Source organism: Mycobacterium nebraskense, assembly GCF_002102255.1.
Taxonomy (GTDB): Bacteria; Actinomycetota; Actinomycetes; order Mycobacteriales; family Mycobacteriaceae; genus Mycobacterium; species Mycobacterium nebraskense.
On sequence record NZ_LQPH01000173.1, the window covers coordinates 1 to 227,274 of the forward strand.

Genomic DNA, 227,274 nt, shown 5'->3' on the forward strand with positions numbered 1-227,274 from the left:
CCACCAACAAACAAGCGCGCACGTTTACGTGAGGCAACGAATCCGCCTTCGCGCGCATCTTGAAATGAGGCAACAGGCGACAAAAGGTGGCCAAGCTTTTCTGACTGTGGATAGCTCCGCCGCGGGCAGCTCCCGAACTCGGAGGCTCGCGGGGTTCGGCGATCAGTCCCCTTGCCGGACCCAGGCAAAGATGTACAAGCTCATCGCCGTCACGAGCGCGATCAGCACCCACTGGACGATGGCTTGGTCGATCCACGAACCGGGCGGTGGTGCGCCGGGAAGGATGTTCCGCAGCGGGACGATTGCGAACAGGTTCGCGGCGTACCAGGTTGCGAACGGCGGCAAAAACTTCCTTCTGCCCAACGCCATCGGAATGGCGACCAGCAGCGCCAAGGTGGGCAGGCTGATGAGGACCAGGCAGATGCCCAAGTCGAAGATCAGCGGGCCCTTGGCCCTTCTCAAGGTGATGACCACGTTCCCGTTGTCGGTGCCGCGCTGTGTCGGGAGCGCTCCGGGGTCGTGGACGCGGTTGACGGTGATGTCCCACCCGTCCAGCTCCCCGGTCACCTCGACGCGCGCGGGCACCTTTTTCAGGTTGTCGCCCGACCCGACGAACGCGTCGGCGGAGATCGGCTCGGTCCGATAGGAATCGAACGGCCAGTTGCCCGGATCGCCGTGCGCCTCGACGGTGGTACTGAGTTGCGCCGGCGCCTTGCCCTTCGGGTAGTGCAGGTCGCCCAGGTCGCTGGTCGGATACAGCCGCACGGCCACGTCGGTGCCCAGCACGTCGAATCGGTTGTCGTACGCCGAAATGCCTGGATAGACAAGCACATTCACCGCGAGGTGCTTAGCGACCGGCTTCAACTCCTCGACCTGCAGCTGCACGATGGTGGCGTCGCCCCCGCCCTGGCTCAGGTCCAGTGGAGGGAGCGGCCCCTCGGACCTTTCGAGCCAGTGCACCCCGAACAGGGACAGCATGTAGGCCGTGACGACGACCGCCAGGACGGCCACGCCGATCACGATGCGCGGCCGCTTCGCCATATGTTTGCCGGCCGGCGGCGCAGACGGTTCCGGTGCGTCCGATGGGGGCGGCGGGCCGGCGCCGCAGGAGCCTCGGCGGTCACGGGTAGCCCACTGGTGATTCGGGGCTCGTCGAGGGCCACACGTGGTCAGATGCTAGCGAACTCGCACATACCGTGCGCGCCGACGAAGACCCCGTCACCCGCCGTCCACGCGGCGGTAACCCACTCGTCGCTTCAGCCCTGGGTGGCGCCGCCGGAAACGGGCCCTGTTTGCTGCGCGACACAGCGGAACCCGATGTGGGTGGTCGCGGTGTCCTGTGACTGCGGTGACCGCGCGGCCGGACGATACCGGTGGCAGTATTCGGGCGCGCACAGGTGCGAGCCGCCCTTTAGCGTCTGGCTGACGGTTGGATCGGCGGGCCCCGAAGGCGCGCAACAGGCCTTCGGCGGCTCATCGAGGCGGTGGTGTGCGGAGAACTTTGTGGCGGTCCACTCCCAGACGTTGCCGATCATGTCGAGCAGGCCGAACCCGTTGGGGGGAAACGTGCCCACCGGCGAAGTGCCCACCCAGCCCAGCGCGCCGTCGTTGCGGTACGGGAACCGGCCCTGCCAGGTGTTGGCCATCAGCCGACCGTCGGGGTTCGGCTCGTCACCCCACGAGTACGTCGCGGCGCTTCCGCCGCGGGCCGCATACTCCCACTCGGCCTCGGTCGGCAGCCGTCGGCCCGCCCAGCGCGCGTAGGCGGCGGCGTCGGGGTAGGCCACCTGCACCACCGGGTGATCGGCCCGGTCGGTGAGATCGCTGTTGGGCCCGAATGGATGTCGCCAGCTGGCGCCCGGCACCCAGTGCCACCATTGCCGCCAGTCACGCAGGTCGACCGGGCCCGGCGTCGGGCGGAAAACCATGGCGCCCGGGCAGAAGTCTGCCGGGTCCGCGCCCGGGTAAAGCGCCGGGTCGATCGGCTGTTCGGCGACCGTCACATAGCCTGTGGCGGAGACGAATTCGGCGAACTGCGCGTTGGTCACCGGATGCCGCTCCACCGCGAACGCGGGAAGGGTCACGGTGTGGATCGGCGCCTCTTCGGGATAAAAGCTGGTCGACCCCATGCGAAACGATCCGCCCGGTAGGTCGACCAGTTCGGTGAGCACCACTTAAGGGTATGACGACCGTTTGCGAAGCGCGTCAATCCGATTGTCGGTACCAAGTGACCATGTAGAGGCCCATGGCCCCGACGAGCGCTATCAGGACCCAGATCACCAGGGCTTGGTCGATCCACGCACCCGGCGGTGGCGAGCCGGGAAGAAAGTTACGTATCGGAATGACGGCGAACAGCATGGCGGCGAACCAGGTCACGAACGGCGGCACGAACTTCCTTCTGCCCAAGGCAATTTGGATGGCCACGGCAAACGCCAGGGTGGGTAGGGCGAAAAGTACCAGGCAGATCCCCAAGTCGAAGATCAGCGGGCCCTTGGCTCTGTGCAACGTGATGATCACGTTATCGGGGCGGTCCGACTCCTGGCTGGCTTCGCCGACGCGCTTGACGCTGACGTCCCAGCCGTCTAACGCCCCGGTCACTTCCAAACGGGCGGGGATGTATTGGCGGGCATCGCCCTGCCCGACGAGCACCTCGGCCGACATGGTGTCGGTGCTGTAGGAGTCGAACGGCCAGTTATTGGGATCGCCGTGCGCCTCGATTGTTGTGGCAACCTGCGCCGGCGACTTGCCCGCCGGGTATTGCAGGTCGCCCAGGTCGTTCGCCGGGTCCATCCGCACCGCCGTGTCGGTCTTGAGCACATCGAGGCGCTTGTCGAACATCGAATCCTCGGGTATCACAAGGACTTTCACGGTAAGGCGATTGGCGACGGCATCCAGCTTCTCGAGGCGCACCAACACAACGGTGTCGTTGGTCGCATTCAGGTCGGGCGGCTTGAGTGGCCCTGCCGATTTGGCCAGAAAGTGGACGCCAAAGAGCGAAAGCCCGTAGACGATGAGAAAAGCCACGACGATGCCCACGCCGACTGCAACGCGCCGTCCCCGCCGAGTCGGCGGAGTTGCGAGTGGCTGTTCCGAGGGCGTCGGAGGCGGCGGTGCGGGAGGCGAGTGATGGGTCATCTGTCAAACCTCGGTGGGACGGTGGGGAAGCTCCGCGTTGGGCACACGAGGAGAGATGGTAGCGAACACGTACCCTCCGCGAGGCGACATCGAAATTTCTTAATAAAGAGGCAATTTCCGCCGACCGGCCGGACGTCCGTTCGCCCCGCAGCGAAAACCCCGGGCTGGTTTTGGCGAGCCGGTCCGCAGCGGGCGGTCGCGGTAGCGCACCCGGACTAACCACCCTGTTGCGCAGTTCGAATCGATGACCCGTTCATCGGTTGTTGGTTTGCCTGTTAATTCGACGGCGGTAAATGTGACGGGTGCCGAAACGGCGTGACACGCCGAGGCCCGGCGCCATCGTGGTTTGACGGGACCATGCGCACCAAACATCGCCTGCGGGAGGCAATCAACGTGAAGCGCAACCCACCGGCGGCCGCCATCAGCCTGCTCGCTGCGGCGGCAGTGGCGGTCTCAGCATGCAGCACCGACCCGCACCCGACCCTGGCGTACGCCGCCGGCGCCAAGGTGGACTGCGGCGGCAAGCCGGCTTTGACGGCCAGCGGCTCGACCGCACAAGCCAACGCGATGACGAAATTCGTCGCCGCCTACGGGAAAGTCTGCGCCGGGCAGACCCTCAACTACACCGCCAACGGATCGGGCGCCGGGATCAGCGACTTTCTGTCCGGCAAAACGGATTTCGGCGGATCGGACACGCCATTGTCCGGAAACCAGTATGCCGCAGCCAAACAACGCTGCGGCGGTGCCGACGCCTGGAACCTGCCCGTGGTGTTCGGTCCGCTGGCCATCACCTACAACCTCGGCTCGGTCGACTCTTTGGTGCTCGACGCGTCGACGATAGCCAAGATTTTCGACGGCACCGTCACGCGCTGGGATGACCCGGCCCTCACCGCGCTCAACGCATCGATGCCCGCCGAAGAGATTCGCGTCATCTACCGCAGCGACGCGTCCGGGACCACCGACAACTTCCAGTCCTACCTGCAGGCCGCGGCCGGCGGGGCCTGGACCAAGGGCACGGGCAAGGCGTTCAACGGCGGCGTCGGCACCGGCGCCACGGGCAACAACGGCACTGCGGCACTGGTCAAATCCACCGAGGGCGCGATCAGTTACAACGAGCTGTCTTTCGCGCTGCAGCAAGGGCTTTACGCCGCCGACATCAAAACCCCGGCGAGCCGCCGGTCCTTGCGGCCGGTGCGCATCGGCACCGACACCGTCGGCAAGACCATCGCCGGCGCCAGGATCATCGGCAGCGGCAATGACTTGGTGCTCGACATCTCGTCGTTCTACAACCCAGCCCAGCCCGACGTCTACCCGATCGTCTTGGCCACCTACGAGATCGTCTGCTCCAAGTACCCCACGCTGGACGTGGCCAAGGCGGTCAAGGCGTTCCTGCAGGCCGCGATCGGACCGGGTCAGGTGGAGCTGGCGAAGAGCGGCTACATCCCGCTGTCGCCCAATTTCCAGGCCAGGGTCTCGAGCGCCGTCGACGCGATCAGCTCGGTGGAAGCACCGAATCCGGAGTAGGTGTCAGGCCTTCTTCGGAGGCTTCTTCTCGCGGGATCGCCACCAGGCGACGATGAACAGGGACATCGCGGTGACCAGCCCGATCAACACCCACAGCACGACGGCTTGGTCGATCCACGAACCCGGCGGTGGGGAACCGGGGAGGAAGTTGCGCAGCGGGACGACGGCGAACAGCAGCGCCGCGAACCACGTTCCCAATGGCGGCAAGAATGTGGTCCGGCCCAAGGCCATCGGAATGGCCACCCACAACGCCAGCACCGGCAGCGCGATGAGGACCAGGCAGATGCCGACGTCGAAGATCAGTGCGCCCTTGGACCTTTGCAACGTGATGATCAGGTCATCCTGCACATCGGGGTTGGCGTCTTCGGGGTCGTGGACGCGGGTGACGGTGACGTCCCAGCCGTCCAGCTTTCCGGTCGCCTCGACGCGGGCGGGTACCTTTTCGCGGCTTGCGCCGGTACCGGTGAACACGTCGGCCGCGATCACCTCGGTCTTGTAGGTGTCGAACGGCCAGTTGGCGGGGTCGCCCTGCGCCCGGATCGTCGTGCTCACCTGCGCCGGGGCTTTCCCTACCGGATACTGCAGGTCGCCGAGGTCATTGTCGGGATACAGCCGCACCGCCGCGTCGGTGGTCAGCACCCCGAAGTTCTTGTCGTACAACGAATCCTTGGGATAGACGGTCACATTGACCGTCAGGCGGTTCGCCACGGTATCCAGCTTCTCCAGGCGTACCTGAACGACGCTGTCGTCGGCCTCCACCTTGCTCAGGTCTACCGAGGGAAGCGCCGGCGCCGACTTTGCCAGCAGGTGCACGGCGATCAGCGACAGGACGTAGATGACGATGAGGGCCACGACGATCCCGAAGGCTATCGCGATTTGCCGGCCCCGGTGGGCTGCGGGCGTCGGCGGCGCGGGAGGCGCCGGAGTCCCGGCGGTCATTGAGGCATCACGGGCCAGATGCTAGCAGGGGCAACGACAATTTTCAGGGGATCATGACGGCGAATTGCTGCATTACCGTAGATTTAGCCGCGTCGAAACCGGGCGCTTTGCCGGGCCCCTCCAGATGGACGACCACCAGATAGGCCTGGGTGTTCGTCCAGACGTGAGCGATGCGGTCGGCGAAGTCGTTTGCTCCGGACCCCCCGCCGGTACCAGTGAGCAGCTGGCTGCTGTAGCCGCAGAACTGGGCGGCCGTCACGGTGACTTTGACTCCCGGCCTCGCCGTTCGCAACTCGGCGGCGTAGCGCAAGAATGCCCCGCCGGGATCGAGGTTCGTGCGGGTGATGGTCACCCGCACCGACATTCCGTCCGGGCCGGCCGACGTCAATGCGACGTCACCGGTGCCGGGGGTCGAACTCCAGCCGTCCGGCAGCGGGAGCGTGAGCACGGGTGCCACCGGATCCGCCACCGACGCTTTGGTCATGGAGCCGCTGGCGGGCGGCGGCGGAAAACACGCCAGGGCATTGGGCGGAATGTGGTCGGGCAGCGTGGCTTCGACGCCCGGCACCGGCTCGGCCGGGTCGGGCAGTCGCGTGGTCGAGGTCGTCGACGAGGCGGTCCCACCCATGGCGGTGCCGGCGGTGGTCTTCTCGCACCCCACCGCCGAGACCGTCAACAAGCACAGCGCCAGAACTTCAGTCGCGCGAAAAGGCAAGCGCAATTTCAGCTTCCACGTCTACATAGGGGCGGCCGGACATGTCGACGGTGACCTGCGCGATAGTGCCCCCGGTGAACAAGAACGGCGCCTTGTAGCGACTGCACACTCCCGAGCCGCCGTTGCGCCCGACGGTGATACCGGCGCCCGCGATCCCGAACGTTCCGGGATGGGTTTGCACATCCGCGAGCGTGCCGACCACTTCGTCGTCGATGAACAACGTGACGTCGCCGAGCGGCGTGTGGCTGTTCGGCACGGTTCCGGTCCGCGAATAACTCACGCCGAGCAGATGCCTGCCCAGCGGCACCGCGCCCGATGAGGAGACCGTCTGCTGCCGCTCGCCCAGGAAGTTGTAGACGTAATGCAGGCGTCCGTCCTGGATGAACAGCACGTGCCCGCCGTGGGCGCCGCCCTGCTTGAACACCACGCCTTCCGCGCCGGTGGTATCCACGGTCACCTCGGCCAGCACCGAGAACGACCGGCCGCGGATCTCCGCGGCGGCGCCGCTGCCCACGTCCGCGCAGTCGGGATAGTAGATATAGCTGGCCCGTTCGCCGACGAGGTACGGGCGGAACCGCGCCATCGTCTCCAGGATGTTCAGGTCCGAGAGCGGCAGCCCGTTGTACTTGTCGGCTTCGGAGAACCACAGCGCCTTGAGTTCTTCGAGTTTGTCCGCGTGCTCGGCGGCCAGGTCGTGGCACTGGCTGCGGTCGGCCTCGATGTGGAACAGCTCCCAGCGGTCGGCGTCGAAGTGCGACCACCCGGCCGGCGTGGCCGGATGGACGGCGTTGGCGAACCAGCCCTGATGCCATATCCCGCGGGTGCCGAGCATGGAGTAGAACTGGGTCTGCTTCCCGGTGTCGGCGGTCGGATCGGCAAGGGCCGCTTTGAAACTTACGCCGTCGAGCGGCTTCTGCGGGATGCCCCGGACGGTGTCGGGCGGTGTCATGCCCAGCAGGTCGTAGACCGTGGGCGTGATGTCGCAGACGTTGACGTAGTTGTCGCGGATTTCCCCGTGTGCGGCAACACCATTGGGCCACGAGATGATCGCCGTGTCGGCGATGCCGCCCTCGTGCGACGCGTACCGCTTGTACAGCTTGTACGGGGTGTTGAAGGCCATCGCCCAGCCGATGGGGTAATGGTTGTAGGTCTGTGGGCCGCCGAGGTGGTCGAACAGCTTCATGCTCTCTTCGACGGTGTCGATGTAGCCGTTGAAGAACTTGCCCTCGTTCACCGAGCCGTTCGGGCCGCCCTCCCCGCTGGCGCCGTTGTCGGAGATCACCACGATCAGGGTGTTGTCCAGTTGACCGGATTCCGCCAAATAGTCCAGGATCCGTCCGATTTGGGCGTCGGTGTAGCTCAGGAAACCGGCGAACACCTCGGCCATCCGGGAGAACAGCTTCTTCTCTTCGTCGCTCAGCGAGTCCCAAGGCCGCACGGTGTCCTGCAGGGGCCACGGCTCGCCGTTCGGGCCGGTGACATCCGCATACGGATTGACCGGCGACAGTTCGGTGTCCGGCGGCACGATGCCCATCGACTTCTGCTTTTCCAGCACGACCTCGCGGTAGGCCTCGTAGCCCATGTCGAAGCGGCCGGCGTAGCGGTCGGCCCATTCTTTGAAGACGTGGTGCGGCGCGTGCCCGGCGCCCGGGCACACGTAGCTGAACCACGGCTTGTCCGGTGCGATGACCTTGGCGTCGCGGATGAATTCGATGGTCCTGTCGGCGATGTCCTTCGATAGGTGATAGCCGTCTTCCGGTGTGCCGGGCGGGTTGACCGGATGGTTGTCGTACACCAGGTCGGGATACCACTGGTCGGTCTCGCCGCCCAAGAAACCGTAGAACCGCTCGAAGCCGCGCGACGTCGGCCAATGTCGTTTCGTGGAAGCCAGATTGGATTCTTCGAGCGGCGTCAGGTGCCACTTGCCGATGCAGTACGTGTTGTAGCCGCGCTCGGCTAGCACTTCGGAGAGCAGAGCGGTGTCGAACGGGATGCGACCGTTGGCATTGGGGAACGCGTCGGTGAACTCTTCGATGGTGGCCATGCCCACCGTGGTGGCGTTGCGCCCGGTGAGCAACGACGCCCGGGTCGGCGAGCACAGCGCGGTGGTGTGGAATTGCGACAGCCGCACACCGCGCTCGGCGATGCGGGTCATGGCGGGCATCTCGACCAGGCCGCCGAAACAGTCCCACGTCGCAATGCCGGTGTCGTCCCAGACCAGGTACAAGATGTTGGGCGAGTTCTCCGGTGCGGTCGGCGCGGCGTACGGGCCCCAGTCGGGCTCGGAATCCCGGATATCCAGCTCGATCTTGCCTTGAAAGTCTCGCGAGTCAGTGGACATGCGCCGAGCGTAACGCGACCGCGAACATTCCGATCTTTTTTCGCGCTGGCGTTACGCTCGGCAATGCAAAACGCCCGAGACCACCAGGTCTCGGGCGTTTCGATGTCGCTTTGGGGCTACTTGGCCTTCTCGAGAATTTCGACGAGCCGCCACCGTTTGGTCGCCGACGTCGGACGCGTCTCCATCAGCGAGACGCGGTCGCCGATGCCTGCGGTGCTGTTCTCGTCGTGCGCCTTCACCTTCTTGGTGGTACGGATGATCTTGCCGTACAGCGGGTGACGCACGCGGTCTTCCAGCTCGACCACGATGGTCTTCTGCATCTTGTCACTCACCACGTAACCGATGCGCACCTTGCGCCGGCCGCGCACCTTCGGATTGGCCGGAGTGTGCTTGGCGCCCTTCTCTTTCGAGCCGGCGTCCTTCGCGGCCGCCTTCGGAGCCGCCTTCTTCGCTTCTGCCATCACGATTCCTTACCGTCGGGCCCGGAAGCCAGGCCCAGTTCTCGTTCGCGCAGCACGGTGTAGACGCGCGCGATCTCCTGACGCACCGTGCGCAGCCGGCGGTTGTTGTTGAGCTGCCCGGTCGCCATCTGGAAACGCAGGTTGAACAGCTCCTCCTTGGATTCGCGCAGACGCTCCGCCAGCTCCTCGTCGGTGAGCTCACGCAGTTCGCCAGGCGAAATTCCCACTGCCATCAGAACTGATCCTCTCGAGTCACGATGCGTGCCTTGATCGGCAACTTGTGGATTGCGCGGGTCAGTGCCGCCCGAGCCACCTGCTCGTTGGGGTAGCTCAGCTCGAACAGCACGCGGCCCGGCTTGACGTTGACCACCCACCATTCCGGCGAGCCCTTACCAGAACCCATCCGGGTTTCGGCGGGCTTCTTGGTCAGCGGGCGGTCCGGGAAGACGTTGATCCACACCTTGCCGCCACGCTTGATGTGGCGGTTGATGGCGATACGCGCGGACTCGATCTGCCGGTTGGTGACGTAGGCGTGCTCCAGGGCCTGGATGCCGTAGTCACCGAAGTTCACCGCCGTGCCGCCGCTGGCGATGCCGCGCTGGCGGGGGTGGTGCTGCTTACGGTGTTTAACCCTGCGGGGAATCAACATGATTCAGCTCTCCGTGCTCTGCGGTTCTTCAGCGGGCGCGGTCTCAGCTGCAGCCGCGGTCTCAGCTGCAGCGGCTTCTTCGGCGCCCGCGGCGGCGCGGCCGGCCTCGGTGCTGGTCGCCGTGGTGCCCGACGCACCGCTGCGCCGGGGACGCGTACCCGACGGACGCTCGCGGCGCGGACGATCGGCGCCTGCCGGAGCCGCCACGGCCAATTCGCGCTTCCCACCGACGATATCGCCCTTGTAGATCCACACCTTCACACCGATCCGGCCGAAGGTGGTCTTGGCCTCGTAGAGGCCGTAGTCGATGTCGGCGCGCAGCGTGTGCAGCGGCACCCGGCCCTCGCGGTAGAACTCCGACCGGCTCATCTCCGCGCCGCCGAGGCGACCCGAGCACTGCACCCGGATGCCCTTGACGTTGGGCTGACGCATCGCCGACTGAATGGCCTTACGCATGGCGCGGCGGAACGCCACGCGGTTGCTCAGCTGCTCGGCGACGCCCTGGGCCACCAGTTGCGCCTGCGACTCGGGGTTCCTGACTTCGAGGATGTTGAGCTGAACCTGCTTGCCGGTCAGCTTTTCCAGGTCCGCACGGATGCGGTCGGCCTCGGTGCCGCGGCGGCCGATGACGATGCCGGGGCGCGCGGTGTGGATGTCGACCCGCACCCGGTCGCGGGTGCGCTCGATCTCCACGTCGGCGATGCCGGCGCGCTCCAGCCCGGTGGACAGCAGCCGGCGGATCGCGACGTCTTCCTTGACGTAGTCCGAGTACTGCTTGTCGGCGTACCAGCGGGACTTCCAGTCCGTTGTGATGCCCAGCCGGAAGCCGTGCGGATTGATCTTCTGGCCCACTAGTCTGAGCCTCCCTTCGCCTCAGAAGTCTCAGACGTAGTTTTCTTGGCCGGAGCGGACTTCGCCGCGGCTTTCTTGGCAGGTGCCTTCTTCGCCGGCGCCTTCTTGGCCGCCGCTTTCTTGGCGGGTGCCTTTGCGGCGGCCTTGCTGGCCTCGGCGCGGCGGGCCCTCGTCGACTTCGCCGAACGCTGGTCCTTGACCGGCCGGCTCTCCACCACGACCGTGATGTGGCTGGTGCGCTTGCGGATCCGGAACGCGCGACCCTGGGCGCGGGGGCGGATGCGCTTGGCGGTCGGGCCCTCGTCGGCGTACACGGTGGCGACCACCAGGGTGGCCGGGTCCAGCCCGTTGTTGTTCTGCGCGTTCGCCGCGGCGCTGGCGATCACCTTGGCCACCGGCTCACTGGCGGCCTGCGGCGCCCAGCGCAGGATGTCCAGCGCGTCGGCCACCGACCGGCCGCGCACCAGGTCGATCACCCGGCGCGCCTTCGTCGGTGACACCCGCACGAACCGCGCTTTGGCGACCGCCGACGGGAATTCAGTTATGGTCATCGCCGTTTGGCCTTCCGGTCGTCCTTGATGTGCCCCTTGAAGGTGCGCGTCGGCGCGAATTCACCAAGCTTGTGACCGACCATCGCCTCGGTGACGAACACCGGGACGTGCTTGCGTCCGTCGTGGACGGCGAAGGTGTGACCGATGAAGTCCGGAATGATCGTCGAACGCCGAGACCAGGTCTTGATGACCTGCTTGGTGTTCTTCTCGTTCTGGACGTCCACCTTCTTGAGGAGGTGGTCGTCGACGAACGGGCCCTTCTTGAGGCTGCGTGGCATGTGCTACTCCTGAGCTTCCTAGCGACCGTGCTTCTTGCCGGTGCGCCGGCGCCGGACGATGAGTTTGTTGCTGGCCTTGTTCGGGTGGCGGGTGCGGCCCTCCGGCTTGCCCCACGGGCTCACCGGGTGGCGACCACCGGAGGTCTTACCCTCACCACCACCGTGCGGGTGGTCGACCGGGTTCATGACCACACCACGGACCGAAGGGCGCTTGCCCTTCCACCGCATCCGGCCGGCCTTGCCCCAGTTGATGTTTGCCTGCTCGGCGTTGCCCACCTGGCCGACCGTGGCGCGGCAGCGCACGTCGACGCGGCGGATCTCACCGCTGGGCATACGCAGCGACGCGTAGGTGCCCTCCTTACCGAGCAGCTGGATGCTCGAGCCGGCGGACCGCGCCAGCTTGGCGCCACCGCCCGGTCGCAGCTCCACGGCGTGGATCACGGTACCGGCCGGGATATTGCGCAGCGGCAGGTTGTTGCCCGGCTTGATGTCGGCGTTCGCGCCCGACTCCACCACGTCGCCCTGCGAAAGGCCCTGCGGCGCGATGATGTAACGCTTCTCGCCGTCGAGGTAGTGCAGCAGCGCGATGTTGGCGGTCCGGTTGGGGTCGTACTCGATGTGCGCGACCTTGGCGTTGACGCCGTCCTTGTCGTTGCGACGGAAGTCAATCACCCGGTAGGCGCGCTTGTGGCCGCCACCCTTGTGCCGGGTGGTGATCCGGCCGTGTGCGTTACGGCCACCGTGACCGTGCAGCGGGCGCACCAACGTCTTCTCCGGCTCCGACCGGGTGACCTCGGCGAAGTCGGACACGCTGGAGCCGCGGCGGCCGGGGCTCGTCGGCTTGTACTTACGAATTGCCATGTCTAATCAGGTCTTTCTCTCGCGCGCGGCTAGGCCGGGGCCCCGAACAGGTCAATCGGCTTGCTACCCGGCGCCAGCGTGACGATGGCCCGCTTGGTGCCCTTGCGCTTGCCGTATCCCGTCCTGGTGCGCTTGCGCTTGCCCTGCCGGTTCGCGGTGTTCACCGATGCGACCTTGACGGAGAAGATCTTCTCGATGGCGATCTTGATCTGCGTCTTGTTCGAATCGGGGTGCACCACAAAGGTGTACACGTTCTCATCCAGGAGCCCGTAGGACTTTTCCGAGATGACCGGGGCCAGGATGATGTCGCGGGGGTCGGTGATGGTCGCCATCAGGCCGAAACCTCCTCGGTGCTCGCCGTGTTGCCTGCGATGTAGGCGTTGAGCGCCTCCACGCTGAACACCACGTCGTCGGAGCGCAGCACGTCATAGGTGTTGAGCTGGTCGGGCGTCAGGATGTGCACACCGGGCAGGTTGCGCACGCTCTTGGCGCCGGCCTCGTCGCTGCGGCCGATCACGATCAGCACCTTCTTGCGGTCGGTCAGCGTGCCCAGAAACGCCTTGGCGTTCTTGGTCGACGGGGTCTGACCCGACACCAGCTCGGTGACCGCATGGATGCGCCCGTTGCGTGCCCGGTCCGACAACGCGCCGCGCAACGCCGCGACGATCATCTTCTTGGGGGTGCGCTGGCTGTAGTCGCGCGGCTTGGGGCCGTGCACGACGCCACCGCCGGTGAACTGCGGGGCCCGCGTCGAACCCTGACGGGCACGACCGGTTCCCTTCTGCCGGTAGGGCTTCCGCCCACCGCCGCTGACATCGCCACGGGTCTTGGTCGAGTGCGTGCCCTGCCGCGCCGCCGCCCGCTGCGCGGTGACCACCTGGTGCATCAGCGCGATATTGGCCGGGGCGTCGAACAATTCGGCCGGCAACTCGACGGAGCCCTCGACCTTGCCGTCCGGCGTCTTGACGTCAATCCTGAGTGTCTGGCTTTGTGCCGCCATTACTTCTCACCTCGTTTGATCGCGCTGCGGACCACCACGAGTCCACCGGTGCGGCCGGGGACCGCACCCTTGATCAACAGCACGCCGTTCTCGGCATCAACCTTGTGCACCACCAGGTTCTGCACGGTCACCCGGTCGTTACCCATCCGGCCGGCCATCCGCGTGCCCTTGAAGACGCGCGCGGGAGTGGCGCAGCCACCGATGGAACCCGGCCGACGGTGCACCGCCTGGGCACCGTGGCTGGCGCCCTGGCCGCGAAAACCGTGGCGCTTCATGGTGCCGGCGAAGCCCTTGCCCTTGGAGGTACCGGTCACGTCGACAAAGGCGCCGTCGGCGAAGATCTCCGCCGTCAGCTCCTGGCCGACTTCGTATTCGCTTGTCGCGGCCTCGTCTTCCAGCCGCAACTCGGCGAGGTGCCGGCGCGGGTTCACGCCCGCGGCGCTGTACTGACCGGTCACCGGCTTGTTCACCTTGCGAGGGCTGATTTCGCCGTAGGCCAGCTGCACGGCGCTGTAACCGTCACGCTCGGGTGTGCGGATACGGGTGACCACGTTGGGCCCCGCCTTGACCACCGTCACCGGGACGACCCGGTTGTTCTCGTCGAACACCTGCGTCATGCCCAGCTTGGTACCCAGAATGCCTTTTCTTGCCATGAGTTCTGGATCTCCTACTGGATGTTGACGTCGACACTGGCCGGAAGGTCGATGCGCATCAGCGCGTCGACGGTCTTCGGCGTCGGGTCGAGGATGTCGATCAACCGCTTGTGAGTACGCATCTCGAAGTGCTCCCGCGAGTCCTTGTACTTATGCGGAGAGCGGATGACGCAATACACATTCTTCTCAGTCGGCAGCGGCACCGGACCTACGACACTGGCACCCGTGCGGACGACGGTCTCGACGATTTTGCGCGCCGATGCGTCGATGGCCTCATGGTCGTAGGCCTTGAGCCTGATGCGGATCTTCTGTCCCGCCACGCTTCTCCTACCCTCACTCCACTTACAAAAATCCGTGTCCGGACCTGGTGCTCCCAGCGCGCTGATCGAGCCCGGGTCAATCCCGGGCCGATCGAGCGTCGCGCCGGATACTGCGCCGCTGTTTACCTGTCGTGGTCCACCGGCCCCCGCGGTCGGGTGTGTCACCCTCACGCAGCCTGGACCGCGGCTGAATTGTCGCGCTCCAAGGATGGGACCGACGCGCCCGTTTGGGCGCTCGTCGTATGCCCCGACCAGGCGTGAACCTGGCCCAAGGCAACCTGAACAGTATGCCCTAGAACATGGGTTTGGCCAAATCCCGGGCCAGGGCCTTCGACCTGCTTGTTTGGGGCCTCAGGCACCCGCCGGTTCGACGCTCGCCGCGCCGGCCCGGTTGTGTGCGCGTTGAACATAGAGGAAACCGTCGACCGCGGCGAGCGCGCACTCGCGGTAATCGAAGTCGGGAAGCGTGGACAGGCGCCCCAGGACCAGGGGGCCGATCAGCATGGCGATGGCCCGGGACCGGTCCACCTCGCCCAGCTCGGCGGCCTCCGGGCTGTCGAAGATGGCGTCGAACGGCGCCGCGTACTGCTGGGCGATGCGCTCACGCAGTGTGGTGATCGCCGCGCTGTCGGTGGCTTGACTGTCGCGGGGTTCCGGCAACTCGTCCAGGTCCCTGCCCAGGGCCAACCACGACATGGCCGTCATGACCGCGGGCGCCTGGGCCACCGACTCGGCCTGGGCCAGCACCACAGCCACCAGGCGATCCCGCAGCGAACCCTCGGCCGGGGGTGTGGGCGACGGCGGGATCAGGCTGTTGAAAGCCGCTGCCAGCAAATCGTTTCCGCTCGGGAAGTGGCGATACAGCGTGGCTCTCGCTACGTTGGCGGTACGGGTGACCGCGTCGACGGTCACCGCGCTGGGACCCCCGGAACGCAGCAACGCCGCGGCGGCCTCGAGCAAGCGGGCCCGCGAGCGTGCTGGACGGGGATCGGTAGTACCGCCAGTAATTGTGACCCACCTCCTGTTTGGAAACGAGACTATCGGTCTACCTACAAGACTGTTGGTCTCGAATGGTCTCGAAACTTCCCAACGCCACCGTGAGGAGGCGCATCACATGGTCGAAACCCTGGTCCGGCCTGACCAGCGTACTGATGCAGTCAGCATCGGCGGTAGCCCCCGAGCGCGAAACTGGACGCTGGCCGTCGCCTGCATGGGTGTCGCACTTGTCGTCGCGTCGATGACGGCGTTGAACACCGCGCTGGGAGACCTCGCGGTGGCCACCTCGGCCACGCAGTCGCAGCTGAACTGGATCGTCGACGGATACACCGTGGCCCTGGCGTGCCTGCTGTTGCCCGCGGGCGCGATCGGCGATCGCTATGGCAGGCGCGGTGCCCTACTGATCGGCCTGGTGGTCTTCTCGGTCGGCTCGATGGCGCCGGCGATGCTGCACAGCCCGGCGCAGATCATCGCCGGCCGCGCGGTCGCCGGGATCGGCGCCGCATTCGTGATGCCGGCGACGCTGTCGCTGCTGACCGTGGCCTATCCCAAAGACGACCGCACCAAGGCGGTCGGGATCTGGGCCGGGACGGCGGGATCCGGCGGCGTGCTGGGCATGATTGGTTCCGGCCTGCTGCTCCGCTCTTGGGACTGGCACGCGATCTTCTGGTCCCTGGGGGCCGCCGGGCTGGTGATCTTCGCGCTGGCCTGCACCGTCGCCTCGTCACGCGACAGCGGCGCCCCCCGGATCGATTCGCTGGGCGCGGTCCTGATCGGAGCGGCGGTCGCGATCGCCGTGGCCGCGATCCTCGAGGCGCCGACCCGCGGATGGGGCGACCCGCCGGTTTGGGCCGGGCTCGTCACGGGTGCGGCGCTCGCCGCGGCGTTCGGTGTCGTCGAGCTGCGCCTCGCGCGGCGCACCAGGCAACCCCTGCTCGACGTCCGGTTGTTCGCCGACCCGAATTTCGCCACGGGCGTCGCCGCGATCGTCATCCTGTTCGGCGCGACGTTCGGGTTCTTCTACATCGGCATGCAATACGTGCAACAGATCATGGGCTACTCGGCTCTGGCGACGGCAATCGCCTTCGGCCCGTTCATGGTGCCGCTGGGCATTTTCTCGGCGCTGTCGTTCTGGTACGTGCCCAAGCTGGGTCTGCGGCTGGTGCTGTTCATCGGCACGCTGCTGATGGCGGTCGGCTTCGCGTGCATGTATCGGCTGAACCTGCACGCGTCTTATCTTGAATTCGCCTGGCCGACACTGATATTGGCCACCGGCATCGGAATCTGCACGGCACCGACGACGTCGGCGATCATGGGAGCGGTGCCCGACGAGAAGCAGGGCGTCGCCTCCGCGGTGAACGATACGTCCCGCGAGATGGGCGGCGCGTTGGGGATCGCGGTGGCGGGTTCGATTCTGGCCGGCCGCTATTCGCACGAGCTCGCCCCGAAGTTGGCGGGCTTTCCTGAGCCCGTTCGCGGACCGGCCACCGATTCGTTGGCCAAGGCCGTCGAGGTGGCGGGCAGGATGGGACCAGGGGGTCGCCCGCTGGCGGACATCAGCAAGACCGCGTTCCTGGCGGCGTTGCACGCGTCAACCATCACGATGGCGGTGATCGTCGCCCTCGCCGCCGTGCTGATCGCGGTTTGGGCGCCCGGGCGCGACGGCCGGCAGCTCAGGCCGGTACGCGGGATGCTGTCTCGCCGCCATCACTGAACGAATCCCGCGGCCCGGTGCCCGAGCATCACGATGGTGGCGTGCGGCCCACGGCTGGTGATGGTGGGCAAGATCGAGCCGTCGATCACCCACAGGTTGTCGATCCCGTGCACCCGGCAGCGATGATCGACGACGGCCCGCGGGTCGGTATCGGGACCCATCGGCGCTGTGCCGCATAGATGTTGCGAGGTGGACCATACCGGAGCGCCGACATACGTTGCGGTACCGGCCAATTCCCGGGCTACGGCGGCCCCGCGGCGCAGCGCCGCGACGTCGTCGGGCTCGCTGTCGTAACGATGCTCTATTCGGGGGGCCACGTCGGGATCCGCCGACGCCAGCGTGATGCGCCCGCGCGCCCTCGGCTGCATGAGCGCCACCCCGATGTGCGGCCAGTCGGCGTGTCCGGCGGTGCCGTCCCCGGTCATCGCGACGAATCCGCCCGTGTAAGGCCTGATCTCCACGTCATCGGCGGTGCTGAGCACGACCTCGAGCACCGGCCGGCCGGGGGCAACCGTCCAGTCGGTGGGCAACACCCACTCGGGGTGATCACTGAACGACGTCCCCACCGGAAGTGGAATCACCACGGGGACGCCGACGGCCCGCAGCCCGTCCTCAGCCCCGATGCCGGAGAGCATGAGCAGCTGCGCCGTCTGAATGGCACCGGCGCACAACACGATCCGGTCGGCGGTCATGGCGATGCGGCCGTGCGGGCCGATCGCGTCGACACCCACGGCCGCGGTGCCGGTGAACCGCAACCGCGCCGCGCGTGTCCGCGCGTGCAATGTCAGATTCGGCCGGCCCAGGGCCGGCAACAGGAATCCCGCGCCCGATCCGGTACGCACGCCGTCGACGATGTTGAGCGGGACGGCGCCCATCCCCGAAACCGGCTCGGGCCCAGCGTCATTGAGATCATCGATCCAGTCGAACCCGGCGCGCTGCGCGGCAGCGATGAAACGCTCGGTGGTCCCGGTCATTTCGTGGGTGCGACGCACCCGGATGGGGCCGCTGCCGCCATGGGCCGGACCGCTGAAATCGAGGTCGGTCTCGATGGCGCGGAAGCTGTCGAGGACATCGGGCCAGGCCCAGCCGGGTAGCGACAGGCGGTCGAAGTCGCGCGGCAGTCCCCGACAGAAGTAGCCGCCGTTGATCGCACCCGAACCGCCGACCGTCGCCCCACGCACGATCGGATGCCGGCGCACGGGTCGATCGGTCAGGCTGGTCTGATAGCGCCGCACCAGTGGACTGCCGGCCCCGATCGGCAGCTGCAACCCGTTGGCGGTTTGAGCGAGCAATCCCGGATCATCGAGGGCCGGCCCCGCCTCGAGGAGGGTCACCGCGCAGCCGGGATCGGCGGAAAGACGTTCGGCAACAACCGATCCAGCACTGCCGGCACCGACGATCAGCACATCGCTGTGCGGGGCGGCCTTACTCAACGGCGGGTCAAGGTGGCGGCTAGCTGCGAATCTGGGGTTTCAGCGCGCGCAGGTTGCGCTCCCGCAGCACGCCCCACCACAGCCCGAGGCCGTACGCCAGGTCGTCGACGCGCTTGAGCAGCAGATAGGTCAGCAGGCCGATCGGCTCGGCGTCGTCACCGATGGCGTCCCGGCGGCGCAGCCAGTCCACCACGCCGTCCATGATCGCCGCGACCAGCACGACACGTCGGAAATGTCTCGACAGCGTGGCGGCGACCAGTGCCAGCGGCCAGTAGTGGCGGCACAGGGCCGACGCCAGCTGCAGCGCCGCCGACGACAGGCCGCGGGCCGCGATCACCACCACGTCGGTGATCGACGTCTCGGCGCCGCGCATCGCCCTGGCGATCCGGCGACCGGTCAGGACGGCGAGGACGACGGACGCCAGCCGGGACAGGCTGGTCCCGAACGCCATCAGGATCCAGGTCATCAGCGCCCAGCCGGAGATCACCACCGGCGCCGTCTTGTCCGGGTGGCGCACCGAGAGCGGGGCCGCCGAACCGCCGTAAAACGCCTTGCGCGCGAGCCAATCCCGCAGTTCCGTGCGGTGGTCGTGGGCGACCAGCGCGATGGGCTCGTAGCGCAGCCGGGCGCCGGCTTCGATGAGCCGCCAGCACAGGTCGACGTCCTCGCCGGATTGCAGGGTCTCGTCGAACCCGCCGACACCGCGGAGGGCGGAGCAGCGACAGATGATCGCGGCGCTGGGCACGTAGGACACCGTGCTGTGGGGTAGCACCGGCGCTTCGCGCTCGCCGAGGTCGAGCGACGAGTGCACCGCCTCGTAACGCGCCACCACGTTCTCACTGTGCGACAAACCGACGATGCGCGGCGCGGCCAGGGCCACGGTGGGGTCGCAGAAATGCCCGAGCAGCGCCTCCAGCCACCCGCGCCGTGGGGCGACATCGGAATCCAGGAATGCGACGTAGTCGGTGGTGCAGGCGGCCAGCCCGGTGTTGCGAGCCGCTGCCGGTCCCCTGCTGCGGGAGTGCCGCAACACTTCGACGTCGCAGTGCGCGCCGACGAAATCTTCCGGCTCGATCGGCGGGAACGACCCGTCGTCCACCACGATGACCCGCAGACCGCGCAGCGAACTCACCAGGCGCCGCACTCCGGACAGGTTGTCCCGCACCGGAATTACCACGGTCACGTCGCGGTGCGACGGGCCGCCGGCCGGCCGCGGATGCGCCACCGTGGCGTCCAGCAGCGTGCGGGCCAACTGCGCGCTGATGTCGTCGCGCACCTTCAGCCGGCCGTCGCACAGCAGGTCCTGGGCGGCCGGCGCCAGCTTGAGCAGCCGGGTCGGCGAACCGCCGAGCAGCGCGGAGCCATCGCCGAGCACCCGCACCCGGCGATCGACCTGGACGGCGAAGCCGTCGGGCAGCCGGGACGGGCTCATGTCAGCATCCCGTCGCGCCCGGGTGACCACCGGGCCACTCGGCGGACACAGCCGTCGACCATCTCGGCGAGGATGCGCTGGCCCTCGGCGGCGGTCGCGGTGGTCGGGTCTCCCAACACACCCACGGGGCTGACCGCCGCGACTCCCCCGCGGCGCATCGACGGGAGCAATTCGGGCAGCGGCGCCGGGTTGCCGGTGAGCCACCGGTCGGTCCGCACGTCGCCGGGCGAGATGTGCAGCAACAGCGAGGTTTCGGTGTGCCCGGCGTGGGCGTCGCCACCGGTGGCCAGGCATGGGCACCAGCCGGCGTCGCGGCCCTCGACCCGCAGCCGCGCTACCGCGGCGGTCAGCGCGGCGACGTTGCCGCCGTGGCCGTTGACGAAGACAAGGCGCCGGGCCCAGCTCGCGGCCGACCGGCCGTACTCCACCAGCAGCATCGTCAGGGCTTCGGTACCGATGGAGATCGTTCCGGCGAAACTCTGGTGCTCGCCGCTGGCGCCGTAGGCGATGGCCGGCGCCACGCACCAGTCGCGCTCGAGGCGCGCCTCGAGACCGGCCCGGGCGCCGCGGGCGACCGCGGTTGCGATCCGGGTGTCGGTATCCAACGGCAGGTGCGGACCGTGCTGTTCGGTCGACCCCAGCGGGATCATTATCGACGGCGAGGTGCCCGATAGCTGGCTTGACGTTGCCACTGCCAATTCGCCTAGTACGGGCACTCGGTGATGGTAGGACGAATTCACCTGGCGTGCACCGGTTGTTGTCCCGCGAAAACGATTTTTTTCTGCCTGGTTCATCGAACGTTCGAAAATTGTGCTCGTTCGTCACGGGTACCCCGTGTGTACCACGATTTGCGGGCCGCCGTCATTCCGGACAAATCTGCCCGGGATATCGGCATTTAGCTGGTCAGGCGTTCCCGGTGGACGGCACACCCAGCGCCCGGGCGAAGCCGGGCGGCACCAGGATGTCGTCCGGTCCGAGGTCGTGGACGCTGGCGTGGCCCAGACCCATCAGCGCCGAGTCGATGCCCCCGCTCAGGATGTCGAGTACGTTCTCGACGCCCGCCTGGCCGGCAGCGGCCAGGCCCCACAGGTACGCGCGGCCGATCATCACCGCGCGCGCCCCGAGCGCCACGGCCTTCACGACGTCGCTGCCGCGGCGGATGCCGCCGTCGAGCAGCACCTCGACCTGGTCGCCGACCGCGGCGGCCACCGCGGGCAGGGCGCGGATCGACGCCGGCGTGCCGTCCAGGTTGTTGCCGCCGTGGTTCGACACCGAAATCGCCGAAACCCCGGCATCCACAGCCCTTTTCGCGTCATCGACGCGCATCACACCCTTGAGCATGAACGGACCGCCCCACAGTTCACGTAGCCAGGCGATGTCTTCCCACGTCGGGGGCGGCGTACCCATCCATTCCCCGTAGGCCGCGAAGAAGGGCGGCCCGGGCTCACCGCGGCGCCCCTGGTTGGGCACCCGCAGGTCCGGCGGCCGCAGAGTCTTGCCGTACTTCCACAGCCAGCGGGGCTTGAAGACCGCCTCCGGAGACTGCCGCAGGATGGTTCGCAGGTTCATCTCCTCGGGGATCTTGGGACTACCCCAGTCGCGACCGTGTGAGAACGACCAGTCGGTGGTGACGATCAAACCGACCGCGCCGGCCTGGCGCGCGCGCTCCACCCGCTCGGCGATCGCGTCGCGCCCGCCCAGCCAGTACACCTGGAAGAAGACCTTGGGGTTTGCGGCGATGACTTCCTCGATCGGCTTGCTGGCGAAAGAGGACAGGCCCATCGCCGTCCCCCGCGCCGCCGCGGCCCGCGCAACGGCGACCTCGCCGTCGGGATCGACCGCCTGGACACCGGTTGGCGAAATCAGCACCGGCATCGAAATGTCTTGTCCCATAACGGTGGTCGATTGGTCGCGCTTTTCGGGCGCGCCGACGACATGGGGCGCGAACCCGAGTTCGCTGAACGCCTCGACGTTGTTGGAGACGGTGATTCCCTTTTCACTGCCCGCGACCAGGGCCGAGTAAACGGATTTCGGTAGCCGCCGCTTCGCGCGTTGCTGGGCGATGGCTACGGTTTCGAACCATTGGTCGGCCATGGCTATAGGGGACTTTCGTTGCAGAGGCGCGCGGGTGGCACGTCGGGTGGTCGCACGGACAGCGTCAGGGGCACCGGCTGGCGAACCCGTCGCCCGTGAGAATGGTCGGCCCTGGGGCGCGGCGTCTCACGCCGGCGGGCCAGTGCCGACGCGCTGTGCCCCTGGACGCACTCGGGATCCGGCCCATCCATCGGCAGGCCGGTGAAGAACTTGGCCGCCATGCAACCGCCCCGGCAGGCGTCGTAGTGCCCGCAGCTGCCGCAAGCGCCGGCGGACTGCGGTTCACGCAGCTCACGGAACAGCGGTGCGTTCTTCCAGACATTGTCGAATCCGTTGTCTGTCAACACGTTTCCGGCCAGGAAGCGGTCGTGGATGGCGAACGGGCATGCGTACACGTCACCCACCGGGTCGATCAGGCACACCACCCGGCCGGCGCCGCACATGTTCAGGCCAGCCAACGCGCCGGACGAACCCAGCGGCGACAGGTGGAAGAAGGAGTCACCGGTGAGCACCCGTTCACCCTTGGCCACCAGCCAGTCGTAGAGCTGGACCTGCTGGGCCGCGGTGGGGTGCAGGTCCTCCCAGACGTCCGCGCCCCGCCCCGAGGGACGTAACCGGGTGATCCGCAGGGTGGCACCGTAACGGCTTGCCAGCGCGGCGAATTCGTCGAGCTGGTCGACGTTGTGCCGGGTGACGACGACGGAGATCTTTGCGTCCGCAAACCCCGCAGCGGCCAGGTTCTCCAGCGCGCGCACGGCCATGGCGAAGGACCCCGGACCGCGGACCGCGTCATTGACCTCCGCGGTGGCGCCGTCGAGTGAAATCTGGACATCGACGTAATCGCTGGCGGCCAACCGGGCGGCGACCTCTTCGGTGATGCGCACCCCGTTGGTGGAGAACTTCACCCCCACGTGGTGTGCGGTCGCGTAGTCCACCAGCTCCCAGAAGTCCGGGCGCACGGTGGGCTCCCCGCCGCCGATGTTGACGTAGAACACCTGCATGCGTTCCAGCTCGTCGATGATGTCCATGCACTGCCGGGTCGACAGCTCCCGCGGATCCCGCTTGCCCGAGGACGAAAGGCAGTGCACGCATGCCAGGTTGCAGGCGTACGTCAGCTCCCACGTCAGGCAGATCGGCGCGTCCAGTCCGCTCTCGAACTGCTCGATGAGCCGCGGCACGGTGGCTGTCATGGAACCTCCTGGGGTACCAACATCTTCGAATCGGCCAACACACCCAGCGCGTGCAAGTACGGCGCCTCACCCGAGTCGTCCACGCCCGCCGCGCGGCAGGCGGAATGAACGTCGGGATGGTCGGCCAGCGACCGCACCACCGTGAGAATGGTGCGGTTTTTCAGAAAGGACAGCTTGCGGGTGCCGAAGTGGTAGAGCAGCGCCCCGAACGGTTCCGGTCGAACCGCCACTTGCGGGTGCAACCGCCAGCCGCGGTCAGGGTCGAACACGCGCGTCAGTACACCCCGCACATGCCGTCGATGGACACCTCTTCGACCAGGGTCTCGGTGACGAGCTGGGTCTCGGTCTCGGTTTCGTGGTCCACGGGTCATTGCCTTTCGTCGGTTCTTGACAACGATGGGGATCGAGTCACAAGCTTCGTCAGAATATGGCATCGAGTGCCGAAATGGAAGGGCGGGTGTCATGGTGCCGCAGCCGCGGGTGGGCCGTCGCCGCTCGACAACGCCGCACCACATCACCGACGTCGCCATCGAGCTGTTCAGCGCCCGCGGTTTCGCCGACGTCAGCGTCGATGACGTCGCGCAGGCGGCCGGCATCTCGCGGCGAACGCTGTTCCGCTATTACGCGTCCAAGAACGCCATCCCGTGGGGCGACTTCGATACCCACCTCGCGCACCTGCGCGACCTACTCGACAACGTCCATCCGCAGGTTCCGCTGGGCCAGGCGCTGCGCGATGCGCTCTTGGCGTTCAACACCTTTGACGAGTCCGAGACCGCGCGGCACCGCCAGCGCATGCGGGTCATCCTGCAAACCGCTGAACTACAGGCCTATTCGATGACGATGTACGCCGGCTGGCGCGAGGTGATCGCCGGCTTCGTGGCCCGCCGGTTGGACTGCAAGACGACCGACCTGCTGCCCCAGACCGCCGCCTGGACCATGCTCGGAGTGGCATTGAGCGCCTACGAGCACTGGCTCGGCGACGAGTCCGTTCCGCTGCCGACCGCACTGGGCAACGCGTTCGACGTTGTTCGCGCCGGCCTGGACAGGCTGGATCGGTGACCGGCGACCACCTGCTGGAGACCCTGCGCGCGCAGGGCCGGTTCTGCGCCCGTTCGGGCTCACCGATGTACGGCGAGCTTTTCGAGCTGGTGGCCAGTGACGTCGCGGCCGGCGGCGTCTTCGCGGCCATCCTGTCCGGGCACGAGGACGACCCCGCGCGCCTCGCGGTGCCGCTGCGGCTATTCGGCGGGCTGCACCGGTTGGTGCTCGACGGCCGGGCACCGCGATTGCGCCGGTGGTATCCCAGCACCGGGGGCAGCTGGGACGCCGAGTCGGCGTGGCCCGAAATCGAGGACGCCGCGGCCGACCACGCCGAGGCGCTGCGGGCGGCGTTGCGGCAACCGCCACAGACGAACGAGGTCGGGCGATCCGCCGCGCTGATCGGTGGCCTGTTGCATGTCAATCACGAATCCGACTTGCCGGTAAGGCTTTTCGATATCGGCTCGAGTGCGGGCCTGAACCTGCGCGCGGATCATTACCGTTACCGATTCGCCGGCGGCCAGTGGGGACCGCACGATTCGCCGGTCACCATCGAGGACGCGTGGCGCGGCGCACTGCCGCCCCACGGCGAGGTGCGGATCGTCGAGCGGCACGGCTATGACATCGCCCCCATCGACGTCAGCGGAGCCGACGGGGCGCTCACCGTGTTGAGCTACGTCTGGCCCGACCAGACGGCCCGGCTCGAACGGCTGCGCGGCGCCATCGAGGTCGCCCGGGAGGTGCCGGCCCGGCTGCACCGCCAGACGGCGGCCGACGCGGTCGCCGGCCTGACGCTGGCCGCGGGCGCGCTGACGGTGCTGTGGCATTCGATCACCTGGCAGTACCTGTCCGACGAGGAGCGGGACACGGTCCGCGCCCGGGTTCGCGCCCTGGGCGCGCAGGCGGATGAGCAATCGCCGTTGGTCCACCTGACCCTGGAGCCGGCGCGCGACCGGCCCGACTCACCGATCCGATTCCTCATACGAGCGCGTCGCTGGCCGGGCGGCGAACTCGAGATTCTCGGCGAATCCCATCCGCACGGCCCGCCGGTGCACTGGCGGTAGGCGCGGCCAGGTAGTCAGCCCAGCATGTCCGAAATGGGCGCGCCGGCGGCGATCTTGCCGCGGACCTTCATGACCTTGCCGGGCATCCCGCCGCCGACCACCCCGACCAGCACCCCGTCACGCTCGTAGTAGGCCAGGAACTTGCGGCCGTCGTCTTCGACGAGGTGGACGGTGTCGGTGGCTTCGGGCTCTCCGAGGCACTGGATCTTGACGTCGTATTGGTCGCTCCAGAAGTACGGGACCACCACGGCCGACGACACGTCCTGCCCCAGCATCGCGGGCACCACGACGCGGGTCTGGTCGGCGACGTTGCTCCAATGTTCCACGCGCGCCTGGTGTCCCGTCGCGTCACGCCACGAGGCGACGTCACCGAGCGCCCACACGTTCGGCGCGCTGGTCCGTCCGGCCTCGTCGCAGAGCACGCCGTTGTCGACCTCGATGCCGCTGCCCTCGAGCCAGTCGGTCGCCGGGTGTGACCCGATGCCGATGACCACCAGGTCGGCCGCCAGCTCGCTGCCGTCGGACAGCACCACGGTGTCCACCCGCCCGTCCCCGCGCACCTCGGCCACGCCGACACCTAGGCGGACGTCGACCCCTTCCTCGCGGTGCAGGCGCGCGACCAGCTCGCCGATCCGCTCGCCGAGCACCGACGCCAGCGGCGTCGGCTGCGGCTCGACCAACACCACGTCCACCCCGAGGCTGCGCAGGCTGGCCGCCACCTCGCAGCCGATGAAGCCGGCGCCGATGACGACGGCGCGCTGCGCGGCGGACGCGTGCTCGCGCAGCGCCATGCTTTCGTCGAAGGTGCGCAGCACCCGGATGCCCTCCAGGTCCGGCAGCGTCGGGATGCGTCGCGGCACCAAGCCGGTCGCGATGACGAGTTCGTCGTAGCCGATCACGGACCCGTCGGCCAGCGTCACCGTCTGCGCCTCGGTGTCCAGGCTGGTGGCAGCCGCACCCAGTCGCAGGGTGATGTCGTTCTCGTCGTACCACTCGCGGGGTTTGAGGGCCACGTCGTCGACCTCTTTGCGCAGCACCTCTTTTGACAGCGGCGGGCGGTCGTAGGGCACGTGCACCTCGTCGCTGACGATCGTGACGCGGCCGGCGTACTCCGATCGGCGAAGTTGCTCGGCGGTACGGGCGGCGGCCAGACCGCCACCGACGATCACAATTCCGTTGCTACCGGTCACGTGGAGTTCATACCACGGTGGCCGATCAGTACTTCAAGGCGCCCTTGTCCACGGGGACCTGCGTGCCCGTCACTGTGCCGGACCCGTCGCCAGCTAGCCACGCCACGACATCGGCCACCTCGTCGGGCGACATGAAGCCGTTGGGCTGCAAGGGCATCGGGGGGAAGCTGTGCACGAAGCTGGGATGGCGGGCAAATATCTCCATCATCGCCTCCGGCTCGATCATCGGGGTGTCGACCGAGTAGGGATGGATGGAGTTCACCCGGATGCTGTATTCGCCGAGCTCGATGGCGAGGGTGTTGGTGAGCGCGGTGAGTCCGTGCTTGCTGGCCGAGTAATGTCCGTTGCCCGGCGTGGCTTTCAGCCCCGCCGACGAGCTGACCACCACGATCGAGCCCCCGTTGCCGGCTTCGATCATCGCGGGCACGGTCGCGCGCAGCGTGCGCCAGGTGCCGGTCAGGTTGACCCCGATCACCGTGTCCCACTGCTCATCGGTGAGCTCCCACAGCCGGCCCCAGCTCAAGACTCCGGCGTTGGCCACCACGATGTCGAGCCGGCCGAATTGTTCGACCCCGTCGGCCACGAGTTGGCGCAGCGCGGCGTCGTCCCGGATGTCCGCCTCGCGGGCCAGCACCTTGCGACCCTCGGCTTCCACCAGGCGGACGGTCTCGCTGAGGTCCTCCGGCGTGGCCGGCGAGTAGGTCAGGCTCTTCGACGCAGGCGCGCAGATGTCGAGCGCGATGATGTCGGCGCCTTCCCGTGCCAGCCGCACCGCGTGCGAACGACCCTGGGCGCGGGCGGCGCCGGTGATGAAAGCCACCCGCCCCTGCAGTGATTCAGCCACGACGCCAGGCTAGCAGCGAAACTGGAACCTGTTCTAACTCGCCCGGCGATCAGATTTCGGAGATGATCTGGGCCCGCCGGCTGTTGTACTCCTGATCGGTCAGCGCACCGCTGGCGCGCAGCGTCTCGAGCTCCTGCAGCCGCTGACCGATCGACGGTTGCGGCGGCGTGGCCACCGGTGCCGGCCCCCCGGCAGTGGCCGGCTGGGCTGCCGGCGCCTGTTGTTCGGCCGCCCGGCGCACCACCGCCTGGATCTGCTGGCGCAGCACCGGGTTCGACCGGATGTCGACCATCCGGTCGAGCGGGACGTTGTTGGCCTTGAGGATCTGCAGGATCTCCATCAACGGGCCGGCCTGTCCGCTCAGGTCGTAAGTCGTGTTGTCTTCGGCCACGGTGAACTGCGCTGGTACCAGGCCGTTGACCAAAGCGCTTCGCTCCCAGTCGATTCGGTATTCGTTGGTGGTGGGATTGACCAGCACCACGACCTTGCGCGCGCTGAGGTTGCCGAGCCGGGTCACGCTGGCGATCACCCGGTCTTCGCTGTCGAACGGCAGAAACCCGGGCCCGGAGATGTGCAGATGCACCTTCACCACCTGCTGGTTGTTGATCCACGTCCCCGTCTCGGTGACCCCGGTGATCTGAGCGAGCGCCAGCACCCCGCTCTGCTCGAGCTCCGCCGTCTTGGCCGAGGATTTGGCGCCGTAGTTGGCCAACGCGAGCGCGATCAGCACGTCAGCCACGGTGATGAGCAGGCCGACGTAGAACATCCACTGCAGCAGGCTGCCGAGCCCGAGGGTGAAGTAGACGATCAAGAAAATCGGCCCGACCAGGCCGCCGCACAGCAAAACCACCAACTGTGCCTTCAGGTAGCGCGCCAACACGCGTGTCTCCTTACCCTTGCTGGAAATTTCGTGTCAGATTAGCTTTCGCGGTCTCACCGCGAGTGCCATACGCGCAGACGGACCGGGTGTCAGTCGACCTTGGGTATCACTGCCGGCGCCGGGCGTGCCGAAGACCCCGCCTGCGCCGCCGTGGTCGGCGAATGGGCTGACACCAACTTCGTCGGCGTGGCGGTCGACACCGGCATCGCCGGGGCCGCGGCGGCCGGCGCCGTCTCAACCTGCGCCGGCGCCGACACGAGCGGACTGACCGGCGCCGGTGCCGGCGCTGCGGGCTGCGTGGCGGCCGGTGCATAGGCGGGCGTCACCATCCGCACCGGCGTCGCCGACGTGCTGGCCGGGGCCAGCGCGGCCGGCCCGGTGGTGGCGGCCACCGCCGGACTCGCCTGTGCCTGCGCGCCCGCGATCGCCGAAGCCGGCGCGACCGCCGACATCAGGGGTCCCGCCGGTACACCCGGCGCCGAACCACCCGCGGCTGTCGCCGCCGGCAGCTGCGCCGCCATCGACGCGGGCGCCGCCGCGCTCTGCAAGGGCGAGGTGTTAGCAGCCTCGGTGGCGAGATACTGCGCCGTGCCGCCATTCATCAGCTGTACGAACTGGTCGTGAAACGCCGCGGCTTGAGCGCTGAGCGCCTGGTACACCTGGGAGTGCGCGTCGAACAGGGCCGCGATGTTGGTCGACACCTCGTCAGCACCCGGAGCGAGCACGCTCGACGTGGGGCCCAGCGCCATTGAGTTCGCCGACGTGATCGTCCACCCGATTCTGGCTAAATCCGACGCCGCGGCGGCGACGTACTCAGGCGTCGCGAATACGAAGGACATCCGAACCTCCCGGCCATCTTCCGCCCCCGACACCCTTATCACGGGATCGTAGCGGAGCCGGCCGCGGTTGGCTCGGTAAAACGCATAAAGCCCGGATTGCCGAAATCGGCAATCCGGGCTTTATGGCTAGCCAGACCTAGTTGATGATCTTGACGACCCGGCCGGCGCCGACGGTGCGGCCACCCTCGCGGATCGCGAACCGCAGACCCTCGTCCATGGCCACGGGCTGGATCAGCTTGACCGAGATGTTGGTGTTGTCACCGGGCATCACCATCTCGGTGCCCTCCGGCAGCGTCACCACACCGGTCACGTCGGTGGTCCGGAAGTAGAACTGCGGACGGTAGTTGTTGAAGAACGGCGTGTGCCGGCCACCCTCGTCCTTGGACAGGATGTAGACGCTGCCCTCGAATTCGGTGTGCGGCGTGGTGGTGCCGGGCTTGACCACGACCTGGCCACGCTCGACGTCCTCACGCTTGATACCACGCAGCAACAGCCCGACGTTGTCGCCGGCCTGGCCCTGGTCCAGCAGCTTGCGGAACATCTCCACACCGGTGACCGTGGTCTTGGTGCTGGTCGGCTTGATGCCGACGATCTCGACTTCCTCGTTCACGTTGATCACACCGCGCTCGACACGACCGGTGACCACGGTGCCACGACCGGTGATCGTGAAGACGTCCTCGACGGGCATCAGGAACGGCTTGTCGGTCTCGCGGACCGGGTCCGGGATCGACTCGTCGACCGCGTCCATCAACTCCTCGACGGACTTCACCCAGTCGGCGTCACCCTCGAGCGCCTTGAGCGCCGAGACGCGGATCACCGGAGCCTCCTCGTCGAACTCCTGGGCGGCCAGCAGTTCGCGGACCTCCAGCTCGACGAGCTCAAGCAGCTCCTCGTCGTCGACCATGTCGGCCTTGTTCAGGGCCACCAGGATGTAGGGCACCCCGACCTGACGCGCGAGCAGCACGTGCTCACGGGTCTGGGGCATCGGGCCGTCGGTCGCCGCAACCACCAGGATCGCGCCGTCCATCTGGGCCGCGCCGGTGATCATGTTCTTGATGTAGTCGGCGTGACCCGGGGCGTCCACGTGGGCGTAGTGACGCTTCTCGGTCTGGTACTCCACGTGGGAGATGTTGATCGTGATACCGCGCTGACGCTCCTCGGGCGCGTTGTCGATCTGGTCGAAGGCGCGCGACTCGTTGAGGTTCGGGTACTTGTCATGCAGAACTTTGGTGATCGCCGCGGTCAGCGTGGTCTTGCCGTGGTCAACGTGACCAATGGTCCCGATGTTGACGTGCGGCTTCGTCCGCTCGAACTTCGCCTTCGCCACTTCTGTGTCCTCCTGGACTTGTTGGTGCTTGTTAAAGCAGTGTTGATGTTGTTGTAAGTGCCGCGGTGGTAACCGGGCCAGGTTACTCCGAGCTGATGTTCACTCGCCCGTCGCCTTGGCGATGATCTCCTTCGAGACGTTCGCCGGGACTTCGGCATACGAGTCGAACACCATGGAGTAGTTCGCCCGGCCTTGAGTCTTGGACCGCAGGTCGCCGACGTAACCGAACATCTCCGACAGCGGCACGTGCGCCCGAACGACGCGCGCACCAGCCCGCTCCTCCATGGCCTGGATCTGGCCACGGCGGGAGTTAAGGTCGCCGATCACGTCACCCATGTAGTCCTCGGGTGTGGTCACTTCGACCGCCATGATCGGCTCGAGGATCACCGGCTGGGCTTGCTGCGCAGCCTTTTTCAGCACCTGTGACCCTGCAATCTTGAACGCCATCTCCGAGGAGTCAACCTCGTGGTAGGCACCGTCGAGCAAGGTGACCTTCAGGTTCACCAGCGGGTAGCCGGCCAGCACGCCGTACTGCATCGCGTCCTGGGCGCCCGCGTCCACCGACGGGATGTACTCCCGCGGGATGCGACCTCCGGTGACCTTGTTCTCGAACTCGTAGGTCGCACCGTCCTCGCCGTGGAACGGTTCGAGGCTGATCAGCACCTTCGCGAACTGGCCGGAACCACCGGTCTGCTTCTTGTGGGTGAACTCGACCTTTTCCACCGTCCGCTTGATGGTCTCCTTGTAGGCCACCTGTGGCTTGCCCACGTTGGCCTCGACCTTGAACTCGCGGCGCATCCGGTCGACCAGGATGTCCAGGTGCAGTTCGCCCATTCCACCGATCACGGTCTGGCCGGTCTCGACGTCCTGGTGCACCTTGAACGTCGGGTCCTCCTCCGCGAGCTTCTGGATGGACAGGCTCAGCTTCTCCTGGTCGCTCTTGGTCTTCGGCTCGATGGCGACCTCGATCACCGGGTCGGGGAAGGTCATCGACTCGAGCACGATCTGGTGGTTCGGGTCGCTCAGGGTGTCACCGGTGGTGGTGTCCTTGAGCCCGATCACCGCGTAGATGTGGCCCGCCGAGGCGGTCTCCACCGGGTTCTCCTTGTTGGAGTGCATCTGGAACAGCTTGCCCAGCCGCTCCTTCTTGCCCTTGGTGGCGTTGATGACCTGGCTGCCGGAGTCGACCTTGCCCGAATAGACCCGGACGTAGGTCAGCTTGCCGAAAAACGGGTGCGTGGCGACCTTGAACGCCAGCGCCGAGAACGGCTCGTCGGTCGACGGCTTGCGGACGATCTCCTCGTCCTCCTTGCCCGGTGCGTGGCCGACGGCCGGCGGCACGTCCAGCGGCGAGGGCAGGTAGTCGATGACGGCGTCCAGCATCGGCTGCACACCCTTGTTCTTGAACGCGCTACCGCACAGCACCAGGTAGGCCTCGGAACTGATGGTGAGCTTGCGCAGCGCACCCTTGATCTCAGCGATCGTCAGTTCCTCGCCACCGAGGTACTTCTCCAGCAACGCCTCGTCGGTCTCGGCGACGGCCTCGAGCAGCTTGGTGCGGTACTCGTCGGCCTTCTCCTGCAATTCGGCAGGGATGTCGATGGTCTCGTAGGTCTCACCGAGCTTGGTCTCGCCGCGCCACACCTTGGCCTTCATCTCGACCAGGTCGACGACGCCCTCGAAGTCGCCTTCGGAGCCGACGGGCAGCTGGATCGGGATGACGTTGGCGCCGAGGCGCTCTTCCATCGTGCGGACCGAGAAGTAGAAGTCGGCGCCGATCTTGTCCATCTTGTTGACGAAGCAGATCCGCGGGACGTCGTACTTGTCGGCCTGACGCCACACCTGCTCGGACTGCGGCTCGACACCCTCCTTGCCGTCGAAGACGGCGACGGCACCGTCGAGCACGCGCAGGCTGCGCTCCACCTCGACGGTGAAGTCGACGTGCCCAGGGGTGTCGATGATGTTGATCTGGTTGTCGTTCCAGAAGCAGGTGGTAGCTGCGGAGGTGATGGTGATACCCCGCTCCTGCTCCTGCTCCATCCAGTCCATGGTGGCGGCGCCGTCGTGCACCTCACCGATCTTGTAACTGATACCGGTGTAGTAGAGGATGCGCTCCGTCGTCGTCGTCTTGCCGGCGTCGATGTGCGCCATGATGCCGATGTTGCGGACCTTGGTGAGGTCGGTCAGCACGTCCTTCTGTGCCACAGAAGTCTTCCCACTCTTTCGATTGCTTGGTTGCTGTCTTAGTTGCGTCCGGCCACTCTGCCAGTTTGGCGCCCGGTGCCGCCTCTACCAGCGATAGTGCGCGAAGGCGCGGTTGGCCTCGGCCATTTTGTGGGTGTCCTCACGCCGCTTGACGGAGGCCCCCAGGCCGTTGCTGGCGTCCAGAATCTCGTTCGCCAGCCGCTCGACCATCGTCTTCTCCCGGCGCTGCCGCGAGAAGCTGACAAGCCAGCGCAGCGCCAGCGTGGTGGACCGGTCCGGACGGACCTCGACCGGCACCTGGTAGGTCGCACCGCCGACGCGGCGGCTGCGCACCTCCAGCGCGGGCTTGACGTTGTCGAGAGCGCGCTTGAGGGTGATCACGGGATCGGTGCCCGTCTTGTCCCGGGCGTTCTCGAGCGCACCATAAACAATGCGCTCGGCCAGCGATTTCTTCCCCTGCAAGAGAACTTTGTTCACCAGCTGGGTGACCAGCTGCGACCCGTAGACGGGGTCGTTGACCAACGGACGCTTCGGCGCGGGCCCCTTGCGCGGCATCAGCTCTTCTCCTTCTTGGCGCCGTAACGGCTGCGAGCCTGCTTGCGGTTCTTGACCCCCTGGGTGTCGAGCGAACCGCGGATGATCTTGTACCGCACGCCGGGCAGGTCCTTGACTCGGCCGCCACGCACCAGCACCATCGAGTGCTCCTGCAGGTTGTGGCCCTCGCCCGGGATGTAGGCGGTGACCTCGACCTGGCTCGTCAGCTTCACGCGCGCGACCTTCCGAAGGGCCGAGTTCGGCTTCTTCGGGGTGGTGGTGTACACGCGAGTGCATACGCCACGGCGCTGCGGGCTGCCCTTCAGGGCCGCGGTCTTGACCTTGGCGATCTTGTCGCGGCGACCCTTGCGGACCAGCTGCTGAATCGTTGGCATCTACCGGCTTTCTGTGTTCGTGTTGTGCGTCTGTCGGCTGTTCTCAAGTCTTCGTACTGCAGTTATGTCCGGCCGCACTACCCCACGGCCGGGTGTGTCGCACGCGCCGTGCACCGGAGAAGATCCGATGCGTCGTGGACATGCGAATTCGCCCGGCATCCACTTCCTTACGGTTAGGCGCCGTAAGCCGCCAGGCACGAGCTTCCACAATACCCGCCGCCGGTCTCGCAGGTCAAAGCGGCGGTTAACCCCTGGCACCGTCGTGCGCGACGCGCCGGTCCAGACCCGCCGCGAGCCGCAGCACCATGTCCGAAAACAGGGCGTCGGTGTCGATGTCGTCCATGACACCGGTCATCTCCAGCAGCACGAAGCCATGGAGCGCGGACCAGAATTCCAGCGCCGCGTGGAAGGCCTCGTCGCCGTCGAGACCGTAGGAGGACAGCACCGCGATCACCGGCGCGGCCGCACCCCGGGTCGCCGCGGTGTACTCGGGGTCGTCACCGCCCAGCGGCATCCGGGTGAACGCCGAGTACCGGCCGGGGTGGTGATGGGCATAGCTGCGGTAGGCGCCCGCCATGACCAGCACCGCGTCGTCGCGGGCGCGGCCCTCGCCGACCCTGTTCAGCATCGTGATGATGTCGTCGATGACCCGGATCCGCACCGCGCGGCGCAGGTCCTCCAGGCTGTCCACGTGGTTGTAGAGCGACGGCCCCTTGGTGCCCAGCTGCGTCGCCAGCGCGTTGATGGTGAGGGCGTCCCAGCCCTCCCGGTCCAGGAAGGTCAGCGCGCCGTCGATGATGCCCTCGCGGCTCAGCTTGGCCGGGCGCGAGCCCGTTCTCCCCGCGCGCGGGCGGCCGGCCGCCGATGGCGTGTCCGGCTGAGCTGCCATGGCGGGGCCCTTCGCTTGCGATGATCGGGGTGCTTAACTAATGACTCTAGTTGACGCCGGGCGCGAAACTATTTCAGCCATGGCCGGATGGACGTAATCTCATCGAGCAGATCCACCCGTCACACAAGGGGGCCCGCAGTGAACTGGACAACCGTCGCCGGGTCGCTGGCAACCTGTGTCATCGTCGTCGCCGCAACCCCCGCTCCCGCGGCGCACGCGAAGAACGGCGACACCCACGTCATCGGGGAGGGCGTCGAGCAGACGCTGGACTGCAACGACGCCACGCTGCTGGTCAACGGCACCCGCAACACTGTGACGGCGCTGGGCAATTGCTACGCGGTGACGGTGATGGGCTCGTCCAACACCGTCGTGGCCGACTCGGTCTCGCACGACATCACCGTCTACGGCTACGACCAGACGGTGTTCTACCACAACGGCACGCCGATCCTCTGGGACCGCGGCCGCGAGTTGGGCATGACCAACCGGCTCCAGCAGGTACCCGGCTGAACCCGCATCACATCGCCATCCAACCGAGGGGAATCGAGGAACATTGTCTGCCCACATCTTTGACCGCCCCTGGGGGTTGACCGCGCTCGCCGTGGCACCGACCGTCGCGGCCGTGTTGGTGGCCGGCTGCAGTTCGACGGCCAACCCGCCCGCGGGCTCCACGACGACAACGAAGAGCAGCACGACGACTACGAGCGCCGGCGCGGCGCCGACGACCGGGTCGAGCGGGGAGAGCACCACCGCGTCGGTCGAGATCGGCAACACGCTCAACTACGGGTCGATGGGCACGACCGCGACGCTTGACTGCGCCAGCGGCAAGTCGCTGAACGTCGGCGGTTCGGACAACACCCTCACCATCACCGGCACCTGCGCGACGGTGAGCGTCGGCGGCGCGAACAACAAGATCACCCTGGACAAGGTCGACACCCGCATCAGCGTGGTGGGGTTCAACAACACCGTCACCTACAAAGACGGTGAGCCCAAGGTCGACAACCTGGGCTCGGGCAACACCATCACCAAGGGCGGCTGAGCAGGTCAAAGCGTTGCCGTTGCGCCACAACCATTTTCATACCCAGATGCATTGTGGCCGGGGCCCATGACGCCTCTATTTCTGCAGCCGCGCGGTGTTGGACCTGCACACCGTGCCGACGAGGTGCTGCGGGCGGAGCCGGGGCATATGATGGTGCCGGCAGAACGGAATCCAGCCATGTTCACCGGTACCACTGGGCGCGCCAGCGCGCTGGTCGCCGCCGTCGTGGTGCTGACCGGGGTCGTAATGCTGCCCAACGGCACAGCAACGGCCGACCCCAACCCTGACGATCAGTTTGTGGCGCTGCTCGACCAAAAAGGAATCCCCGCCCTCGAGAACGTGCCAAGCCTCATCGCCACAGCCCATAGAGTTTGTCGCCAACTCGATGGCGGAATGCCGGTGGACGGCGTAGTCGACGACATGAGGGAGCGGGCGTTCAAAGTCAATTCGGCCGGCGGCCAATACCCTCCCGACCGCGTCATGCGCACCATTGCCCGATTCATCTCCGCCTCCGTCGAGGCCTACTGTCCGAGCGATCAACCGAAGATAGCTTCCCTCCAGTCCATGGCAAATCCCGTGCCCGGATCGAACGAACCGACGCAGCGGGGCACATTGAACACGCACAACGCCGCCAGCTCGATCTGGTCTGAGCGTGAGGCGCATGTCGCGTCGATAGGACTGTTTCCCGAGGGGGAAACCGGCGAGCCGGAGCCGCCGCAACTTCCGCCACCACCGCCGCCGACGGCCCACGTCATGACGCCACCCCTGCCGGCCGCGACACCGCCTCCACCCCGACAACCGCCACCACCGGAGCAGGCGCCGCCACCGGGACCGCAACAGGAGCCGCCCGCTGCTCCTGAGCCGGGGAGCCCTCCAGGCGTTGGCGGCCCCGGCGGTGGCGGCACCGGCGGTGGTGCTCCGGAGTCGCCAGCCATGCCGCCCGGCAGGGTGAGGCTCGCACCGTAAGCCACCGAACGGAGGGCGTCGACTAGCCCGTGGGCGCCCCGTGCCGGCCCGCCCCCGCGGCGAACCGCCCGGCCCCCTCGCTCGCCTCGGCGGCGACGCGGGAGATGCTGGCGAATTCGAAGTCGAGCGCCTCGGATTCCGTTGTCCCCCACTGATGTAACGCCGAAAGCCGGTCGGAGCGCAGGCACTGTTGCGGCAGTGCAGCCAGTTGCGCCGCCAGTTCCTCCGCCGCCTGCCGCGCCTGGCCGTTGGGCACGACGCGGTTGGCCAACCCCATGGCGAGCGCTTCGTCGGCCTTGACACCGCGGCCGGTGAGAATCATGTCCATCGCGCGACTTTGCCCGATCAGCCGCGGCAGCCGCACGGTGCCGCCGTCGATCAGCGGCACCCCCCACCGGCGGCAGAACACCCCGAACACGGCGTCCTGCTCGGCCACCCGCAGGTCGCACCAGATGGCCAACTCCAGGCCCCCGGCGACGGCATAGCCGCTCACCGCGGCGATCACGGGTTTGGACAACACCATTCGCGTCGGCCCCATCGGGCCCGGGCCCGTCCGGTGTACGGCGTTGGCGTCGGGTGTGCCGAAGGCCTTCAAATCAGCTCCGGCACAAAAGGTTCCATTATCTCCCCACAGCACGGCGACCGACGCGGTGTCGTCGCGGTCGAACTCGTCGAATGCCGCGTACAGCGCGGCGGCGGTGGGGCCGTTGACCGCGTTGCGCGCCGCCGGCCGGTTCAGGATCACCGTCGTCACCGGGCCGTTGCGCTCGATACGCACCGGATCGCTCATTTTGCCTCCGCAAATAGTGGTTCGCGCCGCTCGAGCAACTCGGTGGCGAAGTCGTGGTACGCCGAACGCAGGCGGGTACCGGGCCAGTCGGCCGGCAACAGTTCGTCGGGCAGCACCGGGTCGGTGAGCAGGTGGCGCACCGTCGCCGCGGCCACCACGAAACGGCCGGGAATGTCTGTCGCGGCGGCCATCTCGTCGAGCAACCGGCCACCGGCCCGCGCCCAGGCGGGCAGGTCCCACAGCTGGGCGGCCAGCTCGGCGGGGTCGTCGTCGCGTGCCCGCAAGACCCGCACCCGGGCCTCGATCTCGGGGTCCAGGTCGAGCTCGAGGTTGTCGGGTCGCATCCAGACGCCTTCGCGCAGTTCACCGAAGCGCTTGCCGTGCATGGCGGTCCGCAGCGCCGCCCGGGTACGCGCGTCGTTGCCCACGCTGGTCACGATGAGCGTGACCCACTCCCCTCGCCACGTCCGAACCCGTGGGTCGATGGCGTCGTCCTGCCGCCGCTGGCGGGCCAGCAGGCGATTCGAGAGCCCGTAGCCGTCGGCGGACCGGATCAGGTCGCCCGCGCCGACCATGCGGGTCAGTGCCACGCGCAGGGTCGTCTCTTTGATGCCGAAATCGGAAGTGAGCCTGATCAATTCACTCGCGCTGGCGCACGCCGGGTGGGCCCCCAGCAGCACGCTGAGCACCACCGACCGGGCCGTCATAGTGGGCATGGGCTATACCTGTGATGCGCGGCGGCCATAGTCACCGAAGGGTTCGTCGCGATGCCGCACCGCCTCCCGGAAGCCGTGCTCGGTCGCGTCGGCGACGAAGGCGTGGCCTTCCGGGGTGTGCCGGGCGACACCGTCGAACACGGTGCTGACCATCCTGCTGGTGGCCACGCCCTGTTGCAGCAGAGCAGAATTCAGCGCGAGCTTGACCATGATCAGCTGGTTGACGGGTACCGCGGCGATCCGTTGCACGAGCCGCTCGGTGCGCTCGTCGAGGTCGGCCGGGTCCGGCGCCTCGACCGCCAGGCCCCATTCGGCGGCTTGCGCGCCGGTGATGCAATCGCCGGTGAACAGCAGGCGCTTGGCGCGCTGGTCGCCGAGCCGGTGCGCCCACAGCCCCGCCGCCGGAACGCCCCATACCCGCGTGGGCGGATAGCCGATCTTGGCGTCGGCGGCGGCGATCACCTGGTCAGCGTGCAGCGCGATATCGGTGCCCCCGGCCACGCAATAGCCGTGGATCTTGACCACCGTCGGCTTGTCGGCGTGCATCAGGCTGGAGAAACCGCGCACGAACCGGCTCATCATCTGGTAGTCGATCATCGGGTCCCACGGCTGGTCGGGTAAGTGGTTGACCGCCTGGGTTTTTCCGCTGAGCACCGTGCCCTGATAGGCGCCGGTTCCGCCGGCCGAGCCGGTGCGGTCGGCGTATGCGCTCAGGTCGAACCCCGCGCAGAAACCCTCGCCGCGGCCGGACACCAGGATGACGTGCACATCGGGGTCGAGGTCGGCACGCTCCACCAGAGCGGAGAGCTCCAGCGGGGTGTCCGCGACGATCGCGTTGCCCTTTTCCGGCCGGTTGAAGGTGATCCGGGCAACCCGATCCGTGACCTCGTAGGTCATCGTCTTCAGGTTGTCGAAGTCGACCCGCCTGATCGCGTGCGTCATCCTGCGGCTCAGCCCTTTACCAGGGCGCGCTCGAGGATCGGGGCCAGATCCAGGCCGGCGGGCATGGTGCCGTAGGCCCCGCCCCACTGGCGGTCCAGCCGGGTGGTCAGGAAGGCCTCGGCGACGGCGGGGTGACCGTGGCGCACCAGCAGCGACCCCTGCAGCCCCAGACAGATGTCCTCGGCGACCTTGCGGGCCCGGTGCGCGATGGTGTCCAGGTCGGTCAGGTCTTGCCGCAGCCGCTCGACATGAGCGCCCAGTCGCGGGTCCGCGCCGGCGCTTTCGGCCAGTTCGGTGAACAGCACCTCGACGCATTCGGGACGAGTGGCCATGGCGCGCAACGTATCCAGCGCGCTGACGTTGCCCGAGCCCTCCCAGATGCCCATCAGCGGCGCCTCGCGGAACAGCCGCGGCATGCCCGAATCCTCGACATAGCCGTTGCCGCCCAGGCATTCCAGCGCCTCGGCGGCGTGCGGGGTGGCGCGCTTACACACCCAGTACTTGCTGGCCGCCAAACCGATGCGGCGCAGCAGCGCCTCCTGCTCGTCGCCGCGCAACGCCTTGTCGGTGGCACCGGCCATCCGCATCGCGACGATGGTGGCAGCCTCGGCCTCCACGGCCAGGTCGGCCAGCACGTTGCGCATCAGCGGCTGGTCGATCAGGTAGGCGCCGAACGCCTTTCGGTGCTGGGCGTGGTGGATGGCCCGGGTCAGGCCGGTGCGCATGCTGGTGGCGCTGCCCAGGGTGCAGTCCAGCCGGGTGAGGTTGACCATTTCGATGATGGTGGGGACGCCGCGGCCCTCCTCGCCCACCAGCCACGCGGTGGCGCCGTCGTATTCGACCTCGCTCGACGCGTTGGCGTGGTTGCCGAGCTTGTCCTTGAGCCGCTGCAGGAACATCCGGTTGCGAGTTCCGTCGGGCAGCACCCGCGGCAGCAGGAAGCACGACAGTCCGCCCGGGGCCTGCGCGAGGACGAGGAAGATGTCACACATCGGCGCCGAGGTGAACCACTTGTGCCCGGTCAGGCTGTAGCTGCCATCAGCGTTGGGGCCGTTCGGGATCGCCTGCGTGGTGCCGGCACGCACGTCGGATCCGCCCTGCTTCTCGGTCATCGACATGCCGGCGGTGATGCCGCGCTTGGTGGTGGCCAGCTTGAGTTCGGGGTCGTATTCGCGGCTGGTCAGCAGCGGCTCGTAAGTTGCCGCGAGTTCGGGGTTGTAGCGCAGCGCGGGGACGACGGCGTAGGTCATCGAGATCGGGCAGGTGTGGCCGGGCTCGACATTCCAGACCGACATCTTCGCGGCCCGCACCACGTGCGCGCCGGGGCGGTCGTCGGCCCACGGCGCGGCGTGGATGCCCGTGGCGATCGCCGTGCGCATCAACTGGTGGTAGGCCGGGTCATACTCGACCTCGTCGACCCGGTGACCGTTCTTGTCGTGGGTGTGCAGGATGGGCCGGTTGCGGTCGGCGAGTTCACCCCACCGCTGGGCTTCGTGGCCGCCCGCGATCGCGCCCACCTCGTTCACCTCTTCCAGGCCCCATTCCCCGCCCTCGCGGATCAGGGCCTCGACGAGCACCGCGGACGTCGCGGGGTTGTAGTTCTCCAGCGGAGGAACCTGGTTGGTGACGACATGCGTATCCGACATGCCACTCATGTTACATTTTCCCGACAGCCGCACAAGAGGTGTAATAGGACATCACCGTGGGTGAGCGGCGAAAAATTGCCACAGCGTCTGGGCGGCGAACGAGGGCCACTCGTGGCCGCCCTGGTCGATCGTGATGAGGGTGACGCCGCGGTTGCCGGCACATCCGGCCGTCGAGGTGGTGACCGGGCCGTCTGTCGTGGTGACCGGGTTTGCACACTGATCAACGTTGCGCCAGAACGTATTCACGGTGGGCACCGAGGGGCCGTTGATGACGCTGAAACCCTGTCCGCCGCCGTAGGGCACAAGCCGATCCGCCGTGCCGTGAATGTGCATGATCGACGCCGGATGTGGGTTGCGGCATCCGTTGAGCTGCGTGCCGGCGACCGGACCGATCGCGGCGAAGATGTCGGTGGTGCAGGCAAGCGTGTAGGACATGATGCCGCCGTTACTCATGCCGGTGACATAGACCCTGGTGGGGTCGGTGCCTACGTGCTTGGCGATGTCAGCGACGGCCGCGGTGATGAAGGCGACGTCATCGACACCTTCTCGTCCCGGCCGGCCGCAGCAGCCTTCCCCGTACACGTTCCAGGCCCGTTCGAGTCCATCCGGGTAGGCGACGAGGAACTTGCCCGAATCGGCCAATTCGTCCCAGCCATAAGCCCGTTCGACTTGCTGGGCGCTCCCGGAATAGCCGTGCAGCGCCACTACGAGCGGAGCCGAAGCGGGTCTTCCCGCAGGCTCGTAGAGCCGATAGCTGCGATCGTGTCCGCCCACATTGATGTGGTGCAAGCTGGTGCCGGTGACGAAGCCCGAGGGCGGCATCGGCGAACAACCCGCGACCAGGAGGGCCACCCCGAGAAGCGTTGCGAGCCGACCGAGCACACTCAGCCGCTGGTGTTTTCCCGCAGGAACGCGATGTCGTCCTTGCGTCCCTCGTCGGCGGTCTCGCAGATGACCGGCGCTTCAGCCGCCTTGACCACCGCAACGAGCAGTTCGGGATCGATCTGGCCGGTGCCGAAGTTGGCGTGCCGGTCGGCGCCTGAGCCCGCCGCATCCCTCGAATCGTTGCAGTGCACCAGGTCGATGCGCCCGGTCAGGGCCTTGATCCTGTCGACGGCATCGATCAGCTCCTCACCCGCGGCCCATGCGTGACAGGTGTCCAGGCAGAAGCCAATTCCCTTGTCGCCGATGTGATCCCATAGTCTGCCGATGGTGTCGAAGTGGCGGGCCATCGCGTGGTCGCCGCCGGCGGTGTTCTCCAGGTACACCTGTACGTCTGTTTCCAGGTAGTCCAGTGCTTTGACCCACCGCTCGAAGCCCGCCTCCATGTCGTCGTCGTCGGCGTGGCCGCCGTGCACGATGACGGCCGTCGCGTTGATTTGGGCGGCCGCGTCGCAGGTGTCCTGCAGGATCTTGCGCGACGGGATGCGGATGCGGTTGTTCGCCGATGCCACGTTGATGAGGTACGGCGCGTGGACGTAGAGCGGCACGGCCGACGCTTTGAGCGTCTCGGCGTCGTCGCGGGGCTTCGGTTTCTTCCAACTCTGCGGGTTGCCGAGGAAGAACTGCACCACGTCGGCGCCGTCCGCCTGCGCTGCGGCCAGCGGGTCGTCGTTGCTGACATGTGAACCGATGAGCACGCGGCCAGTGTAGTTGGGCAGCCCGACGGCGCGAGCGTCACGCTGGCGTGCCGCTGGGATGCGACGGCCACGCTGGCGTGACACCGGGCACACGAAGAAGCCCCGGGCGAACCCGGGGCTTCTTCGTCGTGGACTAGCGGTAGTCGCTGTAGCCGTAGTCGTCCAGCGGGACCGCGGCACCGGTCGCCTGGCCGAAGTCCGGGCTGTAGTACTGATCCTCGTAGGACGGGATCGTGTACGCGGCGGCCCGGGCCTCCTCGGTCGGCTGCACCTGGATGTTGCGGTACCGGTTGATGCCGGTGCCGGCCGGGATCAGCTTTCCGATGATCACGTTCTCCTTCAGACCCTGCAGCTTGTCGCTGCGGCAGTTGATCGCCGCATCGGTCAGCACTCGCGTGGTCTCCTGGAACGACGCCGCACTCAGCCACGAGTCTGTGGCCAGCGACGCCTTCGTGATACCCATCAGCACCGGACGGCCGGCGGCGGGCTCGCCACCCTCGGCCACCACCCGGCGGTTCGACGCCTCGAACTCCGCACGGTCGATCAGCGAGCCGGGCAGGAACTCCGTCGAGCCCGAATCGATGATGGTGACCCGGCGCAGCATCTGGCGCACGATCACCTCGATGTGCTTGTCGTGGATCGACACACCCTGCGCACGGTAGACCTCCTGGACCTCGCGGACCAGGTGGATCTGCACCTCGCGCGGGCCCTGCACGCGCAGCACCTCGTGCGGGTCGGCCGAACCCTCCATCAGCTGCTGACCGACCTCGACGTGGTCGCCGTCGGCCAGCACGCGCTCGGAACCGTCGTCGTGCTTGAACACGCGCAGCCGCTGCCGCTTGGAGAGCTTGTCGTACACGACCTCCTCGCTCCCGTCGTCGGGAACGATGGTGATCTTGTAGAAGCGCTCACCCTCCTCCAGTTGCACCCGCCCGGTGAGGTCGGCGATCGGCGCCTTACCGCGGGGCACCCGGGCCTCGAACAGCTCCTGCACACGCGGCAGACCGCCGGTGATGTCCTCACCGACACCACCCTGGTGGAAGGTACGCATCGTCAGCTGAGTGCCGGGCTCACCGATGGACTGGGCCGCGACGATACCGACGGCCTCGCCGATGTCGACCAGCTTGCCGGTGGCCATGGATCGCCCGTAACAGGTCGCGCAGACGCCGGTGCCGGTGGTGCAGGTCAGCACCGAGCGCACCTTGATCTGCGTGATGCCCGCGGCCAGCAGGGCATCGATCGACGGGTCACCCAGGTCCTCGCCGCGCGCGACGACGACGTTGCCGGCCTCGTCGATGGCGTCGGCGCCCAGAGTCCGTGCGTACGCCGAGGTTTCGATGTACGGGTCGCGGATCAGGGTGCCGTCGGGCTGACGCTCGGCCAGCTCGACGGTGATCCCGCGCTCGGTCTGGCAGTCGTGCTCGCGGACGATGACGTCCTGCGAAACGTCCACCAGACGACGGGTCAGGTAACCCGAGTCGGCGGTACGCAACGCGGTGTCCGCCAGGCCCTTTCGAGCGCCGTGCGTGTTGATGAAGTACTCCAGCACGGTCAGGCCCTCACGGAACGACGACTTGACCGGACGCGGGATGAACTCACCCTTCGGGTTGGTCACCAGGCCCTTCATGCCGGCCAGCGTTCGGGTCTGGGTGAAGTTACCCGTGGCGCCCGAGTCGACGATCGTGATGATCGGGTTGTCGCTGGGGTAGTGCTCCCGCAGCGCCTGACCGACCTCGTCGGTGGCTTCCTTCCAGATCTCCACCAGCGCCTCGTTGCGCTCATCGTGGTTCAAAGCGCCTCGCTGGAACTGCTTTTCGACCTTCTCGGCCCGCTCCTCGTACTGGTCGAGGATCTCCTTCTTGCGCGGCGGGACCAGCACGTCGGCCATCGACACGGTGACACCGCTGCGGGTCGCCCAGTAGAAGCCGGCGTCCTTGAGCTTGTCGACGGTCTGCGCGACCACGATCATCGGGTAGCGCTCGGCCAGGTCGTTGATGATGGCGGCCTGCACCTTCTTGTGCATCTGCTTGTTCACGAAGGGGTAGCCCACCGGCAGCAGCTCGTTGAACAGCACCCGGCCCAGCGTGGTCTCGGCCATCCAGGCATCGCCGGGCTGCCAGCCGTTGACACCGAACAGCTCGGCCTCGATCTCGGCGGCCGGACGCAGCTGCGTCAATCGCACCTTGATCTTGGCCCGCACCGAGAGGACGCCACGGTCGGCGGCCATGATCGCCTCGGCCGGCGAGGAGTACACGCCGACCTCCGGCTGATCCTTGGCTGCCGCCTGGAATTCGCCCTTGTCGCCGTCGACCTCGGTGGTCAGGAAGTACAGCCCGGTCACCATGTCCAGACGCGGCATGGCCAGCGGACGGCCAGAGGCGGGCGACAGGATGTTGTTCGACGACAGCATCAGGATGCGCGCCTCGGCCTGCGCCTCCGCGCTCAGCGGCAAATGCACCGCCATCTGGTCACCGTCGAAGTCGGCGTTGAACGCCTCACACACCAACGGGTGGAGCTGAATTGCCTTGCCTTCCACCAGCATCGGCTCGAAGGCCTGGATGCCCAGCCGGTGCAGGGTGGGCGCGCGGTTCAGCAGCACCGGGTGTTCGGCGATGACCTCTTCGAGAACGTCCCACACCTGGGGACGCTGCCGCTCCACCATTCGCTTGGCACTCTTGATGTTCTGCGCGTGGTTGAGGTCGACGAGTCGCTTCATCACGAAGGGCTTGAACAGCTCCAGCGCCATCAGCTTGGGCAGGCCGCACTGGTGCAGCTTGAGCTGCGGACCGACCACGATGACCGAACGGCCCGAGTAGTCGACACGCTTACCGAGCAGGTTCTGGCGGAACCGGCCCTGCTTGCCCTTCAGCAGGTCCGACAGCGACTTCAGCGGACGGTTGCCCGGCCCGGTGACCGGGCGGCCGCGGCGGCCGTTGTCGAACAGCGCGTCGACGGACTCCTGCAGCATCCGCTTCTCGTTGTTGACGATGATCTCGGGCGCGCCGAGGTCGATCAGCCTCTTGAGGCGGTTGTTGCGGTTGATGACCCGGCGGTACAGGTCGTTCAGGTCGCTGGTGGCGAACCGGCCACCGTCGAGCTGCACCATCGGGCGCAGCTCAGGCGGGATCACCGGGACGGCGTCGAGCACCATGCCCATCGGCGAGTTACCCGACTGCTGGAAGGCGGCGACCACCTTCAGCCGCTTGAGGGCGCGAAGCTTCTTCTGCCCCTTGCCGTTTCGGATGACGTCCCGCAGCGAGTCGGCCTCGGCGTCGATGTCGAAGTTCTCGATGAGCTTCTGGATCGACTCCGCGCCCATGGCGCCGGTGAAGTACTCGCCGTAGCGGTCGACGAGCTCGCGGTAGAGGTTCTCGTCGACGATCAGCTGCTTGGGGGCGAGCTTGGTGAAGGTGCTCCAGATGTCCTCCAGCCGGTCCAGCTCACGCTGGGCCCGGTCGCGGAGCTGGCGCATCTCCCGCTCGCCGCCGTCGCGCACCTTGCGGCGGGCGTCGGCCTTGGCGCCCTCGGCCTCCAGCTCGGCCAGGTCGGCCTCCAGCTTCTGCGCGCGGGCCTCCAGGTCGGCGTCGCGCTGGTCCTCAACGGCCTTGCGCTCCACCATCATTTCGGCCTCGAGCGTGGACAGCTCGTTGTGCCGCATCTCGTCGTCGACCGACGTGATCACGTACGCCGCGAAGTAGATGATCTTCTCGAGATCCTTCGGGGCGAGGTCGAGCAGGTAGCCCAGGCGCGAGGGCACGCCCTTGAAGTACCAGATGTGCGTGACGGGCGCGGCCAGCTCGATGTGGCCCATCCGCTCGCGGCGCACCTTGGCGCGGGTCACCTCGACGCCGCAGCGCTCACAGATGATGCCCTTGAAGCGGACGCGCTTGTACTTGCCGCAGTAGCACTCCCAGTCGCGAGTCGGTCCGAAGATCTTCTCGCAGAACAGGCCGTCCTTCTCCGGCTTCAGCGTGCGGTAGTTGATCGTCTCCGGCTTCTTGACCTCGCCGTAAGACCATTGCCTGATGTCCTCCGCCGTGGCCAGGCCGATACGGAGTTCATCGAAGAAGTTGACGTCGAGCACGTAACTCCCTTTCCCCTTGCGGGTTAGTTACTTGATTAAGCCAAGTCCTCAACGGACGCGGATTCGTTGCGGGACAAGTTGATTCCCAAGTTGGCCGCGGCGCGCTCGAGGTCCTCGTCCTCGCCTTCGCGCAATTCGATCGCCGCGCCGTCCGACGAGAGCACCTCGACGTTCAGACACAGCGACTGCAGCTCCTTGAGCAGCACCTTGAACGACTCGGGGATGCCCGGCTCCGGGATGTTCTCGCCCTTGACGATCGCCTCGTACACCTTGACCCGGCCGACGGTGTCGTCGGACTTGATGGTCAACAGCTCCTGCAGCGTGTACGCGGCGCCGTAGGCCTGCATGGCCCAGCACTCCATCTCACCGAACCGCTGCCCACCGAACTGCGCCTTACCACCCAGCGGCTGCTGGGTGATCATCGAGTACGGGCCGGTGGAGCGGGCGTGGATCTTGTCGTCCACCAGGTGGTGCAGCTTCATGATGTACATGAAGCCAACCGTCACCGGGTACGGGAACGGGTCACCGCTGCGGCCGTCGAAGAGCACCGCCTTGCCGTCGCCGTCCACCATCACCTCGTTGTCCCGGTTGGGCAGCGTGCAGGACAGCAGTCCTTGCAGCTCCGCCTCCCGGGCGCCGTCGAACACCGGCGTCGAGACGATGGCATTCGGCTCGGCACTCTGCAGCTCCTTGGGCAGGCCGGCCGCCCACTCGGGCGAACCCTCGATGTTCCAGCCGGACTTGGCCACCCACCCGAGGTGGGTCTCCAGGATCTGGCCGATGTTCATCCGTCGCGGCACACCGTGGGTGTTCAGGATGATGTCCACCGGCGTGCCGTCCGGCAGGAACGGCATGTCCTCGACGGGCAGGATCTTGCCGATCACGCCCTTGTTGCCGTGCCGGCCGGCGAGCTTGTCACCGTCGGAGATCTTCCGCTTCTGGGCCACGTAGACGCGCACCAGCTCGTTGACACCGGCGGGCAGCTCGTCGTCGTCCTCCCGGGAGAACACCCGGATGCCGATGACCTTGCCGGACTCGCCGTGCGGCACCTTCAGCGAGGTGTCGCGGACCTCGCGGGCCTTCTCACCGAAGATCGCCCGCAGCAGCCGCTCCTCCGGGGTCAGCTCGGTCTCACCCTTCGGGGTGACTTTGCCGACCAGGATGTCGCCGTCGCGCACCTCGGCGCCGATGCGGACGATGCCGCGCTCGTCGAGGTCAGCCAGCACCTCGTCGGAGACGTTCGGGATGTCCCGGGTGATCTCCTCGGCGCCCAGCTTGGTGTCGCGGGCATCGATCTCGTGCTCCTCGATGTGGATCGAGGTGAGCACGTCCTCTTCGACCAGGCGGTTGGAGAGGATGATCGCGTCCTCGTAGTTGTGGCCCTCCCACGGCATGATCGCCACGAGCAGGTTCTTGCCCAGCGCCATCTCGCCGTTCTCGGTGCACGGACCGTCGGCGATGACCTGGCCGGCCTCGACCCGGTCCCCGGCGTCCACGATCGGCGACTGGTTGGCGCACGTGCCGTGGTTGGAGCGCTCGAACTTGCGCATCCGGTAGGTGTGCCGGCTGCCGTCGTCGGCCATCACGGTGATGTAGTCGGCGGAGACCTCCTCGATCACCCCGGCCTTGTCCGCGACGACGACGTCGCCGGCGTCGATCGCGGCGCGCAGCTCCATGCCGGTGCCCACCAGCGGCGCCTCGCTGCGCACCAGCGGAACCGCCTGGCGCTGCATGTTGGCGCCCATCAGGGCACGGTTGGCGTCATCATGCTCGAGGAACGGGATCATGGCGGTGGCCACCGACACCATCTGGCGCGGCGAGACGTCCATGTAGTCGACCTCGGACGACGGCACGTACTCGACCTCGCCCGCCTTGCGGCGGACCAGGACGCGCGACTCCTCGAACCGGCCCTTGGCGTCGATCGGCGAGTTGGCCTGCGCCACGACGTGGCGGTCCTCCTCGTCGGCGGTCAGGTAGTGGATCTCGTCGGTGACCACGCCGTCGACCACCTTGCGGTACGGCGTCTCGATGAACCCGAACGGGTTGACCCGCGCGTACACCGACAGCGAGCCGATCAGACCGATGTTGGGACCCTCGGGGGTCTCGATCGGGCACATCCGGCCGTAGTGCGACGGGTGCACGTCGCGGACCTCCAGCCCGGCCCGCTCACGGGACAGACCACCCGGGCCCAGCGCCGACAACCGGCGCTTGTGGGTCAGACCCGACAGCGGGTTGTTCTGGTCCATGAACTGCGAGAGCTGGCTGGTGCCGAAGAACTCCTTGATCGCGGCGACCACCGGCCGGATGTTGATCAGCGTCTGCGGCGTGATCGCCTCGACGTCCTGTGTGGTCATCCGCTCGCGGACCACGCGCTCCATGCGCGACATGCCGACCCGGATCTGGTTCTGGATCAGTTCGCCGACGGTGCGCAGACGGCGGTTGCCGAAGTGGTCGATGTCGTCGGTTTCCACCGGGACCTCGCTGCCGCCGGGGACGGTCATCGTGGCCTGTCCCTCGTGCAGGCGCACCAGGTACTCGATGGTGGCGACGACGTCCTCTTCGGTCAGCGTCGAGCTCGTGATCGGCGCGCCGACGTTCAGCCCCAGCTTCTTGTTGACCTTGTACCGGCCCACCCGGGCCAGGTCGTAGCGCTTCTCCTTGAAGAACAGGTTCTCCAGCAGGGTCTGCGCCGACTCCTTGGTCGGCGGCTCGCCCGGGCGCAGCTTGCGGTAGATGTCCAGCAGCGCCTCGTCGGTGCCGGCGGTGTTGTCCTTCTCCAGCGTCGACATCATGATCTCGGAGAAGCCGAACCGCTCGTGGATCTGCTCGTTGGTCCAGCCCAGCGCCTTGAGCAGCACGGTGACCGGCTGGCGGCGCTTGCGGTCGATGCGCACACCCACGGTGTCGCGCTTGTCGACGTCGAACTCGAGCCAGGCACCGCGGCTCGGGATCACCTTGACGCTGTGCAGCAGCTTCTCGGTGGACTTGTCGATGGATTCATCGAAGTACACGCCCGGTGAGCGCACCAGCTGGCTGACGACCACCCGCTCGGTGCCGTTGATGATGAAGGTGCCCTTCTCGGTCATCATCGGGAAGTCACCCATGAACACCGTCTGGCTCTTGATCTCACCGGTGTTGTTGTTGATGAACTCGGCCGTGACGAACAGCGGGGCCGCGTACGTCATGTCCTTGTCTTTGCACTCGTCGACCGGCGCCTTGACCTCGTCGAACCGCGGGTCAGAGAACGACAGCGACATCGACCCGGAGAAGTCCTCGATCGGCGAGAGCTCGTCGAGCACCTCTTCGAGGCCACCCACCGGCTTGACGTCGCCGCGGGCGGTCGCGGCCTCGCGCCAACGCGGCGAGCCGATCAACCACTCGAAGGAGTCGATCTGCACGTCGAGCAGACCGGGAACCTCGAGTGGTTCGCGGAGCTTGGCGAAAGAAACTCGGTTGGGGGCTCCGGGCACGGAGCCGTTTAAGGAACTTCCATTGGAGGAACTTTGTGGGCGACCCGTTTTGCTCTGGCGAGACTCAGCCAAGATGCATCCTTCCAGCACCTCGTGCGACTCACGAAAACCGGGACCACCGGTCTGTTCGCCGCGAATTGTGTCGGTTAGGCCGGCGAACGATCTGTCCGAATCTCACGCGCACAACTAAAGAACCAAGCCGCTATACGGGGCTCAGGCTTAGACCACGGTGTCAAGTGGCGGGTGAGGTGGGCAGGAGGTAGCCAGCGCAACGTCCAACAATAGCGCAGGGCGGCGCATTCCTCAACTGTCCAGCACAGGGCATCCAGGGACATCGGCGCTGGCTGGCATCTCGACTCTCCGCTGGATACATGCTGCCCAACAGACTGGCCCGTTTACGGCCCGTCGTCAAGAGGGCGGGCCGCCGAGTTACGCGAAGTTTTCGCGAAAACCCGGGGCGGGCGTACTAGTCGCCGACCTCGTGCGCCCGGTACTTGTGCGTGCCCTCCATGTCGTCGATGATCGCGGCTTGCGCCTTCTGCGGCAGGGTATGCAGAATCTCGCGCACCCGTGCCTGGCGCCGGCCGACGGCCTTGCGCTCCGGCATCCCAGGCGACGCGACGATCTGCGGCGGCACTCCCTCGATCTCCTCGACACCGCCGGCGTGCTGACCGGCTTCGAGGGCGGCCTGTTCTTCGGCCATGGTCGACTCGTCCTTTTCCTCGGACATGCCGATCGGCCCGATGCGGCGGCCGTTGAGGAACTGCCGCACGACCGGCTCGTCACTGGTCAGCAGCACCTCACGCGGGCCGAACATGACCAGCTTGCGCCGGAAGAGCATGCCCATGTTGTCCGGCACGGTGCGGGCGATGTTGATGTTGTGCGTGACGATCAGGACGGTGGCGTCGATTTGGGCGTTGATGTCGAGGATCAGCTGGCTCAGGTAGGCGGTACGAACCGGGTCCAGACCCGAGTCGGGCTCGTCGCAGAGGATGATCTGCGGGTCCATCACCAGGGCGCGGGCCAGGCTGGCACGCTTGCGCATACCGCCGGAGATCTCGCCGGGGAACTTCTTCTCGTCGCCCCCCAGGCCGACCATGGTCAGCTTCTCCATGACGATGTCACGGATCTCGCCTTCCTTCTTCTTGGTGTGCTCGCGCAGGGGGAAGGCCGCGTTGTCGAAGAGGTTCATCGAACCGAACAGCGCGCCGTCCTGGAACATGACGCCGAACAGCGTGCGGATCTCGTAGAGCTCCTTGGCCGAGCACTGCAGGATGTCGGTGCCGTCGATGACGACTGAGCCGCGCTCCGGCCGTAGGAGACCGATCAGGGACTTCAGGAACACCGATTTGCCGGTACCCGACGGCCCCAGCAGGACGCTGACCTCCCCGGCGGGGATCTCCAGCGTCACGTCTTCCCAAATTCTCGAGGATCCGAAGGACTTCGTGAGGCCGTTCACCTCAATAGCGACACCCATGCGAGATCCTTCCGTCGACGCTCATGCCCGCCACCTGCCCTTATGTGTGGCATGAGTCACTGTAGCGCACGCTTGCTGCACGGCATCAGGGTTGCGTGGCACAGCCGGGAAAAATTGGCTGACCTGAGATCCCGCCGCAGCCGGCGGCGGGCGTCCTATTCAACGCACGTTAGCCAGTAGGCGCCCAGTTGCCATGGAAGCCCATCGGTACCCGCTGCGGCAGGTGCACGGTGGCCACCGACTCGAGCGTCGCGGCGTCCAGCAACACCAACTGGCCTTCGTCACGGCCGCGGTGATAGCCGTAGCCCAGCAAAATGCCGTCGTCCTCCGGGCCGGCCCCGGGGTCGGGCACAAAGGACATCTCGCCGAGCAAAAGGTCGGGATCGAGCGGCGCAACCGCTCGGCCCCCGGTCGCGTAATCGTGCTTGTACAGCGCGGACTCGGCGCCCTGGAAGGACGCACCGACGGTGTAGCCGAAGCGGTGTTCTCGGCCGAGCAGGGCCTCGTTGATCCGGGGAAATTCCTGCGGCCGGTCGTCGCGGCATTCGGCGCTCACCGCGCCGGTCGCCAGGTTGATGGTCCAGCGCTCGAGGGTCGGCGGGGCTTCGCCGGGCCCGTGCCGGTCGCGGTCGAACATCCGCGAGTAACGCACCACGTCGAGCACCAAAACCTCGGCCCCGTCCCGGATCTCGGAGTAGGCGTTGAGCGGGTGGTAGACGTAGCAGGGTTCGATGTCGAACCAGCGGATGTCGGAGTTGCCGCCCTCGCGGGGCATGACCCCGATGCGCGCCGGGTAGTTCGGGTTCCACGCATACGGCATCCGGTCGGAATGCTTCGGGTTTCGGTTCATCATCGCGTTGATCGGGCTGGGTACGCGCACGCGCCCGATCAGCGACTGCAACGCCAGCCGGGCCGGCAGGCCGAGCCAGCGGGGCATGGTCACCGGCAGCACCTGCATCGGGTCGAACGTCACGGGCAGGTCGTAGATGACGACGTAGGAGTCGGTCAGCGAGAAGTCGTGCATCATCGGCGACCCCGACACCTCGATGTCGACCGTGCGACGGGCTCGCCCCTGGGTGTCGATCACCGAGTACTGCACGGTCCGTCCGCGGGCGAATGAGTAAGAGACGGCGTGCAATTCGCCGGTGCGCGGATCGCGGTGCGGATGAGCGGTGTAGCCGCCTGCCAGGGTGCCGTCGAAGTCGCACGTCCCGATGGTGTCCAGCTCGTCGGTCAGCTCGTAGTTGGCCACACCGCCCTCGACCAGCGCCAGGGTGCGCCCGGCGTGGGTCAGCACGTTGGTGTTGGCGCCCAGCGAGAGCATGCCCGCCCGCGGATCGAGCCGGTGCGGCGTCGGCTCACCCAGGGTGGCGCACACCGACAGGCTGCGCACCCAGCGGTTGCGGTACCACCGGGCCTGCCCGTCGCGCAGCGCCACGCCGTGCACCATCCCATCGCCGCTGAACCAGTGATAGGTGGCCGGGTCGACCTCTTCGGCCGGGTTGGGTCCGTTGCGCAGATAGCGTCCGTCGAGGTGCTCCGGGATATGTCCGGTGACCGGCAGGTCGGTGGCGGTCACTTCGGCGCGCACCGGCGCCAGCAGGCCCTCCAGATAGGGATTCCGGGTTTGCGCGGTTTGCATGGACGTCATCTCTGAGCTCCTATAACATTGATATGACGTTGTTATGGGAACCGTACGCCGGGGATGGGAAGATGGCAACGATGACTTCAGAAACGACCTCGCGCGCGACGCCGGCCGCACCGCGCAGTGTCCGCGACGAGATGCTGTCCGCCGCAGTGGATCTGCTGCACGAGCACGGCCCCGACGCGTTGCAGACCCGCAAGGTCGCAGGCGCGGCGGGAACCTCGACGATGGCCCTGTACACCCATTTCGGCGGGATGCGGGGCCTGATCGCCGAGGTGGCCGCGGAGGGGCTGCGGCAGTTCGACGCCGCCCTGACGGTGCCGCAGACCGCCGACCCCGTCGCCGACCTGTTCGCGATCGGCGCGGCCTACCGGCGTTATGCCATCAAGCATCGGCACATGTACCGGCTGATGTTCGGCAGCACCAGCGCGCACGGCATCAACGCACCGGCGGACAACGTCCTGACGCTGTCGGTCGCCGATATCGAGCGGCACTACCCGAGCTTCGCGCACGTGGTGCGCGGGGTGCATCGGTGCATGCTGGCGGGCCGGATCAGCGTGGGCCCGCCGGACGACGACGCGGCCGTGGTGGCCACCGCCGCCCAGTTCTGGGCGCTGATCCACGGGTTCGTGATGCTGGAGCTGGCCGGCTACTACGGCCACGACGGCGCAGCCGTACTGCCGTTGCTCGCGTCGATGAATTCGAATCTGCTTGTGGCGCTGGGCGATTCACCTGAGCGGGTGGCGCAATCCCTGCAGTCGGCGATGCGGGCGGGCTGAGCACACGAAAACCCCCGGGAACCGCACAGGGCGGTCCCGGGGGTTTTGCGAAGTGCAGCTACTTGACGGTGACGGTGGCGCCGGCGGCCTCCAGCTTGGCCTTGGCCTCGTCGGCGGCTTCCTTGGCGACTTTCTCCAGCAGCGGCTTGGGCGCGCCGTCGACCAGGTCCTTGGCCTCCTTGAGGCCCAGGCCGGAGACGATCTCGCGGACCACCTTGATGACGCCGATCTTCTTGTCGCCGGCGGCCTCGAGGATCACGTCGAACTCGGACTGCTCCTCGGCGGCCTCGGCGGGGGCACCACCGGCGGCCGGGCCGGCCGCGGCGACGGCGACCGGAGCGGCCGCGGTGACCTCGAAGGTCTCCTCGAACTTCTTGACGAAGTCGGAGAGCTCCAACAGGGTCATTTCCTTGAAGGCGTCAAGCAGGTCGTCGGTAGACATTTTCGCCATGGTGTGTGGGTCCTTCCTGGTTTGGGTTGGGGGTTATTCGGCTTCGGCCGGGGTTTCCGGAGCCTCAGTGGGTGCTTCCGAAGCTGGTTCTGGGGCCGGCTCAGAGGGCGCGGCCTCCGCGGCGGGCGCGGGGGCCGGTGCTTCTGCGGCCTTCTTTTCCTGCAGCGCGGCCGCCAGGCGGGCGACCTGCGAGGCGGGGGCGTTGAACAGGCCCGCCGCCTTGGCGAGGTTGCCCTTCATCGCGCCGGCCAGCTTGGCCAGCAACACCTCGCGCGACTCCAGGTCGGCGATGCGCTCGACCTCGGCGACGGTCAGCGCGCGGCCGTCCATGTAGCCGCCCTTGATGACCAGCGCCTTGTTTTCCTTGGCGAAGGTCTTGATGGCCTTGGCGGCGTCGACCGGTTCCCCGGTGACGAACGCGATGGCCGTGGGGCCGGCGAACAGTTCATCGAGACCTTCGACGCCCGCCTCGGACGCCGCCCGCCTGATCAGCGTGTTCTTGGCCACCGAGTAGGTGGCCGATCCACTCAGCGACCGGCGCAGCTCGGCCAGGTTGGCCACGGTCAGCCCGCGGTACTCGGTGATCAGGGTCGCGGCCGCGTCCCTGAACTGCTCGGCGATGTCTGCAACGGCGGTGGCTTTGTCAGCCCTGGCCATGCGTACCTCCTGAAGTGAAAGCCTTGCGACGTTTCGTCTGCGATTCACCCGTGGAACGACGAACGCCCCGGCGCAGGATGCGGCCGGGGCGTGAATAGGCGCCGGCGCGTGCCGGCACTGACTGCCTCGTCCTCCTGCGTGGGCCGCCGGGATGCTCCCGGACCTTCAACCGATTTCTCGGTGACCGACGGTCTTCGGTGGATCGGCAATCAGGATAGCCTGACCCGCCCCCGGCAGCCAAAACGGCGGCCCTCAGGTGACGGCTCAGGTGAGGCTGGCCAGCCTGGCGGCGCCGACCAGTCCGGCCTGGCCGCCGAGTTCGGCGGGCACCACCCGCAGACCGGCCAGAAAATCCAGCCCGGCGTATTCGGCCAGCTTCTCCCGCAAGGGATCGAAGAGCAGGCGACCGGAGTTGGCGACGCCTCCCCCGATGACGACGAGGTCCAGATCGCAGACCGCGCCGACCGAGGCGATCATCGCCGCGAGCGCGGTAGCCCCCCTGCGGAATGCCCGGTCCGCCACCGGATCCCCGGCCGCCGCCGCGGCGGCCAGTTCCCGGGCACCCGCGACGGGCGGCGCGGACCAACCGTTGGCCCGCGCCCAGCGCACCATCGACGGTCCGGACGCGATGGCCTCGACGCAGCCACGGCCGCCGCACACGCAGGGCGGGCCACCGTCCTCCACCACCACGTGCCCGACGTGACCGGCATTGCCGGTGCGGCCGGTGTACGGAATGCCGCCGAGCACGAGTCCGCCGCCCACGCCGGTGGACACCACCATGCCCAGCAGGAAGTCGGCGCCCCGACCGGCGCCGCGCCAGTGCTCGCCCAGCGCCATGCACACGCCGTCGCCGCCGAGCCGTACGGGCACTCCCGGCACCGCGGCCGCCGCTCTGTCGCGCAGCGGGAAGCCTTGCCAGCCCTTGATGTTGATGGGGCTGACGGTTCCGCCGGGCAGGTCGATGGGGCCGGCCGAACCGATACCCACCGCGGCGACGGCACCGGCGGCCGCGTGCAGCGCGTCGGCGATTGTCGCCTCGACCGCGGCCCACACCTCCTCGGCCGCGCCGCCGCTCGGCGTGGGCCGGGTGACGGTGTGCACCAGCGTGCCGTCGGGATCGGCTAGGCCGGCGGCGATCTTGGTGCCGCCGATGTCCAGGCAGAGGGTGAGCATCGCGATCAGTGCCGGTGGGTGTTGTCGGGTTGGCGGGGGTCGCCGGGATGCTCGTAGCCGGGGGCAAGCCGCACCAGCTCGGCCCGCCGCGCGTCCAGCCACACCCGGAAGGCGCGCCGCCGGGCGGCGCCCCGCAGGTGGTCGGCGATCGCCGACCGGACGTCGTCCAGCGGCGGCCCGACCGGCGGCGGGGTCCGCCAGCCGTGCCGCTCGCGGCGCGGCTTGGCGAACCGGAGCGGGTTGCGGGCGTGGTAGTCGGCCACCTGCTCGTCGTCGACGCCCACCGCGGCGGTGACGTCGGCGAACAGCGCCCGCGCGCGAGGCTCGGCCAGCGCGGCCGCGGCGACGCTGCCGAGCTCCAGCCGCGCCGTGGCGTCGGGCAGCAGCTCGGCTTCGCTCGGCACGCCTCGCCCGCTCAGGCCGCGCGCGTCGGCCTCGGCGGCGACGAGCCGCTCGGTCACGATCAGCTGGGTCAGCCAGCGCCGCAGCTGACGGCCTTCGCTCGTGCCGCCCGCCGGCAACGCGGCCGCGCCCGGTCCGCCGCGCAGCCGGGTTTCGGCCGCGTCGACCTCGTCGACCAAGACCGGGATCCCGGCAACCGTGGCGACCACGCTCATGTCACGGTCACCTCTACCGCCGGGGTATAGACCAGCCGGCCGGCGCAGCCGACCCGGACCAGGGCCCACCACCGGCCGGGGTCCAGCCAGGCGGGAGGGGCCACCGTGAAGGCGAGGTCGGCGGTGCCGCGGGCGGGCAGGACCGCGCCCACCACGGCGGGGCCCAGCCACTCCCACGTGCCCCACGGGCTGATCAGATGCGCCTCGAGCGCCAGGTCCGCCCCGGCGTGGCTGCCGATCCTGACGGTCAGCGCCGCCGTGTCGCCGGCGGTCAACTCGAGGTCAGCCGGCCCCTCGGCGAGGTAGATCAGCTTCGCCTCGTCGCACGCGCCGACCTCGACGAGGCACACATCCTCGACCGTCTGTCGCCATGCGGCCGGAATCTCGTCCCCGCTGATGCGGAGCTGGGCCCGGACCGGGTACAGCCCCGGCTCGGCCGATGCGGGCACCGACACCGCCACGTCGGCCTCGCGGTAGTCGCCGCTGCGCAGCGTGAGGGGCAGCTCGTCCGGCTTGGCCGACCAGCCGTCCGGACATACCAGCGTGACCGTGCCGGTCAGGGTGGCATCGCTGCAGTCGCTGGCCGCGGTGAGGCGCACCATCACCTCGCCGCCGGGCTCGGCGGCCACCCGCGCGGGATGCAGATGCGCGACGGCCGGCAGCCCGCCGAGCGGCGCCGGGCCCCGGTTGTGCAGCCAGTAGCGCGCGTACAACGGCTGGGCGATTTCCGCCTGTGGGGCCAGCGCGCTGGATTCCGTCAGCGCGCGGGGCGTCTCGAACCGGGCCAGCACGGTGGCCACCTGGTACCCATGCAGGTCGAGCGGACGGCGGCCCTCGCTCGGGTTTTCGAGTAAGTCGGCAGCGCGGAAGTCGCTGACCTCGCCGATGTCCGAGCCGATCAACACACTGGTCCCCGCCCCCCTCGTTTCCACCAGGCGCAGCGCCACGGCGCGCGGGTCGACCGGCCGGGCGCGACCCGCCGTGAGCGGGTTGCCGGCCGCCTTGAGGGCCGCCAGTTGCACCCCGCCGGCGGGCTCCACGTTCAACAGCGATCCTGACGCGGGCAACGCGCCCCGCGCCCGGCCGCAAGCGGCGGCGAGCAGCGGGTGGGAGAACTGCGCGCTGCGGGCGGGGATCTCGGCGCGCCGCCAGTCGCCCGCGCCGCAGACCAGCGCGTAGTCGAAATCGTGGGTCCAGTGCTGGAGTTGGAAGTTCGAGCCGTCCGGGGCGGTGCGGCGCGGTTCGTCGATCCAGACGCCCGACGGCCAACCGGTGCAGGAGCGCATCAACGCGGTGTGCAGGGTGCCTTCGGCGTCGACGGCGAAGCTGGGCACGCCCCGGTTGAGCAGGGCGACGGTGCGGTCCTCGAATCCGTCGATTCCCGCCGGTGCCCGCTGGGTCACCACGACCTCGGCGTCGGCCAGACCCTCGCTTACCGACGCGATCGCGGCGGCCAGGCTTTCCTCGTCGCGGCCGGCGATCACCAGCACGGGCAACGCCGCCGCCGCACGCAGGTCGGCGCCCGGCACCCACACCGCGGCCAACGGCGTCGCGGCCGGCACCCAGACCCGGGCCTGGCCCGTCGTGGCCAACTGGCGGTCGAGTTCGTCCGCGTACACCGGGTCGGCCTGTGCCAGCACGGCCTTGGTGAAGGCGTTGCGGGCCGGTCCGCCCAGCGCGATGCGCACGTCCGGCAAGTTCGAGTCGACGTCGAGCTGGCCGTAGCGCGGCTTGTCCGCGGCGCTGCAGGTCGCGGTCACCCCGGCGCGGACCAGCGCGACCATCAGCTCGCGCGCCAGCGGTCCCGACACCGCCTCGTCCGGCGACACCACCTCGGCCACCGAGATCGCCCGCACGGCCTCACCCGACCGGACGCGCGCCGCCGAAGACAAGCCGAACCAGCCGTAGGCCGGGTTGTCCAGCGTCCACGGGTGCTGCGCGGTGTCCACCGATTCGGGTCCGTCATGCAGCAACGCGAAACCCCGTCCCACGACGGCGTCACCGACCTCGCTGACCGGCATGGCGCCCGGCACCGGGCATGGCCAGCGCAGCCGCACCAGGCGGTCGACCCCGCTGAATTCGTCGATGGTGGTGCGGCAGTCCACCCGCGACACGCCGCGCCACAGCGTCAGGGTCTGGGTGTAGCGCAGCAGGGTGCCGATGCGCCCGGTGACGACGAGCCGCTGCCCCAGCGGCCCGTGGTAGGCCTGCGCCCGCGCCCGCGACTCCGACGAGCACACCACCGGCCCCTTGGGCAGCAGGTGCCACGGGCCCTCGGCCTGCCTCGGGTGCGCGGGATATTCCTCGTAGACGGCCAGCTCGTTGCCCACCCGCCCGTCAGCGATCAGCTCGCGGCCGTCCTGAACCAGGGACACGACTCCCCCGCCGCGCGCCGGGTCGACCTCGAGCCTGTAGTGCTCGTTGGCGATCGCCGAGCCGGACACCGGTTCCCAGCCGCTCGGGCCGTCGGCGGGAACGAGCCGGTACGCCCGCCAGCCCAGCGACGGCACCCCTTGCGCCAGCCAGGTGACCGACCGGCCGCCGTGCTCGACGTGTGCGGGCAGCTCGGCACCGTCGGCGTCCAGCACCCGGACCCCGGCGGCGAGCGGCGGGTCGATCCGCGCGGTGACGACGTCGGTGCGCCGCTGGGCCAACGGGTTCCACACGATGACATCGCCCTCGACAACACCGACCGCCCGGGACAGCAACGCCAGCGAACGCTCGCGGGTCGCGCGGCCCAGCTCCCACGCGTCGCGCCAGCCGGTCAGCAGGTCGAGGTAGACCTGGTCTGACTCCGAGCCGGTGATGCCGTCATGGTGCGCCCCGTAAGCCAGCTGCACCCACGCCTTGGCCAGCGCCGCCTGCGGGTACTCGGCACCGGACACCAGCGCGGCGAACACGGCGAACCGCTCGGCCTCCAGCACGGTGGTCTCGGCGGCCCGGTTGGCCTGTTTGGTGTCGATGTAGGACACGTCCTTGCCCGTGTAGATCGGGTTCATGTCGCGGGTCTGCGGCGACGGGACGCGGCCGCGCTCGGCCAGTTCGGCCCGCACGGCCGCGAAAAACTCCCGCGGCAGCGCGCACACGAAGCGCGGCCAGGTGTAGCGCGCGGCCCAGTCGCGGTGGATGGCGGTGACCCACTTGTTCGGCGGCGTGTAGTCGGTGCCGACCGGCAGCAGCACGTTACGCGTCAGCGCGACCCTCTTGAGCTGGTCGAAGAGCGCAAAGGTGGCCTCCTCGGCCTCGGCCAGTGAGGCCGACGAGTCCATCCCCCAGCCCGCCCCATAGTGCGCCGGCATGTAGTGGGTGAGCAGGCCCCGACCGGACGGCGCGATCCACTCGAATTCGCTGCAGAATTGCATGCCCTCGACGCCCCCGGAGTGGGTCGGGCCCCACTGGTGGTGCGGGCCGCGCGCCCACGAGCTCGACGTCAGCCCGGCGTCGGCGGCCAGCCCGGGAAATTGCGGGTCGTGGCCGAACACGTCGAGCTGCCACGCGGTCGCCGGGTCGGCGCCCAGCACGTCGCGCTGGAATCCCATGCCGTGCACCAGGTTTCGGATGGTCGTTTCCGGGCTGGTGAGGTTGGTGTTGGGCTCGTTGTAGGTGCCGCCCATCACCTCGACGCGGCCCTGGGCGACGAACCGGCGTAGGTCGGCGCGGTCCTCGGGGCGGGTATCCGAGTACGGCTTGAGGTAGTCCACTTCGGCCAGCACGAACTTGTACTCGGGCTCACGGCGAGCCATTTCCAGGTGCGCGTGCACCAGCTCGAAGGCGTTGGCCTGGCGCCCCGGCGGGTCTTCGCGCCACTCGCTGGTGTAGGCGCCCTGGGTGTTCCACCAGACCGGGTCGTAGTGGAAGTGACTGACCATGAACATGGTCCAGCCGGGCTCGGCCACGATGAACTCGAACGGCACCCGGGCGCCGGCGGCCAGCGCCCGCGCCGCCCGCCGCTGCCCGACGATCGGGCGGTCCACCCTGACCGGGACCTCGACGACCTCGTCGCCGACCCCGGCCACTGCCTCCCCGGTCAAACCGTCCCCGTCGACGCGGATCGGCGTCGGTTCGGCCACTGCGGATACGGTGACGCGGGCCAGCTGTAGCGGCGCGTCCGGCGGCCCGGCGAACAGCTCGGTCGAGTGTGCCGAAACCAGCTGCATCCCCGCACTTTACGGCGCATGGGACGTAATATCTCCTAATGCCCGCCCTCGCCCCGCCGGTGGCCGACGAACGCAGCGCCCTGCGCGAATTCCTGGCGTTTCACCAGAGCGCGTATTTCGCCGTCAGCTACGGCCTCACCGATGAACAGGCCCGGTCCACGCCTTCGGTCAGCGCGCTGTCGATCGGCGGGCTGGTCAAGCACGTCACCGCTATGCAGCGCACCTGGATGGCGCGGGTCGCCGCCGCGCCGGATGCGCCCCCGAAGGACCCGCGCCCCTTCGAGCAGATCGCGAGCGAGTTCGCGGACCAGCATGTGATGCGGCCCGACGAGACACTGGACGGGCTGCTGCGGGCATTCAAAGAACAGAACGCGAAGTCCCTGCGGCTGGTGGAGACCGCGGACCTCGACGCCGCGGTGCCGGTTCCCCAGGACATCCCCTGGTTCCCCAAGGATCAGGAGGCCTGGTCGGTGCGCTGGGTGATCCTGCATGTGATCAACGAATTGGCCCGCCACGCGGGGCACGCCGACATCGTTCGAGAAACCATCGACGGCGCCACCATGTACGAGTTGATCGCCGGGCTGGAGGGCTGGGCGATCCAGGGCTGGGTACAACCCTGGAAGAGCGGTGAGCCTCCGAGCTAGAGGATTGGGCCTGGCTCCGCCGATTTGGCAGACTGCTGGGATGAGTTCCACCAAACACCGAGACGTGGCCAGGCTTGACCGGGTGCCGCTGCCGGTGGAAGCGGCCCGGGTAGCCGTCACCGGTTGGCAGGTCACCCGCACCGCCGCTCGCGTCGTCAGCAAGCTCCCGGGCAGGGGGCCCTGGCAGCAGAAGGTGATCAAGCAGCTCCCGCAGACCTTCGCCGACCTCGGCCCGACGTACGTGAAATTCGGGCAGATCATCGCGTCCAGCCCCGGGGCGTTCGGCGAATCCCTGTCCCGTGAATTTCGCGGCCTGCTCGACCGGGTGCCGCCCGCCGACACCGACGAGGTGCACAAGCTGCTCGTCGAGGAGCTCGGTGGCGACCCCGCCGACCTGTTCGCCAAGTGGGAGGAGACGCCGTTCGCGTCGGCGTCCATCGCCCAGGTGCACTACGCCACCCTGCACACCGGCGAAGAGGTCGTCGTCAAGATTCAGCGCCCGGGCATCCGCCGCCGGGTCGCCGCCGACCTGCAGATCCTCAAGCGCTTCGCCCAGGCCGTCGAACTGGCCAAGCTGGGCCGCCGGCTCTCGGCGCAGGACGTGGTCGCCGACTTCTCCGACAACCTGGCCGAGGAGCTGAACTTCCGGCTCGAGGCGCAGTCGATGGATGCGTGGGTCTCGCACCTGCACGCCTCGCCGCTGGGCCGCAACATCCGGGTGCCGCAGGTGCATTGGGACTTCACCTCCGAGCGGGTGCTGACGATGGAGCGGGTGCAGGGCATCCGCATCGACGATGTCGCCGCCATCCGCAAGGCCGGGTTCGACGGGGTCGAACTGGTGAAGGCGCTGCTGTTCTCGCTTTTCGAGGGCGGGCTGCGGCACGGGCTGTTCCACGGCGACCTGCACGCCGGCAACCTTTACGTCGACGAGGCGGGCCGCATCGTGTTCTTCGACTTCGGCATCATGGGCCGCATCGACCCGCGCACCCGCTGGCTGCTGCGCGAGCTGGTGTATGCGCTGCTGGTGAAGAAGGACCACGCGTCGGCCGGCAAGATCGTCGTGCTGATGGGCGCCGTCGGCACCATGAAGCCCGAGGCCCAGGCCGCCGAGGACCTGGAGAAGTTCGCCACCCCGTTGACCATGCAGACGCTGGGCGACATGTCTTACGCCGACCTCGGGCGGCAGCTGTCGGCCCTGGCCGACGCCTACGACGTCAAGCTGCCCCGCGAGTTGGTGCTCATCGGCAAGCAGTTCCTCTACGTCGAGCGGTACATGAAGCTGCTCGCGCCGAAGTGGCAGATGATGTCCGACCCGCAGCTGACCGGCTATTTCGCGAACTTCATGGTCGAGGTCAGCCGCGAGCACCAGTCCGACATCGAAGTCTGATGGAGATCCGCACCGGGAACGCCACGTCCGGCGACCTGAAGCTGTACTACGAGGACATGGGCAACATCGACGACCCACCGGTCCTGCTGATCATGGGGCTGGGCGCCCAGCTGCTGCTGTGGCGCACCGACTTCTGCGAGCAACTGGTCGGCCACGGGCTGCGCGTCATCCGGTACGACAACCGCGACGTCGGCCTGTCGAGCAAGACCCAGCACCGCAGCTCGGGGCAGCCGCTGGTCACGCGGTTGGCGCGCTCCTGGCTGGGCTTGCCGAGCAAAGCGGCATACACGCTCGAGGACATGGCCGACGACGCCGCGGCCGTGCTGGACCATCTCGGCATAAGACACGCGCACATCGTGGGCGCGTCGATGGGCGGCATGATCGCCCAGATCTTCGCCGCACGCTTCGACGAGCGGACGAAAACCCTCGGAGTCATCTTCTCCAGCAACAATTCGGCGTTCCTGCCGCCGCCCGGTCCTCGCCAGCTGCTGGCGCTCATCAAGGGGCCGGCGCCGAGCTCGCCCCGCGACGTGATCATCGACAATGCCATCCGGGTGAGCAAGATCATCGGCAGTCGTCGCTTCTTGGCGTCCGAGGAGCAACTCCGGGCCGAGGCCATCGAAAGCTACGAACGGAGCTATTACCCGTGGGGCGTCGCACGGCATTTCGACGCCGTGCTGGGCAGCGGCAGCCTGAGGGGTTACAACCGGCGGACCGCCGTCCCCACCGTCGTGATCCACGGCCGGGCCGACAAACTGATGCGGCCCTTCGGCGGCCGCGCGGTGGCCAACGCCATCGACGGCGCTCGATTGGTGTTATTCGACGGGATGGGACATGATCTGCCACAGCAGTTGTGGGACCACGTGATCGGTGTGCTGTCGAGCAACTTCGCCAAAGCGAGCTGAGCCGAAAACACTCGAAGAAACGCTCCCCCTGCGATCTCGGTTCGTATCGCCGCGTTGTACGGTTGTCAAAGGAGGTGTTCTACCAATGGCCAAGCTGAAGCCGTATTACGAAGAGTCGCAGGCAACCTACGACATTTCAGACGACTTCTTCGCGCTGTTCCTTGACCCCAACATGGTGTACACCTGCGCCTACTTCAAGAACGACGACATGACGCTGGAAGAGGCGCAGCTCGCCAAGCTGGATCTGGGGCTAGACAAGCTGAACCTCGAGCCCGGTATGACGCTGCTCGACGTCGGCTGCGGCTGGGGCGGGGCCGTGGTCCGAGCGGTTGAGAAATACGACGTGAATGTCATCGGCATCACGCTCAGCCGAAATCACTACGCGCGCACCAAAGCAAGGCTGGCCGAAATCCCAACAACCCGGCGGGCCGAGGCCCGGCTGCAGGGTTGGGAAGAGTTTGACGAGCAGGTCGATCGGATCATCAGCTTCGAGGCCTTCGACGCGTTCAAAAAGGAGCGTTGGCCCACGTTCTGGGACTGGGCCTACAAGACCCTCCCCGACGACAGTCGGATGATGATGCACAGCATTTTCACGCAGCCGCAGTCGTACTGGACCGAGCACGGCATCCCGATCACGATGAAAGACCTGCGTTTCCTGCACTTCCTCGGCAAGGAGATTTTTCCCGGCGGGGCAATGTGCGGCGAACCCGATATCGTCGACAATGCACGTAACAGCGGTTTCACGATCGAGCAGATCGAATATCTGCAGCCGCACTACGCGCGAACTCTGGACACCTGGGCCGCCAATCTGGAGGCCAATCGCGAACGCGCCATCGCCATCCAGTCCGAAGAGGTCTACGACCGCTACATGCGCTATCTGACCGGCTGCGCGGACCTCTTCCGCAAGACGATCGCCAACGTCGCCCAGTACACGCTGACCAAGTAGCGCCCGGCCCGCAGAAACTCCGGCGCGCGCGCAAATGCGCCGTTTCCGACCCTCGGCGAGTACCGTCGCCCGAGAGGATGGCCACCTCATCTGGAGCCCGTCCCTCGGGAGGGACATATGTCTGACAACCTGGCAGGCGCTGTTCGTACGCGGTCCAACATTGACGACGTGCAAGCGCACTACGACCTGTCGAACGAATTCTTCGCGCTCTTCCAGGATCCGACCCGTACCTACAGCTGCGCGTATTTCCCCCGCGAGAACATGACCTTGCACGAGGCGCAGCTCGCCAAGCTCGACCTGACGCTGGACAAACTCGGGCTTCGGCCCGGGATGACCTTGCTCGACATCGGCTGCGGTTGGGGTTCCGTTCTGAAACGCGCCGCCGAGCGCTACGACGTCAACGTCGTCGGGCTGACCCTGTCCAAAAATCAGCATGCCCACTGCCAGCAGGTGCTCGACGGGATCGACACCGGCCGGTCGGGGCGGGCACTGCTGTGCGACTGGTCCGAGTTCAGCGAACCGGCGGACCGCATTGTCACCATCGAGGCGTTGGAGCACTTCGGCTTTCACCGCTACGACGACTTCTTCAAATTCGCCTACGCCGCCATGCCCGACGACGGCGTGATGCTGCTGCACTCGATCACGGGATTGCACGGAAACCAGATCATCGAGCGCGGCCTGCCCTTGACGATGGAGGTCGCCAAGTTCATCAGGTTCATCGTGACCGACATCTTCCCGGGCGGCCGGCTGCCGATGATCGAGACCGTCGAGGAGCACTCGGCGAAGATCGGCTTCCGCGTGACCCGCGTTCAGTCGCTGCAGACCGACTTCGCCAAGACCCTCGACCTGTGGGCCGACGCCCTGCAGGCGCGCAGGGACGACGCCATCAGGATCCAGTCCGACGAGGTGTACGAGCGGTACATGAAGTACCTGACAGGCTGTGCCAGGGCTTTCCGCATGGGCTACATCGACTGCAACCAATTCACGCTGGAAAAGTAGAGTTGGGTATCGTTGCACGTCACATCACGAAGCAAGTGCGTGGGTATATGTAGTGAACTTCATCCAGGAGAACAAGACGAAAATGGCTGATCAACCTGCTAGCCCGACGAAGACGCGGACGGCTCCCGAGGACATTCAGGCGCACTACGACGTCTCCGACGACTTTTTCGCCCTGTTCCAGGACCCGACCCGGATCTACAGCTGCGCCTACTTCGAGCGTGACGACATGACGCTGGAAGAGGCGCAGTACGCCAAGATCGACCTGAACCTGGACAAGCTCGACCTCAAGCCGGGGATGACCCTGCTGGACATCGGCTGCGGCTGGGGCACCACCATGAAGCGCGCCGTCGAGCGGTTCGACGTCAACGTCATCGGCCTGACGCTGTCCAAGAACCAGCACGCCCGCTGTGAGCAGGTGCTGGCTTCGATCGACACCAATCGTTCGCGTGAGGTGCGCCTGCAGAACTGGGAGGACTTCAACGAGCCGGTCGACCGGATCGTGTCGATCGAGGCCTTCGAGCACTTCGGGCACGAGAACTACGACGACTTCTTCAAGAGGTGCTACGACATCATGCCCGAGGACGGCCGGATGACCGTCCAGAGCAGCGTGAGCTACCACCCGTACGAGATGGCGGCCCGCGGCAAGAAGCTGACCTTCGAGACGGCCCGATTCATCAAGTTCATCGTCACCGAAATCTTCCCGGGTGGCCGGCTGCCGTCCACACAGATGATGGTCGACCACGGTGAGAAGGCGGGTTTTGTTGTGCCCGAACCGCTTTCGCTGCGCCCGCACTACATCAAGACACTGCACATCTGGGGCGACACGCTGGAGTCCAACAAGCAGAAGGCCATCGAGGTCACTTCCGAAGAGGTCTACAACCGCTACATCAAGTATCTGCGGGGCTGCGAGCACTACTTCACCGACGAAATGCTGGACGTCAGCCTGGTGACCTACCTGAAGCCGGGAGCTGCGGCCTAGCTTGTCGGATCGGGGCTGCGTCGTTCGTCGGATAGGTAGAGAGTGGAGCACGAGGCTTCGCTCACTACCCCGGAGGTGACGATCATGCAGTACTTCGCCCTGTTGATCAGCAAGGAGCAAGACCGCACGCCTGAAGAGTGGGCGGCCGGCATGGCCGCCTGGGAGAACTTCCACGCCAAAGCCGGCTCGGCGATCAAAGCCGGTGACGCGCTGGCGCCCGCCGCCGCTGCGGCGGTCATCACCGGCGGCCCGGATGCGCCGATGGTCACCGACGGCCCCTTCGCCGAGGCCGCCGAGGTGGCGTGCGGCTATTACGTGTTCGAGGCGGAGAACCTCGACGAGGCACTGGCATTGGCGCGCGACGTCCCGATCGCCGCTTTCGGGGCCGTGGAACTCTGGCCGGTGGTGCACTCACTTCAACCGTCCCGCGAACTCACCGGCAACGACTGGCTCGCGCTGCTGTTGGAACCGCCCGCGTCCGCGCACACCCCGGGCACCCCGGAGTGGGAGGCGGTGGCGGCACGTCATGGAGATTTCGCGGCCGCCGCGGGAAACCATGTGATCGGTGGCGCCGCCCTGCACGACAGGTCCACCGCCACGACCGTGCGGGTGCGCGACGGCGAGGTCCTCATCACCGACGGGCCATATGTGGAAGGCGCCGAGATCGCCACCGGGATCTACTTCCTTGCCGCCGCGGATCGCGACGAGGCCGTCAAGCTGGCGTCGATGATCCCCGCTTCGACCGTGCAGGTGCGGCAACTGGCTGGAGTCTCGGGGCTCTAAGCACCAACGATGTCCGACCTGGACGGCGTCTTCCGGCGGGAGTGGGGACCCGCCGTCGCCGCGCTCGCGCGGTGGTCCGGCGACCTCACCATCGCGGAGGACGCCGTCCAGGAAGCCTGCGCCGAGGCGCTTCGCAGCTGGAACCGCGACGGCCTGCCGGACAATCCCGGCGGATGGCTGGTGACCGTCGCCCGCAACCGGGCGCGCGATCGCCTGCGCCGCGAATCCGTGCGTCCCGGAAAGGAATTGGCGGCCGTGATCGACGAAATCCGGGCGCGCACCGACCACTCCGACCCGTCTCCCGTTCGCGACGACGAGCTGCGGATGATGTTCACCTGCGCACACCCCGCCCTGGACCGCCAATCTCAGCTGGCGCTCACCCTGCGGCTGGTGTCGGGGTTGACCGTCGCCGAAATCGCCCGTGCGCTGCTGCAGACCGACGCGGCGATCGGCCAGCGAATCACGCGCGCCAAGAACAAGGTTCGGCACGCCAACATCCCGTTACGGGTGCCGCCCGCCGAGCTGCTGCCCGAACGCACCCCGCACGTGCTGGGTTGCGTCTACTCCGTGTTCACCGAGGGGTATTGGTCCACGGCGGGCCCGTCGGCGATCCGCGACGAACTGTGCGACGAAGGGATCCGGCTGGCCGGTGAGCTGTGCGCGCTGATGCCGCACGAGCCCGAGGCCCACGCGCTGGCCGCGCTGATGCTGCTGCACGATTCGCGACGGGCCAGCCGGATCGACGACACCGGGATGCTGGTGCCGCTCGAGGAGCAGGACCGCCGGCGGTGGGACCGCGGCCGCATCGCCCGGGGGCTGGATCGGCTACGCCGGGCCGAGGGTTCGACGGGCCCTTATCTGCCGCAGGCGGTGATCGCCGCGTTGCACGCGACGGCGCCGTCCTGGGGCCGGACCGACTGGGTCACCATCTGCGCGGCCTACGACCGGCTGCTACAGCTGACCGGCTCACCGGTCGTGCGCGCCAACCGCGCCCTGGCGGTCGGCTTCCGCGACGGACCCGACGCCGGGCTCGCCGCCCTCGACGAGGTGGCACACGACCCCCGGCTGGGCCGCTCCAATCTGGTCGCGACGGTGCGCGCCGACCTGCTTCGGCGTGCGGGCAGGCCGGCCGATGCCGTCACCTGGTACCGAGAAGCGTTGGCAGTCAACGGTTCCGAGCCGGGCCGCGAGTTCCTGCGCCGCCGCATCGCCGAGTGCGGCGGGTAGCCACTCCGTCAGTCACTTGAGCACCGTGTGCCGACCACAAGACGGTTCGCGATGCGATAGCGCCTCGGCCTAAAAAATCAGGCCTCGGCGAAGTTGCGGGTGATGGACGGGTCCACCGGGATGCCTGGGCCCGTGGTCGTCGACACGGTGATCTTCTTCAGGTAGCGGCCCTTCGAGGCGGACGGCTTGAGCCGCAACACCTCGTCGAGGGCCGCGCCGTAGTTCTCCGCGAGGGCCTTCTCGTCGAAAGACGCCTTGCCGATGACGAAGTGCAGGTTGGCCTGCTTGTCGATGCGGAAGTTGATCTTGCCGCCCTTGATGTCAGCCACGGCCTTGGCGACGTCCGGGGTGACGGTGCCGGTCTTCGGGTTTGGCATCAGGCCGCGCGGACCCAGCACGCGAGCGATGCGGCCGACCTTGGCCATCTGGTCAGGCGTCGCGATCGCGGCGTCGAAGTCGAGGAAGCCGCCCTGGATCTTCTCGATCAGGTCGTCGCTGCCGACAACATCAGCCCCCGCGGCGACGGCGGCATCGGCCTTGTCGCCGACCGCGAACACCGCGACGCGCGCGGTCTTACCGGTGCCGTGCGGCAGGTTGACCGTGCCGCGGACCATCTGGTCCGCCTTGCGGGGGTCGACGCCGAGCCGGATCGCCACCTCGACCGTCGCGTCCTGCTTGGCCGACGCGGTCTCCTTGGCGAGCTTGGCCGCCTCCAGCGGGCTGTACAGGTTGTTGCGGTCCACCTTCTCGGCGGCGGCGCGGTATGCCTTGCTGTTCTTGCTCATTGATTCATCCAATCGGGTGTTGGGTCGTGGTTAAGCAGCGGGCCGAAGCTGGCCCTCCCACGGTTGGGGTCGAACTATGCAGGTCTATTCGACGGTGATCCCCATCGACCGGGCGGTGCCGGCGATGATCTTGGCTGCCGCGTCGATGTCGTTGGCGTTGAGATCGGTCTTCTTGGTCTCGGCGATCTCACGAACCTGGTCCCAGGTGACCTTGGCGACCTTGGTCTTGTGCGGCTCGGCCGAGCCCTTGCCCACGCCGGCGGCCTTGAGCAGCAGCTTGGCGGCGGGCGGCGTCTTGAGCGTAAACGTGAAGCTGCGGTCCTCGTAGACCGTGATCTCCACCGGGATGACCTGGCCGCGCTGGTTCTCCGTGGCAGCGTTGTACGCCTTGCAGAACTCCATGATGTTGACGCCGTGCTGGCCGAGCGCGGGTCCGACCGGCGGCGCAGGGTTGGCCTGCCCCGCCACGATCTGCAGCTTGATCAGCCCGACGACTTTCTTCTTCGGGGCCATGAGATGTTGGTGTTCCTTCCTGGACTGGGCTTGATTGCCCGGTTAGATCTTTGAGACTTGGCCGAACGTCAATTCCACCGGCGTCTCGCGGCCGAAGATCGACACCAGCACCTTGAGCTTCTGCTGTTCGCCGTTGACCTCGCTGATGGTCGCCGGAAGCGTGGCGAACGGCCCGTCCATGACCGTCACCGATTCGCCGACCTCGTAGTCGACCTCGACGGCCGGACGCTCCAGCCCACCCGCCTCGGCGGCGGCGGCGGTGGCGGCCGCGCCCTTGGCGGCCTTCTTGGTCGCCCCTCGCGGCAGCAGGAACTTCACCACGTCGTCGAGCGTCAGGGCCGACGGTCGCGACGTCGCGCCGACGAACCCGGTGACGCCCGGCGTGTTGCGCACCGCGGCCCACGAGTCGTCGGTCAGATCCATGCGCACCAGGATGTAGCCGGGCAACACCTTGCGATTGACCTGCTTGCGCTGGCCGTTCTTGATCTCGGTGACCTCTTCGGTGGGCACCTCGACCTGGAAGATGTAGTCGCCGACGTCCAGGTTCTGCACGCGCGTCTCGAGGTTGGCTTTCACCTTGTTCTCGTAGCCCGCGTAGGAGTGGATGACGTACCAGTCGCCGGGCTTGCTGCGCAGCTCCGCCTTGAGCGCGGCGGCCGGGTCGACCTCTTCGGCCGGCTCCTCGTGAGCCTCGACCGCTGAGGTGTCCGGGGCCTCAGTGCCCTCGGCGCGCTCTTCTACGTCGACCGCTTCACCCGCGGACGTGTCACCGTCGAAGGTAGTCACGGTTTTCAGTCCTCTCTATTCCGTCGCTCAGCCGAACACCAGCAGCACAAGCTTGGTGAGTCCGAAATCCGCGAGGCCGACCAGCGCCACCATGAATGCCAGGAACGCCAGCACCACCGACGTGTAGGTGAGCATCTGCTTGCGGTTGGGCCAAATAACCTTCCGCATCTCTGCAACGACCTGCTTGAGGTAGTTGTAGACGAACACGAACGGGTTGGCCGTACGGCCCCCCGGCTTCCTAGGCTTTTTGGCCTTCTTGGCTTTGCCACCCTTGGTGGCCTTGTCCTCCTTGGCGACCTCAACCTCGTCCGCCGACTCTACGTCGAAGTCCTCGCCGGCATCGGCCGCTCGCTGCCGGGATCGTTTGCCGGTCGGGCGCTGCGGTCGCGTCACCACAGCGGTCCGACCGCTATTCGCGCGGTCGTCCTCCCTGTCAGCGCCGTCGCTTGTGGCGTCGTTGGCAGCGTCGCCTTCGTCGCTCACCGCATGCTCCTTAAGTTTGCCAGTGTCCGCAGGCCGTTCCGGTCGTGGTGGGCCATTATTCCAGTGTCCACCATGGCACGCCTTCGTGTTCAGCAGGGGCGACAGGACTTGAACCTGCAACCTGCGGTTTTGGAGACCGCTGCTCTGCCAGTTGAGCTACGCCCCTTCGCGGTTGGCAGGCCAACCTGCGCTTACCTACCGGGGCTTACATGACACGCGCGCTCCCCGTTCTTTCGACTCACGGAAAGCGCGCTGATGCTGGGAAAACCCCGAGGTCCGAGTGTACAACGGTGCCGCACTCAGATACTAATTACGCCGTTCTGACGACCTGGCCGGACTCTGGATCCCATCGCAGGTTGGCGGACCCGTCGGTGTGCTGGCTCATCAACGTGGTGTAGGCCTCGAAGACCACCTCACCCTGATCGTCGGTGCAGGTGTTCTTGGTGACGACGATGTCGGCGCCGAAGCGCTCGTCCACCGAGTGGACGTCCATGCGGGCCCATAGCTTGTCCCCGGCCAGCAGCGGCTTGTGGTACACGAACCGCTGGTCGACCTGGACGATCACCAGCGTCTCCATGCCGATGTCGACGTGCCGGAAGAAATCCAGCTGGACCCGCTTGGCGAGGATGGTCGTAAAGGTCAGCGGCGCGAGGATCCCGTCGTAGCCGAGTTCGGCGGCCGCGTCTTCCTCGAAGTAGGCCGGGTGGTCGTTCTTGACGGATTGCGCGAACTGACGGAGTTGCTCCCGCCCCACGACGAAGCAGTCAGGGTAGCGCCAGATCATTCCCCTGATGTCTGTCTTGAGCGCCATGGGCTACGCCAGTATGGCGGACGCGATCGCCCTACCGAAGATCTTCTTGCCGCCCGTGGTGGCCGTCAGGGCGATCGTCACCGACTTGGTCTCGGGATCGACGGACTTGACCCGGCCGCTGAAGACGAGCTCGGCGCCCTTGCCGTCGTTGGGCACCGGCACCACGGCGGTGAACCGCACGTTGTACTCGGTGACCGCACCGGGGTCACCGATCCACGAGGTGACGTAGCCGCCGCCGATACCCATGGTCAGCATGCCGTGCGCGATCGCGGTATCCAGCCCGACGACCTTGGCGATCTCGTCGTCCCAGTGGATCGGGTTCAAGTCGCCGGAAACCCCCGCATAATTCACCAGATCCTGTCGGGTCAGCGGGTAGGTCCGCTCGGGAAGCTGGTCACCCACCTTCACCGAGCTGAACTCACGCAGTGGCATCAGTAAATCCCTCTTCTCCCTCGTCACCGGCACGGCCCGCCAGGGTCGTGTAGGTCTCCTGCACAGTTTCGCCCGCTTCGTTGGTGATGATGTTCTTGGTCACGATGATCTGGGTGCCGTGCGACACCCGCACCGCGTCCACGTAGACGTCGCAGTACAGCTTGTCACCCGCCACGATCGGCGCATTGAACTTCAGCACCTGGTCGACCTGCACGATCTGCTGATCGGTGAACCCGATACCCGCGTACTTGAAGAACGACGTCTGCGCCTTGTAGCCGAACACACAGATGAACGTCAACGGGGCCGGCAGCCCGGCATAGCCGAGTTCGGCTGCCGCCTTCTCCTCGAGAAATGCGGCGTCGTCATTTTGCACGGCGATGGCGTGCTCGCGGATCTTCTCCCGCTCCACGACGTAATGGTCGGGATAGCGGTAATGCATACCGACGATGTCTTGGCTTAACGGCACGGCTCTAAAATCTACCTAGTCTGTCTGAATAAACGGGCGCGGGTCGTCGCTACCGTGTCTCTCGGTGCGCCTGGTGCTTGCCGCAGTTCGGGCAGAACTTCTTCAGCTCCATGCGGTCCGGGTCGTTCCGGCGGTTCTTCTTGGTGATGTAGTTGCGGTGCTTGCACACCTCGCATGCCAAGGTGATCTTCGGCCGCACGTCGGTACTGGAAGCCATGACGGTTCTCTCTCAAATCTCTCAAGGTGTGCATTGTTGTGTTGTAGCGATGGCCGGACTCGAACCGGCGACCTAACGATTATGAGTCGTTCGCTCTAACCGACTGAGCTACATCGCCTCTGGCCACCCCCTTCGGGGTCGGGGCCGCCACGCCTGCTCGGCGTCCGCCGAGCCCCCTAACGGAATCGAACCGTTGACCTTTTCCTTACCATGGAAACGCTCTACCGACTGAGCTAAGGGGGCCATTCACCCGAATCGGACAGTGCCGCGGGCCTAAAAGAGGGTACAGCCTGGCTCGCAACCGGACCAAACCACGGGCTTTACGAAGCTCCGCCGCCGCTACGGCGCGGCTGCCAGGCGCTGAGGTCGCTGAACTCGTCGTAATCTTCGTCCGGTTCGCCGTTATCGACTCCGGAGAGGAGTGTGCGCAACGCGAGATTGACGGCCTCGCGGGCATCGGCCAGCTGGAAGCGGCGGATCGCCTCGTCGATCAGATCGACGTCGATCTCGATTTCGACCTTCTTCCTCATGTGCCAACAATACCCACTGGACAGCAGCGCAATCGCTGCTCGCAGGCGGTATTCGGCAAAGTTCGAGGCGGCGTTGCGGACCCTTGGTGAGCACGTCCTAGTCTGGTCACGTGCCAACGGACCGGCTGTACTTTCGTCAACTGCTCTCCGGTCGCGACTTCGCCGCCGGCGACATGTTCGCGACCCAAATGCGCAACTTCGCCTACCTGATCGGCGATCGCCAAACGGGCGACTGCGTGGTGGTGGACCCCGCGTACGCGGCCGGCGAACTCCTCGACACGCTCGAGGCCGACGGCATGCACCTGTCCGGGGTGCTGGTGACGCACCATCATCCCGACCATGTGGGCGGATCGATGATGGGCTTTACGCTGCAGGGCCTGGCGGAGCTGCTGGAACGGAAAGCGGTGCCGGTGCACGTCAATACCCATGAGGCCCAATGGGTTTCGCGAGTTACCGGAATCAGCCTCGGCGACCTCACCGCTCATGAGAATCGCGACAAAGTCAGCATCGGCGATATCGAAATCGAGTTGCTGCACACTCCCGGCCACACCCCCGGCAGCCAGTGCTTCCTGCTCGACGGCCGCCTCGTCGCCGGTGACACGTTGTTCCTGGAGGGCTGCGGTCGGACCGACTTTCCCGGGGGCGACTCCGACGAGATGTACCGCAGCCTGCAGCAACTCGCGACCCTGCCCGGTGATCCGACGGTTTTTCCCGGGCACTGGTATTCGGCCGAGCCGAGCGCTTCGCTGTCGGAAGTCAAGCGTTCCAACTACGTGTATCAGGCCGCCGACCTGGCCCAATGGCGAATGCTGATGGGCGGCTGAGGCGGGCGGCGATCGCTCGATCAGAACGAGCCGGCAACCGGCCTGTGATATAAGCGGAAGGTGGATTCCATGGGGTGGATCCCGGACGGCTGGCACGGAATCACGCATGTTGGGTCCAGCACCTGGATCGCGTGGGCGGCCTGGGCGGCGATCGCCCTCGCCGTCGTCACCCTCGTCTTCACGAACCGGCAGATCACCCGCAACCGTCGACTGGTCGCGGAGCAGACGCGGCCGCAGGTCGCGATGTTCATGGAACCGCATGCGGCCGACTGGCACGTCATCGAACTGGTGGTCAGGAACTTCGGTCAGACCGCGGCCTACGACATCACGTTCTCGTTCATGAACCCGCCGACGGTGGCCGAATACGAGAACGCCACCGACGGCTACGCCGACGTTGCCGAACTGCGCCTCCCCCGCGAGCTGCCGGTGCTGGCCCCCGGCCAGGAATGGCGCATGGTGTGGGATTCCGCGCTCGACCGTGCCGAGATCGGCAGTGGCATCGAGTCGCGCTTCAGCGGCACCATCACCTACTTCGACCGGCCGGCGCACCCGCGCGGGCGGCGGTTCTGGGAGCGCGAACGCCAGCCGCTTCAGACCCAGGTGGTGCTGGACTGGGACTCCTTGCCACCGGTCCAGCGCATCGAGCTGATGACCACCCACGACCTGGCGAAGCGGGAGAAGCAGAAGCTGGAGCTGCTGCGCGGCCTGCTGACCTACTTCCACTACGCCAGCAAGGAAACCCGCCCCGAGGTGTTCCGCAGCGAGATCGAACGGATCAACGGCGCCGTGCGGGAAACGCAGGACAGATGGCGCACCCGCCAGCTCGACGAGCCCACCGATGTCAGCCTGCGTTGGGGTGAGGCCGAGGACGAACTGGGCAAACACCACAGTCAGCCCGCGTGACGGCAAGGAGCCAGCAACCGATGAGCGGCCCGGTCCACTACAGCCTCAAGGATTCCATCGCGGTCATCAGGATGGACGACGGCAAAGTCAACGCCTTGGGCCCGACGATGCAGCAGGCCCTGGGCGAGGCGATCGACCGGGCGGACGCGGACAACGCCGGGGCGTTGGTGATCACCGGGAACGAGCGGGTGTTCAGCGGCGGATTCGACCTGAAGATCCTGACCTCCGGCCAGGCGCAGCCGGCGATCGACATGCTGCGGGGCGGCTTCGAGCTGGCCTACCGGCTGTTGTCCCATCCCAAGCCGGTCGTGATGGCCTGCACCGGCCACGCCATCGCGATGGGAGCGTTCCTGCTGTCGTCCGGCGACCACCGGGTGGCCGCACACGCCTACAACATTCAGGCCAACGAGGTGGCGATCGGCATGGTCATCCCGTACGCGGCCCTGGAGATCATGAAGCTGCGGCTGACACAGTCGGCCTACCAGCAAGCCGCGGGACTGGCCAAGACATTCTTCGGTGAGACCGCGCTGGCCGCCGGCTTCGTCGACGAGATCGTGCCGCCCGAGATCGTGGTCAGCCGCGCCGAAGAAGCCGCGCGCGAATTCGCCGGTCTGCACCAACACGCCCACGCCGCAACGAAGTTGCGCGCCCGCGCCGACGCGCTGAAGGCCATTCGCGCCGGGATCGACGGCATCGAGGCCGAGTTCGGGCTGTAGAGCGGCCCGGGCCCGGCCTGGCCACGTCGACCGGCGCCATGCGCTGGGCCAACGGCGATGCTGAAGGAACTCTCACCGCGGGTATTGATGAGCTGAAAGGCCAACGCGGTGGCCGCTACTAGCCGCCACCGCGTTCCCTTCGCCTCCTCGCGGCCAGTGTGACACGTGCGTGACGTGCCGTCACTTCACTCCGTTCATCGGAACCGGTTCAGATATGCCGGCCAATCCCAAGTCGCCAGGAAATCCCGCGCCGCCGCATAGCCTCGGTCGTAGAGCTCTTCCAGGCGGCCCCTGGAAATGCCGAAGTCGAGAACGCTCACGTCGGTGGAGGCGACTCCGATGGTGCGGCACTTGACCCACGGCAGGCTGAGCTGCGCCTGATCGTGGCCGACCAACATGGTGGTGAAGAGGCTTTGCAGCAGGGCGGATTGTTTGAGGAATCGCAGCGGGCGCAAGGCGGGGAACACCTGATCCACGCCCTCGGCGAGCTTGGGCATCACCGTGATTCCGAACGTCGGCCAGCGCGGTGGTTTGCCGTCGGTGCGGTCCAGCGAGTCGACCGGGAAATTCGACAGCACCCCACCGTCGACCAGGTTGGACGTGAGCCCCAGGGTGTCGGTCAGCGTGACCGGCGGGTAGAAGAACGGGATCGCCATCGAGGCGCGGACCGCATCGGCGACGGGCTGCTCGTCGGGGTCGAGCCCGTAGAGCCGCCGATAATCCCACGGCAGCCGCACCAGCTGCGCCGCGGTGATGTCGGCGACGGTGACCGCCACCTTGTAGCGCCGTTCCGGGGGGAGGTCGTCGTCGTCCAGGGCCAGATCGCCGAATGTGACCACCCCCAGGTTCTTCAGCTCGCTACGGATCCAGTCATGGGCGAAATCGCCGCGATACATGGACGTGTCTCGCACCAGCCCCCACGCGGAACCGACGATCGGCACCGGCCCCGCGTCGCGCCACTTGCGCAACGGCACCGACAGCGCGAGCTCTCGGAGGTGACCACCGGTCAGTTGGTCGCCCTGGGACGCGGCCGCCGAGATCACCGCGACCACCGAGCCGGCCGAAACGCCCGACACCCGGTAGGCCGAGTACCCGGCATCCATCAGCCCGGCGACCGCGCCGACCAGGCCGACGAACTTCACGCCCCCGCCGGAGAGAACGAGGTCTACCGGTTTCGTCTCGGCCGCCATCTCAGGTGTCCGCCGAAACCCATTGATAGGGAAGGAATTTGCCGTCCAGAGTCACCACGACGCGATCGCCGGACGGGTGCGATTTCTTCTGCAGATCGACGCTGAAGTTGATCGCGCTCATGATGCCGTCGCCGAACTGTTCATGTATCAGCTCCTTGATGGCGCCGCCGTAGACCTGCAGGGCCTCGTAGAAGCGGTAGATCGTCGGGTCGGTGGGGACAGCGGTGGGCAGACCCCCACGCATGGGCGGCGCCGCCAGCACGGGCAGCACCGACTCGTCCAGGTTCAGCTTCTCGACGAGAATCCTTGCCAGCTCAGCGGGAATGGGGTGTTGGCCGAGCAACGCCGAGGTGGTCCACAGCACCGGCCTGTCGATGGCGTCGGCCAACTGCTGCCACGTCAGGCCGAGCCTCAGGCGAGCCAGGACGATCTGCTCGGTGATCTCATGTCTGTTCATGGCCCCAAGCATGCACGTATGAGGGCCGCGCTGTGTCGGGACCATGAGGCGCTCGGGGGATACCTTCGGGAACCGGCGATCGTCACCCCGGCTTCGTCGCGGTGACCAGGCGCGTGGAAAACCACGGACCGCCGTAGTACATACGCCATCCGAGGTTGCGGCGCCGCACGTTTCGCCAACCGAGTTCCCGTAGGTGCGCGGCATGCTGACGCGTCTCCCACAGGTCCGCGATGGCCAGCCGGCCACCCGGCCGCAGCACCCGAACCGCTTCGTCGAGGGCCTTCCGCCGGCCGGCGCGCGTCGGAATGTTGTGGATGGCAAGGTTGCTGACGATCACGTCGACGCTGTCGTCGGCGAACGGCAGGGCGGTCATGTCGGCGGTGTGCACCTCGATGCGATCGGTGACGTTCTCCAACGCCGCGTTGGCCAGGGTGGCCTCCGGGGAGTTGTCCGTCTGGTCGGCGTGCCACAGATCGACGCCGATCGCGCGGCCCCGCGGCAACCGCTTGGCCGCGGCGAGCAGCACCGCACCGCGCCCGCAGCCGAGATCGAGCACCGTTTCGTCGCCCGCCGGCGCAAGATCGCCCAGCACCCGGTCCCACACCACGAACTTGCCGACCCGCGTCGCGTACGCGTAAAGGGCTGCGCTCGAAGCGATCCCGACGGCCGACGTTGCCGCCAGTGCCGCCGTCACCCGCTTGCCGCGCGCCCAGCTGATCGCGGCCCACCCGGCCAGGGCGGCGGTTTGGGCGGCGATGCCGACAACCTGTCCGCGCGCCGAAACGGTGTGGAACGAGCCGTCGACTCCGTAGTCGCCCCGGTGGTCATGCACGGTGACCAAGCTTACGACCGCTTTCGTCACCAACGACCGTGGTGGACCACCTCGGCGAACGGCCGCCGATTCGGTTTGCGGATCGGGGTGAGCGGGCGGTCGGCGGGATACCCGACGCCGAGCAGGAAAGCCACCAGCCGGTCCTCGGGGACACCCAGGATGGCCCGCGCCTTCTCCTGGTCCCCGACCGACGAATGCCCGGTCCCGATTCCCAGGTCCGTGGCCGCGATCATCATCGCCATCGTGGCCTGCCCGACGTCGTAGTTGTCGGTGACCAGCCTGCGCTCGTCGGGCGGCACGGGCACGACGATCGCAATCGCGGCCGCCGCGGCGGCGATGTGCCCGGCGCCCTGCCAGACGGTCGACAGGTCTTGCAGCTGCACCCGGTCGGTGACGATCACGAAGTCCCACGGCTGCCGGTTCTTCGCCGACGGCGCGCGCCACCCGGCCTCGACGATGCGGTTCAGATCGTCTTCGGACACCGGCTCCGGCCGGTATTGCCGGACGTTGCGCCGGGCGCGGATCGCATCCCAAGCCTCCATGGTGTTCCCTCCTCAATCTCTGGCCGACTCCGGGTAAACGGGAGTAGCCTCATCCGAAATTCCCCGCATACGGGCCCGCCGAAGTTTCGTTCCGGCCCATCCGGGAAGCCATGGTGAACCAGCTGTGCCGCGCGCTCGTGAACCAGCTGAATGGCCCCGGATGCAGAAAGGCGCGAGCCGGCATGACCGAGAACCTGACGCCGCATTTTGAGGACGTCCAGGCGCACTACGACCTGTCCGACGACTTCTTCCGACTGTTCCTCGACCCCACCATGACCTATAGCTGCGCGTACTTCGATCGCATGCGAGATATCCCGCTGGAAGAGGCGCAGCTTCGCAAGATGGACCTGGCGCTGGGCAAGCTGGGTCTGCGGCCCGGGATGTCGCTGTTGGACGTCGGCTGCGGCTGGGGCGGAACCATGCGCCGCGCGATCGAGAAATACGACGCCGACGTCATCGGTCTGACGTTGTCCGAGCACCAGGCCGCCCACGTGCAGAAGATGTTCGACGCGATGACCACCACGCACAGCAGGCGGGTGCTGCTGCAGGGCTGGGAACAGTTCGACGAGCCCGTCGACCGGATCGTCTCCATCGGTGCGTTCGAGCACTTCGGGTATGACCGCTACGACGATTTCTTCGAGAAGACCTACCGCATCCTGCCCGACGACGGGGTGATGCTGCTGCACACGATCACCATGCTGACCCCCGAGCAGATCGTCGAACGCGGCCTCCCGATGACCGAAGCGCAGACCAGCTTCAACGACTTCATCGCCACCGAGATCTTCCCGGGCGGCCAGTTGCCGCCGATCGAGATGGTGGAATTCCACTCGTCGAAGATGGGCTTCAACCTGGCCCGCAGGCAGTCGCTGCAACTGCACTACGCCCGCACGCTCGACCTTTGGGCCGCGGCACTTGAGGCACATCGGAGCGAGGCGATCAAGATCCAGTCCGAAGAGGTCTACCAGCGATACATGAGGTACCTGACCGGGTGCGCCAAGGCATTCCGGGACGGTTACATCGACGTCAACCAGTTCACGCTGGCCAAGTAGGCGGTAACCACCCACCCGTGTCGGTGTCCGGGGCTATCGTGGCACCGCGATGGCACTTCATCTCCACCGTGCCGAGCGCACCGACCTCCTTGCCGACGGTCTCGGCGCCCTGCTGGCCAACCCGCTCACCGACCCGTTCACCGAAGAACTGGTTCTGGTGCCCGCGCGCGGCGTGGAACGCTGGCTCAGTCAGCGGTTGTCGCACGTGCTGGGCCGTGCCCGCGGCAGCGACGGGGTGTGCGCCGGGGTGGCGTTCCGGAGTCCCGGTTCCCTGATCGCCGAGCTCACCGGCACGGCCGACGAGGATCCGTGGTCGCCGGATGCGATGGCCTGGCCGCTGCTGCAGGTGATCGACTGCTCGCTGGATGAGCCGTGGTGTCGCACCCTGGCAACGCATTTGGGCCACTTCGCGCCGACGGAGACAGAAGCCGAGCTGCGCCGCGGACGCCGCTACTCGGTGGCGCGCCGGCTGGCCGGCTTGTTCGCCTCGTATGCCAGGCAGCGTCCGCGGCTGCTCGCCGATTGGCTGGCGGGCGACCGGGGTGACCTCGACTCCGACCTGGCCTGGCAGCCGGAGCTCTGGCGGGCGCTGGTGGCCGCCGTGCCCGCCGATCCCCCGCACATCCGGCATCACAAGACCGTGACCCGGCTGCGCGAAGGCCGGGCCGACCTGCCGGAGCGGTTGTCGCTGTTCGGACACACCCGGTTGGCGTGCACCGACGTGGAACTGCTGGATGCGTTGTCCGCCCACCACGACCTGCACCTCTGGCTGCCCCATCCCAGCGACCAACTGTGGCGCGCGCTGGCCGGCGCCCGGGGTGTCATCCCCCGCCGCGTGGACACCAGCCACCGCACCGTGGACCATCCGCTGCTCGCGACGCTCGGGCGCGACCTGCGCGAACTGCAACGCGGCCTACCCGCCGACCGCCAGACCGACGAACACCTCCCCGCACCGGAACGTCCCAGCACGCTGCTCGGCTGGCTGCAGTCCGACATCGCCGCGAATGCCGTTCGGCCACAAGGGCGTAACCTCGCCACCGATGACCGCTCCGTGCAGGTACACAACTGCCACGGGCCGGCGCGCCAGGTCGACGTGCTGCGCGAGGTGCTGCTCGGCCTGCTGCAGGACGACCCGACGCTGGAGCCGCGCGACATCCTGGTGATGTGCCCGGACATCGAGACGTATGCGCCGCTGATCGTCGCCGATTTCGGGCTCGGCGACGTGGTGCACGGCGCACATCCCGCGCACCGATTGCGGGTGCGGCTCGCGGACCGCTCGCCGCTGCAAACCAATCCGCTGCTCGCGGTGGCCTCGCAGCTGCTGGCGCTGGCGGGCAGCCGGGTGACCGCCAGCGAGGTGCTCGACTTCGCCGAGGCCGCGCCGGTGCGCGCCCGCTTCGGTTTCACCGACGACGATCTGGAGGCCATCACCCGCTGGGTCCGGCAGGCGAACATCCGGTGGGGGTTCGACCAGGAACATCGGCGGCCGTACCACGTCGACTTCGTGCACAACACTTGGCGTTTCGGCATCGACCGGGTGCTGGCCGGCGTCGCGATGTCCGACGACTCGCACGCCTGGATCGACGCGACACTGCCCCTCGACGACGTCAGCAGCAACCGCGTCCAATTGGCCGGCCAGTTCGCCGAATTCGTGGCCCGGCTGCAGCACGTGGTCGACTCACTCACGGGCGCGCGGCCGTTGCGCGACTGGCTGGCCGCGCTGGCCGACGGTCTCGAGCTCTTGACGCACGTCACCGACGCGGACCTGTGGCAGACCAGTCAGATGCAACGGGAGTTCGCTTCGACGTTGGCCGACGCCGGGCCGCGCGCCGATATTCTGCTGCGGTTGCCCGACATCCGGGCACTGCTCGGGGGACGCCTCGCCGGGCGCCCAACTCGGGCCAACTTCCGCACCGGCACGCTGACGGTGTGCACCATGGTCCCGATGCGCTCGGTGCCGCACCGGGTGGTGTGCCTGGTGGGCCTCGACGACGGGGTGTTCCCCCGGCTCGGGGTCGTCGACGGCGACGACGCGCTGGCCCGCGACCCGATGACCGGCGAGCGCGACATCCGTTCCGAGGACCGGCAAATGCTGCTCGACGCCATCGGCGCGGCCACCGAGAAGCTGGTGATCACCTACACCGGCGCCAACGAGTACTCGGGTCAGCCACGCCCGCCGGCCGTGCCGCTGGCCGAACTCCTGGACACCCTCGACATGACTGTGCCGAGCGAAAAGCCGGGCAAGATTCGCGGGCGCATCGTCGTCGAACATCCGTTGCAGCCGTTCGACGTTCGCAACGTCATCCCGGGAAAGCTGGTCCCCGAGGTTCCCTTCAGCTTCGACCCGACCGTGCTGCGGGCGGCGCGGGTCGCCACGGGCGAGCGCGGCGAGGCGCCCCGGTTCATTTCGGGACCGTTGCCGCCACCACCGGCCGACGACGCCATCCTCGCCGACCTCATCGGCTTCTTCAAGGACCCGGTCAAGGGCTTCTTCCGCGCGCTGGAGGTCACGCTGCCGCGGGATGTCGACGGCGTGCAGGACGCCATGCCCGTCGACCTCGACGGCCTCGAGGAGTGGACGGTCGGCGACCGGATGCTGGGCGACATCCTGCGGGGGTGGACGCCGGACGACGCCCGGCAGGCCGAGTGGCGGCGGGGCACCCTGCCGCCCGGCCAACTGGGATGGCGCACGGCAACGGAGATCCGCGATCAGGCCGCCCTGCTGGCGGCCGCGGCTCAGCAGCACCGCCCGGCCGACGGCCGCGCGTACGACATCGACATCGATCTCGGCTCCGGGCGCCGGCTCACGGGCACGGTGTCGCCGGTGTACGGGGAGCGGCTGGTGTCGGTGACATACTCCAAGCTGGACGGCAAGCACCTGCTCGAGTCGTGGATTCCGTTGCTGGCGTTGACCGCCCACGACCCGGCCCGCGACTGGTCGGCGGTGTGCATCGGCCGCCGGAAAAGGGGAACCGCCCCGCGGGTGGAGGGGCTGGGGCGGCCGCACGAGGACGCCGTGGCGGTACTGAGCGAGCTGGTGGCGATCTATGACGCGGGGCGCCGAGAGCCGATTCCGTTGCCCGTCAAGACGTCCTATGCCTGGGCGGCCGCCCGGCACTGCGGCGACGATCCGCTGCGCGAGGCGGAACACCGGTGGAAGTGGGAACAGGAGGAGCCGGCCCAGGTGCGGGCCTGGGGCAAAAACGCGCGACTGTCCGACCTCATGCAGCTCGTGCGACCGGGTGAGAAATGCGACGGCGAAGACAACCGGCTCGGCGCGTATGCCGCCCGGCTCTGGCTGCCGATGCTGCGCGCACAGAGGGAGCCGACCTAGATGGAGCGCTTCGAGCTTGTCGGGCCGCTACCGGCCGAGCGCTCCACCACGGTGCTGGAGGCCAGCGCGGGAACCGGCAAGACCTTCGCGCTGGCCGGCCTGGTGACCCGCTACCTCGCCGAGGGCGAGGCGACGCTGGACCAGATGTTGCTCATCACGTTCAGCCGGGCCGCCAGCCAGGAGCTGCGGGAGCGTGTCCGCGGCCAAATGGTCGACGCGGTAGCGGCTTTCGACGATCCATCGGCTACCGGCGACAACCAGTTGGTGGCGTACCTGCTGGACGGCACCGACGACCAACGCGCGATCCGCAGGCAGCGGCTGCGCGATGCGCTGGCCGGCTTCGACGCGGCGACGATCGCGACCACGCACCAGTTCTGCCACCTGGTGTTGAAGTCGCTCGGCGTGGCGGGCGACACCGCCGCGAGCGTGACCCTTCTCGAAAGCCTCGATGAGCTGGTGGCCGAGATCGTCGACGACCTGTACCTGGCCCACTTCGGCCAGCAGCGCGACGATCCGGTGCTGCAGTACCGCGATGCGCTGCGGCTGGCGCGCGAAGTGGCCAACAACCCGTCGACGCACCTGCGGCCCCGCGACCCCGAACCCGGCTCGCGGGCCGCGGTCTGCGTCGGCTTCGCGAAAGAGGTTCTTGCCGAGCTGGATACGCGCAAGCGCAGGCTGGGCGTCCTCGGATACGACGACCTGCTGAGCCGGCTCGCCCAAGCGCTGGCCACCGACGATTCGCCCGCGCGGGCGCGCATGCATCACCGCTGGCCGATCGTCATGGTCGATGAGTTCCAGGACACCGACCCCGTGCAATGGCAGGTCATCGATCGTGCGTTCAGCGGGCGATCCACTGTCGTCCTGATCGGAGATCCGAAGCAGGCCATCTATGCGTTCCGCGGTGGCGACATCGAGACGTATCTGCGGGCGGCCGAGACCGCGGGCGAGAAGAAGACGCTGGGTATCAACTGGCGCAGCGATTCCGCACTCGTCGAGCGGCTGCAGGTGGTGCTACGGGGCGCCCAACTCGGTAACCCCACGATCGTGGTGAACGAGGTCGAGGCTTACCACCAAGGTCACCGGCTCGCCGGTGCGCCGCGAAACGATCCGTTCCGGCTGCGGGTGGTATCGCGAAAGGCGTTGGGGCGCAAGGGACTGGCGAACCTGCCGATCGACGATCTGCGGGAGCACATCGGTGCCGACCTCGCCGCCGACATCCGCGCGCTGCTGGCCAACGGCGCGACCTTCGACGGAAAGCCCCTGCAGCCCCGCGACATCGCCGTCATCGTGGAGAGGCACGAGGACGCAGGCGCATGCTTTCGGGCGCTCTGCGACGCGGGCGTTCCGGCGGTGTACACCGGAAACACCGACGTGTTCGCCTCGGACGCCGCCGACGACTGGCTGTGTCTGCTGGAGGCATTCGACCAACCACACCGGCCCGGCATGGTGCGCGCCGCGGCGGCGACCATGTTCTTCGGCGAGACCGCCGAATCGCTGGCGGCCGGCGGTGACGCGCTGACCGATCGGATCGCGGAAACACTGCGCGAATGGGCCGGCCACGCGCGTGAGCGCGGCGTCGCGGCCATCTTCGAGGCGGCGCAACTGCGGGGCATGGGCGATCGCGTGCTGTCCTGGCAGGGGGGCGAGCGGCACATGACCGACCTGGCGCACATCACGCAGTTGCTGCAAGACGTCGCTCACCGCGAACGGTACAGCCTGCCCGCACTCCGGGACTGGTTGCGCAGGCAGCGTGACGAACGCAGCGGCGCAACGGAACGCAACCGGCGACTCGACAGCGACGCCGCCGCCGTGCAGATCATGACGGTCTACCTGAGCAAGGGCCTGCAGTACCCGATCGTGTACCTGCCGTTCGCATTCAACCGCAGCATTCGCAAACGCGACATCGTGCTGTTCCACGACGAGGAGGGTCGCTGCCTGCACGTCGGCGGCAGGGACAGTCCCGACTTCCCGACGGCTGAAACGCTGGGACGCAGGGAAGATGCCGGCGACGCCAGCCGGTTGACGTACGTCGCATTGACAAGGGCGCAGTCGCAAGTGGTGGCGTGGTGGTCGCCGGCCTACTACGAACCCAACGGCGGCCTGTCCCGGTTACTGCGTGGCCGCCGGCCCGGCGAGCTGTCGGTGCCCGACGAATGTGTACCCGCGAAGATCTCCGACGAGGATGCGATGGCCCGGTTGCGGGAGTGGGAGGCCGCGGGCGGCCCGGTGATAGAGGAGTCGGTGGCCGTCGTGGCACCGACGCTGGCGCCCGCGCGGGTGCCGCCGGACCTCGACAGCCGCCACTTTCACCGCAGCATCGACACGGGGTGGCGGCGCACCTCCTACTCCGGTCTCATCCGGGTGGCGGAAACCTCCGCGTCCACCGGGGTGAGCAGCGAGCCGGAAGCCACCGAACTGGACGACGAGGTCGGCGACATTCCGTTGCCCCAGAACGAAACCGGCGCCGAAGTGCCGTCGCCGATGGCGAACCTGCCGATGGGCGCGAAGTTCGGCACGCTGGTGCACGCCGTGCTGGAGACAGCCGACCCGCTGGCCACCGATCTGGGCGCCGAGTTGGAGTCGCACATCCGCGCTCACTCGGTGTGGTGGCCGGTCGACGTGGCCCCGGACGTGCTGGCGGCGGCCATGGTGCCGATGCACGAGACGCCGTTGGGCCCGCTGGCCGGCGACCTCACGCTGAGCCAGATCGGGCTTGCGGATCGGTTGCGCGAGATGGACTTCGAGTTCCCCCTGGCCGGTGGCGATCTGCGCTCGGCCGCGCCTGAGATCCGGCTGGCGGATATGGGGGCGTTGCTGCGCGCGCACCTACCGGCCGATGACGCGCTGGCGTCCTATGCCGCTCGGTTGATGAGCCGACCCCTCGGTGACCAGCCCTTGCGCGGCTACCTCAGCGGCTCGGTCGATGCCGTGTTGCGCGTGCCCGACGGCGCGGCGCAGCGCTATCTGGTGGTCGATTACAAGACCAACTGGCTCGGCGATCCCGACCGGCCGTTGACGTCCGCCGATTACGACCGCCCCCGCCTGGTCGAGGCGATGCTGCACTCGGACTACCCGCTGCAGGCGCTGCTGTACAGCGTTGTCCTGCATCGGTTCCTGCGATGGCGACTGCCGGACTACCACCCGGACCGGCATCTTGGCGGTGTCCTCTACCTGTTCGTGCGCGGGATGTGCGGCGCGGCCACACCCGTGGTCGGCGGGCACCCGTCGGGAGTGTTCAGCTGGCGGCCGCCCCCCTCGTTGATCGCCGGGTTGTCGGACCTGCTCGACGGGAGGGCGGTCGCGTGACGCTGGAGGCGATCGCCGCCACTGGCTTGCTGCGGACATACACCGATGGCGGCGTCTTCGAGGCCGCCGATGTCCATGTGGCGCAGCGTCTTACGGCGCTGGCCGGTGAGCCCGACGAGCGGGTGGCGCTTGCCGTCGCGCTGCTGGTGCGCGCGCTGCGGGGCGGTTCGGTGTGCCTGGATCTGCGGGCGGTTCAAGCGCAGGTAGACATCGCGGACCTGCCGTGGCCCGACGCCGAGGAGTGGCTGGCCGCCGTGCGGGCCAGTCCGCTGCTCGGCTCGCCACCGGTGCTGCGGCTGTTCGGGGACCTGTTGTACCTGGACCGGTACTGGCTCGAGGAGGAACAGGTGTGCGCCGACCTGCTCGCGCTGTCCGTGCCCGGGGCAACGGGCGATGTGCCCGCCATCGAGCGACTTTTCCCGCCCGGATATGACGAGCAGCGGGCGGCGGCCGAAATCGCGGTATCCCAAGCGGTTACCGTGCTGACCGGCGGGCCCGGCACCGGCAAGACCACCACGGTGGCGCGGCTGCTGGCACTGCTGGTCGGGCAGGCGGAGCTCGGTGGTCTCCCGCGGCCCCGGATCGCGCTGGCAGCGCCGACCGGCAAGGCGGCGGCGCGGCTCGCCGAAGCGGTGGCCGCTGAGGTGCGGAGGCTGGACGCGGCGGACCGGGCGCGGCTGGCCGGCTTGCCGGCGACGACGCTGCACCGGTTGCTGGGTTCACGGCCGGATACGTCGGTGCGGTTCAAGCACAATCGCGGCAACCGGCTGCCGCATGACGTCATCGTCGTGGACGAGACGTCGATGGTGTCGCTGACGATGATGGCCCGCCTGCTGGAAGCGGTGCGGCCCGATACGCGGCTGATCCTGGTGGGCGATCCCGACCAGCTGGCCTCGGTGGAAGCCGGTGCGGTGCTGGCCGATTTGGTGGACGGGCTCTCTACCCGCGACGGCGTGCGGGTGGCGGCGCTGCGCACACCGCATCGATTCGGCGAGTCGATCGGTGCGCTGGCCGAAGCGATCCGGGTCGGCGATGCAGACGGCGTGATGGGATTGCTGCGGGCCGGCGGCGAACACATCGAGTGGCTCGACTCCGACGGGCCGACCGACCGCCTGCGTGCGGTGCTGGTTCCGCACGCGCTGCGGCTGCGCGAAGCCGCGGTGCTCGGCGCCACCGAGCTGGCGCTGGCGACCCTCGACGAGCACCGGCTGTTGTGCGCGCACCGCCACGGTCCATACGGGGTGGCGCACTGGAACCGGCAGGTCGAGCGCTGGCTCACGGAGCAGACGGGGCAGCCGATGTCGTCGGCGTGGTACGCCGGTCGGCCGGTGTTGGTGACGGCCAACGACTATGGGCTCAAGGTCTACAACGGCGACACCGGAGTGGTCGTGGTGGGCAACGACGGATTGCGGGCCGTCATCGCGGGCGCCACCGGAACGTTGGGTTTCGCGACCAGCCGGCTCACCGACATTGAGACCATGCATGCCATGACGATCCACAAGAGCCAGGGCAGCCAGGCCGACGAGGTGACGGTGCTGATGCCGCCCGAGGATTCGCGGCTGCTGACGCGCGAATTGTTCTACACGGCCGTGACGCGCGCGAAGGCCAAGGTTCGGGTCGTAGGCGCCGAGGCTTCGGTGCGGGCGGCCATCGAGCGCCGCGCCGTGCGGGCGACCGGGCTGGCACAGCGGTTGCAGTCGTTCAGGTAAGGGCGGTCTTGCCCTAGTGTGAGCTGCCGGATTGCGCCTTCGCGGCCATCTGCTTGAGCATGCCGTCGTGGATGATGTCGATCCTTGAACGGGCTTCCGCGCACACATACGGGTCTCGGATTACGGTGAGCTGGTTGTCCTGCCTGGATTCTCCGCCGGTGGACCAGTTGGTCGAACCGGTGATGACGTCGACGCCGTCGATGATCACCATCTTCAAGTGCATGATCGCCGACTTCTCACTATGACCGATTGCGATGCTGTTGCCGACCTTGCCGTTGAGCCACGGGGCCAGCAGAGCGTGCTCGGACTTCCCTGCGGCTTGAGTGGCGTCGAGACTCATTTGTACATAGACCTTTTCGTCGTTAAGCGCCGAGGAAAGCACCGAATTCAGTTCCGTGTCATCGTAGCCGTACATTGCCACCACGATGCTCTTGTCGGCCGACGTCAACAAGGCCTTGAGCGCCTCGTGCACTTGGTCGACCGGACTGTAGAACGTTCGGGTGGTATCGGGATAGCCGGGCGGAAACGGCGCGGCTTTGTACTGGTCCAGCTTGGTCAGGGAACTGAGTGCCATGGCGTTTGCTCCTTTACAACGCGGGAGATGTCCAGTCGGTCGGGTCGGCGCTGAGCCGTTGCTCTTCGTCGGTCAGATTCGGTAGGTAGCCGGGGTTGTCGCGACGGCGCACAAGCACGCTCGGATGCACCAGCGCGTCGGGACCCATCGGCCGACGCCGGTAACCGACGAGGTACCACAGTTTGCCGTTGGTGTGGATCGGCGCGTCCGCGAAGTCTTCGGTCACCGTGCACTGCTGCCGGTAGGCCGCCGCGTCGATCGCCAGTTCACCGACGATTCCGTCGGTGATCCACTTCAACGCGATCGTGGCAAGCCGGTGGTCGGGCATGAACGTACCGCCGACATCGGCATGCACGCCGGCGAACCAGCGTTCCTGAAGTCCCTGGGGATGGCGTTCGACGAGGTATTCCCGGTAGGGACGGCGACGTTCGTCGATCGAGACAGCGTGGCGGATGCGCGCCACATTGGGCAGCGAGCGAGTGTAGGGCCATCGCAGGTTACCCAACCGCAGGAAGCCGGCCGCCTTGACGGTGTCCCACAGGCCGAGATAGGCCACCGGCACCGCATGGTGCCACACCTGATTCGGGCTGTTTTGACGCACAGCGGAAAACAGCGGCTCGCCGTCGGTGCGCCAGCAGAACGCGCGGGCGAACTCGGCCCAGTGGGCGTACTCGTCCTGGGTGAAATGCCGGTTGATGGCGTACTTTTCGACCGCATACGGCAGCAGGTTCTCCGAGCCGGGCCGCATCAATCCCGGTCGCAGCAACATGCCGGCCAACGCACGCGCCGTGTAGGCGCCGCGGCTGAAACCGAAGATGTAGAGCGCGTCGCCAGGACGCCAATGCTGCATCACGTAGCGGTAGGCCTGTGCCACATTGTCTTTCAGCCCCACCCCGAATGCCCGGTCGAACAGCAATTCCATGGTGCGCGACAGCGAAGAATGCGCCGATGCCGGCGCCAGTGTGCCGACGCCGGGGTCGTAGTAGGCGAGCTGGCTGGCCGGATCGTCCTTCGCCAGCATCTCGAAGAGCTTGGCGACATTGGTGAGATTGCCGGCTCCGATTTGGTTGGCGGTGCCGTCGAGGCAGACAACGATCCGCTTGCCCCGCGGTGGCTCAGGGTGCTCGGACATCGGGGAAGGCCTCTCACAGGTATTCAACTCCCTGATGTGTGGCACTCTACGGCGACCGCGCGCCTGCCGTGAAGTCTTTCGGCCGATGCCGAGTGAGCTGGACCGGGACGGTGCGGAAGAATCGCGGTCAGCATGGACGACAGTGACGATTCCCTACCGGAATCCCAACCCACCTCCCGGCGAAGCCACATCGTGCGGCTCGCCGTGTTCGTCGCGTTCCTCGTCGTGCTGTTCTATCTGGTGGCCGTCGCGCGAGTGCTCAACGTCGAGGAGGTGCGCCGCGCGGTCTCGGCGACGGGTCCGGCGGCGCCGGTGACCTACGTCGCGGTGTCGGCCGTCCTTGGCGCGTTGTTCGTGCCGGGCGCGATCCTGGCCGCGGCCAGCGGGCTGCTGTTCGGTCCGGTGCTCGGCGTCTTCGTGACGCTGGGCGCGACGGTGGGTACCGCGGTCGTCGCGAGCCTCATCGGCCACCGGGCCGGCCGGGACAGCGCGCGGGCGCTGCTGGGGCCGAAACGGACCGACCGCATCGACGCGTTGATCGAACGCCGCGGGCTGTGGGCGGTAGTCGGTCAGCGCTTCGTCCCGGGCATTTCCGACGCGCTGGCCTCCTATGCATTCGGGGCGTTCGGAGTTCCGTTGTGGCAGATGGCCGTTGGCGCGTTCGTCGGGTCGGTGCCGCGAGCGTTCGTCTACACCGCGCTGGGCGCCTCGATCGGGAATCGATCCTCGCCGTTGGCGTACGCGGCGATCGCGGTGTGGTGCGTCACCGCCATCGTCGGCGCGTTCGCGGCGCGGCGCGGATACCGGCACTGGCGCGCGGGCCACAGCGAGAACTCGGGAGCAGGGGGCGGCTAGTTTCCGGCTCGCTCGGCCGCGACGAACAGATTTCCCGGCACGGCGTCCTCGACCTCTTTGGGTGCCGCGCGGTCGTAGCCGGCCATCAGCTCGTGGGACGGGGTGACCGTCACGCTCCAGCCGTGGCGACGGAACCAGTCACCCACGTCCTCGCGCTCCTCGAAGTACCACAGCTCGTCGGTCCTCGGCACCTCTCGATCCGGAGCGACCCGCGCCATCAGTGCGCGGACCCGGTCCATCCGCTCGCGGCGCTTCGCGCGGAACTCCGGGTCGAGGAACTTCGGACCCAGCGCCTCCACTGCCACCCGGCTGCCGGGGGCGGTGAGCCCGTGCACGCGGTCGAACAGCAACTCCTGGGCGGCGGCGGGCAGATACGGCATCAGCCCCTCGGCCGACCACGCGCTGGGTGCCGACGGGTCAAAGCCCGCCTGCCGCAACGCCGTCGGCCAATCGTGGCGCAGGTCCACCGGTACGGCGATCCGGTCACACGCGGGCCGCGCACCGTGTTCGGCCAGCGTCGACAATTTGAAGTCCAGCACCCGGGGCTGGTCCAACTCGTAGACGGTCGTGCCGTCCGGCCAGGCCAGCCGCCATGCCCGCGCGTCCAGGCCAGCCGCCAAGATCACCGCCTGGCGGATGCCCGCGCGCGTCGCGGCGAGGAAGAACTCGTCGAAAAACGCTGTCCGCGAGGCCATGTAGCCGACCATCGCCCGCATCTGCAGCGGCAGCTGCGGTTCGGCCTCGACGAGTTCGTCCGGCAGCTGCGGGGCCGAGTGCCAGTTCCACACCCCGTCACCGGCGGCATCGAGAAAGACCTGCGCGAACGGATCCTGGATCAACGGATTCTCGCTTCGCGTTTCGGCAGCGCGGGCAGACGCCACACCCAGCGCTGTCGCCCCCACGCTCTCGGTGATCTCCCAGCTGTCGTTCTCGGTTCTCCCCACGCCCACGCCCTCCGATTCGCTAGCTCGCCTACAGACCCGACCCTACGCGCGCCGGATGGGTGGGAACTGTCGCGGAACCGGGTATCGGCGTTAAGTTGTCGGCGAGCCGGCGAGCGGATTGGTCAGCGGCGCCGAACGGATCCGAAGGATCGTTACACCATGCGAGTCGACGGGCGCGAGATCAGCGTTTCCGGCAGCTTGCTGCAGCCGCTGACCAGGCGCACCAACGACATCCTGCGGCTGGTCGCGAGCGCGACTCTCCTCGCGGCGGTGATCACGAGTTCGCTGATCACCCGCCCGCAGTGGGACGCACTGGAAAAGTCCATCTCGCAGATCGTCGGGGTGCTCTCCCCCAGACAGTCCGATCTGGTGTACCTCGCGTACGGCATCGCGATCCTGGCCCTGCCGTTCATGATCTTGATCGGCCTGGTCGTCGGCCGGCAATGGAAGCTGCTCGGCGCGTACGCGGCCGCCGCGCTGCTCGCGGCGCTGCCGCTGTCGATTGGCGGCAACGGGTTTTCGGCGCCCCGCTGGCACTTCGACCTCTCCGAACGCCTGCAGACCGTGCTGGCCCAGTTCCTCGACGACCCGCGCTGGATCGGCATGCTGGCGGCGGTGCTGACCGTCTCCGGCCCGTGGCTGCCCGCGCGCTGGCGGCATTGGTGGTGGGCGCTGCTGCTGGCCTTCGTGCCGATCCACCTGGTGGTCAGTGCCATCGTGCCGGCGCGCGCGCTGTTGGGCCTGGCGGTCGGCTGGCTCGTCGGCTCGCTGGTGGTCCTCGTGGTCGGCACCCCCGCGCTCGAGGTGCCCCTGGAGGCCGCCGTGCGCGCGATGGCCAGGCGCGGGTTCGTCGTCTCCCGGCTCACCGTGGTCCGGCCGGCGGGTCGCGGCCCGCTCGTGCTTTCGGCCGGATGCGAAGAGCCCGACCGCGAAGCGGTCGTCGAGTTGTACGGCCCGCATCAGCGCAGCGGCGGCGCGCTGCGCCAACTCTGGATAAAGGTGCGGCTGCGCGACACCGAGACCGGGCCCCTGGTGACCTCCATGCGCCGCGCCGTCGAGCATCGCGCGCTGATGACGATCGCCGTCGGGCAGGTGAATCTGGCCAACACCTCGACGATCGCCGTCGCCACCCTCGACCGGGGCTGGATTCTCTACTCGCACAAGCCACCCCACGGCCTGCCCCTCAACCGGTGCGCACACTCGACGCCGGTGGACCGGGTGTGGCAATCGCTGCGGATCCTCAATGACCAGCAGATCGCGCACGGCGACCTGCGCGCCAACGAAATCACCGTCGATGACGGTGCCGTGCTCTTCGGCGGCTTCCACAGCGCCGAATACGGCGCCACCGAAGCCCAACTCCAATCCGACATCGCCCAGCTGCTGGTGACGACCTCGGCCCTGTACGACCCCAAATCGGCGGTGGCCGCGGCGATTGATGCGTTCGACCGGGACACCATCCTGAGCGCGTCGCGCCGGCTGACGAAAGTGGCCGTGCCACGGGCTGTTCGGAGGTCGATCTCGGATGCCGGCGCCGTCATCTCGGCCGCCCGCGCGGAGGTGAAGCGGCAAACCGGGGCCGACCAGATCAAAACGCAGACCATCACCCGGTTCACCCGCGGCCAGATCATTCAGCTGGTGCTCTTCGGTGCGCTGGTCTATGTCGCGTATCCGTTCATCAGCACCGCGCCCACATTCTTCTTCCAGCTGCGGACCGCGAACTGGTGGTTTGCGCTACTCGGCCTGGCGGTGTCGGCCCTGACGTACGTGGGGGCCGCCGCGGCTTTGTGGGCCTGTACCGACGGGACGGTGAATTACTTGCGGCTGTCAGTCGTCCAGGTGGCCAACACCTTTGCCGCGACCACCACGCCCGCCGGCGTCGGCGGGCTCGCGCTGTCCACCCGGTACCTGCAGAAGAGCGGCCTGTCGGCGATGCGAGCCACCGCGGCGGTCGCGCTGCAGCAGGCCGTGCAGGTGATCGTGCACCTCGCGCTGTTGATCTTCTTCAGCGCGGTCGCGGGCGCCTCGATGCACCTGTCGCACTTCGTGCCGAGCGCCACGATGCTGTACTTGATCGGGGGCGTGGCGCTGGGCATCGTCGGCACCTTCTTGTTCGTACCCAAATTGCGGCGGTGGCTGGCCACCGAGGTGCGCCCTAAGTTGAACGAGGTGACGAGCGACCTGGTGACGCTGGCGCGCGAGCCGCGGCGGCTGGCGCTGATCCTGCTCGGTTGCGCGGGAACGACTCTCGGTGCGGCGCTGGCGCTTTGGGCCAGCGTCGAAGCCTTCGGCGGCGGCACGACGTTCGTCACCGTCACCGTGGTCACCATGGTCGGCGGAACGCTGGCCTCCGCCGCGCCGACACCCGGCGGCGTCGGGGCCGTCGAAGCGGCGCTGATCGGTGGCCTGGCCGCCTTCGGCGTGCCGGCGGCCGTCGGCGTGCCGTCCGTGCTGCTGTACCGGGTGCTGACCTGCTGGCTGCCCGTGTTCGTCGGTTGGCCGGTGATGCGGTGGTTGACCAAGAACGAGATGATCTGAAAGCGTTCGCCGCGGAATCACTCCGATCCGGCTTGCACGACCACCAGAATAATTGAGGTGCGGGCGCTTTGGCCGACCGCCGAGGTCAAGTAGACCAAGTAGTACTCCTCGGACACCGACCGCGCGACTTTGATGGGCAGCTCGATGGTCGCCGATCCGTCGGAGGAGAACTGGCCCGTCACGGGCGTCACGGTGATCCCGGCGTCCGAGGCGGTGCCGGTGACGGCGTAGCCGCCGGCATCACCGATCATCCGTTGAGCGTCGAGTCTCACCGTGCCGGTGGTTCCCGGGGCGATCGTGACAATGGGGCCGGGGATGTTGACGGTAACCGCCGAACTGCCCGCATCGAACGACGGCGGGGCGGACGATTCGCCTGTGCCCCAACGCCTGTCCGGATAGGCGACGAGCGAGAAGGCCAGGTCCCCGCCGGCGTGAATGAAGGACTCGGGCAGCGACGTGTGATCGGTGGCCACGCCGTCGACGCGCAGCCCGCTGATGTATTTGAGGTGGCGCGGTCCGGACGCGCCCGGTGCGGAGATCCGAATGGCCTTGCCGCCGGGAAGCGCGATCACGGCACGATCGAAGAGCGGTGCGCCCACGGTGAGGATCGACGTTCCGGGAGTGCTCGGATACAGGCCCAGGGCCGCCCAGACGTACCAGCTGGCCAGCGCGCCCAGATCGTCGTTGCCCGGCTCCCCGTCGGCCGTCGGGCCGAACAGCCCGCGCACCCGGTCGACCGTGCGCTGGGTCTTCCACGGTTGACCGATGTAGTTGTACAGCCACGGCACCCCGAAGCCGGGTTCGTTACCGGCCCACAGATAGGGCTCGTTGGGACCGACGTTGAGCCTGTTGGTGAAGCCGTCGAGCCGCCCCGCCACCGCGTCGCGGCCGCCGAGCGCGGTCACCAGGCCGGCCACATTGTGCGGCACCCACCAGACGTACTGCGCGGCGTTGCCCTCGTCGAATCCGACCTGGCCGAAGTCGGAGGGCGACACCACGAACGCCGGGCCCGCGCGGAAGAACGTGGTCCAGCTGCGCGGCGAAATGTAGCGGGTGGTCGGATTGAACAGGTTCTGCCAGTACTGCGACCGGCCCTGGAATTCGGCGGCAGTCGCCGTGTCGCCGAGCGAATCGGCGAACTGCGAGATGGCGAAGTCGTCGACCGACCATTCGAGTGTGATCGACGCGGCGGCGATCCAGCCATCGGTGCGGAACTCGAAGGAGAATGGTGCGTAGCCGAATTGCAGGTACGTGTCGATCCCCGGGCGCTCGACGTAACCGTTTAGTCCGACACCGCCTTTCGTCGCCGCATTTACCATGTAACGCAGTGCCGTTCGGGTGTCGAAGGCCTCGGCCCCGAAGGCGTGAAAGTTCGCGATGAGCGGTACCACGTTGTCCCCGCTCATCTCCGCGGTCGCGGCGTTGGCCACTGGCCAGCGTGGCAGCGCTCCGCTCTGCTCGGCGTCGTTCACCAGCGATTGGGCCATATCGCTGGCTCGGTCCGGAAATAGCAGCGCCTGCAAGGCCGCCAGGCACCGGTAGGTGTCCCAGTCGGAGAAGTTGGCGTACTGCGTGCGCCCCGCCGCCACGGTGTGCACGGCGCCGTCGAATCCGGTGTATCGTCCGTCCGCGTCGTTGAAGGTGTTGGGGTGCAACAGCGATCGGTACAGGGCCGTGTAGAACGTTTCCACATCGCCGGCATTTCGGCCCGCTACCGCGATGCGCGACAGCGTGGCGTTCCATGTCCTCGACGCGGCCCTGCGGACGTCGTCGAAGCTCCCCGCGCCCTCGGCCGCCAGGTTCGCCCGCGCTCCGTCGATGCCGACGTAGGAGATCGCCGTCCGCACCTCGAGCGCCGCGCCGGGCGGGAATTCCACGTATCCGCCGCTGTACGGCGAATTCGCGCTGCGGGCGCCGGGGTGAACCGCAGTGCCGTCCCACGCGCCGTAGGAGGTGAACGGCTGGTTGAACTTCATCGCGAAATAGACCGTGTAGGTGTTGTTCTTGCCGCAGAATCCGCCGCTGGTGGCCCAGCCGGTGATCGTGGTGTTGTCCTCGCCGATATGGATGGTCGCGCGGGAGTTGCCCGCCAGCGACGCGCCGGAGCGCACGTGTAACAGGGCGGGACGCCCGTTGCGCGGGTAGCTGAATCGGCCGACGCCCGTGCGCGTGGTGGCGGTGAGTTCCGCCTTCACCCCGGTGCCCGGGAACCGCACCGTGTAGTAGCCTGGCACGCCCTGTTCGGTGTCGTCGTGGGCGATCCGTTCCCACGATTTCCACGGTTGCGAGCCAATCCCGTTGGTGGTCGGCAGCATTGAGATGTCGCCGAACGCGGCGCAGCCCACCGAGGCGTGGGTCATGCTGAACCCGGTGGAGCGTGGGTTGCCGTAGTTGTAGCCCGCGTAGTTGCCGACGGTGTCCGGCGAGTACTGCACCATTCCGAATGGCACGGTGGCGCCGGGGAAGTTGTTGATCTCCCCCACCGTCGCGCCGCCCGTCCCGGTGCCGATGAGCGTGGCGACGTGATCGACCGGATTGGTCACGAAGGCGGGCTCGCCGTCGTAAGCGATGGGGGGCGCCGCAGCGACGAAAGCCATGAAGACGACCGACGCCGCCAGAACCGCGACGAGGGCCCTTCGTGACCGCATACCTGTCTCTTACTGGACAACGGTGTACTGGGTGGGTGTTTTCCAGACGAATTGGGTAACGATTTGCGGGCGCGCCACGGTACCGCGAAAAAGTCCAAAAGATACCGGCAAAGTTGCACGCCATTTCGGCTACTGTCGTTTCGGCGTGGCCGGCGCTGGTACCGGCCCCAATTTTCGGGAGATTGGATTAATGAAACATTTGACGCTGGCAACCATTTCCGTGGCGCTGAGTTTGGCGCTCGTCGGTTGCGGCCAGAGCCACAAATCCGGCACTCAATCGTCGACCTCGACGACCACATCCACATCGACATCCACGACGTCGTCCGCGACCAGCACGGCACCGGCCGCGAAAGCCAAATACACCATCGCCGACTACGTCAAGGACAACCACATCACCGAGACACCCGTTCATCACGGTGATCCCGGCCCGAACGTCGACCTGCCGGTGCCCCCCGGCTGGCAGCTCAACCAGAACGCCGGCACGTCGTACGGCGGCATCGTTTCCACCCAGCCCAGCAACCCCGCCGACCCGCCCACCGTTACGGCCCTGTTCTCCAGGCTCACCGGCGACGTGGACCCGGCGAAGATCATCCAGTACGCCCCTGGCGAGGTGCAGAACCTGCCCGGATACGACGGCAGTGACGGCAGCGCGTCCACGCTCGGCGGCTTCCAGGCTTGGCAGCTCGGCGGCACGTACCAGCGCGACGGGAACACCCGCACCATCGCGCAGAAAACGGTGGTGATCCCCAGCCAGGGCGCGGTCTACGTGCTCCAACTCAACGCCGACGGCCCGCAAGCCGATCAAGGCCCGTTGATGGACGTCACGAAGATCATCGACGACCAGACCACCATCACCCCCTGACCGAGGAACGTGACGGCGCCGCGGGGACCGTTCCGCGGCGCCGTCACGTCATCGCTAGGCCGCAGAACCTGATTGGCCTTACGGTAAGCGCATGACAGAGCAGTCACATGCGATAGATGCCGGGCACCCGCCGTCGCTGCTGCTGCGCTTCATCAACCCGATGTTGGGGTTCCTGCTGCGCACTCCGCTCGCCGGCCCCGCCCGCAAGCAGCTCATGGTGTTGAGCTTCACCGGGCGGAAAACGGGCCGGCCGTTCTCACTTCCGGTGAGTGCGCACGTGATTGACGGCCAGCTCTACGCGCTGACCGGAGCACCCTGGAAGCAGAATTTCCGCGACGGCGCGACCGCCCAGGTCGTGTACGACGGCAAGACCACCGCGATGCGCGGCGAGCTCATCCGCGACCGCGCCGTCGTGTCCGACCTCTTCCTGCGCTGCGCCGAGTCCTACGGCGTCCAGCGCGCACAGCGGATGATCGGACTGAAGTTCCGCGATCAACGCATGCCGACACGCGAGGAGTTCGCCGAGGCGGTCGATCGGATGCACCTGGGAGCGGTGCGCCTGACTCCGGCCGAATAGCCGTTACTCGTCGGAGCCGGACGCCCGCAGGTGCGCGGTGAGCAGGCGTTGGTCGAACCGTGAGCGCGACGCGATCACCTCTTTGCCCAACGCGGAGAAGTCTTTCGCGATCTGCTCGGCGAGCACGCCCAGCTTCATGTTGCGCACCTGGGACAACGACTTGAGCAGGTTGAACGCCGCCATCTCGTCGACGCCGTAGACCAGCATCAACATCCCTTTGGTTCGGTCGATGGCGCCGCGACGCTCGGCGATTTCGGCCACCTTGGCGGTGATGTTCTCCTCGCGCTTGCGGCTGGGTCTCGGTGTCACGTCGACATAAAAGCCGTGGGTCCCGATGACGTCGCCGCTGCTGTCGCAGAGTTGATCGCCCACCACGACCACTTCACGGGTGTTGCCGCGGGTGTCGACGATGCGGTGCCGGGTACTGAACGCCTGCCGGCGTTCGATCATGTCGTTGATCGTTGCGGCCACGTGCCGACGATCGTCGGGATGCTTGTGAGCAACCACCAGCTCCGTCGTCGGCGTCACCGTTCCGGGATCATAGCCGTGCATCCGCTGGACCTGATCGGACCATTCCCATCGTCGATCCTCGAAGTAGAAGCGAAACCAGCCGGCCCGCTGCGGTGTTCCGCCGGCGAGGGCCTGCTCAACCGCTGCCGATTGGCCGTCTAGTTCCCACGCCACAACGCACGCTCCGTGTCTGACATCGTCGCCGCCGACCTCGCCGCCCATTTCTCGAGGGCCGCTTGCCGGATAGCGTCGCTTTCCTGCAGCCGGAGCTCGGACACCCGACACAGTTCGCGCGTTCGGTCGAGCTGCTGCCGCGCGCGCTGAATGGAACTGGCGACAGAAGGCTCCGGCGATCTGGGGGAATCGGAGTACGTGCCCCGGCCCATCCCGGAGCTTCGGCGAAGGGTCTCCCGCAGCACGGCCGTCCGGCGCGCCGTCCGGGCGCGATGAGCCTTTTGCCGGCAGGCCGACGAGCAGTAGACCGCGTCGGACCGAGCCGAGAAGCCCGCCCCGCACACCGCGCACACGATCCCCCGCACATCCGTTACGTTACAGCTACCGGCGGCGACGTGTTAGAGCTATAAACCAGGGAATTGCGGGCGTCCGGACGGTCAACCCAGCTGGTCGCGCAGCCTTTCCACCAGCCGGACCAACTTCGCGTAGTGCGACCCGGGCCAGTAGATCCGCCCGCATTCCGTGCACCGGCTGAACTCCTCGTAGTACTCGCGGGTCAGCGGCTCCAACTGATCGATCACCTCGTCCTTGCTGACCCGGCTCAACGTGCCGTTGCAGCGCACGCACCGGCTGAGCGGCGCCAGCCGCCGTCCCAGGTCAAGCCGTCGCAGCACGTCGAGCGCCTGCTCGTCGGGATCATCGGAGCGAACGAACAGGCCGTGCGTAATGGCGCGGCGCTTCAACAGGCCGCGATCACGGGTCAGCAGGATCCGGCGCTGCTCGCCGCTGATGTCGGCCAACGTCTTGTCGTCGGCGTCATTCGACCACCACACGTCGAACCCGAGCAGGCGCAGCAGCCAGGCCAGCCGGCCGAGGTTGACGTCGACGACGAACCGCGGATCGCGCAAGGGCACCGGCCGCAGCCGGGCGGTCGCCCCGACGTCGAGCGCCTCGAACATCGGGTAGGCGGCGATGCGGTCGCCGAAACTCGGGCGGTAGGCGAAGTCCCGCGGGGATCCGTTCACCAGGATCAGGTCCACCTCGGTGTGCGGGATGCCCATCGCCTCCAGCACGTCCTTGACGGTCTGGTGCGGCCGGAACGGGCGGCGCACCGTCGCCCCGCGCGACTCGGGCGCCAGGAAGTCGTTGAGCTCGGCGTACACCCGAACTTCGACGTACCCGGTCGGCTCGTTCACTCACATGGCCCCGCGCCTACGGCGGCGCGGGTTCGGGTGATCGCCGGCTGCTCGAAACCGGCGTCGCCCAACGCGCGTCGCACCGCGTCGTCGACCGCGCCGGTGCGATCGGCAGGCACCAGCGCAATCACACAGCCGCCGAACCCCCCGCCGGTCATCCGCGCGCCCAGGGCGCCCGCCCGTACCGCGGTGTCGGCGATCAGGTCGATGTGTTCGGTGGTGATCTCGAAGTCGTCACGCATGGACGCGTGTGAGGCGTCAAAAATCCGCCCGGCTTCGGAAAAATTCGAATCATTCAGCGCCGCAACACAATCGAGTACCCGCTGATTCTCGCTCAGCACGTGGCGGGCCCGGCGGGCGTCGACCGGATCGCGCACCGCCGCGACGACGGATGGCCCGCGGTCCTGAAGCTCGCGCAGTGACGACGCACCCAGGTCCGCGGCCGCCCGCTCGCACGACGCGCGGCGCGCGGCATAGTCACCGCCGGCGTGCGTGTGGCGGGCGCGGGAGTCGATCAGCAGCAGCGTGACACCGGCGGCGTCCGGGTCGAAGGCCACCGGCGCGACGGTGAGGTCGCGGAAATCGATCAGCAGCGCCGTCCCCGGCCGGCCGAAGAGCGAGGCCAGCTGGTCGAGCAAACCCGTTGGGGCGCCGACGTAGTCGTTTTCGGCGCGCTGGGCGAGCCGCGCCTGTTCTTTGGCGTCGATGAGCACATCGGCGGCCGCCGCGATCGCGCCCAGCGCCGCGCATTCCAGTGCCGCCGACGACGACAGCCCCGACCCCATCGCCACATCGCTGGTGATCCGCATCGCGCCGCCGGGCACCGGGTAGCCGGCCTGACGCAGCGCCCACATCACCCCGGCCACGTAGGCCGCCCAGCCGGCCACGTGGCCGGGAGCGGTGGCCAGCGGAATGCGCACCGGCCCGTCCGCGCGGTCGCTGGCCACGGTGATCGCATCGCCGTGGTCGGGCGCGAACGTCACCACGGTGCGCTGCGGCAGTGCGATCGGCAGTGCGAACCCCAGGTTGTAGTCGGTGTGCTCCCCGATCAGGTTGATCCGCCCGGGCGCGGCGTACCGGACGGTCATCCGAGCTCCCGCAGTCGCCGGGCCACGCTTTCGGGCGTGACGTCGCTGATGAACGCGTCCATCGCCGACTCGGAGGCCGCCAGGTACTTGAGCTTGGTGGCGCTGCGCCGGATCGACATCAACTCGACGTGGAAGTAGCCGTCGGCCTGGGCGTCGGTGTCGGCGTACTGGTGCAACGCCGAAATGTAGGGCAGTGGCGACGAATACATCCGGTCGAATCGCCCCAGCACGTCGAGGTAGACCCGCGCGAACCCGTCCAGTTCGTCCTCGTCGAGTTCGATGATGTTGCGCACGAACCTGTTCGGGTAGATGTGCACCTCGACCGGCCAGCGCGCGGCAAACGGCACGAAAGCGGTGAACAGGTCGTCGCGCGCGATGATTCGGCTACCGACGGCGACCTCGCCGGCCAGCAGGTCGCCGAACAGGTTGGTGCCGTGGCGCATTCGGTGCTGGCGCGCCTGATCCAGCATGGCGGAGGTGCGCGGCGTCAGATAGGGATAGCCGTAGATCTGGCCGTGCGGGTGGGTCAGCGTCACCCCGATCTCCTCGCCGCGGTTCTCGAAGCAGAACACCTGCTCGATGCCCGGCGTGGCCATCAGGTCGCCGGTGCGGTGCCGCCACGCCTCGATGACCAGCCGGGCGTGCGCCGGTTCCAGCCCCGCGAAGGAGCCGGTGTGGTTGCTGGAAAAGCAGATGACCTCGGTGCGGCCCTGCCCTGGCGCGGACACGAAGCCGTCACCGGCGGGCGCGAGCGCCGGCCCGGTGCCGGACAGGCTGGGGAACCGGTTTTCGAACACGACGACGTCGTAGTCCGGTGCGGGCACCTCGCTGGTCAGCCCGGTCGGACCCGGGCACAGCGGGCACTGGTCGGGGGGCGGTTTGTAGGTGCGGTCCTGGCGCAGCGCCGCGACGATCACCCACTGCCCCGTTGTCCGGTCGAACCGCAGCTCGGTCTGCCGCCCGTCGCGCGCCGGCAGCGGCCTACGATCTTCGACCGGCGCCGGACGGTGCCCGGGCAGCGCGAAGAACAGCAGGTCACGGCCGTCGGCCAGCTTCGCCCGCGTCGGCGCTGTCACGATGTCGAAGACTAGCTTGGCCGCCGCAACGCGGTTCGGGTAACCATGATGGGTCCAGCAGGCGAGAAGGCCGAATCCGGGGCTGATCGCCGTTCAGAGGCCGGGCAGGCAGGCCGGAAAGTAGCAGGGCTGGTTGGGTGACTGCGCCTTCGGCAGCAGGTCAACCAGCTGGAGCATGGTCTGCCAAAGCCGCAGTTCCACCCCGGGCCGCTGTGCGGGCGGGAGGTTTTGCACGTCGTTGGACACCGTGGTGGCCTGCTGCTGCAGTTGCGCCAGCCGTTGTTGTCGTTGCGCAGGGCTGAGGTTGTCCCAGTTGTCGTGTAGTTCAGACACCTGGCGCTGCAGCTCTGCGACTTCCGCCTCGGGGTCGGACTGCGGGCTCGGGGCTGACGGCGGGCGCAACGGGTGCAAGTGGCTCGGGACGGGTGCCACCGTGACCTCGGCCTGCGCGCAACCGGCCGTCGCCACCGCGCCGGCAGCAAGGCCGGCCGCCACGATCGCAATGATTCTCATTGAGGCTTCATTTCTTCAAGGCTCGGCTTTATGGTGCTGGCAGTAAGACACGTCGGGTTTGCTACCGATCCCAATAGGCACGTCTCTAGGAGAAATCCGATGGCCACACCGAACCTCCCGCCCGGCTTTGATTTCACCGACCCCGACATCTACGCCCACAGGCTGCCGGTGCGCGAGTTCGCCGAATTGCGCGCGACGGAACCGATCTGGTGGAACGAGCAGGCGCCCGACGCGGGCGGCTTCGGCGACGGTGGCTACTGGGTGGTGACCAAACACCGCGACATCCGTGATGTCTCGCTGCGCAGCGACGTCTTCTCCTCGGCCATGAAGTCGATCGTGCCGCGTTACCGGGAAGACCTGGCGGCCGGGCAAATTGAGGCGGGGCGGGCGTCGATGATCATGATGGACGACCCCGAGCACAGCCGGCTGCGCAAGATCGTCTCGCGGGCCTTCACGCCGCGCTCGGTCGAGCGGCTGCGCGCCGAACTCTCCGAGCGGGCGCGGCGCATCGTGACCGAAGCCGCAGCAGCGGGGTCGGGGGACTTCGTCCGCCAGGTGGCCTGCGAGTTGCCGCTGCAGGCCATCTCCGGCCTGCTCGGGGTGCCGCAGGAGGATTACGACAAGCTGTTCGACTGGACCAACAACATGATCGGCAGCGACGACCCGGAGTTCGCCGACAACGACTCGCTCACCTCAGCGGGCGAATTGATGTGGTATGCCATGCAATTGGCGGCCCGCAAGCGCGAGAACCCTGGTGACGACATCGTCACGACGCTGGTCCACGCCGACGCCGAGGGCCAGCGCCTGTCCGAGGATGAATTCGGAATGTTCGTGGTCACGCTGGCCGTCGCCGGAAACGAGACGACCCGCAACTCCATCACTCAGGGAATGATGGCCTTCACCGACTACCCCGCGCAGTGGGAGTTGTTCAAGGCGCAGCGGCCCAAGACCGCGGCCGACGAGATAATCCGTTGGGCGACACCGATCACGGCGTTTCAGCGCACCGCGTGCGAGGACACCGAGCTCGGCGGGGTCCGGATCACCAAGGGGCAGCGGGTGGTGTTGTTCTACCGCTCGGCCAACTTCGACGAAGAGGTTTTCAACGACCCGTATGCCTTCAACATCTTGCGCAGCCCGAACCCGCACGTCGGTTTCGGCGGCACCGGGGCGCACTACTGCATCGGCGCGAACCTGGCGCGCATGACGATCGACCTGATGTTCAACGCGCTCGCCGATCACGTGCCCGACCTGACTTCGCTGGCGAATCCCGAGCGACTGCGGTCGTCGTTCATCAACGGCATCAAGCACTGGCAGGTCGATTACCGGGGCGCGCGAAGTGAGGTCGCCCACTAGTTGTGGCGGGGACGTCCCTGATCGCCCGCACGCGAATGCGAGCGCCACGATGCGGCACTAGGACAACGAATTTCAGCTTCTGCCGCTCGTCGGTCGCGGCCGTGGTGCTCAGCTCGGCCCGGCGCAGAATCTCGCGCAACACCACGCGCATCTCGACCATGGCGAAGCCGGCGCCGAGACAGCGGCGGTTGCCACCGCCGAACGGGAACCAGGTCGTCGGGCTCAGGGTGGCGCCCAGCATGCGGTCCGGATCGAATCGGTGCGGATCCGGGTACACAGCGGCGCTCGTGTGCACCAGCCCAATTCCGGGCGCCACCATCACCCCGGCCGGCAGCCGGTAGCCGGCCACGTCGGCCGGTTCGGTCAGCACCCGCCCCACGTCGAACACCACCGGACGGATCCGCAACGTCTCCTTCACCAGCGCGTCGAGATACTCGTCGCCGGCCGGATCGCCCGCGGCGCCGGCCTCAGCGGCGGCCACGGCCTTGGCCAATACGGCCGGGTGGCGGGTCAACCGCTCGAGCGCCCAGGACAACCCGTTCGCGGTGGTGTCGTGCCCGGCCACCAGCAACGTCATCAGCTGGTCGCGCAGCTCACGGTCGGACATCGTGCGGCCGCCGTCGTCGGCGCGGACCAGCATGGCCAGCACGTCGGTGCGGTTGGCCAGGTTGGGGTCCGCTCGGCGCTCGGCGATCTCCGTGTAGAGCAGGCGGTCGGCTTCAGCCATCCGCCGACGCAGCCCTCGCCACGGGAGGTAGCGCTGCAGCTCCGGCTTCGCCAGTGCCAGAGTCGCCCATGGACCCACGCTGAGCAGCCGCGGCATGATCTCACGCAGCGCCGCGAGCCGGGCCGGGTCGGTGGCGCCGATGACCGTCCGCAGGATCACCTCAAGGGTGATCTCCGACATCTTGGGCGCGGCCGCGAAGCTCTTGCCCACCGGCCACCCCGCGATATTCGCCGCGGCGATCTCGGCCATCAGCCCCGCTTGGCGTGCGACGGCGTCGCGATGGAATGGCGGCACCATCAGACGGCGCCGATCCCGGTGGACGTCTTCGTCGATCACCAGAAGGGAGGTGTCGCCCAGCAGCCCGCTCAGCATCGAATTCGCTTCGCCGGCATGGAAGACGTGCGGGTCGCCGGCGAACACCGTCTTGATATCGGCCGGGTCGGCCAAATACACCAGCGTGCCCATTCCCGCGACGCGCAGCGTGAACACATTGCCATAACGACGCCGGCAGGCGGCGACAAAGTGCGACCCGCGGTACAGCATCAACGCGGCCTGCACCGCCGGGGGCAGCCGGGGCCCCGGCGGAAGCGCGGTACGCGCGGCTTTGCGCATCGCCGCAATCTTACGACCGGCTTGCGCGACGAAGCTACGCCTCAGATTCCAGGCGCAGCCGGGTAGTCGCCGTTTCGTGGCGGTTGCCCGTTGCGATGAAGTCCTCGATCAGCTCCACCACCTGATTCGGCGCCTCCACCTGTGCGAAGTGGCCGACGTCGGGCAGGATTTCGAGCCTGGCGTCGGTACGAGCCTCGTGCGCGGCGTACGCGTGATCGACGGGGATGATGCCGTCACGCTCTCCCCAGATCGCCATGACGGGCAAGTCCTCGCGCAGCCGCAGCCTGCTGAGCGCGCTGACCGCCTGGCCGCGGTAATCGACCACCGAGCGCAGTGTCCGCAGGAAAGACTGGCGCGTTTCGCCATCCGACAGCGACGAGTAGGCGCTCCAGATCTCGGCCCCGCGCGGCGACTGGATCCCGGCGCTCCTCAGCCACGACCTGACCCGATTGCCGACGGACAGGACGGGCTTCGGCGCGATGATCGGCAACACCAGCTCCGCCCCGGGCGCCGAGAGCAGCCGCAGCACCCAACCGACGTCGGGACCGAGGCCGCCGCTGCTGATCAGGATCAACCGCTTGGCGTAGTCGGGGTGCTGATAGACGAACTGCATCGCGACCCCGCCACCGAGCGATTGACCGACCAGGGTGGCCTGGCTGACGCCGAGTTCGTCGAGCAGGTCACGAAGCCACACCGCGAATGCGCCCAGCGAATAGTCCGTGCGCGGTTTCGCCGATTCCCCGTGGCCGAGCAGGTCCGGGGCGATGACCCGGAACTTCTTCGACAGCGGCGGTATCACCAACCGCCACGTCTCCGAGCTGCCGGCCATCCCGTGGATGAGCAGGAGCACCTCGCCGTCGCCCTCGTCACGGTAGGCGACCCGATCGCCGTGCAGCTCGAGAAACTTCAACTGACTCATCCCCCGGGTGTACCCGCTCTGGCGCTGCTGTAGGGCCCCGCACGGGCAAATAGTGACGGAAAACGCTTCCGGCCCCCACAGTGCCGGACGCCTCAGCGATGATTTAGTCCATGACCGAACCGGTTGCGGCCCGTGTGGCCGTCTACCTCGACTTTGACAACATCGTGATCTCACGATACGACCAGGTTCATGGCCGCAGCTCGTTCCAGCGGGACAAAGCCAAGGGGCTCGAGCAGTATTCCGAGCGGCTGGACCGGGCCACCGTCGACGTCGGCGCGATCCTAGACTTCGCGTCGTCGTTCGGGACCCTGGTGCTCACCCGTGCCTATGCGGACTGGTCGGCGGACATCAACGCCGGATACCGCGGACAGCTGGTGGCCCGCGCGGTCGACCTGGTGCAGTTGTTCCCGGCGGCGGCCTACGGCAAGAACGGCGCCGACATCCGGCTGGCCGTCGACGCGGTCGAGGACATGTTCCGGCTGCCCGACCTGACCCACGTGGTGATCGTGGCCGGTGACTCCGACTACATCCCATTGGCCCAGCGGTGTAAGAGGCTCGGCCGGTACGTGGTGGGCATCGGGGTGGCCGGCGCGTCGAGCCGGGCGCTGGCGGCGGCCTGTGACGAGTTCGTCATCTATGACTCGCTCCCGGGGGTGCCGGCACTGGAACCGGAGCCCGCGGCCCCGGACGCCGGTGCCGAGGCCAAGCCACCGAAGCGACGGACCGGGCGCGCCAACGCTGCGCAGCCCGAGGAACCGGAGCCACCCGATCCGCAGGCCGCCGCCACGGCACTCCTGACGCGCGCGCTGCAGATCGGCTTGGAGAAGGACGACGTCGACTGGCTGCACAACTCGGCCGTGAAGGCACAGATGAAGCGGATGGACCCGTCGTTCAGCGAAAGGTCTTTGGGATTCCGGTCATTCAGCGATTTCCTGCGGTCGCGGTCCGACGTCGTTGAGTTGGACGAGACGTCGACGACCCGGATGGTGCGGCTTCGTGCCCAAGACTGAAACCTACTCGGGGCCCCACTGGCTCACCCGCAACGTTCGGGTGCTCTCCGGAGTCTCGTTCCTGCAGGACACCGCCAGCGAGCTGTTGTATCCGCTGCTGCCGATCTACCTGACGGCCGTGCTCGGTGCGCCCCCGTCGGTGGTGGGAGCCGTCGAGGGCGCGGCCGAGGGCGCGGCTTCCTTGACGAAACTCGCGGCGGGCCCGCTCGGCGACAGGTTCGCACGGCGCCCGTTGATCGCCACCGGCTACGGAATGGCGGCCCTCGGGAAGGTCATCATCGCGGTGGCCGCGGCGTGGCCGGGTGTGCTCGCGGGTCGCGTCGTCGATCGGCTCGGTAAGGGCGTCCGCGGCGCACCGCGGGACGCGCTGCTGGTCGACGATGTGGACGAGTCCCTGCGCGGACGGGTTTTCGGCTTCCACCGCGCGATGGACACTTTTGGCGCCGTCTTCGGTCCGCTGCTCGGGTTGGTGGGTTATGAGCTGCTGGACCACCGCATCGCGCCGTTGCTGTATGTCGCCATCGTGCCCGCCGTCCTTTCCGTGGCACTCGTCTTTCTGGTGCGCGAGCGCAGCCGTCGCGGCCCGCGAGCGCAGCGGCAGTCCATGTGGGCCGGTGTGCGCTCATTGCCGCAACCGTACTGGCGGGTGACTGCACTCCTGGTGGTCTTCAGCGTGGTGAATTTTCCGGACGCCCTGTTGTTGTTGCGGCTCAACGAGATTGGCTTCTCCGTGGTCGGGGTGATCCTGGCGTACGTCGGATATAACGCGGTGTATGCCCTGGCCAGCTACCCGGCCGGATCTCTCGCCGACCGCATCGGCAGACCGGCGCTGTTCGGCCTCGGCCTGGCCTTCTTCGCGGTTGGCTATATCGGGCTCGGGCTGACCACCGACAACGTGACGGCATGGCTGCTGATCGGTGCCTACGGATTGTTCACGGGGTGCACCGACGGCGTCGGGAAGGCCTGGATTTCGGGGCTTGTCGACCAGGAGCACCAGGCCAGCGCGCAGGGCCTGTTCCAGGGCGGCGTCGGACTGGCGGTGCTGGTGGCGGGGTTGTGGGCGGGCCTCCTGTGGGGTTCGAACGGCCAACTGCCACTGCTGATTTCGGGAGTCACCGGCGGCGTGTTCGCGGTCGTGCTCATCGGCGGCCAGCTGGTCCGCGGCGTGAGACGCGGGTAGCCGCCTTACGGCTGGCCACACAGACCTTCCTTTTTGTATGGCGGGGGCCGTCTGGACTACGCGGAAACGTTCGTACCTGGCGCCCAATATCGTTGACAGCTAACCGGGACGGCCATACATTGTGTGAAAGTTGTCGCGAACTCATTCGCGTACGACCTCGAGGAGACCGTCATGACCGTCGGTACCGCTCCCACAAGCGTTTTCGATGCCGATCTGCCGACGCTGGCGTACGGTGCCGAGGAGTCCCCCGCCGAGGTCTATCCCCGCCTCCAGGCGGCCCAGCGGCACGCCCCCATCGCCATCGGACCGCACGGGCCGGAAGTCCTCTCCTACCACCTCGTCCGCTCCGTGCTTCGCGATGCCCGATTCCAGATCCCGCCCGGGATCAATCTGATGGTCCAGGGCCTCACGTCGGGCCCGCTGTGGGACAAGGTCATCAACAGCCTGCTGTGCCTGGAAGGCGACGCGCACCATCGGCTGCGCAGCCTGACGTCGAAGGCGTTCACGCCCCGCGCGACCCTGCGCCTGCACGACACCATGGTCGGCGTGATGAACGAGCTGGTCGACAGCGTCATCGACGCCGGGCGCTGCGACGTCGTCACCGACCTCGCACGGCCCTACCCCGTCCCGATCATCTGCGCATTGCTCGGCGCTCCACGTGAGGATTGGCAACAGTTTTCGTTGTGGGCGGACGACGTCTTCAAGGCCTTCAGCTTCAACGTCGACCTCCGGGAAGTCGAGCCCGTCGTCATGCGGGCCTGGCGCCAGCTCGACGACTACGTCGACGACATGGTCGCGCGGCGGCGGCACAGCCTGACCGATGACCTGCTCTCCGACCTCATTCGCGCCGAGGACGACGGCGACCGGCTGAACACCGCCGAATTGCGGATGCTCGCGGGCGGCCTCCTCCTGGCGGGGACCGACACCACCCGCAACCAGGTGGCCGCCTCGGTGCACGTCCTCTGCGAGCATCCGGAGCAGTGGGGCTTGCTCAAGGAGCACCCCGAACTGGCGATGCGCGCCGTCGAGGAGACCATGCGCCACTCGCCGATCGCGTGCGGAACCCTCCGGCTGGTGGTCGAGGACGTCGAGCTGGACGGCTACCTCTTTCCCGCCGGCACGATGGTCCTGGTGAACACCGCCGCGGCCAACCGTGACCCGGCGGTGTACGACGATCCCGACCGGGTCGACATCACGCGCGAGGGGGCGCCGCCCATCTTGACCTTCGGCGGCGGTGTGCACTACTGCCTGGGCGCCAACCTGGCCCGCCGCGAGATCGCCGAAGCGCTGAACGTCATCGCGAGCCGCCTGCTCAACCCGCGCACCGCCGGACCGGTTCCCTGGAAACCGATGGTGAGCCTGAGCGGCCCGAAGAGTCTGCCCATCGAGTTCGACCGATAGTCGGTCGGCGGGCTTGGTGTGACCAAGACCGCCGCACACAAGTCGCGGTGTGTCCCAGCCCGCTTTACGCTCGTTGGTTACACGAACTTAACGGGGGTTTTTTGATGCGGGCGTTTACGGGGCAAACTGTGCCCAAATTTGGGCTAGCCCTGGTGGCGTCGGTCGCCTGCCTGGCCGTCGTGTCCTGTTCGGAGACCGCGTCCCCGCCCGCGGCGACACCAACCACCTCGACTTCTGCGTCGAAAAAGGTCAGCAGCGCCGTTCCGTCGCCGGCGCCTATAACGGGTCCGTTGGAGAAGGATTGGAAAAGCTATGGCGGAACGGCGTACTTCGGTTGCCCGGAGAAGCTTTCCACCAGCAAATCCGCACTCGAGGACATCCGCCCGAAAATCTTTGATACCAAGACCGGGCAATACGTCGCGCCGGCCGTTCCGGCGGTCGCCGCCGGCGAGAATCTCACCGGCGCCATCTGCGCGCTGACGGGCACGGCGGACCACATGAAAGTCGTCTACATCGTCACGACCGTCAAACCGGCCCAAGCGCAACAACCCGAAGTCACCAAGGCGACCGCGTACGCCTACGACTTCAAGGCCGGCCAACCGTTGGCGACAAAAGAGCTGCAACCGCCGACCCCGGACCTCAAGATGACCGCGGCGAAGGACTGGGGGCTGTCCTCGACCGCATCGGGCGTGGCGTGGATCAACGCCTTCACCGACGGGCACTCCCCCACGTCGCCGCCGCGGACCGTGATCCTTTCCGGGGCGGACTTGTCGATGCCGTGGAACGACCCGCAGTCCGGGCTCGCCTGGCAGGACGTCCTTGCGTTTCAACGCAACAGCGACCCCGCCAAGACGTCGGGCGCAGAGCTGCGCCGGCCCAGCGGAGAGACGATCTACCAGGATAACGACATCCGAAGTGTGGACGCCGAATTATCCGATGGTCCAAACAAACTCGTGAAGATCACGCACTGGGATTCCTACAATCCCCCGGTGCTGTCGACGATGTTTTACGACCTGAACGCGAAGGCCGTCATCAAGATCGGCGATTCCGATCGCATTCCCGGTGGCGGGCTGTCCGCGACGTTGTCCGACGGGAAATTGTTTGTCGATGGCCACGACTCGGACAACTCCCCGTTCGGCTTCGGGGTTTGGAACCTGCGGACACAGCAGTGGGATTTCTTGAAGACGCAGGACGACGCGAAGAAGATGTCGATTGCCAAGATCGCGTTCTTCGAGGACCACCTCTACATCACCAACGTCGGCAATACGTTTGCTGTCCTTGCCCTACCCGCCACCGATCCGATTGCGACCACCTGGTCCGTTCGGCCCTTCGCCCGGATATCGGGCTGGACGCTGGTATGCCGCGGTGAGAATGCCGCGGCCTTGAACGGGGACTGCAAAGACATCGTGATGGTGCAAGACCAGGACGGCCACTTCCCCGGCCCCTGGTCCTGACCTGCGTCACCCAGGTTTGTCCGCGGTCGCGATCAGGATCTCTTCCGCGTGGCAGAAAACCAGCATGTGCCCCTCGTCCGGATACCCGGTGATTCCGCAATCGGGTAACCGTTCGGCGAGATCGCGCGCGTGATGATATGGGGCACGATCATCGAGAACGCCGTGGTAGAGGTGCACGGGAACGCGAATGTCCGCTGGGTCGAATCCCCACGGGGTGGCGATGATCGCCCAGTCCCGTACCTGCCCACGCGCACCTTGTCGGAAGGCCAGCGCAAACGAGTCCGTCAGACTTTCCCGCACGGCCGGTTGCGCGGCGACTCTCCGGTCCACCTCGGGAAGTGCCTTCACTAGTCCGCGATAAACCGTGCCGGGACGCCGACGCTCCGCGAGAACCGCTGCGCCGACGAGCCACCGCGCAAGCACCGGTGCCCGTCGGGCGAGGATCATGGTGCCGGCCTCTCCCCGATTCATTCCGTCGAAGGCGCCTCGCCGATCCGGCGGCCCCACAGTGCTGACCAACGCCGCGCGAGCAACGCGATCTGGCAAGGCGTAGCCGCATGCCGCTGCGAACGGGCCTCCGCCGGATGTACCGAGCACGGGGAAGCGCTCAAGTCCGAGGTGGTCGGCCAGAACGCGAACGTCGTCCGGCCAGTCGAGAAGTGCGCGACCGGCCTGCGGGTCGGAGAAGCCGACGCCTGGTCGATCGACGGTGATGCGTCGGACTCCAGCGGCGGTGATTACGTCGAGATCCACGGCGTCGCCCATGCGGGAACTTGGCAGGCCACGGAATTCGAACACCGGCGCACCGTTCGGGTCTCCCCACTGGGTGTAGGCGAGCGCGCGGCCATCGGCGAGGTGCATCCACTCGCGAGGGGGCAGCGAGTTCATAGTCACCGCCCCACCTGTGAGTACACCTGTCGAAATTTTCCGCTGAGCGGATGCAATTCCGGTGGCTGGGCGGCATTCTCGATTTTCACCTGGGTAGCACCTTGCTCAGATAGGTAGGCCGCCAGCCGTCTTCGCAGCGCTTCCCACACCGCGGGCTTTGTGCCTTGCTCCTTGACCGCCAAGCGCACCATGAGTTTGAGCGGTTCGGTTTGGATCAGTTGGCAGCTGAGCACGCCTGGTGTCTCTTCGGCGACAGTGGCAATGGCCAACGGGATTACCTCAACGACTTTCCCATTCTCAGGGAAGGACAAGGTGTCGTCGGTACGCCCGGTGACCTCGATGCGCGGGAAGGCGCTGCCACAGCGGCAGCGCTCGGCACTCGTGACTACCCGATCGCCCAACTGGTAGCGAATGATCGGCTGGACTCTATTGGCGAGGTTGGTCACGAAGACACCGTGCGACAACTGGCCCGCGGGCACCGGATCGCCGTGGTCGTCCACGGGTTCCACGATGTACCAATCGGCGTTTACGTGCAGTTGCTGAGCGGTGCATTCATACGTCAGGCCAACCGCTTCCGACGAGCCGTAATAGTTGCTCACCCGACATCCGAACGCTGTCGCGATTCGCTCACGCGCCGCGGTGGTGAGGGTTTCGCCCGCAGCATTTAGGAGGACGGGCTGGATTCGTAAGCTCCCCGAACGCTTCTGCTCCGCCAGTGCCTCCAGCACGCTCGGATAGCCACCGAGTACGACGGGCTGGAAGTCGTTGAGCTGCCTCACCAATTCGTCCAATGGGGTCATAGCCGAGAAGAGCCGCTGCGTGCCGGTTCGCCACGGCATGGTGCGGTGCCGCCTGGCCATCATTGTGCTGCCGAGGAAATGGCCGCCGGTGACAAAGACCGCTGCCAGCCTTCCCCTTCCGCGAACTAGTGCCCACATGTTCGCGGGGGACAACAACGACACTGGCAATGACCGGACATAGCCGAGGACGTTGTAGATCATCAGTGCTCGTTGGTCGTGCATCAGGATCGCGGGGGTTCCGGTGGCGCCGGAGGTCGTGCAGACCACGTAGCGACCGCGATAATCGTGCCCGACAAGCTCGGGATCGGCGATGAAGGCTTCGACGTCGGCCTGGGTGACGTCAGGATCGGTCACCCAGTCGTCGAAGTGCGACATCATTTGTGCTTTGGTGACGGCCGGTAATTGGCTGATATCGCTCAGCGGCGATGGCAGGTCGCGGTAAAGGTCCGCGAGGTAAGGCGAGTGGGCTCGCACGAAATCCAACAATTTTTGCAGGCGATCCCGTTGCCGTTGCTCGATGCCCGTTCGGCCCGCTTTTGCGGCTCGTCGTGCATCGCGGACCGCCCACGAATACGCCGCGGCCCGGCGCGCCTTCGACTTCCAGCGCGTCATGAGCCGCGGGCGCCGTTCGTCGAAGAACCGCCAATCAGGTGGCGGTGCAGAAATTCCGTCTCCACCGCGCTGATCGCCTCGAACAGCGTTCCCGTGTAGACGTCGAAGTGCCCCACCGGATAGCGATGCAGTTCAACGTTATTCATCAGCGACGCTATGCGAGCGCCGAACCTGGGTGAAGCTTGCAGGTCGTGGTCCCCGATGCACATCAGGACCGGCATGCGCAGCTTCTCTGCGGTGCCTTTGCGGTAGCGGGGCAAGGCGAAAAGCATGCGCGGCGCATGCGCATTGCGCCAGCCGACGGCTTCGCCGCCCAGCGCCTCGAACGCGGCTCCGGCCTCAGGCTCGGTGAACACCGCGACCTTGCCGGAATGCGCCACCACGGGAACCAGATACGGCTCCCTACCCAACCTCGCCCCCACCACATCGCGCACAGCCGCGACTGCGAATTGCGCAGTCCGCCACGTTACATCCCAGTTGAGACGTTGGCGCAGCATACGGCCGCGGTGCCAGCCGTCGATAAGCGGTACCTGCGACACCACCGCAGCGATATCCGGATCGGTTGCGGCTACCGCCAGCACGTGACCACCGCTCAGCGACGTTCCCCACAAGGCAATACGATGCGGGTCGATGTCGTCACGGCCGCGCAGGTATCGCACCGCCGCACGGTAGTCATCCTGTTGTTCGGCAACCTTGCTGACTTGCCGGGGCTCGCCGCCGCTGGCGCCGAAATTCCGATAATCGAACGCCAAAACCGCCAAGCCCGCCTTCGTGAACTTCTCCGCATACGCGGGCAGGCCGAGGCGCTTGGTGGCGCTACCGCCGTGCCCCATCACCACGCAGGGCAGCCTGGTGTCGACGGTGGTGGGCCGGTAGAGATCGGCCGCACACCGTGCGCCGTCGGACTCGAAAAAGACTTCGTTGAGTGCTGACACGTCTGTTCCAGGTTTGAGTCGCTATAACGTCGTCCCAATGTGCACCATCGACTCGTTCGTAACCAGAATCGAAAGAAGCGGTCTTTGATGACTTTGGCCCCTAATGAACGGCCGTGCAGATGCCGATGCCGCCGGCGTAGGCGGTGGACGATCACCGTGTGACCGGCAATCGAATCGCCGGGGTTTGGGCACAAATCTGCGCACGGTCGCTGTCACCGGGTGCTAGCGCCGCGCTGCGGCTGTCTTGTAGATCTCGAACCACGCGACACCGATGACACCGGCCGCGACGGCGATGATCCAGTCCCGCGGTGTGATTGGGCCGAAGTTGAAGGCGCGGCGCAGTCCGGGAACCACCAGCACCATGACGAGCAGCGAAGCCGTCGCAGCGAGTATCCACTTCAGGGCGCGGTTGCGCCGCTCCCGGAACGTTCGCCAGATCGGAAGCCGCCATGACCGATTCACCAGAATCAACGCGAGATTGCCGACGACGAGCGCGACGAACGTCACTGAGCGGACGACATTGTCGGGGCGATCGTTGAGCGCTGCCCACAGGAAAACGCCGAGGGTAGCGGCCAGCACCGAAAGCCCTTGCAGCGCGGCAATTGTCAGTACGCGTACACCGAACATCCGCTCGTGGGGCCCGCGCGGCGACGATTCCATGATCTTAGGGTCGGTCTCCTCGGCTTCGAACACCACCGAGCACGCAGGATCGATGATGAGTTCGAGGAATGCGATCTGGACGGGCAGCAGCACGAGGGGCCAGCCGGCGACGAAAACCGGGATGAGCGACATGCCCACGATCGGGAGGTGCACGGCGATCACATAGGCCATCGCTTTCCGCAAATTGTCGAAGATGCCGCGGCCCTGCCGCACTCCACCAACGATCGACGTGAAGTCGTCGTCGGTGATGACGAGCCCAGCAGACTCGCGGGCGACGTCGGTGCCATGCGCCCCCATTGCGATGCCGATGTTGGCCGCGCGCAACGCCGGAGCGTCATTGACGCCGTCACCGGTCATCCCGACCACTTCACCGTTGGCTTGCAGGGCGCGGACGAGTTGGAGCTTCTGCTCTGGCACCATTCGCGCGAAAACACTGACGGATCGGATGCGGCGAGCCAGCTCATCATCCGACATCGCTTCGAGATCCCGGCCGGTGATGCAGCCGGCGGCATGGTCTAAGCCGATGTCGCGGGCGATCGCCAGTGCGGTGCCGGGATAGTCGCCGGTGATCATGATCGTGCGGACGCCGGCACGCCGGCATTCAGCGACCGCAGCGGCCACGCCCGGCCGCACCGGGTCATTAAGACCAGCCAGCCCAAGGAATTCGAACTCGAAGTCGTGCTGCTCGGCCGGCAATGTGGTGTGGTCGTCGAAGCGGGCGCACGCCACCGCGAGGACCCGCTGGCCGCCGGCGGTGGCTCGCTCCACATCGGCGGTCAGTGCGGCGAGCTGGTCAGCGGTGAAGTGGCACAGGTCAGCGATCGCCTCGGGTGCGCCCTTGGCGGCGATGACGAACTTGCCGCCGTCGGTCGAGCGCCAGACGTGGGACAGCGCCAACAACCTTTCCGAGAGCGGATATTCGCGCACCAGTTCCCACGCGGCGTGGACGTGTTCTGTTCCGGACAGGTACTTCTCGCCAAGTTCCCTGAACGCTTTGTCCATCGGATCAAACGGGTCAACGGGCGAGGCCAGCACGGCGAACTCCGCGATGGTGTGAAACGCCTCGGGTAGCGGATCCTCGCCGAGGGTATGGGCATGCCCGTCAACGATGAGCTGGCACACTGTCATTCGGTTCAGCGTCAATGTGCCAGTCTTGTCGACGCACAGGACTGTCGCCGATCCCAGCGTTTCGATCACCGGGGGACGCCGGGTGAGGACCTGCTTACGCGACATTCGCCAGGCGCCCAGTGCCAGAAACACCGTCAGGACCACCGGAAACTCTTCCGGCAGCAGCGCCATCGCGGTCGCGATGCCCGCGAGCACACCCGTAAGCCAATTGCCTCTTGTCAGCCCGTAAACAATCACGACGACGACCGCGACGGCAAGACCAAAAACGGCGAGAATTCCTACGAGGCGGTCGATTTCCCGTTGCAGCGCAGTGCGCTCCGGCTCTATCGTGCGCAGAGCCGTCCCGATCTTTCCCAGCTCGGTGCCTGCGCCGGTTTCCCTGACCACCGCGATGCCGTGGCCCTTGACCACCAGGGTTCCCGAGAAGACCCATGGCGTCGCGTCCCCACCGGGTCGACCCATGGCCGCCGACATCGCCGGCGGCTCGATCGACGCCTTCCGCACCGGCACGGATTCGCCCGTCAGCGCCGACTCGTCAACCGAGAAGTTCGCGCATTCCAGCAGGACCGCGTCAGCGGGGACCCGGTCACCCTCGGCGAGAAGGACCACATCGCCGCGCACAACGTCGCGGCCGGCAATGCGTACCTGCGTCCCGTCCCGTACCACGAGCGCCCGTGGCGACGACAGGTCACGCAGCGCGGCCAGCGCCCGTTCAGTTCTGTGCTCTTGATAGATCGAAATCGTGATGACCACGACGACGAAACCCAACAGCATGATGCCGTCCAGCGGCTCGGCCACCAGGAAGTTCACCAGGCCGGCACCGAGGAGCAGGAGCAGCATGGGCTGGCGTACGACATCCCAGGCTTCCTGCAGCAGGTTCCGCCGCATCTGGGCCGCGAGCTCATTGGGTCCGTCGGCGGCGAGCCGACGCGCGGCCTCCTGGGCTGTTAACCCGGACAGGGCCGTGCCGGTTCCTGCCTCCGCCATGGTCATGACGTGGTCAGCGCCTTCCGAAAGGTCTGCTGGTGGGCCTTCTCGTCACCGGCAATTTCCCGGAACAGGTTGGCGGCCTGAGGGTTTCCCGCCTGATCGGCTTGGCGGGCATAGTCGGGATACATGACATCGGCCTCGTGCTGCTCACCGTTGATCGCGTCTTGCAGGTTTGCGTTGGTGTCGGTGGCCACCAAGCCGGCCAGCGTGGCCAGCATCGCGAAATGCTCGTTCAACTCGAAGTTGGCGGTGTTGGTAAAGAGCTGCGCCACCGCCGAGTTACCGTCTCGTCGCGCCTGATCGGCGTAGCGCATGTATTTCGCGTAGGCGAACGCCTCCCCCTGCATCGCTGTGCGCAGGTTTGCCAGCGTGGCCCCGGACGACCGCGGGGGCCCGGCCGTGATGGCCGCCGGTGCCGGCGTTGCGCCGGCCGGTACCGACGCGCCGCCGCCAGAGTTGCTCACCGCGTTCAGTGCTGCCTGGAAGTCCTTGAGGTGGGCTGCCTCGTCGGAGCCGATCTCGCTGAAGGCGGATGCCGCGGCCGGGTCGTTGTCAGCGGTGGCCTGCTTGGCGAAACCCGGGTACATGGAGTTGGTCTCGTTGGCCTCGCCGTTGATCGCGTCGCGCAGGTTGGCCGCGATGTCGCTGCCCAGTCCGACCAGATCGGCCTCGCGCGCAAAGTGATCCATGTGCTCGGTCTGGGCGGCGTTGGTGAAGTCCTGCGCGGCCTGCGTCCGCCCGGCCTGCTGCGCCTGGGTCGCATACGCCAGATACTTCGCATGGGCGAGCGCCTCACCGTGCATGGCTGACAACGCATTTGATCGGGTGGAATCGGCCAGGGGGGAGGGGGATGACGATGCCGGTGGCACCGGGTGACTCGAGCATGCAGTCAACAGCAACGCGGCCGTGCAGACCACAACCTGCAACCACTTAGCCTGATACATGGTCAACCTCGCGATGTGTCAATGGTCTCGCTGTAGCGCCGACGGTAGTTGGCGGTGCCGCGCCGGGCCAGGGGCGGAAGTCCTGTGATTGCATCGCCCGGCGGCCATGATTTCGCCCGGGGCGGCTCACCTCGGCCGATCGATCAGGGCGGGCAGCGGCCGAAACTGCTCCGCACCGGACGAGCCGAGATGGCGTGTCGACCATGCGCCGTAGACCGACGCCGTCCCAAGCGCAGCTGCTGCTCGACCAGCTGCGCGATGAGCGCGGTCGGCGGATTGTCCTCGTGTCGCACTGTCTGCTGAACGAGAACACGCGTTACGCCGGCGGCGCCACCCGACCGGGCGCGGTACCGGAGGCGGTCGAGGAGCTGATCGGCGCGGGTTACGGAATTCACCAGCTACCGTGCCCGGAGCGGCCGGCGTGGGGCGGGATACTCAAGCCCCACACCCTGCCCCTGTACCACTCCAAGGGCGGACTGCTGTATCCGCTGCGCGGCCTCTTGCTATGGGCGTTCGTGGTCTGGACCCGCCTCGTCTATCGCCGACTGGCGCGGCGAGTCGTTCGCGACGTTGCCGACTACCAGCGGTCCGGGATCACGGTCGCCGGACATGGTCGGGATCGGCGCCTCGCCGTCGTGTGGGGTGACCACGACGTTGGACATGCGGGCCTCGTTGAAGGTGGTCGCGGCCTGCCCGGCCGCCGCACTGACCCGAGACGTCATGAACGAGCGGGCCGTTCTGGGGTGCCGCCGCAAGGCCGAGGGCTTGTTCATCGCTGCGCTGGATCGACAGTTGCGCCGGCGGGGATTTGAGGTCCGGGCGCTCGAACATGACCTTGCCGCCGAGCTTCGCGGTTCGCGGCAGCAGCTGCTCACCGCGGGGGCGTTGCGGACCCTGGGCGGACCCGGGAACCGAGAGACCCCGTCGCACGGTGCGCGAGGCTACTGACACGCGATCCCGAATCCTCATGCGCACAACACAGTTCGGGCAGCGCGCAACTCACGGGCGCGCGTGCTCGCGCAGTACTGCCAGCCGGTCCCGATATTCGGTCTCATTGATCTCGCCGTGGGCAAACCTTGCGGCGAGCACCTGTTCCGGCGACGCTGTCGAGGACGTGTACGGCGGGATTTGGCGACCCTGGCGATCTCCATTGATGTAGCCGACGAGGGCAATAATGCCCGCGATAAGCAGCGCCCAGAACAACACCATGCCGACGCCCATTCCAGCCCATCCCCACCAGCCCATGTTGTGGCCGTACCAGACCATCATCGCGATCGCCTCCCCATCGGACAGCTTGAGAGATATTACCCCCGATCCTGCGGTACTGGTTTGCCAGTCGGCTAGAGGCTTATTTCCCAGGGATAAGTGACGCAAGTCCCTACCCCCGGGGGGTATAGTGGGGCAATGCTGGACCGGTGGTGTAGCGCGCCGCGCTGCGGAACAGGTAAGCGGTATGGCGGTGTCCGGTCAGACTACGAGCGGCCATTGGGTTGCGCTGCTCATTGGTGTGGTTCTGCTGCTCACCTTCGTCGCGACCACGGCTGCGGCATTAATGCGCGTTCGCCGAGCACGTCAGATCGAAGCGGCGCTACCGCCCACCAACGGGCTATCCGACCTATTGCCACCGGGCATGGGTGCGAGCCTTTGGCGGTGTCAGGCACTCATCGCCGAGGCGGTCGTCGTCCGACAGCGGCTGTCCGGGGAGATCGATGTCGAGACGTACCAGGTCCGCATGACCGAGCTGGCGCGGCAAGCCAGCTCCGAGCGCCGCCCACAGCGCAACACCTAATTCGTCCCTGCTGTCGAGGAGTTCATGATGTCCGTTCTTGACGTTGGCATCATGGCGGGCGCGGTCCTAGTGATCGCCGGTTTGGCGTGGTACTTCTTTGCGCCGCGACGAGCGCACGCAGCTGCGGTTAACGACGGGGTGCAGCGGATCGAGGTCACGGTCCGCGGGGGGTACAGCCCCAACGTCATCCAAGTGCGCCAAGGCATTCCGGTTGAGATCGAATTCGACCGGCAGGAAACCGGTGATTGCAGCTCGCGGGTCGTCTTTCCGGGCCTGCAACTCTCAGCGGCCCTACCCGCGCATCAGCGCACCACCGTCAGGTTCACCCCGCGACAGTCGGGGTCGTTCGGCTTCACCTGCAGCATGAATATGATCTCGGGCACGCTGGTCGTCATCCCTAACGGCACGGCACCCGAACCGCCCGAAGCCGAAAGATTCAGCGCCGGTTCCGGTCATGCATCACCGGACGGCGCGCACGAGCCTGCTGCCGCGGACGTCGAAGCCTCCCAGGCGGAAGAACGACGCGTGGACATCGCCGACCTGACTCGCCGGGTGGTGATCGGCGTGGTGCTCACCGTCCCGGTGCTGTATGCGGTGATGGCCCAACCCCTGGGCTCCCATTGGGTGCCAGCGTTCTTACTCAACCATTGGGTGCAGCTGACGTTGATCACCCCGGTGATGTTTTACGCGGGGTGGCCGATCCATCGGTCCGGCTGGCTGGCGCTGGCGCATCGTAGCGCCGACATGAACAGCCTCATCACCCTCGGCACCCTGGCGGCCTACGGCTATAGCCTGCTCGTCACGGTAGCCTCCGGTGTCTTACCGGCCGAAGTGCGCGACGTGTATTTCGAGGCGGTCGGGGTGATCCTGACGCTGATCATGCTGGGCCGGCTACTGGAAGCCCGCGCCAAAGCCGGCACCGGCGAGGCCATCCGCGCGCTATTGGGTCTGCAAGCCCGTACCGCCCGGGTGCTGCGCGACGGCATCGAAACCGAAATCCCCGTCGCCGAGGTCGTCGTCGGCGACGAGATCCTCATCCGGCCCGGCGAGAAAATCCCCGTCGACGCCACAGTGCTCTCCGGACAGTCCGCGGTCGACGAATCGATGGTGACCGGCGAATCCATGCCGGCCACCAAACGTACCGGCGACACCGTCATCGGCGCGACGGTCAATACCACCGGCTCGTTGCGGGTGCGCGCCGCCAAAGTCGGCACGGACACCATGCTGGCCCAAATCATCCGGATGGTTCAGCAGGCGCAAGCGTCACGAGCCCCGATCCAGCGACTGGCCGACGCGATCTCCGCCTACTTCGTGCCGGTCGTGATCGCCACCGCCATCGCCACTTTCGCGATCTGGTTCATCGCCGGTCCGACGCCCGCATTGACCCAGGCGTTGGTATCGGCGGTGGCGGTGTTGATCATCGCCTGCCCGTGCGCACTGGGCCTGGCGACCCCGCTATCGATCATGGTGGGCACCGGCAAGGGAGCCGGGGCGGGCATTCTGATCCGCTCTGCCGAGGCGCTCGAAACCGCGCAGAAGCTCGACACCATCGTGCTGGACAAAACCGGGACCATCACCGCCGGCAAGCCCGCCCTCACCGACGTCCGGGTGACCGGGACGGTCGCCGAAAACGAACTGCTCGCGCTGGTTGCCGCCGCCGAGGCCGACAGCGAACACCCCATCGCCGGTGCCGTGGTTGCCGGCGCCCGCGATCGCGGCCTCAACCTTCCCGTCGTATCGGCGTTTGACTCGATTACCGGCAAGGGGGTCCGGGCCACCATCGCGGGGCTTAGCGTGCTCGTTGGCACCGCGACGTTGTTGGCCGAAAATGGCATCGAGACAGCGGAACTCGAGCACATCAGCGCCGAGCTGGCGGCCGAGGGAAAAACGCCGATCCTCGCCGCCATCGACAGGCACCCGGCCGGGGTCATCGCCGTGGCCGACACGGTCAAAGACGACTCCGTCTCCGCGATCGCCGCCCTGCGCAAGCTGGGCCTGCAGGTCGTGATGATCACCGGGGACAACGCCCGCACCGCCGCAGCGATCGCCCGCCAGGTGGGGGTCGAACGGGTGCTGGCCGAGGTCCTGCCTGAGCACAAAGCCGGCGAGATCCGCCGGCTGCAAGCCGAGGGACGCCGGGTCGGCATGGTCGGTGACGGCATCAACGACGCGCCCGCGCTGGCGCAAGCCGATGTCGGACTGGCCATAGGCACCGGTACAGACGTGGCGATCGAAGCCGCCGACATCACCCTGATTTCCGGGTCACTGGCCGGTGTCGTGACCGCGATACGCCTCTCGCGTGCCACCATGCGCAACATCCGGCAGAACCTGTTTTTCGCCCTGATCTACAACGCCGTCGGTATCCCGCTGGCCGCGGGTGTGTTGTATCCGGTGTTGGGGCTACGACTCTCACCGATGATCGCCGCCGCCGCAATGGCCCTGTCCTCGCTGTCGGTCGTCGGCAACGCCAACCGCCTGCGTCGCTACCATGCCGAACAGCTGCCGCCCGCCCAGCCACCCACGATCGAGCCTCGGGTGGAAATTGGTGGCGCGCAACGTGAGGTCGTTGCTGGCCAGGTCAAGGGATTGCAGCCTCATTCATAGCCCCGCGATCCCTCCGCCGCAATGCCAACAGATCCCGCGGATGGCACCAACGGACGTGGTAAAGATCGACCTCAAGTACCCCCACCGGGTACAGTTGCGAGCAACGACGGCTTTGGCGGCCGACGACAATTCGTCATCGGGCGGCAACCCCGAGAACGACTCGATCATCAAGCGCAGGGAGTTCGGATGGACACCGGATACGGATATGTAGCGAACAAGGACCGCTATGCTCAGCGACTCCGCCGAATCGAGGGCCAGATTCGGGGCATCGCAAAGATGATCGACGACGACAAGTACTGCATCGACATCCTCACCCAAATCAGTGCAGCCAGCAGTGCTTTACGGTCTGTGGCGTTGAACCTGCTCGACGACCATCTCGAACACTGCGTCAGCCAGGCACTTACTCAAGGAGGGAACGAGGCTGATGTGAAGCTGTCCGAGGCCTCCGCGGCTATCGCACGACTTGTTCGCTCGTGATCAAGAGGATCTCGCGGGCGACCGCGTGCCCCCAGTCAAGTGCCGCGGTGCACACATGCGCTTGCGGCCAATACCCCATGGGGGTATTGTTCTCGGCATGAATGAAACTCATACCTGTACCTGCCAATGCAAATCCACTGGTTGCGCCTGCGGTGACTCCGCCTGCACCCAAGCGGCCGGCTGCGGCTGCGGTCCCCCCGGATGCACGTGTAACGACTAACCACCCTTAGTCGCGGCCTCGGGCACTTCTCGGGGCCGCGACTGGTTTCACCGACGTTTATGCAGCCGCTAAACCGGCTTGTAGGGCCCCGGGCGACACCAAGTCGACAAAGCATCACCGCCGAAACGTCAACCCACCCGCCCTGATCGCTGGCGCAACAACGCAGGGATAACATTGACGCCCTTACCCTACCGGGGTACTGTCATACGTATGGAGGCAGCGAGATCGAGCCGCTGCAAATCTACCGGCTCCGCCCGCGGTGGCGACGCCGACTGCATCCAGACTGCAGGCTGTAAGTGCTTCATTCCCAAGTGATTACGACAGTACTCGTCAGCGTCGCTATCGCCCTGGGCGCCAGCGCCGGGCCAGCACCAATGGCCAGCGCAGACCCGAGCCCGTTCAACAACCTCAGCTGTCATTGCCAACCGCCACCGAGTCCCAGTCCCAGTCCCGACGTCTCAGGGCAGATAGCCAGGGGAATCCACGACGGTTTCTCTGCATCTGCAATCCAATTACGGCCCCTCGCCTGGAGGTCATCTCGGGTAATGCCGACCCGATGACCGAATGCGGTGCTGTTCGGCGCCCGGAGACGGCCGACGTCCAGTGCGGTAGACGGTAAAACACTCTGCCGGGGGCCGCTTACCCCAATCGGCGAGATCCGACGGTGGCCTTTCGCCCCAGCAAGGAATGCTTTTGCGACCGTCGTTGCGCCGCGGAGCATGCGATGTCGAGGGGCCGGATCACGGGCGGCCGACGAGATCATTGCGCTGGTTTCCGCCCGCCCGTTTTCGCCGATCACGGTTATCGGTCAGCTGGGCTCTCCGCCTGCTAGAACTATGGGCGCGGCGTGCTGGGCGATCTCGTGGTGGCGATTGTGGAGGACCCGTTGGCCTGGGGCCCATCGTCCCGCCGAAACCATCGGTGGGTATGTCGCGTGGGCGGGTTGGTGACTTATTATCTGCGTATGCATGCAGGTAAGCGGGCAGCATAGCGATGAGCGGGGATAGCGACCACGACCACGGGCCTGGTCACGAACATGCCCACGGACTTCGCGGCCTCGTGGCCCAACTTTTCATCCCGCACAGCCACGACGCCGCCGACAGCCTCGACATCGCGCTGGAATCCAGTGCCATCGGCATCCGGGCGGTCAAGATCGGCCTCGTCGGCCTGGCCGCGACCGCCACCATGCAGGTGGTCATCGCCGTCGTGTCCGGATCGATCGCCCTGGCCGCCGACACCATTCACAACTTCTCGGACGCGCTGACCGCAGTCCCGCTCTGGATCGCCTTCTCGTTAGGCCGACGCGCGGCAACCCGCCGGTACACCTACGGCTACGGTCGCGCCGAAGACATCGCCGGTTTGTTCGTCATCGGCATGATCGCCCTGTCGGCGATGATCGCCGGCTACGAAGCCGTCCTGCGGCTCATCCACCCTGTTGCGGTCGAGCACGTCGGCTGGGTCGCGGCGGCCGGCATCGTCGGCTTCCTCGGTAACGAGGGCGTCGCGAGCTATAGGATCCGGGTCGGCCGCCGGATCGGCTCGGCCGCCCTCGTCGCCGACGGCCTACACGCGCGAACTGACGGATTCACCTCGCTGGCCGTGCTTTTCGGAGCGATCGGCGTCGCTCTCGGGTACCCGGTTGCGGACCCGATCGTCGGCATGATCATCACCGTGGCGATTGCGGCGGTGCTGTATCGCGCCGTGCGCGACATCTTCCGCCGGCTCATGGATGCGGTGGACCCCAAGCTCGTCGACACCGCCGAAGCATGCCTTGCCGCCCGGCCCGGAGTCCGCAGTGTGCGTAGCATCCGGATGCGCTGGATAGGGCACCAGCTGCACGCCGACGCCGAACTCGACATCGATCCCGGCACCAGCCTCGAGGACGCCCACCGCATCGCTCATGACGCCGAACACGAACTGACTCATGCCGTGCCAAGGCTCCACAGCGCACTCGTCCACGCCTACCCGGCGCACCACAACGAGTAAGACGATTCAAGTCCAGCCCAGCGCCTGGGGAACCATGTAGAGCCCAAAACCGATGACCACCAGGCAAAGCGCGCGCGTGACGTATTTGTGCAGCCCGCGCATGCGCCAATGCTCGGGCAGGGCCTTGGCTTCCAGCACCAGCAGCAGGCCCAGCACGATCGGTAGCAGCAAGGCGTTCATCACTTCGACCTCCACGGCCAGGTTGACCAGGTCGACACTGGCCAGGACGAGCACCGCGCCGACGATGTGCGCAAGCGCGTAGGTGACGTAGAACTTGGCGGTCTCGCGGTTGGGCCGCTCGTTGAGCGTGTGCCGCCACCCGAAGACCTCCGCGAGCCCCCACGCCCCGGCGAGGGAGGCGACGATCGCGGCGACCAGCGCCGCCCCGAGCATGCCCAGCCCGAAGAGGACCGTCCCGCCGGTGCGGCCCAGGTACGGGGTGAGCGAGTTGGCGATTTCGCCGACGGTGTTCAGGGAACCCCCGCCGTCGTGCGCCCCCACCGTCGAGGCCATGGTGACGACCACCGCGATCATGATCAGCTGGGTCAACACCGCCCCGGTGGCCGTGTCGTAGCGGGCCTGCCGAATCGTGGCCTCCGACAACCGCTTATCCACCACCGCGCCCTGCTGATAGAAGATCATCCACGGCATGATGACCGCGCCGACGTTGGCCGCGACCAGCAGCAGATACGACGAATTGCCCAGCGGCATCGAGGACATGCCGTCCAGCAGCGCGTCGAGCCGCGGCCGCGCCAACACCATGGCGACCAGGAACGCCAGTTCGGCCGAGCCGACGATGAGGCCGATGCGTTCGACGCGCCGGTAGCTGCCGGTGAACGCCAGTGCCAGCAGCGCGGCGGTCGCGATCGGGATGCTGACCCACCGCGAGACGCCGAAAAGTTCGCCCACCCCGGCGACGCCGGCGAACTCCGTCAGCAACGCCCCGATCGCCGAGGCGAACAACGTGAAGGCCGACAGCCACGCCCAACCGCGGCCGAACCGCTCCCGGATCAGCGCGCCATGACCGCGCTTGGTGACGATGCCGAGCCGCACCGTCATCTCCTGGACGCAGTAAAGGATCGGCATCAAGATCAGCTGCGGCAGCACCATCCGGTAGCCCCATTGGGAGCCGGACTGTGAGGCGGTGATCAAGGATCCCGCATCGGTGTCCGCCAGCATGACCACGAGGCCGGGGCCCCAGACCGCCAGCAGCCCCCACCGCACCCATCGGCCGCGCGCCCGCAGAGATACCGGCGGCTGGCCGTCGAATTCTTCCGCCACTGGTGTGGAGGTATCGGTCACCCTTGCCCCATTCCTTCAGACGACTGCGTTCGCGCGAGCCCGACTGCCGATGATAACTAAGGCTCCCCTAACCGACACCGTTTCACCGAAGAGCGCCATTCTCAAAACTGCGCATACATTCTCGAAAATGCGATAGGTCTTCTCCAATGGCGAGAGTACGTTACCGAGGTATGCAAACGGTCCGGAGCTTCTGCCGCGTCTGCACGTCCGTCTGCGGCATCCTCGTGGATGTCGACGGGGACGAGGTGATCCGCGTCCGCGGCGATCAGGACCATCCCTTCTCGCACGGATACACCTGCCCGAAGGGCCGCGCACTGCCGCTGCTGCATCATCATCCGGACCGCCTGGAACGGCCCCGGATGCGGGCGGACGGCCGGCTGCAGGACACCACCTGGGACGCCTGTCTCGACGACCTGGGCACGCGGCTAAAGGACATCATCGAACGGCACGGCCCGGCGTCGGTCGCGTTCTACTTCAGCACGATGGAGAGCGCCGGGTTCCGGATGGCCGAGGCCCTGCACGCGGCGATCGGCACGCCGGCCAAGTTCAGCCCCCTGACCATCGACGGCACGGCCAAACCCCTGGTCTCGGATCTGGTGGGCGGGTTCATGGGATTGTCCGGCCGGACGGACCTGGACAACGCGGACTTTCTTTTGCTGGTCGGTGTGAATCCCGTTGTCTCACATGGCCATGCGATCTCGATGCCGAACCCGACCGGCACAGTGCGCGACATCACTCGGCGCGGGCAGGTCTGGGTGATCGACCCGCGGCGCACGGAGACCGCGCGGCTGGCCACCGGCCACCTGGCCCCGCGGCCCAGCACCGACCACGCGGTGCTGGCCTATCTGGTTCGCGAGATCCTATGCGACGGCATGAAATCCGATGTGCCGGTTCAGGGTATCGACGCGCTGCGCGCCGCGGTGGAGCCGTTCACGCTGGAGCACACCGCGAGGCTTGCCGACGTCACCGAGGCGGAGCTGACGCGGCTGTGCGCTGCGGTGCGCGCCGCGAAATGTGTGGCGGTCGAAACCGGGACGGGCGTCACCATGACGGCCGACCGGGCCAACGTCACCCAGTGGCTCGCCTGGGTGCTGATGATCCTGACCGGCGCGATGAACCGGCCCGGGGGGACGTGGTTCCATCCCGGATTCGCTTACCAGTTGGAGGCTTTCGGCGACCTGCTGCCGATCACACCGATCGAGGGATCATTCGGCCCCGGCCCGAGCAGCCGCCCGGAGGCGCAGGCATTCATCAACGAGTGGCCCTGCGCCGTGCTGCCCGACGAGATCGCTGCCGGCAACGTCCGCGCCCTGATCAACGTCGGCGGCAGTCTGGTCACCTCATTCCCGGAGACGGCCAAGCTGATCCCGGCCCTGCAGGATCTCGAAGTGTTCGCCACGACGGAGATCATCAACAACGAGACCACGGAGTTGGCCACCCACGTGCTGCCGACCAAGGATCCGCTGGAACGGCCCGACATCACCATCCACGACATCCTGAGTTCGCGGGTGTCCGTGCAATACAGCCCCGCCGTCGTCGCCCCGGTGGGCGAGCGGCGGTCGATGTGGTGGGTCTTCGCCGAACTGGGCCGCCGGCTCGGTTATGAGCTCGGCAGTCTCGGCGATCCGGACAGCAGCACCGACGACGACGTACTCACCGTTCTGTTGGCCGGCGCGCGGACCAAGTACGACGAGGTGGCGGCCAAGGGATGGGCGGAAGTCCCGCGGGAGCTGCCCGCGGCATGGGTCGACGAGCACATCGAGCGGATGGGCGGCTGGCGCCTCGCGCCGCCGCTACTGGTCGATCAGCTCGCCGCGCTCGAGCCGCCCGCGCCATTGGTGATGGTGCCGCGCCGACAGCGCAAGAAACTCAACGGGCAGCTGGACTTTCTCGGCGAACCCGCCGAGATCCTCATCCATCCCGACGACGGCGCCGCGGCCAGCGTGGCGGACGGCCAACGGGTGACCGTCCGCAGCGCGAACGGGGAGCTCACCGGCGTCGCGAAGGTCGACGATTCGATCCGGCGCGGGGCGGTGTCGATTCCGCACGGCCACCACGAGGCCAACGTCAATCGCCTGACCAACAAGGACGACATCGACGTGGTGACCGGCATGGTGCGCTACTCCGGGATACCGGTGAGCCTGCACCCGGCGTGAGTTCTCAGGCGTCGATCACCAGGCGATCGCCTTTCGCCCGAGAGACGCAGACCAGCATTTCGCCGTCGCCCTCCACGGTGCGGCCGCGGCGATCGACTTGCCCCGCAATCACTTTCACCTTGCAAGTGCCACAGAATCCTTGCTGGCACGAGTAAGCGGTCGTCGGGTCGCCGTCCAGCATGACGGCCAGCGCCGACCGGTTCCCCGGCACGCTGAGCACGCGCTGTGAACGCGCGAGTTCCAGCTCGAACGGGACACCGTCCACGATTGGCGGCGGGCCGAAGCGTTCGTAATGCAATGGCGCGTCGGCATGTTGGTCGCGCACCGTACGTACCGCTTCGAGCATGGCGGTCGGGCCGCACACGTAGACGGCCGTCCTCGGCCCGGCGTCGGAGAGCAGTTCCTCGGCGGTGGCGATGCGGCCGCGCTCGTCATCGGCCCACACGGTGACCCGGTCGGGCGCCACCGCCACCAGCTCGTCGAGTAGCGGCATGTATTCCCGGCTGCACCCGGCATACACGGCGCGCCAATCGATTCCGCGCTGCTCGGCGAGCCGGATCATGGGCAGGATCGGTGTCACGCCGATTCCGCCGATCACGAACAACATCTCGCGCTCGTCGGTGACGAGATAGAACGCGTTGCGGGGGCCGTCGAACTCGACGGCGTCGCCCACGTCGAAGCTGTCGTGCATTTCGATCGAGCCGCCGCCGCCGTCGGCGATCCGACGCACCGCGATGCGGTAGTCGGTGCGCCGCCCGGGCGGACCGCAGAGTGAATACTGGCGGCGGCGGCCCGAAGCCAGCCGGATATCGATGTGCGCGCCCGGGGTCCAGGACGGCAGCAAACCGCCTTGCGCGTCGGCGAGCGTCAACGCGACCACGTCGGGCGTCAGAAGTTCGCGCTTGGTGACCACCGCGGTGTTGGTCCGCGGCACCGGCACGACCCGCGACAGGTCCCAGCGCGACGCCGACGCCAAACCGCCGAAGAGGGTGCCCACTCCCCACAACGCCGTGTAGAGGCGATCGCGCTTGCGGCGACCGTACAGGTCGGCGGGTCTGCTACTCCAAATAGCATGTGCCACAGCGAATTCCTAAGCGTGTCGAATGTCGATGACCTGGTTGACCCACTCGGCCGTGAGCTCGGCGATGACCTCGGGATGGGAGGACACCACCCAGTGTCCGCCCTCGATCGGGACGACCCTGCCGTTGGGCGGTATCGAGCCGGTGAACCGCTGCAGGGGCGGCGAGACGAAATAGTCCTTGCGCGCCACCAGCACCTGCACCGGGACGGTGGTCTGCGGCAGCTGCTTTCCCGGGGCCAGGAACGGCCCCGGCATGTTGGCGCGGTACAGGTTGAGCCCGTTGATGTAGTCGCGGATCGATCGGGTGGTCGCCGCGCGCCGCCGGCCGCCGCCGCGCGGCCGGCCGATGAGTTCAACCGCGGCAAAGACTGTCACGGATGCCCGGGACCAGATCGCCAGCTCGGGCACCCCCGGGCACAGGAAGAACCAGATGTAGGACGACGCCAGAGCCTGCTTGAGGACGTCGAACACGCCGCGGGGTGTGCGCGGGGACCGCAGGAACTTGCCCGCGTAGTTGAGGTGCGGTCCGGAGATCGACGTGAACGAGGCGACTTTGCGCATCACCGCGTCGTCGGTGACCGCCGCCCAGGCCTGGATCGAACCCCAGTCGTGCGCCACCAGGTGCACCTGGCCCACCCCGAGGCTGTCGATCACCGCGCCGATGTCGGAAACCAGTTGGGGCAGGCGGTATCCCGCGCGCTTCGCCGGCTTGGAGGATTCGCCGGCCCCGCGCACGTCGTAGGCCACGAAGTTGTGGTGACCGCCGAGCTCGTTGGCGACCCCGTCCCACACGTGGTGGTTATCCGGGTAGCCGTGAATCGCCAAGATCGTCGGGCGCCCCGGGTCGATCTCCGTGTGGGCGTGGACCGCGAGGGACACGCCGTCGGAGGCGATTACGTTGGTGGACTGAGTCATCCGTGCGTGCTCCGAAAGTCAGTGCGCTGCGCGGGCGGCGGGCGACCGGGCCAGATAGTCGACCGCGCGCCCCACCCCACCCAATTTGGACGGGTGGAAACTCGGCGTGTAGTAGGCGCCGATGACCCGCAGGAACTGGAAGGGCCCGGGCACCAGGCCCCGCCGCGCCGCGCTGAAGTAATCGCGCCAGCGCGGTTTGCTGCCCGGCGGCAGGTACGGGTCGACCGAGTACATGAACCGCACGCCGCGGATGAACAACCACAGCAACGCCGGCGTCACCAGCAGCTGGGTGCGCACTTGGCGCCAGTACCCGCCGCTCAGGTGCTTCATGGTGTCGAACGCGACGGCCTTGTGTTCGACCTCTTCGGCGCCGTGCCAGCGCAGCAGGTCCAGCATCACCGGGTCGGTGCCGAAGGCGTCGTGTTGCGGGGTGTCGAGGATCCATTCGCCCAAGATGGCGGTGTAGTGCTCGAGGGCCGCCACCATCGACACCCGCTCGAGCAACCAGCTCTGCCGCCGCCGCCGGCCCCAACCCGGCCGGTCCCCGATGAGCTTGCCGAACAGCCAGGCCATCTGGTCGGTGAACGGCGTTACGTCGATGCCCTTGGCCGCGAAGTGGTCCAGCACCCCGGAATGCGCCTGCGAGTGCATGGCCTCCTGGCTGATGAATCCCTGTACGTCCAGCCGCAGCTGATCGTCTTTGATCATCGGCAACGTGTTCTTGAACGCGTCGACGATGAACTCCTCGCCGGCCGGCAGCAGCAGATGCAGCACGTTGCAGAAGTGGGTGGTGAAGGGCTCGTTCGGCACGTAGTAGAACGGCAGCGTCGCCCAGTCGAAGTCGACGTCACGTGCCTGCAGGACGATCCGCTCGTGGTCGAGCGAGGCGTCATGCGGACCGGTCGCCTGGTCGTCGACGGTAAACATGGTGGACCCCCTTGAGTCGCTAGGCGCTGCGTTGCGCCTCGGCCTCAGCCTCGGTGATCAGGCGCTCACTCCGCAAGAACCGGACGAGATTCTCGACCGTCTCGGTGAGCGCCGGCTCACGCAGGCGGACCGTGGCCAGCGCGCGCGCACGTTGGTATTGGGTGTTGCCGTAGCGCTTGTCCCGCATCGCCGCGATCTTGTCCGCCGAGCGGGTTAGGAAATCGACCAGCGGGTAGATCGGGTCCCGCGGCGTGCATCGACGGTTCATCTCGGCGGCGAACGACGGGATGTCGCGGTAGACGAAGCGGTAGCCGTAGCGCTCGGACAGGACCCGGGTGATGTCGGTCAGGTTGTAGTAGTCGTCGGCGGTCATATTAAAAACATGACCGTAGACGGCATCATCGGCCGGCAGGTCCATCAGCGCGACGATGTGATCGGCGATCAGGTCCGCCGGCAGCAGGCTGAGCTGGTTGAGCGCGTCGGCGGCGACGCCGTGCTCGATCATGAACGCCAAGGTGCGCACCAGGATGTCGTCCTGGCTGCCGAAGCCCGCGCTGGTCGGTGAGATCAACGAGGGCCGGAAGATGCGCACGTCGAGCCCCTGCCGCTGGGCGGCGAAGGCCAACTGCTCGGCGACCCACTTGGTCTGCGAGTAGCCGAAGTCCAGGGCGTTCATCTCCGGGTTCGCGTCGGACTCCCCGACCACCGGCTTGACGCTCCACCCGTAGATGAAGGTGCTGGATACCAGGTGGAAGGTCTTGCGGTGCGCGGTCATGGCCAGGCGCAGCAGCTCGTGCGTCCCGATCACGTTGGCGGGCCGCAGGGCGTCGTAGGTTCTCACGTAGTTGACGAGGGCGCCGTTGTGGACGATGGCGTCGACGCTCTCGGCCAGACGCTGGAATTCCGCCTCACCGAGGCCGAGCTGCGGCTCGGCGAGGTCACCGCAGACCACGCGCACCCGCTCGCGGACCTCGGCGTCGAGAGCCGGGGACCACAGCCGGGCCTTGCGCAGCGACGCGACGATCCGGTCCAGCCCGTGCGCGGAGTCCGTGGCGCGAATCAGCGCGTGGACGGTGTGCGACGTCCGGCCGAGCAGGCTGCTGACCAGGAACGGCCCCAGGAAGCCGGTCGCGCCCGTCAGCAGGATGTCGCTGTGCGCGCCCGACCGCGCCGGCGGCAGCGCCGGCAGGGGAAGCTGCGCGTCGGCCCGCATCCGCGCGAACTCGTACGCCTCGTACTCGGCCGAAATCTGGTCCAGCGCCTGACGTAGTGCATCCAGCGGCTGCCCCGACCCCTCACCGAACTGCCGCATGAGACGGAAGAACTCGGCGACCGTCAGGCGCTGCAGGAGACGGGTGTTGACCTCCTCGGCCAGCTCTCCGGCGCCATGTTCTTCCAGTAGGGCCTGCAGGTCCGAACGGAGCTCGGCCAGGGCCAGCGAGTCGATGCCGAGATCGGCGAAGGAGCAGTCCTCCTGCCCGGTGAGGTCGTAGCTCTCGATGAGGTGGCGGAAACGACCGAGGGGACCCGTGCCGGCGTCCGGCCCTCCGTGGGTTTTCTGGACCCAGCTCGCCAGCACGGGGAGCTTCCCGTCCAGCCAGAGCTGGCGGGTCTCGGCGCGCCTGATCTTCCCCGAGGTGGTCTTGGGGATGCTGCGCGCCGGCACGAACACGAGGGTGTGCGGATCGATGTGGCCATGCCGGCGGATCGCACGCGCGAGCGCCTTGGCGTCCGGCAGGTCGTTTTCGTCGCGCACCTCGGCGACGACGACCAACACTTCCTCGTCCTCGGGCTCGACCGAGAACGCGGCGACGCAGCCGTGACGGACCTGCGCGGCCGAGCGCTCAACGACGGCCTCGATGTCCGACGGGTAGCAGTTGACGCCGCGGACGATGATCAGGTCCTTGGTCCGCCCGCAGCAGAACAGTTCACCCTCGTAGAGGAAGCCGAGGTCGCCCGTTCGCAGATAGGTGTGTTCGTCATCGCCTTTGATCCGGGCGCCGAAGGTCTCAGCGGTGACATCGGGGCGGTGCCAGTAGCCGCCGCCCTTGGACGGGCCGTTCAGCCAAATCTCGCCGATTCGCCCCTCCCCCAGGGCCTGCCTCGTTTTGGGATCGACGATGCGGATCACGTTGCCGGCCACGGACTTGCCGCAGCTGACCACTGCGGCCTGGTTCTTGTTCTCGGCCCGGATCTTTTCGACCCGCACAAGGTTTTTCTCCAGCGCTCGCTTGTTCAGCGTCAGAGTCTGGCGTCCTCGTCCGGTCACACCCAGGGTATTTTCGGCCAAACCGTAAGCGCCGGTCAGCGCTTCGGGCCGCAGACCGTAGGGAGCAAAGCGCTGCCGGAAGCGTGCGAAGGTCTTTGCCCGGAGAGGCTCCGCGCCGACAAATATGGTTTCCAGACTGCTCAGGTCAATCCCGTCCAGCTCGGACGCGGGCAGCTTGTCTTCGCGCACACAGTACTCGAGCGCGAAGTTCGGCACCGGCGTGTCGGTGGCGCGCACTTCGCTGACGAGCCGCAGCCAGGCCGACGGCCTCTTGAGGAAGTCGAGCGGTGACATCCCATGCGTGGTCCCACCGAGCACTACTACGAACAAGTAAGCGGAGATCAGGCCCATGTCGTGGTGCTGCGGCAGCCAGCTGACCGCCACCGGGTGGCCCGTGGCGGCCGCGGCGTTGGCGATGACGTTGGCGTGGCTGACGATCACGCCCTTGGGATCGCTGGTGGACCCGGAGGTGTACTGCAGGAAGAGCACCCGGCCGGGCGTGTCGGCCACGGGCGGGCCGCCGTAGTCTCGCGTGCCATCCGTCGCCACCCACGGCAATTCGGGAAGCCGCTCGGCGTCCGGCCACGGCATTGCGCCCTGTCGGTTACCGAGCAGCAAGCGGAAGTTGTATTCGAACTCCTTGGTCGACAGCACCGCCTTGGCCTGGCAATCCCGCGCGATGTAGCCCAGCTTGGCCAGCCCCGCTTCGAACGACATGGGCAGCGGGGGGCTCACCGGAACGGCGATCACTCCGATGCGTGCGCAGGCGTAGAACGCGGCCACCATCTCCAGGCTCGGCGGGTAGACCAGCAGCGCGCGATCCCCCGGCTTGAGCCCGGCCTCGGCGGACAGGTAGGCCGCCAGCTCGCGCGTCCGCTCGGCGAAACTCTCGTAGGTGTAGCGCTCGAGCTCGCGGCAGTCGTCGTCCACGAAGCGGAAGAGGGTCTTGTCCGGCGTCCGGGCTTCCCACATGTGCAGATAATCAATGAGCGTCTCCATGGCAGGAGCCACCCCCTTCCAGGTTCACTATGAGCGCTAAGAAGTTCCGCATCAATCGATAACGTCTAATGTAACTCCGCTGATAGGCGTCAAGCAAAGCCTTTGAGATCTTTTTGTGGCACTGCACATTAATTTCACAGCATCGACTTATCCGCCATGCCACATTTAGTGCCGACGAGGGCGGAACTACGGACTTCAGTACTTCATGACCACGGGTGAGCAGCGGCTTTGATCTAGTCGCACTCCGCAACCGCGTGAATACTGATTTGCGAATTTGCGGTAATCATGAATTGTCGATCGCGAAAACCAGATGCAATTCAGGCGCTATTGCGTAGGCGCACCGCAAAAGGGCATAAACGAGCCCGAAGCGGTTTTCGAATCTCGCGTCTGCCCGCGCGGGCTCGGACCAAGTTCCGCCACGGGTCACCCCGTCGGCGATGCTGATCTACTGAGATACGGAGTCAGCGGGTCCGGGCGACACGGATGAGCGGGCCGGCGCGGGCCACCAGCCTGGTGATACCGACGAACCTCTCGCCGTCGATGATCGGCGAGAGCGGTTCCCCCTCGGCTTCGATGATCATCTCGCGGCCGTTGACGTCGCGTACCCGACGACCATGGACCGTGCCGTTGGTGAGTGCCGCGGGCAGCTGCACGACGATGCTCGAGGGTCGCACCTCGCCGGCCTGGAAGTGCAGCGCACCGGGATTTTCGGCCTTCGGGAAAAGTCGGAACGGGCCCCCGATCCGCAGGTCGATGGCGCCGGCGTGCAGCAGCCGGTGTGTCCGCGTCGGAACCTCCTCACCGTCGATGACGACCCGGGCGCGCGTCGGGGCGAACAGCACGGACGCGTAATTGGAGTTCCGCGAGCGGCCGACCTTGGACGCGAGATAGTCGCGAAACGAGCGGCCGATCACCCGAGCGACTTCCCCCCGGCCATGGTCGGGCTTTCCGTAGTACATGTCGTAGAACCGGTTTCCGACACCGCCGGCGGCCAGCCCGAAACAGAGGCGATGGAACGGGGCGCCGTCCGCGGTTTCGCCGTCGAGTTGCAAGGTGTCGAGGCGCATCTCGGGCGGGGGCCGATCCGCCGCCGCGGCGGCCGCCAGCGCCCGGATGATGGCATCGGGCCGCCCACGCACCCGCGCCTTGCGGGCGACCGCGTTGACGCTGCCCCCGTTGGTGGGCACGAATGTCGGCCAGCGTTGCGGATCGCTTTCGCACCGCTCGATCTCGTTGATCAACCAGTGCAGCGCACCGTCGCCGCCGTCCCCGACGAGGTGAGTGACCCGCGGATGGAGCCGGTCCAGGGTCTTGCCGAGGTCCTCGATCGAAGCGGTTTCGTGCACCTCTCCCCACGGGCCGACGATGCGGCGCAACTCGGCGACACGGTCGCCTCGCCCGCGGCGATTCCTGCGCGCGAGCGGATTGACGATGACGCCTAGATACATCCGTGGGGTCCAGGTGAGGTTCCGCCGGCCATCCCACGCACGATACCTGCGGCGTTCTGGTGCGCGAGATCGCGTAATTAGGGTGGGCTGCATGCCTGGTTGGACCGCAGCAGACCTGCCCTCGTTCGCCGGACGCACCGTCGTGATCACCGGGGCCAACGCCGGACTCGGCGAGGTCACCGCCCGCGAATTGGCGCGGGTCGGCGCCCACGTCGTGCTGGCGGTGCGCAACACGGAGAAGGGCAAGGTCGCCGCCGAGCGGATGACCGGTGACGTCGAGGTGCGCCAGCTCGACCTGCAGGACCTGGGCTCGGTGCGGCGCTTCGCCGACAAGATCGGCACGGTCGACGTGCTGGTCAACAACGCCGGCATCATGGCCACCAAACACGCGGTGACGGCCGACGGCTTCGAGGGCCAGATCGGCACCAATCACCTCGGCCACTTCGCCTTGACCAACCTGCTGCTGCGCAGGCTCACCGACCGGGTGGTGACGGTGTCGTCGCTGATGCACCACTTCGGCTACATCAGCCTCAAAGACCTGAACTGGCGGTCGCGCCCGTATTCGGCGTGGCTGGCCTACAGCCAGTCCAAGCTTGCCAACCTGCTGTTCACCAGCGAACTGCAGCGGCGCCTGGATACCGCCGGCTCTTCCCTGCGCGCGCTGGCCGCCCACCCCGGCTGGTCGCACACGAACCTGCAGGGCAACTCCGGGCGAAAACTGGGCGATGCGGCGGTATTGGCGGTCGACCGCATCGTGTCCACCGACGCCGACTTCGGCGCCCGGCAGACGCTGTACGCGGTGTCGCAGGATCTGCCGGGCGACACCTTCGTCGGCCCGCGCTTCGGTCTGTATGGCCGCACCCAGCCGACCTGGCGTAACTGGCCGGCCAAGCGGGCGGGCACCGCCGCGGCGCTGTGGGAGCTTTCCGAGCAGCTCACGGGTACCGAGTTCCCGCTCTGAAGCCACGCCCGGGCGGTCGATTTGCCGTAGCTCGATTAGATTAGTGACAAGTCAGTGACGCGCTTGCGGCGCGAGGAGGTCATCCATGTCGAGGACTGATATGGCGGCGATCCTTGCGCTGTGCGCCGCGCTGGCGTCGGCGATCGGCAACGTGGTCCGTCAGCGGTCCGCGCAGGAGGTCACCGACAAACCGGTCGGCCACCTGGCGCTGTTCGGCATGCTGTTGCGCGATAGGCGTTGGTGGATGGGCGGTCTCGGAGACATCGCCAGTTACTGCCTGCTCGCTGCGGCCCTGGACAAGGGCTCGGTGCTGTTGGTGATGTCGCTGCAGGTGACCGCGTTGCTGTTCGCGTTGCCGGTCTATGCGCGGATGAGCCGGCACCCTGTCACCCGCGGGGAATGGACGTGGGCGGTGTTGCTGACCGCGGCGTTGGTGGTCGTCATCGCCGTCGGCGATCCGACCGGCGGCCAGGAGCGGGCGCCGGCCCAGGTCTGGCTGATCGTGGCCGTCGCGATGGGCCCGCCGCTGCTGCTCGGTTTGCTGGGCGCCCGGATCTGGTCGGACCGCCCTGTCGCCGCGCTGCTGCTCGCGGCGGTCGCCGGTTCGCTATTGGCGGTGTTCGCGGTGCTGATGAAGGGCGTCGTCGACATCCTCGAACACAACCCCGATCAGTTGTGGACCAGACCCGAGGTGTACGGCTGGGTGTTCTGCGGAGCGGCCGGGATGATCTTCCATCAATCGGCCTATCGCGCCGGCGCTTTGACCGCCTCGCTGCCGACGATCATCGCCGCCAAGCCCATCGTGGGCGCGGTGCTTGGGATCACCGTGCTCGGCGAGACGTTGGACGCCCGCGGCGCGGACTGGGTTGTGCTGGCGGTGGCGGCGGTGCTGGTGATCGTCGCGACGGTGGGCCTGGCCCGCGGCGAGGCCGCGACCGTGTCGGCGGGCGCCGGGCGCGACGTCAAAATCGACGACGAGCCGAAAGCGGCGTCGCCACAACGCTTGAGCGGGTGAAGCCTTCGCTCTGACGGAACCTTGGTGGCAGGTACAGGATTCGAACCTGTGAAGCTTTCGCGACGGATTTACAGTCCGCTCCCATTGGCCGCTCGGGCAACCTGCCGCCAGACAGGTTACAACGAGGGGGTAGACAAAGCACAAACGGCCATCACCGGATGAAGGGACGGATCGAATGGCGGACTCATCGTTCGACATTGTCAGCAAAGTCGAGCGCCAAGAGGTCGACAACGCACTCAACCAGGCCGCCAAGGAACTGGCCACCCGCTTCGACTTCCGCGGCACCGACACCACGATCGCGTGGAAGGGCGACGAGGCTATCGAGCTGACGTCGTCCACCGAGGAACGCGTCAAGGCCGCCGTCGACGTCTTCAAGGAGAAACTCATCCGGCGCGACATCTCGATGAAGGCCTTCGACGCCGGCGAACCTCAGGCGTCCGGCAAAACCTACAAGGTCAGCGGCACCCTCAAGCAGGGCATCGACAGCGAGCACGCCAAGAAGATCACCAAGCTGATCCGCGACGACGGGCCCAAGGGCGTCAAGACGCAGATCCAGGGCGACGAGATCCGCGTCACCAGCAAAAAGCGCGACGACCTGCAGGCCGTCATCGCGATGCTGAAGCAGGCCGACCTGGACGTCGCGCTGCAGTTCGTCAATTACCGGTAGCGCGCGTCGCCGGCAGGCGTGCGTGCGGTTCGTGCAGTAGAATGAACTGCACGAACCGAACTTTGGAGCGATCCCTATGATCACCGTCGCCGAGCTGACCACCGCGCACGAGCGTGTCCGCGCAAGCGCCCACGCGGTGGGCGTCGCGTTGTCGTCGGTCGCCGTGTACACCGAGCCCGCCGTGGCGCGGGCGGTGCAGGCCGAGCAGAACCTGTACGCCCGCATCGAGGCCGAGTTCGGGATGCTGAGCAGCACCGAGGCCGGGAAACGGATGGGGTCGCGGTCCAGCGCGCCGCGCAACCTGGCCACCACCGCCCACCGCGGTAAGGCGCTGGTCGCCGTGCGACGCGGCAACTACCTCGCCTATCCCGGGTTCCAGTTCGGCCCGGACGGGAAACCGCTGGCGGTCATCGCCCGGCTGCGCGAGGTCGCGGAGGGCAACGGCTGGTCGGAGGCCGGGCTGGTGCAATGGCTCTGCTCGCCCACCACCTATCTGGACGGGGAGCGGCCCGTGGACCGCCTCGCCACCGATCCGGACCGCGTCGTCGCGGTCGCAGCGGAGGCCCTGGCCGTCTCGTGGTGAGGCGACCACCGGACCCGTTCGAACCGGCCACCGCCACCTTGCCGGCGGGACACCCGCTCTACCGGGTGCTGTCGGCGACGCGAACCGCCACCGACTTCAACCCCGGCATCGGCGCCCGCACCCGCTTCGGTTTCTTCGGCGACCCGGTCGTGCCGATCATGTACGCCGCCGACACCGAGGACGCGGCCATCGCCGAGACGCTGCTGCACGACATCCCCGCCGACGGCGGCCTGCTCCCCTACGACCAATACGCGGACAAAGTGCTCGTCCGGCTGGAAGTGACCCGAACCGTGCGCCTGGGCGTGCTGCACGGCACCGGGCTGCGGCGCCTCAAGGTCACCGCCGCCGAGCTCACGTCGGGCCCGGCCTCCAGCTACGACGCGACGGTGCGCTGGGCCGAAGCCGCTCACGGCGCCGGGCTGGACGGGCTGGTGTGGATGTCGCGGCAATGCAACGACACCAAGGCCTACGTCTTCTTCGGCGACAGGTGCGGCAAGGCGTTCAGCCAGGACCCGTCGCATGCGCGTATCTTCGCCAGCCCCGCCGACCAGATCTGGCTGATCGACCGGTGCGCGCCGCTGCACGTCGACGTGCTGATGGAGCCGTTATGACGATCACTGGCCCGGCCAACCGGTGGGTGCCTAATGTAGTGACCAGTCCCACGATGTGAGCGAGGTTCACGATGACCGTGACTCCCCAGGAAGCCGCCGGCCAGACGCCGACCGAGGCCGACTACTCCGACGTCATCATCGTCGGCGCCGGCATCTCCGGCATCGACGCGGCCTACCGGATCGGCGAGCGCAATCCGCAGCTGACCTACACCATCCTGGAGCGGCGCGCGCAGATCGGCGGCACGTGGGACCTGTTCCGCTACCCCGGGGTGCGCTCGGACAGCAGCATCTTCACGCTGTCCTTCCCGTTCGAGCCGTGGACCCGAAAGGAGGGCGTGGCCGACGGTGTCCACATCCGCGAGTACCTGGCCGCCACCGCGCGCAAGTACGGCATCGATCGCCACATCCGATTCAACAGCTACGTCCGCTCGGCCGACTGGGACTCGTCCGCCGACACCTGGACGGTGACCGTCGAGCAGGACGGGGCGCGGAAGCTTTACCGCGGCCGATTCCTGTTCTTCGGCAGCGGCTACTACAACTACGACGAGGGGTACACCCCCGAGTTCCCGGGCATCGAAACGTTCGGCGGCACCGTGGTGCATCCGCAGCACTGGCCGGAAGACTTGGACTACACCGGCAAGAAGATCGTGGTGATCGGCAGCGGCGCCACCGCGGTCACGCTGCTCCCTTCGCTGTCGGAGCGGGCCGCCAAAGTGACCATGCTGCAACGCTCGCCCACCTATCTCATCTCGGCGTCCAAGTACGGCAAGGTCGCCGCCGTCGCGCGAAAAGTGCTGCCCCGCAACCTGGCTCATCTCGTCGTCCGGATGTACAGCGCGCTGACCGAGGCGGTGTTCTTCGCCCTGTCCCGCAAGGCGCCGGGGTTGGTGCGGTGGCTGCTGCGGCGCAAGGCGATCAGCAGCCTGCCCGAGGGTTACGACGTCGACACCCACTTCAAGCCGCGCTACAACCCGTGGGACCAGCGCATGTGCCTGATCCCCGACGCCGACCTGTATAGCGCCATCGCCGCCGGCCGCGCCGACGTGGTCACCGACCACATCGACCATTTCGACAGAGGCGGTATCGCCCTCAAATCCGGCGGACACCTCGACGCCGACATCATCGTCACCGCCACCGGCCTGCAACTGCAGGCGCTCGGCGGGACCGCGATCAGCCTGGACGGCAACGAGATCAAGACGAATGACCGCTTCGTCTACAAGGCGCACATGCTCGAAGACGTGCCCAACTTGTTCTGGTGCGTCGGCTACACCAACGCGTCGTGGACGCTGCGCGCCGACATCACCGCCCGGGCCACCGCAAAGCTGCTGGCGCACATGACCTCTCACGGCTATACGCACGCCTACCCGCATCGCGGCAACGAGCCGATGACCGAGAAGCCGTCATGGGACATCAACGCCGGCTACGTGCTGCGGTCGGTGCATGCGCTGCCGAAATCGGGAACCAAGCGGCCGTGGAACGTGCGGCAGAACTACCTCGCCGACGCCATCGACTACCGCTTCGACCGCATCGAGGAGGCGATGGTGTTCGGCCGGGCGTCCGACCGGGCACCGCTGGCGGGTTGAGCGTCGCCGGCGCGACCGGAAGTACGTGAACTGCTACTAAATGTGAGGTGTCGGCAATACGCTGATCGCCATGGCAGCTGAGAAGCGCGAACCCAAAGTCGTTGTCCTCGGTGGGGGTTCCTGGGGAACCACGGTGGCGTCCATCTGCGCGCGCCGCGGACCGACGCTGCAGTGGGTTCGCTCGGAGGAGACCGCAAGCGACATCAACGAGAAGCACCGCAACAGCCGCTATCTCGGCAACGACGTGGTGTTGAGCGACACCTTGCGCGCCACCACCGACTTCGCCGAGGCGGCGAACTCCGCCGACGTCGTGGTGATGGGCGTTCCCTCGCATGGCTTCCGGGGCGTGCTGACCGAGCTGGCCAAGGAACTGCGGCCATGGGTGCCGGTGGTGTCACTGGTCAAGGGGCTCGAGCAGGGCACCAACATGCGGATGTCGCAGATCATCGAGGAGATACTGCCCGGCCATCCGGCGGGCATCCTGGCGGGGCCCAACATCGCGCGCGAGGTCGGCGAGGGCTACGCCGCCGCGGCGGTGCTGGCCATGCCCGACCAGCATCTGGCGACCCGGCTGTCGGGATTGTTCCGCACCCGGCGTTTCCGCGTGTACACCACCGACGACGTCATCGGGGTGGAGATGGCCGGCGCGCTGAAAAACGTCTACGCCATCTCGGTAGGCATGGGCTACTCCCTGGGCATCGGGGAAAACACCCGCGCGCTGGTGATCGCCCGCGCGCTGCGTGAGATGACGAAGCTCGGCGTCGCCCTGGGCGGCAACCCCGATACCTTCCCCGGACTGGCCGGCCTGGGCGATCTCATCGTGACCTGCACCAGCCAGCGCAGCCGCAACCGCCACGTGGGTGAACAGCTGGGCGCCGGCAAGCCGATCGACGAGATCATCGCTTCCATGAACCAGGTTGCCGAGGGCGTCAAAGCCGCCAGCGTGATCATGGAGTTCGCCAACGAGTTCGGTCTGAGCATGCCGATCGCCCGCGAGGTAGACGCGGTGATCAACCACGGATCGTCCGTCGAGCAGGCCTATCGCGGCCTGATCGCCGAGGTCCCGGGCCACGAGGTCTACGGTTCGGGGTTCTGACCTGGCCGTCTGCCGCCGCGGAATTCAAATCTTTGCATTCCATATGGGCCGGGCCCGTCCGCTTGACCGGGGTTTGCCAGCAAAATACCGTCTATGAGGCAGCCAGGGATTCCCGGCCATGCCCCTGTGGGTACGGCCGGGTCGTAACCGTTTGTGCGCCAAGAGTTTACGCCGACGTAATACAGCGCAATAGGGGCGGATATCGGAACATCCCCCGCAAACACCTAACGAGGGACGCGACCGATGCAACACATCGAACAGCTCGGCAATCAACCTCACGTCAAGGGCAAAGACTCACGCAAGGACCGGGTCCGATCGATCATCCGGCACGACCTGCCTGCGTCGCTTGTCGTTTTCCTGGTCGCGCTCCCGTTGTCCTTGGGGATCGCGATCGCTTCCAACGCACCGGTGCTCGCCGGCCTCATCGCCGCGATCGTCGGGGGCATCGTCGTCGGCGCCATCGGCGGGTCGCCGCTGCAGGTCAGCGGCCCGGCGGCCGGGCTGACAGTCGTGGTCGCCGACTTGATCTCCGACTTCGGTTGGGGCGTAACCTGTTTGATCACCGTCGCCGCGGGCGTCCTGCAGGTGCTGTTGGGACTCAGCCGCGTCGCGCGGGCGGTCCTGGCGATCTCACCGGTGGTCGTGCACGCCATGCTGGCCGGCATCGGCATCACGATCGCGCTGCAGCAAGCGCACGTGTTGCTGGGCGGAAAATCCAAGAGCACGGCCTGGCACAACCTCATCGGGCTGCCGGGTCAGATCATCGGCGCGCATCGGCCCGGGGTCATCCTCGGCGTACTTGTGATCGTCATCCTCGTCGCCTGGCGGTGGGTTCCCGCCAAGGTGCGCCGCATTCCGGGCCCATTGGTCGCCATCGTGGCGGTGACCCTGATTTCGGTCGTCTTTCCCTTCCATGTGCGCCGGATCGACCTCGAGGGGTCACCGCTGGACGCGTTGCAGCTGCCCGACATCCCGCACGGCAACTGGGGTGCGGTTGCGATCGGGGTGATCACGGTCGCGCTCATCGCGAGCGTCGAGAGCCTGCTGTCAGCGGTGTCGGTCGACCGGATGCACAACGGGCCGCGCACCGACTTCGACCGGGAGTTGGTCGGACAGGGCACCGCCAACATCGTGTCGGGCAGCATCGGCGGGCTGCCGATCACCGGTGTCATCGTCCGTAGCTCAACCAACGTCAACGCGGGTGCCAAATCGCGCGCCTCGGCCTTTTTGCACGGCTTGTGGATCCTGTTGTTCACCATCCCGTTCGCCGAGCTGGTCGAGGAGATCCCCACTGCCGCACTTGCCGGGCTGCTCATCGTCATCGGCGTTCAGCTGCTCAAGCCCGCCCACGTCGAAACCGCGATGAAGCACGGCGATCTCGCCGTCTACGTCGTGACCGCGGTCAGCGTCGTCTTCCTCAACCTGCTGCACGGGGTGCTGATCGGGCTCGCGCTGGCCATCGCGCTGACCGGTTGGCGGGTGATCCGGGCCAGGGTCGAGGCCAAGCCCGTCGACAACGAGTGGCAAGTGGTCATCGAGGGTGCGGCGTGCACGTTCCTGGCGCTCCCGCGGCTCACGCGCGTGCTGGCATCAATCCCCGCCGGAACCGTTGTCACCGTTGATGTTTCGGTGCACTACCTGGATCACGCGGCGCATCAGGCGATCAGCGACTGGCAGCGCCAGCACGAGGCGAACGGCGGCACGGTCCGCATCCAGGGAAGGTTCGAGACGGGGCATTCCGCTCGCAAGAACGCAAGTGAGCACATCGAACCCGAAAGGCCCGAGGCCGCTGCTTGATTGAGGGCCGGCCGCCTAGTCGAACCCGGAGAGCCCGAAGGTGCTGCTCGGCACCCTGCCGCTGAGCTTCTGAACTATCCACTGGTTCATCGGCACGCCCTGCTCGGTGGCTTCCAGCGCGAGGCGGGCATGCAGCTCCGGCGACGTTCTGACGATGAATTTCCCGCTATAGCGGCGTTCGGAAAGCGGTTCTGGAGCTGACTCTCCGGAGGCACGCAGGACCTCCACGTGCTCCTGGACGGCCTCCTCAATGGCGGCCACGGCTTGTGGGGCGGTCGGCGCTTCGCGCCTCATGTAGGGCAATTCGATACACACGCCCAGGTACTCGTTGTAGTCGGGCAACCACTGGGCGCGATAGGTGTAGCGCATCACGCGGGATTTGATAGCACGGGCGACACCAAAATCGGGAGTCACTCATCCCCAGGGACGCGCGGCCCTCCGGACCATATGGCTCGCGCCGAATTTGATAGCGCGGGCGATATCAAAATCGGCAACGCACACATCCTTGCAGAGAGCGCCGATAGCGGGGGAATACCTAACCCCGCGCCATCGCCTCCAGCCGGCGGATACGGTCCTCGATCGGCGGGTGCGTCGAGAACAGCGACCCGATTCGCTCGCCCGCGCGGAACGGGTTGGCGATCATCAGGTGCGCCTGGCTGGCCAGCTGCGGCTCCGGCGGCAGCGGGGCGGCCTGAACACCGCCCGAGATCTTGCGCAGGGCCGATGCCAGGGCCAGCGGGTCGCCGGTCAACAACGCGCCCGATTCGTCCGCCTGGTACTCACGCGACCGGGACACCGCCAACCGCACCACTGTGGCGGCGATCGGGCCCAACAACGAAACCAGCAGCAGCGCAAAGGGATTCTCGCCGTCCCGGTTACCGCCGAACATGCCCGCCCACATGGCCATGTTGGCCAGGGCGGTGATGATCGACGCCATCGCGCCGGCGATGCAGGAAATCAGGATGTCGCGGTTGTAGACGTGGGACAGCTCGTGTCCCAGCACCGCGCGCAGCTCACGCTCATTGAGGATCTCCAAAATGCCGGTGGTGCAGCACACGGCGGCATTGCGTGGGTTGCGGCCGGTCGCGAACGCATTGGGCGCGTTGGTGTCGCTGATGTAGAGCCGGGGCATCGGCTGGTGCGCGGTGGTGGCGAGCTCACGCACGATCCGGTACATCATTGGCGCCTGCAGTTCGGACACCGGTTGTGCGTGCATCGCCCGCAGCGCGAGCTTGTCGCTGTTGTAGTACGTGTAGATATTCATCCCGACGGCGAACAGCACCGCCAGGAACATGGCGGTCCTGCCGAACAGCGAGCCGACAAACACGATCAACGCGGACATACCGACCAACAGGACGAAGGTCTTGGCCCTGTTGGCATGGGGATGCCAGGTCATCGGTGTCCCTCCTACGCGAACACTCAGGAATTGGCTACTACAGCCAATTGAACGCCCGAGATGGCCCGTTGGGTTCCGCAGGGTTTCTAGCCGTGCCGGCTGATGGTGTAGTCGACCAGCGTTTGCAGCGCGTACCGGCCAGGGACGTCGGGCAAAAGGGCCAGCTCGTCGCGTGCCTGGGCCGCATATTCCGCCAACGTGCGCTTGGCCTTCGCCATGCCCGGGGACACCCGCAACAGCGCCAACGCCTCGGCCACCGCCGCGTCGTCGTCGATGGGCCCGGCCAGCAGCTCGCGCAGCCGCGCGGCGCCGGGCCCCGGGTCCCGCAGGGCGTAGACCATCGGCAGGGTGTGCACACCCTCGCGGACGTCGGTGCCGGGCAGCTTGCCGGACTCGTGCGAGTCGCTGTCGATGTCGATGATGTCGTCGGAGATCTGGAAGGCGGTGCCCACGATGCCGCCAAGACGGCTGAGCCGCTCGACCTGCTCGGCGTCGGCGCCCGAGAACATGGCGCCGAACCGGCCCGCCGCGGCGATCAGGCAGGCGGTCTTCTCGTAGACCACCTTCAGGTAGTGCTCGATCGGGTCCGCCCCTTCGGCCGCTCCCGTCAGGCCACGCGTCTCGCGCATCTGCCCCGTCACCAGCTGGGCGAACGTCTCGGCGATCAGCCGCACCGCCTCCGGCCCCAGCCGCGACACCAGCCGCGACGCCGTGGCAAACAAGTAGTCCCCGGCGAGGATCGCGACGTTGTTCCCCCAGCGGACGTTCGCGGTGGGCGCGCCGCGGCGGACCTCCGCCTCGTCCATGACGTCATCGTGGTAGAGCGTGGCCAGGTGCACCAGCTCGATGACCGCGCCGGCGATGGTCACCTCGTGCGCGCCGGGGTTCGGTCCGATCTGGGCGGACAGCACGGTGAACAGCGGCCGGAATCGCTTGCCCCCGGCCTTGAACAGGTGCGTCAGCGAGTCGGTCATCACGTCGTCGGCGCTGCGCAGCTCGGTGTCCATGAGCTGCTCGATTCGCCCAACACCGTCGCGCACGGTCGCCGCGAAGGCGGCGTCGCCGAAGTCAACGCCCGCCACCACCGTCGCCGGAGTCCTCACGCGAACAAACATACTGGTGTACATGGAGAGGGGAGCGACCCGAGCCGACCTGGTGGTCGTGGGCGCCGGACCTGCCGGTTCGGCGGCCGCCGCATGGGCCGCGCGCGCGGGCAACGACGTGCTGGTCATCGACTCCGCCAGCTTTCCCCGGGACAAGGCGTGCGGTGACGGGCTGACCCCGCGGGCGGTCGCCGAGTGTGAACGCCTCGGACTGGGCGATTGGCTGGACACCCGCATCAGGCATCGGGGCTTGCGGATGAGCGGGTTCGGCGGCGAGGTGGAGGTCGACTGGCCGGGCCCGTCGTTTCCCTCGACCGGCAGCGCGGTGGCCCGACTGGAGTTGGACGACCGGATCCGCAAGGTCGCCGAGGATTCCGGGGCGCGCATGATGTTGGGGACGAAAGCCGTTGCGGTGCATCATGACGCGTCCAGACGAGTGGTATCGCTGACGTTGGCCGACGGCACGGAGGTGGGTTGCCGGCAGTTGATCGTGGCCGACGGGGCCAGGTCCTCGCTGGGCCGCAAACTGGGCCGGCGTTGGCATCAGGAGACGGTGTACGGCGTCGCGGCCCGTGGGTATCTGGCCACTCCTCGCGCCGAAGACCCGTGGCTGACGTCGCATCTTGAGCTGCGCTCCCCCGACGGCGCGGTGTTGCCCGGCTACGGCTGGATCTTCCCGCTCGGCAACGGCGAGGTGAACATCGGCGTCGGGGCATTGTCGACGTCGAAACGGCCCGCCGATCTGGCGCTGCGACCGCTGATCAACTACTACACCGACCTGCACCGCGACGAGTGGGGCTTCACCGGGCCGCCGCGGGCCGTGTCATCGGCGCTGCTGCCGATGGGCGGCGCGGTGTCCGGGGTGGCCGGACCCAACTGGATCCTGATCGGCGACGCCGCGGCCTGCGTCAACCCCTTGAACGGCGAGGGCATCGACTACGGGCTGGAGACGGGTCGGCTGGCCGCCGAGCTGCTGGATCGCCGCGACCTGTCGCAGGTGTGGCCGTCGCTGCTGCAGCAGCACTACGGCCGGGGGTTCTCGGTCGCGCGCAGGCTGGCCTTGCTACTGACCTTTCAGCGTTTCTTGCCCGCGACGGGACCGATCGCGATGCGCTCCCCGAGGCTGATGACGATCGCCGTGCGGGTGATGGCCAACTTGGTGACCGACGACGACGCCGACTGGGTGGCGCGAGCCTGGCGGGGGGGCGGGCGGCTGTCCCGGCTGCTCGATCGGCGAGTGCCGTTCAGCTGACACGACTGAGCACCGCCATTGACGTGCGCAAACGAGCCTACCGGCCTGGTTGCGGCGGTTGGGAATTTTCCGCGCGCCCCGGATGAGAGGTGTATAGTCCGGCTAATGAGGGGAACGAAGCTGGCTACTATTGGCGGGCTGGCCGCCGCCGCCATCGCGCTGGCTGCGCCAGCGCTGGCCTCGCCGCCGCCGTCCAGCGACTACGACGCGCCGTTCAAGAACACCGTCAACGGCTTCGGCATCTACCAGCCGCAGGACCAGCTCGCGTGGCTGGGCAAGATCACCTGCGAGCGGATCGGCAGGGGCGTGGACGGCGACCCGTACAAGTCGGCCAACTTCATTCAGCACAACCTGCCGCGGGGCACCACCCAGGGCCAGGCGTTCCAATTCCTCGGTGCCGCGGTTGACCACTACTGCCCCGACCAGGTCGGCTTCGTGCAGCGCGCGGGCGCTCACTAGGTCTGGGTCGTTCTCAACGCAGGGGCTTGTATCCCGCGTGTAAGGCGACGATGCCGCCGGTCAGGTTGCGCCACCGCACCGCCGCCCATCCGGCGCGTGAGATCTCGTGCGCCAGGCTCGCCTGGTCGGGCCACGCCCTGATCGACTCCGCGAGATAGACGTAGGCGTCGGGGTTGCTGGACACCGCGCGCGCCACCCGCGGCAGCGCCCGCATCAAGTACTCCTTGTAGGCAGTGGCGAACAGCGCGTTGGTGGGCGTGGAGAATTCGCACACCACCAATCGGCCACCCGGCCGGGTGACGCGCGCCATCTCGCGCAGCGCCGCCTGGGGATTGACGACGTTGCGCAACCCGAAACTGATTGTGACAGCGTCGAATACGTCGTCGCCGAACGGCAGCCGGGTTGCGTCGGCGCCGACTTTCGGCACGTTGCGCGCGGCACCCGCCGCGAGCATCCCGACCGAGAAATCGGCTGCCACGCACCACGCCCCCGATTTCCTCAACTCGACGGTGGATACCGCGGTGCCCGCGGCCAGGTCCAGCACCCGCTGGCCGGGTCCGATCGCCAGCGCCGACCGAGTGGCTTTCCGCCAGTACCGATCCTGTCCCAGTGACAGCACGGTGTTGGTCACGTCATAGCGCCGGGCGACGCCGTCGAACATCGACGCGACATCCCGGGGGTCCTTGTCCAAGGCCGCGCGACTCACGATCAAGACGCTACCGCCTGGCGACAACGCGGCCTGCGGAGCGGTGGCGAACTCACACGTGAGGCAGCCGACAAATCAACTGTTGCTCAGGGCAGCTTGTCGGGGATCTATCGACATATCCTGACCGGCACGTTGGCGTAACCGTTGACATTGGTCATGGACACCCGCCGGAGCTTGTCCGTGGCGACTTCAAACCAGGGCAGAAGGTCAAGCAAGTGGTCGAGGGCGATCTTGCTTTCCATCCGGGCCAAGGCCGCGCCGAGACAGCTGTGAATGCCATAACCAAATCCGAGGTTCTGCGCTTCGGCACGGTCCCGGTTGATATTGAAGGTGTCGGGATCGGCAAAGGCCCGTTCATCGCGATTCGCTGAAGCGGGAAGCAGCATCACCGGCTTATGCGCGGGGATTGTGACACCGTGCAGCTGCACCTCTTTGAGGCTATAGCGGCAGTCGTACTGCACCGGGCCGTCGAAGCGCAGCACCTCCTCGACAGCGTCTGAGATCTTGGTGCGGTCGGCGCGAAGTTGCTTCCATTAGTCTTGATGCTGCGCAAGAATCACCATCGCACTTCCAACGAGCTTGGTGACGGTCTCTGCGCCCGCGCCGCCCAGCAACATACAAAAGCCGACGATCTCGACGTCGTCGAGTTTGGTTTGGCTACCGTCGTCGCGGTCCACTTCCGCAGCGAGCAGCGCGCTGATCATGTCGTCGCGGGGTTCAACGCGGCGTTGTTGAATGAGGTCGTAGTACAGGAGGCTGTTTTTCGTAATCGCGTCCTTTCCCGCCTCGGTGATCGCAGTTGTACCCGCTTCGCGCCCCATCACCAGATCCTGGTAGTGCCTTACGGATTGGCGGTCCTCCTCCGGCACCCCGAGCATCGTGGTGATCACCTCGACTGGGAAATAGGCGGAGAAGTCGGCGACCACGTCGAACGTGTTGGGGTCGAGATTGGAGAAATACCGTTCGATCGTCGCGCGGACGATCGGCTCCTGCGCCAGGACGGCTCGCGGCGTAAAGACTTTGTTGACCAGACCACGCATCCGACGATGCGCCGGTGGGTCCAGGAATTGGACCAACGGTTCCTTGACGACTTCGCCGGTCGAGACCTGGTCCAACGTGACTCCCCTTGCGGACGAGTACGTCTCGAAATCCTTGAATGCCGCTGCGACGTCTTCGTGGCGACTCAACGCATAAAAGTTGAGCTGCTCGCTGTGGTACACCGGCGCTTCATCACGCAGCCGCCGATAGATCGGGTAAGGGTCGTCGAAGAACTCCGCAGAGAACGGGTCGAATGCCACCGTCGAGGTGTTCATCGGCACATCATCTACTACACAGCGCCTAGCCGGACGGTAATCGCCGCGTCAACGCGAGGGCCCCAAGTCCGGCACCGATTGCCCGCTCGGCGCGAATTCTTCAGCGCTATATTGACGAATGGCCAAAACGGGGCAGCAAACGGCGATCGATCCGGCCGAGATGCGCGATCTGCTCGACCGGCAGGCGATCACAGAGCAGATCTACCGCTATTGCCGCGCAGTGGATCGGCTAGACATTCCGCTGGGGCACTCGGTATTTCACGAGGACGCGACAGTCGACTACGGCGATTCGCTGTACCGGGGCGACGGACGCGGTGTGATCGATTTCATCTGCGCCGCGCATCTGTTGGCCCTCAGCCATTCACATCAGGTCTGCAACAGCATCATCGCCCTGGACGGCGACCGCGCGGGCAGTGAAACGTATTTCCATTCCGCGACACGGTTGATGCAGGACGACAAGGTCATGCAGATCAGGGTTTGGGGCCGCTACCTCGACGAGTGGTCGCGGCGGGATGGACAGTGGCGCATCGACAAACGTCTGACTTTGTTCGACTTCGACGAAATCCGGGAAGTCACCGAGATGGTCCCGCGCAACGACGGCAGGCGCGACCGCACCGATCCCTCATACGCCGTGCTGAAAAGCCTGTGACCCCACTGTTGGGGCACCACTCGCCGTGACTATCGCGCCGTGCGGATGACGAACGCGTCTATGCTCTCGTCATAGTCGACCGATTCATCCACGAACAGTTCGCCAACCGAGTGACCGTCCTCAGCGACTGCAATGAAAGTCGCTTCCTCCGGGTCATAAGTCACCGACCCTTGCACGAACATCGCTGCGACCTCGTGCCCATCGGCCCCGAATATCACAAGCTTCAATCCTCCCGCATCCTTGACGTACTCCGCCGCTTCCGCACGCGTCGTGACCATCCTTGCCGAATCCTTTCTGTGCTGCTCAGCCGTTACGGCGCTGGCTGCGAAACCCTTGTCTCCGCGAAGAATCGGCGCAGGGCGTCCGCCATCTGCGCGCGTACCGGTGCGCCTGAGATGACCACGTCGACCATCGCCAGCGACTGGTGGGTGTGGCCGCGCGCGCAGACATACTTCGTCGGGACGCCGGCCGCTTTGAGCGCGGCGGCGTACGCCTCGCCGTCGTCACGCACGGGATCGAACTCCGCCGTGACGACGATCGCCGGCGGCAGCCCGGACAGATCGGCGGCAAGCAAGGGCGCGAAGCGGGGATCACTGCGATCCGCCACGTCGATGTAGTGGTCGTAGAACCACTGCATCAAAGGCGTCGTCAGCCCATAGCCGTCCGCATTCTCGGCGAAGGATGCGCGCGCCGTATCGCCGGACGTGCACGGCGCCAACAACACCTGCCCGACGATGTTCGGTCCGCCCAGGTCCCGCGCTAGCTGGCATACCACCGCCGCGATCCCGCCGCCCGCACTCCAGCCGCACACCGCGAGCTCCCCCGGTATGCCGCCGAGCGCCCGGGCGTTGTCGGCGACCCACCGCACCGCGGCCATGCCGTCATCGACCGCCGCAGGGAAGCGGTGCTCGGGCGCATGCCGGTAGTCCACCGAGATGAGCGCCGCGCCGCTGCGCACGCAAAGGTCCCGGCACAGCGGATCATCCGAGATGGCCTCGCCCAGAACATAGCCGCCGCCATGGAAATACACGACGATCGGGTGCGGGCCCGGGGTCGGCGGCCGGTAAAGCCGGTATGCCAAATCGCCTGCGGCGCCTGGCAGCACACCGTCGACGATCTCGCCGACGTCCGGTCCCGGCGGCAGAGCCTCTAACATCTGCGCGTAGAACGCACGGGCATCCGCCACGGGCATCGATTCCATCGGCGGCAGATCCAGCGCCGCCGCCTCCATGAGGACCATCTCGACGTCCGGTTGCAACCGGCGCACCACTCCGTCGGTGCACCGCGACCCGTCGGGACCAGACAGCCGGAAGCCCAAGTAATCGCGGGCGACCACCTCGTCGCAGCTGAGGTGATAGAAGTCGACGCCCGCGCAGTAGGGCAGGAAAACCCGTGGCTTGCCCGGCACATTGGCGCCCATGTACCAGGAGTTCGCGGCCGGGTAGAGGGTGATGTCGGCGCAGTCGTTGACGTGTTGAGTCCACCCGGCCTCGGCCATCTCGGTGGGCTCGATGACATCGAAGCCGCCCGCACTCAGGTAACCGAGGCAATCGAGCACCCAATCCGCATGCGTTTCGATCGACACGGCCATATTCGACAGCACCGAGGGACTCCCAGGACCGGTGATGAAAAACAGATTGGGAAAGCCGACCGTGGTCAACCCGAGGTAAGTCTGCGGCCCGTTCGCCCATTTGTCCTTCAGCGACAAGTCGTTACGGCCCCTGAAGTCGACGGCCGTTATCGCACCCGTCACGGCGTCGAAACCGGTGGCGAAGACGATCGCGTCGAAGGTGCACGACTCGTCGGCGGTATCGATGCCGGTTTCCGTGACCTGTCGGATCGGATGTTTCCGGACGTTTACCAGGCGCACGTGCGGCAGGTTGTAAGTGGCGTAATAGTTCGTGTCCAGGCAGGGCCGTTTCGTCCCGATGGGGTGATCGGTTGGGCACAGATCGGCCGCCGTCTGAGGATCGTCGACGATGGAGCGGATCTTGTTCCGGAAGAACTCGGCGAACTCGTGGTTGGCCGCGGGATTGCTCAACACGTCGGCGAAAACAGTGAACGTGTCGAACAGCAGGCCACCCTCCCACGCGCGCTCAAAGCGTTCTTGTCGTTCGGACTCCGAGACGCTGAATGTCGGGACGATGCTGCGTTCCCCTGGAATGCCGCCCCACGACACCCGCGCCGCCGCGCGGTATTCCGACTCATTCGCGAGTTGCGCGAGCTTCTCGGGCGACAACGGACCATTGCGCGCCGGGATCGAAAAATTCGGCGTGCGCTGAAACACCACCAGCTCTCGCGCTTCCTGGGCGATGACCGGAATCGATTGAACGCCAGAAGAACCCGTGCCGATCACTGCCACCCGCTTACCCGTGAAATCGACCCGCTCGTGTGGCCAGCGGTTGGTGAAGTAGACCTCACCGGCGAACCGCTCGAGTCCGTCGATCTCGGCCGGCTTGGGCATGGAGAGACAGCCCGTGGCCATCACGACGAAACGCGAGGTGACGTCGCCGCCGTCTGTCCGCACACGCCATAGCGACGCATCGTCGTCCCAGCGTGCCTGCTGGACCCGCGTCGAGAAGGTGATGTGGCGGCGCAGGTCGTGCTTGTCGGCGACATGGTTCAGATAACGCAGGATCTCCGGCTGGGTGGCGTACTTCTCCGACCACTGCCAGTCACGCCGCCAGTCGGGATCGAAGCTGAACATGTAGTCGACGCTCGGCACGTCGACCCGGGCGCCCGGATACCGGTTCCAGTACCACGTGCCGCCGATGTCGTCGGCCGCCTCGAATACGCGAAATCGATATCCGGCGCGGCTGAGGCGATAGGCGAGATAGAGGCCTGCGATACCTGCGCCCACTACGACGACGTCGACGTCCGGCGTCGGTCGGTCTGTCCCGGCTGTATCGGTCATCATCCGATCATCACGCCATGGCGACCGGCTGTCATGGATACCGCACTACTTGGTTCGCTACCGAGCATCCCCGAAATGTGTCACCGTTTCGCGCCGCTGGAGCTCCTACCCGTGAGAGTGGCCCTTCTGGGACCGACCGGCAGGTAGGAGCGACGGATGAAAACCGAGCGAAATGGCGACGACGGCGAGATCCATCACGAGTCAGTGTTTCGTGAGCGATGGCGCGACCGCCAGTCCGCGGCGAGCCGCCCCGGTGAACTGATCAAGCAGCAGGAGCGGACCGAGGCGGGACTCGTCATGCTCGGTGTGCTGTTGGCAGCCGGCGCTCTGACCGCCGGCACGGTCAGCATTGCGCAGACCGAGGCGCTGCCGGCCGTCACGCAAGGCATGACTGTCACGGCGAGCCGTGGCGGCGGCATACCACCTGCCCGGGGTGCTGCCGTCCAATTTCGGGATGCTTCCGGCACAACGCACGGCGCGGTCGTCGTCGACGTGACCGCGACCGAGGTGAAGGCCGAGTTGGACCGGCCCGTTTCGGCGCCGTCCGGTGAACTTGTTGTTCCACAGGGACGGCAGCGGCTGATCAGCACGTTGCTGCCGAGGCTCCGGTGAAGGGGCGCGGGCGCGCGATCCCGTATATCGCGCAGGCCGAGATGGCCGACTGCGGTGCAGCTGCGCTTGCCATGGCGCTCGGCTACCACGGCCGCCACGTTTCGCTTGCCGAGACGCACGAGGCCACCGGGACCGGGCGCGACGGTGTCGACGCCTTGCGCCTTGCCGAAGCCGCGTCCTCGTTCGGGTTGCGTGCCCGCGGGGTGGCCACCGAACTCGATGATCTGCGGGCCCTGCCTCGTGGCACCGTATTACATTGGGGTGCTGCGCATTTCGTCGTTATCGACTCGACATCGCGGCGTGGTGTGACCATTGTCGATCCGGCCGCCGGTCGCTACCGGCTCAGCTGGGACGCGGTCAACGATCTCTACAGCGGCGTCGCGATCATGCTGGAGCCCAGCGACAGTTTCGCGACGGGCGGACGGAGAGCCCCCGGCGCGCTCCATCACGCGCGGCGCCTGCTGGCCCGATCGAACGGAATCGCCCACGTGCTGGCCACTTCGGTGGTGGTGCGGGTGATGGCGCTGGCGGTGCCGGTGCTGACCGGCGTGATTGTCGATCGGGTTGTGCCCAACGACGACAGCCACTTGCTGAAAGTGCTGGCCGCGGTGATGGCCGCGCTGATCGTCTATTCGGTGCTCGCGACGTATCTGCGCGCGCACTTGCTGTTGCGGCTGCGCAGCCGCCTGGACGTCGACATGACGCTCGACTTCCTCGAGCACCTGGTGGACCTGCCGTACGCGTTCTTCCTGAAGCGCGCTTCGGGAGACCTGATGATGCGACTGCGCAGCAACGCCACGGTCCGCGAGATCCTGACCACGGGCACCATCTCCGCGCTGCTCGACGGCACGCTGGCCACCCTCTATCTGGTTGTCATATTCGCCCTGTCGCCGGCTCTGGGACTTCTCGTCTCCGCGCTGGGCGCCGCCCAGGTCGCCGTTCTGCTGGCGGCGCGCCGCCGCAACCAACACCTGATGGGCGAAGCACTGGCCACCGAAGCCCGCTCCCAGTCCTATGCCTACGAGATGTTCTCCGCCGTCGAAACGCTCAAGGCGGCCGGCGCAGAGCGTCGCGCGGTGTCGCACTGGACCAACCTGTTCATCGCCGAACTGAACGTCTCGCTGCGCCGCGGGCGCCTCGAGGCCTTGGTGTCGACCGCAATCCACGGCCTGGCGCTGTTGTCCCCCATCGCGGTGCTGCTGGTCGGCGCCGACCTGACGTCCAGCGGAAAGCTCTCGCTGGGCACCATGCTTGCCCTGGCTGCGCTGGCGACGGGATTCCTTGAGCCACTTGGCATCTTGGTCGCCACCGCGCTGCAGGTGCAGCTGCTCGGCAGCTACCTGGCCCGCCTTGACGACGTGTTCAACACCCCCACCGAAACGGCGGGGCGCGAGCTACGACATGCACCCGAACTCACCGGATCGGTACGCGCCGAGCGGCTCACCTTCCGCTACACCCCCCACGGCCCACCGGTCGTCGATGGCGCCAGCCTCGAGGTGCAGCCGGGACAGGTCCTGGCCATCGTGGGGCGTTCCGGCTCGGGCAAATCCACGCTGGGCCGGCTGCTGCTGGGCCTCTACTCGCCCTCGGAGGGACGCGTCCTGCTCGACGACGTGGACCTCGCCACCCTGCACCCGCGCAGCGTGCGCTCCCAAATCGGAGTGGTGACCCAGGATCCCTACATCTTCGGGCTGCCGATTCGCGACAACCTGGTGCTGGGCAACCCCAGCCTGCCGCTGGACCGGCTCGAGTCGGCAGCAGAGCTGGCCGGCGTCGCCGAGGACATCCGTGCGATGCCAATGGGTTTCGACACACCGCTCGTCGACGCGGGCGCCTCGCTGTCGGGCGGTCAACGCCAACGGCTTGCCCTGGCACGTGCGCTCGCCCCCCGGCCACGGATCCTGTTGCTCGACGAAGCGACCAGCAGTCTCGACACCGTCACCGAGGCCAACGTCCACGCCAACATCGCCGCGCTCGGATGCACAGTCATCGTGATCGCACATCGACTGGCCACCGTGATCGACGCCGACCACATCGTGGTGATGGACGCGGGCCGGGTCGTCGAGGCGGGCCGCCACCACGAACTGATGGCCGCGGGCGGTCATTACGCACAACTCGTAGCCGGACAACTCGTCGGCGAAACAACCCATTAGGAGCTGGAAATGATCGATTCAACGTCCACACTGACGCCGAGCGGCTTCTTCGTGATGCGCGCGCCATTGCTGCCGCTGAACGAATTGGATTGCCTGCGCGCCGATTCCGATTACTGGCGGAGCCTTATCGTGCGGCCGGAGGTTCGCGAGGCCCTGCACCTCGCGTCACCCGGGTTGATGCGCTGCTTGGCCGCCGGCGATCCGGACGAGCGGGTGATCGCGTCGGTGACCGCGTATCTGACGCGCATGTGCACCCGCGCAACCCCTTTCGGGCTTTTTGCAGGGTGCTCGCTGGGAGAGGTCAGCGACACCACCGCGCTGGTGGTCGACGGCCCGGAGGGGGTCAGCCGGCACAGCCGGCCCGACACGGAGGTGCTGGCGGCGCTGGTGGAGCGGCTGCTCGCGGATCCGTCGACACGGCCGGCGATGATGGTGGAGCCCAACTCCAGCCGCTACCAGGCGGCGGGCGCGATGCGGCTCATCGAAAGCCGGCTTCGCGAAGGCCGTCGCACCCATCATCTGGTCGTGGTCGAGGACGACGCGCCATTGCGGTGTGCGCTGGACGCGGCCGCCGGCGGCTGTGCGGTGGACAGCGTCGTCGAGGCCGTTGCCGAAGGGATGGGGGTCGAGCGCGACGAGGCCCGCGAGTACGTCGATGCCCTGATCGAGGCCAAGATCCTGACGCCCGTGGCCGAGCCCGCGGTGACGGGCCCAGAACCGCTGGCGCAGCTGATGTCGTCGCTGAGCGGACCGGACTTCGCCGAGACGTCGGAGGCGTTGCGGTGGGTATCCGACGAGCTCGCCCGCCTGGACGCCGCCGGGCTCGGAAATCCGCCCGAGGCCTACGAGGTGGCGGCCGCACAGCTGCTCGAGCTGGCCGGCGAAGGTGACGACGCCCGGCTGATCCAGGTCGACCTGCACCGGACCGGATCTGGTCTGACCCTGGGATCCGACCCGGTGCGGCTTCTCACCGCGGGGGTGCAACTGCTGCATCGGTTGTCCACGGGCGGCGAGGATCCGGCGCTGACTCGGTTCAAGCAGCAGTTCGCGGCTCGCTACGAGGACCGCGAGGTCGCGCTGATGGAGGCGCTCGACGAGGAGATGGGCATCGGATTCGACCCGTCGACGCACCCGGCGGCCGACGAGTCGCCGCTGCTGGTTGGCTTGGACTTGGGGGGTGTAGCCCCGCAGTATGCCTTCACCGCGCGCGACGCTGCCCTGCTCGATCTGGTGATCCGCACCCGCGAGAGCGGCGCTGCGAGCCTCGAACTCGACGCCCCTACAATCGCGCGCCTTGAATCGTCGTCGCCACCACCGTTGCCGTTGCCCGACGGCCTGGCGGTCAACGCCAACCTGCTCGAGGACGGCGTCGAGATCGACTGCGCCTACGGGCCTTCGGGAGCACAGCTACTCGGTCGGTTCTGTCACGGCGACACGCGACTGCACGACGCGGTACGAGCCCACCTGCACGCCGAGGAGGCCCAGTCGCCCGGTGTGGTGTTCGCCGAAATCATCCACCTGCCGGAAGGCCGAGTGGGCAATGTCTTGGCCCGGCCGGTGCTGCGCGACTACGAACTGGTCCTGTTGGGGCGTTCGGGCGCACCCGCGGATCGTCAGCTCAGTGTCGATGAGCTGACCGTGCGTCTCGACGGCGACCGCGTCGTCCTCTACAGCCCGCGGCTGGGCGCCGAAGTAAGGCCGCGGCTGACCACCGCGCACAATCCGGCGTGGCGCGGCTTCGGGGTTTACCGGTTTCTCGCGGCGCTGCAAAGCGACGGGGTGGCCGGTGGGCTGGCCTGGGATTGGGGCGCCCTGTCCGGGGCGCCGGCGTTGCCGCGGGTCACCTCCGGGCGCCTGGTGTTGGCACGGGCCCGCTGGCGGCTGTCGGCGAACGAGATCTCCCGGGTCACCCAACCCGACGCAGTGGTGGGATGGGCGGCCCTCACTCGTGAGCGGGGGCTACCCGGCGAGCTGCTCATCGCCGACGGCGACAACCGCCTGTACGTCGACACCGCCAGCCCCGCCCTGGCCGCCGCGGCCGCCAAGGTGCTGCGCGGGCGGACCGAGGCGATCATCGAGGAGGTCCTGCCCACCGGGGTCGCCACCGGCCCGCAGGGCCGGTTCGCCCACGAACTCATCGTGCCTTTCATCCGCCGTGGCGAGCCGGCACCCGCCCCCCGGTTGTGGACCGCTCCGAAGGTGCACCGGACCTTCGCCCCCGGCAGCCAGTGGCTCTACCTCAAGGCGTACGCGGGCACCGCGTCCGCGGATCGCATTCTCACCGACACCGTGGGACCCGTCGTCAGACAGTTGCGCGAAAGCGGCGTCGTCGACCACTGGTTCTTCCTGCGCTATGCCGACCCCGAACATCACCTGCGACTTCGGTTGCACGGTGACCCGGCCGCATTGCGCGACCGCGCCCTACCGGCACTGACCGATGCGCTGGCCCCACAGCTCGGCGACGGGACGGTGTGGAAGTTCGCGACCGACACATACCACCGCGAGATCGAACGGTACGGCGGCGACGCCGGCGTCAAACTGGCCGAGCGGATCCACGCGGCCGACAGCGAGGCCGTGCTGCAAGTACTGGGCATGCTCGGCGGGGAGGACACGGCTGACGCGCGCTGGCGGCTGTGCCTTTACGCCACCGACCGCCTGCTGGTCGATGCCGGCCTGGATATGCAGGAGCGCCGCGATTGGGCCAAGAGCGGGGCGGCCGGCTACCGGCCCGAATACCCCAACGCGGCCAACCTGGATCCCGGGATCGGACAGCGCTGGCGCCGCGAGCGCGCCGACATCACCGCGCTGCTCGACGACACCAAAGGGCACCCGTACGAAGCCGCACGCCAAGCGTTCAGGCGGCGATCCGAGCAGATGGCGCCCTTGCTCGCGGAGCTGGCGGACCTTTCCAAACGGGGTGAGCTGACCCAGTCCTATCCGCAGCTGTTGCACAGCTTCAGCCACCTGAACGCCGTGCGGCTGCTGCGCTCGGCCGCCCGTACTCACGAACTCGTCCTGCTGAGCTTCCTTGATCGCCACTACGCGAGCCAATTAGCGCGGGCCAAATAGCGTCACGTTTTGCCCGGTTCGTCGCTCTTACCTATGAGCACGGTCCAAACCCGGTCCGCGCCAACACAAATCACACCAAGGAGAAACCATGAACACCAACCACAAGAGGCTGGCCCTGCGCCGGCAAAGCATCCGCACCCTGACCGCCGACGAGCTGCGCATGGCCCACGGCGGCGAGGGCGGCAACGGCACCGGCACCGGTACCGGCACGGGCACGGGCACGGGCAAGACCACCAAGCACACCACGGTGCCCACCACGGGAACCCACACAGGCACCCGCACCAATCGGACGCTGACGGTGGCCTAGCAAATCACAGTCCCGACGGCTGAGGTCGTCGCCCGAGACAAACTGCCCCACAACCGATTCGGCATCGGTTGTGGGGCAGTTTTCGCTGTGGCGGCAAGTAACCGTCCGGTGCCGCGAGGTTTGCAGGATTCCACGGAAAAGGTGTCACCCTTCGAGGTCGCCGGCGCTCTTACCTATGAGCGGGCCCACCCGGGCTTGCCGTCAACACATCACACAAGAAGGAAAGATCAAATGAGTATCAACCACGACAAAATTGCGCTGCGCCGACAGAGCATCCGCACCCTGACCGCTGACGAGCTGCGCATCGCCCACGGCGGCCGCGGCAACGGCACCGGTACCGGCACCGGCCACGGCACCGGAACGGGAACCGGAAACGGCACCGGAACGCGCACGGCGCACACCAAGACGAAGGCGTGAGCTGCCCAACACACGTCAAAATCGTCGCCACCGCCCCATAACCATGTAACGGTTATGGGGCGGTGGTCGTACGCGTGCTCCAGGTATCGGCTGACCGGTCCCTTACCAAATGGGTAGGAAACCCTTCCCTTGCGGAAGGGGAAACTGGCTTCCTCGGTAATTACGAAATCACCTACCATCCCCGAGCATTTCAGTCATGACTTTCATGACCACAGTGCCGAAGAACCGCATCATCAGCGACACGGAGCTCGCCCGGGCCGCGGCGGCCGGTGATCGCGCGGCGTTGGCCGCGATCTACAACCGCTATGCCTCCCCGCTTCACGCCTACTGCGTCGGCATGCTGCGCGATCGCCACGCGGCCTCCGACTGCGTGCAAGAGGTCTTCTGCATCGCGACGACAGAGTTGCCGAAGCTGCGTAACGCGGACAAGCTGAGGCCGTGGCTGTACGCCATCGCCCGTCGCAACGCCCTGAGGGCCCTATCCGACCGTCGCCGTGAGGCTGCCTGTGACGAGCTGCCCGATGATGCGGCGACGGGTCCGGGTCCGTTTACGCTGACGGCCCAGAACGAACTCCGTCAACTGATCGCCCAGGCGGCCGGCGGATTGTCCGAGCGCGACCGACACGTGCTGGAGCTTGCCTACCGCCACGGCGTGACCGGAATCGAGCTCGCGCAAGCGCTGGGCATCAGCCATGACTCCACCAAGAAGCTCCTGCAACGGCTGCGCGACACCGTCGAACGCTCGTTGGGTGCGCTGTTGGTGGCCCGCCGCGCTCCCCAGAACGGATGCCCGCAACTCGCCGCGGACCTGTCCGGCTGGGACCAACAGTTCACCGTCCTGATGCGGAAACGCATTGCGCGCCATATCGAGTCGTGCTCCACATGCGACGAATACCGCCGCAGTGCCCTCAATGCCGTCGCCATGCTCGGCGGCGGGGTGCTCGACAAGCTCTAGCCACGCGGCCGCTCACTTTTGCTGCGTACGACGGTCACGCAGCATGGAGCGGTTGACAGCCCCGAGCCGGATGGCCGCGTTGGCCAGCCGGACCCGGCGATCTCCATCGGTGTTGATACCGAACTTGTCGTAGAGGTGCTGCAGATGCTGCTTGACGGCTGCATCCGTAACGAATAGCTCCTGGGCCATCCGACGAACCGATGCAGGCTCGGGAAACGGGTCATCGGAGACAAATGGGCGACACAAAACCTTGAGGACCTCGAGTTCGCGCTGGGTCATCCGGGGCGGTCGCAAGATGGACTTGCCGGTTTCGGTTTCTTGATCAGCCGGTGCTTCGTCAGCCCCCCTTGTCATCCAGAAGACCAACCGTGAACTGCCGAGCCGCAATTCGTCTCCAGACCGCAGGATCCGTTCCGCAGGGATCTTTTCTCCGTTGACATAGGTGCCATTGCGGCTACCTAGATCCCGCACGGACCACGCTTGCCCGAAGTTCTCCAAGACCGCGTGTACGCGCGACACGGTCGGGTCGTGCTCGAACGACACGGCATTGGTCAAGGCCTTGCCGAGGGTCACTCGTTCACCGCTCAGCGCGACCAGCTCCCGTCCCGATGGTTTCCAGACCTCCAGATGGGAAGACATACTGACCCTCCTATCAGGCCAATTCTGCCCCTGCGGCTCAGACCTTGGCCGGGATCACCGTCGATGCAGCCGGTGATCAAGTCGCCGCCCTTGCCCCGCCGATCCGGCACCAAACTTGGATGTTAGAGCGCAACACACGGCCGCGAGAAGTGTTCAGCCAAGATTACGACAGCAAATCATCCTGCGACGGTGGCCGGCGCGGGGCTGACCGTTAGCTCACTGGCCCTGCGCGTACCGCTTGGCGAACATCCGCCTGCGGGCAAAGGGCGACAGCACCGCCTCGTAGTGGCCGAGCAGCTCGTCACAGATGACCGGCCAGCTGCGCCCGAGCACGCTGCGCCGGGCGGCCAGTGCGTAGCGGTGGCGTTCGTCGATCAAATGGGTGACGGCCGCGGGCAGCCTCGCCTCGAATTCGTCGACGCCCAGCAACAAGCCGGTGCGCCACGGCGTGACGAGATCACGTGGGCCGCCGGCGTCGGGGGCGATCACCGGCAACCCCGACGCCAGCGCTTCCTGCACGACTTGGCAAAACGTCTCGTGCTCGCCGGGATGCACGAAGACGTCCATGCTGGCGTACGCCGCGGCGAGTTCTTCGCCGTACAACGCGCCTGTGAAAACCGCTGTCGGCATCGCCTTTTGCAGCTTGATCCGGTCGACACCGTCGCCGACGATGACGAGTTGTACGTCGTCTCGGACCGCCAGGGGGATCAGCCGCTCCACGTGCTTCTCGGGCGCCAAGCGGCCCACGAAGCCGACGATCGGCTTACCGTGCGGCGACCATTGCCGCCTGAGCCCCTCGTCACGCGCCGACGGCGCGAACCGCAGCACGTCGACGCCTCGGGCCCACTGGTGGACCCGCGGGAACCGATGCGCCACAAGCTCTTCCATCGTCACGCTGGAGGGCGCCAGGGTACGGTCGGCGAGGCTGTGCAGATGCCGGAACCAGGCCCACGCGGCCCGCGCGGTCATGGGAATCCCATAGCTCGCCGCGAAACCCGGTACGTCCGTTTGATATACGGCGACCGTCGGCACCCCCAGCCATCGGGCCGCCTTCACCCCGCCGTACCCCAGTAAGGCCGGGGAGGCCAAATGCACTACGTGCGGATCGAATCCGCGTAACACGCTCACCATCCGGGGCATAGGCACGCCGAGTGGAAGCGTGGTCACCTTCGGAAACATGCGTGACGGCACCCGATGCACGCGGATTCCGTCATGGATGCGATCCGCCGGGGTGGTACCGGGAGGGCTGTCCGGGGCGATGACGAGGGCTTCGTGACCGGTCCGGCGCAGATGCTCAAGTACCCGGATCACCGAGTTGCTAACACCATTGACTTCCGGGAGGAACGATTCGGCGACGATGGCAACGCGCACGCCACTACGGTGTCAGCGCTGGCTGTCGCGAAGGTTGCCTGCGAGCATACGTCGCGCGAAATCTGCTGGTCGGACGCTAGGCCGGTGTGATGTCGGCCACCGCGCGACGATCCAGGAGTTTGTCCAGCAGTGCCAGTCCCATCAGCAGGACCGTCGCCGCCAGCCAGCACACCACCGCGATGGACCCCGCCGGGATGATGGCCAGCCCGGCGCTGCGGTGCTGCACGCGAACCAAATTGGGATCGTTCTTGTTGTACTCGACGTAAATCCGCATCCCCGTGGCCAGATGCGACGGGTACAGCACGCCGAGCTCCGGGCGATACGTGACCCGCTCGGGTGTCACGAATTCGATGGTGGAACGGCGCGGCCCGGCGCTGAGCACCTCGGCCTGCGCCACCCTCATGTTGTGTTGGATCGCAAGATCGTCGCGCCAGGCGCCCGCGACCAGCAAGACCGACTGCAACGTGACCAAGCCGGTCACGATGAGTACCGCGATGCGCGCCCAGCGCAACGCAATCCTGGGCCGGGTGTTCGGAGGTCGGTCGCTGCGGCCGTGAATCAATATGTGCAGCACCCTTTTCGGGTAGTTCACGAGGTCCTCATAGGGCCGCCTTGATGGCGGCGTGCAGCTGTCGCAGCGACGACCGGTCGGCCTTGACCTCCAGCACCCGCATACCGGCCCCGGGTTCGTCGAGGGCCGCGCCGAGCTGGTCGACCTCGATCTGCCGGCTCTCGACGTGATAGGCGCGGCACAGCGCGCCCACGTCCACATCGTGTGGCGTTCCGAAGATCCGCGACGACACGTCGGAGAACCGCGGGTCGCCTTGCTCGAGCAGTTCGAAGATGCCGCCGCCGTTATCGTTGGAGACCACGATGGTCAGCCGGCGCGGTGTCGGCTCGGTGGGGCCGATCAGCAGCCCGGAGCTGTCGTGGACGAACGTCAGGTCGCCGATCAGCGCGACGGTGCGTCCCTCGTAGGCGAGAGCGGCCCCGATCGCGGTGGAGACGGTGCCGTCGATGCCGGCGACCCCGCGGTTGGAGCGGACTCCGATGCCATGGGTGTCCAGGCCGACCAGCGCCGCGTCGCGGACCGGGTTGGACGCCCCGAGCACCAGCTGGTCTCCCGGCCGCAGCGCGTCGGCAACGGCCGCCGCGACGTGCAGACCGGTGGTGAGCGGGTGCGCCTTGAGTTGGCCGCGCACCGCTTCGTTCGCGTGCCGGTTGATCTCCGCGCAGCGCTTCAGCCAGGCCGGATTCGGGGCCCCAGTGGTGACCGCCCGGGTGCCGGTGGCCTGGGAGTTACCCGAGACGTCCGGCCAGCGCGGTCCGGTGGTCAGCGCGTAGACCGGCAACTGTGGGTCGGCCAGCAGCGCCGACACCGGACGGTGCAAGGTCGGGCGGCCGAGCATGATCACCTGCTTGGGGCGCAGCAGCGGCAGGGCGAGCGGGTGCAGCGGGTTGGCCGGGGCTGGTGCCGTCGGCTCGGCGACGGTCGGCAACTCCGCGAGGTTGGGTTGCGCGCCCGCGCCGTGTCCGGCGATGACGACCGTGTCGGGCGACAGGTCGATGTCCAGCGGCTGGTCGAACGTGACCGGCGGCGTGTAGGTCCACGGCCGTCCGCCGGGCCGTCCCTGCGGAATCACGATGCCGTGGGGCTCGGGATCCGGCACCAGGGGTTCGCGCAGCGGGATGTCGAACTGGACGGGCCCGGCGTTGGCGGTGCGAGATCCCGTGGCGGCGGCCAAGACTCGGCAGGTGGCCGATCGCCAGGTGGCGTTGAGGGCGTCCAGCCGTTCGGGGGCATCCTCGGCCAGGCCCAGGCTGATGTTGGCGCGGACCTGGGTGCCGAAGTAGCCCAGCTGCTCCATGGTCTGGTTGGCCCCCGTGCCCAGCATTTCGTAGGGCCGGTTCGCCGACAGCACGATCAGCGGCACCCGCGCGTAGTTGGCCTCCACCACGGCCGGCCCGAGGTTGGCCACCGCGGTGCCCGACGTCATCGCGACACACACCGGAGCGCCCGCTGCGATCGCCAGTCCGATGGCCAGGTAGCCGGCGGTGCGCTCGTCGATGCGGACGTGCAGCCGGATCCGGCCGGACCGGTCGGCGTCCTGCAGCGCGAACGCGAGCGGCGCGTTTCGCGACCCGGGGCACAGCACCACGTCACGGACGCCGCCGCGAATCAGCTCGTCAACGACGACGCGGGCCTGTGTCGTCGAGGGGTTCACCAGTACAGCCTGTCACAACCCGCCGGACCTAGTTGCTGGCGAAGAACTTCAGTGCCGCCTCGTTGACGGCGTCCGGGCGCTCGAAGAACCCGAGGTGGCCGGCGTCGGGGATCTGCACGTAACGGCCGTTGGGCAGCGCGTCGGCGACCTCACGCCCCAGGTAGGGCGGCGTCAACACGTCGTCGGAGAAGCCGATCACCAGGACTGGCGTCGCGATGCTGCGGTAGGCCGATAGCCGGTTGGTGTACGGGGCGATATCCAGCTGGCAACGCGTTCCCGGGGTGGACTTGACCGGCCACATGGAGAACATCGCGATCCAGTCCGCGGCGGCGACGTCGTCGTTGAGCGTCTTGTGCGAAAAGTTTTCCAGCAGGCGAATTTTCGCCTCGTACGAGCTTGGCAGCTGGATGCCGGCGTCGGCCAGCTCGGCCTCGGCGTCGCGGAAGAATTCGCGGGTTTTGTCCATGCGGCCCCGGGTGCCCATCAGCACCGCCGAGCTGACCAGTTCGGGCCGGGCGAGCATGAGTTCCTGGGCGATGAACGCACCCATCGACATCCCGACGATGCGGGCCGGCGCGGCGTTCAGTCCTTCGATCAGCGCCGCGGTGTCGGCCACCATGGTCTGCGTACTGAAACCCTGCGCGTTCTCGGTGGCGCCGATCCCGCGGTTGTCGAAGGTGATGACGCGGTACCCGGCCGCCAGGAACGCGGGAAGCTGATACGGGTGCCAGGTCCGACCGGCACCGCCGTGACCGCTGATGAACACCACCGGCTCGCCGGAGCCGCGGTCGTCGTAAGCCAGGTTGATCACTCGGACGACGGTACAAGGAGGGGGTGGCAGGCCGTGACCCGGTCGATCCACCACTGCCGCCGGTCCGCGGGGGCGGCGAGGGCCCGCAGCCGCGCCGGATCGGGCGTGACCGGCCCGACCGGCAGGGTGCCGTCGACGGGCAGCGCGACGTCGGCCACATCTTCTAAGAACAGCCCGCCGGTGCCCAGCCCGCACGCATGGCGCAGTACCGGCAGGGCCGCCGCGGCGGCCAGCCCGGCGGCGATTCCCACCGCCGAGTCGATCGCGCTGGAGACCACGACCGGGATGTCGATTTGCGCGGCGATCGAAAGCATGGCCGAAATACCGCCCAGCGGAGCGACTTTGAGGACGGCGATGTCGGCGGCATGGGCGCGGACCACGGCGAGCGGGTCGTCGGCCTTGCGGATGCTCTCGTCCGCGGCGATCGGCACGTCGACCCGCCGGCGCAGGGCCGCGAGTTCGTCGACGGTCGCGCACGGTTGTTCGAGGTATTCCAGCGGGCCGTCGGCGGTCAGGGCGACCGCCGCCCGCACCGCCTGCTCGACGCTCCAGCCGCCGTTGGCGTCCACCCGCACGGTCGGCACGAGTTCGCGCACCGCATTGACCCGCTCGACGTCGTCGGCCAGCGTCTGGCCGGGCTCGGCGACCTTCACCTTGGCCGTGCGGGCCCCCGGGAACCGGGCCAGTACCTCGGCCACCCGGGCGGCGTCGACGGCCGGCACGGTGGCGTTGATCGGGATGCGGTCGCGCCGCCGCGGCGGCGGGCGGCGGTAGGCGGCCTCGATGCCCGAGGCGAGCCAGTGCGCGGCCTCGGGCGGCGCGTATTCGAGGAAGGCCCCGAACTCCCCCCAGCCCGACGGGCCCTCGATGAGGGCGACCTCTCGGGTGGTGATGCCGCGGAACGGCACCCGCATCGGCAGCGCGACCACGTGCAGGCGGTCCAAGATGTCGCCGAGGGTGGCACTCACGCGCCGTAGACCTGACGGCCCGCCAGATACGTCGCCCGCACCTCGAGGTCGGCGATCTGCTCGGGCGGCACCGTCCGCGGGTCGGCCGACAGCACCACCATGTCGGCGTACTTACCCACCTCCAGCGAGCCGGTGACGTCGTCGGCGAACAACTGCCAGGCCGCGTCGATGGTCTGCGCGCGGATCGCCTGCTCGACCGTCAGCCGCTCCTCGGGGGCCAGCACCCGGCCGCTGGGCGCCGTGCGGGTGACGGCGACGCTGATGTTGCGCAGCGGCTCCTCCGGCGTGACCGGGGGGTCGTTGTGCAGGGAGATCCGCATACCGGTGGCCACCGCGGAACCCGCTGGCATCCAACGGGATCCGCGCTCGGGCCCGAACAGGCCGTCGACGATGATGTCACCCCAGTAGTGGATCTGGTCGACGAAGATGCTGCAGGTCACGCCGAGGTCGGCGGCGCGCTGCAGCTGCTCGGGGCGGATGGCGCCGACGTGCTCGAGCCGCAGACGGTGGTCGGGACGGGGGTGCCGGTGCAGGGCTTCCTCGTAGACGTCCAGGATGGTGTCCACGCCGGCGTCGCCCTGCACATGGCAGGCCATCTGCCAGCCCAGCGGCAGGTATGCGCCGACGATCTCGGCCAACTGGTCGCGGGTGTAGTTGGCGCAGCCACAGGAACCGGGCGTGATGCCGGCCGAGCGGGTGGCGGCGGTGTCCAGATACGGAAACGACAACGCGATGTTGCCGATCCACGGCGAGCCGTCCACCCAGATCTTGATCCCGACCTGCCGCAGCATGTCGTCGCCCTCGCCCGGGGTGGCCTCGGTGGACATCTGCGCATTGGAGACCTCATAGGTGCGCAGCCGCACCGTCAGGTCGTTGCGCAGCTGCTCGACCAGCGGCTTGAACTTCGGGTCGAAGGCCATCTCCGAGCAGGTGGTCAGGCCGGCACGGTTCAGCCGGGCGCACTCGGCGCGCAGCATGTCCGGGTAGTTGCCGGCTTGGATCGCGCCGCCCAACAGTGGGAACACGGCTCCGATCTCCTCGGCGGTGCCGTCGAGCTCACCGTCGGCGGTGCGGCCGTACTTGGCCCCTTTGGGGTCGGGGGTGTCGCGCGTGAGGCCGTTGATTTCGGCGGCGCGCGAGTTGAAGTAGGCCTTGTGGCCGGAGTTATGGATGATCACCAGCGGCCCGTCCGGTGCGATCTCGTCGAGCCAGCTCGGGGTGGGATCGGGAAGGCCGGGCTGCAGCAGTGCGTCCCAGCCGTTGAGGTAGGCGCCTTCGGGTCCCCGGCGCACGGCCTCGCGCCGAATGGTGGCGACGACCTGCTTGGGATCGCGGCTGGTGACGGGCCGGATGTCGATGATCCGGTCCGAGAGCGCGATCGCCTCCATCAGGGGATGTCCGTGCGCCTCGACGAATCCCGGCATCACGCAGCCGTCACCGAGGTCGATCGTCCGGGTGTCCGCGCCGATCAGCGCCGCAACGTCGGTCCGGTTCCCTACGGCGATGATCCGGCCGTCGGTAATGGCCAGCGCCTGGGCGGTCGGCCGCTTTTCATCGACGGTGAGAACGGTTCCGGTGATGACGACATCTGCGGCGTTCATGAGGGGGAACTCTACTGATCGAGGGTGCGACGGAGCGGAATTGCAACACGTTCTAGTCTTTGCCTATGAGTGTCGATTTGTTGCGCAACCCGACCCACAATGGCCATCTGCTGGCGGGCGCACTCAAGCGCCACAAGAACCGGCCGGTGCTGTTCCTCGGCGACACGACGCTGACCGGTGGTCAGCTGGCCGAGCGGATCAGCCAGTACGTCCAGGCATTTGAGGCGCTGGGCGCCGGTTCCGGCGTCATGGTCGGCCTCCTGTCGCTCAACCGCCCCGAAGTCCTGATGATCCTGGGAGCCAGTCAGACGCAGGGCTATCGGCGCACCGCGCTGCACCCACTCGGCTCGCTGGATGACCATGCCTACGTGCTTTCCGATTCCGGCGCCAGCGCGCTGATCATCGACCCCAACCCGATGTTCGTCGAGCGGGCGCTGGGATTGCTGGAGAAGGTGGACTCCCTCAAGCAGATCCTGACCATCGGCCCGGTGCCCGAAGCGTTGCGGGGAGTGGCGGTGGACCTGTCCGCCGAGGCGGCCAAGTTCGAGCCCAAGCCGTTGGTGGTCGCCGACCTGCCGCCGGACAACATCGGCGGCATGGCCTACACCGGCGGCACCACCGGCAAGCCCAAGGGCGTGATCGGCACCACCGGAAACATCGCCGCCATGACCCAGATTCAGCTGGCGGAATGGGAATGGCCCGAGCACCCGCGCTTCCTGATGTGCACACCGCTGTCGCATGCCGGCGCGGCGTTCTTCACGCCCACGGTGGTCAAGGGCGGCCAGATGGTGGTGCTGGCCAAGTTCGACCCGGCCGAGGTATTGAGAGTCATTGAGGAACAACGTATTACGGCCACCATGCTGGTGCCGTCGATGCTCTATGCGTTGATGGACCATCCGGACTCACACACCCGTGACCTGTCCTCGCTTCAGACCGTCTACTACGGCGCCTCGGCCATCAACCCGGTACGGCTGGCCGAGGCCATCCGCCGCTTCGGCCCGATCTTCGCCCAGTACTACGGTCAGTCCGAGGCGCCGATGGTGATCACGTACCTGGCCAAGGCCGATCACGATGAGAAGCGACTGACTTCGTGTGGACGTCCCACGCTGTTCGCCCGGGTGGCGTTGCTGGGCGACGACGGCAAGCCCGTGCCGCGGGGTGAGCCGGGCGAAATCTGTGTCAGCGGGCCGCTTTTGGCGGCCGGTTACTGGAATAAGCCGGAGGCGACGGCCGAAGCTTTCAGGGACGGCTGGCTGCACACCGGTGACATGGCCCGTGAGGACGAGGACGGCTTCTACTACATCGTCGACCGGGTCAAGGACATGATCGTCACCGGCGGGTTCAACGTGTTCCCGCGGGAAGTGGAGGACGTCGTCGCCGAGCACGCGGCCGTGGCTCAGGTGTGCGTCGTCGGGGCGCCCGACGAGAAGTGGGGCGAGGCCGTCACCGCCGTGGTGGTGCTGCGCGCCGACGCACCGCGCGACGACGCCGCGATCGAGACGATGACCGCCGAGATTCAGGCCGCGGTCAAGGAGCGCAAGGGCTCGGTGCAATCGCCCAAGCGGGTGGTGATCGCCGACTCGCTGCCGTTGACCGGGCTCGGCAAGCCCGACAAGAAGGCCGTCCGCGCGCAGTTCTGGGAGGGCGCCGAGCGCGCCGTCGGCTAGGACTTCGGTTGCCGAACGTGAAACTAACTTCACGTTCGCGCCCGAGCGTGAAACTAACTTCACGTTCGGCGCCTAAGTGGCCGCGGGGTAACGTCGCTGCCTATGGGAAGCGGCAAACCGATCAAGCCGCCGTGGTGGCTGAAGCCGGCCAACAAGGTCTTCATCCAGATGTCGCGGCTGGGAATGAGTTTCGGCGGCGAGAGCCCCGTCGTGCTGACGGTGGCCGGCCGCAAGTCCGGCGCGCCCCGCTCGACACCGGTGACTCCGATGACCGTCGACGGCCAGCAGTACGTCGTCGCCGGGTTCCCGGGCGCCGACTGGGTGGCCAACGCGCGGGCCGCCGGCGAGGCGACGATCGCGCGGGGCCGTCACGTCCAGAAGATACGGATGGCCGAGCTGTCCGCCGACGACGCGCGGCCGATCCTGCGGGTCTTCCCGATCGAGGTGCCGACGGGCGTCGGCTTCATGAAGCGGGCGGGACTCGTCACCGAGGGCCGCCCCGAGGAGTTCGAGGCCCTGGCCGGCCGCTGCGCCGTGTTCCGCCTCGACCCGGTATAGGAGTTCAAAAACCTTGACTGACAATCCCTTTGACGCGCGGGCCTGGCGGCCCGTGGCCGGGTTCGACGACCTGACCGACATCACCTACCACCGCCACGTCACCGACGCGACGGTGCGGGTGGCGTTCGACCGGCCCGAGGTGCGCAACGCGTTTCGGCCGCACACCGTCGACGAGCTGTACCGGGTGCTCGACCACGCCCGGATGTCCCCCGACGTGGGCGTGGTGCTGCTGACCGGCAACGGCCCGTCACCCAAAGACGGCGGCTGGGCGTTCTGCTCGGGCGGCGATCAGCGCATCCGCGGGCGCAGCGGCTACCAGTACGCAAGCGGAGACACCGCGGACACCGTCGATACCGCCCGCGCCGGCAGGCTGCACATCCTCGAGGTGCAGCGGCTGATCCGGTTCATGCCCAAGGTGGTCATCTGCCTGGTCAACGGCTGGGCGGCCGGCGGCGGGCACAGCCTGCACGTGGTCTGCGACCTCACCCTGGCCAGCCGCGAGCACGCCCGGTTCAAGCAGACCGACGCCGACGTCGGCAGCTTCGACGGCGGCTACGGCAGCGCGTATCTGGCGCGTCAGGTGGGCCAGAAGTTCGCCCGCGAGATCTTCTTCCTGGGCCGCGCGTACACCGCCGAGCAGATGCACCACATGGGCGCGGTCAACGCGGTCATCGACCACGCCGACCTGGAGAAGGCTGCAATAGAGTGGGCGGCCGAGATCAACGCCAAATCACCTCAGGCGCAACGGATGCTCAAGTTCGCCTTCAACCTGCTCGACGACGGGCTGGTGGGTCAGCAGCTGTTCGCGGGCGAGGCTACCCGGCTGGCGTACATGACCGACGAGGCCGTCGAGGGCCGCGACGCCTTCCTGGAGAAGCGGCCGCCGGACTGGAGCCGGTTCCCCCGCTACTTCTAGCGCCGAACGGGCCGATACCCGGGTCAGGCAGTGGTCTGGAAATCGTCCACGCGCACAGGCGGATTCGGCTCCGACATCGTGCGGGTGACCTCCTCGTCGGGCATCGACATGAGTGCTTCGTAACCCGCCATCACCTGGTGCGGCTTGGACCAGTCGATCGGCGGGTTCGGCACCCTCCCACCCTCGTCCCGGTACGCGGCCGGTGAGCGCATCAGGGCCAACTCGTCGTCGCCGATCCCGCACAGGGCCACGACTTCGGGATCGATCCACGCCCGGTCATCGATCGGCGCGGCAGAAGTGGCGATCTCGAGCGACAGGTGCTCGGGCCCGGCGAAGTAAATCGAGTGACACATGCCGTGGTCGAGCGGACCGAACACGTTTATGCCCCGGCTCCGGAGGCGATCCCTCAGCGCCAGTAGGTCATCGAGCGTGTCGACATTGAAGGCAACGTGCTGCATAGTGCCAGGTGCGCACACGTTAGCCGGGTTGCCGGCATGGGTCACGCCCAGCTCGGTCGGGATCTCCTCAATAGGCGGCATGTGCACGAAGGCGATGTAACAGCTGTCGTTGAGCTTGACGAACGCATGCTTGGCGCCCGTAACGCCGTGCATCCAATACAAGGCCTTCAGCTCCGCTCCGAGCACGTCGGTGAAGAACGTCAGCTGGGCCTTGATATCGGCGGTCGAGATCGCCAGATGGTGAATACCGCTAGCCAGTCCCATGAGCAGCGCCAATCGTGAGGTGGTGGAGTAACGGTACGCCCGAAATCCGCGCCGGTGAACGGCTCTGCCTAGACTCGCCTGCTGTGAGTAAAAGCCCGCTGCGCCGCATCACCGACCAGCTGGTGCTGGCCACCATGCGACCCCCGATGGCCCCGCAGGTGCTGGTGAACCGCCCCGCCATCAAGCCGGTCGACCTCGCCGGCAAGCGCGTCCTGCTCACCGGGGCGTCATCGGGCATCGGCGAGGCCGCGGCCGAACTGCTGGCCCGCGAGGGCGCGACGGTGGCCGTCGTCGCCCGGCGGCAGGAGCTATTGGACGCGCTGGCGCAACGGATCACCACGGCGGGCGGCACCGCGCTGTCCATGCCCTGCGACGTCTCCGACATGGACGCCGTCGACGCGCTGGTCTCCGACGTCGAAAAGCGTCTCGGCGGGATAGACATCCTGATCAACAACGCCGGCCGGTCCATCCGCCGGCCGCTGGCCGAGTCGCTCGAGCGCTGGCACGACGTCGAGCGGACCATCGTGCTCAACTACTACGCGCCGCTGCGGCTCATCCGCGGGCTCGCGCCCGGGATGCTCGAGCGCGGCGACGGCCACATCATCAACGTCTCCACGTGGGGGGTGCTGTCGGAGGCGTCGCCGCTGTTCGCGGTCTACAACGCGTCGAAGGCGGCGCTGTCGGCGGTGAGCCGCGTCGTGGAGACCGAGTGGGGCCACAAGGGTGTGCATTCGACGACGCTGTACTACCCGCTGGTGGCCACGCCGATGATCGCGCCGACGAAGGCCTACGAGGGCATGCCGGCGCTGACGTCGGAAGAGGCCGCCGAATGGATGCTGACCGCCGCCCGCACCCGGCCGGTGCGGATCGCGCCGCGGATGGCGATCGCCGCCAAGGCGCTGGACACCTTCGGCCCCCGCTTCGTCAACGCGATCATGCAACGACAACGCATTCAGCCCAACCGCGAAAACGGCAGCTGAACCGGCCCATGTGATAGACACGACGCTATGGAGATCCTGGCCAGCCGGATGCTGTTCCGGCCGGCGGACTATCAGCAGTCGTTGACTTTCTACCGGGACCAGATCGGGCTGGCGATAGCTCGTGAATACGGCGGGGGCACAGTGTTTTTCGCCGGCCAGTCGTTGCTGGAGCTGGCGGGCTACGGCTCCCCGGACCACTCCCGGGGCCCCTTTCCCGGCGCGCTGTGGTTGCAGGTCCGCGACATCGAAGCGACCCAGGCCGAACTTCAGAGCCGGGGCGTGCCGATCGCCCGCGAGGCGCGCCAAGAACCGTGGGGCCTATACGAGATGCACGTGACCGACCCGGACGGGATCACGCTGATCTTCGTTCAGATCCCGCCGGACCACCCGCTGCGCCGCGACACCCGGGGTGAACGAGAAGGAAAGTCCGGTTAACTGAGAGGTAACATCTGGCGACGAGTCTAGATACATCCGCGATTCGGGTCTTGCTGCATTCGACAATGGAATCCCCCTACCACCAGAATCGGGCGCTGTGAACATCCAATTGTTCCTTCTGATCATTGTCGTAATCACGGCACTGGCTTTCGATTTCACGAACGGCTTCCACGACACCGGCAACGCGATGGCGACCTCTATCGCCAGCGGCGCGCTCAAGCCCAAGGCGGCGGTCGCGTTGTCCGCGGTGCTGAATCTGGTAGGCGCGTTCATGTCCACCGCCGTCGCCGCCACGATCGCCAAGGGCTTGATCGACTCGAACATCGTTTCGCTGGAGTTGGTGTTCGCCGGTCTGGTGGGCGGCGTCGTCTGGAACCTGCTGACCTGGCTCCTCGGTATCCCCTCGAGCTCGTCGCACGCCCTGATCGGCGGCATCGTCGGCGCCACGATGGCGGCCGTCGGCGCGCACGGAGTGCTCTGGAAGGGCGTGGTTTCCAAGGCCATCATCCCGGCCGTGGTGTCCGCGATCCTGGCCATCTTGGTCGGGGCCGTGGCGACCTGGCTGGTCTACCGGATCACCCGCGGCGTCCCGACCAAGCGCAGCGAGGCCGGGTTCCGGCGCGGCCAGATCGGCTCGGCCTCGCTGGTCTCGCTGGCGCACGGCACCAACGACGCGCAGAAGACCATGGGCATCATCTTCCTTGCGCTCATCTCCTACGGCTCGATCAGCAAGACCGCGTCGATGCCGCCGCTGTGGGTGATCGTGAGTTGTGCACTGGCGATGGCGACGGGCACCTACCTGGGCGGCTGGCGGATCATCCGCACCCTGGGCAAGGGGCTGGTCGAGATCCAGTCGCCGCAGGGCATGGCGGCCGAGTCGTCGTCGGCCGCCGTCATCCTGTTGTCGGCCCACTTCGGCTACGCGCTGTCGACCACCCAGGTCTGCACCGGCTCGGTGCTCGGCAGTGGGCTGGGCAAGCCGGGCGGCGAGGTCCGCTGGGGCGTCGCCGCCCGCATGGGTGTCGCCTGGCTGGTGACGCTGCCGCTGGCCGGGCTGGTCGGTGCGGTCACCTACTGGATCGTGCACCTGATCGGCGGCTACCCCGGCGCCATCATCGGATTCGCGCTGCTGATCGCGGTCTCCGCGACCATCTACATCCGGTCGCGCAAGGTCAAGGTGGACCACAACAACGTCAACGCCGAATGGCAGGGCGACCTGACCGCCGGGCTGGATGCTCCCGGCGAGCACCTGCCGCCGTCGGATGTTCACCCGACGAACGGCAGCGGCACGTCTCCCCGCTCCGGCTCCGACGACCCCACCCTTAAGGCGAGCGCCTCATGAGTCATTTCAGCGACTGGTTCAACTACGGGGCCAGCCTCAAGATCCTGCTCTTTTCCATGCTGGCCGGCGCCGCCCTGCCGGGGCTGTTCGCCCTCGGGATCCGGCTGCAGGCGGCCGGGGCGGGCGACATCAGCATCGACGGCGACAGCGGGGGCACCCGACGCAATCCGGTGTTCACGGCGATGGCCTGGACGATCTACGCGCTGGTCGTCGCGGTGATCGTGCTGGCGCTGCTGTACATCGCGCGGGACTTCATCGCCCACCACACCGGCACCGCTTTCCTCGGAGCTAAACCCAAGTAGCATCGTTTGATGCCCACCGCGTTACCGAGCCGGACACCGGGGGGAGCTGTACCAGCGTGAACGGATTTCTCAATTCGATCGTCTCGTGGCTGCGCGCGGGATACCCGGAAGGCGTCCCACCGACGGACACCTTTCCGGTGCTCGCGCTGTTGGCGCGCCGGATGTCCAACGACGACGTCAAAGAGGTGGCCTGCGAGCTGATCCACCGGGGCGAATTCGACGACGTGGACATCGGGGTGCTGATCACCCAGATCACCGACGACCTGCCGACACCAGAGGACGTCGAGCGGGTCCGGGTTCGGTTGCAGGCCCGGGGCTGGCCGTTCGATGACGCGAACGAGGTCGAGGACCCCGCATAGCCGTACTGCGCGCACTCACCGTTCCGCCGGGCTCGGCCGTCTCGTCGCTGCTACCCGCCCTGGAACGGGTGCTGGACGGCCGCGACCCCGCACTGGTCGCCCTCGCCCCCGCCTCGGATGCGCTGCGGGCGGCCCTGCGGGTCGGGGAAGACATCGACGACGACGTGGCCCTGGTGGTGACGACGTCGGGAACCACCGGTGCGCCCAAGGGGGCCCTGCTCACCGCGGCCGCGCTGACCGCCAGCGCGGCGGCCACCCATGACCGCCTGGGCGGGCCGGGCAGCTGGCTGCTGGCGTTGCCGCCGTATCACATCGCCGGGCTGCAGGTGCTGGTGCGCAGCGCGCTCGCCGGCTCGACACCCGTCGAGCTGGACGTCACCGAAGGCTTCGACGTCGCCGAATTATCCGGCGCGACAGCACGATTGGGTTCCGGCCGGCGGTACACGTCGCTCGTCGCCGCACAGTTGGCCAAGGCGCTGACCGATCCGGCGGCCGCGGCCGCACTCGCCGAACTGGACGCCGTGTTGCTCGGCGGCGGCCCGGCCCCGCAGGGCGTGCTCGACGCCGCGGCGGCGGCCGGCATCGCCGTGGTCCGCACCTACGGGATGAGCGAAACCGCGGGCGGCTGCGTATACGACGGCGTACCGCTCGACGGTGTCCTGGTCCGGGTGGCGGCCGACGGGCGCATCGTCCTCGGTGGCGCGACCCTGGCCAAGGGCTACCGCAACCCGGTGGACCCCGACCCGTTCGCCGAGCCGGGCTGGTTCCGCACCGACGATCTCGGCGCTGTCGACGAGGCGGGTGTGCTGACCGTGCTGGGCCGCGCCGACGACGCGATCAGCACGGGCGGGTTGACCGTGCTGCCGCAGCTGGTCGAGGCCGCGCTGGGCACCCATCCCGCCGTCGGCGACTGCGCGGTTTTCGGCCTCGCCGACGACCGGCTGGGTCAGCGGGTGGTCGCCGCGATCGTGGTGTCCGACGGTTGCGCGCCGCCGACGCTGCACGCGCTGCGCGCCCACGTGACGCGCACCCTGGACGCCACCGCCGCGCCGCGCGAGTTGCACGTCGTCGACGCGCTGCCGCGGCGCGGCATCGGCAAGGTCGACCGGGCGGCGTTGGTGCGCCGGTTCGCCGGTTCGGACGATCAATAGGCTGGTCGACCGTGAGGGTGGCACGTCGGGAGTTACCGGCCGTCGCGGTCGGGGTGGTGCTGGTGGGGGCGGCGTTCGTGCTGCCGCGGCTGCACTGGGGCGTCCGGCCGCGGACCGATGTGGCCCAGGAACGATTCGGCACGCGCGCCGGGGCCTCACCGATTTTCGGGCCCTGGGAGATCCACGCCAGCTGGGGCACGGGACCGGCCATTGCCATCGCGGTTGCCGCGGTGGTGTGGGGACCGATTCTGGCGCAACGCCTTTCGTGGCGGATTTTGACGCTGGGCACCTGGGCCACCGCCTGCGGGTGGGCCTTCGCGCTGGCGATGATCGACGGCTGGCAGCGCGGCTTCGCCGGCCGGCTGACCACCCGCGACGAATACCTGTGGCAGGTGCCGAGCATCACCGACATCCCGGCCGCGGTGCGCACGTTCGCCAGCCGGATCGTCGACTACCAGCCGAACTCCTGGACCACTCACGTCTCCGGGCATCCCCCCGGAGCGCTGCTGACGTTCGTCTGGCTGGACCGGATCGGCCTGCACGGGGGCGCCTGGGCGGGGCTGCTGTGCCTGCTGGCCGGGTCCAGCGCGGCGGCCGCGGTGCTGATCGCCGTCCGCGCCCTGGCCGACGAGCAGACCGCCCGGCGCGCCGCGCCGTTCGTGGCGGTGGCGCCGACGGCGATCTGGGTCGCCGTCTCCGCCGACGGCTACTTCGCCGGGGTCGCGGCATGGGGCATCGCGCTGCTGGCCGTGGCGGTGCACCGACCGGTTCGCTTCCCCGCGTGGGTGGCCGCCGCGGCGGGCCTGCTGCTGGGCTGGGGCGTGTTCTGCAGCTACGGCCTGATGTTGATGGGGCTTCCGGCGCTGGCGGTGCTGGCATCGGCCGCCGACTGGCGAGCGGTGCTGCGGGCGCTCGGCCCGGCGACGCTGGCCGCGGTTGCGGTGGCCTCAACCTTCGCGGTGGCGGGGTTCTACTGGTTCGACGGCTATACCCTTGTGCAGCAACGTTATTGGCAGGGCATCGCCAAAGACCGCCCGTTTCAGTACTGGAGCTGGGCCAACCTGGCGTCCGTGGTGTGCGCGATCGGGTTGGGCAGCGTCGCCGGCGTCAGCCGGGTGTTCGACGTGGCGGCCATCCGTCGCCGCTCCGGGTTCCACCTGTTGCTGCTGGCCATGCTGGCCGCCATCGCCTGCGCCGATCTGAGCATGCTCAGCAAGGCCGAGGTTGAGCGGATCTGGCTGCCCTTCACCATCTGGCTCACCGCGGCGCCCGCGCTGTTGCCCGTCCGGTCACACCGGGCGTGGTTGGCGCTCAACGCCGCCGGCGCCGTATTGCTCAACACGCTCATCCTCACGAACTGGTAGGCGGAGTTCCTTACAGGCCGGCCGCGCGGGTGACCTGGGCGAAGCGACTGGCGGGCCCGCACGCCTCGCGCACCGCCGCGACGTCGTCGACGACGTCGATGTCGGCCAACCGCCGCACGGAGGCCACGTCAATGCCGTTGCCGTGCAACGCCTTCAGCGTGAGTTCCCCGGTGTCCGGTCGAGACATCGGAACGGTGCGCAGGCATTCCGCCATAGCGGGTGCCGCCACACCGAGCGCCCACCAACCGCCGTCGTGCGCCATGCCGAGCACGGCCGTCGCCTCCAGCAACCGGCGCGCACAGTCGGTCAACAAATCGGCGGTCACCTGCGGGGTGTCCATCCCGATCTGCAGCACCGGCAGCCCGTCTGCGGCGTCGTGGTGGGCGTTGGCGAGCCGATCGGCGAAGTCGTCGCCGCGCTGGGGAATCACCGTGAAGGACCGCAGCCGTTGCCGAATCTCGGCGGCTCCCGCGGCGGCGTCCAGGTCGCCGGTCATGGCCACCACCCGCTTCGCCACCGGCGCGGCGGCCACCGCGTCCAGCGTGTCCAGCAGTGCGGCCGCGGCGATTTCGGCGGCGACCAGGTCCCCGACCGTCGCCGCGAGCCGTGTCTTGGCCCGGCCCGGCTCCGGCGCCTTGGCGACCACCAGCAGCGTCACCGGCAGGGCGCTCACGAGATCACCTTCCAGAAGTCGAGGATGGCGGTGATGCTTCCCCGCAGCGAACCGCTGACCTTCGACTTGCCGCCGGTCCGGGGACCGTAGCTGACGTCGAGTTCGACCACGCGCCAGCCGGCGGCCGCGGCGCGCACCAGCAGCTCCAGCGGGTAACCCGACCGCCGATCGACGACGCCCAGGTTCAGCAGCGCCTCGCGCCGCGCCACCCGCATCGGCGCGATGTCGTGCACCGGCAACCCGTGGCGGGTGCGCAGCCGCCAGCTCATCACCACGGTCCCCACCCGGGCGACCCACGGCCAATGCAGTCCGGCCACCGGCCGGCGCCGGCCGATCACCAGATCGACACCCTGCTCGAGCGCGTCGACCAGCCGGGGCAGGTCACCGGGGTCCATCGAGCCGTCGGCGTCGATGACCGCCACGATCGGGGTCGTCGCGGCCACCACCCCCGCGTGGACCGCCGAGCCGTACCCGGCCCGCGGCTCGGCGACGACCCGGGCGCCGTGCCGCCGCGCGACTCCGGCGGTGTCGTCGGTGCTGTTGTTGTCGACGACCAACGCCCGATATCCGGCGGGTATGGCCGCCAATACCGCCGGCAGCGATTCCTCTTCGTTGAGACAGGGCAGCACCACGGTGACGTCGTCGGGCATCAACGCCTCAGAACCCGTAACGGGTATGCGGCTGCTGCGGGACGAGTGTCTGCTGGGTCTGCGTGTGCGGCGCCACCGTCGTTTCGCGCGTGATGGGCGGCGGCGCCGCCGTTGTCGGCGTTTCTGTCGAGGTGAACGGCTCCTTCGTGCTGGTCGGCGGTGTCGTCGTCACCTGCGCTGGCGTTGTTGTCGTGGGCGTCGTGGTGGTCGGCGTCGTGGTGGACGGCGTCGTCGTCGTGGGCGTCGTGGTGGTCGGTGTCGTGGTCGTCGGCGTCGTGGTTGTCGGCGTCGTCGTGGTGGTTATCGTCGGCGTCGTGGTCGTTATCGTCGGCGTGTTGTATGGGGGTGGCGGATACACCGGGACCGGGACGATGACCGGGATCGGAAGGGGCACAGCGGGATTCGGGTTAGGCACGAAGCCGGGAGTGCCGGGTGACACCGGCGCGACGGGAACGGCCGGCCCACCCCCGCCCTGCGCCGGAAGGAGACCGTTGGCGTCCGGGACGACGCCGCCCTGGAAACCGGCGTTGGGCTGATCAACCGGAGGCGGTGGCACCGGCGCCTGCTGCTGGGTCGGCAACAACGGCATGAACTTGCCCGGAGCGGCGTTCTGGTGTCCCACCACCGGCTGTTGGCTCGCGGTGGGGCGGACCGCAATGGCCACCGCGGCGGCCAGCGACGCGAAACCGATGACCGCGAAGGCGATGACGGCGTTTCCGAGCAGCAACGATCGGCGGCTGAGCCGCGAGGGGATGGCCGTGGTCTCGTCGAAGTCGTCGTATCCGTCCCCGTAATCGTCCATCTCGGGCAGCGGCTCGGCATCCTCGGTCATCGAGTACGCCAGCTGCGGCTCCTCCGCATTCGGCGGGGGCACGAACGTCGTCTCGTCCCCGGCGGGCCCCGCCGCCGGCGCCATCGCGGTCTCGTCGCCGGTGAGTCCCACGGCCGGCGCCATCGCGGTGGCATCCCCGGCCGACAATGCCGTCTGCGCCGCGGCGGCCATGGCCGCGCCACGGGCGAGCGCAAAGGAGGGGTCGTCGGCGACCTGCACCCGCATGGTCGACGCCTCGTGGAACTGTTCGGCGACCTGGGCGAGCTCGGGAGAGGCGCCCACCAGGTACACCTCGCCAGGGGCGTCCGGCCGGGCGCTGAGTTGGGCCATCATCGTGTTGAACGTCGCGGTCGCGTCGCCGCCGGCGAGTGGCTCCTGGGCCAGCACAGTCGGCGGCGCGTCTTGGTCATCGGCGGAACCCGGCACCGACAGCGTCGCCGTCGCGTCGTCCATCACCAGCGCGGCGCCGGGCCGGCCGGCCGCGCGCATCAGGGCCGCGACCGCCTGCGACTCCGAGAGCACCGCGACGTTCGACACGCCGGAGGCTTCCAGCGCTTGCCGCAGCTGGCCGGCCCGCGGATCGTCGCTCCAGCACACCCGGGTGCCCACCAGCCGGTGGTTCTCGTCCGTCAGAAGCCGATTGGTGCCGACGACCGTCTCGGTGAGTTTCCCGACCGGGTTGTCCGCCAGGTCGACGACGGATTGGTCAATCACGTCCGCGCCCGGCCCGACAAGCGCCAAGCGGGCAACGGGGCCCGTGACCGCGACCCCCAACACGACGTCCATCCCGGTTCTCCTTCGGCTGGCGACCCCACGACCAGCAATGTCCCGGCATCATTACACTTGCGATACCGTTGGCAGTATCCGTTATTCGGGCGACAAGGTTTGCCTATAGCGCAGCGTAACCAGCTTCCCGAACGACAGGACGGTCGCCGCGGAATCTGCACGGCGTCCGAACGGAGAATATGTTCGCAAGCGAGCAGTGCGGCCGACTCGGCAGGGTATTCACCCGCCGCGCGATTTCCGGGGGGCATGGTGAGCCAGAGCAGTGACGACGCGCCTACCGGCCCCGTCGATCCCGGACAGGCACAGCAAACCGCACGCATCATCCGGCCGGCCGCCGGCGCTCCGGCCGCAGCGGGGGATTCGACGCGGCGCTGGCACCTCGTCAGCGACCTGACCGCCGTCGCGCTGCTCCTCGTCGCCCTGTTCCTGCCGTGGAATCTGTACTTCGGCGTCGGGATTCCCGACAGCAACCCGACCCTCTCCGCGGTGCTGCTCGCCGTGACGCTGCTGTCCGTCATCGCCGTCGCCGTGGCCGGTTCCTGGAGGTCCTCGGGCGCGCGGTTCAACCCCGCGACGGCCGGCCGGCTTCGCCTGGGCCTCAACATCCCCTACGCGCTGCTCGTGCTGGCCTTCGTCGGGTTCGACGCATTCGAGACCGTCCGGTTCGGTGGCACGGTGAACGTGCCGGGCGGGGTGGGGCCCGGGGCGTGGGTGGGGATCGCCGGCTGCATGCTGAGCGCCCAAACGGTGGCCGCCGGCGCCCGCTCCGGACCGGTTCCCGAAGGCGACGAGCACACCGGCTGGCTGAACTCTGCCCGGCTCATCGGCTACGCGTCGATGGTGTTGGCGGTGCTCAGCTTTGGCCTCAACCTGTACTGGCGGGTGCGCTACGCGCTGCAAAGCGCCGGTGGCACTGCCGAATTCGGCAAGCAGAACATCGCGGTCATCGTGACCGCGGTGGTGTACGGCGTGGTGGCGTTGGTCGCCGTGCTGGTCGCCGCGAGGTGGTTGCTGCGCAGCACCAGGGCCGCTCGGCTGGCCACCGTCGCGCTCGGCGCGTCGACGCTGGTCGCCGGGATCCTGGTGTGGAGCCTGCCGCTGGGGCGGGACATCGACGCGTTCCACGGCATCGCGCAGAACACGTCGACCGCCGGGGTCGGGTTCGAGGGCTATCTGGCATGGGCGGCCGCCGCGGCGATGTTCGCGCCGGCGACCCTGTTCGGTCACCGGAACACGACCGGGGCCGAGGAGAGCGCCTGGCGGGCGGCGGCCCGAAATGGCTTGCTGCTCATAGCCGTATGGGGCCTGGGCTCGATGGTGATGAGATTCACCGATCTCTTCGTCGCCGTGAGCCTGAATTACCCCTTCTCCCGGTACGACAGCGTGGTGCTGGCCGCGTTCGACCTGGCGACCGCGGTCCTTGCGATCTGGCTGCGCATCAACCTGGCCAACGCCGCCCGCTCCGCGCGACTGATCTCCTCGCTGTGCGGGCTGGTCGCCACGCTGAGCATCGCCCGCGTTTTCGTGGGCGTGGTGCTGGCGCCGCGGTTCGCGGATTCACCCAATTCCCCTGCCCAGCACCCGGTCTACGGCAACAACCTCGCCCAGCAGATCACCAGCACCTTCGACGTGGCGCTGTGCGGCCTGGCCCTCTGCATCCTGGGGGCGGCCATCGTCACCGGGCAGCTGCACGGCCGGCGCCTGCGCCGCCGCCGCGCCGTCGCTAAACCCGCCGCCCCGGCGGGCGGCGCTCCCGCCGCGCCCAGGGCGCGCGTACCGGTGGGCCACGCCGCCCCGCCGTCGGCCGCGGCGACCACCCGGATCACCACCGGTCCGCGGCTCTTCCGGGGCGACGACTCCGCGACGCGACAGATACCCGTGCAGAAGCCGCAGATCTACCGGCCGCCGCAGGCCTGAGACACTCAGCGAAGCGGGGCGAACGCGAATTCGCGGAGGCCCTCGGCCGGGTCGATGGCCGCGCGGAAACCCAGCACCTCGGCCGCCCGGGAAGGATCGGCGACGATGTGGCGCACATCGCCGCTGCGGTACTGGCCGGTGATCACCGGCGCGAGCGAACGGCTGGAATCCGTGCGCGCCTCGCACAGCGCGCCGGCCACCTGCAGGATCGAGACAGGCCGCCCCGAACAGACGTTGACCGCGGTGAAGCCGTCGATCGTCGACGTGACGGCCGCGAGATTGGCGGCGGCCACGTCGTCGACGTGGACGAAGTCCCGCATCTGGCCACCGTCTTCGAAGACCCTTGGCGGCTGGCCCTTTTCGAGCGATGACCGGAAGATCGCCGCCACCCCGGAATACGGGGTGTCGCGCGGCATCCCGGGGCCGTAGACATTGTGGTAGCGCAGCGCCACCACCGAGCCGCCCGTCGCGTCCGACCACGCCAGCGCGTAGTGCTCCTGCGCGGTCTTGCTGGCCGCGTACAGGCTGCGCGGCCGCAGCGCGGCGTCCTCGTCGACGAGGCGCCACTGCAGCTCCTCGCCCCCGATCGGGCAGCGGTGTTCGAAGATCCCGGCGTCGAGGTCGGCGCGCCGCCGCGGCAACGGGTCGACGTGTCCGTGCTGCGCGCAGTGGTAACGGCCCTGCCCGTACACCACCATCGACGACGCCAGCACCAAACGGCGCACCCCGGCGGCGAACATCTGCGCCAGCAGCACCGTGGTGCCCAAATCGTTGTGGGCGCCATAGGCGGGGGCGTCGGCGGCGTCCACGCCAGCGCCGACCATCGCCGCCTGATGACAGACCAGGTCCACCCCGTCCAGCAGGGACGCCAGCGCGTCGGCGTCGCGGACGTCGACGCGGTGACACCCCTGCGGCAGAACGGGATTCGGGCCGTGCGCCGCGGGCAGCAACGCGTCGACGCCGACCACGTCGTGGCCCGCCGCCCGCAGCGCCGCGTCCACCCGCGAACCGATGAAACCGGCCGCCCCGGTGAGCAGCACCCTCATGGCAACTCGACGGGCAGCGTGACGCCGGTGTGCGGCAGGCAGTGTGTGCAGTTGCGTTCACCGGCAACGCGGCCGATCGCCTCGCGCACCAGCTCCTTGAATCCCCCGATGTTCTTCTCGAATTCGGCGAACACCTCGACGGTCGTCACACCCTTGCCGGCCGTGACACCGGCGTCCAGGTCGGTGACCAAAGCAATTGTCGCATAGCACATTTCGAGTTCCCGGGCCAGCACCGCCTCCGGGTAGCCGGTCATGTTGACCAGGGAGAACCCGGCGGAAGCGAACCACTGGCTTTCCGCGCGCGTGGAAAACCGCGGTCCCTGGATCACCACCATGGTGCCGCCGTCGACCACGCCGGGCAGGCCGGTGACCGCGGCCCGCAGGGTCGGGCAGTACGGGTCGGCGAAGTCGACATGAATGCCGCCGGCATCGAAATACGTGTCGGGGCGGCCGCTGGTGCGATCGACCAGCTGATCGGGCACCACGATGGCGCCGGGGCCGTTTTCGCGTTGGAGGCTGCCGACGGCGCAGGGCCCGAAAATCCGTCGCACCCCGAGCTTGCGCAGCGCCCACATGTTGGCCCGGTACGGCACGGTGTGCGCCGAGAACTGGTGCGTGGTCCCGTGCCGGGGCAGGAACGCGACCTCGTGTCCCCCGACGACGCCGATCGTCACCGGAGCACTGGGCGGGCCGTACGGGGTGTCGACGTCGAGGGCGCGGGTATCGGACTCGAAGAAGGTGTAAAAGCCGCTGCCGCCGATGACTCCGAGCATCCGACCATTGTGGTGCATGGCCCTGGCCCGATTGCGGGTGCGGGTTCGCGCCCGGCTCCTGGCAGGATGCGTGCGTGGCCAATTTCGGGCAGTGGATCTCCGGTGCGCGACCGCGGACGCTCCCCAACGCGGTGGCGCCGGTGGTCGCGGGCACCGGCGCGGCGGCGTGGCTGCACTCGGCGGTGTGGTGGAAGGGGCTGCTGGCGCTGGCCGTCGCCGTCGCGCTGACCGTCGGCGTCAACTACGCCAACGACTACTCCGACGGCATCCGCGGCACCGACGACGACCGGGCCGGCCCGGTGCGCCTGGTGGGCTCGCGGCTGGCCACCCCGCGGTCGGTGCTGGTCGCCGCGGTGGCGAGCCTGACGATCGGGGCGGCGGCCGGCCTGGCGCTCGCGCTCGTCAGCGCGCCGTGGCTGATCGCGGTGGGCGCGGTGTGTATCGCCGGCGCGTGGCTGTACACGGGCGGCTCGAAACCCTACGGCTACGCGGGTTTTGGTGAGGTCGCGGTGTTCGTGTTCTTCGGCCTGGTGGCCGTGCTCGGCACCGAGTACACCCAGGCGCTGCGGGTGGACTGGGTGGGGCTGGCGCTGGCGGTGTCCGTCGGGGCGCTGTCGTCCTCGGTGCTGGTGGCCAACAACCTGCGGGACATTCCCACCGACGCGCGGTCGGGAAAGATCACCCTGGCGGTGCGGCTGGGCGATGCCCGCACCCGCATCCTGTACCAGGCGCTGCTGGCGACCGCCGGGGTGTTGACCCTGGTGCTGATGGCGGCCACGCCGTGGTGCGCCGCGGGACTGGTGGCCGCGCCGCTGGCGCTGCGCGCCGCGGGTCCGGTGCGGTCAGGACGCGGCGGCCCGGAGCTGATTCCCGTGCTGCGCGATACCGGCCTGGCCATGGTCGCCTGGGCGATCGCGGTGGCAGCGGCCCTGGCGTTGGCCGGCTGATCGACCGCGCGCCCACGGCGTTGACTGTGCACTGGCGGCGGGGTTTGTCGGCGTGTCGCCGCCCGATATGCACACTCGAGTGAAACGCCGGGACCGGATCCGATAACAATGAGGGACCGGCGTCGGAACCGATGGCCGTTCACAGCGAGCACCGATCGGGGACAGCAGTGAAGCAGATCGCCGTGACCAGTGGACCGAAGAACATCGGATTGCTCAGTGTCGGGGCGTACCGCCCCGAACGGGTGGTCACCAACGACGAGATATGCGAGAACATCGAATCGTCCGATGAGTGGATCTTCTCCCGGACGGGAATCAAGACCCGCCGATTCGCCGCCCGCGACGAATCCGCCGCATCCATGGCCATCGCGGCCGGGCGACAGGCGATCGCGAAGGCCGCGTTGACGCCCGCCGACATCGACTGCGTGATCGTGGCGACCAGCACGCATTTTCTGCAGACCCCCGCCTGCGCCCCGGCGGTCGCCGCGGCGCTGGGCGCCACCGGCGCGCCCGCGTTCGACGTCTCGGCGGGGTGCGCCGGCTTCGGCTACGCGCTCGGTGTCGCCGCCGACATGATCCGCGGCGGAACCGCCGCCAAGGTACTGGTACTCGGTTCGGAGAAACTCTCCCCCACGGTGGACATGCAAGACCGCACCAACTGCTTCATCTTCGCCGACGGCGCGGCGGGAGTGGTGGTGGGCGAGACGCCCGATCAGGGCATCGGCCCGACCGTCTGGGGCAGTGACGGCGAACAGGCGCTGGCGATACGCCAGGACATCGACTGGATCGACTACACGGACAGCCCGACGGGCCCGCGCCCGTTCCTGCGGCTGGAGGGCAGCGCGGTGTTCCGGTGGGCGGCGTTCGAGATGGGCAAGGTCGGCCGGCAGGCGATGGACGCGGCGGGCATCAGGCCCGACGAGATCGACGTGTTCGTGCCTCACCAGGCCAACAGCCGCATCAACGAGGTGCTGGCCAAGAGCCTGGACCTGCGGCCCGACGCCGTCGTCGCCAACGACATCGAGCACACCGGGAACACCTCTGCGGCCTCCATTCCCCTGGCGATGGCCGAACTGCTGGAAACCGGGGCGGCCAAGCCGGGCGATCTGGCCCTGCTGATTGGCTACGGCGCGGGCCTCAGTTACGCCGCGCAGGTCGTGCGGATGCCCAACTTCTGACCGGCCTCACGCTTCGTCGCTCCCCTCATCGGGCTCCGCCTCACCCTGCAACCTCGCCCGCAATTGTTCGCGCTCCCGGCGCCGCCGCTCGCCTGCGATCGCCAGCGACGCGGTCGCGCGCCGGCGCAGCGGGCCGAACAACCAGATGCCCAGGGGCATCGCGATGATCAGAGCGAACAACGCGGCGACCGCGAGCGGAAACTGGCTGACACCCATCACGCGCGCCACCCCGTAGATCGCGGCGGCGAGCGCCACCGCCAGCAGCAGCCGCGCCGCCGCGTAGAGCAGAACGTCGAGGACCGCCCGCTGGCCGGGGCGCTGCGCCCGGCCCTCGTCCACGCCGTCCCCGGTGCTGTTGTCGCTAGCTCCTTCTGACACAGGCCGAGCCTACGACGCGGGTATATTCGTCGAAGGAGGTGTTGAGTGCTCTACCTGCTGCTCGTCCTGATGTTGGGGACGCTGATCTACGTTGGCTGGCGTACGGCGCGGTCGCAAACCCATCGGCCGAAGACGCGCGTTATCGGGCCCGACGACGATCCAGAGTTCTTGCGGCGGTTAGGGCACGGCGACAACAACCCCCGTTAAAGCCCGTTCTACGCGACTCCGGGGTTGCGCTGGTCGCCCGGGAACCCGTCGGCGACGATGGCCGCCAGCTCGGTGAGCGCCTCGCGGGTCGACCGCTTCAGCCGGTCCAAGTCGATCTCGGCGCCCTCTTCGAGGTGCGGGTCGAACGGCACCACCTGAACCGCGCGGCAGCGGCGGGAGAAGTGGTCGACCACCTTGTTCATGTCGACCTTGCCCGTCCGCGGACGCACGCCGTTGATGACGGCGACCGAGTTGCGGACCAGCTCCTCGTGGCCGTGCGCGTCCAACCAGTCCAGCGTCGCCGACGCGCTGCGCGCGCCGTCGATGGATCCGGAGCTGACCACGACGAGAACGTCGGCCTTCTCCAGCACCGAGGACATCGCCGAATGCAGCAGTCCGGGGCCGCAGTCGGTGAGCACCAGGCCGTAGAACCGCTCCAGGACGTCCAAAACCCGGGTGTAGTCGTCGGCGCTGAACGCCTCCGAGATGGCCGGGTCGGTTTCTGAGGCCAGCACTTCCAGCCCGCTCGGGCCCTTCGAGGTGTAGCGGCGGACATCGCTGTAGCGCTCGATGCTGCCGGCGTCGTGCAGCAGCTGACGCACCGTCGCCGCCGTCTCCAGCGGGATCTTGTGGCTCAGGGTGCCGCGGTCGGGGTTGGCGTCGACCGCGACCACCCGGTCACCGCGGATGGAGGCGAAGGTGGCACCCATCGTCGCGGCGATGGTCGTCTTGCCGACACCGCCCTTCAGCGACACCAGCGCGATCCGGTAGCAGCCCCGCAACGGCCGGTTCACCTGCGCCAGCAGGTTGTTGTAGCGGGCGGCCCGGGGGCTCTCCCCCAGGTTGATCAGGTGGCCGGACAGTTCGTAGAGCAGCCGGCGCCAGCCCTCGGAGGGCGGCGGCTTGACGGGCCGCAGCAACATGCCGGTGGAAAGCTCCGGGTACGGCGTGTGCGGCAGGGACTCGGGCCGCGGCGGGACCTGCGCGGGCGGCGCGTCGGCCGGGCCGTTGTAGTAGGCGCCGTACGCGGTCGGGTCGACCCGCGGGATACCGGTCACCGGGGTGGCATCCCACGGCGGCATCCCCGCGGGCCTGGCCGTGGTGAGCGGCGCCGCCTCGCGCTGCTCGGGGCCGGGAACCCGCCGCTCGGTGCGGAATCCGGCGAAGGCGCGGGTCGGCGCTTCGCCGCCGTCGGAGGGCGATTCGTCAGCGTTTTCAGGCGATGGCGAGGCGGACGGCCCCTGCGGAGGCAATTGCGTGGTCGGTGGATCGGCCGCCCCCACGTCCGTCGTCGGATGGTCGGACACCTGTACTCCCCCTTGTTGTGCTACTTGGGTCGGTCGCTTGCGGTCACCCCACGCCCGCATACGAATGCAGGCCCACAGTCACCAGGTTAACGAAGAACAGATTGAAGACCATGGCCACGAACCCCGCGACGTTGATCCAGGCCGCCTTCCTGTCCCGCCATCCCGCGGTCGACCTGGCGTGCAGGTAGGCGGCGTAAATCACCCATGCCACGAAGGACACCGTCTCCTTGGGGTCCCAGCCCCAATACCGGCCCCAGGCCTCCTCCGCCCAGATCGCGCCGAAGATGACCCCGAAGCCGAAGACCGGGAAGGCGAAGATCGTGGTCCGGTAGGCGACGCGGTCCAGGGTCTGCGCGTCGGGGAACCGCCGCACCATCCGGGCCAAGGCGCCCGCAGTGTCTTCCGGGTCCGGGCCCTCCCCTAGCCGCGACGTGCGCAGCAAGAACAGGATGCTGGCGATGCCGGCGACCATGAACACCCCGGAGCCCAGGCTGACCACCGACACGTGAATGGGCAGCCAATAGGACTGCAGCGCGGGCATCACGGGCGCGGCATTCGTGTAGAGCCAACGCCCGGACACCGTGAGCAGGATCAGCACCGGCACCAGCAGGAAAACCCACAGCGGGCGGTATTGCGGGCGGCGCAACACGAAAGCCCCGGCGAGCAGCCCGCACATGCAGGTCAGGTTGATGAACTCGTACATGTTGCCCCACGGCACCCGCAGGGTGGCCAGGCCACGCAGCACGATGCAGGCGAGCAGCAGCCCGATGCCGAGGTAGACGACGGCCAACCCGGCCCGCCCCACGCGTTCGTCCAACGGCCGGCCGGGGGCGTCCTCCACGATGCCGGGGGTGAAGCTGTCGGAGGAAACCGCACCGGCCAAGACCCGTTCGCGCTGGTCGACGCGGCGACCGCCGGCATATGCCAGCTCGAAGGCCAGCAGCAGCAGCGCGATGACGAGCGCCACGACGGCCGACGTGAACGCCCAGTCCGAGTAGCGCGCCAGGCCGATGTTGACGTGCACCGTGTTCATTTGACGTCCACCTGAGAACTCCTTCTGGACGCGGCGGGCTCACCAAGGCCATCCAGTAACCGCTCGGTCAATCGCTCGAACTCGTCGCCCCACCCGGAGTTGTCGGTGCGCGCAAGCCCGCCCAGTTCGACGTCCACCGTACCGGCCGCCTTGCCACTAGCCGGAGTGAGCCTGACCCACACCCGGCGCCGGCGCACCAGCAGCGATACCACCAGGCCCGCCATCATCGTGATCGCGAAGACCAGCACCCAGGTCTGGCCGGGGTCGTGGGAGACCTGCAGGTTGACGAACGGCACGGCGCCGTCGAAGCGGACGACGGTGCCGGCCGCCGGTCCCGCCTCGATCCGCACCTCTTGGCCTGCGCGCAGGTTGACGCGCTTTTCCTTGGTCAGCCGGCCCTGCTGGATCAGCCGCGGGTCCAGCGTGAACAGCGATTGGGGCCGCCCGGTGTCCAGGCCGGTGTCGCCGCGGTAGATGTCGACGGCCACCGCGGGGGCGTTCAGGGCCGGGAACCGCGACGACAACAGCGTGCCGTCGAGCTGCTCGGTCGGCGCCAGCAGGCCCTGGATCGCGATCTCGTGCTGGCGACGCTCGGCGGCGGTGGGATAACTGCCGGCGGGCGGGTCGATGCGCACCACCCCAGACGAGAGCAGCGTCTGCGGGTTGTCGGGTCGCCATTGCACGGTCGAGGTGCGTGTCTGCCCGTCCGGGAACGTGACGGTGAAGGTGGGTGCGTAGCCGTGCCCCTGCAGGTACACCCGGTCGCCGCCGACGCGCAGCGGGTGGTTGACCTCCAGCCGGTAGGGCCGCCAGCTGTTGGCCGCCAGATCGTGCCCGGCTTGGTAGTCGATGTCGGCGGCGAACGAGGTGGCCTGCCCCGACGGCAGGTAGTGCGCGTGAAAGTCGTTGACGCGTATGCAGATTGGATTCAGCGACGTGCCGTCGACGGTGTTGCCGGCGCGGAACGAGTCGAACGCGGCCGGCGAGGCCGAGCAGAAGCCCGGGCCGGAGTCGGCGATGACGATGACGTTGCCCTCGTAGCCGAACAGCTTGCCGACGGCCACCGCGACCAGCAGGCCCAGCAGCGAGAAGTGGAAGACGATGTTGCCGAACTCGCGCAAGTAGCCCTTCTCGGCGGACACCTCCGCCGTGCTGGCCTCATCGTCGTCCGGGTGACGGATGGCGGTGCGCCAGCCGCGGAGCCGGCCGGTGATCGTGTTCGCCAGGGCGTTCAGCTCGTCGGGGTCGGCTGGGATCTGGGCGCTGGCGTGCTTGGGCAGCCGGGCCAGGTTGCGCGGGGCGGCCACCGGGGTGGCCCGCAGGCTGCGGGCATGCTCGATCATCCGTGGGGTCAGGCAGCCGATCAGCGAGACGAACAGCAGGACGTACACGGCGGTGAACCAGAAGCTGGAGAACACATTGAAGGCCTGCAGCCGATCCAGCCACGGCCCGATGACCCGGTGGGCCTTCAGGTAGTCGTCGACCTTGCCGGCGTTGAGGCTGCGCTGCGGCAGCAGCGCCCCGGGTATCGCGCCCAGCGCGAGCAGGAACAGCAGCACCAGCGCGGTGCCCATCGAGGTCAACGCGCGCCAGGTGTTGCGCCCCCAGGCGAGAAGTCGCGCCATCAAATCGGCAGCCTCACGTCGGATACGAAGGCGTCGCGCAGCCAGGAGATGAAGTCGTTCCACACCCCGCTGACCAGCAGGGCACCGACCGTGATGAGCAGCGCGCCGCCGAAGATCTGGATGGCCCGGGTGTGACGCCGCAGCCAGCCCAGGGCCCCCACCGCGCCCGCCGAGCCGAAAGCCAGCAGCACGAACGGGATCCCCAGCCCCAGGCAGTACGCGATCACCAACGCGGTCCCGCGGGCCACGCTCGCGCCGTCGGTGGCCGAGGCCACGGTGATCACTCCGGCCAGCGTCGGCCCCAGGCAGGGCGTCCAGCCCAAGGCGAACACCGCCCCCAGCAGCGGCGCCCCGGCGACCGTCGTCAACTGCCGCGGGCTGAACCGGGCCTGGCGTTGCAGGGCCGGGATCAGGCCGACGAACACCAGCCCCATGACGATCGTCAGCACGCCACCGACCCGCTGCAGCAGCAGCTGGTTGGTGATCAGCGTGGTCGTCATACCCAGAACGGCGACCGTGCCCAGCACGAACACCGTGGTGAACCCGGCGACGAACAACGCCGCCGAGCCCGCGACCCGCCACCGCGCCGACGGCGGGGCCTTGACCGCACCCGGGGGCGGCTGCTCGTCCACCCCCACGACGGCGGCCAGGTAGGACAGATAGCCGGGTACCAGCGGGACCACGCACGGCGACGCGAACGACACCAGCCCCGCCAGCAGACACACGCCGAGGGCCACCAGGAGCGGCCCGGCGGCGGCGATCTGGGTGAACCCGGTCATTCCCGGGCCAGTTTCTGCACCACGGGCTGCAGGTCGGCGGCCAGCAGTTCGCGCAGGAACACCGCCGCGACCCGGTGCTGACGGTCCAGGACGAGCGTGGACGGGATGACGGTGGTGGGGTACTTGCCGCCGAACGCGATCAGCGTGCGCATCGCCGGGTCGTAGATGGACGGGAACGTCACATGGCGGTCATTGACGAAGTCCAGCGCCGCCTGCCGGTTGCTGTCGCGCACGTCGATGCCGAGGAACGACGCCCCGGTATCGCGGGTGGCGTCATAGACCTGCTGCAGTTGGCTGACCTCGGCCCGGCACGGCCCGCACCACTGGCCCCAGATGTTGATGACGACGACCCGGCCGGCGAAGATCGGATCGTCCAGCGACAGCTGGTGGGCCGGGTCTGCCAGGTCGGGCCCGGACAGCGGACCCGGGTGGCCGCGGCTGGACGGCGGGTTGTAGGAGATGTCGGTCTTCCCGCCGGGCGAGACGAACTCGAAGGTGCCGCCCTGGGCTACCGCGTCGCGCCCGGAAGAACAGCCGGCAACCAGGGTCGTCAGTACGACCCCGGCCATCGCCAGTCGCCGCATGAAGAAGGCGCCGCTCCTCTTCATCGCTTCGCTCTGCATCGTCGCCTGCGCAACTAAGCGCCCGCCGGTTCCTGGTACTCGACGTCGACCAGCCGGTCGCCCTCGTACACCAGGGTGGTGATCGAGCACAGCCCACACTCCCGCCGGCGCGGGTCGTGCCACAGCCTCCTGCCGGTCAGGTGCAGGCGCAGCGTCCACACCGGCAGTTGATGGCTGACGCACACCACCTCGCTGCCGGCTCCACGGGCGCGGGCCTTGTCCACCGCGGTCGTCATCCGCGCGGCGATGTCGGCGTACGGCTCACCCCAGGACGGGGTGAACGGATTGCGCAACTGCCACCAGAACCGCGGGTCACGCCAGGCGCCGTCGCCCGGGCCGACGCGGCGGCCCTCGAAGAAGTTCGCCGATTCGATCAGGTCGTGGTCGGTGTCCACGGCCACGTCGTGCTTCGCGGCGATGGGCGCGGCGGTTTCCTGGGCCCGCTGCAGCGGGGAGGCGACCACCGCGACGATGTCTCGGCCGGCCAGCGCATCGGCGACCGAGGCCGCCTGCTCACGGCCCCGGTCGGACAGGTGGAACCCGGGCAGCCGGCCGTAGAGGACGCCGCTGGGGTTGTACACCTCGCCGTGGCGCACGACGTGGACCCGGGTTTGCTCGGCCATCAGGGCTTGTCCTCCTGGGCGGCCGCGCGTGCCGCGGTGGGCAGGGCTTCGGCGATCCGGTCGAACGCCGCGTCGTCCAGCGCCGCCGAGACGAACCATGACTCGAAGGCGCTGCACGGCGGGTAGACGCCCGCGTCCAGCAGGGCGTGGAAGAACGGAGGGAAACGCCACGTCTGGCTGGCCCGCGCGGACGCGAAGTCGGTCACCGGCGTGTCGGAGAAGAAGACGCTGAGCATGTTGCCGGCCCGCGGAATCTGGTGCGGCACACCGGCGCCCGTCAACGCGTCGGAAAGCAGGGCGGCCAGCCGGTCGGCGTTGGCGTCCAGCGCGGCGTAGACGGCGGCGTCGGCGGCGCGCAGCGTCGCCAGGCCGGCGGCCACCGCCACCGGGTTGCCGGACAACGTGCCGGCCTGATACACCGGCCCCAGCGGCGCCAGCCGCTCCATCACCTCGGCCCGCCCGCCGAACGCGGCCGCGGGCAGCCCGCCGCTCATCACCTTGCCGAAGGTGAACAGGTCGGCGGCGACGGGATCGATTCCGTACCAACCACTTCGGCTGACCCGGAACCCGGTCATCACCTCGTCGACGATCAGCAGCGCACCGTGCTCGGCGGTGATCGCGCGCAGCGCGGCGTTGTAGCCGGCCGCGGGTGGGACGACACCCATGTTGCCGGGGCTGGCTTCGGTGATCACCGCGGCGATCTGGTCGCCGAACTCATCGAACGTCTGCCGGACAGCTTCGATGTCGTTGTACGGCAAGACAATTGTGTCGGCCGCCGCCGCGCCGGTGACCCCGGGCGAGGACGGCAGACCCAGCGTCGCCACCCCGGAACCCGCGTCGGCGAGCAGCGCGTCGACGTGGCCGTGGTAGCAGCCGGAGAACTTGACGATCTTGGGCCTGCCGGTGAACCCGCGGGCCAGCCGGATCGCGCTCATCGTGGCCTCGGTGCCGGAGTTGACCAGGCGGATCCGCTGGACGGGCGACACGCGCCCGATGATCTCGGCGGCCAGTTGGCTCTCGGCCGGCGTGGGCGCGCCGAACGACAGGCCGGACGCGGCTGCCGTGGCGACGGCTTCGACCACGGCGGGGTGCGCGTGGCCCAGGATCATCGGACCCCAGGAGCAGACCAGGTCCACGTAGCGGTTGCCGTCGGCGTCGGTGAGCCAGCAGCCGCGCGCCTCGGTGATGAAGCGCGGGGTGCCGCCCACCGCGGTGAACGCGCGCACCGGGGAGTTCACCCCGCCGGGGATGACGGCGCAGGCGTCCTCGAACAGCCGGGCCGACGCCGCCGTCGTCGCGGCGTGCGCGGTCGCCTGGTCACTGCTTCCCATGACGACCAGTGTCCCAGCCTCCGCGGCGGGTTCAACTACAGGGTGTAGCAGGAAGGGGTCAGGCGCCGCCTTGCCGGGCGGCTTCGCGCTCTCTTTCCGCCGCTAGCCGGTGGGCGGCCAGGTCCCCGAGGCCCTCGGCGACCGCGAGCTCGTCGACCTCGGCGCGCTGGGCCGCTTCGTCACCTGGCGAGCCGCTCAGGGAAAACACCCGACCCGTTCGCCATCAAAAGTTTGGTTGATGCGGGGCGGCGCAGGCGAGTTGGATAGCGGTATGCAGATGCCGCAGGGGCTCGCCCGATTCAACCGTTACGTCACCAACCCGGTTCAGCGGCTATGGGCCGGCTGGCTGCCACCGTTCGGCATCGTCGAGCACGTCGGCCGCCGCTCGGGCAAGCCGTACCGCACCCCAGTGAATGTGTTCAGCACCAACGTCGACGGCAAGCCCGGGGTGGCAATCGTGCTGACCTACGGCCCGGACCGGGACTGGCTGAAGAACCTGGTCGCGGCGGGAGGCGGACGGATGCGCCGCAACGGCAAGAGCTTCGGCATCGCCGACCCGCATGTGGTCAGCAAGGCCGAAGCGGCGGGGCACGTAAGCCCCGGAATGCAAGCGATTTTCGCGAGGCTGCCGTTCGAGGAGGCGGTACTGCTGACGAAAACCGACTGACCGTTCGTCACACCAGTCGCGTTAGTACCAGCAGCCGGCCACCAGGCGGTTCCGAAAATTGATAGCGCATGCGATATCGGTTCTGCGGAAGTCTTAATCCTCGGGGCGCACCGGGACCCGGCCTCGGGCCCGGGCTGCGAAGTACAGCCCAATCACCACCGCCCACGAAAGCAGGCTGAGCCAGAGCTGGCTGCGGGCCGAGCGGTCGAAGGCCATCTGCACCAGCACGGCTGTGATTCCGGCAAGGGTGAGGATCGAGAGCACCGGGAAGAACCACATCTTCACTCGCAGCTTCTCGGCGGGGGTGCGGCGGCGCAGGACGATCTGCGACAGCGCGATCAGCCAGTAGACGAACAAGATGATGGCGCCAGACGAGTTGAGCAGGAAGAGAAACACGGTGTTGGGCGCGACGCGCGCCATGATGACGCAGCCGAACCCGACCGCCGAGGAACACAGGATGGCGATGTGCGGAACGCCACGCCCGCTCAGCCTGACCAACCGCATCGGGGCCTCGCCCCGTTCGGCGAGCACGAACAGCATCCGCGACGCCGTATAGAGCCCCGAGTTCAGGCACGACAGCACCGCGGTGAGCACCACGGCGTTCATCACCTGATCCGCGCCGCGCAGCCCCAGGCGGTTGAGCGCGGCAACATACGGCGAGGCGCCGAGTTCCACTGAGTCCCAAGGCAAGATCACCACCAGCAGGAAGACCGAACCGACGAAGAAGACACCGATCCGCGCCACCACCGATCTCGTCGCCTTCTGGACCGCGAGTTGCGGGTCCCGGCTTTCGGCGGCGGCCACGGTGACGATCTCGGCGCCGACCATGGAGAAGATCACCACCACAATCGCGGCGAAGACGGCCCCGACACCCTTGGGGAAGAACCCACCGTGCGAGGTGAGGTTGGCCAATCCACCGGGATGGCCCGGCACGAGGCCCAGCACGAAGGCCGTGCCGACGCCGAGAAAGATCACGATGGTCGCGACTTTGATTCCGGCGAACCAGAATTCGAATTCGCCGAAGGACGAGACCGAGAACAGGTTGGTCGCGGTCATCAAGACCATCAGGCACAGCGACAGCAGCCACAGCGGCGCGTGAAACCAGAAGTTGAGGACCTTCCCGCCGGCGACCGCCTCGAAGCCGACCACGATCACCCAGAAGTACCAGTACAGCCAGGCAACCGAAAACCCCGCCCAGCCGCCGAGGGCCTTGGCCGCGTAATCGGCGAACGATCCGGTCGACGGGTTCGCGGCCGCCATTTCGCCCAGCATGCGCATCACGAGGACGATCAGCAGCCCGCACAGTGCGTACGTCAGGAACGCCGCGGGGCCGGTGTCTTTGATCACCACACCGGAACCGACGAACAAGCCGGCACCGATGACGCCGCCGAGGGCGATCATGCTGAGCTGGCGCTGCGACAGCCCTTGGCGCAGTCGTGCAGTGCTAGCCATGCCGGACCTTGCGGCCGTGATCAGTCCAGACGGGTGGCCACCACGGACCACACCGGAAGGTGCACGCGGTGGTCCTCCAGAAGCGGGTCGATAACGCCCAGCCGATGCACCAGCGGCCGCATCCGCTGCAGAATCTCGCCCTGCTGCTCGGATGCGAATTCCTTCATGGCGTCGAACGTCTCCTTGAGGAAGCGGGCCTGGTAGGTCGTGCCGCCCAGATAGTCGATGCGCCAGCCGTTGGCACCGAACACCCGCTCGAAGTTGTCGGCGGGTATGGCGGTCCACTGAAGGCCGTTGACGTTGTGGGGGCTGAACTCGAACATGTACAGACGTGCCCCGGGCTTGGTGGCCCGGTGCAGCGCCTGCGCGTACCGCGTCTGGATAACCTCGTCGTTCAGGAACACGTGATAGAACGCGCTGTCCACCACCGTGTCGAATCGGCCCTCGAACCCTTCGAGCTTGGTGGCGTCAGCCACCTGGAAGTCGACCTGGACTCCGGCCCGCTCGGCGTTGTGTTTGGCGCGCTCGATGGCCGAGGCCGAATCATCGATCCCGGTTGCCGAATATCCTTGCGCTGCAAAGTGAATGGCGTGATGGCCTGGGCCTGTGCCCGGATCGAGTACCTCGCCGCGGATCCCGCCGTATGCCACCAACTGCTGCACCGCCGGCTGCGGGCCGCCGATGTCCCAGGGGATCCGGCGGCCGGTCTGTTCGGCCTCGTCGTACAGCGGTTCGAAACCGGCGACGTTCGCGTCAGTCATTGTGTGCTCGCTTCCTCGCGACTCCGACGGGAACGACACTACTGCCGAGACAGCTCAGAGGTGCAGGTCTTGCTCGCGGATCAGTGCCGTGGCGAGCACGCTGATGACGGCCGTCGCCACCAAATACCCACACGCCAGCCATGGCGCGCCGCCGACGGCCGCGATGAGCGCGGTCATGATCATCGGGGTAACGCCGGAGGCGTAGATGCCCGAGAACTGATAGACGAACGACAGACCGGTATAGCGGGTGCTGGTGGGATACAGCGACGAGTACAGCGTGCCCTGCGCCCCATAGAACAGCGCATGCACCACACCGAAAACGACGATCAGGGCCACCCCGAACCAGACCAGGTTCCTCGTGCCGAACAGCGCGAAGGCGGGAAACGCCGCGATGCCGTAGCAGGCCACACCGACCAGATAGACCCTGCGGGCGCCGAACCGGTCGGTCAGCGCGCCGGACACGGGCAGCAGTATCGCCATCAACAGGGCCGCGATGGTCACCACCACCAGCACCGACACCCGATTGAAGCCCAACGCTCCGGTGGCGTAGCTGATCGCGAAAACGCCCCAGGTGTTGAACGCCGAGCCTTCGGCCCAGCGAGACAGCAAGCCCAACACGGTGTTTCGCCGCGACCGGGGTTCGCGGACGATCTCACGGATGGGCACGGTGGCCGTGGCCTCCAGGTTACGCAGCTCGCAAAAGGCCGGTGTCTCGTCGACCCGCAACCGCACCACCACGCCGATCACGACCAGCAACAGGCTCAGCAGAAAACCGATGCGCCAGCCGTAGGCGAAAAAGCGGGCCGGACCCAAGGAGATCTGCAGGAATGCGAATATGCCTGTGCCCAATGCCAATCCGAGCGCCAGGCCGATCTGGGGAATCGCGCCGAAGCGGCCGCGCCGGCCTTCGGGGCTGTGCTCCACAGCGAGCAACACGGCACCGGCCCATTCGCCGCCGAGGGCGAAACCCTGCAAGATCCGCAGCGCCAACAGCAGCAGCGGCGCCCACACCCCGATCTGGGCGGCGGTGGGCAACACCCCGATCAACGCCGTGGCGATGCCCATGATGAGCATGGTCAGCGCCAGGCTGCGCTTGCGGCCGATCCGGTCGCCGATGTGGCCGAACACCAGCCCGCCTACCGGCCGCATGACGAACCCGACGGCGAATGTCGCGAAGGCCAGTAGCGTGCCGACCAAAGAGCTCTCGCTGGGAAAGAAGACCTTGTTGAACACCAGGCCCGCGGCGGTCGCGTAGAGGAAGAAGTCGTACCACTCCACGGTGGTGCCCAACAGGCTGGCCGCGATGACGACGCGCAGGCGCCGGCGTTGCTGCGCGGCGGATTCGTCGGCCGCGTCGGCGATCGCGTTGCGGCGCGCGCCGGTCGCGGGCGCCGGCAAGGTGGCCGCCATGGCCTTAGTGGGCCGAGGCGACCGCGAACGGCGTCGCCGATACCGGATGCGACTGGCGGTTGGGCCGGTTGGGGTGACGCCACAGGCCCTGTCGCTCCAGCAGCGGCAGGACGCCCTCGCCGAACCAGTAAGCCTCTTCCAGGTGCGGATATCCCGACAGGATGAAGTGGGTGATGCCGAGTTTCGCGTATTCAGACAGCCGTTCGGCGACCTCGGCGTGCGACCCGACCAGCGCGGTGCCCGCTCCCCCGCGGACCAGGCCCACGCCGGCCCACAGATTGGGTCCGACCAGCAGTCGACCGCTGCTACCGCCATGCAGGTCGAGCATGCGGCGCTGCCCCTCCGATTCGCTGCGGGCCAGGCTGCCCTGCACCCGCTCGACGTCGGCCGGGTCGACAGCCGCCAGCAACCGGTCGGCCTCGGCCCACGCCTGCTCGGAGGTGTCGCGGGTGATCACATGAATCCGCAAGCCGTACTGCAGGATTCGGCCGGCGTCCACGGCCAGCCCACGGATCCAGTCGAGCTTCTGCGCGACCGCGTTCACCGGCTCCCCCCAGGTGAGATACACGTCGGAGTGCTGCGCGGCGACCGGACCGGCTGACGCCGACGATCCGCCGAAGAACACCGCCGGTATCGGATCGGGCGGGTTGTTCAGCTGGGCGCCCTCGATGCGAATGTGCTCTCCCGCAAAGGTGACCGGCTCCGATGAGGTCCACAGTTGGCGCACCACGTGCAGGAACTCGGCGGTGCGCGCATACCGCGCCTCCTTGTCCAGGAAATCCCCGTAGGCCCGTTGCTCGTGCGGTTCGCCGCCGGTGACGACATTGAGCAGCAGCCGCCCACCCGAGTGCCGCTGGAAGGTCCCGGCCATCTGGGCGGCCAGGCTGGGGCTCAGCAGCCCGGGCCGGAAGGCGACCAGAAACTTCAGCGTCTCGGTGGCCTCGACCAGCATCGCCGTCGTCAACCAGGCGTCCTCACACCACAATCCCGTGGGTGTGAGCACCGCCTCGAAGCCGTTGTGTTCGGCGGCCGCACAGATCTGGTGCAGGTACTTCAGCGTGGCGGGCCGGTCGCCGGACATCGGCGTGCCATGCCCGCCCGCCACCAAGTTCCGGGAATCGCCGTAGGTCGGCAGGAACCAATGGAACGCCAGACTCATCCTCAATCCTCTTTCAATCCACGACGCGGAGCACGAAAGCTCCATCCTGCGAAACTTGCCTCCAGCGCGGGAGGGTTGAAACCGTGGAGATTGCATCCCCGCCCGGCGGCGGTGGCGCCATGGCGGGGAGGCGGTGGGCGGGGCGAATCGATCTCCGCGCCGCTTCGTCGCATCCCAGTTGACTTCTGTTGCGGCACAAAGGGATAGGATCGGCGTTAGCCGGCACCGTCACACCGGTCGGCGCGATGATGATGGCCCTATCACGGTGCCGCAACTCGGCCGCTAGGCCCACCCTTGGGCGGAAATCCGGTGCATCGCAGGTAACCGGTTGGAGACCGGCAGATAACGCGAGATCACACAATGCTTCCATTTCGGCGTGGCTCGGGCGGCAATGCCCGGTCAGCGCGGCATCATTGCGATCATGCCTGACCTGACACGCCGGGCGGTGCTGCGGATGGGAGCCAGCACCGGCCTGGGAGCCGCTGGCGTGTTCGCCCTAAGCGCCCTGCTCGATCCGGTCAGACCGCTAGCCGCGACACTGCCGCAAGCTCCGGCGCCGTTCGAGCCGTCGGCGGCGAGCAGCAACCTGCCGACCAAGCTGACCGGTTCGTTCGTCTCCGCCGCCCGCGGGGGCGTGAAGACGAATTACGTGATCGCGTTGCCGCCGGGCCAAACCGGGATGCTGCGTCCGGTGATCGCCCTGCACGGCAAGGACGGCGACGCGAACATGATGCTCGACTGCGGTGTCGAGAAGGGCCTCGCCCAACTGGTCAAGGAGGGCAAGCCGCCGTTCGCTGTGGTGGGCGTCGACGGCGGCAGCGATTCCTACTGGCACAAACGGGCCGACGGCACCGACTCCGGCGCGATGGTGCTCGAAGAGCTGTTGCCGATGCTCTCGACGATGGGTTTCGACACCTCCCGGGTGGGCCTCATGGGGTGGTCGATGGGTGGATACGGGGCGCTGCACCTGGGCGCCAAGCTCGGGCCGGCGCGGACCGCGGGGATCTGCGCCATCAGCCCGGCGTTGTACGACTCGTTCGCCGAAAGCGCTCCCAAGGCCTTCGACAGCTACGACGACTGGACGCAGAACAGCGTGATGGGCGTGCCGGCGTTGTCGCAGATTCCGCTGCGCGTGGATTGCGGCACCTTCGACCGGTTCTATTTCGCCACCCGGCAATTCGTTAATCAGCTGAAAACGCCGCCGGCGGGCAGCTTCTCGATCGGCGGCCACGACATCGGCTACTGGCGGGCACAGTTGCCCGGCGAACTTGCCTGGATGGCGTCCTAGCGGAGACCGATGACCGTCCGGCCGAACCAACTCCCCACCCGCCAAGTGGAGCGGGCGGTGAAGCGGACCGGATTTCGCCCCGACATCGAGGGCTTGCGGGCCGTCGCGGTCATCGCGGTCGTGCTCTACCACGCGGGCATCCCGGGTGTCACCGGCGGCTACATCGGGGTGGACGTGTTCTTCGTCATCTCCGGCTTCCTCATCACCGGGCTGCTGTTCCGCGAAGTGAGCTCCACGAATACCGTTGCGCTGGGCCGCTTTTACGGGGCGCGCGCCCGTCGCCTGCTGCCGGCCGCCGCCGTCGTCGGCGTCATCACCGCGATCGGTGCGGCCGTCGTGCTGCCGCCGCTGCAGGCGCGAAGCGTGTTCCTCGACGGCATCGCCAGCGCCCTCTATGTCGGCAACTACCGGTTCGCCACGCAGGGCACCGACTACCTGGCCCCGCACCTGGCGTCACCGTTCCAGCACTACTGGTCACTCGGCGTGGAGGAGCAGTTCTATCTGGTGTGGCCGGTGCTGATCATCGGAACGGCCTGGCTGGTCCGGCGCATCCCACCGCTGCGGGGCGCCGCGGCGCGGCCGACACCGTATGCGGTGGCCCTGGGATTGGTAGGGGCGGTGTCGCTGACCGCGGCGGTGCTGTGGACCCGGACGGCGCCGCCCTGGGCGTTCTTCTCCCTGCCGACCCGCGCCTGGGAGCTGGCCGCCGGCGGACTGCTGGCCCTGTCGATCCAGCACTGGCGTCACCTGTCGCTGCTGACCGCATCGATCGCCGGGTGGGGCGGTCTGGCGCTGATCCTGCTGACCTGTACGCAATTGGACGCCGGGACCCCCTACCCCGGCACCGCGGCACTGATGCCCGTGCTGGGCACCGCGCTCGTCATCGGCGGCGGCAGCGTCACGCGCGGCCTGGGGGCCGGCCGACTGCTGTGCCGGCCGGCGATGCGCGCGATCGGCCGGATCTCCTATTCCTGGTACCTGTGGCACTGGCCGGTGCTGCTGCTCATGCCGGCGCTGCTCGGTGAGCCGGCCGGCCTGCCGGCCAGGCTGACCGCGACGGCCGTCTCCGCGGGGCTCGCCATCATCACCCTGCATCTGGTCGAGAACCCCGGCCGGTTCGCCGCCGCCCTGCGCCGGTCGGCGAAGGCCAGCCTGGCCCTCGCCGGCGCCGCCAGCGCGGCCGCGGCCTGCGCCTGCATGCTGCTGCTGAACGTCGTGCCGGTGCCGGCCGGTCATGGGGCGGCCGCCCCGCGGGCCAACATCCTCGCGGTACCGCCAAGCACCGTCCCGACCGTCAGCGCGCAAGAGGCGGCGGTTCGTCAGGCCTTCGCTCAGGTGCGCGCCGCCGTCGCCGCGTCGGCGAACCTGAAAGCCGTTCCCGCCAATCTGGATCCCCCGCTTGCCAAAGCGCCTGCCGACAAGGCCGCCGTCTTCGTCAACGGGTGCGTGCGCTCCTGGCGCGAGGTCGGGCAAAATGAGTGCGCCACAGGCGATCTCGCCTCGACGACGACCGTCGCCCTGATCGGCGACTCGCACGCCGCCATGTGGGACCCGGCCTTCCAGCAGGTCGCCGAACAACGGCACTGGCGGTTGGAGACGCTGGCGAAAGTGACCTGCCCGCTGCAGGATCTGCGCATCGTGAGCCCATACCTGGGCCGCGAGTACACCGAGTGCGAACAATGGCGCAGCCAGATCATGGGACGCGTGGCCGCCGAACACCCGCGCCTGGTCGTCGTGGACATGAGCCGGCGCTACGGCGCGGACTTCAGCTTCACCTCCTACGACCCGGCGTGGATCGACACCTTGGGCCGCACCGTGGCGCAGTTGCGCAGCACCGGTGCGGCGGTGCTGATTCTGGGCCCCGCCCCGGATCCCCATTCCTCCCTGCCCACCTGCCTTTCCGCCCACCTCGACGACGCAGCCGCCTGCGCACCGCCGCGGTCCGCCGCGGTCAACGACGACGGCATCGCCGCCGAGCAGGCGGCAACTGCGGCGGGCGGCGGCCAATACGCGGATCTCACCGACCTGTTCTGCACCCCCGACCGGTGCCCGATGATCGTCGGCAACACTCTGGTGTTCCGCGACGACAACCACGTGACGACCGAGTACGCGCAGTTGCTGGCGCCGGTGATGGGCGCGCTGGCAGACCGCGCCCTGGCGGGTGGGTGAGCGGCAATGAACTTCTGGTGGCCGACGAACGTCATATCAGAGAAGGGTTTTGGGAGGTCCCGGGGATGACTCAGCTACTGCTGGTCTGCATTGCGGCCGCGGCTCCGATCGCCGGGTTCGGCTTGCTGAACTTGCAAGCCCGCCTGGAGCGATGGGACTACGAGCGGCACGCCGAAGACTGAACCGCCCGAGCGAATTACTCAGGTCGACAGCTGCGTGCGGATCAGCGGCGCGATCTTGTCCGCCATGTATTGATGCCCCGCGTCGTTCGGGTGCACGCCGTCCGCGCCGATCAGGTCGGGCCTGCCGACGAACCAGCGTTCAGCGATCGGGTCGACCCACGTTGCCCCCACGGACCCGGCCGCCGCGCCCAGAACGTCGCGAACCTGCAGCATCGGTAGGGGCACATCGGCGGTCGGCCAGGGCGGCCCAATCACCAGGAACCGTGCGGCCGGCGCCAGACGACGGGCCAAATCGAATGTGCTGCGGGCCTTTTGAGCGACCACACCCGGATCGATGGTCTCGTCGTTTCGGGAGCCGAAGAACACCACCAGCACGTCGTCGCCCTGCACAGCCCTGGCGGTCAGATCCTCGAAGACGCTGCCATGGTCGCCCGGCATGCCATAGCCGGCCCTGCCCTCGGCCGCGACGTCGGCCGAGATCCGTTCGCCCCGCGCGGCGAGCGCGTCCCAGGCGCGAGCGGGCCATGACCTCGGGCCCAGCCCACCCTCGCCGGTGCCGGTGGTATATGAGTCCCCGACCACAGCCACGTGGTTCAACCGGAAATCCAGGGTCAAGGTGTCATAAGTACGCACCTGAGCCGGGTATGCGATGCCGATGCCCGCCAGAAAAGTCAGACCGATGACAAAGGTGGCCAGACGACTCACTCCTACCTCCCCTGTCAACGGCATCGTCATGTGCCACCGCATTTTCATCGATTATCCGCCGGGCTCGCGGCCGGGCGCTGAGGCAACCGTCACACGGCGCGGGCCGAAACCGCTTCCAGCGAGCGGTCGATCGGATGGACCTTGCCGCTCGGCGCCTCTTCGGGCCCGCTTCTCGCGGTCACGGCTTTGACGTCGACCATCCTGCGCATCCAGCGGCGGGCGGGTTCTTCGACGAAGTGATACATCACGATCGAGATAATCACGGCGATCGCGAGCAGGCCAATGACGTTCCATTTCCACGGATTGTCCTGCGGCCGCAGCTCGAACTGCTCGACGGACCATCCCCACGCGGTGTGCACCAGCTCGTGAACCATGTACAGGCAGAACGAGATCTGGCCGCCGTACACCATCCACCGGGTTGACAGCGCCCTCGGCAGGCTGCCGACGCCGATGGCCAGCGTGATCACCAGCGGAATGAACAGGATGTCGACCACCCCGCCGCTGTCGTTCTCCACGACACCGGAGATCGGGTGCGCGTCGAACCAGTAGAGGACGGCGACCATGGCGCCCAGGAGCAGCAGGGACACGTAGCCCGCGACGCGGCGACCGCGATCGGTCAGCCGCAGCCTGCGCACGGCGGCGCAGGCCAGCGCGCCGGCGACGAACTGCGTGACGATCCGCGGCAACCAGCTCCACGGCGTGTAGAAGTGGCCACTGGCCAGCAACATGACCACGGGCGGCAACGCGGCCGCGAACGCCAGCACCATCAGGCTCCGCGCCCGCGTCGCCTGCTTCATGCGCAGAATCACCAGCACCAGAAAGCCGAAGATCAGGTAGGCCAGCCATTCCGCACTGATCGACCAGGCCGGCCCGTCCCAACTCGAGTCATCAAAGAACGGCACGAACCACAGCTGCACCAGCAGAATCTGGCGCACATAGCTGATCGCGGTGAGCTGACCGGCGTCGGGCGACGGCACGTGGCCGACGTGCAGGGTGAAGATCACCCAGAGGGCGGCGAGGTGCAGGGTGACCAGGTACACCGGCCACACCCTGGCCAGCCGCAGCCACAGGAAGTGCAGGGTCGCGCGCGCCGACCAGGACCGGCCCATCCGGTCGAGGTAGTTCCAGGTCAGGACGAATCCGCTGAGGATGAAGAAGAGGTCGACGCCTTGGGCCCCGCAGTTGAGCACCGGCGCAAGGGCGTCGCGGAAATCGGGCCCCACGTCGCCCAGCATCGGCCGGAAGTGAAACAGCACGACCCACAGAGCGGCGACGATGCGGAGTCCCGTCAGGGCTTTGATCTCTCCCCTGATCTCTGCGCCGCGCACGATGCTCTTTCCGCCTGGACTCTGCTGTTCCGTTCGCCTTATCGCTCGGCTGACCGGGCGACCACGCGATGTCACAAGCCCCCGCCTCGCAACCGGTAGCCTTGGCAGCCTAGCAGCGCAACGGCCCCGACGCGCGGACGGTGGTGGTGTGGCATGCCGTATTTCGCCGAAAATGGGCGCCGGCGGGGCTTTGCTCGGATACCGCGAAAATCGCGGTGAGAATTGCTTCTTAGCGAAACGTTAGGTGCCGCTTTCACCCTCCTTAAGCTTGCGGTTTAGCGTCAAAGGCATAGCGAACGCCACGGAGAGCGAGGGGTGTTCATGACGATCGCCGACGTTCTGACGCGGGAGCAAAACGGCATCTTTCACTGCGGCGGCGCTTGGGTGCGGGCCCACCGTCGGCAGCTGGCCACCGTGGTGACGATTCGGGGTGAAATCGACGCCTTCAATGCCCACCAAGTGGGCGACCACATTCGGCGTTTCATCCTCGGTGAAGACCGTGTGGTGCTCGACATGGGCGATGTGAGCCAATTTTCTGCGGCGGGTATTTCGCTCTTGGAGACCTTCGATGAGGACTGCCGCGCCGAAGGGGTGCAGTGGACCTTGGTCGCGGGCCCGGCGGTCACCGAATTGCTGGGTGACTGCGGTGACGGGACCGATTTTTCGAGCACCTGCTCGCTGCCCCAGGCGCTGCACGAGGTGGCCGACGCCGTCGCCAGGCGTCGTCGTCTGGTACTGCCGCTGGTCAGGACGTCGTAGAACGCCGCTCGCGGCGCTGTCTGGCGGTTCCGACCACCGCCAGCACCCCTGCACTGGTCAGCAGCAGCAGGGTCAGCAACAGCAGCTGAGGGTCATACACCATTGACGTGGTGAACGGCTGCCCGTCCGCGACGGGCGCCACCGTCACCGGGTGATGCGAACGCGACCAGCTCACTCCCGCGCCGACAAGCGCCGCGCAGGCCAGGCCAAGTTCGACCAGGGCCCTGGTGCTCCACTGTCGGGCGCTCACTGTGCGGATCCGGCGTCGTCGTCACGATCGGCGTCGAAGGCATCTGAGCGGGCGGGCTCGACCCGCTCCTGCACCAGCGGGGTCAGCGCCGCGCGGAGCTGACGATGCCGGCGCGCCCAGGCCTGCACGGTGCGCTTTCCGGTGAGCTGGAGGCCGATGCCGATCCGGCCGCGGGGCACCCCGACCAATTCGCCGAGCGCCCTCGCCGACTGCCACCGGGCCAGCTCCTTCCCGGAGGCTTCGTGGTTCTCGGGTTCGGGATACACCTTGAGGATCTCGCGCACCAGGATGGTTTCGGTGCCCTGACGCAGGGCGTCTTCGGTCAGTTCGACCGAGACGTGGATCCGCGCCGCCTTGATCTGCAACCCGACGAACCCCGACACCAGGACCAGGAAGATCACCGGAATCACGAACGACACAGGGGCGCCACTCCAGAGTTCGATCAGGATCATCGCGCCCGCGGCTACCGGGCCCCATCCCACCCACCACCAGCTGGCGCCCGGTTCGTAGAACAACGGCTTCGGTTCGGCGCCCCTCGCTGTCGTCTCGGAATTCAAAGCAAGCCCCATCTCACGAAAGCCACCCGGCCGCGTCCGCGGCCCAGTAGGTCAACACGATATCGGCTCCGGCGCGGCGGATGCTGGTCAACGACTCCAGCGCAGCGACGCGCTCTTCGATCCAATTGTTCGCGGCCGCAGCGCAAATCATGGCGTACTCCCCCGAGACCTGGTAGGCGGCCACCGGCACCGGTGAGACGTCCGCCGCGGCGGCCACCACGTCGAGGTAGCTCATCGCCGGTTTGACCATGATGATGTCCGCGCCTTCGTCGAGATCCAACCGGATCTCGCGCAGCGCCTCGCGGAAGTTGCCCGAGTCCTGCTGATAGGTGCGCCGGTCCCCGGACAGGCTGGAACTGACCGCGTCGCGGAACGGGCCGTAGAACGCCGAGGCGAATTTCGCGGCGTAGGCCAAGATCACCACATCGGTGTAGCCCGCGGCGTCCAGTCCGTCGCGGATCGCGGCCACCTGGCCGTCCATCATCCCGCTCGGCCCGACCACGTGTGCGCCCGATTCAGCCTGTGCCACAGCAAGTTTCACGTATCTGGCCAGCGTGGCGTCGTTGTCCACCCGACCCCTGGCGTCCAGGACGCCGCAGTGGCCGTGGTCGGTGAATTCGTCCAGGCAGGTGTCGGCCATCAAAACCGTCGCGTCGCCGAGATCCTTGGCCAGGTCCCGCAGGGCGAGATTGAGGATGCCGTCGGGGTCGGTGCCGGCCGATCCCGTCGAGTCCTTGTCCTCGTCACGAGGCACGCCGAACAGCATCAGCCCGCCCACCCCTGCGGTGACGGCATCGGCGGCTGCGCTGCGCAGCGAATCGCGGGTGTGCTGCACAACGCCGGGCATCGACGCGATCGGCCGTGGTTCGTCGATACCGTCAGCGACGAACATCGGCAGCACCAAATGCCTTGGCTCCAAAGACGTTTGCGCCACCAAACGACGCAACGCGGGGGTGGAGCGGAGCCGGCGCGGGCGCTGCCGCGGATAGGCCACTAGCGCCTGCGGCTCTTCTTACGCGGCGGTGGCAGCGCGCCCTCGGCGCGCAACCGCGCGGCGTGCTCGGCCAAAGCGTCGACCAGCGGACCGACAGCGGCCGTCTCGGGCTGCACGTCCACCCGCAAGCCGAACTCGGCGGCGGTCTCGGCGGTCTTGGGACCGATGCAGGCGATGATCGTCCGCGCGTGCGGTTTGCCGGCGATGCCGACCAGGTTGCGCACCGTGGAGCTGGAGGTGAAGCACACGGCGTCGAAGCCGCCGGTCTTGATCATCTCCCGCGTCTCCGCCGGCGGCGGGGCCGCCCGCACCGTCCGGTAGGCGGTGACATCCTCGATCTCCCAACCGCGTTCACGCAGTCCCTCGGCCAGCGTCTCGGTGGCGATGTCGGCCCGCGGCAGCAGGACCCGGTTCACCGGGTCGAAAATGCTGTCGTAGGGCGGGAAGTCGTCCAGCAGACCCAGCGACGACTGCTCGCCGGCCGGCACCAGCTCGGGACTGATCCCGAACGCCCGGACGCGGTCGGCCGTCGACTCGCCGACACAGGCGATCTTCACGCCGGAGAAAGCACGGGCGTCCAGACCGAACTCGCCGAACTTCTCCCACACCGCGCGCACCGCATTGGTGGAGGTGAACACCACCCACTGGAAGCGGCCGTCGACCAAGCCCTTGACGGCGCGCTCCATCTGCGCGGGGCTGCGCGGCGGCTCGACGGCGATGGTCGGCACCTCGATCGGCAGCGCACCGTAGGACGTCAGCCGCTCGCTCATCTCGCCGGCCTGATCCTTGGTGCGCGGCACCAACACGGTCCAGCCGTACAGTGCGCGGCTCTCCCACCAGTTCAGCTTGGCCCGGCTGGCCACCGTCTTACCGATGGTGACCACCAGCGGCCCGGTCAACGGGCCCGCCGGGTCCGTCGCGCCCAGCACGGCCGAGTCGGTCAAACCGCCCAGCGTGGTTTCGATCGAACGCTGCTGGCAGGTGGTGCCCTGCGCGGTCACCACGCACGGCGTGGTCTCGGCCAGCTCGTGCTCGATCAGGGTGCGCGCCGCGTCGGCCAGATGCGACGTGGTGGCCTGCAGGATCAGCGGGCCGGGCGACGCAGCCAGCGCCTCCCAGTCCACGTCGCCGCGCACGTCGGCAACGGTGTGCGACGAGCCGAGCGGCAGCCCCGCGTAGGTGGGCACGGCGCCGGTGGGTGCCAGCCCGGGCACGATCTCGATGTGCAGGTGGCTCCGCGCGACGGCGTTCACCTCGGTGGTGACCGCGTCGACCGTCAACGGGTCACCGGCCACCAGCCGCACCACGTCGGCGCCGGTACGGGCCTCGGCGGTCAGCGTCTTGGCCACCTCGGCGGGTTCACCCAGCGCCGGGCGGACATCGGGACCGGCCGATATCACCGCGGGTTGCTCTCCGCCGCCGGCGGCGGCCTCGCCGTTCCCGGCAGCCGCCTCGGCGGGCGCCGGGCCGGAAACCGGTGGCAGGTCTTTGCCGATCAGCGCCAGCACCGGCTCCGGCACGTCGGGGTCGGTGAACACCAGAGCGGCATTCGCCAAAACCGTGGCGGCCCGGGTGGTCAAGAGCCCCGGATCGCCGGGACCGGAACCCACGTACGTGATGCGGCCGGGTCTCGGCTTACGCCCTCGCGTCGTCATTGTCGCTCCCACGTCACTCGCAATTAATTTCCTCGTGCCGGGTCCTGCCGCGCTTCCTGCATCAGTTCTCGGGCGCCGAGTTCGAACAACTCTGCGGCGACCGATACCCCCAGCTCTCGCGCCCGATCAGCGGACCCGATGCCGGACGCGCGGATCACGTCGGACCCGTCCAGCGCCGCCACGCATCCGCGCAGCGACAGCTCTTCGAAGACGCGGCCGTCCTCATCGATGGACTCGACCACCTCGGCGATCGCGCCCACCGGTGCGGAGCAACCCGCCTCCAGTTCGGCCAGCAGGGCTCGCTCCGCGATGACCGACGCGCGCGTGTCGGCGTCGTCCAACTCCGCCAGCACTGCCGCTAACCCGTCACCGGCGCGGCATTCGACGGCGAGCGCGCCCTGAGCCGGTGCTGGCAACATCTGCACCGGCTCTAGCGTCTCGGTGACATCGTCGAGGCGACCGAGCCGGGCCAATCCGGCCCGGGCCACCACGATCGCGTCAAGATCACCACTGCGTACCCTGTTCAACCTGGTATCTAGGTTGCCTCGTAGGGGGCGGATTTCCAAACCGAGACCCAATGCTCTAAGCTGTGCGGCCCTGCGCGGGGACGACGTGCCCACCAGCGAGCCCGCCGGCAACTGCGCGAGCACCAGCCCGTCGCGGGCCACCACCACGTCGCGGGGGTCGTTGCGGGGCGGTATCGCCGCGATGGTGAACCGCGGGTCGTCCGCCGTGGGCAAATCCTTGTGCGAGTGCACCGCGGCATCCACGCGGCCGTCGTTGATGGCCTCGCGCAGCGCGGTGGTGAAGGCGCCGACGCCCAGGGTCTCGATCGGCGCCGACGAGCGGTCGCCTGCGGTGGTGATGATCACCAACTCCGCGGGATGACCGTTGGCGATCAAGGCGTCCCTGACGACGCCGGCCTGGGTGGTGGCCAAGAGACTGCCCCGGGTACCTATCCGGATCACGTTCGCCAATCGGCTACTCGGCGGACGGTTCTTGCGTTCCGACGTCGAATCCCGTTGATATGACGGGTAATTCGCCTGCGGCAACGGCATCGACGGCGGTCTGGTCAAGTTCGAAGAGTTCGCGCAACGCTTCGGCGTAGCTGTCGCCGCCGGGGGCGCTGGCGAGTTGTTTGATCCGCACGGTGGGCGCATGCAGCAGCTTGTCCACCACCCGCCGCACGGTGCGCGCCACCTCCTCGCGGTGGGCGCTCTCCAGGCCGGGCAGCCGGTTGTCCAGGCGCAGCAGCTCCGCCTCCACCACGTCGGCGGCGCGCTGGCGCAATGCGGTCACCGTCGGAGTGACCTCGGCCATTCGCTGCCCCGCCAGGTAGGCGGCGACTTCGGCCGCCACGATGTGGCGCGCGGCGTGGACATCCGAGGCCGCGGCGTGCGCCGACGGCTCGTGCTGCACCCGGTCCACGTCGACCACCCAGACACCGGGCAGACCGGCGACCGCCGGGTCCACATCGCGCGGCATCCCCAGGTCGCAGATCACCAGCGGACGGGCCGACTCGTCGCGGCGCGCGGCGGCCAGCGCGTGGTGCACGTCGGCGAGCGTGACCACCGGGCTCACCGCGCCTGTACAGCTGACCATGACATCGGCATCCGCCACCGCGTCGGCCAAGCGGTCGAGTGACATCGCGTCGGCCTGCACGCCGGACTCGCGGATCTTGCGGGCCAACCGCTGCGCCCGGGACGACGACCGATTCAGGACGTGCACATGCCGGATGCCGGCGCGGGTCAGGTGGGCCGCCGCCAGGGCGCCCATCGCGCCGGCGCCGACCAGCGCGGCGGTCTTGCCTTCCAGGCCGCCCAGCCGGCGTTCGGCCATGTCCAGGGCGACCGAGACCACCGAGGCGCCGGCCGCGTCGATGGCGGTCTCGGAATGCACCCGCTTCCCCACCGACAGCGCCCGCTGGGCCAGCTCGTGCAGCACCCGGCCGACGGTGCGATTGGTTTCCGCGGTGGCGTACGCGCGGCGCACCTGGCCGAGCACCTGCTGCTCACCGACCACCGCGGAGTCCAGACCGCTGGCCACCGCGAACAAGTGCTCGACGGCGGCCTCGCTGTAGCGGACGTACGCGTATTTGGTCAGGTCCCCCATTGACATTCCGGAGTGATCCGACAGCACCTGCCCGATCGCCGCCAACCCGCCGTGGAACGCATCCACCACGGCGTAGACCTCGACGCGGTTGCATGTCGACAGCACCATCGCCTCGGTCACCAGCGGCGACTGCAGCACCCGGTCGACGATCTTGCCCTGATCGGATTCGTCGATGGTGAGTTGTTCCAGGACGGAGACCGGCGCACTGCGGTGCGAAACCCCGAAAAGCAAGACGCTCACGGCAGCATCACCTGGCCAGCTCCCTTGCTTCCTCCAGTAACTGAACTGGGTTCCAAGGTAATCGTTTATCAGGTGGGCTACCAAATAATTGCCCGGCGGCCGGCGGGCTCCGGCGCTCGCGAGACCTCACTGGCCCAGGTCCGCGCGCAGCCGGGCCTCATCTATATCCCAGTAACTGTGCTCGCGGCCGTCGAGCAGGACCACGGGCAGCCGGTCGCCGAACTCGGCCCGCAGCGCCGGACTGCCGGCCGACGCGGCGGCGTCGACATCGGTCGTCGAGAGGTCGAAGCCCAGCTCAACGGCCAGTTCGGTGAGCCGGTCGTGCACGCGTTCGCAGATGGTGCAGCCGGCGCGGGTCAACAGCTCCACCTGCGGCCGGCGGGTCGCTTCGGTCATGGGCACCAGTGTGGCATCGGTGACTTGTGGGGCCATCTACCAGGCGTTATGTTCCGGTTATGGCCGACGACACTGTGCGGGTTGATCCTGTGGTGATGCAGGGCTTTGCCGTCTCGCTTAGCGGTGCGGCCGAGCATCTTTCGGGTCAGCTGGCCCAGCTGGGCGATCAGGTGGGACAGATGTTGGGCGGCTGGCAAGGAGCGTCGGGGACGGCGTATGCCTCGGCGTGGGAGCTTTGGCATCGGGGGGCTCGCGAGGTACAGCTCGGGTTGTCGATGTTGGCGCACCTGGTGGGCCAGGCCGGCGAGGGCTACCAGGCCAACGAGGCCGGGTCCGCCCAGGCGGAGCGGGCGGTGCGCGGTGGCTGAGGCGTTTCGGGTGGACCCTCAAGCGTTGGCCGATGCGGTGCAGCGGATGGCGGCGTTTCAGCGCTACGCCGAGGACATGATCACCGAAATCGATTCTCGGGTAACGCGTTTGCACACGGCCTGGACGGGTCAAGCTGCTGCGGCTCATGCCGAGGCGCATCAGCACTGGGTGCGCGGCGAGGCGATGATGCGCGAGGCGCTGGCGCAATTGAAGAAGGCCGCCGCGACCGCGCACGGCAACTACACGGGCGCGATATCGACGAATCTGGGCATGTGGTCGTGAGCTGAGGGCGCCGGGCGACTTTCGCTCAGCCTACGAGCGTGAAGCTGGCGTGACACTCGACAGCGCGGGGTATCGAGGATCGGACGTGAGCGCACCGGGCATGCACAGCCCTCCCCCACGCCTGCCGGATAGGGTTGGTGTCGGGACCCACTGGGTCGCCGGGCAACACAGCGATCTAGGAGGTTTGGCGATGACTTCCTCTGACCCGGTCAACGGAGACGTCAGTCACGTTGACTTGGAGTCGCTGGCCGCCGACGCCAGCGCCGCCCGCGCGCTGGAAGGCCTACAGGCGGACACCGCCGCCGCCGAGGACCGCCCGCAGCCGCCGATCGACCTGACCGCGGCCGCCTTCTTCGACGTGGACAACACGCTGGTGCAGGGCTCCTCGGCGGTGCACTTCGGCCGCGGGCTCGCGGCGCGCAACTACTTCACGTATCGCGATGTGCTCGGCTTCATCTATGCCCAGGCCAAATTCCAGGTCCTCGGCAAGGAGAACAGCAACGACGTCGCCGCCGGCCGGCGCAAAGCCCTCACCTTCATCGAGGGCCGATCGGTCGAACAGCTGGTGGCCCTGGGCGAGGAGATTTACGACGAGATCATCGCCGACAAGATCTGGCCGGGCACCCGCGAGCTCACGCAGATGCACCTCGACGCCGGCCAGCAGGTCTGGCTCATCACCGCCACCCCCTACGAACTCGCGGCGACCATCGCACGCCGGCTCGGCCTCACCGGCGCCCTGGGCACCGTCGCCGAGTCGGTCGACGGCGTATTCACCGGCCGCCTCGTCGGCGACATCCTGCACGGCACCGGCAAGGCCCACGCGGTGCGTTCGCTCGCGATCCGGGAGGGTCTCAACCTCAAACGCTGCACCGCCTATTCCGACAGCTTCAACGACGTGCCCATGCTGTCGCTGGTGGGCACCGCCGTCGCCATCAATCCCGACGCCCGGCTGCGCACCCTGGCCCGCGAACGCGGCTGGGAGATCCGCGACTTTCGCACGGCCCGCAAGGCCGCCCGGATCGGGGTGCCGTCAGCTTTGGCGCTGGGGGCGGCCGGCGGCGCACTGGCCGCTGTGGCGTCCCGGCGGCAATCGCGCTGATAGGCTGCGCCGCTGAGACCTATTCGAGCGGAGAGCGACAGCGGCATGACGACCCCCAAAGAAGCCGAAGGACTCATCGGCAGCCACTACCGGGCACCGGATTACTTCCTTGTCGGACGCGAGAAAATCCGGGAGTTCGCGCTCGCGATCAAGGACGACCATCCGACGCACTACAGCGAGGCCGAGGCCGCCGCCGCGGGATATGACTCGCTGGTGGCTCCGCTGACGTTCCTCGCTATCGCCGGACGGCGCGTGCAGCTGGAGATCTTCACCAAGTTCAGCATCCCGATTAATATCGCCCGGGTGATCCACCGCGATCAGAAATTCAAATTCTACCGGCCTATTGTGGCGGGCGATAAACTGTACTTCGACACCTATCTAGACTCGGTGATCCAATCCCATGGCACCGTGCTCGCTGAGATCCGCAGCGAAGTGACCGATGTCGATGGGAACCCGCTTATCACCAGCGTCGTCACGATGCTGGGGGAAGCATCAACCGAAGCCGACACTGAAGCAACGGTGGCCGCAATTGCATCCATATCAGCCGGAAAGTAGGTTCGATTCAATGACGTCACAGGGGGAAACGGGTAGCACCCGGCTGAAGCCGCCGGTCGAGGCGGTCCGATCCCATTACGACAAGTCGAACGAATTCTTCAAGCTTTGGCTTGACCCGTCGATGACCTACAGCTGCGGTTACTTTGACGAGAAGCCGGACCCGCAGCATCTGACCAAGACGCTGGAAGAGGCGCAGTACGCGAAGCGCAAGCTCGCCCTGGACAAGCTCAACCTCGAGCCCGGCATGACGCTGCTCGACATCGGCAGCGGCTGGGGCTCGACCATGCGGCACGCGGTGCAGGAGTACGACGTCAACGTCATCGGCCTGACGCTCAGCGAGAACCAGTACGCCCACTGTGTGGCTGAGTTCGACAAAATGGACAGCCCCCGCCGTAAAGAGGTGCGAATCCAGGGCTGGGAGGAATTCCCCGACGAACCGATCGACCGCATCGTGTCGCTGGGCGCGTTCGAGCACTTTGCCGACGGAGCGGGCGATGCCGGATACGAGCGTTACGGCGTCTTCTTCAAGAAGTTCTACAACTTGCTGCCCGACGACGGCCGGATGCTGCTGCACAGCATCGTGGTGCCCACCGCCGAGGAGGGCAAGGAAATGGGGCTGAAGACGACGATGACCCTTTTGCGGTTCATCAGCTTCATCCTGAAGGAGATCTACCCGGGCGGTAGGTTGCCTCAGGTCGAACAGGTCGACAGGTACTCGACCGAGGCCGGTTTCAAGATCGAGCGCCATCACTTCATCGGCAAGAACTACGTTCCGACGTTGACGGCCTGGGCGGATGCGCTCGAGGCACACAAGGACGAGGCGATCGCCCTGAAGGGGCAGGAGACCTACGACATCTACCTGCACTACCTGCGGGGTTGCTCGGACCTGTTCCGCGACGGCTACACGAACGTCTGCCAGTTCACGCTGGTCAAGTAATTCGCCCGAGGACGCCCCGGAAGCCGTTGCTTCCGGGGCGTTTTCGTGTCAGAAAACGAAGAGCCTCAGCCCAAGAAGATGTTGCGACGGCCGGCGAGCAACCGGTACAGCGTCTGCTGGATGGTCTCGCGCACCTGGTCGGTCAACTCGAAGGTGACCATCGGGTCGTCGGCGTCGGAAGCGGCGTAGTCGTTGGTGTAGATCGGCTCACCGAACGCGATGCGCCACTTCGACGGCAGCGGCACCAGGCCAGCCGGCCCCGCCAGCGGGAACAACGGCGTGATCGGGAAGTAGGGCAGGCCGAACAACCGCGCCAGCAACTTCACGTCGGTCAGCATCGGGTAGATCTCTTCCGAACCGATGATCGAGCACGGGATGATGGGCGCCTTGGTGCGCAGCGCCGCCGTCACGAAGCCCCCGCGGCCGAACCGCTGTAACCGGTAGCGGTCCTCGAAGCGCTTCCCCAACCCCTTGTAACCCTCCGGGAACACGGCGGTCAGCTCGCCGGCGGCGAGCAGCCGGTGCGCGTCCGTCGTACAGGCCATGGTGTGGCCCGCCTTGCGGGCGGCTTCACCCACCACGGGCAGGTCGAACACCATGTCGGCGGCCAGCAACCGCAGGTCCCGCTGCGCGGGATGCTCGTCGTGGACGGCCACCGACAGCATCAGCCCGTCGAACGGCAACACCCCGGCATGATTGGCCACCAACAATGCGGCCCCGTCGCTGGGCAGGTTTTCGACACCGCTGACCTCGACCCGGAACCACGACCGGAAGAAGAACCTCAGCAACGGCCGGACGATCGCGCTGTTGAAGTGCGGATCGAAGCCGAACTCGTCGACGGTGTAGTCACCCATGAGCCGCTGGCGCATGAATCCGGCCACCGCGGCGACGCGTTGAGCCAGTTCGTTGAGCGGCACCTCCGCCGACCCCGCGGCCGCGGCACGCCGGTGCTCATCGATTTCGCGGACGACAGCGGCGATCTGTTCGGCGGACGCCCGACCGTTTGGATCCGATAGCGAGGAAGGATGCTGGCGAGATGACTCCGCGCGTTGATCGGCTCTCCGACGCGCCGCTACCCGACCCCGATTCGTATGCAGTGGAATGACATTCGCTCTGGTTTCACCCGCCACGATACCTACCTGACCCCACCCCATGAAACTGGATTTCGGCTACCCCAGCGCTGAGCTAAAGATATGGCACGACCCTCCAAGGAGAGTACCCGATGCGGGTCGATAATGGGAGTCATGCCGCGGCCGCGGACGTAGTCGTCGAAGGCCTCGGCCGTTGTCCATTTCGGCTGGTAGCCGAGTTCCGAGCGCATCCGGGTGGTGTCCATGACCCGGCCGTAACTCAGGTAGGCAAACTGATCGCGGCTGATCTCGTTGTAGCGATTGGCCCGCCTCAGCGAATCCAGTGCCCAGACGCCAAAACCTGGCACCGGCAACGGAATCCGGCCGGCCCGGCGGATCGCCTGCGACAGCATGATGATCCCGTCGGCGCCGATGTTGAAGGTGCCGGCCTTGCCGGCCATCGCCGCACGCTCCAGCGCGCCCAACGCATCCTGCTCGTGCAGCAACTGCAGTCGTGCGTCGCGGCCGAACATCGTGGGCACCAACGGCCCGGCCAGATACCTCGACAGCGTGGTATCCATCGCCGGTCCGATCATGTTGGCCAGGCGCAGGATCGTCACGGCGATATCGGGCCGGCGCCGTCCCAGTCCGCGGGCGTAGGCCTCGATGTCGAGGCTGTCCTTGGCGAAACCGCCACGCAGCGGCCGACGGCTGGTGCTGTCCTCGGTGAACATCACCGGGTCGTGCGCACTGGACCCGTACACCTCAGACGTCGACTTGAGCACCACGCGGCGCACCGAGGGCGCCTTCTGGCAGGCCGCGAACAGCTGCATCGCGCCCATCACGTTGATTTCCTTCAACGCCGCAGTGCCCCCGGACCGCGGGGCGTACGACGCCGCCGCCGCGTGCACCACCGTGTCGACGTCGCCGTTGCGAATCACCTTGGCTATGAAGGGATTACGGATGTCGGCACGAACGAACTCCGCACGGCCCATCCGGCGCAGCATGTCCTTGCTGGGCGCGATCGCGTCCACCGCGATGACCGTATTGATCATCGGGTTCTGCGCGAGCCGAGCGGTCAGGTAGCCGCCCAGGAACCGGCACGCACCGGTAACCAGCACCACTTTGGGGTAATGCACCGTGTTGCTCGCGGTGTCGCCGGTTCCGGCGCCTTCCCCACTCGACTGATCCACCAAGACAGCCTATCGACCGGAGGAGACCGCAGCACTACGCCGCGGGCGGGCCTTACTTGCCGAGTTTTCTGCGCTGCACCCGGGTGCGGCGCAACAACTTGCGATGCTTCTTCTTCGACATGCGCTTGCGCCGCTTCTTGATTACTGAACCCATGAACTCCGCTATCTGACCCGTGACCTGCTTGGACTCGGACACTTTACCCGGCGGGACGCACCGAACACCAAACCGGCGTCGATGACCGCCGCGTAACCGCGAAGCGCACGACTGGCTGCGCGCGCACCGGGCGCACAGCCAGTTTCAGGTCAGCCCGCGTCGAAGTAAGACGTCTCCAACATGTCGTGCACCGCCTTGGCGTGCACCCGGAAAGACCGCCCAACCCGGACCGCGGGCAGCTCGCCGTTGTGCACCAGCCGGTACACCGTCATCTTCGAGACCCGCATCAGCGCCGCCACCTCGGCGACCGTCAGAAATTGTGTCCTACCCTGCTGGCCCTCGCCGGAACCGGTGTCCCGCTTACCAGCAGAATCTCGCGCCGATGGCCCGTTCGTAGACGTCATCGCAACCCAATCGTGTCAGGCCCGCGCAACGCCAGCGGCTTCCCCTCCGCTGGCACCCACACGGGCATACAAGAGGAGAATAGCGGGACTAATGGGGTTACTGGTACTGGTGGGGGACAATCAGTTCAAAATTCTTGGATTACTCCGATGTAATTCTTAGCTGCTCAGAGCGCGTTTTGGCGGCCTGAACCGCCGCATCGACGGCCGCCCGGAGGCCGCCCCTTTCCAGTTCGCGAAGCCCCGCTGCGGTGGTGCCACCAGGCGAGGTGATGGTCGCCCGCAGCTGCGTTGCCGTGGCGTCCACCCGCAACCCCGGCGCCTCCCCCTCACCCGGTCGCCGCTCCGCGTCCATCCGTTCCAGCAGCATGGCCGCCGATCCGGCCATCGTCTGCGCCGTCAGGTCGGAGGCCACGTCCCGGCTCAGACCCGCGGCGACCCCCGCATCCACCAGGGCCTCGACCATCAAGAAGAAATACGCCGGGCCAGACCCCGATAGCGCGGTCACGGCGTCCATTTGGGCTTCCGGCACGGTCAGCACGCCGCCGACGGAATCGAACAGGGCCGAGACCCCTTCGAGCTGCGGGGCGGTGACGAACCGGCCCTTGGCCAGCGCGGTCACCCCCGCGCCGACCAGCGCCGCCGCGTTCGGCATCGCCCGGATCACCGGCGTCCCGGCCGGGAGCTTCGACTCGAAATACGAGATGCCGATCCCTGCCGCGACGGTGACGAACACCTGCTCAGCGCTGTCGCTCTCGGACGCGCCGGCCACCCGGGCCAGCTCCGCCATCACCGGCTCGACATCGCCGGGCTTCACCGCCACGACGACGAAGGACGCGTTCTCCACCGCATCGGCCACCGAAGTGATCAACACCGAATAGGTGTCCGCGAGATACTGGGCGCGCTCGGCAACCCGTTCGGCCACCACCAGGTCTTTGACCTGCCGGCCCGCGCGCAGCAGACCCGACAGCAGCGCCTCCCCGATGCTGCCGCCACCGATGATCGCGATTCTTGCCATGCCCGACAGCATCGCAGACACCGGCGGCTACCCAGCGGCAGGGACCAACGCCAGTTGGCGGGCTTGCACCACGAGGCGGCCCAGACTGTCGACCACGGTGTGGTCCTCGTCGAACCAGTCATGCCCGATCTCCGTGCACGTCGCGATGATTCGCAGCCACCCGTCGGCGGGCAGGCCGCGCAGGAAGGCGGTCAGCTGGACGGTGGGAGCCCAGCCGGTGCGCTCCACGGCGAAGGTCACCGGCGCCGACAGATCCCCGCACATGAGCGCGAACAGCGCGTCCGGAGCCACGCCCCGGGGGCGCGCCCACATCTGGATCACCGGCGGGCCCCCGCCGGCGGACGGCCCAAGGGTCGATAGCACCGGGCGCACGTCGCAGCCTTCACCCAGGTGCACCAGGCCGGCCAGCGGGTGGCCGGGACCGATCGGCGCGACGTCGTCCGGGGGCTCGGGCGCCATCAGGTCCACCACCGGGTTGGCCGACAGCAGCGGCTTGGCTACCCCTTCCGAGCCGTCCGGATGCCAATGCTCCGGCTCGCCGAGGTTGACCACGGCATGCACCGCGGTGCGGTCGCCCTGGGTCAGCTCGACGTCGGCGACGCTGATCCGGCGGCCGCGCTTGCGGATCGACGTCACCAGCCGCATCGGCCCCGGATCGGGGGCCCACAGGAAGCTCGCCGACACCGCGACGGGTTGCTGGACCGGTTCGACGCCGGCCGACGATCCGCCGCAGGCGGTGCGGGCCGCTTTGGCGCAGAGCGCCAGCATCGCGCCCCCGTGCACCTTGGGACCGATGGTCCAGTGCTTGTTGAGCTCGCCCTCGAAGACGCCCGGATCAACCTCCCGCAATGTCATTGCCGTGGTGAATAACGCGTTCATGGTCTCCTGGATTGTCAGCGCAGCAGGTGCGTGCGGGCGAACTCCAACGATTCGGCGAGCATGCTTTCGCGCTCATTGGCTGAACGCGCGCTGGACGTGGACACCTCCAGGATGACGTGGCCGGCGAAGTGGCTGCAGGCCAACATCTGGCATACCTCGGCGGTGGGCTGCGTGCCGCGTCCGGGCACCAGGTGCTCGTCGGCGGGCAGGCCGCTGCCGTCGCACAGGTGCAGGTGGACCAACCCGCTTCCCATCCGCTGCGCCATGTCCAGCGAGTCGCTGCCCGCTGTCGAGGTATGGGACAGGTCCAGCGTGTAGTGCGCGTGATCGCCGTCCAACGGGTCGTAAGAGGGCGCGAACGCCGATATCGCCGGGCCCGGGCCGCCGCCACGCCGGCGCATCCGCTCCCGCGATTGGCCGAGCCCGAAGAACCGGTCCGCGCGGAACGGGAACATGTTTTCCACCGCGACCATCACGTCGCTCGATGCTTCCAGCGCGGCGACCTGGTCGCTGAATCCCTCGGCGTAGCGACGCTGCCAGCGAAACGGCGGGTGCACGACGACGGTCTGCGCGCCGAGTTGTTCGGCGGCCCGCACACTGCGGTCCAGCTTGGGGATCGGGTTGGCGCCCCACACCCGTTGGGAGATCAGCAGGCAGGGCGCGTGCACGGACAACACCGGTACGCGATAGCGCCGGGACAGTTTCTGGACAGCGTCGATGTCCTGACTGACCGTCTCGGCCCACACCATCAGCTCGACCCCGTCGTAGCCGAGCCGGGCCGCGTACTCGAACGCGGCCTCGGCCCGCAATGGGTACACCGAAGCCGTTGAAAGTCCGACTTTGATAGCTGGGCGCAACGGTCCGTGGGGTTTCCTGGTCCGCCTAGCCCGACTGCAACGACAGCGCCAGGGGACCCAGGGTGATCAGGGCCCCCACCGCGACCGCGATCAACGTGCTGGCGATGTCCTCGGTCTTGCGCACCACCCGAACGCCGACCACCAGGCCAAGGATCACCAGGACCGAGAGCACCAACGCCACGATGCTGTTCCAGCGCCAGAGTTGGTCGAAGGCGACGAACAATCCCGCACCGAACGCGACCGCCAGAATCGACTGGAATACGACCAGGCTGCCGCGCCACAGCGCCTCGAGTCTGCCCGGCGCTGTGTGGACGTCGGCGGCCGCGTCCGCCCGCTCGGTCTCGAGATCGAGGTGGTCTTCCTCGCCCGGCAGCAGTCCGGTGGCCAGCGGGTCCGCGTCCTCCTCGACCTCGTCGGTCTCGGTCTGCAGGTAGGAACGCACGTACGCGGAATCCTCCAGCGCGGGTTCGGCTTCGCGAACCTCCGAATCCATCACGTCCACCGGGAGATCGCTGTAATGGTCCAGCGGGTCGGGATTCATGCCCTCGGCACCGGATCGCCAGGTGCCACTGGTCTCCCCCGCCTCGACATGGCTCAGGGGGCGGGGGTAAGCGCTGCGCTCGGGCCCCATCGCCTTCTTGGGCTGCGATGGCGACTTGGGCCAGCGCGGCTCCGGCTGCGACCAGTACGAGGGGGCGGGCTTGTCTTCGACTTGCCGCTCGGGCGGGGCCTGCTCGGCGACGGGTTCGGCGCTCGGCTGTTCGGCCGTGCGGGGGTCCTCGTCGTCGTCACGGATGACGGGAATCTCGCCGGTCAGCTCGGCGACGGTCACCGCATCGCTGTCGCCGCGCCGGCGGCGTCTGCGCCGCGTCACTGCGGGCGCACCGATGGTTCCATTCCTGGCCAGAAGTTCGGCCACCGAGATGGGCCGAGTGCCGGGGCTCTCGGTCTCGGAGTGTGGTCCGGTCATGCTTTGTCGCCTCTCGATCGGTTGCCGTCCCGATCACCTGCCTGGCCTCCAGCATCGCGCACGGATCGCTTCATGAGGGGCGTTCCGTCGGCTTCGCTGTCGAGTTTGCGCAAGATGAGACCTTCCCGTAACGCCCACGGGCAGATATCCACCGATTCAATCGACAGCGCTCGCATACTCGCCTCCGCCACCAGCGCACCCGCCACGATCTGCGGCGCCCGCTCGGCGCTCACCCCTTCCAGTTCTGCCCGGTCGGCGGTCGTCATCCTAGAGATGAAAGATATGAGTTGCCTGAGGCCGTTTGCTGTGAGCGTCCTCTTCGCCCGCGGCCCGGCCGCCGACGGCGCCGCGCCGGTGAGCCTTGCCAGCGAGCGAAACGTCTTCGACGTCGCCACCGCCAGGTCGGGCCCGCCGGCTTCCAGCACGGTCACGGCGGCATCGGCGATCTCGGCGTCCAGCCAGTCCCGCAGCATCCCCACCCGCCGCCTGCCGGGTGGATCGTCGGGCAGCCACTCACGGGTCAATCGGCCGGCGCCCAGCGGCAGCGACAGGGCGACCTCGGGCTCCTCGTCCACGCCGCTGGACATCTCCAGCGAGCCGCCGCCGATGTCGAGGTTGATGATCCGGCCCGCGCTCCACCCGTACCACCGGCGCACGGCCAGGAAGGTCAGCCGCGACTCGTCGACCCCGCTCAGTGCCTCCAGCTCGACACCGGTCTCTTTGCGGACGCGGGTGAGCACGTCGTCGGAGTTCACCGCGTCACGCAGCGCGGACGTGGCAAAGGCCATCAGCTCGGCGCAGCCCGAGCTGTCCGCGATCTTGGCGAACTCGTCGATCGTGGAGATCAGCTTCTCGGCGCCGCGCTTGGTGATCTTGCCGGAGCTGTCGATCGACTCCGCCAGACGCAGCGTGGCCTTCGTCGAACTCATGGGCGTGGGATGCCCGCCACGGTGCGCATCAACCACCAGGAGGTGAACCGTGTTGCTGCCCACGTCGAGCACGCCCAATCGCACGAAAAACAACCTAGTCGGATAGGGGTGGGTCTCGCGTTGCGGCCCGCTGTGGGCGTTGCCGATCTTGCGCCGTCGGGCCCCGAGTGTCAGCGGGTCGAAGAGCCGGAATCGTCGTCTAACGTGGACCCGTGGCGAATTCCTACCCGGAGCCGGGACACGAGGTCGAACTGGACTTCGCCCGTGAGTGGGTGGAGTTCTACGACCCGGACAATCCCGAGCACCTGATCGCGGCCGACCTGACGTGGTTGCTATCCCGCTGGACGTGCGTGTTCGGCACGCCCGCCTGCCACGGCACGGTGGCCGGCCGCCCGGATGACGGATGCTGCTCGCACGGGGCGTTCTTATCCGACGACGACGACCGCGCCCGGCTGGACGACGCGGTGAAGCACCTGACCGACCAAGACTGGCAGTTCCGCGAAAAGGGCTTGGGCCGCAAGGGGTATTTGGAGCTCGACGAGCACGACGGGCAACCCCAGTACCGCACCCGCAAGCACAAGGACGCCTGCATCTTCTTGAACCGGCCCGGCTTTCCCGCCGGCGTCGGATGCGCCCTGCACAGCAAGGCCCTCAAGCTGGGCGTCGCGCCACTGACCATGAAGCCCGACGTCTGCTGGCAGTTGCCGATCCGGCGCAGCCAGGAGTGGGTGACGCGGCCCGACGGCACCGAGATCCTCAAAACCACTGTCACCGAATACGATCGGCGCGGCTGGGGCTCCGGGGGTGCCGACCTGCACTGGTATTGCACCGGCGACCCCGGCGCCCATGTCGGCGCCAAGCAGGTGTGGGAGAGCATGGCCGACGAGCTCACCGAGCTGCTCGGCGCCAAGGCCTACGCGGAACTCGCGGCGATGTGCAAGCGCCGCAGCAAGTTGGGACTCATCGCGGTGCACCCGGCCACCCGCCTCGCCGAATAACCCCTAGATCACTTGAGTCTTGTTGTACGACAAGACCATTCGTTGTGCGCTAGCGCGCAGGTACTCCTCGACGGCGGCCGCGGCCGCGGGCTCGTCGCCCGCCAGCACGGCGTCGGTGATCGCACTCAGGCCGGCCACCACGGGCGCGGCGTCGTCATAAGCGGCGGTGAGTTCGTGCTCCCGGCCGCCGAAGGCGTGCTCGACCCAGCGATAGAGCAACACCAGTGCGCGGTTGCGGCTGTGATGGATGAGCACCCGGAAGTAGGCGAGGTCGGCGGCCTGGCGCGCCGGTGCGCTATCGGCCTCCCGGACCGCGGCCAACGCGGCGCGCAGAGCCTCGGCATCCTCGGGGGCGCCACGCCGCGCGGCCGACCGGCCGATCAACGGGCCCAGGGCGGCCCGGATCTCGAACAGATCCATCAGAAAGTCGGGCCCCAGTTTGCGGACCAGCGCCTCGACCACCGCGGGATGGGTCAGCGCCTGCGGGTCCGCGACCACGTTGCCGCTGCCGTGCCGGGCCTCGATCAGACCCATCTGCTGCAGCCGGGCCAGACCCTGCCGCAGCGATGTGCGGTTGACACCGAGCTGTTCGGCCAGGTCGCGCTCGGGCGGCAGGGCCGAACCCGGCGGAAACGCGCCGTCGAGGATGGCGTCGGCGATCGACGCGGCGATCTGTTCATCGACGCGTTGGCGGTCGAGCGGACGCAGCGGACTTGACTGGTTCATTGGCTCAACCAATATAGTGGACGAACCCACGAAAGGTGAGCAATGGACGGCGACATGCGATCGGCAGCGACCCCACGCTGGCGCGGCAAGGCCGGCCGCCTGGAAGTCTGGTACGCCACCCTGTCGGATCCGGCGACGCGCGCCGGCCTGTGGGTTCACTGCGAGACCGTGGCGCCGCTACAGGGCGCCGCCTACGCGCACGGCT

The 227,274-nt window shown here is 67.7% G+C and carries 216 protein-coding genes, 4 tRNA genes and 3 pseudogenes (1 of these 223 only partly in view); 81 read left to right on the plus strand and 142 right to left on the minus strand.

What is annotated here, in order from left to right:
• Window positions 1-162: 162 nt before the first annotated feature.
• The 3 genes from AWC17_RS27245 to AWC17_RS27255 form a co-directional block, all read right to left on the minus strand.
• Window positions 163-1,041 carry a DUF4436 domain-containing protein gene (locus AWC17_RS27245; RefSeq protein ID WP_046183677.1) on the minus strand — a complete coding sequence of 293 codons (879 nt, stop codon included), beginning with the start codon at window positions 1,039-1,041 and terminating at the stop codon, window positions 163-165.
• 215 nt (window positions 1,042-1,256) lie between these two features.
• Window positions 1,257-2,171, minus strand: a complete 915-nt coding sequence (locus AWC17_RS27250) for a formylglycine-generating enzyme family protein (protein WP_046183680.1) — start codon at window positions 2,169-2,171, stop codon at window positions 1,257-1,259.
• Between the two features lie 34 nt (window positions 2,172-2,205).
• Window positions 2,206-3,135 carry a DUF4436 domain-containing protein gene (locus AWC17_RS27255; RefSeq protein ID WP_046183676.1) on the minus strand — a complete coding sequence of 310 codons (930 nt, stop codon included), beginning with the start codon at window positions 3,133-3,135 and terminating at the stop codon, window positions 2,206-2,208.
• Window positions 3,136-3,528: 393 nt separating this feature from the next.
• Here AWC17_RS27255 and pstS point away from each other — a divergent pair, with 393 nt between their 5' ends.
• A complete protein-coding gene (gene pstS, locus AWC17_RS27260) occupies window positions 3,529-4,659 on the plus strand; it encodes a phosphate ABC transporter substrate-binding protein PstS (protein ID WP_046183679.1) in 1,131 nt (376 codons plus the stop codon).
• 3 nt (window positions 4,660-4,662) lie between these two features.
• Here the strand turns inward: pstS and AWC17_RS27265 are convergent, their stop codons facing one another.
• The 15 genes from AWC17_RS27265 to AWC17_RS27335 all read right to left on the minus strand — a co-directional run bounded on the left by AWC17_RS27265 (window position 4,663) and on the right by AWC17_RS27335 (window position 15,239).
• Window positions 4,663-5,598 carry a DUF4436 domain-containing protein gene (locus tag AWC17_RS27265; protein WP_046183675.1) on the minus strand — a complete coding sequence of 312 codons (936 nt, stop codon included), beginning with the start codon at window positions 5,596-5,598 and terminating at the stop codon, window positions 4,663-4,665.
• 43 nt (window positions 5,599-5,641) lie between these two features.
• Window positions 5,642-6,259, minus strand: a complete 618-nt coding sequence (locus AWC17_RS33160; RefSeq protein ID WP_231588552.1) for a hypothetical protein — start codon at window positions 6,257-6,259, stop codon at window positions 5,642-5,644.
• Between the two features lie 34 nt (window positions 6,260-6,293).
• On the minus strand, window positions 6,294-8,654 hold the full coding sequence (locus AWC17_RS27275) for an arylsulfatase (RefSeq protein ID WP_046183674.1): 2,361 nt from the start codon (window positions 8,652-8,654) through the stop codon (window positions 6,294-6,296).
• Between the two features lie 116 nt (window positions 8,655-8,770).
• The gene (gene rpsQ / locus AWC17_RS27280) at window positions 8,771-9,115 is read right to left on the minus strand and encodes a 30S ribosomal protein S17 (RefSeq protein ID WP_046183673.1); all 345 of its coding nucleotides are present in this window, start codon (window positions 9,113-9,115) and stop codon (window positions 8,771-8,773) included.
• Window positions 9,115-9,348, minus strand: coding sequence for a 50S ribosomal protein L29 (rpmC, locus tag AWC17_RS27285; RefSeq protein WP_046183672.1), 234 nt, complete (start codon window positions 9,346-9,348; stop codon window positions 9,115-9,117). The genes rpsQ and rpmC overlap by 1 nt, the downstream gene beginning before the upstream one ends.
• A complete protein-coding gene (gene rplP, locus AWC17_RS27290) occupies window positions 9,348-9,764 on the minus strand; it encodes a 50S ribosomal protein L16 (RefSeq protein WP_007167840.1) in 417 nt (138 codons plus the stop codon). Before rplP ends, rpmC begins: the two co-directional genes overlap by 1 nt.
• Window positions 9,765-9,767: 3 nt before the next feature.
• The gene (rpsC, locus tag AWC17_RS27295) at window positions 9,768-10,616 is read right to left on the minus strand and encodes a 30S ribosomal protein S3 (RefSeq protein WP_046183671.1); all 849 of its coding nucleotides are present in this window, start codon (window positions 10,614-10,616) and stop codon (window positions 9,768-9,770) included.
• Window positions 10,616-11,167: a 50S ribosomal protein L22 gene (rplV, locus tag AWC17_RS27300; protein ID WP_046183670.1), complete on the minus strand. Its 552-nt coding sequence runs from the start codon at window positions 11,165-11,167 to the stop codon at window positions 10,616-10,618. The genes rpsC and rplV overlap by 1 nt, the downstream gene beginning before the upstream one ends.
• Window positions 11,164-11,445, minus strand: coding sequence for a 30S ribosomal protein S19 (gene rpsS / locus AWC17_RS27305; RefSeq protein ID WP_010908582.1), 282 nt, complete (start codon window positions 11,443-11,445; stop codon window positions 11,164-11,166). The genes rplV and rpsS overlap by 4 nt, the downstream gene beginning before the upstream one ends.
• An 18-nt stretch (window positions 11,446-11,463) precedes the next feature.
• Window positions 11,464-12,306: a 50S ribosomal protein L2 gene (gene rplB, locus AWC17_RS27310; protein ID WP_046183669.1), complete on the minus strand. Its 843-nt coding sequence runs from the start codon at window positions 12,304-12,306 to the stop codon at window positions 11,464-11,466.
• 29 nt (window positions 12,307-12,335) lie between these two features.
• On the minus strand, window positions 12,336-12,638 hold the full coding sequence (rplW, locus tag AWC17_RS27315) for a 50S ribosomal protein L23 (RefSeq protein WP_046183668.1): 303 nt from the start codon (window positions 12,636-12,638) through the stop codon (window positions 12,336-12,338).
• Window positions 12,638-13,306, minus strand: coding sequence for a 50S ribosomal protein L4 (gene rplD, locus AWC17_RS27320; RefSeq protein WP_046183667.1), 669 nt, complete (start codon window positions 13,304-13,306; stop codon window positions 12,638-12,640). The genes rplW and rplD overlap by 1 nt, the downstream gene beginning before the upstream one ends.
• The gene (rplC, locus tag AWC17_RS27325) at window positions 13,306-13,959 is read right to left on the minus strand and encodes a 50S ribosomal protein L3 (protein WP_046183666.1); all 654 of its coding nucleotides are present in this window, start codon (window positions 13,957-13,959) and stop codon (window positions 13,306-13,308) included. Before rplC ends, rplD begins: the two co-directional genes overlap by 1 nt.
• Window positions 13,960-13,973: 14 nt before the next feature.
• Complete coding sequence (gene rpsJ, locus AWC17_RS27330; protein WP_003873519.1) at window positions 13,974-14,279, minus strand: 30S ribosomal protein S10; 306 nt, start codon at window positions 14,277-14,279, stop codon at window positions 13,974-13,976.
• Between the two features lie 351 nt (window positions 14,280-14,630).
• The gene (locus AWC17_RS27335; protein WP_082122991.1) at window positions 14,631-15,239 is read right to left on the minus strand and encodes a TetR/AcrR family transcriptional regulator; all 609 of its coding nucleotides are present in this window, start codon (window positions 15,237-15,239) and stop codon (window positions 14,631-14,633) included.
• Window positions 15,240-15,393: 154 nt separating this feature from the next.
• On the opposite strand from AWC17_RS27335, the gene AWC17_RS27340 reads away from it, so the two are divergent.
• Window positions 15,394-16,989, plus strand: coding sequence for an MFS transporter (locus tag AWC17_RS27340; protein WP_046183664.1), 1,596 nt, complete (start codon window positions 15,394-15,396; stop codon window positions 16,987-16,989).
• Here AWC17_RS27340 and mftG read toward each other — a convergent pair.
• From mftG to mftA, 7 genes are all read right to left on the minus strand, one after another.
• Window positions 16,983-18,422: a mycofactocin dehydrogenase MftG gene (gene mftG, locus AWC17_RS27345; protein WP_046183663.1), complete on the minus strand. Its 1,440-nt coding sequence runs from the start codon at window positions 18,420-18,422 to the stop codon at window positions 16,983-16,985. The two genes, AWC17_RS27340 and mftG, sit on opposite strands and share 7 nt — an antisense overlap.
• A gap of 19 nt (window positions 18,423-18,441) precedes the next feature.
• Window positions 18,442-19,854 carry a mycofactocin biosynthesis glycosyltransferase MftF gene (gene mftF / locus AWC17_RS27350; protein WP_046183662.1) on the minus strand — a complete coding sequence of 471 codons (1,413 nt, stop codon included), beginning with the start codon at window positions 19,852-19,854 and terminating at the stop codon, window positions 18,442-18,444.
• Complete coding sequence (mftE, locus tag AWC17_RS27355; protein ID WP_047323362.1) at window positions 19,851-20,594, minus strand: mycofactocin biosynthesis peptidyl-dipeptidase MftE; 744 nt, start codon at window positions 20,592-20,594, stop codon at window positions 19,851-19,853. Before mftE ends, mftF begins: the two co-directional genes overlap by 4 nt.
• 163 nt (window positions 20,595-20,757) lie before the next feature.
• Entirely contained in the window at window positions 20,758-21,948 is a 1,191-nt protein-coding gene (gene mftD / locus AWC17_RS27360; protein WP_047323363.1) for a pre-mycofactocin synthase MftD, read from the minus strand.
• Between the two features lie 2 nt (window positions 21,949-21,950).
• Window positions 21,951-23,138 (minus strand): mycofactocin radical SAM maturase, encoded by a 1,188-nt coding sequence (gene mftC, locus AWC17_RS27365; RefSeq protein WP_046186815.1) that lies wholly within the window; start codon window positions 23,136-23,138, stop codon window positions 21,951-21,953.
• Window positions 23,135-23,407 (minus strand): mycofactocin biosynthesis chaperone MftB, encoded by a 273-nt coding sequence (gene mftB, locus AWC17_RS27370; RefSeq protein WP_231588695.1) that lies wholly within the window; start codon window positions 23,405-23,407, stop codon window positions 23,135-23,137. Before mftB ends, mftC begins: the two co-directional genes overlap by 4 nt.
• 5 nt (window positions 23,408-23,412) lie before the next feature.
• Complete coding sequence (gene mftA / locus AWC17_RS32325) at window positions 23,413-23,502, minus strand: mycofactocin precursor MftA (RefSeq protein WP_046186817.1); 90 nt, start codon at window positions 23,500-23,502, stop codon at window positions 23,413-23,415.
• 98 nt (window positions 23,503-23,600) lie between these two features.
• On the opposite strand from mftA, the gene mftR reads away from it, so the two are divergent.
• Together mftR and AWC17_RS27380 are read left to right on the plus strand one after the other, a co-directional pair.
• A complete protein-coding gene (mftR, locus tag AWC17_RS27375) occupies window positions 23,601-24,197 on the plus strand; it encodes a mycofactocin system transcriptional regulator (protein WP_046186818.1) in 597 nt (198 codons plus the stop codon).
• A complete protein-coding gene (locus AWC17_RS27380) occupies window positions 24,194-25,240 on the plus strand; it encodes a DUF2332 domain-containing protein (RefSeq protein WP_047323364.1) in 1,047 nt (348 codons plus the stop codon). The genes mftR and AWC17_RS27380 overlap by 4 nt, the downstream gene beginning before the upstream one ends.
• A gap of 14 nt (window positions 25,241-25,254) precedes the next feature.
• On the opposite strand, the gene AWC17_RS27385 is transcribed toward AWC17_RS27380, so the two are convergent.
• From AWC17_RS27385 to AWC17_RS27425, 9 genes are all read right to left on the minus strand, one after another.
• Window positions 25,255-26,430, minus strand: a complete 1,176-nt coding sequence (locus tag AWC17_RS27385; protein ID WP_046186861.1) for an NAD(P)/FAD-dependent oxidoreductase — start codon at window positions 26,428-26,430, stop codon at window positions 25,255-25,257.
• Between the two features lie 25 nt (window positions 26,431-26,455).
• Window positions 26,456-27,274 (minus strand): mycofactocin-coupled SDR family oxidoreductase, encoded by an 819-nt coding sequence (locus tag AWC17_RS27390; RefSeq protein ID WP_082123219.1) that lies wholly within the window; start codon window positions 27,272-27,274, stop codon window positions 26,456-26,458.
• A 49-nt stretch (window positions 27,275-27,323) separates the two neighbouring features.
• Window positions 27,324-28,154, minus strand: coding sequence for an SHOCT domain-containing protein (locus AWC17_RS27395; RefSeq protein WP_046186862.1), 831 nt, complete (start codon window positions 28,152-28,154; stop codon window positions 27,324-27,326).
• A gap of 89 nt (window positions 28,155-28,243) precedes the next feature.
• Entirely contained in the window at window positions 28,244-28,993 is a 750-nt protein-coding gene (locus AWC17_RS27400; protein WP_082147610.1) for a PE family protein, read from the minus strand.
• A gap of 136 nt (window positions 28,994-29,129) precedes the next feature.
• Complete coding sequence (gene tuf, locus AWC17_RS27405; RefSeq protein WP_046185963.1) at window positions 29,130-30,320, minus strand: elongation factor Tu; 1,191 nt, start codon at window positions 30,318-30,320, stop codon at window positions 29,130-29,132.
• Window positions 30,321-30,419: 99 nt separating this feature from the next.
• Window positions 30,420-32,525 (minus strand): elongation factor G, encoded by a 2,106-nt coding sequence (fusA, locus tag AWC17_RS27410; RefSeq protein WP_082123155.1) that lies wholly within the window; start codon window positions 32,523-32,525, stop codon window positions 30,420-30,422.
• Between the two features lie 84 nt (window positions 32,526-32,609).
• Window positions 32,610-33,080, minus strand: coding sequence for a 30S ribosomal protein S7 (rpsG, locus tag AWC17_RS27415; protein WP_007167813.1), 471 nt, complete (start codon window positions 33,078-33,080; stop codon window positions 32,610-32,612).
• Entirely contained in the window at window positions 33,080-33,454 is a 375-nt protein-coding gene (gene rpsL, locus AWC17_RS27420; protein WP_007167812.1) for a 30S ribosomal protein S12, read from the minus strand. Before rpsL ends, rpsG begins: the two co-directional genes overlap by 1 nt.
• Before the next feature lie 244 nt (window positions 33,455-33,698).
• Window positions 33,699-34,343, minus strand: coding sequence for a TetR/AcrR family transcriptional regulator (locus tag AWC17_RS27425; protein WP_046185962.1), 645 nt, complete (start codon window positions 34,341-34,343; stop codon window positions 33,699-33,701).
• A 138-nt stretch (window positions 34,344-34,481) separates the two neighbouring features.
• On the opposite strand from AWC17_RS27425, the gene AWC17_RS27430 reads away from it, so the two are divergent.
• The 3 genes from AWC17_RS27430 to AWC17_RS27440 all read left to right on the plus strand — a co-directional run bounded on the left by AWC17_RS27430 (window position 34,482) and on the right by AWC17_RS27440 (window position 36,345).
• A complete protein-coding gene (locus AWC17_RS27430) occupies window positions 34,482-34,850 on the plus strand; it encodes a DUF3060 domain-containing protein (RefSeq protein ID WP_046185961.1) in 369 nt (122 codons plus the stop codon).
• A 43-nt stretch (window positions 34,851-34,893) separates the two neighbouring features.
• Window positions 34,894-35,379 (plus strand): DUF3060 domain-containing protein, encoded by a 486-nt coding sequence (locus AWC17_RS27435; RefSeq protein ID WP_372517381.1) that lies wholly within the window; start codon window positions 34,894-34,896, stop codon window positions 35,377-35,379.
• Between the two features lie 177 nt (window positions 35,380-35,556).
• Window positions 35,557-36,345: a DUF732 domain-containing protein gene (locus tag AWC17_RS27440; RefSeq protein ID WP_047323383.1), complete on the plus strand. Its 789-nt coding sequence runs from the start codon at window positions 35,557-35,559 to the stop codon at window positions 36,343-36,345.
• Window positions 36,346-36,367: 22 nt separating this feature from the next.
• On the opposite strand, the gene AWC17_RS27445 is transcribed toward AWC17_RS27440, so the two are convergent.
• From AWC17_RS27445 to AWC17_RS27490, 10 genes are all read right to left on the minus strand, one after another.
• A complete protein-coding gene (locus AWC17_RS27445) occupies window positions 36,368-37,135 on the minus strand; it encodes a crotonase/enoyl-CoA hydratase family protein (RefSeq protein WP_047323365.1) in 768 nt (255 codons plus the stop codon).
• A complete protein-coding gene (locus AWC17_RS27450; RefSeq protein WP_046184741.1) occupies window positions 37,132-37,851 on the minus strand; it encodes a PaaX family transcriptional regulator C-terminal domain-containing protein in 720 nt (239 codons plus the stop codon). The genes AWC17_RS27445 and AWC17_RS27450 overlap by 4 nt, the downstream gene beginning before the upstream one ends.
• 3 nt (window positions 37,852-37,854) lie before the next feature.
• The gene (locus AWC17_RS27455) at window positions 37,855-38,793 is read right to left on the minus strand and encodes a crotonase/enoyl-CoA hydratase family protein (protein WP_046184740.1); all 939 of its coding nucleotides are present in this window, start codon (window positions 38,791-38,793) and stop codon (window positions 37,855-37,857) included.
• A gap of 8 nt (window positions 38,794-38,801) precedes the next feature.
• Window positions 38,802-40,439 carry an acyl-CoA dehydrogenase family protein gene (locus AWC17_RS27460; RefSeq protein ID WP_046184739.1) on the minus strand — a complete coding sequence of 546 codons (1,638 nt, stop codon included), beginning with the start codon at window positions 40,437-40,439 and terminating at the stop codon, window positions 38,802-38,804.
• Window positions 40,440-40,490: 51 nt separating this feature from the next.
• Window positions 40,491-41,321 carry an extracellular catalytic domain type 1 short-chain-length polyhydroxyalkanoate depolymerase gene (locus AWC17_RS27465; RefSeq protein WP_046184738.1) on the minus strand — a complete coding sequence of 277 codons (831 nt, stop codon included), beginning with the start codon at window positions 41,319-41,321 and terminating at the stop codon, window positions 40,491-40,493.
• 2 nt (window positions 41,322-41,323) lie between these two features.
• Window positions 41,324-42,079: a deoxyribonuclease IV gene (locus AWC17_RS27470; RefSeq protein ID WP_046184737.1), complete on the minus strand. Its 756-nt coding sequence runs from the start codon at window positions 42,077-42,079 to the stop codon at window positions 41,324-41,326.
• Between the two features lie 133 nt (window positions 42,080-42,212).
• Window positions 42,213-46,163 carry a DNA-directed RNA polymerase subunit beta' gene (locus AWC17_RS27475; RefSeq protein WP_046184736.1) on the minus strand — a complete coding sequence of 1,317 codons (3,951 nt, stop codon included), beginning with the start codon at window positions 46,161-46,163 and terminating at the stop codon, window positions 42,213-42,215.
• Between the two features lie 35 nt (window positions 46,164-46,198).
• Window positions 46,199-49,705, minus strand: coding sequence for a DNA-directed RNA polymerase subunit beta (gene rpoB, locus AWC17_RS27480; RefSeq protein WP_141224819.1), 3,507 nt, complete (start codon window positions 49,703-49,705; stop codon window positions 46,199-46,201).
• A 394-nt stretch (window positions 49,706-50,099) separates the two neighbouring features.
• Window positions 50,100-51,110 carry an ABC transporter ATP-binding protein gene (locus AWC17_RS27485; RefSeq protein ID WP_046186730.1) on the minus strand — a complete coding sequence of 337 codons (1,011 nt, stop codon included), beginning with the start codon at window positions 51,108-51,110 and terminating at the stop codon, window positions 50,100-50,102.
• Window positions 51,111-51,279: 169 nt separating this feature from the next.
• Window positions 51,280-52,761, minus strand: coding sequence for a carotenoid oxygenase family protein (locus tag AWC17_RS27490; protein ID WP_046186729.1), 1,482 nt, complete (start codon window positions 52,759-52,761; stop codon window positions 51,280-51,282).
• Between the two features lie 71 nt (window positions 52,762-52,832).
• Here AWC17_RS27490 and AWC17_RS27495 point away from each other — a divergent pair, with 71 nt between their 5' ends.
• On the plus strand, window positions 52,833-53,534 hold the full coding sequence (locus AWC17_RS27495) for a TetR/AcrR family transcriptional regulator (protein ID WP_046186731.1): 702 nt from the start codon (window positions 52,833-52,835) through the stop codon (window positions 53,532-53,534).
• A 58-nt stretch (window positions 53,535-53,592) separates the two neighbouring features.
• Here the strand turns inward: AWC17_RS27495 and rplL are convergent, their stop codons facing one another.
• The 5 genes from rplL to AWC17_RS27520 all read right to left on the minus strand — a co-directional run bounded on the left by rplL (window position 53,593) and on the right by AWC17_RS27520 (window position 60,589).
• Window positions 53,593-53,985 (minus strand): 50S ribosomal protein L7/L12, encoded by a 393-nt coding sequence (gene rplL / locus AWC17_RS27500; protein ID WP_007167798.1) that lies wholly within the window; start codon window positions 53,983-53,985, stop codon window positions 53,593-53,595.
• 33 nt (window positions 53,986-54,018) lie between these two features.
• Complete coding sequence (rplJ, locus tag AWC17_RS27505) at window positions 54,019-54,642, minus strand: 50S ribosomal protein L10 (RefSeq protein WP_085165517.1); 624 nt, start codon at window positions 54,640-54,642, stop codon at window positions 54,019-54,021.
• 264 nt (window positions 54,643-54,906) lie between these two features.
• Window positions 54,907-55,815, minus strand: coding sequence for an ROK family protein (locus tag AWC17_RS27510; protein ID WP_047323368.1), 909 nt, complete (start codon window positions 55,813-55,815; stop codon window positions 54,907-54,909).
• 5 nt (window positions 55,816-55,820) lie between these two features.
• Window positions 55,821-56,432, minus strand: a complete 612-nt coding sequence (locus AWC17_RS27515) for a DUF7158 domain-containing protein (protein WP_047323369.1) — start codon at window positions 56,430-56,432, stop codon at window positions 55,821-55,823.
• A complete protein-coding gene (locus tag AWC17_RS27520) occupies window positions 56,429-60,589 on the minus strand; it encodes a glycoside hydrolase family 38 N-terminal domain-containing protein (protein ID WP_085165519.1) in 4,161 nt (1,386 codons plus the stop codon). The genes AWC17_RS27515 and AWC17_RS27520 overlap by 4 nt, the downstream gene beginning before the upstream one ends.
• Window positions 60,590-60,648: 59 nt before the next feature.
• Here AWC17_RS27520 and AWC17_RS27525 point away from each other — a divergent pair, with 59 nt between their 5' ends.
• From AWC17_RS27525 to AWC17_RS27560, 8 genes are all read left to right on the plus strand, one after another.
• Window positions 60,649-61,233: a DinB family protein gene (locus AWC17_RS27525; protein WP_046185324.1), complete on the plus strand. Its 585-nt coding sequence runs from the start codon at window positions 60,649-60,651 to the stop codon at window positions 61,231-61,233.
• 40 nt (window positions 61,234-61,273) lie between these two features.
• Window positions 61,274-62,620 carry an ABC1 kinase family protein gene (locus AWC17_RS27530; RefSeq protein WP_046185320.1) on the plus strand — a complete coding sequence of 449 codons (1,347 nt, stop codon included), beginning with the start codon at window positions 61,274-61,276 and terminating at the stop codon, window positions 62,618-62,620.
• Window positions 62,620-63,525 carry an alpha/beta fold hydrolase gene (locus tag AWC17_RS27535; protein ID WP_046185321.1) on the plus strand — a complete coding sequence of 302 codons (906 nt, stop codon included), beginning with the start codon at window positions 62,620-62,622 and terminating at the stop codon, window positions 63,523-63,525. Before AWC17_RS27530 ends, AWC17_RS27535 begins: the two co-directional genes overlap by 1 nt.
• An 85-nt stretch (window positions 63,526-63,610) precedes the next feature.
• Window positions 63,611-64,471, plus strand: a complete 861-nt coding sequence (locus AWC17_RS27540; RefSeq protein ID WP_046185322.1) for a cyclopropane mycolic acid synthase family methyltransferase — start codon at window positions 63,611-63,613, stop codon at window positions 64,469-64,471.
• 117 nt (window positions 64,472-64,588) lie between these two features.
• Window positions 64,589-65,470: a methoxy mycolic acid synthase MmaA3 gene (gene mmaA3, locus AWC17_RS27545; RefSeq protein ID WP_046185323.1), complete on the plus strand. Its 882-nt coding sequence runs from the start codon at window positions 64,589-64,591 to the stop codon at window positions 65,468-65,470.
• Window positions 65,471-65,552: 82 nt separating this feature from the next.
• A complete protein-coding gene (gene mmaA4, locus AWC17_RS27550) occupies window positions 65,553-66,449 on the plus strand; it encodes a hydroxymycolate synthase MmaA4 (protein WP_046185325.1) in 897 nt (298 codons plus the stop codon).
• Window positions 66,450-66,533: 84 nt separating this feature from the next.
• On the plus strand, window positions 66,534-67,232 hold the full coding sequence (locus AWC17_RS27555; RefSeq protein ID WP_046185326.1) for a YciI family protein: 699 nt from the start codon (window positions 66,534-66,536) through the stop codon (window positions 67,230-67,232).
• A gap of 9 nt (window positions 67,233-67,241) precedes the next feature.
• Entirely contained in the window at window positions 67,242-68,459 is a 1,218-nt protein-coding gene (locus AWC17_RS27560; protein ID WP_085165521.1) for an RNA polymerase sigma factor, read from the plus strand.
• 77 nt (window positions 68,460-68,536) lie between these two features.
• Here AWC17_RS27560 and rplA read toward each other — a convergent pair whose 3' ends face one another.
• From rplA to AWC17_RS27620, 12 genes are all read right to left on the minus strand, one after another.
• Window positions 68,537-69,244 (minus strand): 50S ribosomal protein L1, encoded by a 708-nt coding sequence (gene rplA / locus AWC17_RS27565; protein ID WP_046184605.1) that lies wholly within the window; start codon window positions 69,242-69,244, stop codon window positions 68,537-68,539.
• An 84-nt stretch (window positions 69,245-69,328) separates the two neighbouring features.
• Window positions 69,329-69,757, minus strand: coding sequence for a 50S ribosomal protein L11 (gene rplK, locus AWC17_RS27570; RefSeq protein WP_007167782.1), 429 nt, complete (start codon window positions 69,755-69,757; stop codon window positions 69,329-69,331).
• A 42-nt stretch (window positions 69,758-69,799) separates the two neighbouring features.
• Window positions 69,800-70,543 (minus strand): transcription termination/antitermination protein NusG, encoded by a 744-nt coding sequence (gene nusG, locus AWC17_RS27575; protein ID WP_046184603.1) that lies wholly within the window; start codon window positions 70,541-70,543, stop codon window positions 69,800-69,802.
• Window positions 70,544-70,570: 27 nt separating this feature from the next.
• Window positions 70,571-71,026, minus strand: coding sequence for a preprotein translocase subunit SecE (gene secE / locus AWC17_RS27580; RefSeq protein WP_046184602.1), 456 nt, complete (start codon window positions 71,024-71,026; stop codon window positions 70,571-70,573).
• Window positions 71,027-71,119: 93 nt separating this feature from the next.
• Window positions 71,120-71,192, minus strand: a tRNA-Trp gene (locus AWC17_RS27585).
• 144 nt (window positions 71,193-71,336) lie between these two features.
• The gene (gene hadC / locus AWC17_RS27590) at window positions 71,337-71,837 is read right to left on the minus strand and encodes a (3R)-hydroxyacyl-ACP dehydratase subunit HadC (RefSeq protein WP_046184601.1); all 501 of its coding nucleotides are present in this window, start codon (window positions 71,835-71,837) and stop codon (window positions 71,337-71,339) included.
• A 3-nt stretch (window positions 71,838-71,840) separates the two neighbouring features.
• Entirely contained in the window at window positions 71,841-72,269 is a 429-nt protein-coding gene (gene hadB, locus AWC17_RS27595) for a (3R)-hydroxyacyl-ACP dehydratase subunit HadB (protein ID WP_046184600.1), read from the minus strand.
• Window positions 72,256-72,735, minus strand: a complete 480-nt coding sequence (hadA, locus tag AWC17_RS27600; protein WP_046184599.1) for a (3R)-hydroxyacyl-ACP dehydratase subunit HadA — start codon at window positions 72,733-72,735, stop codon at window positions 72,256-72,258. The genes hadB and hadA overlap by 14 nt, the downstream gene beginning before the upstream one ends.
• A gap of 49 nt (window positions 72,736-72,784) precedes the next feature.
• Window positions 72,785-72,952, minus strand: coding sequence for a 50S ribosomal protein L33 (gene rpmG, locus AWC17_RS27605; RefSeq protein WP_007167776.1), 168 nt, complete (start codon window positions 72,950-72,952; stop codon window positions 72,785-72,787).
• Between the two features lie 44 nt (window positions 72,953-72,996).
• A tRNA-Met gene (locus tag AWC17_RS27610) sits at window positions 72,997-73,070 on the minus strand.
• A 52-nt stretch (window positions 73,071-73,122) separates the two neighbouring features.
• Window positions 73,123-73,195, minus strand: a tRNA-Thr gene (locus AWC17_RS27615).
• Between the two features lie 77 nt (window positions 73,196-73,272).
• Complete coding sequence (locus AWC17_RS27620) at window positions 73,273-73,482, minus strand: type II toxin-antitoxin system VapB family antitoxin (RefSeq protein ID WP_046184598.1); 210 nt, start codon at window positions 73,480-73,482, stop codon at window positions 73,273-73,275.
• Window positions 73,483-73,592: 110 nt separating this feature from the next.
• Between AWC17_RS27620 and AWC17_RS27625 the strand changes: the two genes are divergently transcribed.
• The 3 genes from AWC17_RS27625 to AWC17_RS27635 all read left to right on the plus strand — a co-directional run bounded on the left by AWC17_RS27625 (window position 73,593) and on the right by AWC17_RS27635 (window position 75,925).
• Window positions 73,593-74,306 (plus strand): MBL fold metallo-hydrolase, encoded by a 714-nt coding sequence (locus tag AWC17_RS27625; protein WP_085165523.1) that lies wholly within the window; start codon window positions 73,593-73,595, stop codon window positions 74,304-74,306.
• 69 nt (window positions 74,307-74,375) lie between these two features.
• Complete coding sequence (locus AWC17_RS27630; protein ID WP_047323375.1) at window positions 74,376-75,209, plus strand: hypothetical protein; 834 nt, start codon at window positions 74,376-74,378, stop codon at window positions 75,207-75,209.
• Window positions 75,210-75,229: 20 nt separating this feature from the next.
• Window positions 75,230-75,925 (plus strand): crotonase/enoyl-CoA hydratase family protein, encoded by a 696-nt coding sequence (locus AWC17_RS27635; RefSeq protein WP_047323376.1) that lies wholly within the window; start codon window positions 75,230-75,232, stop codon window positions 75,923-75,925.
• Between the two features lie 194 nt (window positions 75,926-76,119).
• On the opposite strand, the gene AWC17_RS27640 is transcribed toward AWC17_RS27635, so the two are convergent.
• The 4 genes from AWC17_RS27640 to AWC17_RS27655 form a co-directional block, all read right to left on the minus strand.
• A complete protein-coding gene (locus AWC17_RS27640; RefSeq protein ID WP_085165525.1) occupies window positions 76,120-77,115 on the minus strand; it encodes a patatin-like phospholipase family protein in 996 nt (331 codons plus the stop codon).
• Window position 77,116: 1 nt separating this feature from the next.
• Window positions 77,117-77,572 carry a cyanase gene (cynS, locus tag AWC17_RS27645; protein WP_443677595.1) on the minus strand — a complete coding sequence of 152 codons (456 nt, stop codon included), beginning with the start codon at window positions 77,570-77,572 and terminating at the stop codon, window positions 77,117-77,119.
• An 82-nt stretch (window positions 77,573-77,654) separates the two neighbouring features.
• Entirely contained in the window at window positions 77,655-78,404 is a 750-nt protein-coding gene (locus AWC17_RS27650) for a class I SAM-dependent methyltransferase (RefSeq protein ID WP_085165533.1), read from the minus strand.
• 26 nt (window positions 78,405-78,430) lie between these two features.
• Window positions 78,431-78,946: a nitroreductase family protein gene (locus AWC17_RS27655; protein ID WP_047323378.1), complete on the minus strand. Its 516-nt coding sequence runs from the start codon at window positions 78,944-78,946 to the stop codon at window positions 78,431-78,433.
• A gap of 182 nt (window positions 78,947-79,128) precedes the next feature.
• On the opposite strand from AWC17_RS27655, the gene AWC17_RS27660 reads away from it, so the two are divergent.
• The 4 genes from AWC17_RS27660 to recD are packed head-to-tail and all read left to right on the plus strand — an operon-like array spanning window position 79,129 to window position 88,344.
• Window positions 79,129-79,995 (plus strand): cyclopropane mycolic acid synthase family methyltransferase, encoded by an 867-nt coding sequence (locus AWC17_RS27660; RefSeq protein WP_085165535.1) that lies wholly within the window; start codon window positions 79,129-79,131, stop codon window positions 79,993-79,995.
• Between the two features lie 49 nt (window positions 79,996-80,044).
• Window positions 80,045-83,329, plus strand: coding sequence for an exodeoxyribonuclease V subunit gamma (gene recC / locus AWC17_RS27665; RefSeq protein WP_047323019.1), 3,285 nt, complete (start codon window positions 80,045-80,047; stop codon window positions 83,327-83,329).
• On the plus strand, window positions 83,330-86,635 hold the full coding sequence (gene recB / locus AWC17_RS27670) for an exodeoxyribonuclease V subunit beta (RefSeq protein ID WP_046186651.1): 3,306 nt from the start codon (window positions 83,330-83,332) through the stop codon (window positions 86,633-86,635).
• Window positions 86,632-88,344, plus strand: a complete 1,713-nt coding sequence (gene recD, locus AWC17_RS27675; protein ID WP_047323018.1) for an exodeoxyribonuclease V subunit alpha — start codon at window positions 86,632-86,634, stop codon at window positions 88,342-88,344. Before recB ends, recD begins: the two co-directional genes overlap by 4 nt.
• A gap of 13 nt (window positions 88,345-88,357) precedes the next feature.
• Here the strand turns inward: recD and AWC17_RS27680 are convergent, their stop codons facing one another.
• On the minus strand, window positions 88,358-88,918 hold the full coding sequence (locus tag AWC17_RS27680) for a phospholipase D-like domain-containing protein (protein ID WP_046186197.1): 561 nt from the start codon (window positions 88,916-88,918) through the stop codon (window positions 88,358-88,360).
• Window positions 88,919-88,931: 13 nt separating this feature from the next.
• Complete coding sequence (locus tag AWC17_RS27685) at window positions 88,932-90,050, minus strand: DUF2235 domain-containing protein (protein ID WP_046186196.1); 1,119 nt, start codon at window positions 90,048-90,050, stop codon at window positions 88,932-88,934.
• 132 nt (window positions 90,051-90,182) lie between these two features.
• Here AWC17_RS27685 and AWC17_RS27690 point away from each other — a divergent pair, with 132 nt between their 5' ends.
• A complete protein-coding gene (locus tag AWC17_RS27690) occupies window positions 90,183-90,905 on the plus strand; it encodes a TVP38/TMEM64 family protein (protein ID WP_046186195.1) in 723 nt (240 codons plus the stop codon).
• Here AWC17_RS27690 and AWC17_RS27695 read toward each other — a convergent pair.
• Window positions 90,902-91,849 (minus strand): class I SAM-dependent methyltransferase, encoded by a 948-nt coding sequence (locus AWC17_RS27695; protein ID WP_046186199.1) that lies wholly within the window; start codon window positions 91,847-91,849, stop codon window positions 90,902-90,904. The genes AWC17_RS27690 and AWC17_RS27695 overlap by 4 nt on opposite strands.
• Before the next feature lie 159 nt (window positions 91,850-92,008).
• Here AWC17_RS27695 and AWC17_RS27700 point away from each other — a divergent pair, with 159 nt between their 5' ends.
• A complete protein-coding gene (locus AWC17_RS27700; RefSeq protein ID WP_047323017.1) occupies window positions 92,009-94,384 on the plus strand; it encodes a lysylphosphatidylglycerol synthase transmembrane domain-containing protein in 2,376 nt (791 codons plus the stop codon).
• A gap of 17 nt (window positions 94,385-94,401) precedes the next feature.
• On the opposite strand, the gene AWC17_RS27705 is transcribed toward AWC17_RS27700, so the two are convergent.
• A complete protein-coding gene (locus AWC17_RS27705; RefSeq protein ID WP_046186248.1) occupies window positions 94,402-97,032 on the minus strand; it encodes a GH92 family glycosyl hydrolase in 2,631 nt (876 codons plus the stop codon).
• Window positions 97,033-97,222: 190 nt separating this feature from the next.
• On the opposite strand from AWC17_RS27705, the gene lpqN reads away from it, so the two are divergent.
• Together lpqN and AWC17_RS27715 are read left to right on the plus strand one after the other, a co-directional pair.
• Window positions 97,223-97,894, plus strand: coding sequence for an envelope biogenesis lipoprotein LpqN (gene lpqN / locus AWC17_RS27710; RefSeq protein WP_046186247.1), 672 nt, complete (start codon window positions 97,223-97,225; stop codon window positions 97,892-97,894).
• Between the two features lie 91 nt (window positions 97,895-97,985).
• On the plus strand, window positions 97,986-98,471 hold the full coding sequence (locus AWC17_RS27715; RefSeq protein ID WP_046186246.1) for a hypothetical protein: 486 nt from the start codon (window positions 97,986-97,988) through the stop codon (window positions 98,469-98,471).
• 3 nt (window positions 98,472-98,474) lie between these two features.
• Here the strand turns inward: AWC17_RS27715 and AWC17_RS27720 are convergent, their stop codons facing one another.
• The 5 genes from AWC17_RS27720 to AWC17_RS27745 form a co-directional block, all read right to left on the minus strand.
• Window positions 98,475-99,203, minus strand: a complete 729-nt coding sequence (locus tag AWC17_RS27720; RefSeq protein WP_197083494.1) for a PAS and ANTAR domain-containing protein — start codon at window positions 99,201-99,203, stop codon at window positions 98,475-98,477.
• A gap of 389 nt (window positions 99,204-99,592) precedes the next feature.
• Window positions 99,593-100,351, minus strand: coding sequence for a Mut7-C RNAse domain-containing protein (locus AWC17_RS27730; RefSeq protein WP_046186244.1), 759 nt, complete (start codon window positions 100,349-100,351; stop codon window positions 99,593-99,595).
• On the minus strand, window positions 100,348-101,439 hold the full coding sequence (locus tag AWC17_RS27735) for a galactokinase (RefSeq protein WP_047323015.1): 1,092 nt from the start codon (window positions 101,437-101,439) through the stop codon (window positions 100,348-100,350). The genes AWC17_RS27730 and AWC17_RS27735 overlap by 4 nt, the downstream gene beginning before the upstream one ends.
• A complete protein-coding gene (gene galT, locus AWC17_RS27740) occupies window positions 101,436-102,515 on the minus strand; it encodes a galactose-1-phosphate uridylyltransferase (RefSeq protein WP_046184202.1) in 1,080 nt (359 codons plus the stop codon). The genes AWC17_RS27735 and galT overlap by 4 nt, the downstream gene beginning before the upstream one ends.
• A 93-nt stretch (window positions 102,516-102,608) precedes the next feature.
• Complete coding sequence (locus AWC17_RS27745) at window positions 102,609-103,028, minus strand: hypothetical protein (protein ID WP_046184203.1); 420 nt, start codon at window positions 103,026-103,028, stop codon at window positions 102,609-102,611.
• Between the two features lie 99 nt (window positions 103,029-103,127).
• On the opposite strand from AWC17_RS27745, the gene AWC17_RS27750 reads away from it, so the two are divergent.
• On the plus strand, window positions 103,128-104,381 hold the full coding sequence (locus AWC17_RS27750) for a cytochrome P450 (protein WP_046184204.1): 1,254 nt from the start codon (window positions 103,128-103,130) through the stop codon (window positions 104,379-104,381).
• Here the strand turns inward: AWC17_RS27750 and AWC17_RS27755 are convergent.
• Both AWC17_RS27755 and AWC17_RS27760 read right to left on the minus strand, forming a co-directional pair.
• Window positions 104,329-105,720 carry a cytochrome P450 gene (locus AWC17_RS27755; protein ID WP_046184205.1) on the minus strand — a complete coding sequence of 464 codons (1,392 nt, stop codon included), beginning with the start codon at window positions 105,718-105,720 and terminating at the stop codon, window positions 104,329-104,331. The genes AWC17_RS27750 and AWC17_RS27755 overlap by 53 nt on opposite strands.
• Window positions 105,721-105,754: 34 nt before the next feature.
• Window positions 105,755-106,639, minus strand: coding sequence for an alpha/beta fold hydrolase (locus AWC17_RS27760; protein WP_046184206.1), 885 nt, complete (start codon window positions 106,637-106,639; stop codon window positions 105,755-105,757).
• Window positions 106,640-106,749: 110 nt separating this feature from the next.
• Between AWC17_RS27760 and AWC17_RS27765 the strand changes: the two genes are divergently transcribed.
• The 4 genes from AWC17_RS27765 to AWC17_RS27780 all read left to right on the plus strand — a co-directional run bounded on the left by AWC17_RS27765 (window position 106,750) and on the right by AWC17_RS27780 (window position 111,684).
• A complete protein-coding gene (locus AWC17_RS27765; protein WP_046184207.1) occupies window positions 106,750-107,649 on the plus strand; it encodes an NYN domain-containing protein in 900 nt (299 codons plus the stop codon).
• A complete protein-coding gene (locus tag AWC17_RS27770; RefSeq protein WP_046184208.1) occupies window positions 107,636-108,829 on the plus strand; it encodes an MFS transporter in 1,194 nt (397 codons plus the stop codon). The genes AWC17_RS27765 and AWC17_RS27770 overlap by 14 nt, the downstream gene beginning before the upstream one ends.
• Window positions 108,830-109,000: 171 nt before the next feature.
• On the plus strand, window positions 109,001-110,230 hold the full coding sequence (locus AWC17_RS27775; protein WP_046184214.1) for a cytochrome P450: 1,230 nt from the start codon (window positions 109,001-109,003) through the stop codon (window positions 110,228-110,230).
• Window positions 110,231-110,334: 104 nt separating this feature from the next.
• On the plus strand, window positions 110,335-111,684 hold the full coding sequence (locus AWC17_RS27780) for a hypothetical protein (RefSeq protein ID WP_046184209.1): 1,350 nt from the start codon (window positions 110,335-110,337) through the stop codon (window positions 111,682-111,684).
• A 6-nt stretch (window positions 111,685-111,690) separates the two neighbouring features.
• Here the strand turns inward: AWC17_RS27780 and AWC17_RS27785 are convergent, their stop codons facing one another.
• From AWC17_RS27785 to AWC17_RS32920, 6 genes are all read right to left on the minus strand, one after another.
• A complete protein-coding gene (locus AWC17_RS27785; protein ID WP_046184210.1) occupies window positions 111,691-112,572 on the minus strand; it encodes an alpha/beta fold hydrolase in 882 nt (293 codons plus the stop codon).
• A 2-nt stretch (window positions 112,573-112,574) separates the two neighbouring features.
• A complete protein-coding gene (locus AWC17_RS27790; RefSeq protein WP_231588586.1) occupies window positions 112,575-113,858 on the minus strand; it encodes a phenylacetate--CoA ligase family protein in 1,284 nt (427 codons plus the stop codon).
• A gap of 122 nt (window positions 113,859-113,980) precedes the next feature.
• Window positions 113,981-114,919, minus strand: coding sequence for an alpha/beta hydrolase (locus AWC17_RS27795; protein WP_046184212.1), 939 nt, complete (start codon window positions 114,917-114,919; stop codon window positions 113,981-113,983).
• A gap of 222 nt (window positions 114,920-115,141) precedes the next feature.
• Entirely contained in the window at window positions 115,142-117,700 is a 2,559-nt protein-coding gene (locus AWC17_RS27800) for a cation-translocating P-type ATPase (RefSeq protein ID WP_046184213.1), read from the minus strand.
• Complete coding sequence (locus AWC17_RS27805; RefSeq protein WP_047323014.1) at window positions 117,697-118,500, minus strand: ferritin family protein; 804 nt, start codon at window positions 118,498-118,500, stop codon at window positions 117,697-117,699. The genes AWC17_RS27800 and AWC17_RS27805 overlap by 4 nt, the downstream gene beginning before the upstream one ends.
• A gap of 644 nt (window positions 118,501-119,144) precedes the next feature.
• Window positions 119,145-119,303, minus strand: coding sequence for a hypothetical protein (locus AWC17_RS32920; RefSeq protein WP_156174161.1), 159 nt, complete (start codon window positions 119,301-119,303; stop codon window positions 119,145-119,147).
• On the opposite strand from AWC17_RS32920, the gene AWC17_RS27810 reads away from it, so the two are divergent.
• Complete coding sequence (locus AWC17_RS27810; protein ID WP_046184439.1) at window positions 119,302-119,589, plus strand: hypothetical protein; 288 nt, start codon at window positions 119,302-119,304, stop codon at window positions 119,587-119,589. The two genes, AWC17_RS32920 and AWC17_RS27810, sit on opposite strands and share 2 nt — an antisense overlap.
• 51 nt (window positions 119,590-119,640) lie before the next feature.
• Here AWC17_RS27810 and AWC17_RS27815 read toward each other — a convergent pair whose 3' ends face one another.
• Complete coding sequence (locus AWC17_RS27815) at window positions 119,641-119,910, minus strand: SHOCT domain-containing protein (RefSeq protein WP_046184440.1); 270 nt, start codon at window positions 119,908-119,910, stop codon at window positions 119,641-119,643.
• Window positions 119,911-120,094: 184 nt separating this feature from the next.
• Here AWC17_RS27815 and AWC17_RS27820 point away from each other — a divergent pair, with 184 nt between their 5' ends.
• From AWC17_RS27820 to AWC17_RS27835, 4 genes are all read left to right on the plus strand, one after another.
• Entirely contained in the window at window positions 120,095-120,430 is a 336-nt protein-coding gene (locus tag AWC17_RS27820) for a hypothetical protein (RefSeq protein WP_141224821.1), read from the plus strand.
• A 27-nt stretch (window positions 120,431-120,457) separates the two neighbouring features.
• Window positions 120,458-123,034, plus strand: coding sequence for a heavy metal translocating P-type ATPase (locus AWC17_RS27825; RefSeq protein ID WP_046184450.1), 2,577 nt, complete (start codon window positions 120,458-120,460; stop codon window positions 123,032-123,034).
• Window positions 123,035-123,220: 186 nt separating this feature from the next.
• Window positions 123,221-123,511 carry a metal-sensitive transcriptional regulator gene (locus AWC17_RS27830; protein WP_046184442.1) on the plus strand — a complete coding sequence of 97 codons (291 nt, stop codon included), beginning with the start codon at window positions 123,221-123,223 and terminating at the stop codon, window positions 123,509-123,511.
• 1,213 nt (window positions 123,512-124,724) lie between these two features.
• Complete coding sequence (locus AWC17_RS27835; RefSeq protein ID WP_046184443.1) at window positions 124,725-125,717, plus strand: cation diffusion facilitator family transporter; 993 nt, start codon at window positions 124,725-124,727, stop codon at window positions 125,715-125,717.
• A gap of 6 nt (window positions 125,718-125,723) precedes the next feature.
• Here AWC17_RS27835 and AWC17_RS27840 read toward each other — a convergent pair whose 3' ends face one another.
• Window positions 125,724-127,019, minus strand: coding sequence for an NRAMP family divalent metal transporter (locus AWC17_RS27840; protein WP_046184444.1), 1,296 nt, complete (start codon window positions 127,017-127,019; stop codon window positions 125,724-125,726).
• Between the two features lie 170 nt (window positions 127,020-127,189).
• On the opposite strand from AWC17_RS27840, the gene AWC17_RS27845 reads away from it, so the two are divergent.
• Entirely contained in the window at window positions 127,190-129,175 is a 1,986-nt protein-coding gene (locus tag AWC17_RS27845; protein WP_046184445.1) for a molybdopterin-containing oxidoreductase family protein, read from the plus strand.
• 4 nt (window positions 129,176-129,179) lie between these two features.
• Here AWC17_RS27845 and AWC17_RS27850 read toward each other — a convergent pair whose 3' ends face one another.
• The 5 genes from AWC17_RS27850 to AWC17_RS27870 all read right to left on the minus strand — a co-directional run bounded on the left by AWC17_RS27850 (window position 129,180) and on the right by AWC17_RS27870 (window position 136,814).
• Complete coding sequence (locus AWC17_RS27850) at window positions 129,180-130,256, minus strand: PDR/VanB family oxidoreductase (protein ID WP_082123046.1); 1,077 nt, start codon at window positions 130,254-130,256, stop codon at window positions 129,180-129,182.
• A 9-nt stretch (window positions 130,257-130,265) separates the two neighbouring features.
• Window positions 130,266-131,171: an alpha/beta fold hydrolase gene (locus AWC17_RS27855; protein ID WP_046184446.1), complete on the minus strand. Its 906-nt coding sequence runs from the start codon at window positions 131,169-131,171 to the stop codon at window positions 130,266-130,268.
• An 18-nt stretch (window positions 131,172-131,189) separates the two neighbouring features.
• Window positions 131,190-132,098 carry a metal-dependent hydrolase gene (locus AWC17_RS27860; protein ID WP_046184447.1) on the minus strand — a complete coding sequence of 303 codons (909 nt, stop codon included), beginning with the start codon at window positions 132,096-132,098 and terminating at the stop codon, window positions 131,190-131,192.
• A gap of 19 nt (window positions 132,099-132,117) precedes the next feature.
• Complete coding sequence (locus AWC17_RS27865) at window positions 132,118-135,366, minus strand: thioester reductase domain-containing protein (protein WP_047323013.1); 3,249 nt, start codon at window positions 135,364-135,366, stop codon at window positions 132,118-132,120.
• Window positions 135,367-135,827: 461 nt separating this feature from the next.
• A complete protein-coding gene (locus tag AWC17_RS27870) occupies window positions 135,828-136,814 on the minus strand; it encodes a diacylglycerol kinase family protein (protein ID WP_046186454.1) in 987 nt (328 codons plus the stop codon).
• A 91-nt stretch (window positions 136,815-136,905) separates the two neighbouring features.
• Here AWC17_RS27870 and AWC17_RS27875 point away from each other — a divergent pair, with 91 nt between their 5' ends.
• On the plus strand, window positions 136,906-137,775 hold the full coding sequence (locus tag AWC17_RS27875; protein ID WP_046186455.1) for an oxidoreductase: 870 nt from the start codon (window positions 136,906-136,908) through the stop codon (window positions 137,773-137,775).
• 85 nt (window positions 137,776-137,860) lie between these two features.
• Window positions 137,861-138,790, plus strand: a complete 930-nt coding sequence (locus tag AWC17_RS27880; RefSeq protein ID WP_047323011.1) for a DMT family transporter — start codon at window positions 137,861-137,863, stop codon at window positions 138,788-138,790.
• 22 nt (window positions 138,791-138,812) lie between these two features.
• On the opposite strand, the gene AWC17_RS27885 is transcribed toward AWC17_RS27880, so the two are convergent.
• Window positions 138,813-138,896, minus strand: a tRNA-Tyr gene (locus AWC17_RS27885).
• Between the two features lie 69 nt (window positions 138,897-138,965).
• Between AWC17_RS27885 and AWC17_RS27890 the strand changes: the two genes are divergently transcribed.
• The 6 genes from AWC17_RS27890 to AWC17_RS27910 all read left to right on the plus strand — a co-directional run bounded on the left by AWC17_RS27890 (window position 138,966) and on the right by AWC17_RS27910 (window position 145,127).
• Window positions 138,966-139,457, plus strand: coding sequence for a YajQ family cyclic di-GMP-binding protein (locus tag AWC17_RS27890; RefSeq protein ID WP_046182733.1), 492 nt, complete (start codon window positions 138,966-138,968; stop codon window positions 139,455-139,457).
• A gap of 76 nt (window positions 139,458-139,533) precedes the next feature.
• Window positions 139,534-140,040: a DUF2384 domain-containing protein gene (locus AWC17_RS32335; RefSeq protein ID WP_046182732.1), complete on the plus strand. Its 507-nt coding sequence runs from the start codon at window positions 139,534-139,536 to the stop codon at window positions 140,038-140,040.
• Window positions 140,037-140,651: an RES family NAD+ phosphorylase gene (locus AWC17_RS27895; RefSeq protein ID WP_167385656.1), complete on the plus strand. Its 615-nt coding sequence runs from the start codon at window positions 140,037-140,039 to the stop codon at window positions 140,649-140,651. The genes AWC17_RS32335 and AWC17_RS27895 overlap by 4 nt, the downstream gene beginning before the upstream one ends.
• A 71-nt stretch (window positions 140,652-140,722) precedes the next feature.
• Window positions 140,723-142,234 carry a flavin-containing monooxygenase gene (locus AWC17_RS27900; protein WP_046182731.1) on the plus strand — a complete coding sequence of 504 codons (1,512 nt, stop codon included), beginning with the start codon at window positions 140,723-140,725 and terminating at the stop codon, window positions 142,232-142,234.
• Between the two features lie 70 nt (window positions 142,235-142,304).
• Window positions 142,305-143,330 (plus strand): NAD(P)H-dependent glycerol-3-phosphate dehydrogenase, encoded by a 1,026-nt coding sequence (locus AWC17_RS27905; RefSeq protein ID WP_046182730.1) that lies wholly within the window; start codon window positions 142,305-142,307, stop codon window positions 143,328-143,330.
• A 243-nt stretch (window positions 143,331-143,573) separates the two neighbouring features.
• Complete coding sequence (locus AWC17_RS27910; protein WP_046182729.1) at window positions 143,574-145,127, plus strand: SulP family inorganic anion transporter; 1,554 nt, start codon at window positions 143,574-143,576, stop codon at window positions 145,125-145,127.
• Window positions 145,128-145,142: 15 nt separating this feature from the next.
• On the opposite strand, the gene AWC17_RS27915 is transcribed toward AWC17_RS27910, so the two are convergent.
• The 3 genes from AWC17_RS27915 to grcC1 form a co-directional block, all read right to left on the minus strand.
• Window positions 145,143-145,499 (minus strand): type II toxin-antitoxin system HicB family antitoxin, encoded by a 357-nt coding sequence (locus tag AWC17_RS27915; protein ID WP_141224840.1) that lies wholly within the window; start codon window positions 145,497-145,499, stop codon window positions 145,143-145,145.
• Between the two features lie 163 nt (window positions 145,500-145,662).
• Window positions 145,663-146,523 carry a zinc metalloprotease HtpX gene (htpX, locus tag AWC17_RS27920; RefSeq protein WP_046182727.1) on the minus strand — a complete coding sequence of 287 codons (861 nt, stop codon included), beginning with the start codon at window positions 146,521-146,523 and terminating at the stop codon, window positions 145,663-145,665.
• 86 nt (window positions 146,524-146,609) lie between these two features.
• Window positions 146,610-147,626 carry a nonaprenyl/(2E,6E)-farnesyl/geranylgeranyl diphosphat synthase gene (gene grcC1, locus AWC17_RS27925; protein WP_046182736.1) on the minus strand — a complete coding sequence of 339 codons (1,017 nt, stop codon included), beginning with the start codon at window positions 147,624-147,626 and terminating at the stop codon, window positions 146,610-146,612.
• A gap of 22 nt (window positions 147,627-147,648) precedes the next feature.
• On the opposite strand from grcC1, the gene menJ reads away from it, so the two are divergent.
• Complete coding sequence (gene menJ / locus AWC17_RS27930) at window positions 147,649-148,878, plus strand: menaquinone reductase (RefSeq protein WP_046182726.1); 1,230 nt, start codon at window positions 147,649-147,651, stop codon at window positions 148,876-148,878.
• 105 nt (window positions 148,879-148,983) lie between these two features.
• A complete protein-coding gene (locus AWC17_RS27935; protein WP_046182725.1) occupies window positions 148,984-149,337 on the plus strand; it encodes a DUF732 domain-containing protein in 354 nt (117 codons plus the stop codon).
• A 13-nt stretch (window positions 149,338-149,350) separates the two neighbouring features.
• On the opposite strand, the gene AWC17_RS27940 is transcribed toward AWC17_RS27935, so the two are convergent.
• Both AWC17_RS27940 and AWC17_RS27945 read right to left on the minus strand, forming a co-directional pair.
• Window positions 149,351-150,043, minus strand: a complete 693-nt coding sequence (locus tag AWC17_RS27940; protein ID WP_046182735.1) for a demethylmenaquinone methyltransferase — start codon at window positions 150,041-150,043, stop codon at window positions 149,351-149,353.
• A gap of 107 nt (window positions 150,044-150,150) precedes the next feature.
• Window positions 150,151-151,356: pseudogene (locus tag AWC17_RS27945) on the minus strand (cytochrome P450).
• A 118-nt stretch (window positions 151,357-151,474) separates the two neighbouring features.
• On the opposite strand from AWC17_RS27945, the gene AWC17_RS27950 reads away from it, so the two are divergent.
• The gene (locus AWC17_RS27950) at window positions 151,475-152,005 is read left to right on the plus strand and encodes a nuclear transport factor 2 family protein (protein WP_046182724.1); all 531 of its coding nucleotides are present in this window, start codon (window positions 151,475-151,477) and stop codon (window positions 152,003-152,005) included.
• A gap of 29 nt (window positions 152,006-152,034) precedes the next feature.
• Here AWC17_RS27950 and AWC17_RS27955 read toward each other — a convergent pair whose 3' ends face one another.
• Both AWC17_RS27955 and AWC17_RS27960 read right to left on the minus strand, forming a co-directional pair.
• The gene (locus AWC17_RS27955; RefSeq protein WP_046182723.1) at window positions 152,035-152,283 is read right to left on the minus strand and encodes a hypothetical protein; all 249 of its coding nucleotides are present in this window, start codon (window positions 152,281-152,283) and stop codon (window positions 152,035-152,037) included.
• Between the two features lie 32 nt (window positions 152,284-152,315).
• Window positions 152,316-154,919 (minus strand): flavin-containing monooxygenase, encoded by a 2,604-nt coding sequence (locus AWC17_RS27960; protein ID WP_082122908.1) that lies wholly within the window; start codon window positions 154,917-154,919, stop codon window positions 152,316-152,318.
• A gap of 156 nt (window positions 154,920-155,075) precedes the next feature.
• On the opposite strand from AWC17_RS27960, the gene AWC17_RS27965 reads away from it, so the two are divergent.
• From AWC17_RS27965 to AWC17_RS27990, 6 genes are all read left to right on the plus strand, one after another.
• A complete protein-coding gene (locus tag AWC17_RS27965) occupies window positions 155,076-155,531 on the plus strand; it encodes a hypothetical protein (protein WP_046182721.1) in 456 nt (151 codons plus the stop codon).
• Window positions 155,528-157,684 (plus strand): peptidase domain-containing ABC transporter, encoded by a 2,157-nt coding sequence (locus tag AWC17_RS27970; protein WP_046182720.1) that lies wholly within the window; start codon window positions 155,528-155,530, stop codon window positions 157,682-157,684. Before AWC17_RS27965 ends, AWC17_RS27970 begins: the two co-directional genes overlap by 4 nt.
• A gap of 9 nt (window positions 157,685-157,693) precedes the next feature.
• Entirely contained in the window at window positions 157,694-160,753 is a 3,060-nt protein-coding gene (locus AWC17_RS27975; RefSeq protein ID WP_085165527.1) for a lantibiotic dehydratase, read from the plus strand.
• Between the two features lie 88 nt (window positions 160,754-160,841).
• Window positions 160,842-161,060, plus strand: a complete 219-nt coding sequence (locus AWC17_RS32925) for a hypothetical protein (RefSeq protein ID WP_046182718.1) — start codon at window positions 160,842-160,844, stop codon at window positions 161,058-161,060.
• 231 nt (window positions 161,061-161,291) lie between these two features.
• Window positions 161,292-161,477, plus strand: a complete 186-nt coding sequence (locus AWC17_RS32930) for a hypothetical protein (RefSeq protein WP_046182717.1) — start codon at window positions 161,292-161,294, stop codon at window positions 161,475-161,477.
• 196 nt (window positions 161,478-161,673) lie between these two features.
• Window positions 161,674-162,432: an RNA polymerase sigma factor gene (locus tag AWC17_RS27990; protein WP_046182716.1), complete on the plus strand. Its 759-nt coding sequence runs from the start codon at window positions 161,674-161,676 to the stop codon at window positions 162,430-162,432.
• 12 nt (window positions 162,433-162,444) lie between these two features.
• Here the strand turns inward: AWC17_RS27990 and AWC17_RS27995 are convergent, their stop codons facing one another.
• The 7 genes from AWC17_RS27995 to AWC17_RS28025 all read right to left on the minus strand — a co-directional run bounded on the left by AWC17_RS27995 (window position 162,445) and on the right by AWC17_RS28025 (window position 170,047).
• Complete coding sequence (locus AWC17_RS27995; RefSeq protein ID WP_046182715.1) at window positions 162,445-163,071, minus strand: FHA domain-containing protein; 627 nt, start codon at window positions 163,069-163,071, stop codon at window positions 162,445-162,447.
• Between the two features lie 216 nt (window positions 163,072-163,287).
• The gene (locus AWC17_RS28000; protein WP_046182714.1) at window positions 163,288-164,442 is read right to left on the minus strand and encodes a glycosyltransferase family 4 protein; all 1,155 of its coding nucleotides are present in this window, start codon (window positions 164,440-164,442) and stop codon (window positions 163,288-163,290) included.
• A 76-nt stretch (window positions 164,443-164,518) separates the two neighbouring features.
• Window positions 164,519-165,034 carry a DUF3592 domain-containing protein gene (locus AWC17_RS28005; RefSeq protein WP_141224826.1) on the minus strand — a complete coding sequence of 172 codons (516 nt, stop codon included), beginning with the start codon at window positions 165,032-165,034 and terminating at the stop codon, window positions 164,519-164,521.
• Window positions 165,035-165,041: 7 nt separating this feature from the next.
• Window positions 165,042-166,667 (minus strand): 2-succinyl-5-enolpyruvyl-6-hydroxy-3-cyclohexene-1-carboxylic-acid synthase, encoded by a 1,626-nt coding sequence (menD, locus tag AWC17_RS28010; protein WP_046182713.1) that lies wholly within the window; start codon window positions 166,665-166,667, stop codon window positions 165,042-165,044.
• A 28-nt stretch (window positions 166,668-166,695) separates the two neighbouring features.
• Entirely contained in the window at window positions 166,696-167,478 is a 783-nt protein-coding gene (locus AWC17_RS28015) for an alpha/beta fold hydrolase (protein WP_046182712.1), read from the minus strand.
• Complete coding sequence (locus tag AWC17_RS28020; protein WP_047323020.1) at window positions 167,475-168,392, minus strand: o-succinylbenzoate synthase; 918 nt, start codon at window positions 168,390-168,392, stop codon at window positions 167,475-167,477. The genes AWC17_RS28015 and AWC17_RS28020 overlap by 4 nt, the downstream gene beginning before the upstream one ends.
• Window positions 168,393-168,442: 50 nt before the next feature.
• Complete coding sequence (locus AWC17_RS28025) at window positions 168,443-170,047, minus strand: amidohydrolase (RefSeq protein WP_046185391.1); 1,605 nt, start codon at window positions 170,045-170,047, stop codon at window positions 168,443-168,445.
• 65 nt (window positions 170,048-170,112) lie between these two features.
• Here AWC17_RS28025 and fadD8 point away from each other — a divergent pair, with 65 nt between their 5' ends.
• The 3 genes from fadD8 to AWC17_RS28040 all read left to right on the plus strand — a co-directional run bounded on the left by fadD8 (window position 170,113) and on the right by AWC17_RS28040 (window position 173,188).
• Entirely contained in the window at window positions 170,113-171,714 is a 1,602-nt protein-coding gene (fadD8, locus tag AWC17_RS28030) for a fatty-acid--CoA ligase FadD8 (protein ID WP_046185390.1), read from the plus strand.
• Between the two features lie 102 nt (window positions 171,715-171,816).
• The gene (locus AWC17_RS28035) at window positions 171,817-172,272 is read left to right on the plus strand and encodes a nitroreductase family deazaflavin-dependent oxidoreductase (protein ID WP_046185389.1); all 456 of its coding nucleotides are present in this window, start codon (window positions 171,817-171,819) and stop codon (window positions 172,270-172,272) included.
• Window positions 172,273-172,285: 13 nt separating this feature from the next.
• Window positions 172,286-173,188 carry a 1,4-dihydroxy-2-naphthoyl-CoA synthase gene (locus tag AWC17_RS28040; protein WP_046185388.1) on the plus strand — a complete coding sequence of 301 codons (903 nt, stop codon included), beginning with the start codon at window positions 172,286-172,288 and terminating at the stop codon, window positions 173,186-173,188.
• Between the two features lie 23 nt (window positions 173,189-173,211).
• Here AWC17_RS28040 and AWC17_RS28045 read toward each other — a convergent pair whose 3' ends face one another.
• The gene (locus AWC17_RS28045) at window positions 173,212-173,910 is read right to left on the minus strand and encodes a VOC family protein (RefSeq protein WP_046185387.1); all 699 of its coding nucleotides are present in this window, start codon (window positions 173,908-173,910) and stop codon (window positions 173,212-173,214) included.
• 83 nt (window positions 173,911-173,993) lie between these two features.
• On the opposite strand from AWC17_RS28045, the gene AWC17_RS28050 reads away from it, so the two are divergent.
• The 7 genes and pseudogenes from AWC17_RS28050 to AWC17_RS28080 all read left to right on the plus strand — a co-directional run bounded on the left by AWC17_RS28050 (window position 173,994) and on the right by AWC17_RS28080 (window position 179,843).
• Complete coding sequence (locus AWC17_RS28050; RefSeq protein ID WP_046185386.1) at window positions 173,994-174,890, plus strand: SDR family oxidoreductase; 897 nt, start codon at window positions 173,994-173,996, stop codon at window positions 174,888-174,890.
• A 27-nt stretch (window positions 174,891-174,917) separates the two neighbouring features.
• On the plus strand, window positions 174,918-175,325 hold the full coding sequence (locus AWC17_RS28055) for a VOC family protein (protein WP_046185385.1): 408 nt from the start codon (window positions 174,918-174,920) through the stop codon (window positions 175,323-175,325).
• A 97-nt stretch (window positions 175,326-175,422) separates the two neighbouring features.
• Window positions 175,423-176,662 (plus strand): annotated as a pseudogene (locus tag AWC17_RS28060) (inorganic phosphate transporter); the annotation flags it as partial.
• A gap of 1 nt (window position 176,663) precedes the next feature.
• Window positions 176,664-176,969 (plus strand): hypothetical protein, encoded by a 306-nt coding sequence (locus AWC17_RS28065; protein WP_046185383.1) that lies wholly within the window; start codon window positions 176,664-176,666, stop codon window positions 176,967-176,969.
• A 56-nt stretch (window positions 176,970-177,025) separates the two neighbouring features.
• On the plus strand, window positions 177,026-177,328 hold the full coding sequence (locus AWC17_RS28070) for a DUF3349 domain-containing protein (RefSeq protein ID WP_046185382.1): 303 nt from the start codon (window positions 177,026-177,028) through the stop codon (window positions 177,326-177,328).
• 68 nt (window positions 177,329-177,396) lie between these two features.
• A complete protein-coding gene (gene menE, locus AWC17_RS28075) occupies window positions 177,397-178,479 on the plus strand; it encodes an o-succinylbenzoate--CoA ligase (protein ID WP_047323006.1) in 1,083 nt (360 codons plus the stop codon).
• A gap of 11 nt (window positions 178,480-178,490) precedes the next feature.
• Window positions 178,491-179,843 (plus strand): hypothetical protein, encoded by a 1,353-nt coding sequence (locus AWC17_RS28080; RefSeq protein WP_047323005.1) that lies wholly within the window; start codon window positions 178,491-178,493, stop codon window positions 179,841-179,843.
• Between the two features lie 10 nt (window positions 179,844-179,853).
• Here the strand turns inward: AWC17_RS28080 and AWC17_RS28085 are convergent, their stop codons facing one another.
• The 3 genes from AWC17_RS28085 to AWC17_RS28095 are packed head-to-tail and all read right to left on the minus strand — an operon-like array spanning window position 179,854 to window position 182,784.
• Entirely contained in the window at window positions 179,854-180,516 is a 663-nt protein-coding gene (locus tag AWC17_RS28085) for a TIGR04282 family arsenosugar biosynthesis glycosyltransferase (protein WP_046187259.1), read from the minus strand.
• The gene (locus AWC17_RS28090; protein WP_047323004.1) at window positions 180,513-181,166 is read right to left on the minus strand and encodes a glycosyltransferase family 2 protein; all 654 of its coding nucleotides are present in this window, start codon (window positions 181,164-181,166) and stop codon (window positions 180,513-180,515) included. Before AWC17_RS28090 ends, AWC17_RS28085 begins: the two co-directional genes overlap by 4 nt.
• Window positions 181,167-181,173: 7 nt before the next feature.
• Window positions 181,174-182,784 carry a DUF7159 family protein gene (locus tag AWC17_RS28095; protein ID WP_046186866.1) on the minus strand — a complete coding sequence of 537 codons (1,611 nt, stop codon included), beginning with the start codon at window positions 182,782-182,784 and terminating at the stop codon, window positions 181,174-181,176.
• A 246-nt stretch (window positions 182,785-183,030) separates the two neighbouring features.
• Between AWC17_RS28095 and AWC17_RS28100 the strand changes: the two genes are divergently transcribed.
• On the plus strand, window positions 183,031-184,701 hold the full coding sequence (locus AWC17_RS28100) for a DUF7937 domain-containing protein (RefSeq protein WP_047323003.1): 1,671 nt from the start codon (window positions 183,031-183,033) through the stop codon (window positions 184,699-184,701).
• Between the two features lie 5 nt (window positions 184,702-184,706).
• Here the strand turns inward: AWC17_RS28100 and AWC17_RS28105 are convergent, their stop codons facing one another.
• Both AWC17_RS28105 and AWC17_RS28110 read right to left on the minus strand, forming a co-directional pair.
• Window positions 184,707-185,747: an NAD-dependent epimerase/dehydratase family protein gene (locus AWC17_RS28105; protein ID WP_085165529.1), complete on the minus strand. Its 1,041-nt coding sequence runs from the start codon at window positions 185,745-185,747 to the stop codon at window positions 184,707-184,709.
• Entirely contained in the window at window positions 185,744-186,520 is a 777-nt protein-coding gene (locus AWC17_RS28110; RefSeq protein WP_046187181.1) for an S-methyl-5'-thioadenosine phosphorylase, read from the minus strand. Before AWC17_RS28110 ends, AWC17_RS28105 begins: the two co-directional genes overlap by 4 nt.
• Window positions 186,521-186,594: 74 nt before the next feature.
• Here AWC17_RS28110 and AWC17_RS28115 point away from each other — a divergent pair, with 74 nt between their 5' ends.
• Window positions 186,595-187,467, plus strand: coding sequence for a 1,4-dihydroxy-2-naphthoate polyprenyltransferase (locus AWC17_RS28115; protein WP_046187180.1), 873 nt, complete (start codon window positions 186,595-186,597; stop codon window positions 187,465-187,467).
• Between the two features lie 167 nt (window positions 187,468-187,634).
• Window positions 187,635-188,642, plus strand: coding sequence for a beta-ketoacyl-ACP synthase III (locus AWC17_RS28120; RefSeq protein WP_047322999.1), 1,008 nt, complete (start codon window positions 187,635-187,637; stop codon window positions 188,640-188,642).
• Between the two features lie 6 nt (window positions 188,643-188,648).
• On the opposite strand, the gene AWC17_RS28125 is transcribed toward AWC17_RS28120, so the two are convergent.
• The gene (locus AWC17_RS28125; RefSeq protein ID WP_046187175.1) at window positions 188,649-188,981 is read right to left on the minus strand and encodes a DUF4229 domain-containing protein; all 333 of its coding nucleotides are present in this window, start codon (window positions 188,979-188,981) and stop codon (window positions 188,649-188,651) included.
• Window positions 188,982-189,065: 84 nt separating this feature from the next.
• On the opposite strand from AWC17_RS28125, the gene AWC17_RS32355 reads away from it, so the two are divergent.
• Window positions 189,066-189,227, plus strand: a complete 162-nt coding sequence (locus tag AWC17_RS32355) for a hypothetical protein (protein WP_141224827.1) — start codon at window positions 189,066-189,068, stop codon at window positions 189,225-189,227.
• 8 nt (window positions 189,228-189,235) lie between these two features.
• Here AWC17_RS32355 and AWC17_RS28130 read toward each other — a convergent pair whose 3' ends face one another.
• Genes AWC17_RS28130 through AWC17_RS32935 form a run of 8 tightly spaced genes read right to left on the minus strand, consistent with a single transcriptional unit; the run spans window position 189,236 to window position 196,756 of the window.
• Window positions 189,236-190,534, minus strand: coding sequence for a MinD/ParA family ATP-binding protein (locus tag AWC17_RS28130; protein WP_047322998.1), 1,299 nt, complete (start codon window positions 190,532-190,534; stop codon window positions 189,236-189,238).
• 43 nt (window positions 190,535-190,577) lie between these two features.
• Window positions 190,578-191,567, minus strand: coding sequence for a c-type cytochrome biogenesis protein CcsB (gene ccsB / locus AWC17_RS28135; RefSeq protein ID WP_046186493.1), 990 nt, complete (start codon window positions 191,565-191,567; stop codon window positions 190,578-190,580).
• Window positions 191,564-193,192: a cytochrome c biogenesis protein ResB gene (gene resB / locus AWC17_RS28140; RefSeq protein WP_046186492.1), complete on the minus strand. Its 1,629-nt coding sequence runs from the start codon at window positions 193,190-193,192 to the stop codon at window positions 191,564-191,566. The genes ccsB and resB overlap by 4 nt, the downstream gene beginning before the upstream one ends.
• Window positions 193,192-193,971, minus strand: coding sequence for a cytochrome c biogenesis CcdA family protein (locus AWC17_RS28145; RefSeq protein WP_046186491.1), 780 nt, complete (start codon window positions 193,969-193,971; stop codon window positions 193,192-193,194). The genes resB and AWC17_RS28145 overlap by 1 nt, the downstream gene beginning before the upstream one ends.
• A complete protein-coding gene (locus AWC17_RS28150) occupies window positions 193,968-194,555 on the minus strand; it encodes a TlpA disulfide reductase family protein (RefSeq protein ID WP_046186495.1) in 588 nt (195 codons plus the stop codon). The genes AWC17_RS28145 and AWC17_RS28150 overlap by 4 nt, the downstream gene beginning before the upstream one ends.
• Before the next feature lie 53 nt (window positions 194,556-194,608).
• Window positions 194,609-195,217, minus strand: a complete 609-nt coding sequence (locus AWC17_RS28155) for a histidine phosphatase family protein (RefSeq protein ID WP_046186490.1) — start codon at window positions 195,215-195,217, stop codon at window positions 194,609-194,611.
• On the minus strand, window positions 195,217-196,548 hold the full coding sequence (gene hemL, locus AWC17_RS28160; RefSeq protein ID WP_047322995.1) for a glutamate-1-semialdehyde 2,1-aminomutase: 1,332 nt from the start codon (window positions 196,546-196,548) through the stop codon (window positions 195,217-195,219). The genes AWC17_RS28155 and hemL overlap by 1 nt, the downstream gene beginning before the upstream one ends.
• Window positions 196,549-196,606: 58 nt before the next feature.
• Window positions 196,607-196,756, minus strand: a complete 150-nt coding sequence (locus AWC17_RS32935) for a hypothetical protein (RefSeq protein ID WP_156174189.1) — start codon at window positions 196,754-196,756, stop codon at window positions 196,607-196,609.
• A gap of 63 nt (window positions 196,757-196,819) precedes the next feature.
• Between AWC17_RS32935 and AWC17_RS28165 the strand changes: the two genes are divergently transcribed.
• Window positions 196,820-197,215, plus strand: coding sequence for a nitroreductase family deazaflavin-dependent oxidoreductase (locus tag AWC17_RS28165; protein ID WP_046185652.1), 396 nt, complete (start codon window positions 196,820-196,822; stop codon window positions 197,213-197,215).
• Between the two features lie 93 nt (window positions 197,216-197,308).
• Here AWC17_RS28165 and AWC17_RS28170 read toward each other — a convergent pair whose 3' ends face one another.
• Genes AWC17_RS28170 through AWC17_RS28185 form a run of 4 tightly spaced genes read right to left on the minus strand, consistent with a single transcriptional unit; the run spans window position 197,309 to window position 201,997 of the window.
• Complete coding sequence (locus AWC17_RS28170; protein ID WP_046185651.1) at window positions 197,309-198,667, minus strand: amino acid permease; 1,359 nt, start codon at window positions 198,665-198,667, stop codon at window positions 197,309-197,311.
• 20 nt (window positions 198,668-198,687) lie between these two features.
• Window positions 198,688-199,428 (minus strand): class I SAM-dependent methyltransferase, encoded by a 741-nt coding sequence (locus tag AWC17_RS28175; RefSeq protein WP_141224829.1) that lies wholly within the window; start codon window positions 199,426-199,428, stop codon window positions 198,688-198,690.
• A gap of 54 nt (window positions 199,429-199,482) precedes the next feature.
• Window positions 199,483-200,838, minus strand: coding sequence for an MFS transporter (locus AWC17_RS28180; RefSeq protein WP_046185650.1), 1,356 nt, complete (start codon window positions 200,836-200,838; stop codon window positions 199,483-199,485).
• A 4-nt stretch (window positions 200,839-200,842) separates the two neighbouring features.
• Window positions 200,843-201,997, minus strand: a complete 1,155-nt coding sequence (locus AWC17_RS28185; RefSeq protein WP_046185649.1) for an LLM class flavin-dependent oxidoreductase — start codon at window positions 201,995-201,997, stop codon at window positions 200,843-200,845.
• A gap of 421 nt (window positions 201,998-202,418) precedes the next feature.
• On the opposite strand from AWC17_RS28185, the gene AWC17_RS28190 reads away from it, so the two are divergent.
• From AWC17_RS28190 to AWC17_RS33165, 3 genes are read left to right on the plus strand one after another with little or no spacing between them, the layout of a single operon-like run.
• Window positions 202,419-203,285: an alpha/beta hydrolase gene (locus AWC17_RS28190; RefSeq protein WP_269432129.1), complete on the plus strand. Its 867-nt coding sequence runs from the start codon at window positions 202,419-202,421 to the stop codon at window positions 203,283-203,285.
• Between the two features lie 45 nt (window positions 203,286-203,330).
• Entirely contained in the window at window positions 203,331-205,454 is a 2,124-nt protein-coding gene (locus tag AWC17_RS28195) for an acyltransferase family protein (RefSeq protein WP_197089759.1), read from the plus strand.
• Window positions 205,451-205,636, plus strand: coding sequence for a hypothetical protein (locus AWC17_RS33165; protein WP_046185622.1), 186 nt, complete (start codon window positions 205,451-205,453; stop codon window positions 205,634-205,636). Before AWC17_RS28195 ends, AWC17_RS33165 begins: the two co-directional genes overlap by 4 nt.
• Window positions 205,637-205,654: 18 nt before the next feature.
• On the opposite strand, the gene AWC17_RS28205 is transcribed toward AWC17_RS33165, so the two are convergent.
• Window positions 205,655-206,341, minus strand: coding sequence for an Rv0518 family GDSL lipase (locus AWC17_RS28205; protein ID WP_046185623.1), 687 nt, complete (start codon window positions 206,339-206,341; stop codon window positions 205,655-205,657).
• An 89-nt stretch (window positions 206,342-206,430) separates the two neighbouring features.
• Window positions 206,431-207,669, minus strand: a complete 1,239-nt coding sequence (locus tag AWC17_RS28210) for an acyltransferase family protein (RefSeq protein WP_046185624.1) — start codon at window positions 207,667-207,669, stop codon at window positions 206,431-206,433.
• Window positions 207,670-207,990: 321 nt separating this feature from the next.
• On the opposite strand from AWC17_RS28210, the gene AWC17_RS28215 reads away from it, so the two are divergent.
• Window positions 207,991-208,428 (plus strand): STAS domain-containing protein, encoded by a 438-nt coding sequence (locus tag AWC17_RS28215; protein ID WP_046185630.1) that lies wholly within the window; start codon window positions 207,991-207,993, stop codon window positions 208,426-208,428.
• Here the strand turns inward: AWC17_RS28215 and AWC17_RS28220 are convergent.
• From AWC17_RS28220 to AWC17_RS28250, 7 genes and pseudogenes are all read right to left on the minus strand, one after another.
• Window positions 208,415-208,678: a hypothetical protein gene (locus AWC17_RS28220; protein ID WP_046185625.1), complete on the minus strand. Its 264-nt coding sequence runs from the start codon at window positions 208,676-208,678 to the stop codon at window positions 208,415-208,417. The genes AWC17_RS28215 and AWC17_RS28220 overlap by 14 nt on opposite strands.
• Complete coding sequence (locus tag AWC17_RS28225) at window positions 208,675-209,247, minus strand: hypothetical protein (RefSeq protein ID WP_046185626.1); 573 nt, start codon at window positions 209,245-209,247, stop codon at window positions 208,675-208,677. Before AWC17_RS28225 ends, AWC17_RS28220 begins: the two co-directional genes overlap by 4 nt.
• Before the next feature lies 1 nt (window position 209,248).
• The gene (gene hemB, locus AWC17_RS28230) at window positions 209,249-210,229 is read right to left on the minus strand and encodes a porphobilinogen synthase (protein WP_082123129.1); all 981 of its coding nucleotides are present in this window, start codon (window positions 210,227-210,229) and stop codon (window positions 209,249-209,251) included.
• Window positions 210,229-211,884 carry a bifunctional uroporphyrinogen-III C-methyltransferase/uroporphyrinogen-III synthase gene (locus AWC17_RS28235; RefSeq protein ID WP_047322675.1) on the minus strand — a complete coding sequence of 552 codons (1,656 nt, stop codon included), beginning with the start codon at window positions 211,882-211,884 and terminating at the stop codon, window positions 210,229-210,231. The genes hemB and AWC17_RS28235 overlap by 1 nt, the downstream gene beginning before the upstream one ends.
• 23 nt (window positions 211,885-211,907) lie before the next feature.
• Window positions 211,908-212,852, minus strand: a complete 945-nt coding sequence (hemC, locus tag AWC17_RS28240; protein ID WP_046185631.1) for a hydroxymethylbilane synthase — start codon at window positions 212,850-212,852, stop codon at window positions 211,908-211,910.
• A 13-nt stretch (window positions 212,853-212,865) separates the two neighbouring features.
• The gene (locus AWC17_RS28245; protein WP_047322676.1) at window positions 212,866-214,236 is read right to left on the minus strand and encodes a glutamyl-tRNA reductase; all 1,371 of its coding nucleotides are present in this window, start codon (window positions 214,234-214,236) and stop codon (window positions 212,866-212,868) included.
• A 7-nt stretch (window positions 214,237-214,243) separates the two neighbouring features.
• A pseudogene (locus AWC17_RS28250) lies at window positions 214,244-214,632 on the minus strand (glutaredoxin family protein).
• A gap of 59 nt (window positions 214,633-214,691) precedes the next feature.
• On the opposite strand from AWC17_RS28250, the gene AWC17_RS28255 reads away from it, so the two are divergent.
• The 5 genes from AWC17_RS28255 to cmaA2 all read left to right on the plus strand — a co-directional run bounded on the left by AWC17_RS28255 (window position 214,692) and on the right by cmaA2 (window position 217,874).
• Complete coding sequence (locus AWC17_RS28255) at window positions 214,692-215,000, plus strand: WXG100 family type VII secretion target (protein WP_046186722.1); 309 nt, start codon at window positions 214,692-214,694, stop codon at window positions 214,998-215,000.
• The gene (locus AWC17_RS28260; RefSeq protein WP_046186723.1) at window positions 214,993-215,283 is read left to right on the plus strand and encodes a WXG100 family type VII secretion target; all 291 of its coding nucleotides are present in this window, start codon (window positions 214,993-214,995) and stop codon (window positions 215,281-215,283) included. Before AWC17_RS28255 ends, AWC17_RS28260 begins: the two co-directional genes overlap by 8 nt.
• 190 nt (window positions 215,284-215,473) lie before the next feature.
• A complete protein-coding gene (locus tag AWC17_RS28265) occupies window positions 215,474-216,382 on the plus strand; it encodes an HAD family hydrolase (RefSeq protein WP_046186724.1) in 909 nt (302 codons plus the stop codon).
• A gap of 45 nt (window positions 216,383-216,427) precedes the next feature.
• On the plus strand, window positions 216,428-216,937 hold the full coding sequence (locus AWC17_RS28270) for an FAS1-like dehydratase domain-containing protein (protein WP_046186725.1): 510 nt from the start codon (window positions 216,428-216,430) through the stop codon (window positions 216,935-216,937).
• Window positions 216,938-216,947: 10 nt separating this feature from the next.
• Window positions 216,948-217,874, plus strand: coding sequence for a cyclopropane mycolic acid synthase CmaA2 (gene cmaA2 / locus AWC17_RS28275; RefSeq protein ID WP_046186726.1), 927 nt, complete (start codon window positions 216,948-216,950; stop codon window positions 217,872-217,874).
• A gap of 65 nt (window positions 217,875-217,939) precedes the next feature.
• On the opposite strand, the gene AWC17_RS28280 is transcribed toward cmaA2, so the two are convergent.
• The 9 genes from AWC17_RS28280 to AWC17_RS28320 all read right to left on the minus strand — a co-directional run bounded on the left by AWC17_RS28280 (window position 217,940) and on the right by AWC17_RS28320 (window position 225,429).
• Complete coding sequence (locus AWC17_RS28280; protein ID WP_141224830.1) at window positions 217,940-219,028, minus strand: lysophospholipid acyltransferase family protein; 1,089 nt, start codon at window positions 219,026-219,028, stop codon at window positions 217,940-217,942.
• Window positions 219,010-220,137, minus strand: coding sequence for an SDR family oxidoreductase (locus AWC17_RS28285; RefSeq protein ID WP_046185671.1), 1,128 nt, complete (start codon window positions 220,135-220,137; stop codon window positions 219,010-219,012). Before AWC17_RS28285 ends, AWC17_RS28280 begins: the two co-directional genes overlap by 19 nt.
• A 52-nt stretch (window positions 220,138-220,189) precedes the next feature.
• Window positions 220,190-220,291, minus strand: coding sequence for a 30S ribosomal protein bS22 (locus AWC17_RS28290; protein ID WP_003402602.1), 102 nt, complete (start codon window positions 220,289-220,291; stop codon window positions 220,190-220,192).
• Window positions 220,292-220,440: 149 nt separating this feature from the next.
• Window positions 220,441-220,695 (minus strand): cell division/environmental response transcriptional regulator, encoded by a 255-nt coding sequence (locus AWC17_RS28295; RefSeq protein WP_046185670.1) that lies wholly within the window; start codon window positions 220,693-220,695, stop codon window positions 220,441-220,443.
• Window positions 220,696-220,834: 139 nt separating this feature from the next.
• On the minus strand, window positions 220,835-221,710 hold the full coding sequence (gene proC / locus AWC17_RS28300) for a pyrroline-5-carboxylate reductase (protein ID WP_197083476.1): 876 nt from the start codon (window positions 221,708-221,710) through the stop codon (window positions 220,835-220,837).
• Window positions 221,711-221,737: 27 nt separating this feature from the next.
• Window positions 221,738-222,589 carry a thioesterase family protein gene (locus tag AWC17_RS28305; protein ID WP_046185668.1) on the minus strand — a complete coding sequence of 284 codons (852 nt, stop codon included), beginning with the start codon at window positions 222,587-222,589 and terminating at the stop codon, window positions 221,738-221,740.
• Window positions 222,590-222,603: 14 nt separating this feature from the next.
• A complete protein-coding gene (locus tag AWC17_RS28310) occupies window positions 222,604-223,446 on the minus strand; it encodes a sugar phosphate isomerase/epimerase family protein (RefSeq protein ID WP_046185667.1) in 843 nt (280 codons plus the stop codon).
• Between the two features lie 25 nt (window positions 223,447-223,471).
• On the minus strand, window positions 223,472-224,416 hold the full coding sequence (locus AWC17_RS28315; RefSeq protein ID WP_046185666.1) for a hypothetical protein: 945 nt from the start codon (window positions 224,414-224,416) through the stop codon (window positions 223,472-223,474).
• Window positions 224,413-225,429, minus strand: coding sequence for a Ppx/GppA family phosphatase (locus AWC17_RS28320; RefSeq protein ID WP_046185672.1), 1,017 nt, complete (start codon window positions 225,427-225,429; stop codon window positions 224,413-224,415). Before AWC17_RS28320 ends, AWC17_RS28315 begins: the two co-directional genes overlap by 4 nt.
• Window positions 225,430-225,557: 128 nt before the next feature.
• Between AWC17_RS28320 and AWC17_RS28325 the strand changes: the two genes are divergently transcribed.
• Window positions 225,558-226,343: a DUF3109 family protein gene (locus tag AWC17_RS28325; RefSeq protein ID WP_046185665.1), complete on the plus strand. Its 786-nt coding sequence runs from the start codon at window positions 225,558-225,560 to the stop codon at window positions 226,341-226,343.
• Window positions 226,344-226,346: 3 nt separating this feature from the next.
• Here AWC17_RS28325 and AWC17_RS28330 read toward each other — a convergent pair whose 3' ends face one another.
• Window positions 226,347-227,069 carry a FadR/GntR family transcriptional regulator gene (locus AWC17_RS28330; RefSeq protein WP_047322679.1) on the minus strand — a complete coding sequence of 241 codons (723 nt, stop codon included), beginning with the start codon at window positions 227,067-227,069 and terminating at the stop codon, window positions 226,347-226,349.
• A gap of 42 nt (window positions 227,070-227,111) precedes the next feature.
• Here AWC17_RS28330 and AWC17_RS28335 point away from each other — a divergent pair, with 42 nt between their 5' ends.
• On the plus strand, window positions 227,112-227,274 hold the beginning of the coding sequence (locus AWC17_RS28335; RefSeq protein ID WP_047322680.1) for a hypothetical protein. The gene runs 782 nt beyond the window's last position; only the first 163 of its 945 coding nucleotides appear in the window; it begins with the start codon at window positions 227,112-227,114; its stop codon lies beyond the right edge, outside the window.

What these genes read in the sequence shown, in the direction of transcription:
- AWC17_RS27965 (WP_046182721.1), top strand. Translation starts at nt 155,076, where the DNA reads ATGAAAACCGAGCGAAATGGCGACGACGGCGAGATCCATCACGAGTCA.
- AWC17_RS27530 (WP_046185320.1), top strand. Translation starts at nt 61,274, where the DNA reads ATGAGTTCCACCAAACACCGAGACGTGGCCAGGCTTGACCGGGTGCCG.
- AWC17_RS27400 (WP_082147610.1), bottom strand. Translation starts at nt 28,993, where the DNA reads ATGTCCTTCGTATTCGCGACGCCTGAGTACGTCGCCGCCGCGGCGTCG.
- AWC17_RS28145 (WP_046186491.1), bottom strand. Translation starts at nt 193,971, where the DNA reads ATGACCGGGTTCACCCAGATCGCCGCCGCCGGGCCGCTCCTGGTGGCC.
- rplA (WP_046184605.1), bottom strand. Translation starts at nt 69,244, where the DNA reads ATGAGCAAGAACAGCAAGGCATACCGCGCCGCCGCCGAGAAGGTGGAC.
- AWC17_RS28225 (WP_046185626.1), bottom strand. Translation starts at nt 209,247, where the DNA reads ATGGGGCTTGCTTTGAATTCCGAGACGACAGCGAGGGGCGCCGAACCG.
- rpmG (WP_007167776.1), bottom strand. Translation starts at nt 72,952, where the DNA reads ATGGCTTCCAGTACCGACGTGCGGCCGAAGATCACCTTGGCATGCGAG.
- AWC17_RS27520 (WP_085165519.1), bottom strand. Translation starts at nt 60,589, where the DNA reads ATGCAGCTGGTTTCGGCACACTCGACCGAGCTGTTCGCCGGGCCGCCG.
- AWC17_RS28110 (WP_046187181.1), bottom strand. Translation starts at nt 186,520, where the DNA reads ATGCTCGGAGTCATCGGCGGCAGCGGCTTTTACACCTTCTTCGAGTCC.
- AWC17_RS28100 (WP_047323003.1), top strand. Translation starts at nt 183,031, where the DNA reads ATGGTGAGCCAGAGCAGTGACGACGCGCCTACCGGCCCCGTCGATCCC.
- AWC17_RS27620 (WP_046184598.1), bottom strand. Translation starts at nt 73,482, where the DNA reads ATGAGGAAGAAGGTCGAAATCGAGATCGACGTCGATCTGATCGACGAG.
- AWC17_RS27935 (WP_046182725.1), top strand. Translation starts at nt 148,984, where the DNA reads ATGAGGGGAACGAAGCTGGCTACTATTGGCGGGCTGGCCGCCGCCGCC.
- AWC17_RS27800 (WP_046184213.1), bottom strand. Translation starts at nt 117,700, where the DNA reads ATGACCATGGCGGAGGCAGGAACCGGCACGGCCCTGTCCGGGTTAACA.
- AWC17_RS27660 (WP_085165535.1), top strand. Translation starts at nt 79,129, where the DNA reads ATGACCGAGAACCTGACGCCGCATTTTGAGGACGTCCAGGCGCACTAC.
- rplW (WP_046183668.1), bottom strand. Translation starts at nt 12,638, where the DNA reads ATGGCGACCATCACCGACCCCCGCGACATCATCCTGGCCCCGGTCATC.
- AWC17_RS27880 (WP_047323011.1), top strand. Translation starts at nt 137,861, where the DNA reads ATGTCGAGGACTGATATGGCGGCGATCCTTGCGCTGTGCGCCGCGCTG.
- AWC17_RS28025 (WP_046185391.1), bottom strand. Translation starts at nt 170,047, where the DNA reads ATGAACGCCGCAGATGTCGTCATCACCGGAACCGTTCTCACCGTCGAT.
- AWC17_RS27755 (WP_046184205.1), bottom strand. Translation starts at nt 105,720, where the DNA reads ATGCGCAAAGCCGCGCGTACCGCGCTTCCGCCGGGGCCCCGGCTGCCC.
- hemL (WP_047322995.1), bottom strand. Translation starts at nt 196,548, where the DNA reads ATGGGAAGCAGTGACCAGGCGACCGCGCACGCCGCGACGACGGCGGCG.
- AWC17_RS27805 (WP_047323014.1), bottom strand. Translation starts at nt 118,500, where the DNA reads ATGCACGGTGAGGCGCTCGCCCATGCGAAGTATCTGGCGTATGCGACC.
- AWC17_RS27635 (WP_047323376.1), top strand. Translation starts at nt 75,230, where the DNA reads ATGAGCGGCCCGGTCCACTACAGCCTCAAGGATTCCATCGCGGTCATC.
- AWC17_RS27700 (WP_047323017.1), top strand. Translation starts at nt 92,009, where the DNA reads ATGCGAGTCGACGGGCGCGAGATCAGCGTTTCCGGCAGCTTGCTGCAG.
- mftC (WP_046186815.1), bottom strand. Translation starts at nt 23,138, where the DNA reads ATGACAGCCACCGTGCCGCGGCTCATCGAGCAGTTCGAGAGCGGACTG.
- AWC17_RS27995 (WP_046182715.1), bottom strand. Translation starts at nt 163,071, where the DNA reads ATGTCTTCCCATCTGGAGGTCTGGAAACCATCGGGACGGGAGCTGGTC.
- AWC17_RS28185 (WP_046185649.1), bottom strand. Translation starts at nt 201,997, where the DNA reads ATGAGTCTGGCGTTCCATTGGTTCCTGCCGACCTACGGCGATTCCCGG.
- fadD8 (WP_046185390.1), top strand. Translation starts at nt 170,113, where the DNA reads ATGAGTGTCGATTTGTTGCGCAACCCGACCCACAATGGCCATCTGCTG.
- AWC17_RS27560 (WP_085165521.1), top strand. Translation starts at nt 67,242, where the DNA reads ATGTCCGACCTGGACGGCGTCTTCCGGCGGGAGTGGGGACCCGCCGTC.
- AWC17_RS28180 (WP_046185650.1), bottom strand. Translation starts at nt 200,838, where the DNA reads ATGGCGGCCACCTTGCCGGCGCCCGCGACCGGCGCGCGCCGCAACGCG.
- rplJ (WP_085165517.1), bottom strand. Translation starts at nt 54,642, where the DNA reads ATGGCCAGGGCTGACAAAGCCACCGCCGTTGCAGACATCGCCGAGCAG.
- mmaA4 (WP_046185325.1), top strand. Translation starts at nt 65,553, where the DNA reads ATGGCTGATCAACCTGCTAGCCCGACGAAGACGCGGACGGCTCCCGAG.
- AWC17_RS27680 (WP_046186197.1), bottom strand. Translation starts at nt 88,918, where the DNA reads ATGGCACTCAGTTCCCTGACCAAGCTGGACCAGTACAAAGCCGCGCCG.
- AWC17_RS27690 (WP_046186195.1), top strand. Translation starts at nt 90,183, where the DNA reads ATGGACGACAGTGACGATTCCCTACCGGAATCCCAACCCACCTCCCGG.
- AWC17_RS27460 (WP_046184739.1), bottom strand. Translation starts at nt 40,439, where the DNA reads ATGTCGGATACGCATGTCGTCACCAACCAGGTTCCTCCGCTGGAGAAC.
- mftF (WP_046183662.1), bottom strand. Translation starts at nt 19,854, where the DNA reads ATGAGCCCGTCCCGGCTGCCCGACGGCTTCGCCGTCCAGGTCGATCGC.
- AWC17_RS27640 (WP_085165525.1), bottom strand. Translation starts at nt 77,115, where the DNA reads ATGGCGGCCGAGACGAAACCGGTAGACCTCGTTCTCTCCGGCGGGGGC.
- AWC17_RS28105 (WP_085165529.1), bottom strand. Translation starts at nt 185,747, where the DNA reads ATGAGGGTGCTGCTCACCGGGGCGGCCGGTTTCATCGGTTCGCGGGTG.
- menJ (WP_046182726.1), top strand. Translation starts at nt 147,649, where the DNA reads ATGGAGAGGGGAGCGACCCGAGCCGACCTGGTGGTCGTGGGCGCCGGA.
- proC (WP_197083476.1), bottom strand. Translation starts at nt 221,710, where the DNA reads ATGGCAAGAATCGCGATCATCGGTGGCGGCAGCATCGGGGAGGCGCTG.
- recC (WP_047323019.1), top strand. Translation starts at nt 80,045, where the DNA reads ATGGCACTTCATCTCCACCGTGCCGAGCGCACCGACCTCCTTGCCGAC.
- AWC17_RS28165 (WP_046185652.1), top strand. Translation starts at nt 196,820, where the DNA reads ATGCAGATGCCGCAGGGGCTCGCCCGATTCAACCGTTACGTCACCAAC.
- AWC17_RS27855 (WP_046184446.1), bottom strand. Translation starts at nt 131,171, where the DNA reads ATGACTCAGTCCACCAACGTAATCGCCTCCGACGGCGTGTCCCTCGCG.
- AWC17_RS27495 (WP_046186731.1), top strand. Translation starts at nt 52,833, where the DNA reads ATGACTTCAGAAACGACCTCGCGCGCGACGCCGGCCGCACCGCGCAGT.
- AWC17_RS27515 (WP_047323369.1), bottom strand. Translation starts at nt 56,432, where the DNA reads ATGAGCGTGGTCGCCACGGTTGCCGGGATCCCGGTCTTGGTCGACGAG.
- AWC17_RS27715 (WP_046186246.1), top strand. Translation starts at nt 97,986, where the DNA reads ATGACAGAGCAGTCACATGCGATAGATGCCGGGCACCCGCCGTCGCTG.
- AWC17_RS27750 (WP_046184204.1), top strand. Translation starts at nt 103,128, where the DNA reads ATGGCCACACCGAACCTCCCGCCCGGCTTTGATTTCACCGACCCCGAC.
- AWC17_RS28215 (WP_046185630.1), top strand. Translation starts at nt 207,991, where the DNA reads ATGACGATCGCCGACGTTCTGACGCGGGAGCAAAACGGCATCTTTCAC.
- AWC17_RS28035 (WP_046185389.1), top strand. Translation starts at nt 171,817, where the DNA reads ATGGGAAGCGGCAAACCGATCAAGCCGCCGTGGTGGCTGAAGCCGGCC.
- AWC17_RS28155 (WP_046186490.1), bottom strand. Translation starts at nt 195,217, where the DNA reads ATGGCCGAGCAAACCCGGGTCCACGTCGTGCGCCACGGCGAGGTGTAC.
- mmaA3 (WP_046185323.1), top strand. Translation starts at nt 64,589, where the DNA reads ATGTCTGACAACCTGGCAGGCGCTGTTCGTACGCGGTCCAACATTGAC.
- rplD (WP_046183667.1), bottom strand. Translation starts at nt 13,306, where the DNA reads ATGGCGGCACAAAGCCAGACACTCAGGATTGACGTCAAGACGCCGGAC.
- AWC17_RS27950 (WP_046182724.1), top strand. Translation starts at nt 151,475, where the DNA reads ATGGCCAAAACGGGGCAGCAAACGGCGATCGATCCGGCCGAGATGCGC.
- AWC17_RS27745 (WP_046184203.1), bottom strand. Translation starts at nt 103,028, where the DNA reads ATGAGAATCATTGCGATCGTGGCGGCCGGCCTTGCTGCCGGCGCGGTG.
- AWC17_RS28020 (WP_047323020.1), bottom strand. Translation starts at nt 168,392, where the DNA reads ATGCGGGTGCCGTTCCGCGGCATCACCACCCGAGAGGTCGCCCTCATC.
- AWC17_RS28055 (WP_046185385.1), top strand. Translation starts at nt 174,918, where the DNA reads ATGGAGATCCTGGCCAGCCGGATGCTGTTCCGGCCGGCGGACTATCAG.
- AWC17_RS27630 (WP_047323375.1), top strand. Translation starts at nt 74,376, where the DNA reads ATGGGGTGGATCCCGGACGGCTGGCACGGAATCACGCATGTTGGGTCC.
- AWC17_RS27555 (WP_046185326.1), top strand. Translation starts at nt 66,534, where the DNA reads ATGCAGTACTTCGCCCTGTTGATCAGCAAGGAGCAAGACCGCACGCCT.
- hadB (WP_046184600.1), bottom strand. Translation starts at nt 72,269, where the DNA reads ATGCCACTGCGTGAGTTCAGCTCGGTGAAGGTGGGTGACCAGCTTCCC.
- rpmC (WP_046183672.1), bottom strand. Translation starts at nt 9,348, where the DNA reads ATGGCAGTGGGAATTTCGCCTGGCGAACTGCGTGAGCTCACCGACGAG.
- AWC17_RS27510 (WP_047323368.1), bottom strand. Translation starts at nt 55,815, where the DNA reads ATGCTCACCCTCTGCCTGGACATCGGCGGCACCAAGATCGCCGCCGGC.
- cynS (WP_443677595.1), bottom strand. Translation starts at nt 77,572, where the DNA reads ATGAACAGACATGAGATCACCGAGCAGATCGTCCTGGCTCGCCTGAGG.
- mftR (WP_046186818.1), top strand. Translation starts at nt 23,601, where the DNA reads ATGGTGCCGCAGCCGCGGGTGGGCCGTCGCCGCTCGACAACGCCGCAC.
- AWC17_RS27905 (WP_046182730.1), top strand. Translation starts at nt 142,305, where the DNA reads ATGGCAGCTGAGAAGCGCGAACCCAAAGTCGTTGTCCTCGGTGGGGGT.
- AWC17_RS32920 (WP_156174161.1), bottom strand. Translation starts at nt 119,303, where the DNA reads ATGTCCAACGTCGTGGTCACCCCACACGACGGCGAGGCGCCGATCCCG.
- AWC17_RS27425 (WP_046185962.1), bottom strand. Translation starts at nt 34,343, where the DNA reads ATGGCAGCTCAGCCGGACACGCCATCGGCGGCCGGCCGCCCGCGCGCG.
- cmaA2 (WP_046186726.1), top strand. Translation starts at nt 216,948, where the DNA reads ATGACGTCACAGGGGGAAACGGGTAGCACCCGGCTGAAGCCGCCGGTC.
- ccsB (WP_046186493.1), bottom strand. Translation starts at nt 191,567, where the DNA reads ATGAACACGGTGCACGTCAACATCGGCCTGGCGCGCTACTCGGACTGG.
- AWC17_RS27820 (WP_141224821.1), top strand. Translation starts at nt 120,095, where the DNA reads ATGGCGGTGTCCGGTCAGACTACGAGCGGCCATTGGGTTGCGCTGCTC.
- recB (WP_046186651.1), top strand. Translation starts at nt 83,330, where the DNA reads ATGGAGCGCTTCGAGCTTGTCGGGCCGCTACCGGCCGAGCGCTCCACC.
- AWC17_RS27450 (WP_046184741.1), bottom strand. Translation starts at nt 37,851, where the DNA reads ATGCCCACTATGACGGCCCGGTCGGTGGTGCTCAGCGTGCTGCTGGGG.
- resB (WP_046186492.1), bottom strand. Translation starts at nt 193,192, where the DNA reads ATGGCGCGACTTCTCGCCTGGGGGCGCAACACCTGGCGCGCGTTGACC.
- AWC17_RS28280 (WP_141224830.1), bottom strand. Translation starts at nt 219,028, where the DNA reads ATGGGGTGGGGTCAGGTAGGTATCGTGGCGGGTGAAACCAGAGCGAAT.
- AWC17_RS28295 (WP_046185670.1), bottom strand. Translation starts at nt 220,695, where the DNA reads ATGACGTCTACGAACGGGCCATCGGCGCGAGATTCTGCTGGTAAGCGG.
- AWC17_RS27765 (WP_046184207.1), top strand. Translation starts at nt 106,750, where the DNA reads ATGACCGAACCGGTTGCGGCCCGTGTGGCCGTCTACCTCGACTTTGAC.
- AWC17_RS27815 (WP_046184440.1), bottom strand. Translation starts at nt 119,910, where the DNA reads ATGATGGTCTGGTACGGCCACAACATGGGCTGGTGGGGATGGGCTGGA.
- AWC17_RS27900 (WP_046182731.1), top strand. Translation starts at nt 140,723, where the DNA reads ATGACCGTGACTCCCCAGGAAGCCGCCGGCCAGACGCCGACCGAGGCC.
- AWC17_RS27960 (WP_082122908.1), bottom strand. Translation starts at nt 154,919, where the DNA reads ATGACCGATACAGCCGGGACAGACCGACCGACGCCGGACGTCGACGTC.
- AWC17_RS27910 (WP_046182729.1), top strand. Translation starts at nt 143,574, where the DNA reads ATGCAACACATCGAACAGCTCGGCAATCAACCTCACGTCAAGGGCAAA.
- AWC17_RS28305 (WP_046185668.1), bottom strand. Translation starts at nt 222,589, where the DNA reads ATGAACGCGTTATTCACCACGGCAATGACATTGCGGGAGGTTGATCCG.
- AWC17_RS27265 (WP_046183675.1), bottom strand. Translation starts at nt 5,598, where the DNA reads ATGACCGCCGGGACTCCGGCGCCTCCCGCGCCGCCGACGCCCGCAGCC.
- AWC17_RS27780 (WP_046184209.1), top strand. Translation starts at nt 110,335, where the DNA reads ATGCGGGCGTTTACGGGGCAAACTGTGCCCAAATTTGGGCTAGCCCTG.
- AWC17_RS28170 (WP_046185651.1), bottom strand. Translation starts at nt 198,667, where the DNA reads ATGGCTAGCACTGCACGACTGCGCCAAGGGCTGTCGCAGCGCCAGCTC.
- AWC17_RS27735 (WP_047323015.1), bottom strand. Translation starts at nt 101,439, where the DNA reads ATGACCGTCCGGTACGCCGCGCCCGGGCGGATCAACCTGATCGGGGAG.
- AWC17_RS27875 (WP_046186455.1), top strand. Translation starts at nt 136,906, where the DNA reads ATGCCTGGTTGGACCGCAGCAGACCTGCCCTCGTTCGCCGGACGCACC.
- AWC17_RS27485 (WP_046186730.1), bottom strand. Translation starts at nt 51,110, where the DNA reads ATGGGTGTCGCTATTGAGGTGAACGGCCTCACGAAGTCCTTCGGATCC.
- AWC17_RS27835 (WP_046184443.1), top strand. Translation starts at nt 124,725, where the DNA reads ATGAGCGGGGATAGCGACCACGACCACGGGCCTGGTCACGAACATGCC.
- AWC17_RS27825 (WP_046184450.1), top strand. Translation starts at nt 120,458, where the DNA reads ATGTCCGTTCTTGACGTTGGCATCATGGCGGGCGCGGTCCTAGTGATC.
- AWC17_RS28315 (WP_046185666.1), bottom strand. Translation starts at nt 224,416, where the DNA reads ATGACCGGACCACACTCCGAGACCGAGAGCCCCGGCACTCGGCCCATC.
- AWC17_RS28095 (WP_046186866.1), bottom strand. Translation starts at nt 182,784, where the DNA reads ATGGACGTCGTGTTGGGGGTCGCGGTCACGGGCCCCGTTGCCCGCTTG.
- rplV (WP_046183670.1), bottom strand. Translation starts at nt 11,167, where the DNA reads ATGACCATAACTGAATTCCCGTCGGCGGTCGCCAAAGCGCGGTTCGTG.
- AWC17_RS28330 (WP_047322679.1), bottom strand. Translation starts at nt 227,069, where the DNA reads ATGAACCAGTCAAGTCCGCTGCGTCCGCTCGACCGCCAACGCGTCGAT.
- AWC17_RS27445 (WP_047323365.1), bottom strand. Translation starts at nt 37,135, where the DNA reads ATGAGCGATCCGGTGCGTATCGAGCGCAACGGCCCGGTGACGACGGTG.
- rplB (WP_046183669.1), bottom strand. Translation starts at nt 12,306, where the DNA reads ATGGCAATTCGTAAGTACAAGCCGACGAGCCCCGGCCGCCGCGGCTCC.
- AWC17_RS32925 (WP_046182718.1), top strand. Translation starts at nt 160,842, where the DNA reads ATGAACACCAACCACAAGAGGCTGGCCCTGCGCCGGCAAAGCATCCGC.
- AWC17_RS27865 (WP_047323013.1), bottom strand. Translation starts at nt 135,366, where the DNA reads ATGGAGACGCTCATTGATTATCTGCACATGTGGGAAGCCCGGACGCCG.
- AWC17_RS27990 (WP_046182716.1), top strand. Translation starts at nt 161,674, where the DNA reads ATGACTTTCATGACCACAGTGCCGAAGAACCGCATCATCAGCGACACG.
- AWC17_RS28065 (WP_046185383.1), top strand. Translation starts at nt 176,664, where the DNA reads ATGAGTCATTTCAGCGACTGGTTCAACTACGGGGCCAGCCTCAAGATC.
- rplK (WP_007167782.1), bottom strand. Translation starts at nt 69,757, where the DNA reads ATGGCCCCGAAGAAGAAAGTCGTCGGGCTGATCAAGCTGCAGATCGTG.
- AWC17_RS28090 (WP_047323004.1), bottom strand. Translation starts at nt 181,166, where the DNA reads ATGCCCGACGACGTCACCGTGGTGCTGCCCTGTCTCAACGAAGAGGAA.
- AWC17_RS27540 (WP_046185322.1), top strand. Translation starts at nt 63,611, where the DNA reads ATGGCCAAGCTGAAGCCGTATTACGAAGAGTCGCAGGCAACCTACGAC.
- AWC17_RS27490 (WP_046186729.1), bottom strand. Translation starts at nt 52,761, where the DNA reads ATGACGTCCATGCAAACCGCGCAAACCCGGAATCCCTATCTGGAGGGC.
- AWC17_RS27245 (WP_046183677.1), bottom strand. Translation starts at nt 1,041, where the DNA reads ATGGCGAAGCGGCCGCGCATCGTGATCGGCGTGGCCGTCCTGGCGGTC.
- rplL (WP_007167798.1), bottom strand. Translation starts at nt 53,985, where the DNA reads ATGGCGAAAATGTCTACCGACGACCTGCTTGACGCCTTCAAGGAAATG.
- AWC17_RS27975 (WP_085165527.1), top strand. Translation starts at nt 157,694, where the DNA reads ATGATCGATTCAACGTCCACACTGACGCCGAGCGGCTTCTTCGTGATG.
- AWC17_RS27275 (WP_046183674.1), bottom strand. Translation starts at nt 8,654, where the DNA reads ATGTCCACTGACTCGCGAGACTTTCAAGGCAAGATCGAGCTGGATATC.
- AWC17_RS27655 (WP_047323378.1), bottom strand. Translation starts at nt 78,946, where the DNA reads ATGGAGGCTTGGGATGCGATCCGCGCCCGGCGCAACGTCCGGCAATAC.
- AWC17_RS28190 (WP_269432129.1), top strand. Translation starts at nt 202,419, where the DNA reads ATGCCTGACCTGACACGCCGGGCGGTGCTGCGGATGGGAGCCAGCACC.
- AWC17_RS27775 (WP_046184214.1), top strand. Translation starts at nt 109,001, where the DNA reads ATGACCGTCGGTACCGCTCCCACAAGCGTTTTCGATGCCGATCTGCCG.
- AWC17_RS27955 (WP_046182723.1), bottom strand. Translation starts at nt 152,283, where the DNA reads ATGGTCACGACGCGTGCGGAAGCGGCGGAGTACGTCAAGGATGCGGGA.
- rpsQ (WP_046183673.1), bottom strand. Translation starts at nt 9,115, where the DNA reads ATGGCAGAAGCGAAGAAGGCGGCTCCGAAGGCGGCCGCGAAGGACGCC.
- AWC17_RS27870 (WP_046186454.1), bottom strand. Translation starts at nt 136,814, where the DNA reads ATGTATCTAGGCGTCATCGTCAATCCGCTCGCGCGCAGGAATCGCCGC.
- AWC17_RS27685 (WP_046186196.1), bottom strand. Translation starts at nt 90,050, where the DNA reads ATGTCCGAGCACCCTGAGCCACCGCGGGGCAAGCGGATCGTTGTCTGC.
- AWC17_RS27440 (WP_047323383.1), top strand. Translation starts at nt 35,557, where the DNA reads ATGTTCACCGGTACCACTGGGCGCGCCAGCGCGCTGGTCGCCGCCGTC.
- AWC17_RS27255 (WP_046183676.1), bottom strand. Translation starts at nt 3,135, where the DNA reads ATGACCCATCACTCGCCTCCCGCACCGCCGCCTCCGACGCCCTCGGAA.
- AWC17_RS28290 (WP_003402602.1), bottom strand. Translation starts at nt 220,291, where the DNA reads ATGGGTTCAGTAATCAAGAAGCGGCGCAAGCGCATGTCGAAGAAGAAG.
- lpqN (WP_046186247.1), top strand. Translation starts at nt 97,223, where the DNA reads ATGAAACATTTGACGCTGGCAACCATTTCCGTGGCGCTGAGTTTGGCG.
- AWC17_RS27535 (WP_046185321.1), top strand. Translation starts at nt 62,620, where the DNA reads ATGGAGATCCGCACCGGGAACGCCACGTCCGGCGACCTGAAGCTGTAC.
- AWC17_RS28235 (WP_047322675.1), bottom strand. Translation starts at nt 211,884, where the DNA reads ATGACGACGCGAGGGCGTAAGCCGAGACCCGGCCGCATCACGTACGTG.
- AWC17_RS27810 (WP_046184439.1), top strand. Translation starts at nt 119,302, where the DNA reads ATGCGGGCCTCGTTGAAGGTGGTCGCGGCCTGCCCGGCCGCCGCACTG.
- AWC17_RS27705 (WP_046186248.1), bottom strand. Translation starts at nt 97,032, where the DNA reads ATGCGGTCACGAAGGGCCCTCGTCGCGGTTCTGGCGGCGTCGGTCGTC.
- AWC17_RS27845 (WP_046184445.1), top strand. Translation starts at nt 127,190, where the DNA reads ATGCAAACGGTCCGGAGCTTCTGCCGCGTCTGCACGTCCGTCTGCGGC.
- AWC17_RS28265 (WP_046186724.1), top strand. Translation starts at nt 215,474, where the DNA reads ATGACTTCCTCTGACCCGGTCAACGGAGACGTCAGTCACGTTGACTTG.
- rplC (WP_046183666.1), bottom strand. Translation starts at nt 13,959, where the DNA reads ATGGCAAGAAAAGGCATTCTGGGTACCAAGCTGGGCATGACGCAGGTG.
- AWC17_RS27830 (WP_046184442.1), top strand. Translation starts at nt 123,221, where the DNA reads ATGGACACCGGATACGGATATGTAGCGAACAAGGACCGCTATGCTCAG.
- AWC17_RS32930 (WP_046182717.1), top strand. Translation starts at nt 161,292, where the DNA reads ATGAGTATCAACCACGACAAAATTGCGCTGCGCCGACAGAGCATCCGC.
- AWC17_RS28175 (WP_141224829.1), bottom strand. Translation starts at nt 199,428, where the DNA reads ATGACTGACGCGAACGTCGCCGGTTTCGAACCGCTGTACGACGAGGCC.
- rpsL (WP_007167812.1), bottom strand. Translation starts at nt 33,454, where the DNA reads ATGCCAACGATTCAGCAGCTGGTCCGCAAGGGTCGCCGCGACAAGATC.
- AWC17_RS28150 (WP_046186495.1), bottom strand. Translation starts at nt 194,555, where the DNA reads ATGCGGCGACTGGCGATGGCCGGGGTCGTACTGACGACCCTGGTTGCC.
- rplP (WP_007167840.1), bottom strand. Translation starts at nt 9,764, where the DNA reads ATGTTGATTCCCCGCAGGGTTAAACACCGTAAGCAGCACCACCCCCGC.
- mftD (WP_047323363.1), bottom strand. Translation starts at nt 21,948, where the DNA reads ATGGCCGACCAATGGTTCGAAACCGTAGCCATCGCCCAGCAACGCGCG.
- AWC17_RS27720 (WP_197083494.1), bottom strand. Translation starts at nt 99,203, where the DNA reads ATGGGCGGCGAGGTCGGCGGCGACGATGTCAGACACGGAGCGTGCGTT.
- AWC17_RS28270 (WP_046186725.1), top strand. Translation starts at nt 216,428, where the DNA reads ATGACGACCCCCAAAGAAGCCGAAGGACTCATCGGCAGCCACTACCGG.
- rpsS (WP_010908582.1), bottom strand. Translation starts at nt 11,445, where the DNA reads ATGCCACGCAGCCTCAAGAAGGGCCCGTTCGTCGACGACCACCTCCTC.
- AWC17_RS27760 (WP_046184206.1), bottom strand. Translation starts at nt 106,639, where the DNA reads ATGAGTCAGTTGAAGTTTCTCGAGCTGCACGGCGATCGGGTCGCCTAC.
- rpsG (WP_007167813.1), bottom strand. Translation starts at nt 33,080, where the DNA reads ATGCCGCGCAAGGGGCCCGCGCCGAAGCGTCCGTTGGTCAACGACCCC.
- AWC17_RS28045 (WP_046185387.1), bottom strand. Translation starts at nt 173,910, where the DNA reads ATGGGACTGGCTAGCGGTATTCACCATCTGGCGATCTCGACCGCCGAT.
- AWC17_RS28255 (WP_046186722.1), top strand. Translation starts at nt 214,692, where the DNA reads ATGGCCGACGACACTGTGCGGGTTGATCCTGTGGTGATGCAGGGCTTT.
- AWC17_RS27890 (WP_046182733.1), top strand. Translation starts at nt 138,966, where the DNA reads ATGGCGGACTCATCGTTCGACATTGTCAGCAAAGTCGAGCGCCAAGAG.
- hadC (WP_046184601.1), bottom strand. Translation starts at nt 71,837, where the DNA reads ATGGCGCTCAAGACAGACATCAGGGGAATGATCTGGCGCTACCCTGAC.
- AWC17_RS27860 (WP_046184447.1), bottom strand. Translation starts at nt 132,098, where the DNA reads ATGTTTACCGTCGACGACCAGGCGACCGGTCCGCATGACGCCTCGCTC.
- AWC17_RS32335 (WP_046182732.1), top strand. Translation starts at nt 139,534, where the DNA reads ATGATCACCGTCGCCGAGCTGACCACCGCGCACGAGCGTGTCCGCGCA.
- AWC17_RS27340 (WP_046183664.1), top strand. Translation starts at nt 15,394, where the DNA reads ATGGTCGAAACCCTGGTCCGGCCTGACCAGCGTACTGATGCAGTCAGC.
- htpX (WP_046182727.1), bottom strand. Translation starts at nt 146,523, where the DNA reads ATGACCTGGCATCCCCATGCCAACAGGGCCAAGACCTTCGTCCTGTTG.
- AWC17_RS27455 (WP_046184740.1), bottom strand. Translation starts at nt 38,793, where the DNA reads ATGACGCACGCGATCAGGCGGGTCGACTTCGACAACCTGAAGACGATG.
- AWC17_RS27785 (WP_046184210.1), bottom strand. Translation starts at nt 112,572, where the DNA reads ATGAACTCGCTGCCCCCTCGCGAGTGGATGCACCTCGCCGATGGCCGC.